This window comes from Nocardia sp. NPDC003693 (assembly GCF_053981095.1).
The window spans coordinates 1-187,630 of sequence record NZ_JBSFNO010000015.1; the positions used below are offsets into that span (position 1 = coordinate 1).

Genomic DNA, 187,630 nt, shown 5'->3' on the forward strand with positions numbered 1-187,630 from the left:
CCAGCGACAGGTACAGCGTCTGCAGCAGCGCCTGCCCGGGCCGCGGCGGCTCGGGTTCGACGTAGAGGATGCCGCCGTCTCCCACGGGCAGGGTCAGCAGATTGCCGAACCTGATCTTGTTGGTGTTGCCCGTGGTGAGCAGGTTCCTGGCCTGTGACACTTCGCCGTCGGTCGTCATCGAGGTCTGCGTCTGACCCGGGCCCGGCGTCTGCGAGTCGTTGGGCAATCGCAGGATCGTGAGCTTGCCGTAGTTCTCCGGATCCGAGTTGGCCTGAATGTAGGCCGACAGGAACTGCCGCTTGTAGCCCACCATGGCACCGGTCAGCGTGAACTGCGGCTTACCGGTCTTGGTGTTGCCCAGCAGCACGTAGTACGGCGGCTGATGCGCGCCCGCACCCGCGCCCTCCGCGGTCGGGTCGTTGGGGACCGACCAGAAGGCGTTGTTGGTGAAGAACTCTCGCGGATCGTTCACGTGGTACTTCGAGAGCATCTCGCGCTGGACCTTGAACAGGTCCTCCGGGTAGCGGAAGTGCGACCGCAGCTCGTCGGAGATCGCGCTCTCGGGCTGAACGGCGTTGGGGAACACGCCCATCCAGGCCTTGAGCACCGGATCGTTCTTGTCCGTCTCGTACAGCGTGACGGTGCCGTCGTACGCGTCGACCGTGGCCTTCACCGAGTTCCGGATGTAGGACACCTCCTTGCGCGGCAGCAGCCGGCCGGTGGTCTGGTCGATGCTGTCCTCCACCACGCCGTCGAGCGAGGTGCGCTGGGAGTACGGGAAGTTGTCGAGCGTGGTGTAGGCGTCCACGATCCACTGGATGCGACCCTCGACCACCGCCGGGTAGATGTCGCCGTCCGTGGTGAGCCACGGCGCGACCTGCTCGACCCGCTCCTTCGGGCTGCGATTGAAGATGATCTTCGAATCGGGTCCGATGGCGCCGGAGAACAGGATGTTCCGCTCGGCGTACTTGGCCGCGAACGCGAACCGGTTGAACCAGTTGCCGATCGCCACGCCACCCTTGCCGGTGTAGGTGTTCTGCTCGGTGGGCGTGTCGTACTCGCGCGGCGCCTGACCGTTCGCGCCGACGATGGCGTAGTCGGCATCGGACTTGGCGATCAGCTCGCCGTAGTAGATGCGCGGCTCGTCGACCGGGATGGCCTGCTTCTCCTTCGGAATGAAGGTGTCGCTGACGGTGTCCAGATCGCCGACCTTGAACACCGGGTAGCCGTAGCCACCGCCGGACTCGCTCGCCCCGGCGGCCTGCTGAGCCTGCTTGTCCTCCTTGGGCGGAGCGGCGTTGACCTGGTTGGCCGGGGCCGCCACGAAGCCGTTGCCGTGCGTGAAGACGGTGTGCTTGTTGATCCAGTCCGTCTGGTTGCCGGACAGGTTCTGCGGCACCAGTTCACGCGCGGTGACGATGAAGTCGCGCACCTCGCCGTTGATCGTGTACCGGTCGATGTCCAGCGGATCCGGGAAACCGTAGAAGTTCTGCAGCTGCTGGTTGCGCTGCACGAACGTCTGGGTCATGAGATTCGGATCGAGCAGGCGGATGTTCTTGATGGTCTCGGTGTCCGCGACCGCGACCTTCCCGCCGGGGGTGGTCGACTGTCCCACACCGCCGTACGGCACGTACTCGACCTTGTCGTCGGTGAGCCCGTACGCCTGCCTGGTGGCCTCGATGTTGCGCTCGATGTACGTGCTCTCCTTGGTGGCCGCGTTCGGGCGCACCGAGAACTGCTCCACCAGCAGCGGCCACACCGCGCCGACCAGCACCGAGGACAGCACCAGCAGCGCCGCCGCCATGGCCGGAACTCGCAGATCGCGCAGCACGATTCCGGCGAAGAACGCCAGCGCGCAGATGACCGCGATCGAGAGCAGGATCAGCTTGGCGGGCAGCACGGCGTTGATGTCGGTGTACGAACCACCGGTGAAGGTGGGCTCCTTGCGCTGACTCGACAGCAGCGCGTACCGATCGAACCAGTACGCAACCGCCTTGAGCAGCACGAACATCCCGGCCAGGACCGCCAGCTGCACCCGGGCCGCGGTGCTCAGCGTGCCCTCGCGCCCGGCCAGGCGCAGCCCGCCGAAGACGTAGTGCGTCACCAGGTTCGCGAAGAACGCGATCACCACGGCGACGAACAGCCAGTTCAGGACCATGCGATAGAACGGCAGATCGAAGGCGTAGAAGCCGACGTCCAGATTGAACTGCGGATCCCGCACCCCGAACGAACCACCGTGCAGGAACAACTGCACCGTGGCCCAGTTCCCCTGCGCCACCAGCCCGGACAGCAGGCCGATCAGCAGCGGGATGCCGATGCCGAACAGCCGGAGCCTGCTCATGACGGTCGTGCGATAGCGGGCGATGGGATCGCCCGGTCCGGCCACCGGCACGAAGACCGGGCGGGAACGATATGCCAGCAGCAGGGCGAGCCAGATGATCGCGGCCACGATCACCGTCACCGCCAGGAACAGCAGGACCCGGGTGAGCAGGACCCGGTGGTATACGCCCCGGAAACCCACCTCCCCGAACCAGAGCCAGTTCGTATAGGCGTCGGTGAGTCGAGGCCCGACCAGTAGTAGTGCCGCCAGCGCCAGAGCCGTCACCAACAGCACACGGCTGCGGCGTGACAGCGAAGGTAAGCCTGTCGGGGGGCGCATGCCCACGATGCCACTCTCCCAGGGTCCGGCGAGCCCGCGCCGGAAATACCGACCGGGGCAGCGCAGTCCGATGATGCGAGTCGGTCCCAGGGGACCTTTCGCGCCCCACTCTACGTAAATCGCCCGCCGCAGGGCCCGACACCTCACAGGACTGTCCGCGCGAAGCCGGAAAGATCGACTCTCGACGCCCGGACGGCGGCGAAACCCCGGTGTCGGGACGGGGTCGCGCGCTTGGGAGGATTGCCGGGTGAACCCTGAGCAGTGGGCCGCGTCCGCCCTGTACCGGTGTATTCGTGAGATCGCCGAATACGCCGACGGTGAAGGGTGGGATCGGCCGCCGCAGATGTTCGCGCTGGTGCCCACCGCCGATCTGGTGGCGGCCGAGCCGGCGCTGCTCGATCAGCTCGATGCCGAGGGCGCGCTGACCCCGATCGCGCAGGATCCGTTCCCGGAGGACATCTCCGGTGATCACCCGCGGGCGCTCGACGAGTTCCTGGGCACCACGAGCTGGCCGATGGCGGTCGAGGGCTGTGTGCTGGTGCAGCAGATCGTGGTGCTGCCCCCGGCCGCCGAGCAGACCCTCGACGAGGCGATCGCCCCGCTGCTCGCGGACCCCGACGCCGCCGACGACGCGGGCCGGCGCGCCGCGGTCGCGCATCCCGAGCGCCGCGACGCCCGGCTGTACGCCGGTGTCCTGCGCGACGGCACCTCGCTGTCACTGCTGCAGGTGCGGCCCGCCGAGGACGAGGAAGACCCGTTCGGGGATCTGGATCTGCGCACCGCGCCGAACCTCGCGCCCAATCTCATCGAGGCGCTCAAGCAGACGCTCGAGAACGAACCCGAGGAGTAGGACCACCGGGCGAACAGCCGCGCCCGCCGTCCGGGGACAGCGGGCGCGTCGCGTTGCGGGCCGGATCAGCTGTGGCGTGCCGGATCAGCTGCAGCCGGCCGTTTCCCGGCCCGCGTTGATGTCGTCCAGGGATTGCACTGCGCCGGACAGGTTTTCGATCTTCACCAGGCGCAGGCCGTCGGGCGTGCGCTGTGCGGCCTCGTTGCAGTTGGCGGCGGGGACGAGGAAGGTTTCCGCCCCGGCCTCGCGCGCGGCCATCATCTTGTACTGGATGCCGCCGATCGGGCCGACCTTGCCCTCGGGGTCGATCGTGCCGGTGCCCGCGACGAACTTGCCGCCGGACAGCTCGCCCGGGGTGAGCTTGTCGATCAGCGCCAGGGTGAACATCAGGCCCGCCGACGGACCGCCTATCTCGGCCAGGTTGAAGTCGACCTGAATCGGCCCGGACGAGAATTCACCGGGCGTGATGCCCAGGTAGCCCTTGCTCGCGTCGTCGGGGCGCGCGCCCAGGGTGATCTCCGCGCTCTGCTGCACGCCGTCGCGGCGGAACACCACCGGAATCGCGGTGCCGGGCTTGGCCGCGGACACCGCCGCCACCACGTCCTTGGCGGTGGCGATGGGCTTGCCGTCCACGCTCACCAGTTCGTCGCCCTTGTGCAGCACGTCCTTGGCCGGGCCGTCCTCGGTCACCGCGCGCAGGCGCACCACGGTCGGCATCTTCAAGTAATGCAGCGCCGCCAATTCGGCATTGTCTTCCGAATCCTTGAACTCCTGCTGATTGGATTCGTCGATCTTCTCGCGCGTCACTCCGGGCGGATACACCTCCGCGCGCGGAACCAGACCGTGTTCACCGTCGAGCCAGAGGCCGAAAGCCTCGAAAATATTCAGCTGATCGCGAACTGAGACGGTCGTCATGTTCAGATTGCCGGTGGTCGGATCGACCGGCACATCCCGCACCTCGACCACCTGTTTTCCGTTCACCTCACCCAAAGTGTTGAACGTCGGCCCAGGTCCGAGCGCCACGAACGGAACGGTGACGACGCTGCCTGCGATTCCCAGCACCAGAATGGGTATCAAGGCGGCGAGCAGGGTGAATATCCGACGGTTCACGCGGCCAAGGGTACTTGTCATGCACCCGATTGCCGCGCTCCGCTCGGCGGTTCGCGCCATCCGGGGCTCCAGTACCGTAGTGACTATGAGTGATTCTTCGTTCGGATTCTCGAACCGTGACGACGATCCGGAGCGCAAGCCGGGCGACGGGTCCGGTGGTTCCGGTGCGAACAATCCGTTCGGCTTCGGACCGGGTGGCTTCGACCCCTCGCAATTCGGGGGCGCGTTCGACCCCTCCAAGCCCGGCGGCGGGTTCGACCCCTCGCAGCTCGGCCAGATGCTCAGTCAGCTGGGTCAGATGTTCACCAGCATGAGCCAGCCCGGCGCGAACTCCGGGCCCGTCAACTACGACCTCGCCAAGCGCCTGGCCCGCCAGCAGCTCGGGGCCACCGTCGCCCCGATCTCCGCGGGCGCGCAGAGCGCGGTCACCGATGCCACGCACCTGGCCGAGCTCTGGCTCGACGCGGCCACCACGCTCCCGGCCGGCGCCACCCGGTCGGTGGCCTGGACCCCCAACGACTGGATCGAGGAGACGCTGCCGACCTGGAAGCGGCTGTGTGATCCGGTGGCCGAACAGGTTTCGGGCATGTGGACCGCGACGCTGCCCGCCGAGGCCCGCGAGTTCGCCGGCCCGATGATGGGCATGCTCTCGCAGATGGGCGGACTGGCCTTCGGCTCGCAGCTCGGCTCGGCCCTGGGTCAGCTCGCCAAGGAGGTGCTGACCTCCACCGATATCGGTCTGCCGCTCGGCCCGGACGGCACCTCCGCGCTGCTGCCCACCGCCATCGCCGAATTCAGCGCCGGGCTCGAGCAGCCCGAGAGCGAGATCCTGGTCTTCCTGGCCGCGCGCGAAGCCGCGCATCAGCGCCTGTTCGCCCACGTGCCGTGGCTGCGCCAGCAGGTGCTGGGCGCGGTGGAGGATTACGCGCGCGGCATCAAGATGGACTTCTCGGCCATCGAGCAGGCCGCGGCCGGGCTCGATCCGATGACCCTGGCGCAGGATCCGTCGAAGCTGGAGGAACTGCTCGCGCAGGGCACCTTCGAGCCGCAGACGACCCCGGAACAGAAGGCCGCGCTCGAACGGCTGGAAACCCTGCTCGCCCTCATCGAGGGCTGGGTCGAGACCGTGGTGACCGACGCGGTCGGTGACCGGCTGCCCGGTGCGGGCGCGCTCGCGGAGACCCTGCGCCGGCGCCGCGCCACCGGCGGGCCCGCCGAGCAGACCTTCGCGACCCTGGTCGGCCTGGAACTGCGCCCGCGCAAGGTGCGCGAGGCGGCCGCGCTGTGGCGGCGGCTGACCACCGACGCGGGCGTGGACAAGCGCGACGGGGTGTGGGCGCATCCGGACCTGCTGCCCGATTCCAGCGATCTGGATTCCCCGGCAGGGTTCATCGACACCATCCTGGGCGGCGGCACAACGGCTTTCGACGATCCGCTGGCTCAGCTGGCGGCGACCGAGGCGCGGGAGAAGGCCGAGCGCGAGGGGCGCGGTGACAAGCCGGAGGCCGGGACGGCGGATGGCGGCAAGGCCGACGGTGGCAAGATCGACGGCGATGAGCCGGAAGGTAATTCGCCGGGCGCTGCCTGACGGCGGACGGGCGGGTCGGTAGCGCGGGCGCGCCGCCGATCCGTCGACGACGCGGAACACCGGTCGCTCGCGAGCAGCACGGCCTGTGGATAACGCGGCAAGCTCGATCGTGAAGTTGTGGACAACCCGGGAAAGCGCTGGTGATCAAGCGTTTCCCCGGGTTTTCGCGTTTCGCGGGGCGCGCAGACTCGGAGCCATGACCGCACTCGCTCGGACCTCGGGGCCCGCATTGGATCCGCGCATCACCGTGCTGCGGCGTACCGACGGGGCGGTGCAGTTGGGCTGGGATCCCGAGCACGCGCTCGTGCTGCGCGCCCCGGGCCCGCCCCGCCAGCTCTGGGAGCTGCTAAGACTGCTGGACGGCATGCACACTCGCGCGCAGATCCGTTCCGAGGCGGCGGCTTTCGGCCTGGCCGAGGAACTCACCGACGCGCTGCTGGACGAGCTGAGCGCGGCCGGGCTGCTGCACGACGCGCCGCAACCCGCGCGGCTGCGGTCGATACGCGTGCACGGTCGCGGGCCGCTCTCGGACGCGCTATTGGCAGGGGTGCAGCGAATAGGGTTGCGGCCCAGCAGATCCCACGATGCGCTCGGTGGTGGTCTACGCGACGCGCACCAGGTCGGCCAGCGTGGCGGCCCGCCCGAGCCGCCCGGCCTCGTGGTGCTGGCCGACGCGCTCGTGCCCGATCCCGCGCTGACCCAGCAGCTCGTGCGCCGCCGCATTCCGCATCTGCAGGTGCGCATCCGCGACGGGCGCGGGGTCATCGGGCCGCTGGTGCTGCCGGGTACCTCCAGTTGTCTGCGCTGCGCCGACCTGCACCGCTGTGATCGCGAGCCGCAGTGGCCGCACCTGTGCGCCCAGCTGCTGGGCCGGGCCGGGTACGCCGCGCCGGCGGTGATCGCGGCCACCGCGGCGCTGGCCCTGGCGGAGATCGCGGCGATCGTGCACGGCGCGGCCGATCGCCCACCGGTGACCCTGGACACGACGCTGGAGCTGGACCCGGAGATCTATCGCATCGCGCGGCGGCGGTGGCCCGCGCATCCGCGGTGCGGTTGCCGCGCGTTCCAGCCTCGCTCCCAGCCGAAATCGCAGTCCCCGACCCCGAACCGGCCGCGTGCGGCCATAGCCGGAAGGCTCGGATGTGATGGATCCCACTTACCGCTCCGACCCGCGAGAACGGTCAATTCCCATGGCGAGCCGTCTGGGACATCGGCATGATGGTGTCGTGTCAGAGATTGTGAGCAAGCGCTCCTCCCGCAATGCCAAGTTGGCCAAGATTCCGCTGGGCATCGCGGGCCGGGCCGCCGTGGGATTCGGCCGCAAACTCGCCGGGGGCGACAAATCCGAGATCAACGCCGAGCTGAATCAGAAGGCCGCCGAACAATTGTTCGCGGTACTGGGTGAGCTCAAGGGCGGCGCCATGAAATTCGGGCAGGCCCTGTCGGTCTTCGAGGCCGCGGTGCCCGAGGAGTTCGGCGAGCACTACCGCGAGGCCCTGACCAAATTGCAGGCCGCCGCACCCCCTATGCCGACCGCCGCCGTGCATCGTCAGCTCGACCAGCAGCTGGGCACCGGCTGGCGGCAGCGCTTCAAGCACTTCGACGACGCGCCCACCGCCTCGGCCAGCATCGGCCAGGTGCACAAGGCCGTATGGTCCGACGGCCGCACCGTCGCGGTGAAGGTGCAGTACCCGGGCGCGGACGAAGCGCTGCGCTCGGATCTGAAGACCCTCAATCGCATGGCCGGCATGCTGGGCGCGCTCATTCCGGGCGCGGACGTGAAGCCGGTGCTGGCCGAGATCAGCGAGCGCACCGAGGAAGAACTCGACTACCGCATCGAGGGCGGGCATCAGCGGCAGTTCGCCAAGGCCTTCGACGGCCATCCGCGCTTCCTGGTGCCCAAGGTCGTCGCCAGTGCGCCCAAGGTCATCGTCACCGAGTGGCTGGAGAACGCCACCCCGGTCTCCAAGATCATCGCCCGGGGTATGGAGGATCCGGCCGGCACGCTGGAACTGCGCAATCGCGTCGCGGCCCAGATGGGCGAGTTCCATTTCTCGTCCCCGGCCATCGCCGGTCTGCTGCACGCGGATCCGCACCCGGGCAACTTCATGGTGCTCGAAGACGGCCGGCTCGCGGTCATCGACTACGGCGCCTGCGCCCCGCTGCCCAACGGCTTTCCGCCCGAGCTGGGCCAGATGGTGGCGCTCGCGGTGGAGGAGCGCTTCGACGAACTGGTCACCCTGATGACGACCAACGGCTGGGTGATCCCCGGAAAAACGGTGACGCATCAGGAGATTCAGGACTACCTGCGCCCGTTCACCGATCCGATCAAGACCGAGACCTTCCACTTCACCCGTAAGTGGATGCAGCGCGTGGCCGGCAAGGCCACCGACATCTCCAACCAGGAGATGCTCAAAACCGCTCGCGCCCTGCAGCTCCCGGCCGAACACGTGATGATCTTCCGCGTCCTGGGCGGCTCGATCGGGATCTGCGCCCAGCTCGACGCCGAACTCCCCTTCATGAAGCTGATGCAGGACTGGGTCCCCGGCTACAAGGAATACCGCACCGCGAGCTGAAAACCCTTCAGACGCAAAACGACCCGCTTACGAAAGCGTAAGCGGGTCGTATGCGTTCAACTCCCCCGGCGCTTGGGCCGATCATGCCACCGCGACCTTGCGCGGACGGCCGCGAGGCCGCTTGCGGGCGATGACGACACCCTGATCGAAGATCTCGCCGCCCCAGACACCCCAGGGCTCAGCGCGATCGATCGCGGCGGTCAGGCAGCCCTGACGGATGGGGCACTCGGCGCAGAGCGTCTTGGCCTCTTCCAGCTGGGCAGGGGACTCGGCGAACCAGAGATCGGGGTTGAGACCGTCCCGGCAGGGCAGAGTGGTGGTGACGCCCCGACGGATTCGGGGAGTGGAAGCCACGGTGTTGCGGCATGTCACGCGGTCACGGGTAACCGTGTTGGACACGTCGTGCTCCTTCAGCTCGTGCAGTGGTCGTCTTGTGGAAGACATTTGCGGTGGTCGTTCCGCGAAACCGGTGCCGGTGGCTGAGGCCGATATAAATATGGCCACGGTTTCGCGGTGTGCGATCCGTGGCCAGGGGTGTGGGGGTTGTCCCCTACCTGAGTCGACTTCGGTGTCGACTCCTGATCACGTTCGCTCGGTGGGTGTTACGGAGGCGGGCGGCCCGCAGACTGGCCGGGTTGGCGCCGGCTTCATCCGCGAAGACACCGGTGGCCGCATACGCGACTGCCGAATGCCAGCCCGCCTCGGGCTTGTCCTGATCAACGATCGTCTGCATCGCTTGGGCTTTGGTTGCAAAACCCTTGAGACCAAGATCGCCGCCGCCGGACACACGAATCCCCTGCTCCATGCCGAGGACTCCCCGGGAGGCGGACGCAACGCAGACAGCAGACGTCGCCACCAGATCGCCGGTAATCCGGACGGACAAGGTGTTCACGTAGTTGTTCATTGCTCTGCCTCCCTCCTGCACTCGAATGCCGATCAGTTACCCATGCACACCCGGGAGCCCTCCCGGTTGCATGGGAACTACCCTAGGTACATATACGCGAGCACACAACCTATTTTTGACCTGCGGTTTTATGGTCTTGCGGACAGCAAATCAGAAGCGAAGAGCCGCAACGCGGTTGGAGCGGGCGGCACGGCCCCGCGTGACGGAGATCAACACCGGCGGGCGCGGGCGAATTCGGGCTCGGACGGCGCCGGGACCGGGCCCGACGCGCATCGGGGGTATCGCGGGTTCAGTCCCGCATTCGCTCGCGCACGATCGCGAGCACGTCGGCGCCGTAGGTTTGCAGCTTCTTCGCGCCGATACCGGGGATGGCGACCAGCCCCCGATCGTCGGTCGGGCGCTGTTCGGCGATGGCGGTCAGGGTGGTGTCGCTGAACACCACGAAATGCGGCAGGGACAGGGCGTCGGCCTTGTCCTTTCGCCATTCGTGCAGGGCCGCGAGGAGTTCGGTGTCCACGTCGGCCGGGCAGCGCGTGCAGCGACCCAGCATGGTGGCCTGGGTGTTGAGCAGCGGTCTGCCGCAGACGCGACAGGTCGGGTGCACGCGTTTGGGGCCGCGGCGATCGGCGGCGGGCTGGGCGATGCGCGAGGCCGGGGAATCGTCGGGGACCAGGCCGATGAGGAAGCGGGAGCGGCGGCGCACCTTGCGCCCGCCCTCCGAACGCGCCAGCGCCCAGGACAATTGCAGGTGTTCGCGCGCGCGGGTGACGCCGACGTAGAGCAGCCGGCGTTCCTCCTCGAGACCCGCCTCGTCCGACACCGCGGCGTCGTGGCCGAGCACGTGCTGGATGGGCATGGTGCCGTCGGCCAGGCCGACCAGGAACACCGCGTCCCACTCGAGGCCCTTGGCCGCGTGCAGCGAGGCCAGGGTGACACCCTGCACGGTCGGTGGGTGCCTGGCCTCGGCCCGGGCGGCGAGCTCGCGCAGCAGACCGGTCAGCTCGAGGTCGGGATCGTGGGCCGTCAATTCCTCGGTGAGCGCGACCAGGGCCACCAGCGCGGACCAGCGTTCGCGGGCCTGCGCGCCGACGGGCTCCTCGGTGGTCAGGCCGATCCGGGCCAGGACCGCCCGGACCAGGGTCACCAGTTCGGGGCCGCGGGCGTCGGGCAGGTCGTCGCGGGCCCCGGCCTGGCGCAGGGCCTGCACGGCCTGGCGGACGTCGGGCCGGGCGAAGAACCCTTCGCCGCCGCGCACCTGGTACGCGATGCCCGCTTCGGTCAGGGCCTGCTCGTACGCCTCGGACTGGGCGTTGATGCGGAACAGCACCGCGATCTCGGCGGCGGGCACGCCCCGGCCGAGCAGGTCGGTGATGGCCTTGGCGACGGCGGCCGCCTCGGCGGGCTCGTCGTCGAATTCGGCGAAGGATGGTTCGGGACCGTCGGGGCGCTGGCCGATGAGTTGCAGGCGGGTGCCCGCGATCCGGCCGCGCGCCGCGCCGATCACGCGGTTGGCGAGCGAGACCACCTGCGGGGTGGAGCGGTAGTCGCGTTCGAGGCGGACGACGGTCGCCTCGGGGAAGCGACGCGAGAAGTCCAGCAGGTAGGACGGACTCGCGCCGGTGAAGGAGTAGATGGTCTGGTTGGCGTCGCCGACCACCGTCAGGTCGTCGCGGTCGCCCAGCCAGGCGTCGAGGACGCGCTGCTGCAGCGGGGTGACGTCCTGGTATTCGTCGACCACGAAACTGCGGTAGCGGCCGCGGAATTCCTCGGCCACCGCGGCGTAGTCCTCGAGCGCGGCGGCGGTGTGCAGCAGCAGATCGTCGAAGTCCAGCAGCAGGCCCTCGGAGGTGGTCTTGAGCGATTCGTACGCCGCGTAGACCGCCGCCACCTTGGCCGCCTCGTAGGGCGCGTCGCGTTGCAGGCGGGCGACCGCGCCCGCGTAGTCCTCGGGGGCGATGAGTGAGCCCTTGGCCCATTCGATCTCACCGGTCAGGTCGCGCAGGGTGTCGGTGTCGGTGGCCAGTCCCGAACGGCCTGCGGCCTGGGCCACCAGCGGGAACTTGCGGTCGATGAGCCGCCACGGCACGTCCCCGACGACCTGCGGCCAGAAGTATTTGAGCTGGCGCAGCGCCGCCGCGTGGAAGGTGCGGGCCTGGACCTGCCCGGCTTCGCCGCCGAGGCCGAGTGCGCGCAGCCGCCCGCGCAGCTCGCCGGCCGCGCGCGCGGTGAAGGTCACCGCGAGCACCTGGTCGGCGCGCACGTGCCCGGCCGAGACCAGGTGCGCGATGCGATGGGTGATGGTGCGCGTCTTGCCCGTTCCCGCGCCGGCCAGCACGCAGACCGGGCCGCGCGGTGCGCGTACGGCTGCCGCCTGCTCGGCGTCGAGGTCGTCGAGCCGGAGTTTGGCCTGCTGTGCGGAGGCGGCAGTCACGCGCACCATCATGACAGTGCCCGCCGACAGCGTGCCCGCGGTGCCCGCGACACCGTGCCCGCCTTGCCCCGGCGCGCCGGGATTCGCCGGGCCGAGGCGCCTTCCCCCGGCCGGTCACACACCGGGCCCGCCGGGATTCGCCGGGCCGAGGGGCTTTCCCCTGACCGTTCGCACACCGCACCGGAGGCCGTGCCTCACCCATCGCCGCGGTGGCGGGGATTAGCGTTCGGGGATGGCCGATGAGTCCGAGAGCGGGGGCGTGGCGGGGCGGCGGACCAACTGGTTGGAGTTGTTCTTCGACCTGGTGGCCGTGGCGGGGCTGGTGCAGCTCACGCATCTGCTGCGACATGGGCCCTCGTTCGGGTACTTCGCGCTGTATCTGGTGCTCTACCTGGCATTTTGGACGGCCTGGGCATGTATCACGCTGTACAGCGACATCGCGAACGACCGGACGCACCCGGCGCTGATGCTGGCGGCCATGCTCGGGCTCGGGGTGATGGCGGCGGCGGTCGCGGGGGTGCCCGAGCGGCACGCGACGACCTTCGCGGCGGTGTACGTGGTGTTGCGCGTCGCGACCGCGCAGGCCTGGGGGCGGGGGCTGGTGGTGGTGGACTGGCCGACGGCGCAGCTGTCCTTCGGTGTGCTGCCGTGGATCGTCTCGCTGTGGGTGGACGCGCCCTGGAAGTACTACCTGTGGGCGGCGGGACTGGCGATCGACCTGTGGCTCATGTTCGCGATCAGCGGTGAGCGGCTGCTGGCCGAGATGCAGGATCGGCTGGACCGGCGCCTGCGGAACTCGCGGCGGTTCGAGGGCGTCAGCGTCCCGAAACTCCGTGCGGTGCACGCGAATCCCGAGCATCTCGGGGAGCGCCTCGGCCTGTACGTGATCATCGTGCTCGGCGAGGGCGTCATCACGGTGATCGACGCGGTCGGCCAGGAACTGTGGACCGCCGAGATCCTGGCGCTCGGGCTGGGCGCGTTCCTCATCCTGTCCGGGCTGTGGGCGCTGACGCTGATGTTCGGCCCGGTCCCCCGGCTCATGAGCGGGGTGGACGACGGCCGGGGGCCGCTGCCGTGGCAGCACATCATGGCCACGCACTGCTGGGTCACCGGTGCGCTGGCCACCATCGCGGCGGGCCTGGGCCTGACGATCTCGCACGCGAACGAGCACCTGACCGCGGGCACCGGCTGGGTGCTCGGCGGCGGCGTGGCGGCCTACTTCGGGCTCGTGGGGATGAGCGGGCTGCGCAGCGGGGCGCGCTGGCAGAGCCTGTTCGCGCATCCGCTGCCGTGTATCGCGGCCGCGGTGGCGCTGGGGTGGCTAGCCCCGCACATCGGGCCGGTGGTGCTGGTCTACGGCTTGGTGCTGATCATCGTGTGGGCGCTGCTGTGGCAGGCGTACACCGACGGGAGGCTGCGCCGTGACGGCCGCGGCCCCGATCGGCCGCGCCGGGGTCCGCGCGGGGCCGCGGCCTAGCCGCGCGCGCCGGGCCTGCGATCCGCATTCGGCCGGGCCGCGCGGCCCGGGGGAACACGATCGGCCGGGACCACGTTGCACATCGCGTGACTGCAACCGACCTGACCATGTACTCGACGACCTGGTGTGGCTACTGCCGCCGGCTCAAGAAGCAGCTCGACGAGTCGGGCATCACCTACACGGTGATCGACATCGAAGAGAACCCGGAGGCCGCCGAGTTCGTCGGCAGCGTCAACAACGGCAACCACGTGGTGCCCACCATCAAGTACCGCGACGGGTCCACCGCCACCAATCCCACCCTGGTTCAGGTGAAGCAGGCGCTCGCCTCGATCTCCTGACCCGGGGAACACCGAAGCCGCACACCCACCTTCGCGAGTGTGCGGCTTTCGTCGTGCCCGAATCAGTCCTGGGCCGCCCAGGATTCGATGATGGTGCGGGCGATGGAGATCGAGCCGGGCAGCAGCAGGCGGGATTCGGTCTTCGCCGCGCCCCAGGCGCCGGCGGCCAGGGCCGCGCGGACCTCGGCGCGGGTGAACCAGTGCGCCTCGGCGATCTCGCCGTCGTGGAAGGTCAGTTCCTGTTCGGGGTCGGCCACCGCGGAGAAGCCGAGCATGAGCGAGCGCGGGAAGGGCCAGGGCTGGCTGCCCAGATAGCGGATGTCGGTGACGTCGACGCCGACCTCTTCGCGCAGTTCGCGTTCGACGCAGCGTTCGAGCGACTCGCCGGTCTCGACGAATCCCGCGAGCAGCGAGAACAGGCCCTCGGGCCAGGTGTGCTGGCGGCCGAGCAGGACGCGGTCGCCGCCGTCGTGGATGAGGCAGATGACGGCCGGGTCGATGCGCGGGAATTCCTCGTGACCGGATTCGCTGGTGCGGGACCAGCCGCCGTTGGTGACGGCGGTCGGGGTGCCGTCGGCGGCGCTGAAGCGCGCCTTGTCGTGCCAGTTCAGCAGGGCGATGGCGGTGGAGAGCAGGCCGGTGCCGAAATCGTCGAGATCCAGGGTGGCGCCGACGGCCCGCAGGTCCGAGAGGGTGCCCTCGATGTCGTTGTCGCGCACCGCCCACAGGTGGATGTCGCCGTCGACGCCGAGGAAGACCGCGTCGGCGGCGGGTTCGGCGGAGAGCGTGATCGCGGCCTCGAGCACGACGCTCTGTCCGTCGACGATCACCTGCCCCCGCCGGTTCATCCGCAATAACTTCGCCTGCGCCCAGCCCTCTTTCAGGGCCTGCTCGTCGCCGCGCAAGTGCTCCGCGCGATCCAAGGTCGTACGGGACAGAACCGGAACAGCATTCAGCTGAAAACCTGACACAGTGCCCATTTTGCCTCCGCTTCGCTCCGGCTGTTCGCGGCCCCCGAAGTCTCGTTCTTCCCTCCCTCCGCTCCTCCGCTTCGCTCCCCCGCTCCACTCAGTCCAGAACGAGACGGGCCGCGAACCACAAGGTTGAGGTCAGTGGGAGGAATCGACGGTCGTCAGGACTGCACTCGGCGGAGGTAGAGGAGTTTGTCGGCGGACTCGAGGGCGTCGACCTCCGGATCGCCGACGCGGATCAGCACGCCGTTGCGGACGACGCCGAGCACGATGTCACGCAGATGCCGTGGGGAGCCGCCGATCTCCTCGGGTTCGGCCTCGCGTTCGGAGATGGCGAAACCGGCCTCGGGGGTGAGCAGATCCTCGATCATCTCCACCACGCTGGGGGTGGTGGTGGCGATGCCGAGCAGGCGGCCTGCGGTCTCGGAGGACACGACCACCGAGTCGGCGCCGGACTGGCGCAGCAGGTGGGTGTTCTCGGCCTCGCGGACCGCGGCGGAGATGCGGGCCTTGGGGTTGATCTCGCGGGCGGTGAGGGTGACGAGCACGGCGGTGTCGTCGCGGTTGGCGGCGACCACGATGGACGAGGCGTGCGCGACGCCGGCCAGGCGCAGCACGTCGGATTTGGTGGCCGACCCGTGCACGGTCACCAGTCCGGCGTTGGCCGCGGCCTCGAGGACCGTCGGGTCGGTGTCGACCACCACGATGTCGCCGGGCTGGGTGCCGTCGGCGAGCATGGCGTCGACCGCGGTGCGGCCCTTGGTGCCGTAGCCGACGACGACGGTGTGGTTACGCACGGTGTGCCTCCATCGCTGAATCTTGAACGCCTGCCGGGACCGTTCGGTCAGCACCGAGAGGGTGGTGCCGACCAGGACGATGAGGAAGAGGATCCGCAGCGGGGTGATGACGAGAATATTGACCAGCCGCGCGGTGGGGGTGGCCGGTGTGATGTCGCCGTAGCCGGTGGTGGAGAGCGACACCGTCGCGTAGTAGGCGCAGTCGAGCAGCGACATCTCTTCGCGCGCGTTGTCGTTGTAGCCGTCGCGCCCGATGTAGACGACCATGGTCGCCGCGGTCAGCAGCAGCACCGCCATGAGCAGTCGTTTGGTCAGCGACCGCCACGGGCTGGATTCGGTGGCGGGGATGCGCAGGATGCCCACCAGCGCGAAGTCGGGGCGATCGGTGAGCCGGCCCAGACCACGTGAGTTCTCACCGAACACGCGAATCACCGGCCATTTCGGGGGATGTCTTCCTGCGGCACAGGACCGGAGCGTACCCGGCGCGCATCGACTCCGTGGTGTCGAGCGGCGCGCGTCGCGACTACCGGATCGGCGCGGGCGGGCGAGACGACCGCCCGCTTGGCGCTGGTGTCGAAAGCCGGGGGCGGGCGCGGTCGCGACCGGGTGAGGCCGAAACCACGGCGCGGGACACGCGCGGCGGCGATCGGGTAGCCCGAAACCGCTTGCGGCACTAGGACCGAGTGGGATCGGGGGGCAGCGACTCCGGGTCGGGCGGGGGCTCGAAGTCGAAGGGGAACGGGTCCTGGTCGACGGGCGGCGGCGGGGTGTCGTCCCATTCGCGCGGCTCGTCGTCGTCGGGAAGTTTGGGTTCGGGCGGTAGGTCGGCCCGGGCGCGGCGGTCGGCGGCCGCGGCGCGCACGGCGGCGAGTTCCGCGCGTTCGGCGGCCAGCGCGGCCGCTGCGTCGAGCCGTTCGGGTGCGGCGTCGGTGATCAGGGCCGCGAGTTCGGCGGGGCCGGGCAGCTCGTCGGGGGCGATGGTGCGGCCGGTGCGGACGTAGTGGAAGGCGGCGCTGGTGCGGGCGAGCATGTCGGCTTCCGAGGCGCCGGTGCGGGCGGCTTCCAGGCGCGCCCAGGCCAGCCGGTAGACCGCGAGCTGAATGGCCACCGCCCGTTCCTCGGCCGCGGTGGGCTCGCCGCCGGTCTTCCAGTCCACGACCACCCAGGTGCCGTCGGGATTGCGGAAGACCGCGTCCATGCGGCCGCGAATCACTGTGCCCGCCAACGAGGTCTCGAACGAGATCTCCACTTCGACGGCGTTGCGGTCGGCCCAGGCCGAGGCCAGGAACGCCTCCTGCAGGCGCAGCAGTCCGGCGTCGGTGTCGCCGGTGTCGGCCGCGCCGGGGAGTTCGTCGAAGGCGAGCAGGCGGCCCGCGCCGAACCAGCGCTGCAGCCAGGCGTGGAAGGCGGTGCCGCGCCGGGTGTACGGGCTGGGCGGATACGGCAGCGGACGGCGCAGGCGGGCGGCGAGCGCGGCGGGGTCACCGCGCAGATCGACCAGGGCGGTGGCGGCGAGCTGGCCGGGCAGTTCCACTTCGCGGATCGATTGTTCGGCGGCGTGATGTTCGGCGATGAGGGCGTCGACGTCGGCGCCCCAGCCTTCGGGGTCGGTGTCGTCGGATTCGGAATCTGCTGCCGCGCCGTCGGATTCGAGGTCGTCGTCGGCGTCGGTCGCGCCGAAGTCGAAGGCGATCTGCTCGGGGCGCGCCCGCTGGTGCAGGGCGGTGAGGGCCGACTTCACCATGGCCGCACCGTGTTCCACCGATTCCCGGCGCGGGCCGAGCGGGTCGCGGGGCCAGGAGGCGCTCTGCGGGTTGTCGGTGAACGGGTTCGCGGTGTCGGGCAGCGGCGGGTCGTCCCAGCGGTCGATCAGCACGGGACCTGTGGGAGCGCCCTCGGCGTCGTCGGCGCCGCGTACGAGTTCGAGCAGGAAGTCCGAGGGGCCCTTGGGTTTCGAGCCGGTTTCGCCCCAGTGGTGCGCCGAGACGAACAGCGCGCGTTCGGTGCGGGTGAGCGCGACGTAGAACAGACGGCGGTCCTCGTCCAGCCGGCGGCGGGCCAGGGCCTTCTTGTGTGCGTCGAGGGCGCGTTCGAGGTCCGAGCGGTCGTAGATGTCGGTGAGTTCGAGGACGGGGACGCCGTCGCCCGCGTCCCGGGACTGCCGGTCGCCGCGCAGCGCGGTGGGGAGTTCGGCCAGCGCGCCCATCCAGGTGGTGGTGCCGGTGCCCGAGGGGAAGGTGCCCTCCACGATGTGCGGGACGGCGACCACCTCCCATTCCAGGCCCTTGGCGGCGTGCACGGTGAGCACCTGGACGCGATCGTGCGCGACCTCGACTTCGCCCGGCTCCAAACCGTTCTCGACCTCTTCGGCGGCGGCGAGGAAGTCCAGGAGGCCGGTGAGCGAGGAGCGGAAGTCGGCGGAGTAGCCCGCGACCACGTCGGCGAAGGCGTCCAGGTGTTCGCGGCCCGCGGCGGCGACGGCCTTGCGGGCCTGGGTTTCCACGCCGACGCCGATGGTGCGCTCCACATCGGCGACGAGCTCGGACAGCGGCTGCCCGGTGCGTTCGCGCAGCGCCCCCAACTCCGCGCCGAGCGCGGTGATCCGCGCGAACCCCTGCGGCGAATACTGTTGCTCGTCACCGGGATCGGCGATCGCGTCGCCGAGTCCGGCGCGTTCGGCGGGTTCGGGCGCGACTTCGCGCAGGGCCTCGTCCAGGGTCGCGGTGTCGGTGATCTCGGCGGACGGGCCGCCCGGCCGCCGGATGGACAGCTCGCGCGCACGCCGCGAGAGCGCGGCGATGTCGGCGACGCCGATCCGCCAGCGGGCGCCGGTGAGAATGCGCACCGCGGCGCTGCCCGCGGCGGGATCGGCGATGAGCCGCAGCGTCGCGACGATATCGGCGACCTCGGGGGTGTGCAGCAGCCCGCCGAGCCCGACGATCTCGACCGGTAATCCCTGCGCCCGCAGCGCTTCCGCCAGCGGCGCGGCATCGGCGTTGCGCCGCACCAGCACCGCCGAGGTGGGCGGCGGATCCCCGGCGTCGGCCGCCGCGACCCACTCCCCCTTGATCCGCGCGGCGAGCCATTCCCGTTCCTGCGCAACGGTTTCGGTCAGCGCGGCCGCGACCAGCCCGGCCGCCGCGCCGGGTCGCGGCCGCAGCGCGTCCACGGTGACGCCGCCGCCCTCGACGGCCTTGCGCCGCAGCGGATCCGCCACCAGGTTCGCCAGATCCAGCGCCTCGGGCGGGTTACGCCAGCTGGTCAGCAGCGGCAGGATCGGCGCGGGCACCCCCGGCTCGACCGGGAAGTCGGTCGCGAAGCGCGGCAGGTTCGCCGCCGACGCCCCGCGCCAGCCGTAGATGGACTGCATGGGGTCGCCCACCGCCGTAACCGCCAGCGGCTGAGCGTGATCCGAACCGGGATCGACGGGCTCCACAGACTCGTCGTCGCGGTCGGCGCGCCGCCGTCCCGGCCGACTGCCCGGCCGCACGTTGGCGATCGGGGCGGTGTCCGACGATCGGGTGTTCGATTGTTGCGCAACGCCATCGGAGTCGGACGTTGCGTGCGGTGCGCCGAACAGCGAGGAGAGCAGGATCCGCTGGGAGTGGCCGGTGTCCTGGTACTCGTCGAGCAGGACGAGGCGGAAGCGGGTGCGTTCGGCGGCGGACACCTCGGGGTGCAGGGCGGCCAGGCGGGCGGCGAGGGACATCTGCGCGCCGAAGTCGAGGGCGCCGCGCCGGCGGAGTTCGTCGGCGAGGCGGGCCACCAGGGGCAGCAGGGCGATGCGTTCGTGCTGGGTGTCCAGCAGGGCGAGCAGGGACTTGCTGGGGCCGCCGCGCTGGCGGGGGCCGGGCGGCAGGGTGTGGACGAGGTGTTCGAGTTCCTTGTGGGCGGTGGCCAATTGGTGCGGTTCCACCAGGTGTTCGGCGAGCTGGCCGGAGAGCGCGAGCACGGCTTCGGTGACCGACACGGGGCTGCGGTCGGTGTCGAGATCGCCGTCCCAGGTGGAGACCACGCGGTAGGCCAGCTGCCAGAGCTGGGTCTGGGTGAGCAGGGTGGCGGTGGGTTCCACCGGCAGCAGCAGACCGTATTCGGTGAGCAGACGGCCCGCGTAGGAGTGGTAGGTGCTGATCTCGGGTTCGGACCCGCCGAGCAGGGCGCGCAGGCTCCCGCCGGGGTCGATGTCGCGCAGCACGGGCGCACCCGCCAGGCGGGCCAGGCGGGTGCGAATGCGAGTGGTCAACTGCTGTGCGGCTTTTCGGGTGAAGGTCAGGCCCAGCACCTGTTCGGGTTCGACCAGCCCGTTGGCGACCATCCACACCACGCGGGCGGCCATGGTCTCGGTCTTGCCGGCCCCCGCGCCCGCCACCACCAGCGTCGGGCCGGGTGCGGCGGCGATGACCGCGGCCTGTTCGTCGGTGGGTGGGGGCAGGCCCAGGGCGTCCGCTAGTTGACGAGGAGTGATGCTCACTCGTCGGTCACCTGCCGCCCGGTGTCCTGAACCGGGCAGCTGCCCGCCACCTTGCAGTGGCGGCAGCCGTCGTTGCGCATGGCCAGATAGCTGGGGCCCTTGGAGGAGGCGGCCGCGTCGTGGATGACGCCGCGCCAGGCGTCCACGCCGTCGGCGTCGAGGGCGGGCTGTTCGCGTTCGGTGGCCGAGCCGTCGCGGGCGCTGGGTTTGGCGACGTACACCAGTCGCGCGCCGCCGGGTTCACCGTCGCCGAGCGCGCCGCCCGCGGCGGCCACCTGGTACGTGGCCAGCTGGGCGTGCTCCTCGGCGGCCTGTTTGGAGATCGGGGTCTTGCCGGTCTTGACGTCGACGATGACGAAGCGGCCCTGCGTGTCTCGTTCCAGCCGGTCCATGCGGCCGCTGACCCGGACCGGGAGTTCGCCGGGGCCGCGGGCGGGCAGGGTGATGTCGATCGGGACCTCGACGCCGAGGGTGGTGAGTTCGTCACGGGTGTTGCGCAGCCAGGCCAGGAAGGTGTCGACCATGGTCTCGGTGCGCCGGTATTCCGCGCGCGAGTGCCAGTTCTCGCCGTCGCGGGCGGCGGCGGGGTCGACCTTCTTCCAGGCCTTGGCGAGCGCGATCTTGACCTGGGCCTCGGTGACCTGCCCGGCCAGCGCCTGCACCAGGGTGTGCACGAGATTGCCCTTGAGCGCGTGCTGGTTGTCGCCGTCGCCGCCACCGTGCCGCTCGAGCGCCCAGCGCAGCGGGCAGGTCTTGAGCTGTTCCACGGTGGAGGGCGAGAGCGCGATGGACCCGTCCACCAGATCCCAGAGCGGATTGTCGGTGGACACCTCGGCGGTGCCGTACCAGTCGTCGGGGTGCGCGCCGCGCACCCCGGCCTGCGCCAGCCGGGCGAGCTGGTGAGCGGCGCGATCGCGGCGATCCCGGGTGGTCTCGGGATCGCAGGCCGCGCCGCGCAATTCGGCGATGAGGGTGTGCATGGCCAGGGCGCGCCCCGGATCGATGGCGGGCGGGATCCGGCCGGGCTGCCCGGTGTCGGCGTCGGCGTCGAGTTCGGCCAGGAAGCGCGAGGGCACCAGATCCTGATCGCCGGTGACCGATTCGACGGCGGTCACCAGGAGCGAGCGCCGGGCCCGCCCGCACGCGACGAGCAGCAGACGCCGTTCCTCGGCGAGCATCGGGGCGGCGCGGCTCACCTTCTCGCCGGTATCGCCCACGCCGGCAAGCAGATCCACCATGTCCTCGACGCCGAGCAGGGTGCCGCGCGGTCGCAGGTTGGGCCAGATGCCCTCCTGCACCGCGGCGACCGCGACGGTGTCCCATTCCCGGCCCGCGGCCGCGTGCGCGCTGCAGATGGTCACCGCTTCGCCGGGATCGGTGTGCGGGGCGTTGTCCTGCGGAATCTCCTGCTGCTCCAGGTATTCCACGAAACCCTCGATGGTCGCGCGCGGCAGCCGGTCCACGTACGCGGCGGCCGCCTCGAAGAGCCCGACGACGGCGTCCAGGTCGCGGTCGGCCTGCATCCCGACCGCTCCCCCGCGCTCGGACTGCCCCACCCAGCGGCGTTCGAGCGTCGAGCCGCTCCACAGCCCCCACAGCGTCCCCTCGAGCCCGCCGCCGTCCCGCCGCGCCCTACGGGCCCGCCCGAGCGCTTTGAGCACCCGGTTGAGGGGTGCGGCCTCGACCGGGGTGAGCCGGGCCGCGATGGCCTGGCTTCCCTTCCCCACCAATAGATCTCGCAGGATCTCCGCGGACGAACGATCCAGGTCCGCGTAGCGATCCGCGATCTCGTCCGAGTCGGCCGCGGGGCTGACCCGCGCGCCGGGTGCGGCAGCCGGGCCGCCCTGCTCCGCCGCCGCACCCGCCGCATCGGCCGCATCAGCCCCGGCCACGAATTTCCCGGCGGCACGGGTCGTTCCGGGGTTCACCGCGGCCGGATCGACCGCTGCTTCTACCGAATCATGGTCCGGGACAGCGCTATCGCTCCGAGCGGGCGACTCCTCATCCACCGCCCCGGGCACGCGCTCGGGGTACCCGAGTTCCAGCACCGTGCGGCGGATGCCGCGGCGAAGGCGGCGCAGGCTGATCTGATCCGCGCCGCCCAGGGGTCCGGCGAGCAGGTCCAGGGCGTCGTCCGCGGTGAAGGCGATCGGGTGCGGATTCCGCGGCCCGGTCGGGTCGCCGGCGGCGATGGCGCGCAGCGCGAGCAGGGCCCAGGCCGCGCCGTGGCGGCGGGCCAGGGGCACTTCGGCGGGCGGCTGACGGACCGGGACCCCCGCGGCCAGCAGCGCGCGCCGCAGCGGGGCCAGCGAGAGCGGTACCGAACGCACGACGACGGCCATGCGCGACCACGGCACCGCGTGGGTGAGGTGCGCGCGGCGCAGGTGGTCGGCGATGAGCGCGGCCTCCTTGGCGGGCGTGGTGAGCACCTGCACCTTGACCTCACCCGAAGGCGTTGCCGCCCGGTCGATGTCGGGCTCGGCGGCCGAGGGCGCGAACTCCGGGAACTCGAGGTCGAGCATGCCGTCCGCACCGTCGACCCGGGTCCGGACGTCCTCGATGAATCGGGCGCCGGCTCCGGCGCCGCCCGGGTGATCGGGGACGGCGCGGTGGGCGGCGGCCCCGGGCAGGCGCGCGGCGATCCGGGCCGTCACGTCCTGGATCTCGGTGGCCGAACGGTGGTTGCGGCGCAGGATGATTCGGCGTTCGGCGGGTGCGCCGGGATCGAGGGCGAAGCGCGGGTCCGCGCCCCGGAAGGTGAACACCGCCTGGTCCGGGTCGGCGGCGACGACGGTGCCGGCCGCGCCCGAGCCGATGGCGCGAACCAGCTGGGCGGCAAGGGGATCCAGGTGCTGGGCGTCGTCGACGAGCAGGCAGTGCAGGCGGGCGCGTTCGGCGTTCAGCAACTCCGGATCCGCGGCGAGGGCGTCCAGCGCCGCGCCGACGAGTTCGGCGGCGTCCAGCGCGGGTGCGCTGGCCTCGGGCACGTCCATACCCACCGCCCAGCGCAGCATCATGATCTGCTCGAATCGTTCGAAGAACCGGCCCGCGGCGACCCATTCCGCGTGCCGGTGGGTCCGGCCGAGTTCGATCAGATCCTCGGGTCCGAGGCCGCGTTCGGTGGCGCGGAGCATGAGGTCGCGCAACTGTTCAGCGAATCCGGCGGCGGGCAGCGCGGGATGCAGCCGTTCCGGCCACTGCTCGGCGCCGTCGGCGAGTTCACCGCGCAGCATCTCGCGAATGACCATGTCCTGCTCGGAACCGGTGAGCAGGCGCGGCGGCGGATTGTTGTGCTGGGCGGCGACCGTGCGCAGCAGCGCGAAGGCGTAGGAGTGCACGGTGCGCACCAGGGGGCCGCGGGTGGCACCGGGCACCCCGCCCAGCGCCGGATCCGCGCCGGCCACCCGCACGGTGATGGCGTTGCGCACCGCGGTGGCCGCGCGCTTGGAGTAGGTGAGCACCAGCACCGACTCGGGATTCGTCCCGCTCAGAATGCGTTCGGCGGCGATGTCGACCAGCAGCGAGGTCTTGCCCGTGCCGGGTCCGCCCAGGACCTGCCAGGGCCGCCAGCCGGGGTCGATTCCGGCGGTCTCGAACAGCGGGCGGATAGCGGCGTCCCACTCCCGGGGATGGGAGACTGCCTCGGCCCGGCGCACCAATTGCACCGAGCTATCCGATCGCATCACGCAGGCTATTTCAACAGACCGCCCCGACAGGTTGCGTTTGCCATGAGTTGGCCGCGCCGACGGCTGTGGTTCGACGGGCAGAATGGTCGGCGTGCTCGATCTTCATACGCATCGTTTCGGCCCCGCGACGGGTCCTCTCGTGCTCGCCCTGCACGGTTTGACCGGCCACGGACGGCGCTGGGAGGCGCTCGCGCGCGAACAGCTGCCCGAGGTGCGGTTCCTCGCGCCCGACCTGCGCGGGCACGGGCGCTCGCCCGGTACGCCGCCGTGGGATTTCGAGACGATCGTCGCGGATCTGGCGCGGCTGCTGGCGGCCGAGTCCGTGGGACCGGTGGTCGTGCTCGGGCATTCGTTCGGCGCGGCGGTGGGCGTGCACCTGGCACATCGGCATCCCGAGCTGGTGCGCGCGCTGGTGCTGCTGGACCCGGCGATCGCCCTGGATCCGGATTTCCTGCTGCGGATCGCGGAGTCCGTGCTGGAGAACCCCGACTACGCCGATGCCGAGCAGGCCCGCTTCGACAAGCTGGAGACCGCGTGGGGCGAACTGGACCCGCGGGTGCTCGACGCGGAACTGGCCGAGCATCTGGTGCCCACCGGCGCGGGCCGGGTGGGCTGGCGGTTGACCATGCCCGCGATCATCTCGTACTGGGGCCAGCTGGCCCGGGACTTCGTGCTGCCGCCCGCGCACGTGCCGACCACGGTGGTGCGGGCGACGAAGGTGCACCCGCCCTTCGTGACCCCGGAGTTCGGCGCCGCGCTGCGCGAGCACCTGGGCGAGCGGCTCACGATGCTCGAGTTCGACTGCGACCACATGGTGGCGCAGGCCCGCCCCGAGCAGACCGCGGCGCTGGTCCGGGCGGCCCTGGCAACCCCGCCCGCCTAGAGTCGGGACATGCCCACCTCCGACGCCGACATCGAACGGGTTCGTGCCCTCGTCGCGGCCGTTCCGGCCGGCCGGGTCGCCACCTACGGCGATATCGCGGCCGCGGCCGGACTGTCCACCCCGCGCACGGTCGGCTGGATCATGCGCACCGATTCCGCCGATCTGCCGTGGCATCGCATTCTGCGCGCAAATGGCACGCCCGCACCGCATTTGGCGCATCGGCAGTTGCGCGAGCTCGCGGCCGAGGGCTGCCCGATGCTCGATGACCGCGTCGACTTGCGCCGGGCGCGTCACGTCTTCGAACCGCCTGTGACCGGGGCGAATCCACTCGACTGAGGCGCGGCGCGGGGCCGCTGCCCGGCCGCGGATACGCGGAACCCGCCACACGGAGTTCCCGGCGGCGGCTACCGTTGAAGCATGTCCACCCGGCTGGCGTGCGTGGTGTTCGATGCGATGGAGCCCCGAAGCGTGGCCCGCTTCTGGGCCGAACTGCTCAGTTGGGAGGTCACGGTGGAGCGGCCGGATTCGGTCGATGTCGCCGCGCCCGACCCGGACGGCCTGGACGTGGCCCTGACGTTCCTACCGGCCCAGCAGGCCAAGTCGGCGAAGAATCGCATCCATCTGGATCTGGCCAGCCGATCGCTCGATCATCAACGCGTACAGGTGGATAGGGCGCTCTCGCTCGGCGCCCGCCGGCTCGACATCGGCCAGGGCGCGGTGCCGTGGGTGGTGCTCGCCGATCCCGAAGGCAACGAGTTCTGTGTCCTCGAGCCGCGCGAGCACTACGTGGACACCGGTTCGGTGGCGGCGATCGTCGTCGATACCGAGAATCCGCTGCGGCTCGCCGAGTTCTGGTCGGCGGCGGCCGGGTGGCCGGTCACCCACGACAGTGATCGCTACGCCGGAATCCGTTCGGCTACCGGCCAGGGCCCGTGGCTGGAGTTCCTGCGCACGCCCGAGGCGCAGGGTGAACGCAGCCGTCTTCATCTGGATCTCATCGCTTTCCCCTCCGATGACCCCGTCGAAGAGGCTGCCCGCCTGCGGGCCGCGGGTGCGCTCCCGATCAGTCCGAGCACCCGGCTCGTCCCGCCCGCCGCGGCGCCGGTCACCATCCTGGCCGATCCGGAGACCAACGAATTCTGCTTGCTCCCAGCCGCTTCGGAATGATCACCGCGCCGGTGCGGCGATGCGCCGGCGCATATCCCGCTCGCGCGCGAATATCGGTCAGGCGGCGCTGTAGCGACGGCGTTCGCGCGGAGAGAGCCCGCCCCAGATACCGAAACGCTGATCGTGGGCGAGCGCGTAATCCAGGCATTCGCGCCGCACCTCGCAGGCCGAGCACACCCGTTTGGCTTCCCGGGTGGATCCGCCTTTGTCCGGAAAGAAGGCCTCCGGATCGGTTTGTGTGCACAGCGCCTGCTGATGCCAGGACGCGGGCTCCAATTCCTGCGGGCGCGAGATCGATTCGAACATTGCGTCGAAATTGGTAAAGTGCATTTTCACGACGTCCACCCTCTTCGATAGTTTTTCCGCCAGGTGCCGAAGCGAAATCAGATGCGGCCCATCATGGAGCAATCCCCACCGCCGACCGCCGTCAAACGTGCCTGTTCGCCGCTGAGGAAGATGCGCCGCGCGTGCACCGCCGCCGGGGCCGATGACCAGGGCGCGAGCGCCGTGGTGAACATGAGCTCGCACCAGGACAGCGCGGGCACGTCCCCGCCGGACAGGGTGTTGAGCATCGAGAGCTCGCTGTCGCACTCGTTCCAGGCGGCGAACAGCCAGCCGGCGTCGAGGCGTCCGAGAAACTCGTCGGCGTCCTCCGGCGGGCCCAGCGGCGTATCGACCGCGAGGTGTACGACCGCGGTGATCGCGTGGCGCATTCGGGCGTCCAATCCGGTGCCGTCGTGCAGGAGCAAACCCTCGAGCGAATCGCGCAGTCCGGCCCCCTTATCGACGCGGAAGTCGTTATGGCGAGCAGCGGTGGTGACGTCGAACATTGTGATTTCCTCCCTTGGAATTGGCGCTTGTCCCAAAAGCGCCACGGCCTGATTTAAATGGCCGCACAGCGATGTTGTCCAGTTTTGGCGGCATCTGGGGCAAACCCCTAGCAGTACTGACACTGGCCAGTGTTGGTACCGGTCGGGAAGAGTACTGAAGGGTGCCTGGCACCGAGCGGGCAAACATTAGGCCAGGAACACTTCCTGCCTTTACGGTCTGACCATGCCTTATGTGCGATCAGGTTCAGCCACAGTTCATTTCGTTGCCAGCAACATCCCGGGTCCGGCGCTTCTGCTCACCCACGGTTTTCTCATGGACGAAACGATGTTCGAACCCATGCGCGAACCTCTGGCAGCGGCCGGAATCAATCTCGTGACCGTTGACGCCCGATGCCATGGGCGTACCCAGACACCCGAGGGCGAACCCTTCACCTATTGGGATATGGCCGCCGACGTCCTCGCCGTTCTCGATGAACTGGAAATCCGCAGAGCGGTAATCGGCGGAATGAGTCAGGGCGGATTCATCGCGATGCGCGCGGCGCTGCTGGCGCCGGAGCGGGTGCGCGGGCTCGCGCTGATGTCGACCGAGGGCGATGCCTGCACGCCGGCCGAGCTCGCCTTCTACCGCACCTTCTTCGAACGCTGGTGCGGCACAGAGCCGATGGCCCCGCTGGTCGCGGAGTTGGCGCCGCAGCTGATCGGCGGCTCCGATCCGCGCCAGTGGCGGGCCTGGACCAGCCGCTGGTACGCCGCGGATCGGCGGGCGATCGCGCCGGCCGCGGACTGCCTGATGCAGCGCCGTTCGGTGCTGCACCGGCTCGACGAGATCGGCGCACCCGCCCTGGTCGTGCGTGGCAGCCACGACGGCACCAGCACCGCGCAGAAGTCGGAACTGCTCGCCGCCGGCCTGACCGGCGCCGACGGCGTGGTCACCATTCCGGGCGCGGGCCACGGCGCGGTATGGACCCATCCGGAAGTGGTGGCGCCGTTGCTGATTCGGCTGGTCCAGCGGGCACAGGCCGAGCAGCCGCCCAGGAGACCGCGGGCCAATCCGTGGTTCACCGCTCGCGGCGCGGACGGCATGAATATCGCGCAGTAGGCGCACCGGACCACCCGGCCACGGCGCGCGCCACGTCAATCCTCTTGCGACAGACTCCGCACGTGGCCGGGATCGAGTATTTCGCCGGTGTCCGAGCACCAGGTCGGAATGCCGAGGAAGATTTGGATCTGGGTCGGATAGGCCGCGGAGAAGACGCTGAACAACTGCACCGCGATGGCCCGGCAACGCCCGGTCGGAGCGTCGTTCAGATGCATGATCGCCCGGGGCCTGCCGTAGGCGGCGATACCCTCGTCCCACATCTCGCGGAACAGGCCGAAGCGGCCGAGTTCGGCCAGGAAATCCACCGACCACGCGGTGTCGCCGGAGCTGGCGATGAGGCCGCGCAGCCAGTGCACGGTGAGCCTGACCTCGTCCTCCCACTCCAGCATCACTTCGCGGGCGCGCTCGTTTCCCAGCAGCCAGCGCAGGATATTGACATCCTGTTCCAGTCCGGGGAACGCACGGGAGTAACTGGCGTTGCAGGCCAGCACATTCCATCGCGTATCGACGTACGCGGCGAGATTGGGTTCGTGCAGATCGAGTGCGCGGCGCATGTCGTCGGTGATTTCCGCGCGCAGTTGTTGCACCGTGGGGAATTCGCTCACGCCCAGACCGGCGAGATCGAGCAGATGCCGGCGTTCGACCGCGGAGAGCTGCTCTATTCGGTCCAGATAGCGGACGAGCGCGTCGACGACCTCGCGGGTGGGATGGCCGCGATCGCCCTTCTCCAAATGGCTGATGTAGCTGGCACTGACCCCGGCGTTGAACGCGAGTCTTTCGCGCGATACCCCCCGTGCGTCGCGCAGCTTTCGCAGCAGCAGACCGAAGGTCGGGGGTTTCAGCTCTTCGAAGTCTCTAGGCGGTTTCACGCTCAACACCACGCCGTTCCCTCTCCACAAACATTCAGCAAACCAACCTTCATCGATCCGGTAACCACCCGGTTCCGGACAGCGGGACCCGCTGTAACGCCTGTCGTGAACTGTGACGAATCGCCAGGAACGCCGTCAGCTCTGGCCTCGGATACTGCCATATGCGATTGTGCAGAAGTTCAAAACATGATCATTTCTACTATGTGTCGCAGCACTTCGCATAACGATGAAGAGATGAGCAATTGCTTAGCAAGCGAAGGAATCGGGCGCGGCGCAGGCCGGGATCGCGGTCCGGAATCGACCGGCAACTACCATCTTCAACCATGATCATCCCCACCCCCGGCGGCTCCTCGTGACGACCGTCGACGCCATCGTGCTCGCCGGCGGGCGGGCCAGCCGGATGGGCGGTGTCGACAAGCCGGCGATCGTGGTCGGCGGCCGATCCATGCTGGATGCGGCCCTGCGGGCGGTCACGGCGTGCACCCGCGTCGTGGTGGTGGGACCGCATCGTCCCGAACTCGCGCCGGAGATTCTGCAGACCCAGGAGGTGCCCGCCGGAGCCGGTCCGGTGGCCGCCGTCGCGGCCGGGATCGGCGCCCTGGCCGGGTGCGAATTCCCGGCCGGATCGATCGTCGTGCTCGCCGCGGACATGCCATTTCTCACAGCGGCCGCGGTCGACGAACTCCTGCTGCACGCAAGGGAATCCGGTAGCGACGCGGTCTTCGCGGCCGACGCCGCGGGACGCCCGCAATACCTGGTCGGCGTATGGCGGCGCGCCGCGCTGCTGGCGGCGCTGCGCGAGCTCGAATCGCCGGTCAACCGGCCGATGAAGGCGCTGGTGCCGGTCGACACCGTCACGGTCCAGCTGTCCGGCATCGAGGATTGCGACACCCCCGACGACGTCCAGCAGGCCCGGGCGGCGGCGGGCCGCGCCGCGACCCCGCTGACTCTGGACGAGGCGCGGGACACCCTGCGCCGGAACATCTCCCGGCTGCCGGTGCGCGACACCGCGATTCGCACGGCCAAGGGCGCGGCGCTGGCCGCGCCGATGCCCGCCGCCGGCGCGCTGCCCCGATTCGACGTCTCCGCCATGGACGGCTACGCGGTCAGCGGCGCGGGCCCCTGGCAGGTGCGCCGCGATATCGGCTTCGCGGGCGGGCAGCGCCCGGTGGGCCTGCTGGACGGCGAAGCGGTGCGCATCGCCACGGGCGCGCACGTTCCGGACGGAACCGGTTCGGTCGTGCGCGACGAATTCGTCACCCTGGGCCCGGACGGGCTGCTGCATCGCCTGCCGGACACCCCGATTCGCGACGACGTGCGCTATCGCGGCGAGGAATGGCAGCCCGGCGACGAGGTCGCGCCCGCGGGCGCGCCGGTCACCACCGCGCTGATCTCGGTGGCCGCCAGCGCCGAAGTGCACACGGTCGCCGTGCGCGGGCCGGTACGGGCGCGAATCGTCATGACCGGGGACGAGATTCGCAGCGAGGGCCCGCTGCACGCCGGGCAGACCCGCGACTCCATCGGGCCGGTGCTGCCCGATCTGCTCGCCGCCTCCGGCATCACCGTCGTGGACCGAGTCCATCTGCGCGACACCGCCAATGCCTTCGACGAGGTCTTCGACGCGGCGGTCGATTGCGACCTGCTGGTCATCGTGGGCGCGACCGGCGGCGGCGCGGCCGACCAGCTGCGGGCCGCGCTGGACCGGGCCCGGGCGCGCGTGCTGGTGAACCGGCTGCGGCTGCGCCCCGGCGGATCCACCGTGGTGGCCCAACTCGACACCGGCCCGGCCGTTCTCGGCCTGCCGGGCAACCCCTACGCCGCGGTGTCCACGCTGCTGGGGCTGATCTCGGCGCTGCGGGACGGGCTGACCGGCGCGACGCCCGCGCCCGCGTTCTCCGCGCCGCTGGCGAACGCCGCCGAAATAGCCGGGCCCGCACCGCGTATCGTGCCCGTCCGGCTCGGACCCGCCGGTGAGCTGATCGGCGACGTGCGCCTGCGCACCGCGCACCTGGCCAATCTGCTCGGCCGGGACGCGCTCGCGGTGGTGCCCGCCGACGCCGTGGACGGGCAACCGGTGGAGTTCATTCCGCTGCCCCGCTGACGGATTCGGCCGCGTTCGACACGGGGCCACCGTCCCGCTGATTCGGGTGACGGTGGCCGGTTCGGGACTCAGCCGGGCAGTCCGAGTACGGCGAGCAACTGGCCCGGGTAGGCGCCGCTGTCCAGGCGGCCGGTCTGGGCGTACAGCCGGCGGCGCACGCCGGTGACCGGGTTGCGCAGGTGCAGCGACCAGACGTGCGGGGCGAAGGCCACCCCGCCCTCGGCCCAGACCTGGCGGAACTTCGGATACGCGCCGAGGTCGCGGATGAGGTCGCTGAATCCGGCGACATTGCCCGAGCGGCCGATCAATCCGCGCAGCCAGCGCACCACCAGCCGGGCGTCGGACTCCCAGTTCACCATGACCCGGGTGGCCAGTTCGTTGTTGAAAAACCAGTGCAGCATGTTGCCGTCGTCGATCAGCCCCGGAAACGCCTCGGCCCACCCCTCGTTCCAGGCGATGACGTTGGCGCGCGTGTCCATGAACGCCGCCGGACCCGGCCGATGCCCGGTGAGGATGCGGCGCAGGTCCGGGGTGAGGGCGGCGCGCAACTGCTCGACGGTCGGGAACTCGCCGGCGGGCAGCCCGGCCAGATCGGTGAGCTGGCGCCGGTCCGAGTCCGACAGCGGCTCGAGGCGATCCAGATATCTGGTGAGCGCCTGGACGACCTCGCGGGTCGGATTTCCGCGATCGCCCTTCTCCAAATGCGTTATGTAGCTGGCGCTCACGCCGGCGTTGAAGGCCAATCGCTCCCGTGACACTCCCCGGTCATCACGCAATTTGCGGAGCAGATTCCCGAGCGTGGGGGCTTCCAGGGCGTCGTAATCACGTCCGCATGTCATATTGGCGACCACCGATCCTCCTTCATCAGCCGCCGGCAATCACCGCACCTCCCCGTTGAAGCGGGTCCCGCCGGAATTCACCCTGAAAGGGGATGTTTCCACAGTTCCGGACCGAATCGCGCACACGCGAGTTGCCCAATCTGTATCACCGAGCGCCCACGCCGGTATCGGTGTGCGAACGCGTCCGCCCGATCATCGTGCCGCGCTGGAATTTCCGCCCATCGGACGCGTATTCCGGTGTCGCGGGCGACCATTGCGTGCTGCCGCGCGAACACGCCGGGCCCCTCGTCCCCCACTATTGGGGGCTCGACGCGGTTATCCGTGAATGGCCTAATGAAACCATTTGGTCTGTATTGGAAAAGGGCCGGACGGCCCTTCCCAACAGCGTGAATACGGGAAAGAACGGCGTAGCGCTCAGGCTCCGATCGCGAATGGCGCGGCGACACCGGGCGCGTCCTGCGGACCGGACGAACGCGGGCGCGGCGTCGCCGCCGGCACCGCCGCCAGGAGTTCGCGGGTGTACTCCGCGCCGGGCCGGCGAAACACCTGCTCGACCGGTCCGGTCTCGACGATGCCGCCCCGGCGCAGCACCACGACGCGGTCCGCGATCTGATTGACCACGGCCAGGTCGTGGCTGATGAACAGGCAGGCGAAGCCGTATTCGGCCCGCAGATCGGCGAACAGGTCCAGCACCTGCGCCTGCACCGACACATCGAGGGCGCTGGTCGGCTCGTCGGCGATGAGCAGGCGTGGCGCCAGGGCCAGGGCCCGCGCCAGGGCGACGCGCTGGCGCTGCCCGCCCGAGAGCTCGCCCGGGCGGCGGGTGGCGTAATCGCGCGGCAGGCGTACCGAATCCAGCAGATCACCCACTCGCGCGCGCAGCAGCGCGCCGGAGGCGGCGCGGTGCACGAGCAGGGGTTCGCCGATGGAATCCTGGAGTGTGCGGCGCGGATCCAGCGACGCGGTCACGTCCTGGTGCACCAGCGCGACGTTCTTGCGCAGCCCGCGCAGCTCGCGGGCGGAGCGGCCGGTCAGCGAAACACCCTGCAGCACCACCTCACCCGACGTCGCGGGCACCAGTCCCAGCGCGGTGCGGCCGAGAGTGCTCTTGCCGGAACCGGATTCGCCGACCAGCCCGATCACCTCGCGGGGCGCCACCGTGAGCGAGACCCCGTCCAGCGCCCGGAAACGCTTGCGGCCGCGGCGATAGACGACGGTGAGATCGGCGACGCGCAGCACGGGTTCGGCCCGCCCGGCCGATGCGCGGGCGTCCGCGGGCGCGGCGACGGTGTCCGCCGTCGGCGCGGGCGATCGCGCCGGCCCGATCGCGATCGGCGATACGGCACCGGTCGCCGCGACCGGATCGACCGCCGGTTCGCCCGGTTCGCCCACCGCCGCCCGCTCCGGCAGCGCGGGCACCGCCGCGAGCAGGGTACGGGTGTACTCCTCGCGCGGATTCGCGAAAAGCTCGTGCACGTCCCGGGTTTCGACGACCTGCCCGGCGCGCATGACGACCACGCGATCGGCGATGGCCGCGACCACGCCCAGATTGTGCGTGATGAACAGGATCGCGGTACCGGTGCGGCGCTGCAGGGCCCGCAGCAGATCCAGGATCTCGGCCTGCACGGTCACGTCCAGGGCGGTGGTGGGTTCGTCGGCGATGAGCAGATCCGGTTCCCCGGACAGCGCCAGCGCGATGACCACGCGCTGCTTCTGCCCGCCGGAGAGCTGGTGCGGATACCAGTCCACGCGCTTGTCCGGCTCGGGAATGTCGACCAGGGCGAGCAGCTCGATCGCGCGGGTCCTGGCTTCCGCCTTGCTGATCGATCGCCCGCCGGCCGCGCCCGCGGCGTGCGCGCGCAGCGCCTGGGCGATCTGGGTGCCGATCTTCTGCACCGGGTTCAGCGCGGTCTGCGGTTCCTGGAACACCATCGCGGCCCGGGTGCCGCGCAGCGCGCGCAGTTCCGTGTCGGGCGTGCCGATGATCTCGGTGTCGCCCAGCCGGATCGAGCCGGTCGCGCGGGCGCCCTCGGGCAGCAGCCCGAGCACCGCCCGCGCGGTCAGGGACTTGCCGGAGCCGGATTCGCCGACCAGCGCGACGGTTTCGCCGCGGTCCACGTGCACGCGTACCCGATCCACGACCACGCGGTCGCCGAACCGCACGGCGAGATCGCGGATGTCGAGCAGCGTGTTCGCGGCGGGGAGTTGTTCGTTGTCGCTCATCCGATCCTCCGGGCGCGGCCCAATGCCTGGGCGATCAACAGGAATCCGAGGGTCAGGCCGGAGACCACGACGAGCGGGCCGACCGCGAACGCCGGATTGGCGTCGAGATTGTCGATGGACGCGGAGATGAGCGAGCCCAGCGAGGGCTCGGGCGGGCGGACGCCGATGCCGATGAAGCTCATGGCCCCCTCGATGAAGACCGCGATCGACAGCGACAGCGCCAGCTGCACCGAGACGGGCTCGATCACGTTGGGCAGCACGTGTTTGCGCAGCGTCCACCAGGTGCTCGCGCCGATCACCTCGGACGCCTCGACATAGGGCTGCTCGCGCACGGCCAGTATGGCGGTGCGGATCTGCCTGCCGAAGATGGGGATCTCGGCGGCCACGATGACGATGATCACCGCGTGCGCGCCGGGTCCGGTGACCGCGGCCAGCGCGATGGCGAAGATGAGCGCCGGGAAGGCCAGGATCAGGTCGAAGACGCGCTGGGTGATGACATCCGCGACCGTGTTCACGCTGGCCAGCAGGCCCGCGAGCGCCCCGATGACCGCGCCGATCGGCACCGCGACCAGGGCGATGATCAGATCGATGCGAATGCCGTACAGCACCCGGGTGAAGATGTCGCGGTTGAGGTTGTCGGTGCCGAACCAGTGTTCGGAGCTGGGCCCGACCAGGTTCGCGCCCGGAATCTGTTCCAGCGGGCCGTAGTTCGTGAGCAGCCCGGCCGCGAGACCGGCGAGGGCGATGACGCCGACCAGCAGCACCCCGGCCAGGCCCTGCCTCCTGCGCAGGGCCCGCAGCAGCGGGCGCGCCGCATCCGGCCGGCGATCGACGACACCGGTCGCGGGATCGAGGTCGCCCGAATCGAGGTCCGGCGCGGCGATTTTCGTGAGAGACGGTCCGGTCACGATCGGCCTCCGATGCGGATGCGGGGGTCGAGGTAGGCGTGCACGATGTCGGTGGTGAGCTGAATGGCCACGAAGACCGCCACCGAGAACAGCAGCAGCGCCTGCACCACCGGGTAGTCGCGGCGGTTGATGCCCTGTTCGATGAGCTGGCCGATGCCGGGCCAGGCGAAGGCGGCCTCCACCAGCACCGCGCCGCCCAGCAGCTGCCCGGTCTGGATGCCGAGCACGGTCAGCATGGTGGGCAGGGCGTTGCGCAGCGCGCCGCGGGTGACGATCTCGCGATGCGAGATGCCCAGGGCCCGTGCGGTCAGCACGTAGGGCTTGCGCAGTTCGGTGCGCAGCGACTCGGTGAGGAAGCGGGTCAGGGCCGCGGTCACCGGCAGCGCCAGGCAGATGCCGGGCAGCAGCAGGTACTGCACGGCGATGTCGGGGTGGGCGATGAACCCGTCCGGGGGTACGCCGCCGGCGGGCAGGATCGGGATGGCGACCGCGAACACCAGCACCAGCAGCACGCCGGTGACGAAGACCGGCACCGCCACCGCGACCGTGTTGGCCGCGGCCACGAGGGCGTTGAGCCACTTGCGATCCCACAGCACCGAGGCGACGCTGACGGCCAGCGAGATGGTGACCGCCAGCAGCAGGGCGAACGCGGTGAGCACCAGGGTGTTGGTGAGCCCGCGCCCGACCAGATCGGCGATCTGCCCGCCAATGATGTAGGAGCGGCCGAGATCACCGGTGAGCACATCGCTCACCCAGGTCAGGTATTGCGCCGGAATGGATTTGTCGAGCCCGAGCTGGCGGCGGATGGCCTCGATGGACTCCGGATCGGCGTCGGGCCCGGCCAGCGTGGTGGCCGGATCACCGGGGACCAGCCGCAACAGCAGGAAGATCAGCACCGACGCGCCGAAGAGCACCGCCACCGCCGACGGCACGCGGCGCAGCAGATACCCGGTCATGCGAGGAAGGTCTCGCGCAGATCGAGCTCGCGGCGCTTGGTCCAGTTGACCGCGTGCAGTTTCCGGGTGCTGGTGCCCTGCGGGTGGTGGACGCCGATCTCGATGAGGAACAGCGCCTCCAGCAGCTGATCGCTCAGTGCCTGGTACGCCTTGGTGGCCTCGGGGCCGGTGCCCTGCGGCAGCTTCCAGGCCGCGTCGGCCGCAGCGGTGTAGGCCGGGGACTCGAAACGCGAGGCGTTCTTGCGGGCGTTGAAGGGGTAGGCGCTGACGGTGAGCGTCGAGGGTACGAACTGCGCCCAGGAGTGATCGGTGATCCACAGGCCCGGGAACTGCGCGCCGATGAGCTGTTTGACGAAGGTGGCGTTGTCGATCGGCAGCAGCTCGACCTCGACGCCGACCTCGGCGAGGTTGGCCTGCACGATCTGCGCGGCGGCCTCGTACGCGGAGATGCCCGCGACGAAGGTCAGCGGCAGCTTCGGCGGCTTGGGCAGGCCGGACAGAATCTGCTTCGCCTTGGCCACATCTCGCGAATAGCGCGTGTTGCGGCCGGCGTCGAAGGCCGGGGATCCGGTGGGCCACGGCACGTTCAGCGGGTAGCCCGCGCCGCGGTAGACCTCGGCGATGATGCGCTCGCGATCGAGCGCGTAGGCGATCACCTGGCGCAGCTTCACATCGGCGAGGGCGGGGTCGGAGACGTTCGCGCCCACGTACAGCTGCAGTTCGGCGCCCTCGTAGGCGATGACCTTGAACTCGTCGTTCTTCGCCAGGGTCTCGTTGTCGCGGTAGCTGATGGCGTCCGCGAAGTGGATCTGCCCGGACTTGAGCGCGTTGAGCTGCGCCTGGTTGTCGGCGATGACGGTGAACTCGACCCGGTCGAGGTACGGCCGCTCCGGGACGCGATAGTCGGGGTTGCGCTCGAACACCAACTGCTGATTGGGAATTCGGGAGACGAAGCGGAACGGGCCGGTGCCGACGAGCTTCTCGCCGGTGGCGACCTGGTCGATGCTCTCGCTGTCCAGGATCGGGACGGTGTCGAGCAGGTCGAAGATGTTGCCCAGCGGATGGGCGAAGTTCAGCGTGATCCGGTACGGGTCGATGATGTCGAAGCCGGTGATGGCGGCGGCGGTGCTCTTGAGCTGCGCGGTCCACTTGGGATCGGCGTAGGTGCGCAGCGCGAACTCCACGTCCTTGGCAGTGAAGCCGCGGCCGCTGTGGAACTTCACGTCCTTGCGCAGGTCCAGGGTGATGGACTTACCGTCCGGGGCCAGCGCCCACTTCTCCGCCAGCAGCGGCTGCGGCTCCAGCTTGTCGTGCGGGTAGCGCACCAGCGATTCGTAGACCAGGCCGACCACGGCCGGGGTGGTGCCGGTGTTGGTGAGCAGGTTCGAGGGGATCAGGTCGAACTGCACGCCGTACTTCAGCGTGCCGCCGCGCACGGGCTCCGCGTTGTCGTCGCCGCCACCTTTGCTCTGATTCACGGCCGAGGTGCAGGCCGCCAGCGCGCCGCCGCCGAAGATGGCGAGCGCGGCGATGCCGGAGTTGCGCAGGAAATGACGGCGATCCAGTCCACGGGGGGACGTATTCATCTGAAGATCCTCGAGATATGAGCCGCTGGACAGGCGGCGGGGTGCGCTGAACACACCTGGGGGACTTGAGAAAACGGAGAATTACGCGCGGGGCCGGCGCGTCAGGCACAGTACGGACAGCCCTGTGCCCGCGGGGACCGGAGCGATCCGGTGCGGGGCGCGCGGGGGTGGCCGATGTGCATGGCGGCGACGCTAACAGCGGGTCCGCACACGATCACCGGTTGCGCGCAGCACGAATGAAACCCTGGCGAGCGGCGGTGCCCGGAACTTTGCTGGGCGGATGCCTGTTCCCCCGCATGCCCGTGGCTATGAGAACTTCGCCGGCGAGATCGGCCGCACCACCGCCGAGTCGACGCCCGAATGGGTCTACCCGCCCGCCGCCCCCGCCGGCGCGCCCAACATCATCGTGGTCCTGGTCGACGATATGGGCTTCAGCGATATCGGGCCCTTCGGCTCGGAGATCGAGACCCCCACCCTGGACCGCCTGGCCGCCACGGGCCTGCGGCTCACCAACTTTCACACCACCCCGCTGTGCTCGCCGTCCCGGGCGGCGCTGCTGACCGGAGTGAATTCCCATCGCGCGGGCTTCGGTTTCGTCGCCAACGCCGATCCGGGATATCCGGGACTGCGCCTGGAACTCGCCGACGACGTGCTCACGCTGCCGGAGATCCTGCGCGCCAACGGATATGCCACCTACGCGGTCGGAAAATGGCATCTGGTGCGCGATGCCACGCTGCATCCGGGCTCGCATCGCGATTCCTGGCCGACCCAGCGCGGATTCGACCGGTACTACGGGTCTCTGGAGGGCCTGAACTCCTTCTACCATCCGAACCAGCTGATCTCGGACAGCTCGGCGGTCGAGGTCGAGGAGTTCCCCGAGGACTACTATCTGACCGACGATTACACCGATCGCGCCATCGGCTATCTCAAGGATCTGCGCGCGCACGACGCCGACAAGCCGTTCTTCCTCTACTTCGCGCACACCGCCATGCACGGGCCGTTGCAGTCCAAACCCGCGGATCAGGCCAAGTACCGGGGCAGATACAAGGAGGGCTGGGATCGCCTGCGGCAGAGCCGATTCGCCGAGCAGCTCGCCCAGGGACTGTTCCCGCCCGGGACCCAGCAGAAGCCGCGCAACACCGAGCCGGGATACGAAGCGCAGGAGTGGGATTCGCTGACCCCGGAGCAGCAGTCGCGTTTCGAGCGGTACATGGAGGTGTACGCGGGCATGGTCGACAGCATCGACCAGAGCCTGGGGCGCATCGTGGACACCCTCGAGCAGTTCGGCGAGCTGGACAACACGATCATCGTCTTCACCTCCGACAACGGCGGCACCGCCGAGGGCGGCCCGGAGGGCACCCGCACCTACTTCGCGCAGTTCGCCCAGGTGGACGAGCCCGACTGGGAACGCGACGTGCCGCACGACGACGAACTCATCGGCACGGCCCGGCTGGGCGTGCACTATCCGCGCGGCTGGGGGCAGGCGTCCAACACCCCGTTCCGCTTCTACAAGGGGCAGACGTTCGCGGGCGGCGTGCGGGTGCCGTTCGTCCTGTCCTGGCCCAAGGGTCTGCCGCGCACCACCGATGACGCGGGCGTGCGCCAGGAGTACACCTACGTCACCGATCTGGCTCCCACCCTGCTGGAGCTGGCCGGGCTCGAGCGGCCCACCGTCCGGAACGGCTTGCCCGCCAAGGATTTCGACGGCGTGTCCGCGGTCGATGTGCTGCGTGATCCGGGCGCGGTGTCCCGGCACACCGAACAGTATTCGGAGATGACCGGGCATCGCGGTTTCTACCGGGACGGCTGGAAGCTGCTGGCGCTGCTGGAGCCCGCGCGCGGCATCGATGATCCGCGCTGGCAGCTCTTCGACGTCCGCACCGATCCCACCGAACTGCACGATCTGTCCGAGCGATTCCCGGAGAAGGTGGCCGAACTGGCTGCCGCCTGGGACGAGGCCGCCTGGAACAACACGGTGTTCCCGCTGCTCACGCGCCAGGATCTGGCCCTGCGCCGGCCCGAGGAGGCGCGGCTCACCGACCGCGTGCGCATCCTGCCCGGCACCGCCACGCTCGAGCGGTACCGCTCCCAGCGCCTGATCGCGTACCGGGACTTCACCATCGCCGCCGAACTCGCCGGGTTCGAGCCGGGAGACGCGGGTGTGCTCGTGTCGCACGGTGATCCGCTCGGCGGCTATGTGCTCTACGTGGAGCACGATCGCCTGCACTTCACCTACAACGCCTACGGCCGCGAGCACACCGTGGACGCCGGTCCCATCCCGGCGGGCAGCCGGAATCTGAGCGTGTCCGCGACGGTGCGGCCGCATCTGCGCTGGGACTTCTCCCTCGGCATCGACGGCGTGCAGGCCGCCGTGCTGACGGACCAGGTGCAACTGGTGGGCATGGCGCCGTGGACGGGCATCACCGTCGGGCTCGACGCCCGCGGCCCGGTCTCCTGGGACCTGCGCGAACGCCGTGGCGTCTTCCGCTACTCGGGCGCGCTGCGCTCGGTCACCTACCTGCCGGGCTCGATCGGCGTCCCGGAGGAGACACAGCGGGCGCTGGACTCCGAGGCGGAGCTGATCGCGGAATAGAGATCCCGTGCGAAAGCCCGCCCGGCGTCAGCAGGCCGGGCGGGCTTTCGATGGTCGGTGGCCGGGCGCTCGCAACCGGTCGCGTTCCGGACGTCCGGTTCCGCGCCGTGCGAAAAGCCGTTCGCCGAACGGGAGTGGGCTGTGCTCCCGTTCGGCCGCCGGTCAGTCCGCGAGCTGGGCCTGGAACATCCAGCGATGCTCCTCGATCTTGGCCGTGATGGAGATGAACAGATCCTGGGTGACCGGGTCCGCGGTCTCGGTGGCGGCGATATGGCCGCGCAGGCGCTGGGTCAGCTTGTCCAGTACCTCGACGATGCCCGATACCGCTTCATGGGTGCGCAGGTAGCCGGTGGGCAGCTGCGGCAGGCCCTTGGCCTCGGCGACGGTCGCCGCGCGGCCGTCCGGGGAGATACCCAGTGCCGCAGCACGTTCGGCGACGGCGTCGGAGAACTCGCGGGCGCTGTCGACCACCTCGTCCAGGTGCAGGTGCACGGTCTTGAAGTCGCGGCCCACCACGTTCCAGTGCGCCTGCTTGGCCAGCAGCGACAGATCGACGAGATCGGTCAGCGCCGACTGCAGGGCCAGGCCGACCGCCTTCTGCTCGGCCTTACCCAGCGGGCTGGTGATCGGGGTCCGGGACAGTGTGGTGGTCATATCGCACTCCTTCTGAACGATGGTCGTTTTCTGGAATGACTCCAATCTAGCGCGAGGCGCGGCGGGATGCCACCGATTCGTCCCACGACTTCGGTCACCTTCTGAAGAATGTGTGATCCAGACCGCGCCGCTGTGTCGGGGACCACTGCTAGCGTGCGGAGCGGAGTACCCGGCGGGACGGAGGCCGGGCGCACAACTGCAGAGGATGTACCGGTGGAACTGGGGAAAGACCCGCGCGAGGGCGAGCATACGAACGCGGGCGCGACAGCCGATCACGCGCCGGGCAGGCGCTCACCGCACGGCACGGCCGAACTGCCCGCGGTGTGGGGACAATCGGCCCCGGCGGCCGCGGCACCGCCGCCCGCGAGCGAGCAGACCCCGAATTACCCACCGACGACACCGTTTCCGGCGCTGGGCAACGCCCCGGCCGCGAGCTCCGCACCGCCGCCGAGCGCCTATCCACCACCGCCCGCCGGCGGCTACGACCCCATGCCACCGTTCCCGGCGGGCGGGGACGCGGGCTACGGCTATCCCCCGAATCCCCACGGCTACAACCCCTATGGGCCGTACACGCCGATTACGGTCATGCCCTCGGCGGTGAAGGCGGCGCGGGTGATCGCCTTCCTCTTCGGGGGATTGGGCATCGCGGTGATCGTCGCGGCGACGATGGTGGGCAACGCCTACCTCGCGGGTGCGGCGGTCGGCGGCTTCTTCGCCCCCATCGTGCTGGCCAGCCTGGCGTTCGCCTACGGTTCGGGCGGCAACGGACTGCGGGTGACCTCGATCGTCTTCGCGGTCATCACCGCGTTCATGGGACTCGGCGGGGCGGCGAGCCAGTCACCGCCCGGACCACTGGGCTTCATCGCGGGGGTGGCACTGGTGATCCTGCTGTCCGGGCGCAACGCCTCGGCCTGGTTCAAGCGGCCCCGGGACACCACGCCCGTGGCCTGAACCGCGCACACCGGCGGCGCGGGCGGGGACGGAGCACGTCCCCGCCCGCGCGCCGCGACCGCGTGTCCCGTTCGGATGGAATGGGGATTTACGGGCGCTCCGCGATGCGGACGCGGTTCGAATGTCCGATTCGGGATGTCACACTCCGCATTTCGTACCGCGCGCCCGGTGCCGCCGAATTCGGTGGCGATTATTCAGCAAACGCGAATACCGACGGGTAATCCACGCCACTCCGAAGCGGCGACACGGTAGCCGGGTTGGCGGAAAATCGCGTACAGGTCCCCTTCCGAAACGTGTTAACAAATGTAAACCGCCGGAGAACCAGCCGTTTCCAAAGCATCACCGTGACACCTCCGGAACCCCTGGAACGGGCTGTATTTCAGCGGTTCACCCTCGGTAACCGCAGGTCACGCGCGATCACCGGGGGTATTGCCGCTATCGCGCAGTGACCGTGAGGTTGCGGCGATCTCACAACTCACCGGCGGCCGTCGCGCACTGTGAGAACCTGGTTTTGATGCCCGCAATGTCGTCCCTACAGTCGAGCCAGCAGCCCGGTTTTTCTCACTCGATGGGGGCGTCATGGCTAACTCGCATACCGGAACTTCCTCCGCGGATGCACTTCTTCGACTGGGAAAGTACTTCAATCGCGGCGAGGTTTCCGGCGATCTGCGCACCCTGCATCGGGTGGGCGGGCGCGAGGCCGACGAGTTCTATCGTGATCGCTGGTCCCACGACAAGGTGGTGCGCTCCACGCACGGTGTGAACTGCACCGGTTCGTGCTCCTGGAAGATCTACGTCAAGGACGGCGTGATCACCTGGGAATCCCAGCAGACCGACTACCCCTCGGTGGGTTCGGACAAGCCCGAGTACGAGCCCCGCGGCTGCCCGCGCGGCGCGTCGTTCTCCTGGTACACCTACTCCCCCGCGCGCATCCGCTACCCGTACGTGCGCGGCGTGCTGCTGGAGCTGTACCGCGAGGCCAAGACCCGGCTCAAGGATCCGGTGCTGGCGTGGGAGTCCATCGTCGAGGATCCCGCGAAGGCCGAGTCCTACAAGTCCGCTCGCGGTCGCGGCGGCTTCGTGCGCGCCGAATGGTGGGAGGCCGCCGAGATGGCCGCCGCCGCCCACGTGCACACCATCAAGAAGTACGGCCCGGACCGCGTCGCCGGCTTCTCCCCGATTCCGGCCATGTCCATGGTCAGCCACGCCGTCGGCGCGCGCTTCATCTCGCTGATCGGCGGCTCGATGCTGTCGTTCTACGACTGGTACGCCGACCTGCCGGTGGCCTCGCCGCAGGTCTTCGGCGACCAGACCGACGTGCCCGAGTCCGCAGACTGGTTCGACGCCGGCTACCTCATCATGTGGGGCTCCAACGTCCCGGTGACCCGAACCCCGGACGCGCACTACATGACCGAGGCCCGCTACCGGGGCCAGAAGGTCGTCGTGGTGTCGCCCGACTACGCCGACAACACCAAGTTCGCCGACGAGTGGATGCCCGCGCGCCCCGGCACCGACGCCGCGCTGGCCATGGCCATGGGCCACGTCGTGCTCAACGAGTTCTTCGTCGCCAAGCGCACCGAGCGCTTCGACGACTACATCAAGCGCTACACCGACCTGCCGTACCTCATCACGCTCGAGGACAAGGACGGCGTCGCGGTACCGGGCAAGTTCCTCACCGCCGCCGACCTCGGCGAGACCGGCGAGGGTGCGGAATTCAAGCCGGTATTGCTCGACGGCGAGGCAAATCCCCAGGTGCCCAACGGATCCCTCGGCGATCGCTTCACCGAAGCGGGCAAGGGTAAGTGGAACCTGGACCTCGGGGACGTCGATCCCCTGTTGACTCTGCACGGTCGCACCGACGACGCTGCGGCCGTGCAGTTCCCCCGCTTCGACGAGCCCACCGCGGGCGTCCTCACGCGCGGTGTGCCGACCACCGTCGTGGCGGGTAAGCGGGTGACGACGGTGTTCGACCTGTTGCTGGCCCAGTACGGGGTAGCGCGATCGGGGCTGCCCGGCAGCTGGCCTACCGGGTACGACGATCCCAGCGAGCCGTACACACCGGCCTGGCAGGAACAGATCACCGGCGTCCCCGCCGTCCAGGCGGCGCGCATCGCCCGCGAATTCGCCGACAACGCCGATAAATCCGGCGGGCGCTCGATGATCCTCATGGGCGCGGGCACCAACCACTGGTTCCACTCGGATCAGATCTACCGCGCCTTCTTCACCCTGACGCTGCTCACCGGCTGCCAGGGCGTGAACGGCGGCGGCTGGGCGCACTACGTGGGCCAGGAGAAGTGCCGTCCGGTAACCGGCTGGGCCACACTGGCTTTCGGCCTGGACTGGCAGCGGCCGCCACGCCAGATGCAGGGCACCGTGTTCTGGTACCTGACCAACGACCAGTGGCGCTACGACCCCTTCACCTCCGAGGCGTTCGCCTCGCCGCTGGCCAAGGGCGAGTTCGCCGGGCGCACCGCCGCCGACAACATCGCGCTCGCAACGCGGTTGGGCTGGATGCCGTCCTACCCGACGCTGAACCGCAATCCCCTGGATCTGGCCGACGAGGCCGAGGCCGCGGGCACGAGCGCGGCCGACTACGTGGTCGAGGGCCTGAAGTCCGGTGAGCTGCGGTTCGCCTGCGAGGATCCCGACGCCCCGGAGAACTTCCCGCGCGTGCTCACCGTGTGGCGCGCGAACCTGCTCGGCTCCTCGGGCAAGGGCAACGAGTACTTCCACAAGCATCTGCTGGGCGCGGACTCCAACCTGCAGACCGGCGAGGCCACCGGCGTGCGGCCGCAGGAGCTGGTCTGGCGCGAGGAGGGCGCGACCGGCAAGCTGGATCTGCTGCTGTCACTGGACTTCCGCATGACCAGCACCACCATGTACTCCGACATCGTGCTGCCCGCCGCCACCTGGTACGAGAAGCACGATCTGTCCTCCACCGACATGCACCCCTTCGTGCACGCCTTCACCCCGGCCATCTCCCCGCCGTGGGAGACCCGCACCGACTTCGACGCCTTCCACCGCATCGCGCGCGGCTTCTCCTGGCTGGCCGAGAAGCACCTCGGCGTCCGCAAGGACATCGTGGCGGTGCCGCTGCAGCACGACACCGCCGACGCGCTGGCCCAGGCCGGCGGGCGCGTACTGGACTGGAAGAAGGGCGAATGCGAGCCCGTTCCGGGTAAGACCATGCCCAAACTCGTGGTGGTGGAACGGAATTACCCCGCCGTCGCCGAGAAGATGGCCGCGCTGGGACCGTTGGTCGAGACGCTGGGGCTCACCACCAAGGGCGTGGTCACCCATCCGGCCGAGGAGGTCGAGTACCTCAGGGGTCAGAACGGAACCGTCGTTTCCGGTGTGGCACAGGGCCGTCCGTCGCTGGCCAAGGACACCCACGCCGCCGAGACGATCCTCGCGCTGTCCGGCACCACCAACGGCCGCCTCGCCGTGGAGGGCTTCGAGGATCTCGAGGAGCGTACCGGCACCAAGATGGCGGATCTGGCGGCCGAGCACGAGGGCAAGCGCATCACCTTCGCGGACACCCAGGCCCGGCCGGTGCCCGTCATCACCTCGCCCGAATGGTCGGGCAGCGAGACCGGCGGCCGTCGCTACTCGCCCTTCACGATCAACACCGAGCGGCTCAAGCCCTGGCACACCCTCACCGGGCGCCAGCACTTCTACCTCGATCACGACTGGATGATCGAACTCGGCGAACAGCTGCCGATCTACCGGCCGCCGCTGGACATGACGGCGCTGTTCAGCGAGCCCGGCATCGGCTCGGTCAACGAGCACGGCGGGGTGACGGTGCGCTACCTGACCCCGCACTCCAAGTGGTCGATCCACTCGGCGTACCAGGACAACCTGCACATGCTCACGCTCTCGCGCGGCGGTCAGGCCATCTGGATGTCGAACGTCGACGCCGCGAAGATCGGTGTGTCGGACAACGATTGGATCGAGGCCGTCAACCGCAACGGCGTGGTGGTGGCCCGGGCGATCGTGTCGCACCGCATGCCCGAGGGCACGGTGTTCATGTACCACGCCCAGGACCGCACGGTGAACGTGCCGCGCATCGAAGGGCCACCGACCACGACGAACGGCAAGGGCGGCAACGGTTCCAACGGCAACGGCTCCAACGGCAACGGCGCCGACCAGCCCGACGACTTCAAGGGTCGCGGCAAACGCGGCGGCATTCACAATGCGCTCACCCGCATCATGATCAAGCCGTCGCATCTCATCGGTGGTTACGCCCAGCAGTCCTTCGCGCTGAACTACCACGGCCCCACCGGAAATCAACGCGACGAAGTGACGACGATTCGTAAGCGCTCGCAGGAAGTGGAGTACTGACATGCGCGTCATGGCACAGCTCGCGATGGTCATGAACCTCGACAAGTGCATCGGCTGCCACACCTGCTCGGTCACCTGCAAGCAGGCGTGGACCAACCGCGGCGGCACCGAGTACGTCTGGTTCAACAACGTGGAAACCCGTCCGGGACAGGGCTATCCGCGCCGGTACGAGGACCAGGAGAAGTGGAAGGGCGGGTGGACCCTCAACAAGAAGGGCAAACTCACCCTCAAGTCCGGCTCGCGGATGAAGCGACTGCTCAACATCTTCGCCAATCCGGATCTGCCCACGGTGTCGGACTACTACGACCCGTGGAGCTACGACTACGAGAACCTGCTCTCGGCGCCCGCCATGGACACCAGCCCGGTGGCCCGGCCGAAATCGCTCATCACCGGCGAGGACGCCAAGGTCACCTGGGGCGCGAACTGGGACGACTCGCTGGGCTCGGGCCCCGAGCAGGTCGCCAAGGATCCACTGCTCGGCAAGCTGGAGGACAAGGTCAAACTCGAATTCGAGGAGACCTTCATGTTCTACCTGCCGCGCATCTGCGAGCACTGCCTCAACCCCTCGTGCGCGGCGGCCTGCCCCTCGGGCGCCATCTACAAGCGCTCCGAGGACGGCATCGTGCTCGTCGACCAGGACAAGTGCCGCGGCTGGCGGCAGTGCGTGAGCAGTTGCCCGTACAAGAAGATCTACTTCAACCACAAGACGGGCAAGGCGGAGAAGTGCACCTTCTGCTACCCGCGCGTGGAGGTCGGCATCCCGACCGTGTGCTCGGAAACCTGTGTCGGGCGACTGCGGTACATCGGCGTCATGCTGTACGACGCCGATGCCGTACAGGCCGCGTGCGAGGTCAAGGACGACAAGGATCTGTACCCCGCGCAGCTGGGCGTCTTCCTCAATCCGCATGATCCGCGCGTGATCGCCGAGGCCGAACGGGCCGGCATCTCGCCGGAATGGATTCAGGCTGCCCAGGATTCGCCGTGCTACAAGCTCATCGTCGACTACCAGATCGCGCTGCCGCTGCATCCGGAGTACCGCACCATGCCGATGGTCTGGTACGTGCCGCCGCTGTCGCCGGTGGTGGACGTGCTGTCCGAGACCGGGCACGACGGCGAGAACGTCGACAATCTCTTCGGCGCCATCGACGCGCTGCGGATTCCGCTGGAATACCTGGCCGAACTCTTCACCGCCGGTGAACTCGGCCCGGTGCGCTCCTCGCTGCAGCGGCTCGCGGGCATGCGCGCGTTCATGCGCTCGATCAACCTCGGCCAGGAACCCGATCTCACCATTCCGGATTCGGTGGGGCTCGAGCCGGAGGAGATCGAGGCCATGTACCGGCTGCTGGCCATCGCCAAGTACGAGCACCGGTACGTGATTCCGCAGGGCGCGACCTCGCGGGCGCACGAACTGGATTCGCTGGCCACCGGCTGCAGCCTCGACACCGACGGCGGGCCCGGCATGACGGCCTTCGACGTGATGGCGGAGAAGTTCCACCTCACCGATACCAACGGGGCCGCGCCGGAGGAGAAGTCCACGCGGATCAACCTGCTCAACTGGGACGGTAAGAACGCCTCGGGACTGCTGCCGGGACGCAACGGCTCGAACGGCAACGGGTCGAACGGCAACGGGCACAACGGGTCCGGAGCCAACGGCAACGGTCACAGCGCCAACGGCAACGGCGGCGCCGCGAACGAGCCCGGAGCCACCCTCCCGGCGGGAGCGAACCGATGAAGCTGTTCACCCTGCGCCGCCGGCCCGCACCAGCCGTCCCCGCCGTCGAGCACGACGCCCGGCTGGCCTGGCGGCTCGGCGCACTCCCGCTGGACTACCCCAACGCCCGGGCCGATCGTCGCCTCCCGGACGGCCTCGGGGCGGCCGCCGCCGAATCCACCGGAGTCACGCCATGAACCTGCTGAAACTGCGCAGGCGGCCCGAACCCACCGTCGAACTCTCGGACCGCGACCGGCGACTGGTCTGGCGGCTCGGCGCGCTGCTGCTGGACTATCCGAGCGTCACCGCGCTGGAGATGGCCGGCGAATTGGCCGCGGCGGTTGCCGAACTGCCGAATTCGGTTCGCGTGCACCTGGACCCGATCATCGAGCACCTGCGCGCGGGCACGCCCATCGCGCTGGCGCGGGAGTACGTCGAGACCTTCGACATGCGCCGCCGGGCCAGCCTGCACCTGAGCTACTACGCGTACGGCGACACCCGCAAGCGCGGTATGGCGCTGCTGCGGTTCAAGCACGCCTACCGGCACGCGGGGATGGAACTCGGCGACGAGGAACTGCCCGACTTCCTGCCGGTACTGCTGGAATTCGCGGCCACCGTCGACCCGGTGGGCGGCGAACGCCTGCTCGGCGAACACGTCCCCGTGCTGGAACTCCTGCGACTCTCGCTGTCCGACAGCGGATCACCGTACGCCGGCGTTCTGGCCGCCGTCACCGCGACGCTGCCGCCGGTCACCACCGCCGACCGCAGGCGCATCGCCGAACTCGCCGCGCAGGGACCGCCCGAGGAAGAAGTCGGCCTGGAGCCGTTCGCCATGGACCCCCTGTCCTTCACCGGAGCGGAAGGCCGCCGATGACCAGCACCCTGTGGATGACACTGCCCTACGTCGCCTTCACCTCGTTCGTGCTGGGCCACCTGTGGCGGTATCGCAACGACCAATTCGGCTGGACCACACGGTCTTCGCAGATCTACGAATCCCGGCTGCTGCGCCTGGGCAGTCCGCTGTTCCACTTCGGCATGCTCGGCGTCTTCGGCGGACACGTGCTGGGCGTACTGATCCCGGCGTCCTGGACCGCCGCCATCGGCATCTCCGATCACCTGTACCACGTGGTCGCGGTGTCGGCGGGCACGGTCGCGGGCGTCGCGGTCATCCTCGGCATCGCCATTCTGCTGTACCGGCGCTTCACCGTGCCGGCCGTGCGGCAGGCGACCACGACCAACGACAAGTTCATGTACGCCCTGCTGGCGGGTGCGCTCATCACGGGTCTGCTCAACACCGTGGGCAGCAACCTGCTGTGGGGCACGTACAACTACCGCGAGACCGTATCGCCCTGGTTCCGTAGTCTTTTCACCGCGCATCCGCAGCCGGAGCTCATGGTGGGCACGCCGTGGACCTTCCAGGCGCACGGGCTCATCGTGATCACCCTCATCGGGGTCTGGCCGTACACCCGGCTCGTGCACATGTTCAGCGCGCCGATCGGCTACCTGGTGCGACCGTACGTGGTGTACCGCAGCCGGGAGACCAACGCGGTCGACAAGCGGCGCTTCGCCCGGGCCTGGGACTCCCCGGTGATCCCGCCCGAGCGCTGAGGATCGGCGCGCTACCAGCGTGCGGCGCGGGCCAGGCGGTGTGCCTCCTCGTTGAGGGGGTGACCGTCGTGGCCCGCTATCCATTTGGCGCTGAAGGGAATCGCGCGGCCGATCGCGCGGTGCACGTAGTCCTGGACCGCGGCGGACACGGTGAACGGGAGCGTGTTGGCCGTCCGGTTGCGCAACGCCGCGTTCACGGCCTCCACCGCCTGATCGCAGTCGGACAGTATGCGCAGGCGGCGATCCGAGAGTTCGGGCGCGAGAGCGGCTTCGCAGATGGCGATGAGCTCGGACTCGACCGAGGACTTGCCGTCCACGCACTTGCCGCCGCCGCTGCGGCCGTCGGCGGTCACCCAGGCGTAGCCGCCCACCGGGCCGAATCCGGAGGCGTCGGTGGCCACCGCGAGCACGCCGGGGGCAGCGGGCGATACCCGCGGCAGCGCGCCGGAGGAGACCTCGCTGATCGACTGCCGGGCGGGATGTTCGCGCACCGCCAGGCGCAGGCGATCGGCGAGCGCGCTGCCGTCGACGGTGAAGGTGAAGCCCTCGCGTTCCCAGGTACTCCGGTGTTCCCACACCACCGTGCGCACCCGATCCCACAGCTCGGCGTGCTCCTCGGCGATGCGGTCGGCGGCCGCGGCGCAGCACCATTCGCGGACCGAATCGGTGGCGGCGTTCACGCGGCCGGCGACCTCGTCCTTCATGGCGATGCAGCGGCGCACCGCCGCCCGGCGCTGCACCCGCAGGTCGGCGAGTTCCTCGTAGAGTTCGGCGACCCAGGTGAGCGCGAGTTCGAAGGAGGCGCCGCGCGCCTCACGCGCCACGGCCAGGGCGGCCTCGAGGTCGGAGCGCAATTCCTCCTCGATGCCTTTGAACGCGCGTTCCCAGCGCTCCACCACCGCCGGGTCGTCCGAGCCCGCGACGTGCGCGCCGGAGATGACGCGGCGGATTCGCTCGACGAAGGCGTTCTGGTCGAGCGAAAGCAGCTGTTTCCCAGCGGGACTCGTCGTATCGACGAGCCAGCCGTAGCGCACCGCCCACGCCCACCAGTCGTGCGAGGGCAGGCGCGTGCGTTCGGGGGCCAATCCGCATTCCAGGGACGCTTCCCCGAAGGCCGCCTCGTATTCGCGCGGCAGCAGCAGCCCCACCAGCCACCCGCACACCTGCTCGAACCCCTTGGGACCCTCGCGGCGCAGCGGATGCTCCTCCGCGCGCACCTGTGCCATGGCCGTCAGCCGCAAACTCTCGGTGCGGTGCCACATATCGGCCAGTTCCGCGCGCTCGGCCCGGCCCGCTTCACGCAGTTTGGCCAGGCTCAAATCCCGCATGAGCAGTGTCTCGAGATAGTGCAGCGCGTCGATGCGCCGTTCCCGCATCCCCGGATCGTGCAGCGCCGCCAGCAACTCCCCCGAGGCGGTCCCCTCCACCTCCTCCCAGCACGCATCCAACATGACATCGAAATCTCTTCGTAGAGAACCGATCCGCCCTGAGTCATCCCCGCCGTGTCCCACCTCCTTGACGTTAGCGTCCGAGCACGACACTTTTCGGCGCTTACACGAAAAAGCGCGAGACGCGACGGGGGTTCACACACCGCACCGCCGTGTCTCGCGCGCCGGGATTCGCCCGGTTCTCAGGTCATGCTCTCCCGCAGCCTTTTTCGGGCGATGCGCTCGGCGAGCAGCGGCAGGAAGGCTTCCACCTTCGCTTCCCGGGCGATGTACTCGTACGCCGACTGGACCGTGGCGTCCACGGTGTCGGCGGCCACCAGCTCGGTGAATTCGGTGTTCAGGCGGGTGGTGACCCGCTGCAGGGCGACCTGAACATCGGGGCTGAGCCCCGAGGACGGGTTCGAGGCATGTGCGACAGGCGTTTCAGTCATCGCGAACTCCGGCCGATTCGATCGGTAGAGATGTGCGATGGGGCCCGCACACCCACCAGTAGAGATTGCCTCCCCCACCTTGCGCCAACACGAACGCTCGGTGAACGGCTGGTGGGCCGGCGCCCCGCCTACCCGCAGTTCCCGGCGCGCAGAGCGGCGGTGAACGCGTCCCAGGCTCGCGGACCGAAGGTCAACGCCGGACCGCCACGGCGCTCTCGGTTCTCGCGAACGGGCGAGAGTTTCGGCGGGTGCCGGTGGGCAACCTTCATCGACTGCGGGGGCGGCATCGAGCGTGAGGCGGTGCGTCGCGGGGACGGCATCCGCCCCCGCGACGACTTCGATCAGCTCCCGGCGAGCTTCGCCAGGTTCGGGAAATTGCTGATCTCCCAGCCGCCGTCCACCACCAGCTCGGTACCGGTGATATACGAGGCGTCATCGGAGGCCAGGAACAGGCAGGGGGCGGTGATCTGTTCGGGGGTCGCGGCCGCGCCCAGGGGAATCCGGTCCAGGAACATCTGTTTCGCGGGCTCGTAGGCCATCACCGCCGCCACCAGCGGGGTGTCCACCAGGCCGGGCAGGACCGAGTTCACCCGGATGCGGTGGGGCGCCAACTCCAGGGCGGCGTTCTTGGAGAACATCACCACACCCGCCTTGCCGGTGGCGTAGGGGCTGCCGCCGGGCATCGGGATGCGGCCGTCCAGGGACGAGATGTTCACGATCGCACCGCCGTTGCCGCTGTCGCGCATCAGGCGGGCCTCGTGCTTGGTGCACAGGAACACGCTCTTCTGGACCAGGTCGACGGTGAAATCCCAATCGGCCTCGGCCATATCGGTGATCGCGCCGATCCGGGAGCCGCCCGCGACGTTGAATGCCGCGTCCAGGCGGCCGAAGCGTTCGGCCGCGACGCCTATCGCCCCGGCCACCTGCGCCTCGGCGGTCACGTCGGCGGTCACCGGAACGAACGCGTCGCCGAGTTCGGCCGCCTTCTTCGCCAATCCGGGCTCGTCGATGTCCAGGCCGATCACCGACGCGCCCTCGGCGACCAGGGCGGTGGCCAGGGACGAACCGATGCCGGAGGCGGCGCCGGTCACGACGGCAACCTTGCCGCCGAATCTCGCAGTACTCATTGGACTCTCTTCCTCGGGTCCGGGCATGCGCCGAACGCACACCCGGGCCGGAAACTGCTGCTGGTCAGTGGATTTCGCCGCCTGCGCGGGTACCGGATCAGCGTCGGCCCGCGCGCAGGAACCGGCCGGTGCGCCGCTCGCCCAGGTGCGGCGACTTCTCACCGCGGCCGAACACGTACTCGCCGTTGACGAGCACCGCGGTGACGGTGGCGTCGTTGCGGTTCACCATGCGGGAGAGGTTGTCGTACTCGGGCACCATGCTCTCGGCATACGCCTCGAGCGATTCGTCGAGCTTGGCGGGATCCACGATCACCACGTCGGCGCGGTCGCCCGCGCGCAGATGTCCGGCGTCCAGGTCGTACCAGTCCGCGAGCTCACCGGTGAGACGGTGCACGGCGTGCTCGACGGTCATGAACGGCTTACCCGCCTGCTGGGCCCGGTGCACGCGCCCGAGCAGGCGCAACCCGAAGTTGTAGAAGGCCATGTTGCGCAGATGCGCGCCGGCGTCCGAGAAGCCCAGTTGCACACCGGGATCCGCGGCCAGTCGATCCAGGACCTCGGGACGGTGATTGGAGATGGTGGTGTGCCAGCGCACCTTGGAACCGTGCTCCACCACCAGATCCAGGAAGGCGTCCACCGGGTGCAGACCACCCCGGTCCAGGCCGACCTGCCCGAAGGTCTTCCCGATGACGCTCGTGTCGGGGCATTCGGTGATCTCGGCGTCGAAGAAGTCGCGGTGCCACACGCGCGGACCGTACTTCTTGTCGTAGTCCCTACGGAACCAGCGCCGGTACTCCGGATCGGCCAGCAGGTCGCGCCGCTGTTCGAGCTGGTTGGACAGGTGCAGGGCCGCCGCACCGGAACCGAACTCCTCGAAGACGGGCAGGTCGATGCCGTCGGAGTAGACCTCGAACGGAACCGGCAGATGCTGCCAGCGGAAGTTGCCGCCGAGCCGGTTCACGATCTTGGCCAGCAGCGGGAAGATGTGCACCACCCCCGGAATCGCCTTGATATCGGCGGCCGAGAGCAGACTGACCTTCAGATTCGGCCGCCCGATACCCAGCGAACTGGCCACCATGGCGATCAGACTCTGCGGGCGCGGCACGTCGGGACCACCCTGGAGCGCCCGATTGCGCTCGCGCAGAATGCGATTGAGCCGCCGTCGCTCCTTCGCCGTGGCGTAGGTCGACGGCAGGGTGCGCGAACGGCACACCTCACCGTCCAGCTTGTCGAACAGCAACTGCTGCGACGACATCCCCACGAATCCCGCGTCGAGCGCCTCGGACAGCTTGTGCTCCATGGCTTTCAGTTCGGCCTCGGTGGGCCGCACGTCGGGCCGGGTGGCGCGATCCAGCCCCATCTGCGCGGCGCGAATATCCGAATGCCCGATGAACGCCGCGAGATTCGCGCCCAGCGGCAGCGACTCGAGCGCCGCCACGTAGCCGTGCGCGCTCCGCCAGGTCTTGAGCCCGTCCATCGCCGCCACCACGTGCTTGCGCGGGATGGCCTCCACCCGGCCGAACAGATCCCCGGCGTCGGGACCGTCGACATGCACGGTGGACAGCGAGCACGAACCGAGCAGGATCGTGGTGACGCCGTGCCGCACCGACTCCGACAGCGACGGGTCCAGCAGCACTTCCACGTCGTAGTGGGTGTGGATGTCCAGCATGCCGGGCATCACCCACTGCCCGGCCGCGTCGATGACGCGGCCGCAGCCGGCGTCGTCCAGGCCGCTGCCGATATCGGCGACCCGGCCGTCACGGATGCCGATATCTCGCACGGCCGACGGCGCGCCGGTGCCGTCGAACCAGCGCCCGCCCTTGATGAGGATGTCGTACACGGTCTTTCACTCCCCCACCGACAGCTCGCGGCGCAGCACCTTGCCGGTCGCGTTGCGCGGCAGCGCATCCGCGGTGACCAGCCAGCGCGCGGGCACCTTGAAATAGGCCAGGCGCTGGGCCACGTGGTCCCGGAGTTCGTCCACGGTGACCGCGTCCGGATCGGCCACCACCACGACGGCGGCCACCTCCTGCCCGAGATCCTCGTGCGGGATGCCGATCACGGCGGATTCCTGTACCAGCGGATGCTCGTCCAGGGCGTTCTCGATCTCGGTGGGATAGACGTTCTCGCCGCCGCGCAGGATGAGATCCGAACGCCGCCCGGCCATTTGCAGCCTGCCCTCGGACAGGAAGCCGAAGTCGCCCGTGCGCAGCCAGCGGTTCTCGTCGATGCTCGCGCCGGTGGCGACATCGTCGTTCCAGTAGCCGAGCATGACGTACGCGCTGCGGATGCAGATCTCGCCCTCGACACCGTCCGGCACCACCTTGCCCTCGGGATCGCGAATCTCCACCGCCACACCGATGATGGGCCGGCCGACCGTCTCCGGCCGCGCCGCCAGCTCGGGCGGCGTGGCCACCGTCGCTGCGGTGCCGCTCTCGGTGCACCCGTAGCTGGTGGTCAGGGCCACCTGCGCCACGGGCAGGCGCTCGCGCAGGCGGGCCTGCAGGGCGGGCGAGGACGGCGCGGCGTTGAGCGAGAACGCCGCGAGCGAGGTGAGGTCGTACCGCTCCAGGTCCGCGTCCAGCAGGCGGCTGGCCATGGTGGGCACCGCGCCCCAGTTGGTGATGCGCTCGGACTCGATGAGCCCGAGCACCCGATCCGCCTCGAAGGCCCCGGTCTGGAAGATGACGGCGTCGCCCGTGCGCAGGCGCGGGATTACCAGGTTGTGCAGGCTCGCGATGTGGAACAGCGGCGAGGTCGTCAGGAAGCGGCGGCTGGTGGGCGAACCGTCCCAGGGCAGGCCGCGGAAACCGGCCGCCAGGGCGTCGGTGAAGCGGTGATAGTCGCTGACCGCCACCATGTTCCGGTGCGAGTGCACCACACCCTTGGGACGTCCGGTGGTGCCGCTGGTGTACAGGATGCAGGCCGGATCGTCCTCGCCCACGGTGGTTTCCGGCAGCTCGCCGGCGAATTCGGCGACCAGCGCCGGCAGGTCGGTCTCCATGGTGAGCACCGGGACGCTCGCACCGCTCTCGGCGAGCAGCGCGGCCCGCTTGGCGTCGGCGATCACCACCTTCGGTTCGGTGTGCGCGAGGCCGTAGGTGATCTCCTGCGGCGCCCACCAGGCGTTGTAGCCGACCGGGATCGCGCCCAGGCGCTGTGCGGCCCAGAAGGTCAGCACCCATTCGGGGGTGTTGGCCGCCAGAATGCCGATCCGGTCGCCCTTACCGACGCCGTAGCGCTCGGCCAGGGCGGCGGCCAGCGCGCCCGCCGCCGCGTGATGCTCGGCGAAGGTCACCCGGGTGTCCCCGGAGACCAGGTAGTCACGGTCGCTCAGCGCCCGTGAATCGTCGAGCACTTCGAGCAGGGAGCGGCGGCGATTCCGGAACACCGGGATGGTCGCGCCGAGCACCGGCTCGGCGGTCATCTCGAACGGCCCGCCCGGTCCGGTGAGCTTCGCGGCGATCTGGGCCGCGAGTGCTTGGAGGTCAACGGCTTGCGTCATGGATCAATCCTCGGGTGGTAAGGGCGGAACTCAGCGGAAGGTGGCGTTCAGGTAGGCGTCGGCGCGGTCGGAGCCGATCAGGCCGGTGGCCATGCGATTCATGGCGTAGGCGAAGGTGATCCGGCGATCGAGGTCGTTGACGACCATCGCCCCGCCCAGACCGCCCCACCAGCACACGCGGCCCTCGGGCACCGTCGGCGCGGTCTGCGCCTGCGGCAGGCCGTACCCGATGCCGAACCGCAGCGGCAGCATGATCGCCAGGTCGATCCCGTCGGACTGCTGCTCGAAGATCAGGTCGATCGTCTTGGGCGACAGGAACTTACGCCCGCTCAGCTCGCCGCCGTTGCTGATGATCGACTGCACCCGGGCGATCGAGCGCGCGTTGCCGTGGCCGTTGACCGCGGTCTCCGCGGCCCGCCAGGCCGGCGTCCCGCATTCGGCGAAGTCGAGCAGCGGCTGGAACAGCGTCTTGAACATGACGCTGTCCTGCGGCAGCAGCGACTGATCGAACTCCGGCAGATCCGGCGGGATCAGGGTGGCGATGCGGTCGAAATGCTCGGGGCCGGTACCGATGTGGAAGTCCGCGCCCAGCGGTCCCGCCAGTTCCTCGGCGAAGAACCTGCCGAAGCTGCGCCCGGTGATGCGCTGGATCAGCGCGCCGATCAGGTGCCCGTAGTTCATGGCGTGGTAGCCCGAGGCCGTGCCCGGCTCCCACCACGGTTCCTGCGCGGCCAGCCGGTCGGCGGCGGCGTCGTGGTCGTAGATGTCGGCGAGCTCGATCGGCGCCTCCCAGCCGGACACCCCCGAGGTGTGCGCGAGCAGGTGCCGTACTTCGATGTCGCCCTTGCCCTTGGCCGCGAACTCCGGCCAGTAGTGCGCCACCTTCTGGAACACGTCCAGCTCACCGCGATCCACCAGCACCAGCGCGCACAGCGCCGCCATGGTCTTGGTGATGGAGAAGGTGTTCACCAGCGTGTCCGCGCCCCAGCGCACGGTCCGCTCCGGATCCGCCCAGCCGCCCCACAGATCCACGACCGGTTCGCCGTCGGCCACCACGCACACCGAGGCGCCCAGCTCCGCGCCGGACTCCACTTGCTCGGCGAAAGCATCACGCAGAGAAGTGAATTCGTCGCTGCAGTAACCCGAGATGTTGGTCATTTCCGTACCCTCTCAGACCTGCGCCGCGGCCCGCGCCGGAACCGGCAGGGCGAATCCCGTCGCGGCGGCACGCTTGGCGCCGCGCGCCATCTCGCGCTCCAATTCCCGGACGTAGGGCTCGAATTCGGTCTGGATGGTGTGGCGCGGCGAATCGTAGTAGCGCCCGCTGCGGGCCTGCTCGTTCATGCGGATGGCCTCGTGCATCTCCACGTCCGAGGGCAGGTGGTAGTTGCCGGTGAGGTAGGCAGCGATGAGCTTTGACTGCTGCTCGGCGAAGTTCACCAGCGTCGGCATCGGCTGCGCCAGACCGAGATAGAACAGATTGTCGACCCCGGGCTTGATCATGTGCCGGTACAGCGGGATCCGGTTCCTGGAATCGGGCACCAGGTCCGGGTCGGCGAAGAACGGGAAGGAGATGTGATAGCCGGTGGCACAGACGATCACGTCCACCTCCTCCACGCTGCCGTCGGCGAAGTGCACGCGGTCGCCGTCCAGGCGGGTGATGGCGGGCTTGAAGTCGATGTCACCGCAGCCGGCCCGGTGCAGGAATTCCTCGCTGGCGGACGGATGCGCCTCGAACGGCAGGTGATCGGGCTTGGGCAGGCCGTAATCCTCCATGTTGCCGCGGTTCTTGACCACGAACCGCTGCTTGAGCTTGAGGCCCAGCTTGGGCGGCATCCACGACGGCATCGACGACTTGTCGCCCACCTTGCCGTTCACGTACTTGGGCAGCACCCACACCCCGCGCCGGGCGGACAGGAAGAACTTCGACGCGATGAACCGCTGCGACAGTTCGCTGGCGATGTCGAGCCCCGAGTTGCCCATGCCGACCACGACGATGCGCTTGCCGCGCATGTCGACCGGGTCGAACGGGTCGTTGTAGGCGTGCGAGTGCATCAGGACGCCGTCGAACTCGCCCGGGTACTCCGGCAGCCGGGGATCCCAGTGGTGGCCGTTGCAGACCAGCAGCACGTCGTAGGTCTCGGTGCGGCCGGTGTCGGTGGTGATCACCCACAGGCCCGCGCTGTCGCGCTCGGCGCCGATCACCTTGGTGTTGAAGATGATTCGGTCCCGAATGCCGAAATGGTCGACGTAGTCCCGGAAGTATTGGTGCAGCTGGGAATGGTGCGGGAAGTCCGGCCATTCGTCGGGCGCCGGGTAGTCCTCGAAGGCCAGCCGGAACTTCGAGGTGTCGATGTGCAGGCTCTGGTAGCAGGCCGACATGCCGTTCGGATTCTTGAAGTACCAGTTGCCGCCGACCTCGTCGGAGGCCTCGTAGCAATCGAACGGGATGCCGTACTCGGCGAGACGCTTGGCGGCGGTGATGCCGGACGGGCCCGCGCCGATCACGCAGACCCTGGGCAACTCTCGGGAAATCAATGAACTCTCCTGCTTCGGCTTTTCCGGAATTGGGTCACAATCCCCTGCCGGACGTGATGTGACACACACGCTAGCAGTCGCTAGACATAGTGTCTAGTGAATCAACAAACGTCTACTATCAGGGGCGTGACCCGGACAGACGTAGACTCGAGCAGCGGAAAGAGCCATCGCACCGACGGCTTTCGCTCCCCCGACCAAGGCGGCCAAGCACCCATGCAGACCGAACCGGCGACCGGCGAGACGACCACCACCCGGCGGACCTCGCTGCGCGACGAGCAGAAGCGGCTCACCCGCACCCGGCTCATCGAAGCCGCGAAGGGGTTGTTCACGACCCAGGGGTACGCGCCGATCCGGGTGGACGACATCGCCGCGGCGGTCGGCTGCAGCCGGGCCACCTTCTATCTGCACTTCACCGGGAAATCCGATGTGCTGCGCGCGATCGCCGAACAGGGCGCGCTGCCGAGCGTGCAGTACTTCTACGAGGACCTCGACCACGTGCTGGAATCGGGATCGCGCACCGAGTTCGCGGCCTGGATGCGGCGCTCCATCGACTGGTTCCAGGAGTACAAGGACCTGCTGCCCGCCTGGGACGAGGCCACGGCCCTGGAGCCGGAGTTCCGGGAGGTGGCGCGCGAGGGCATTCTCGCGGTGCCCAACGTCATGACCGCGTATCTGTCACGCTGGCCGCAGGATCGCCAGGACGAGGCGCGGCTGCGGATCGAACTGCTGGTGGCCCAGCTCGAACGGTTCTTCACGCGCTGGGCCATGCAGGGCACCATCGACGTCTCCGCGGACGAGGCGGCGACCGTGCTCACCGACATCTGGTACCCGGCACTGCAGACCCCGGATCTTCCGCCGGGTCCGGCAAATTCGCAGCGAGACTAGTTCGACAAGAATGTGATTCGGGCTTGTTTCAATTCCCAGAATGCGCGCAGGGCCACGATGAGGCCGGCCGAATTCACCCGATAGGTGAACACGCCGTCCACCTCCACGGCCCGGCCGTCGCGCTCGCTGCGAATGACGCCCACGAAAGCGACCTCGTCGCCGCAGGCATAGGAATCTCGCATGCGGAAGTCGATGACACTGCGCGCGATGGCCATGTCCCAGAAGGCCGCGATGGCCGCGGGCCCGGCATGGCCCGCGCCCACCGGATCGTAGGGCGAGACGCCGATCGGATCCTCGACCCGCGCGTCGGGCGCAAACAGGGCCAGCCACGCGGCCTTGTCGCGGGCGCGCACCGCGGCCTGGGAAGCGAGTCCGGCACGGCGGGCAGGGTGTTCGACCGACATACGGCCATCCTGGCCGGACCGGGGCGGATGCGGGCCCACCCGGCCCGCTCAGCGGGACCGTGCGGGTCCGCGACACGACTCGGGCCGGTCACCGCGGAGGGTGACCGGCCCGAATACGCGAGCGCCGAACGCGACCGAGATCAGTTCGTGTGCGCGGCCGAACCGGAGTAGCCGAAGCCGGCCATCGGGCTGTTCGCGGTCGCCGGATCATTGGCCAGGGTCTGACCGCTGCAATCCGCGTCGGTGAGACCGGTGATCTTGCAGGCGGCCAGCGGATCGAAGGGATCCACGGCGGGAGCGGCCGCGGCGGGAGCGAAGGACCCCGCGGCACAACCGACGATCAAACCTGCTGTCACAACGAGCTTTTTCACCAGGGAGCCTCCGAGCGTTATCGAATTTACCTTTCGCACAGTGCCACGGCACCGCGGAAAGCACCAAACACTCGGAGCTTCCGGTGATTCGATCAGGCCGCGCGAACGGTGGTCAACTGCTCCGCACCGGCCAGGTAGCGATCTATCAGCAAACGGACGATGGCGGGATGGACACCGATGGGTTCGGCGACCCCGTCCGCGCCGGCCTGATGCAGCCGCTCGTGGAACAGTCCGTGCGCGAGCAGGTACGAGGCGATGAAGACCCGCCGCGCGCCCGCGGCGCGCAACTCGGCCACCACCTCGGGCACCCGGGGCTCGCCGGTGGCGATGTACGCCAGCCGGACCGGCGCCCCGATCTGCTCGGCGAGCAGCCCCGCCGCGCGCCGGACATCCTGGCGCGCACGGGCATCGGAGGATCCGGCGGCGGCCAGGACCACCGCGTCGCCGGGCCGCCAGCCCGCCGCGCGCAGGCGCATGCGCATGACCGCGGCCAGCGCCGGGTCCGGGCCCATCGCCGGGGTGACCGCGACCGCGTCGTGCTCGCTCGCCGCCACCTCGCGCGGAACATCCTGGTAGACGTGGTAACCCGAGGCCAGGAAGGCCGGAACCACCACGGCGGGAACCGATCCCAGATCACCGAGCACCTCGGCCGGCGAGGGCCCGAGCACGTCGACGAAGGCCGTGCGCACCAGCGACTCGCGCGCCGGCGCCGATGCCGCCCCGAATGCGGCACCGGACGCCTGCGCGCCGAGTTCGAGCGCGACCGCCTCGGCGAGCGCGGCGATCATCTGCACACCCCGGGTGCTCCTGGTGCCGTGGGCGACCAGCACCAGGGCCGGGGCGGTCACCACGCCCCCGCAACCGGCGCGGGCCGCGTGGCCCGCACCGGAACGCCGGAACCGCTCACCGGCGGGGCCGGGTGCACCGGGCGCGCGGCGCCGGTCACCGGGGGCTCGGCCGGGCGCGCGGGAACACCACGGGCGGGCAGATCCTGCCGGGCGAAACTTGAGGTGCGCGGCGGAAACGGCTGGCGCGCCGCGGAAGTCGCGGGCGGAGCCGGAGCCACCGGGCGCGTGTTGTCGATGCATTCGGCCGGATCGAGCGCGAGCCGGTAGCCGCGCTTGACCACGGTCTGAATGGCCTTGGGCGTACCGAGACCGGCACGCAGCCGGGCGATGGCGGTCTCCACCGCGTGGGTGTCGTCCCCGCCGCCGGGCAGCGCCGCCAGCAGATCCTCACGCGAGACCACGCGGCCGGGCTGACGGGCCAGCGAGCGCATGAGGGCCATGGGCGCGGGCGCGAGCTGGCGAACCTGCCCGTCCACCACCACGCACGCGCCGCGCACGCTCAGAATGTGTCCCGCGGCCTGGATACGGTTGGCGCGCCGGGGCAGTTCCTCGGCCACGTGCCGGGCGAGCGCGCCCAGCCGGGCCCGCCCCGGCATGGAGGTCGAGACGCCCAGCTCCTCCAGCGGAGCCGCGGTGATCGGGCCGACGCAGGCCGCCAGCACCCGCCCGCGCAGCGCGTGCAGCACCGGCTCGAGCAGCCCGGTTTCCTTGGCGCGCATCAGCAGTGAGGCCACCGCGGGCGCGCTGGTAAAGGTCACGCAGTCGATGCCCGCGGTGACGATGGCCTCGATGAGGCGGTCCATGGGGGTGCGATCCTGCGGCGGTGTCCAGCGGTAGACCGGCACCGGCACGACATCGGCTCCGGCACAGCGCAATACCTCACAGAAGTCCGGAACCGGCTCCCATTCGGTGGTCGCGCCGTGCAGCTGCACCGCGATCCGCACGCCCTCGACGCCCTGGGCCAGCAGGTGGTCGAGCACCTCGGCGGAGGACTCTGAGGCGGGTGACCACTCCTCGCGCAGTTCGGCGGCGCGGATCGCGCCCTTGGCCTTGGGGCCGCGGGCCAGCATGCGGGTCGAGGCGAGGGTCGTGCGCAGCTCTTCGGCCAGGCCCCAGCCCTCGGCGGCCTCCATCCAGCCGCGAAAGCCGATGCCGGTGGTGGCGACGGTGATCTGCGGCGGATCGGCCACCAGCTGCCGCGTGACGCGTTCGAGTTCGGTGTCGTCGGCCAGGGGAATGATGCGAATCGCCGGCGCGGTCACGATGGTGGCGCCGCGGCGAGCGAGCAGGGTGCCGAGCTCATCGGCCCGGCGCGCCGCGGTGATCCCGATCGTGAAACCGGCCAGCGGGGTACCCGCGTCGAGCTCGGTCATGCCGTACCACCGATGCCGCCGTCCGGGGCCCCGGGAAACTCCAGCGCCGAATTCGACAGTGCGACAACACCGTCCACCACGCGGACGCCGTACACCGGCAGTGCCACGCCGTCATCGTCCAGGCAGCGCCCGTCGATCAGCGAGAAGGACTGCTTGAGCAGCGGGGACGCCACGACGGGCACCCCGCCCCGATCACCGACGATGCCGCGCGACATCACCGCAGCCCGCCCGAACGGATCGATATTGCCCACGGCGTACAGGGTTCCGTCCGCCAGCAGGAACAGAGCGGCCTGCTGGCCGCCCTTCAGCAACACCGCCACGCCGCGGCCGGGAATGAGGTAATCCAATCGGCAAGCCGGGGTCCAGCCGGTAACGCTGGTCGCGGTGCCTGGTGTGTCGATCACGGTCATCGGTAACTCTCCTCCGAACGTCCTGACCTATTGGTACCGACGTCCTGTTTCCATGCGGTTAAGCGGTCATTTCCCCGACGTGGCGACCGGAACTGCTTCGTCACAGCCCCGGTCGCGGCGCTGGTCAGGGAGCCGGCGTAACCGGTACGGCGGGCAGGCCCAGCAGCACCGGGACCTTGCGTTCGCCGCTGTCGTCGAAGCCGATGGTCGGGTCGGACTCCTCCGGGGCGTTGACGAAGGACACGAAGCGCGAGAGCTTGCCCTCGTCCTCGAGCACGGCCGCCCACTCGTCCCGGTAGCCCGCCACGTGGCGTTCCATGGCCTCTTCCAGATCCGCGGCGATACCCAGGCTGTCGTCGCAGACCACGGCCTTGAGGTAGTCCATGCCGCCCTCGAGGGCCTCCTGCCAGGGCGCGGTGCGCTGCAGGCGGTCGGCGGTGCGGATGTAGAACATCAGGTAGCGGTCGATGTAGCTGATCAGGGTCTCGTCGTCGAGGTCACCGGCCAGCAGCACCGCGTGCTTGGGGGTCAGGCCGCCGTTGCCGCCCACGTACAGGTTCCAGCCGTGCTCGGTGGCGATGACGCCGACGTCCTTGCCGCGGGCCTCGGCGCATTCGCGCGCGCAGCCCGAGACGGCCAGCTTGATCTTGTGCGGGGAACGCAAACCGCGGTAACGCTTTTCGAGCAGCACCGCCATGCCGACCGAATCCTGCTGACCGTAGCGGCACCAGGTGGAACCGACGCAGGACTTCACCGTGCGCAGCGACTTGCCGTACGCGTGACCCGATTCCATGCCCACGTCGACCAGACGCTGCCAGATCTGCGGCAGCTGCTCCACGCGGGCGCCGAACAGGTCGATGCGCTGACCGCCGGTGACCTTGACGTACAGGTCGAAGTCCTTGGCGATCTGGCCGATGGTGATCAGCTGATCGGCGGTCACCTCACCGCCGGGCATGCGCGGCACCACCGAGTAGGTGCCGTTCTTCTGCAGGTTGGCCAGGAAGTGATCGTTGGTGTCCTGCAGCGCCGCCTGCTCGCCGTCGAGGATGTGCTCGCTCGAGGTCGAGGCCAGGATGGAGGCCACGGTCGGCTTGCAGATGTCGCAGCCGGATCCGGTGCCGTGCTTGGCGATCAGACCCGAGAAGGTGCGGATGCCGGTGGACTGCACGATGTGGAACAGCTCGGCCCGCGACTGCGAGAAGTGCTCGCACAGCGCCTTGGACTGCTCCACGCCCGACTGCTCGAGGAGCTTCTTGAGCATGGGAACGCAACCGCCGCAGGAGGTTCCGGCGTTGGTGCAGCTCTTGAGCGCCGGCACGTCGCACGCGCCCTCGGCGATGGCGCCGCAGATCGAGCCCTTGGAGACGTTGTTGCAGGAGCAGATCTGCGCGTCGTCCGGCAGCGCGTCCGCGCCCAGTTCCGCACCGGCGGGCGAGATCAGCGCCGCGGGCTCGGCCGGCAGCGGGCGGCCGACCAGCGGGCGCAGCGCCGAGTACTGGGTCGCGTCGCCGACCAGGATGCCGCCGAGCAGGGTCTTGGCGTCATCGGAGACGACGAGCTTGGCGTAGGTGCCCTTGGCGGCGTCGTGCAGCACCACCGAGAGCGCGCCCTCGGTCTTGGCGTGCGCGTCACCGAAGCTGGCCACGTCCACGCCGAGCAGCTTGAGCTTGGTGGACAGATCCGCGCCCGGGAACTCGCCCGCGCCGCCGAGCAGGCGGTCCGCGACCACCTCGGCGGTGCTGTAGCCCGGGGCGACCAGGCCGTAGCAGACGCCCTCGATGGCCGCGACCTCGCCGATGGCGTAGATGTTCGGGTCCGAAGTGCGCAGCCCCAGGTCGGTGATGATGCCGCCGCGCGGGCCGACCTCGATATCGGCGGTGCGGGCGATCTCGTCGCGGGGACGGATGCCCGCGGCGAAGACCACCATGGCGGCGCTGAGCGTCGACTCGTCCGAGAAGGTGACCTCGAGCCGCTCGGACAGCGGTGCGTCCGGGCGGGATTCGATGGCCGAGGTGCCGACGCCGGTGTGCACGACCAGGCCCAGCTCGGTGACCAGCTGCTCCAGGATCGCGCCGCCGCCCTCGTCCACCTGGGCGGGCATCAGCCAGTTGTTGTACTCGACCACGTGCGGGGTCATGCCGAGCAGGCGCAGCGCGTTGGCCGCCTCCAGGCCCAGCAGACCGCCGCCGACGACCACGCCGACCGCGCCCGGGCCGGCCGCCTCGGCGGTGGCGCGGATGCCGTCCAGGTCCTCGAGGGTGCGGTAGACGAAGCACTGCTCGGCCTCGTGGCCCGGCACCGGCGGCACCCAGGCGTACGAACCGGTGGCCAGCACCAGCGCGTCGTAGCCGATGATGTCCCCGGCCGAGGTGGTGACCTTGCGGGCGGCCTTGTCGATGGTGTCGGCCTTGCAGCCCAGACGCACCTCGACCAGGTCGTCACCCGGGTAGTCGTTGCCGGCCAGCGCCAGCGCCGAGCTCTCCCACACCCCGACGTAGGAGGACAGGCCCACCCGGTCGTAGGCGGCGAGCGGCTCTTCGCTCAGCACGATGACCTGCCAGGCGTTCGCCTCGTCGCGGGAGCGCAGCGCCTCCACGAACCGGTGTCCCACCATTCCGTGGCCGACGACAACCGCGGTCTTACGTTCGACTGTGTTCGTCATGACAGTCCTTTCGAGATGGGGAACGGGTCAGGCCCGGGCCGTGGAAGTGGATGCGGAGGAGGCGGATTCGGCCTCGAGGACCAGGGCTTCGGCTTCGACCACGACGTCGGGCTCGGAAGCGAGGGCGCGCGGGGCGGGCCGGCGGACGAAGACCGTCCAGCAGACCGCGGCGCACACCACGTAGAAGGCCATGAACACCCAGAAGGCGGTGGTGGCCGAGGCGGTGGCGGAATAGGAGGAGCGCAGCACCAGGTTGATGCCGACGCCGCCGAGCGCGCCGATGGCGCCGACGAAGCCGATGAGCGCGCCCGAGCAGTTCTGCGCCCACGCGGCGCGGGTGGCCGAATCACCCTGCAGGCCGCGGGATTTCGCTTCGAACACGGACGGGATGATCTTGGTGACCGCACCGTTGGCCAGGCCCGAGATGACGAACAGCGCCACGAAACCGGCGATCATCGCGCCCAGCACCGGGCCGGTCGGGGTGCCGTTGCTGTCCCCGATCGCGCTGGAGCTCGCCACCACCAGGGTCGCGGCGGTCATGCAGCCGAACATGTACAGCGCGACCTTGCTGCCGCCGATGCGGTCGGCCCACTTGCCGCCGTACGGGCGGGCCAGCGAACCCAGCAGCGGGCCGATGAAGGCGATCGACGCGGCGTGCAGCACGGCCTCGGACGCGGTGGCGCCGCCGGCCCGGAAGTTGATCTGCAGCACCTGGCCGAAGGCGAAGCTGTAGCCGATGAAGGAACCGAAGGTGCCGATGTACAGGAAGGCGATGGCCCAGGACTGCGGCACCTTGAGCGCGGTGATCATGAAGGACAGATCGGCCTTCTGATTCTTGACGTTGTCCATGTACAGCGCCGCGCCGACAGCCGCGACCACGATCAGCACCAGGTAGACCGCGCACACCACCGAGGCGTTGCCGTAGGCGTTGCCCAGGGTCGCGATGACCGCCAGGCCGATCAACTGGATGACCGGGACGCCGATGTTGCCGCCGCCCGCGTTCATGCCCAGCGCCCAGCCCTTGAGCCGCTGCGGGAAGAAGACGTTGATGTTCGACATCGACGACGAGAAGTTGCCGCCACCCAGGCCGGCGAAGGCCGCGATGATCAGGAACGTCGTGTACGAGGTGTCCGGCCGGTTGATGAAGTACAGCGCCAGCAGGACCGGCACCAGCAGCGCCAGCGCGCTGAAGATGGTCCAGTTGCGGCCGCCGAAGCGCGCGGTGGCGACGGTGTACGGAATGCGCATCAGGCCGCCGACCAGGGTCGGCACCGCACCGAGGAAGAACTTGCCCGCGGTGTCGATGCCGAAGGTCTCGGCGGGCATGAACAGCACCATGACCGACCAGATGGTCCACACGGAGAAACCGACGTGCTCGGCGAAGACCGACCAGATCAGATTGCGGCGCGCGATGTCCTTACCACCGGCTTCCCAGGCGTCGATGTCCTCGGCGTCCCAGTGCTCGATGTCGCGATTACGCGTCAGCGTCTTCAAAGCGGCCCTCCTGAAATCTGGATGACTTCAAGGTAGGAAACCGGTATTGCCGCAATGCTGCGCGAAATGACCGTTAAATCAACGGTTGCTCACGATTGCCCGGATATCGGCGTGAGAAGAATGGGTTTGTTTCCACCGTGTGACACAAGGGTTTCCGGGTGTCACCAAGAGCCCACATATGTCACCGCGAACCGTGAGGTGAGAGCGCCGCCACACAGCATGCGCCCAACCTCACGGTTCGGCAACTCGAAACGTGAAATCAGTGCCAGGTGTCCTCGAGCAGGCTCGGCTTGCACGCCACCCAGGCGCCGCCCAGCAACACCAGCACCGCCACCGCCAGGAAGGCGAACGGGGCCAGCCAACCGTGAGTCATCGAATGCAGGACGCCGAAAACCAGCGGTCCCAGGCATGCCACGGTGTAGCCGACGCCCTGGGTGAAGCCCGAGAGCGCGGCCGAACCGGCCGAGGTGCGGGTGCGCAGATTGATCAGCGTCAGCGCCATCGGGAAGGTCGAGGGACCCAGGCCCAGCAGCACCACCCAGACCAGCGGCGCCGCCATGGGCGCGATCAGCAGACCCGCGAAACCGGCGAAAAAGCTGATGGCGCAGCCGATCACGACCGGGAACGGATTGCGCATCCGGCCGACCACGATCGGCGCGGTGAGCGCGGCGACCAGGCCGATCAGCGCGAAGATGCCGACCATGCTGCCGCCGAAGGAGGCGCTGGCCCCGGCGTCGGAGAAGATAGTCGGCATCCAGGTGAACATGGAATAGGTGATGAGCGAGGTCATGCCGAACATGAGCGCCATGCCCCACGCGAGCGGCGAGCGCCACACCTTGCCGGTGCTCTCGAAGGGCTCCGGCGGCAGTTCGGTGCTGTCCGCGCGCGCGTGATCGCGGCGGATGCGCAGGACGCCCAGCCACGGCAGCACCGCGGCGAAGGCCAGAATCGACCACAGCCCCAACGAGATTCGCCAGCCGTGCGCCTGCGCCACGGGCACCGCGATCAGCGCGGGCACGACAGTGCCCAGCTGGACCATGACGATGTAGAGGGAGCTGAGCAGCGCCAGCCGGTCGGAGAAGTAGCGCTTCACCAGCGGCGGGATCACCACGTTGCCGATGCCCATACCGGTCAGCGCGAGCGCGGAGAAGGCCAGCAGCTCCCAGGTCGCGGGCACGATCGCGCGGATCAGACTGCCCAGGCCGGTCATGACCATGGCGAGCAGGACCGTGCGCTCGAGCCCGAAGCGGCGGGTCAGCAGCGGGGTCAGCAGGCCCGCGAGCGCGAACATCGCGGTCGGGAGCATGCCGAAGACGCCGACGACGGCGGTCGAGTACCCCATGGAGTCGCCGATCTGCGCGGCCAGCGGGGTGAAGGCGGTGACCGCGACGCGCAGGGTGAGCGCGGACACGATGATCGCGGCCAGTACCAGCAGCCTGCCCTCGAGCAGCGAACGCTTGCGCGCGGCGGGCGCCGGGCCCCTGCCCGACGGGTCGACGAGCGCCCGCTGCGGATCGGCAGCGGCGGGAGCCCGGTCGCGGGACGTCGAGGTATTCAGCGTCGCAGTCACCACGAAATCATAGGATGACCCGATGATGTGATGCAAAGAATGTGAGGCACGGTACGCTGTCCCACGTGCAACCAGTCCGGCGCACGAGCCTCATCGCCCAGGTGACAGAGCAGCTTCGTGCCGAAATCCGTTCCGGCCGTTGGCCCGTCGGCTCGCGTATCCCCACCGAGCCCGAGCTCACCGAGCTCACCGGGACCGGCCGCAACACCGTGCGCGAGGCCGTCCAGGCGCTCGTGCACGCCGGCATGGTCGAGCGCCGCCAGGGCTCGGGCACCTACGTGATCTCCACCTCCACCCTCGGCGGGGCGCTCACCGAGTACTTCGCCGATGCCCAGCAGCGCGACATCCTCGAACTGCGCCAGGCCCTGGACACCACCGCCGCGGCCCTGGCCGCGCGCCGCCGCGACGCCGGCGACATCGCCAATCTGCAACAGCTGCTGGAAGAACGCCGGATCGCCTGGGACGACGATCTCGAGACCGCCATCGAGGCGGACGTGCAACTGCACCGCGCGATCGTGGTCGCCAGCCACAACGCGGTGTACCTCGAGTTCTACGACTCGCTGCTGCCGGTGATCGAGGCCGGGATCCGCTCCCGCTCGGAGAAGGCGGGCGAGGCGTACCACGCCGAGCACATCGAACTGGTGGAAGCCGTCATCGCGGGCGATCCGGAACGCGCGGCCCGCGCCGCGGACTGCTTCCTGGGCTCCCTCATCGCCGAATATCCGGACGCCCGCTGAATCGCACGGGTAACCGAAAGGTCACCATCGTGATTCTCCGGACGTGAGCCGGAATTGCCCTCGACGTCACCGAAAGCGACGCCGTCGTAATCGACGGTTCGTACGGTTGATCCGACCGCAGGGACCACTCCCGGAATCACATTCCACTCCGGGAGATCACGATGAGGGCGGTCGTCGGTGCGAGAGGAACGCAGCTCATGACAACCGTAGAGGCTCCGGAAAAGACCTTCGTGCATCAGCAGCGCGGACGGTGGATCGACCACTGGGAACCCGACAATAAGGATTTTTGGGAAAACGGGGGAAAACAGACCGCTCGCAAAAATCTGATCTTCTCGGTTTTCGCGGAAAATCTCGGATTCAGCATTTGGGTCATCTGGGGCAGCATTGTCACCGCCATGGGCGCGGCCGGCTTCGCCTTCCTGGAAGGGCTCGGCAAGGGCAACCCCACCGCGGTGGCCAACGCCCTGCTGCTGACCTCCACACCCACCCTGGTCGGCGCGGCCCTGCGCATTCCGTACACCTTCGCCATCCCGAAATTCGGCGGCCGGGCCTTCTCCGCCTTCAGCGCGGCCATGCTGCTGGTGCCCGCGCTGGGCATCATCTACTTCATCAATCAGCCGAGCACGCCCATGTGGGTGTTCATGGTGCTCGCGGCCATCGCCGGCGTCGGCGGCGGTAACTTCTCCTCGTCGATGGCGAACATCAACTTCTTCTTCCCCGAAGGGAAAAAGGGTGCGGCCCTGGGCATCAACGCCGCGGGCGGCAATCTCGGCGTGGCCCAGACCCAGCTGATCGTGCCGCTGATCATCACCCTCGGCACCCACATCATGGCCAAGGACGCCGCGGGCTACCGGTTCGGCATCACCCTCGCGGTCCTGGTCTGGATCCCGTTCATCCTGTTCGCCATCTTCGGCGCGCTGCGCTACATGGACTCCCTCACCGGCGCCAAGGCCGACGGCAAGTCCTACCGGGCGGCGCTGACCAACCGGCACACCTGGGTCATGTCGGTGCTCTACATCGGCACCTTCGGCTCCTTCATCGGCTTCTCCTTCGCCTTCCCCACCCTGCTCAAGGCCAACTTCCCGGATCTGGCCAAGATCAGCTGGATGAGCACCATCGGCAACCTCGCCTTCCTGGGCGCACTGGTCGGCTCGATGAGCCGCCCGTTCGGCGGCTGGATCTCCGACAAGGTCGGCGGCGCGAAGATGACCCTGTACGTCTTCCTCGGCATGTCCGCGGCCACGCTGCTCATCATGGCGGCGCTGGCGGCCAAGAGCTTCCCGCTGTACCTGATCGCCTTCCTGCTGCTGTTCGTGCTCACCGGCATCGGCAACGGCTCCACCTACCGCATGATCCCGTCCATCTTCAGCGCCGAGGCCAAGCGCTACGCCTCCGAGCACGGCCAGGACGCCACCGAGGCCCTCATCTCGGCCAAGCGGCAGGCCGGCGCGGCCATCGGCGTCATCGGCGCGGTGGGCGCCTCGGGCGGCTGGATCGTGCAGCAGGCCCTGCGCCTGTCGAACATCAACTTCGGCAGCATGAACCCGGCCTTCAGCCTCTACGCCGTCGTCTTCCTCGCCATGGCCGCGGGCACCTGGTGGTTCTACCTGCGCTCCAGCTTCGCGGTGGATCGCGTGCCCTCGCTCGCGTACGCCAACGTGTAGGCCCCCGACCCCGGCCGCAGGGAACTCCCGCCCGCTGCGCGCCCGGATCCGATGTCCTCCGGCGACCCCGGAGGACATCGACAACGACTGTCGCGCCGAGCTTCTCACTCGGCGCGACAGTTCTTTCGTTGGGACCCTTAGAGAATCAAGCGGATCATGTCCGCGGTGCGGGCCAGGCCCGGGAACGCCTCCGGGGTGGAACGCGGGTGCAGGGCGTGCACCGCGAGCCGGAACATGACCGCGCGCACCAGCATCTGCGGCCACTCGGGGAGTCCGGCCCAGCGCTCGAGCAAGCCGTCGTCCGCCCCGCCCCAGGACAGCGCGTCCACCACGATCACCGCCGCCGCCCACGGCGCGGGCCGCCAGTACGGGGTGATGTCGGTGAGCCCGGGCGCGAAACCACTGGAGAACAACACGGTGCCGAACAGATCGCCGTGCACCAGCTGCGGCGGCGTGGACACCGGCTTGCGCAGGGTCGACAGCTGGGTGATGACGTGCAGGCTGCGGTCACCGTCCGGTGACGTGGCCGGCAGCAGCCCGCCGAGTTTGAGGGTCCGCAACGGAACCGTTTCCCAGGCGGCGCGATCGGCCGCCGCGAACACATCGACATCCACCCACGGCGCCACCGGGGCCACGGCCAGAAAGCGCGGCCGTTCCAGGCGTTCGGTGACCTGATGTAATCGGAGCGAGAGCGAGACCACCTCGTCGTGACGGGGTTCGGGCACACCCTCGAGATAGGTGTCCGCGCGCCAGCCGGACACCACGTAGCGCCCGTCCGTCGCCCGCACCGGGCGCGCCAGGCGCAACCCGTCCACCCGCAACGTCTCGCGCACCTTGGCCGACCACGCGGCCCGCGCGTGATCGGTCACCGGGCTCAGCACCACATCCCCGCAGCGCCAGCCGCCGTCCCAGTTCCCCAGCGGAACCGGGCCGACTTCGCGCAACCCGAAGGTGGCGCGCACGTGCTCCGGAGGTTCCACAGCAGTCATGGTCACGGGCGTAACTTACCGCTCCGGCGGCGTTGCGCGTCTTAAGCGACGGGCGCAGGTATCACAGAGTGTCGCCGCAGACGCGCCGTCAGAACCGGACATCGGAGGGTTGGGGACAACCGATTCGGTCACCCGCGACCACGATTCGCGGGTGACCGGAACGGATCAGTAGACCGGCAGGCTGGGGTCGATCTGGTTGGCCCAGGCGATGATTCCGCCCTGCAGATGCGTGGCGTCGGCGAAACCCGCCTGCTTGAGCGCCGCGAGGGCCTCGGCCGAGCGGATACCGGTCTTGCAGTGCAGCACGATCGGGCGATTCTGCGGCAACTCGGCCAGCGCCTCACCGGTCAGGATGCGGTCCTTGGGAATCAGGGTCGCGCCGTCGATGCGCACGATGTCCCATTCCACCGGCTCGCGAACGTCGATGAGGGCCACGTCCTTGCCCGCGTCCAGCATGTCCTTGAGTTCGCGCGCGGTGACGGTCGAGCCGATGGCCGCGGCCTGCCCCTCCTCGGACACCACGCCGCAGAACGCGTCGTAGTCGATGAGCTCGGTGATGGGCTGCCGCTGCGGGTCGCGGCGCAGCTTGATGGTCCGGTAGGTCATGTCCAGTGCGTCGTACACCATGAGCCGGCCCAGCAGCGGATCACCGATACCGGTGAGCAGCTTGATCGCCTCGGTCACCATGATCGAGCCGATGGAGGCGCACAGCACGCCCAGCACGCCGCCCTCGGCGCAGGAGGGGACCATGCCCGGCGGCGGGGCCTCGGGGTACAGATCGCGGTAGTTGATGCCGCGACCGTCGGGGGCGTCCTCCCAGAAGACCGAGACCTGACCCTCGAAACGGTAGATCGAACCCCAGACGTACGGCTTGTGCGCCAGCACCGCGGCGTCGTTGACCAGATAGCGGGTCGCGAAATTGTCGGTGCCGTCCACGATCAGGTCGTAGCGCGAGAACAGCTCGATGGCGTTCTCCGGCTCGAGCCGAATCTTGTGCAACTCCACGGTGATTCCGGAATTGATCTCGAGAATGGAATCGCGCGCGCTGTCGGCCTTGGACCGGCCGATATCGGATTCGCCGTGAATGATCTGGCGCTGCAGATTGGACGCGTCCACCTCGTCGAATTCGACGATGCCGAGCGTGCCGACACCCGCGGCCGCCAGGTACAGCAGGGCCGGTGAACCCAGCCCGCCCGCGCCGATGACCAGCACCCGGGCGTTCTTCAGGCGTTTCTGACCGTCCACCCCGAGATCGGGAATGATCAGGTGGCGGCTGTAGCGGGCGACCTCGTCCCGGGTCAGCTCCGCGGCCGGCTCCACCAGGGGCGGCAGGGAGGGATGCGATGCTGTCACGTCTGCGGACTCCTCAATCGAATGCGCCGGGTACTCGCGGCTCAGAGGTGCAACACCACGGGCCCGAGCGTTCTTCCCTCCGGAATACCCGGACCGTGTGATTCACACAGCCTAGGCAGCCTCAGCCGCGCGGGTACGGCCAGGGGTTGAACCGGCACTTCTTACCGTCCATCGGGACCACACCGTCCGGATCCAGCACCGCGATGTCGTTGTTCCGGGTGCCGAAGGTCTGCTGCATCATGACCGGCGCCAGCCCGCCGTCCACCTCGCACGGCTGATGCTCGTGGTAGCCGATCGCATGCCCGACCTCGTGATTGATCTGGTACTGCCGGTACGAGCCGATATCGCCGTCGTAGGACAGCGCACCGCGCACCCAGCGCGCCTCGGACAGCAGCACGCGGCCCAAATCGGCGTTGTAGCAAGAGGAATCGATGGGAATGTCGAATCCGCAGGCGGTGCGGGTGGTTTGCCGCGAGGTCAGCGAGATGCGGAAATCGGGGTCACCGCCGTCGACGCGGCGGAAGCCGAAACGCGAATCCTGGGTCCAGCTCTTGGGATTGGCCAGCGTGGCGTCCACCATCTTGCCGACCGAGTCGTCACCGCCGAAACCCGAAGTGTCGATACCGTTCTCGATCTCCACGGTGTAGGTGAACACGTGCTCGGAGCCGGTGCCGATCTGGGCCGTCGTGCCCGGGACCATGTGCCAGATCCCGGCTCCGGTCTCGGTGAAGGGGCCGCCGCCCGGCACCGAGCCGGTGGGCAGGTCACCGGCGAACTTGCCGTCCGCCTTGGGCGGTGCGCCGTAGATGCCGGTCTTGTCGGCGTGCTCGCTCAGCCGCCCGAAACCCGGTACGCCGGCGACACTTTCACCACCGCCGCGCCACGCGTCGACGCCGACCAGCACCGTCACCACCAGCAGCACCGGTAGCGCGTACGCCCGCCAGCCGTAGGTGGAGACGAAGCGGCCGAACAGGCTCTGCTTCTTGGTTTCGCGCTCGGGGCGCTCACGGGTCGCCTCGGGCAGCGCGGTGGGATCCCAGCTCGCGCGCAGCGGCTGATACGGCTGGGGCGGGCGGTCGCCGGCGGGGCCGGGAACGGCCGAGCCGTCGGCGTGCAGGCCCGCGGGCGGGACGGCGTCACCGGAGCTGTAGAGACCGAGCGGGTCGTAGACGGGGCCGACGGGTCTGCCCTTGCGCTTGGCGAGATTCTTCGGGCCCGCTCCGGCGGCGTCTCTCGGGCTCGCTCCGCCGGTGGCTCTCGGGCCCGCTCCGCCGATGGCGCGCGGCGCACCGATCTGCACGGGACGGCGTGAATCGCGCCCGCCGGAGTTACTGCCCCCTTGGTCGGTCACCATAAAAGACTCTCACAGCTCGGGCTCGCGCACGCGGGGGCCGTACAACCCGCCCGCGACGGCGCGCGGAAGGGATGCGCCGGGCAGCGGCGAGCCGCGGACTTTGCTGCGAGATATCTCACGAGTGCGGAGATCGAACTCACAAATTCGGGCATCGGGTCCACACTTGTGACCGGCCTCGCATAATCGAGGCGGTAGCGGACCCTCCGGAACACGGAGCGCGCCAACATCCAGCACACCAATATTCGGAACCTGGATCGGCATCGGGGCCCCGAGCGAGTATCGTTCGGGAGATACCCGGTGACCCATCCTTTCCGCCGGGAATCGACTGGGAGATCGGAAAATGACAGACCTCGTGGACCGGATGACCGCACGCATGTCATCCGAGGCCATGGCGCCCAGCAAGCGCGGCACCCGCCTGCCCCGAGAGGCACGGCGCGCTCAGCTACTTGCCGCGGCCGGCGAGGTCTTCGTGATGCGGGGCTACCACGCCTCGGGCATGGACGAAATCTCGCAATGCGCCGGCGTCAGCAAGCCCGTGCTCTACCAACACTTTTCGAGCAAGCTCGAATTGTATTTGGCAGTGCTGCAGAACTACGTCGACGCCCTGGTGTCGAGCGTGCGCCAGGCGCTGCGCTCCACCACCGACAACAAGCAGCGCGTCCGCGCGGCCGTCCAGGCGTACTTCGACTTCGTCGACCACGAGACCCAGGGTTTCCGGCTCGTCTTCGAATCCGACCTGACCAACGAGCCGCAGGTCCAGCGCCGGGTCGAGCAGGCCACCGAGGCGTGCGTCGACGCGGTCTTCGACCTGGTCGCCCACGACTCCGGCCTGGACCCGTACCGCGCCCGCGTGCTGGCCGTCGGCCTGGTCGGCGCCAGCCAGTTCAGCGCGCGCTACTGGCTCGAGGCCGATCGCCCGATCCCCAAGGACGAAGCGGTCGACACCACCGTCTCACTCTGCTGGGGCGGTCTGTCGCACGTGCCGCTGCACCCCATCGATTCGTAGATCGACCCAAAGAAATTGCCCCGCCGCGGAATCCGCGACGGGGCAATTTCTCGTTTCGGTGAACTACACCGCGGCGAAGCCCACGCGTCCCGCGGACGGGGCGCCGATCTCGACGTAGGCGACCTTGGCGGCCTGGATCAGGTACTTGCGGCCCTTCTCGTCGGAGAGCGACACGACGCCGGCCTCACCCTGCAGCGCACCGGTGACCAGCGCCTCCACCTCGGCGGGGGTCTGCGCGCTGTTGATGATCAGCTCACGCGGGCTATCCGAAATACCGATCTTGACCTCCACGGCCAACCTCCGAACCTAGAGTCCTGTGCTGTCTTCGCCAAGGCTAGTGCAGGGCCCGGCACGGGCGGCAGTGAGCGCCCTCCGCTCTGAGCGAACTCCGATGCCCCGGCGCGAACCCGGCGCCTCAGCCGAGGCCGAGGACGCGCATGCGCTCGGCGTGCGAGTCCTGCATGTGCTCGAAGAGGGTGGCGATGCCGTTCAGGTCGCCGGTCGCGGTGAGCACCAGCTCGGTGAGCTCGTCGCGCTGGGCCATGACGTACTGGGCCTGGGTGATGGCCTCGCCCAGCAGGCGACGGCCCCACAGGGTGAGCCGGTCGCGCTCGGAGCGGTTCTGCGCCACCGCACGTCGCACTTCCTCGATCACGAATTCCGAGTGGGAGGTCTCGGCGAGCACGTCACGCACGACGTCGGCGACCTCGGGAGCCAGGGCGCCGGCGATCTCGGTGTAGAAGTCGGCGGCGATGCCGTCGCCGACGTAGAACTTGACCATCGACTCCAGCCAGGTGGAGGGGTCGGTGGAGGCGTGATAGGCGTCCAGGGCGCGCACGAACGGGGCCATGGCGTCGAAGACGTCCTGGTTCCGTTCGGCCAGCGCGTTCTCGAGGGTGGAGAAATGCTCCATCTCGTTGGCGGCCATCTTGGCGACGGCGACCTTGCCGCGCAGCGAGGGTGACAGTTTGGCCTCTTCGGCCAGGCGGTAGAAAGCGGAGATCTCACCGTAGGCGAGAACCGCGAAAAGGTCGGCGACCCCGGGGTGGGTGGCGGCGATCAGGCCGTCGGCGGAATCCGACGGCGCGCCCAGCGCAGTTGACGAGTTTGCTCCCATGACCCCACCCTAGCCCGCTTCGATGAACCGCCCGGCCTACTCCTGGTCGCTCAGGAACTTGTCCAGGTAGGTCCAGGTGGTGTCGCGCGCGGTGAGAATGCCGAGGTGGGAACCCGGAGCGGTCTCGTAGCGCACGTCCGGCGAACCGGTGAGCGTGACGGTGCCGTGTCGCACGGCCGCGGCGGCGGTGATGACATCGTTCGGGCCGCCGACCAACAGCACCGGGACGTTCACCGCGGCCAGTTCGATGCGGCGCTCGCCGAAACGCACCACGCCCTTGCCGATGTCGTTGTTGAGCATGAACCGGCCCCAGAGCTGGTTGTAGAAACGGCCGGGATAGCCGGGCAGCGAATTCTGGAAACGGTCGATGGTCGCCATCCGCTCGAGGGTCGCGGTGTCGGCGAGATTGCTCGCAATGAAGAAGGGGCGCTTGAGTTCTCGGTCCCAGGCGGTGGCGCGGTAGGCGATGCGGGTCAGCTGCGCGGAGACGCCGCCGGTGGCGCGGATCGCGGCGGTGGCGGTGCGGCCGCCGTCCAGGCGGGCCAGGGAACGCAGCTCGCGCACGCCGATCATGTGGTCGTAGCTCAGCGGCGCGCCGACGGCGGTGACCGAGCGAATGGGCAGGGTCGTGTCGGCGGCGGCGGTCAGCAGCGCGAGCACGCCGCCCAGGGACCAGCCCACCAGATCCACGGCCTTACCGCCGCGATCGGCGGAGACCTGGCGGATCGACTCCGGCAGGATGTCGTCGATCCAGTCCTCGAAGCCCATGCGGCGGTCCTCGAAGGTGATGTCGCCGTAGTCGACCAGGTACGGCGCCCGGCCGCTGTCGCGCAGGAACGCGGCCATGCTCTGCTCGGGGCTCAGATCGAAACAGAAGGCGGGCGCGGCCAGCGGGGGCACCAGCAGCACGGCCGGATCCTGTGCTCCCGCACCGTTGTAGCGGCGCAGCTCGCGGTGCGGCGCGACGGACAGCACCGTCGACGGGGTAGGTTCGGGCGAACCGATGCCGGTGCCGAACGTCAGGGCCCACGCGTTGCGCGCGGCGGTGCTCACGGTGTCTGCCAAGCTCACCCGCACAACTTCGCACATAGTGCTACACGTTGTAACAGGTATGTGAGGAATCCAACTTGTCCAGCGGGGTTGGCATCCGGCGTATCAGCGCCGATCCCGGTGCGCCGCAAGCGGTGCCGCGACCGCGGGAGCCGACGCCGCGGCCGGGGAATACGCGGCCGTCATCGCCGCCGATGCAAATCGCACCGGCAATTGTGGTGGCGGGAAAAAGAGCCAAGACCGTATCACGCTACAATCTCCGCAGACAACGGAAAGATCGCTCGAACGAGTTTGCCGGGTACCCCGTGAACCGGCACTCGAGCAGGCAGTTGTTGTCCACGGAAAATGTGCGCGCACTCCGATCCGCAACATTGTCCGCCGCGCCAGGTCGATGCCGGACCGAACACCGGTTAGGCATCCCGCAGCGGCGAGACAGACGAACGGATCAAGTGGTCGTCGCGGACCGACCGGTCCGCCCCACACCTCGTGCGCGCGAGACGCGATAAAACGAGGAAGGCACGAACCCTGAGCAAGATCACCGTAGAGCAGGAACCCGGAGTGGCCGACACGCTGCTGACCGCGGAGCTCGACGAAACCCATACCGCTCCCACCTTCGCCGAACTGGGCGTCAATCCCGACATCGTGCGCTCGCTCGCCGATATCGGCATCGAACGCACCTTCGCGATCCAGGAGCTGACCCTGCCGCTCGCGCTCGCCGGTGAGGATCTCATCGGCCAGGCCCGCACCGGCATGGGCAAGACCTTCGGCTTCGGCGTTCCGCTGCTGGACCGGGTCGCCTCGCACACCTCGGGCACCATTCCGCTCGACGGCACCCCGCGCGCGCTGATCATCGTGCCGACGCGCGAGCTGTGCGTGCAGGTCACCGAGGATCTGGAGAACGCCAGCAAGTACGTCAAGGGCCAGGACGGCACGCCGCTGCGGGTGCACGCCATCTACGGCGGCCGGCCCTACGACACCCAGATCGCCGCGCTGCGCGCCGGCGTGGACGTCGTAGTCGGCACCCCCGGGCGACTGCTGGATCTGGCCGAGCAGAACCATCTCATCCTGGGCAAGGTCCAGGTGCTGGTGCTCGACGAGGCCGACGAAATGCTCGACCTGGGCTTCCTGCCCGACATCGAGCGCGTGCTGAACATGGTCCCGGACCAGCGGCAGACGATGCTGTTCTCGGCGACCATGCCGGGCCCGATCATCACCCTGGCCCGCACATTCCTGAACCGGCCCACGCACATTCGGGCCGAGGAGCCGCACGACTCCACCATCACCGACCGCATCACGCAGTTCGCGTACCGGGCGCACGCGCTGGACAAGAGCGAGCTCATCGCCCGCATCCTGCAGGCCGAGAGCCGTGGCGCGACCATGATTTTCGCGCGCACCAAGCGCACCGCGCAGAAGGTCGCCGACGATCTGGGCGAGCGCGGGTTCTCCGTGGGCGCCGTGCACGGCGACCTCAACCAGGTGCAGCGTGAGAAGGCGCTCAAGAAGTTCCGCGAGGGCAAGATCGACGTGCTCGTCGCCACCGATGTCGCCGCGCGCGGTATCGACATCGACGACGTCACGCACGTGGTGAACTACCAGTGCCCCGAGGACGAGAAGACCTACGTGCACCGCATCGGCCGTACCGGCCGCGCGGGGCGGACCGGTGTCGCGGTCACGCTCATCGACTGGGATGAGTTGCGGCGCTGGGCTTCCATCGACGCCGCGCTGAAGCTCGGCATCCCCGAGCCGGTCGAGACGTACTCGCGCTCGGCGCACCTGTACGAGGAGCTCGGCATCCCCGCCGGGTCGACCGGCATCGTCCGCAAGAGCGCGCCCGCCCGGGAGCGCGACGACGACGCGGTCGTGGTGGAACGCGAAAGCCGTTCCCCGCGTAGCCGTAATCGCAAGCGCACGCGCGGCGGACAGGCCAGCACGGCGACCGAGGTCGCCGCCACCGACATCAAGGTCGCTCCGGAATCGGCTGCGCCGGAAGGTAACTCGGCGGTGTCCGAGGAAGGTTCGGACAAGCCGGGCCGTCGCCGCCGTCGCCGCCGGGGTCGCGGTGGATCCGATAGCGGTTCCGCCGCAACGACTTCGGTGACCGAGAACGCTTCCGAAGGGTGGGTCGGCGAGGCCGCCGCACTGGATTCGGCCGAGAGCGAGACCGCCGCGCAGGGCGAGACCGGGCGCGACGAGTCCGGACGCACCGAACCGGTCCGTGAGGGCCGCAACCGGCGCCGGAACCGCAACCGGCGCAACCGGGGCGGCAACGGCGGGGCCGAGGGTTCGGCAGCGTCGGCCGGGGACGTGACGGTCGAGACCGTCGACGCCGCGAGCGGCGATGCGGTTGCCCCGGCGGCACACGCCTCCGAGACCACCGACGCCACGAGCAGCGGCGCGGTCGTCGCCCCGGCGGCGCGCGTCTCCGAAGCCACCTCGGACACCGACGGTGAGTCCCCCCGCCGTACCCGCAACCGCCGCGGTCGCGGCGGCGCGAACGGTTCCGATGTCGCCATCGGCTCCGGTGACAACGGTTCCGCCGCACACGGTTTCGACGCTGTCGCCACCAACGGCAACGGCGCCACGAACGGCAGTGCCACCGCGAACGGCAACGGCACGGCCGTCAACGGCTTCACCACCGCGATTCCGGCCGTCGAGTTCTCGGCGGCGCCCGCCGCGTCGGCCCCCGCGGCCGAAAGCACCACGGGCGCAACCGGTCTCGGCGTGTCCGAGGCGGCGGGCGATGACACCGTCGCGACGTCCGGGAAGGGCACCGCCCGCACCCGCACCCGCGGCCGCCGCTCGGGCGACTCCACGAAGCCGGCGACCACGGACGCCGTGAGCGCCGCCGCCGAGTCGACCGCTGCCGCCGGCAACGTCGCGGACACCTCGTCCACGACCGCCACGGCAACCGCCGCGATCGTGAATGATGGTGCCGCACAGGCCATCACCTCGCCCACGGCCACCGCCCCGGCCACCGAGGCTCCCGCCAAGGCCACCGGCCGCCGGCGCGCCAGCCGCCCGGCCCAGGCTCCGGGCGAGGTAGTGGTGGAGACGGCAGTCGCGGCATCGGTCGAACCGGTGCCCGCCCCGGCCGCTCCCGTCCGGGCCACCGGCCGCAGACGAGCCACCAAGGCCGCGGGCAGCGCGACCGAAGGCTCGATCGTCGTGGTCGAGACCGCCACCGCACCGGCTAGCACCGCTCGGGCGGCCACAACCGTGGAAGCGGCTCCGGCCGCGAAGACGGAGTCGGCTCCGGGCGCCGAGGTGTCGGCACCGGCGTCCACCGAGGCTCCGGCCACCACGCGCCGCAAGGCGGTCAAGGCAGCCGCGGCTCCGGCCGCTGCGGCCGAAACCGCTTCCGCCACCGTGGAAGTCACCGAGGCCAAGGCTCCGGCCCGCAAGCGCGCGGCGAAGGCTGCCGCGACCACGTCCGAGGTAGCCCCGGCGGAAACCACCCCGGCTCCGGCCAAGGCCACTCGGGCGACGAAGGCCACCGCCGCGGCCGCCCCCGCCAAGGCGACCCGTGCGCGCAAGGCGGCTCCCGCCGCCGAGGCGTCCACGGCGGCGGAGACCGTCGCGGCTCCGGTCGAGACCACATCGGCCGCAAAGACCGCCACCGCTGCCCGAGGCAGGACCGCCAAGGCTGCCCTGGTGGTCTCGGAAACGCCGTCGGTGGAACCCACCGCGGCCAAGGCCACGCGGGCAACGAAAGCCGCAGCCGCGCCCGCGAAAGCGGCCGTCGCCACCAAGGCTGCTCCGGCGGTAGCGGAGGCTGCCCCGGCGAAGGCCACGCGCACCAAGCGCGCCGCCGCACCCACCGAGGCCACACCCACGACGGCCACGGCCGCCGAGGTGGCGGCACCGGTGAAGGCGACCCGCACCCGCAAGACGGCAACCACCGCTGTCGAGCCCGCGGCAACCGAAACCCCCGTGCCCGCCAAGGCGACTCGGGCCACCAAGTCCGCGCGCACGACCGAAGCGGCCACCACCGCCGAGGTGACGGCACCGGTGAAGGCGACTCGCGCTCGCAAGGCGGCTGTCGCCGCCGAGCCCGCGGTGGCCGCGCCCGCCAAGGCAGCACGGTCCACTAAGGCCGCCGCTCCCGCCAAGGCGACCCGCGCAACCAAGGCCACGGCCCCGGCGGTCGAGGCCCCGGCCAAGACCACCCGTGCCAAGAAGTCCGCCGAGGTCGCGGAACCGGCCGCTCCCGCCAAGCGCACCCGCGCCGCGAAGAGCACCGAGCCAATAGCCGAAACCCCGGTCAAGGCAACGCGGGCGAAGAAGGCCCCGGCCGCCGAGGCGCCCGAGCCGGTCAAGGCGACCAGGGCGAAGAAGACCGCCGAGGTCGTCGAGCCCCCCGCCAAGGCGACTCGTGCGACCAAGTCCAAGGTCGCCGAAACCCCGGCCAAGGCAACGCGCGCCAAGAAGGCCCCGGCCGCCGAGGCAGCCGAGCCCGTCAAGGCGAAGGCCAAGAAGGCAGCCGCCGAGCCGGCCAAGGCCACCCGGGGCAAGAAGGCCGCCGAGGCGCCCGAACCGCCGAAGGCGAAGAAGACCGCCAAGAAGGCCGAGGCCCCCGCCCCGGCCAAGGCGAAGAAAGCAACGAAGGCAGCCGCCGAGCCCCTCCCCGCGACCCCCGCCAAGGGCCGCACCCGCAAGGCCGCCGCCGAAGTAGCCTGACCGCACAACCCCTGAACCGTTCGGCCGGGCTGTCCCCACAGCCCGGCCGAACGCGTATCTAAGCCACCCCGAACAACTTCCGATGCGGTCCGGGGCTGTCGCACGTGCCGAACCGATCGAGAGGCCACCCGCACCAAGCAGGCGGCCAAGCCCCCAGAGCCCACCAAGCCGACCCAGGAAAGAAGACCGCCGAACGCAAGGTGGCGGAAGTCGCTAGGCGGTACTCACCCATACGTCAGGCCGCACGCAATCTCCAACGGCGCCTGGACGTCCTAGCCGTGCGATGTGTTCCGCTTGGAGTCGGTAAACACCCGGCCGTCATAGCAACGCTCGGTCCCCGGCGAGTTCGAGACACCAGCCGGGCGGCGGCCCCTGACGGATCGGCATCGGAGGCCCCGCAGGAGGCGGGGAACTACAACACAGGTTCTATCACCCGCATGCATCCCGAGACAGTCTGAAAGACAAGCGAACTCGCACGTCGCAGTCGATCGCCGAATCTTCTCCGCCACAGTGGCTTCCACACCCGGCGCGCGGCGTCCGGATCAGACCGGGGCGGCGGCTCGTTCGGCTTCGGGGGACGGTGCCGGAAGGGGGGTGGGGGTGGGGGTGGGGGTGGGGGTCTCGGTCCAGCCGGGTGGGCCGAAGACGTAGGTCAGGCGGGCCCGCCAGGTACGGGCGGTGCGGACGTCGTGGACCAGGTCCAGGAGCTCGGTGTAGTTCACCTTCAGGGGGTTGTCGGTGTTGATGTCTTTCGTCAGGCCGTAGCGGATCGGCTCGGTCTCGGCGGCGAAGGTGCCGAACAGGCGATCCCAGACTATGAAGACGCCGCCGTAGTTCTTGTCCAGGTAGGGCTGGTTGGAGCCGTGGTGGACGCGATGGTGGGCGGGGGTGTTGAACACGAACTCCAGGGGGCGGGGCAGGGTCCGGACCCGTTGGGTGTGGATCGGGAACTGGTAGAGCAGGCCGATGCTCTGCAGGGCGAAGATCATCCACACCGGCAGGCCGATCAGGGCCGCCGGCACCCAGGCCAGGCCGCGCAGCTGCTGGGCGACCGGATGCGCCCACGGCAGCCGGATGGCGGTCGAGAAATTGAAGAACCGGCTCGAGTGATGAACGCTGTGCGAGGTCCACAGCAGCCGGATCCGATGATCGGCGCGATGGGCCCAGTAGTAGCAGAAATCGGTGACCACCAGCCCGAGCAACCAGACCCACCAGGTCCCCGCCGCCAGGCTCCACGGCGTGAGCGCGGCGGCCACCACCACCGCCGAGAACGGAAGCAGCTGCGCCAGAACGGGTTTGGACACGCGACTGAGCGCGAAGGTCACGATGTTGGACGCGGTGTCGCGCCCGGAGATGCCGTTGGCGGGCCGATCGGGATCACGGCGATCGGCGATCCATTCGATCAGCATGAGCACCGCGAACGCGGGCAGCGCGTAGATGAAGGTGTCTTTGTCCATGCTGGCTCCGATCGAGAACTCCCGCCGGCGGCGGCACACTCGACGCTACCGATCACGCCGCCCCGAATCGTCGCGCCCGCGGGGGATCGCGCATCCCCCGCGCGGGGGACCGGCCCGGCCGGGAGTAGCGTCCGCACGAGGTGACCGGCGAGACGGACGAGGGTGATACCGACGTGGATGTGACCAGGTCACTGACCCGGCAGTCGCTGGTGGTGGCACTGGTGGCGGCGGTGGTCGACACCGCGCAACTCGCGTTGAGCGGGGCGTTCGGCGCCGCCCCCGCAATCGCCTGGCCGCTGGCCGCCACGGTGGTCGCCGCGGACCTGGCACTGGCCGCCGCGCCCGCCGCCCGCGCCGTGGTCACGGTGGCCGCCGCACAGGCCGCCATCCAGGTCGCGACGGCGGTCTTCGCCGATCACTACGCCATCCCCGCCCGCGTGCCCGACGTGGGCTTCCTGGTCGCGGGCTATCGCGCCGGAGCCTGGCTCAGCGGGTTCACCTCGATCGGCACGGTGGCCCTGCTCGCCGTCGGCGGAGCCGTTGCCAACCTGCTGGCGGGCGGAATCCTCGCGCGCGACTGGCGCCTGTTCCCGCTGGCGGCGGCGGGCGGCGTGGTGCCGTGGCTCGTCGGCCGCTACACCACCGCGCGCGGCGCGTACATCGCCGAACTCGAACAGCGCGAACGACTCCGGCAGGCAGACCAGCTGGCCGCCCTCGATCGCGCCCTGGTGGACGAGCGCGCCGCCATCGCCCGCGACCTGCACGACGTGATCACCCATCACGTGAGCGCCATCGGCATGCACGCCGGAGCCGCGCGAATAGCCCTGTCCCACACCGACGAAACCGCCGCAGCCGGATCGCTGTCCGCGGTGGAGACCAGCTCGCGCGCGGCGATGGTCGATCTGCGGCGGCAACTGGACCTGCTGCACGGCCGCGACGACGGGCAGCGCCGCCCCGGCCTGGTCGATATCGGCGAACTGCTGGAGCGCGTCCGGGCGACGGGTTCGATCGTGCGACTGGACATCACCGGCGAGCCGCCGGTGCTGCCGCAGTCACTGGACGTCATGCTCTATCGCGTGGTCCAGGAGATGCTCACCAACGCGCTGCGGCACGGCCGGGATCCGGTGGATCTGGAGATCCGCTACCACCCCACCCGCGTCGAGCTGCGCGAAGCCAATCCCGTCGCCGCCACTACCGACACGGCCCCGCGAGAGTACCCCCGGCGCGGTCTGGACGGCATCCGCCGCCGGGTCGAATTGTTCGGCGGCACAGTCCGTTCCGGCGTGGACGACACCGGCGCGAACTGGGAGATCCTGGTCTCGGTCCCGATCGGCGCGGCATGAGCATCCGCGTCCTGATCGCCGACGATCACACCATGTTCCGCTCCGGCCTGCGCGCGGTGGTCGACGCCCACCCCGACCTCGAGTGCGTGGCCGAGGTCGGCGACGGCCGCGCCGCCATCGCGGCCGCCGCCCGCCTGCGCCCGGACGTGGCCATCCTCGACGTGCGGATGCCCAAACTCGACGGGCTCGCCGCCACCGAGGCCATCGTGGCCGCCGGCGGCACCCGGGTGCTCGTGCTCACGACCTACGACAGCGAGGACGGCCTGCACCGCGCCCTGACCGCAGGGGCCAGCGGCTTCCTGCTGAAAAGCCTTGCGCCCGAAGAGCTGGTCGCGGCGATCCGCGTCGCGATGCGCGGCGACGCCGTCATCGATCCGTCCATGACCCGGCGGCTGGCCGCCCGCCTGGTCCAGGGCCTGGCGCCGCCCGCGCTGCCGCCCGAACTGGCGAATCTCACCGCCCGCGAACGCGAGGTGCTGTTCCTGCTGGCGGACGCGCGCAGCAACGCCGAGATCGCGGCGGACCTGGGCGTCGGCGAGGAGACCGTCAAGACCCACGTCTCGCGCATCCTGGCCAAACTGGGAGTCCGGGACCGCATCCACGCGGTCGTGTACGCGCACCGCCACGGTCTCGTCCACCCCGCCGCTCCCCCGGACTGAGCCCGTCCGCCCGGTCCACCCGAACCCACGCCGGGGCACGACCCGGCACGCGATCGATGCCGCCCCGCGGATCGGATAGTCTCGCTGTCGTGCTCGCACCCGAGCGGCGAACGCGCGCCGATATCCTGACCGCCGTGGCGATCGCGGCCGTGGTGGCGCTCGCGGCGGGTGTCGTGTGGTGGAACAGCGACGCCCGCGCCACCGAATCGGTGGTGGCCGACCAGACCCTGTCCCCGCCGCCCACCCCGGAGAAACTCCCCGGCGCCATGCGCGAGGCGTGGCAGGCAGCGGACGGCGCGGCCGAGCGGGCCATCGCCGTCGGCGGGGTCGCGGTGACAGCGGCGGGCGACACCGTGCTCGGGCGCAATCCCGCTACGGGCGAACAAGTCTGGAAGTACCAGCGCGATATCCCGTTGTGCGCGGTGGAATCCCAGTTCGGGACCGTGATCGCCACCTACCGCGACGATCGCGGATGTTCGGAGACCACGCTGCTCAACGCCGAGACCGGCGCGCGACTGAGCGCGCGCTCCAGCTACATGGACGACGAGGTGCAACTGTCCGTCGACGGCACCTACACCCTCGCGCTGGGCGCGAACCGGCTGGAGATGTGGCGCTCGGACCTGGTGCGCACCCTGGAATACGGCTACGTCGACGCGCCCGTGAACCCGCGCACCCAGCCCCGCCAGGGCTGCGCGCTGCTGTCCGCGGCCTCGGGGTCGAGCCGCCTCGCGGTCCTGGAACGCTGCCCCCGGGAGACCTCGGACCGGCTCACCGTCCTCAATCCCGCGCCCAAGGACAGCACCACCCCCGAGGAACACAGCTCGCACATTCTCACCGAGCCCGGCGCCGCGGTCGGCGGCGCGCGCGTGATCGCGGTGTCCGACAGCCGGGTCGCGGTGTACCTGCCCGGAACCGAGTCCACCGCACCGCAATTGGCGATCTACGACGTATCGGGCAATCTCGTTGCCACCCATCAGCTTTCGGCTCCGCTCGGCGCGGACGCCTTCGTCTCGCGGGTGGGCGCCAACTACTTCCTGTTCACCGGGGAGAACCTCGTCGCCCTCAACGGCTCGACGCTGGAACCGCTCTGGGGCATCACCCAGGTCCTGGGCACCCCCACCCTGCTCTCGGGCAAGCTGCTGGTCCCGGTCCGCGACGGCCTCGCCGCCCTCGATCCCGTCACCGGCGCGCAGACGCAGCGAATCTCGGTGCAGCGCAGCGATTACCACGACGAGCCGATTTCGCTGATGGCGATCGGCCCGACCGTGCTGGAACGCCGCGGCGACACCCTCGTCGCCCTGGCCGCGAGCTGATCCCGCCAGGGCGCGCACGCCCGGCCCCGGCGGTGTGGCGAACACCCGCCTCCCGGCTAAGCGAGCGGGCGGGCGCCATCCGGCATGATCGAGTTCATGTCAGCGCACGATTATCGATTGGTACTGCTGCGTCACGGCGAAACGGAGTGGTCGGCCGCGCGCCGCCACACCGGTCGCACCGATATCCCGCTGACGCCCACGGGCGAGGAACAGGCGCTGGCGGCGGGCAAGCTCCTCGAGGACCTGCGCCTGCGCGATCCCCTGGTGCTGAGCAGCCCGCGCCAACGCGCCACGCGCACAGCCGAATTGGCCGGCCTCACCGACGTGCGCATCGACGACGACCTGGCCGAGTGGGATTACGGCGCCTACGAGGGCCTGACCACGGTGGAGATCCAGCGCACCGCGCCGGACTGGACCGTGTGGACCGCCGCCGTGCCCGAGGGCGAGACCGCCGAACAGGTCGGCCGGCGCGCGGACCGCGTCCTGGACTCGGTGCTGCCGGAACTGACCCGGCGCGACGTCGTGCTGGTCGGGCACGGCCACTTCTCCCGCGTGCTGATCGCCCGCTGGGCTGAGTTCGGGGTGATCGAAGGCCGCAGATTCTTCCTGTCCACCGCCGCGATCACCGTGCTCGGGCACGACTACCACGCGCGAACCATCCTCGCGCACAACCTGACTCCCTACCGCTGAAAGGGGCCGCCGTGATCCGCCGTGCCACACCCGCCGATATTCCGGCTCTGGTGGGACTCGTCTACGACCTGGCCGAGTACGAGAAGGCGCGCCCGGAGTGCACGCTCACCGAGGAGCAGCTCGAGACCGCGCTGTTCGGCCCCGCCCCCGCCGTGTTCGCCCACGTCGCCGAGGGCCCGGGCGAGACCGGGGTGGTCGGGTGCGCGATCTGGTTCCTGAACTTCTCCACCTGGGACGGCGTGCACGGGATCTACCTGGAGGATCTCTACGTCAAACCGGAGACCCGGGGCCTGGGCCTGGGCCGCGACCTGCTGGCCGCGCTCGCGCGCGAGGCGGTGGATCGGGGCTACAGCCGGGTGGCGTGGTCGGTGCTGGAGTGGAACAAACCGTCCATCGACTTCTACGAGTCGATCGGCGCGGATCTGCAGAGCGAGTGGCAGGGGTACCGGCTCGCGGGCCCGGCCCTGGCGCGCCTGGCCGAACACGCGGCGCACTGACCCGGTCGCGGTCCGGTTCCGGGATTCGACGCACACGATCGGATCAAGGTCAAGCGGGGGAACCGGGCCGCATCGGCGGCCTCGAGATTGCCGGGAGATCGCTACAGCGGGCCGAAACCGGCGTACCTGCCGCAACTACATGGACAGCCGACCAAAATCGCTCTCCGGCTTATTCAGCGGGGTTTACGACCCCGCCGACGATGGTTACCGACCGGCAACCGTCGAATCGCCCCGGCGCCTAGTCCTCGATGTCGTAACCGGCGGCCATCCACCGGCTCGAGGCCGGCGCCATCAGGAGCCCCAGGCCCACGATCGCGGAGATGCCCAGCGGGATGCCGTACCCCGGCTGATGCGAGGTCAGCATGTACCAGGCGGGCGGCAGCAGCAGTAGCTGCGCGATGACGGCGATCGACCGCCCCCAGCGCTTTCCGCGCAGCAGGCCGAGGCCCGCGGCCAGGACCGCGCCCGCCAGCACGAACAGCCACGCGGCGGTCGCGTACCCGTTCACGACGTGCTGATCCGCGCCGGTCGCCGCGCGCAGGACCAGCACCAGCGCCACGATCACCCCCAGCCCGCCCTGCACCGACGCCAGCGCACCGGCCGCCCGCACCGTCCCGGGGACGACCGAAACGTCCGCGTCCACACTGTTCTCCTCAGCCACGCCCCAAGACTACGACCGTGCGTAGTGCTGCGCTCGGTCGCCTCCGCCACGACCGGCCCGCTCACCACCGGTGCGACCCCGCGCCGCACTCGCCCACCGGAGTCCCATCCGGAACCGGGCGGGCCCCGAACAACGAGTGGCGCCCGCGAATGCCGGGTTGCGGGTCGGGCCGAGCGGGGCAACGGGCAAGATGGACGCCGTGCGGACGCTGCTGATCGTGAATCCCAATGCCACCTCGACCACCCCGGCAACTCGCGATCTGCTCGCACACGCGTTGGAATCTCGCACCCAGCTCACCGTCGCGCACACCGAACACCGTGGTCACGCCGCCGAACTCGCGCGCTGGGCGGCCGACAACCGCATGGACCTGATCGTCGTGCACGGCGGCGACGGCACGGTGAACGAGACCATCAACGGCTTCCTCCCGCTGCCCGGCAGCACCCCGCGCGAGTGGTTGCCGCGCCTGGGCGTGATCCCCGGCGGTTCGGCCAACGTGTTCGCGCGCTCGCTCGGGATCGAGCCCGATCCGGTGACCGCCACCAACCAGCTCATCGATCTGCTCGCGCTGGACACCGACCGCCGCATCGGCCTCGGCGTCGCCGACGATCGCTGGTTCACCTTCAGCGCCGGCGTCGGCCTGGACGCGGACGTGTGCGAGGCCATCGATGCCAAGCGCGCCAACGGCAAAGCCGCCACCCCGGCCCGCTACCTGCGCACCACCGTCAACCAGTTCTTCCGCGCCCAGCGCCGCGAACCCCGAGTGCGCCTGGTGATTCCAGGTCACGAACCGGTCACGAAGGTGCACTACGCGTTCGTGACCAACACCAGTCCCTGGACCTACCTCGACAGCACGCCCGTGGTGACGAACCCGGGCACCTCCTTCGAGTCGGGTCTCGGAGTGTTTGCCATGCGAACCATGGGAGTCTTGCCTACACTGTTGATCGCCAGAGAGTTGCTGGCGAGCAATGGAAATCCCAAGGGACACAATTTGTTCCGGGCGGACGACGTGCCGAGCGTGCGCGTCGAGGTCGACGAACCCATCGGGTTGCAAATCGATGGCGACTTCATTGGTCGGCGCAACATGGTGAATTTCACAGCCGTCCCGGATATCCTCGATGTGGTCGCGCCGAAGCCGTAGTCGGCTGGACTCACCTGAGAAACCTTGCGGTTGTGCTGCGAAAACCCGCTAGACCGAGTACAAATGATCCGGCAGGCCCGTCTTGTAGGGGCCTTACAGCGTGAGCTTCCCCACGGTGCACCAAGTATCTATTGACATCTACGGTGTTCGTGAAAGCATTCACAAGCAACCGTGCGGAAACATTCGAGTCGCACAAGTGAACGGACCACAAACCCCGAGGGGCAGAGCCATGTGCATGCCCTAGCAAAGGAGCAGAGGAATGGACTGGCGCCACAAGGCCATCTGTCGCGACGAGGATCCCGAACTGTTTTTCCCGGTGGGTAACAGTGGTCCTGCGCTCGCGCAGATTGCCGATGCCAAGCTGGTCTGCGCTCGCTGCCCTGTCACCGCCGATTGCCTGTCCTGGGCCCTGAAGTCCGGGCAGGACGCCGGTGTATGGGGTGGGATGAGCGAGGACGAGCGTCGCGCTCTCAAGCGTCGCAACGCGCGCACCCGCACCCGCAGCGTCGTCTAGCCGGTACTCGACCGGCACGACGACAACCTGGCGTTTTGGCCCAGCCCAACGGCCAAGACGCAATTCGGCCCGGCACCACCACAGGTGCCGGGCTTCAGTGTGTAAGGACCGGGTTCACATCCCCGATAACGATCGGGCCGCAAACACGAGCGCCCGCGATTGTTGTACACAAGAACAATTCCCGCTCATTGGAATCGCCCTTATCCAAGAATGGCGGGAGGGTCCCGCCTCGAATGTGGCGAGACCCTCACAGGTTTATCTCAGGAATGGTGCGCCTGTTCGGTTTTGTCGGCGTCCGTTTCGCGTTGTTCAGCGCGCCGAACGCCGCCCGAGCGGCACCCGCAGGACAGCGTCGGTGCCGATGTCCGCGCCGGGGTGCAGGCCGATCGAACCGCCGAGTTCGGCCGTGACCAGAGTGCGGACGATTTGCAGGCCCAGCCGGTCCGAAGCCTCCAGGCTGAACCCGTCCGGCAGCCCCCGGCCGTCGTCGCTGATGATGACGTCCAGCCAGCGCGCCGAACGCTCGGAACGGATGGTGACGGTACCGTTCTCGCCCGAATCGAAGGCGTGCTCGATCGCGTTCTGCACCAGCTCGGTGAGCACCATGACCAGCGGCGTCGCCCGTTCCGCGGAGAACACGCCCAGCGAGCCGGCGCGCCGGACCTTGATCCGCGCGGTGTGCACGGTCGCCACGTCGGCCATTATCGGCAGCAGGCGGTCCACCACCTCGTCGAGATCGACTTCCTCGTCAACCGACATCGACAACATTTCGTGTACCGAGGCGATGGAGGTCACCCGGCGCACCGACTCGGTCAGCGCGAGGCGCGCCTCCTCGTTCTCGGTGCGGCGGGCCTGCAGGCGCAGCAGCGCGGCCACGGTCTGCAGGTTGTTCTTCACCCGATGGTGGATCTCACGAATCGTCGCGTCCTTGGACAGCAGCGCGCGGTCGCGGCGCTTGACCTCGGTGACATCGCGGACCAGCACGGCCGCGCCGGCGAGTTCGCCGTGCGGGCGCAGCACCAGCGTGCGCAGCAGGACCGTGGCCCCGCGCGCCTCGACTTCCATTCTGCGCCCGGCCTTTCCGGCGAGCGCGGCCTGGATGTCGCCGACCACCTCCTGCGCGTCGAAGGGGTCGGTGATGAGCGAGCGGGTGGTCAGCGCCAGGTCCTGGCCGACCAGATCGTTCTGCAAACCCATGCGGTGGTAGGCCGAAAGTGCGTTGGGGCTGGCGTAATCCACGATGCCGTCGGTGTCGAGCCGGATGAAACCGTCGCCCGCGCGCGGGCTCGAGTGCGAACCGGTGCGATCCTCGAGCGCGGGGAAGGTGCCGTCGGCGACCATCTGGCACAGGTCGTCGGCGCAGGACATGTACGCGATCTCCAAGCTGGAGCGCATCTTTCGGCGTTGCACGTCGGTGTCGCGGCCGAGAATCGCTATCACGTCGTCGCCGACGCGAACCGGGATGGCCTCGCGGATCGCGGCCACCGGGTGCGGGTGGTAGACCCCGGCGACCTCCCCGTCGGAGTCGACGCGATCGATCTCACCGGTGAGCAGCGCCTGGAAAATCTGTGCGAAGGCCTCTTTACTGGCCAGCGATCCGACCAGGTCCTCCGGGTGCACGGTGGGCGCGGTGGTCGGGCGGCACTGGGCGACGCACACCACGTCCGCGCCGTCGGTGATCGGACCGGTCCCGACCCACAGGTGCAGGTCCGCGAAGGACAGGTCGGCCAGCAGCTGCCAGTCCCCCACCACCCGCTGCAGATGATCGACGGCCGCACCCGGTAGATCGGTGTGCTCGGCCAGTAGATCGCTCAGTGTCGACATTCCACCCACGCTCCTCTGCTCCCACAACAGAGCAATCCTCGCATGACGACGCCGGGAACCGTGCCCCAGCGGAGGCGAGCGACGAGGCCCGAACCGGCCGGAGCGGGGGCAGAAAATCTAGCTGATGACCGCGATCAGGTCGTCCTTCTGGATCACGTCGCCGGGCTTCACGTTGATCGAGGTCACCGTCCCGTCGGACTCGGCCACCACCGGAATCTCCATCTTCATCGACTCCAGGATGACCAGGGTGTCACCTTCGCTCACCTGATCGCCCACCGCGGCGACGATCTGGTAGACGGTCGACACCATCTCCGCGAGCACTTCCTCGGCCATGACACCTCTTCGTTTCCGTGGACCTGTATCCGCTGAAGGTACACCCAACCACACATGAAAGAATGAGCTAAACAGAAGGGAGAATACCTATGGGTAAGCGTGGACGTAAGAAGCGCGGCCGGAAGAAGAACGCAGCCAACCACGGCAAGCGTCCCAACGCCTGAGCTGGGCTTATAGCTCCAAATGCACTGAGCGGCACGACTTCCGAGGAAGTGTGCCGCTCATGCTTTTCCCGGGGGTCGTCAGGCGCCGGGTTCGATCTTGGTCTCGACCTGCGTGAAGGTCGTGCGGATCTCCATCGTCAGGCGCGCGCGCAGGGACTCGGGGGCGCGTTCGCCGCCGCACTTGCGGTTCAGCAGCGACTTGAGCTTCTCTTCCAGCCCGTACGCCTCGATGCACGGCGAGCAGCGGTTGATGTGTTCCTGCAGACGGGCTTTCGCCGTCTCGTCACACTCGTTGTCCAGCAGCAGCCAGACATCGGCGAGGACCGACGTGCAGTCCATGTCCATGTCGTCGCTCACTGGTTTACCTCCTGACGCGTGCCATTGCCCGAACGATTGAAGCCGCGCTCGCGGGCCACGTCGGCGAGCAGCCCCTTGAGCTGCTTGCGGCCGCGGTGCAGGCGGGACATGACGGTTCCGATCGGGGTTCCCATGATGTCGGCGATTTCCTTGTAGGGGAAGCCCTCCACGTCGGCGTAGTACACCGCCATCCGGAATTCCTCGGGCAGCTCCTGCAGAGCGCGCTTGATGTCGTCGTCGGGCAGCGCCTCCAGGGCCTCCATCTCGGCCGAGCGCAACCCCTGGGAGGTGTGTTCGGCGGTGGCGGCGAGCTGCCAGTCGGTGATCTCGTCGGTCGGATACTGCGCGGGCTGGCGCTGCTTCTTCCGGTACGAGTTGATGTAGGTGTTGGTCAGGATGCGGTACAGCCAGGCGCGCAGGTTGGTGCCCTCGCGGAAGGAGCGGAAGCCCTGGTACGCCTTCGCGAAGGTCTCCTGCACCAGATCCTCGGCATCGGCCGGGTTGCGCGTCATGCGCAGCGCGGCGCCGTACAGCTGATCCAGCATCGGCAGCGCGTCGCGTTCGAAACGCCGCCCCAGTTCCTCGGCGCTCTCGCTGCTGCGCGCGCCCGTCTCATCGGCCTCGCCGGCGGCCGCGTCGTCGTTCTCGACCGCTAGGTCCCCGCCCCCGTCGACGGTCTCGGCTGATTCCGAGTCGTCATCGGGCAGGCGATCGACCACCATGTCGTCGTCGCTCACGCTATTCCCTTCGATCGCCGTAGCAGTTGAATCTACCGCGAGCGGGATACGGGCCGGGAACCCGGCGGGGGGCGCGACGTCGGTGAGGATGTCGAACAGTTCGATCCGCACCGGGTCTTCGACCAAGACGGTCACCGACTCCTCCTAAGTGAACGATGGCGGCGCGGACCGGGGCTGACCGATGCGTGCGCCGTGCGGATGATCTCTCCGCGATACGCGTATGGCGTGCAACAGGGTCGGCGGCCGGCATGTTCCCGGGGTAATGAAATCCGCTATCGGGCCGAGGTGGGGGCTGTCTAGGGTGAGCGCATGGCAGCTGCTTCGACCCCCGCGATCAAGGTGCTGGTGCAGGCCCGCGCCGAGCATCGGGTGCACGCGTACACCCACGATCCGCGCAGCGACTCCTACGGCGCCGAGGCCGTCGACGCGCTCGCCGAGCAGCTCGGGCTGGTACCCGGGCAGATCTTCAAGACCCTGGTGATCGACCTCGGGGCCGGCGGGCTGGCGGTGGCGGTGCTGCCGGTGCCGACCTCGCTCTCGCTCAAGGCCGCGGCGGCGGCGCTCGGCGGTGGCAAGGCGGTCATGGCCGACAAGACGCGCGCCGAACGCACGACCGGCTATGTGCTGGGCGGTATTTCACCGCTCGGGCAGAAGAAGCGGCTGCCGACGGTGATCGACGAATCGGCGCTGGGCTTCGACCGGGTGCTGTGCAGCGCGGGCAAGCGCGGGCTGGAGATCGAGGTCGCGCCCGCCGATCTGGTGACGCTCACGGGCGCGGTGACCGCGGACATCGCGGTGCGCTGAAATTCGGAGCGACCCCCCGAGCTGCGGTGATGCCGCGGCGAGCGGGTGAGTCCGGCCACGTGCCGGGGAATATCCGGAAAGAAACTTGCCTTTAGACAACTATCTGCACATACTTGCATCTTGCAACTAGTTGACCCATGCAAGAAGTTTCCGGATACAAGGAGGTGGCATGGCCGCCGACCCCGCGACCACCGGCTGCGTCGTCACCGACGACCTGGCCGACACCGTCGCGCACCAGATCATTCGCCTCGGCCGGCTGCGTGATCGCACCAACGCGCAGATCGCCGCCGCCACCAACGGCGAGGTCGAACCGGCCGCGTTCGCCATCCTGTTCCAGCTGATCCACCACGGGCCCATGCGTTCGGGCGCGCTGGCCGAAGCCCTGTTCTCCGACGCCTCCACCATCAGCAGGCAGGCGGCCAACCTGGTCAAGCGCGGCTTCCTGGAGCGGCGCGCGGACAACACGGACGGGCGCGTGAGCGTCCTGGCCGTCACCGAGACCGGGCGCGCGGTCGCCGCGGAGATCCGCACCCGGCGCAACGAATCACTGCAGCTCATCATGAGCGACTGGACCCCGGGCGAACGCGCGAGCTTCGCCACCCTGCTGAGCCGTTTCGTCGACGACTACGAACTCAGCCGCTCCGCCATCCTGGCCGCCCTCTACCCGAAGGCCGACCCCACACTTCACCCGAAAACCGATTCCGCAGAGAGCAATTCGTGACGACAACAACGCAGAACGAAGCATCACCGGCCGGGTTCACGCACAAGCAGATCATGGTCGTGCTCAGCGGCCTGCTGCTGGGCATGCTGCTGGGCGCGCTCGACCAGACGATCGTGTCGACCTCCATCCGCACCATTGCCGATGACCTGCAGGGTTATTCGATGCAGGCGTGGGTCACCACGGCGTACCTGATCACCGCGACCCTCTCCACCCCGCTGTACGGCAAGCTCTCGGACATGTACGGCCGCAAGCCGTTCTACCTGGCGGCCATCATCATCTTCGTGCTCGGGTCGCTGCTGTGCACGTTCTCCCAGTCCATGTACGAACTGGCCGCCTTCCGCGCGTTCCAGGGACTGGGCGCGGGCGGTCTGATGTCGCTGGCGCTGACGATCCTCGGCGATATGGTCGGCCCGCGCGAGCGCGCCCGCTACCAGGGTTACTTCCTGGCGGTCTTCGGCACCTCCAGCGTGGCCGGACCGGTGCTGGGCGGCGTGCTGGCCGGGCAGAGCGAGATCCTCGGCATCTCCGGCTGGCGCTGGGTGTTCCTGGTGAACGTGCCGCTCGGCATCATCGCGCTGGCGGTGGTCGCCAAGGTGCTCAACCTGCCGAAGGTGCCCCGGCCCAAGGTCGCGGTCGACTGGTTCGGCGTGCTGACCATGGCCATCGGCCTGGTGCCGCTGCTGGTCGTGGCCGAGCAGGGTCGCGAATGGGGTTGGAGCAGTACGAGTTCGATCATCTGCTACGCGCTGGGCGTGTTCGGCCTGCTCGGGTTCATCGCGGTCGAGGCCAAACTCGGTGACGCCGCGCTGATTCCGCTGCGCATGTTCAAGAACTCGACCTTCGCCATCGGCGTCGGCATCTCGATCGTGGTGGGCGCGGCCATGTTCGGCGGCATGACCATGATCCCGCAGTACCTGCAGGTGGTGCGCGGATCCAGCCCGACGCTGGCGGGTATGCAGATGCTGCCGTTGGTCATCGGCATGATGGTGGCCTCGATCGTGGCCGGTCAGACCATCTCCCGGACCGGGCGCTACCGGGTGTTCCCGCCGCTGGGCGCGGGCTTGCTGGTGCTGGGCCTGTTCCTGCTGCACTTCGTCACCGCCGACACCGCCCTGGGCGTGACCATGGCGTTCATGCTGATCGTCGGCCTGGGCCTGGGCAACCTCATGCAGCCGCTGACCCTGGCCATCCAGAACGCGCTGCCGCCCAAGGACATGGGCGTGTCCACGGCCGCGGCGACGTTCTTCCGGCAGATCGGCGGCACCCTGGGCGTCGCGGTGTTCCTGTCGATCATGTTCGCCCAGGTCGGGCCCAACATCAGCACCGAACTGCGGTCCGCGGCAACCGATCCGGCCTTCCAGTCCGCGGTCGTGCAGGGTACGCACAGCGACAACGCGGCCGAGGCCGCGCTGGCCACCGGGCTCGCGACACAGAACCCGGAGGCCGCGGCCAAGGTGCTCGACGACAGCTCGGTGATTCAGCAGCTGAGCCCGACGCTGGCGCATCCGTTCAAGGTCGGCTTCGCCAACGCCATGGACACGGTGTTCCTGGCCGCGGCCGGGGTCGCGTTGCTCGCGCTGATCCTGGTGCTGTTCTGGAAGGAGGTGCCGCTGCGCACCGCGGGCGGCATCCAGGCGGCACAGCAGGAGAAGGAGAAGGTGGACGAGGCCGCGGCCTCGATCATCCCGTGACGACGGGCGGGGCCGGCCCCGCCGCCTGACACGCACGCGTCCGGTCGCGATTCCACGAGTCGCGGCCGGATGTGTGCGTTACTTGTCTGTACATGCGTTATCCGTCTCGCAAGGTTCGTTCGACCCCGAGGATGTGATGCGGTTATGTCTCCCCAACGGCGTTTTCGCCTAGGTGTTGTCGCTGTGTCCGGTGTCCTGCTCATGACCGCGGGCTCGGGCGCGCTGACCGTCGCCACCGCGACGGCCGCGCCCGCGGGCGTGGTCCAGGTGCAGAATCCGAGCTTCCCCAACCCGGGGATGCCCGGGCCGCAACAGCAGCAGCCCAAGGACAAGAACACCGAGAAGGCCGAGAGCCTGGGCGGCGGTGTGGCGAACAAGGTCATCGACACGGTCGCCGGGCTGGTGAAGTGCGGGCTGAACTTCGCACTGCCGACGGTGAAGTGCACCATCTGATTCATCGGCGCGAACACCGGTGACCGTGCGGGCCGGGCTCAGATCAGGCTGATCTGCTGCCCGGCCCGTTCGTCGATCTCGTCCAGTAGCTCGGGGCCGTTGTTCTTCACGCTGTTCACCAGCATCGGCACCGGGCGGATGAGAATGTTCGAGACCGCCGCGGCGGCAGGGGTGTCCAGGAGTTCCTCGGGGGCGGGGTGATCGGGATCGAGCCAGGCGTCCCAGTGCTCGCGCGGCATCGGCAGCGGCATGCGGTCGTGGACCTTGGTCAGCTCCCCCACCGCGTCGGTGGTCAGGATCGTGCAGGACAGCAGGGTCTGCGCGGCGTCGCCCTGATCGCGATCGCGCCACACCGACCAGAGCCCGGCCATGTAGAGGCGGCCGCCGTCGGCCTCGGACATGAAGAACGGCTGTTTGACGGCCTTGCCGGTGCCGCCGGGTTCGGTGACCCACTCGTACCAGCCGTCCATGGGCACCAGGCAGCGGCGTTTCTTGACCGCGTCGCGGAAGGACGCGGTGGTGGCGGCCTTGTCGGCGCGGGCGTTGAACAGCGGTTTGCCCTTGACCGGCACGCCCGGTTCGGCGGTCTTGGTCCAGGGCGGGATCAGGCCCCAGCGCATGGCGCGCACGCGCAGGGTGGCCGGGTCCTCGGGATGGTCGCGATCGTGCCGCTGCACCACCGTGAGCACCTGATTCGTGGGGGCCACGTTGTAGTTCGGATCGAAGCCGGTATCCCCGGTCTCGTCCAGCGCGTCGAGTTCGACGGCGAGCGTGGCGGGATTCGTGGTTGTCGCATACCTTCCACACATAGGCTTCATCGTGCCACCGAACTCCGACACAATCATCTGATGGCAATTGACTTCAGTTCGGAGGTATGAGACGTTCGTCGCATCACACTCTCGTAAAGGGACGTCGCCACACATGTCTGCTACCGACACCGCCGCCTCGATCGATCGAGACGCCACGCTCACCTCCGTCAATCCCGCCACCGGCGACGTGCTCGCCACCTATCCGGTCGCTGACGAGGACGCCGTGCGCGCGGCCGTCGCCAAGGCCCGCACCGCCGCCCTCACCTGGGGCGCGCTCAACTACAGCGAGCGCAAGAAGCACCTGCTGCGCTGGAGCTCGCAGCTGGTCGCCAAGTCCGATGAACTCAGCGAGCTGATCCACGCCGAGAACGGCAAGCCGCTCGACGACGCCTTCCTCGAGCTGATGCTCGCCCTCGAGCACATCAAGTGGGCGGCCTCCAACGCCGAGAAGGTGCTCAAGCCCAAGAAGATCGCGCCCGGCGCGCTGATGGCCAACTTCTCCGCGACCCTGGAGCAGCGCCCGCTCGGCGTCGTCGGCATCATCGGGCCCTGGAACTACCCGGTCTACACCCCCAACGGCTCCATCGCCTACGCCCTCGCGGCGGGCAACACCGTGGTGTTCAAGCCGAGCGAATACTCCACGGGCATCGGCAATTTCGTCGCCAAGTGCTTCGCCGAGGCGAACCCGGAGCTGCCGGACGGGGTGTTCGTCACCATCAACGGCTACGGCGCCACCGGCGCGGCGCTGGTGCGCTCGGGCGTGAACAAGGTCGCCTTCACCGGGTCCGCCGCGACCGGTAAGAAGATCATGGCCGCGGCCTCGGACACCCTGACCCCGGTCCTGCTCGAATGCGGCGGCAAGGACGCGGTCATCGTGGCCGCCGACGCCGACATCAAGGCCGCCGCCGACGCCGTGGCCTGGGGCGCGACCGCCAACAGCGGCCAGACCTGCGCGGGCGTCGAGCGCGTGTACGTCGACAAGTCGATCGCCGACGAGTTCGTCGCCGAGGTCAAGCGCATCCTCACCGACATCAAGCCGGGTTCGGACGCGGGCGCCTCGTACGGCCCGATGACCATGCCCAGCCAGATCGACATCGTGCGCCGGCACATCGAGGACGCGCTCAAGAACGGCGGCACGGCCGTGCTCGGCGGCGTCGAGTCGATCAAGGGCCCGTACATCGAGCCGGTCATCATCGTGGACGCCGACGAGTCCTCGGCCGCGGTGTGCGAGGAGACCTTCGGGCCGACCGTCACCATCCGCACAGTCAACGGCGTGGACGAGGCCGTGAAGCTGGCCAACGACAGCACCTTCAGCCTCGGTTCCTCGGTGTACTCCAAGAAGAACGGCCTGGACATCGCCCGCCGGTTGAAGGCGGGCGCCACCTCGGTCAACTCGGTGCTGGCCTTCGCCGCCATCTCCGGCCTGCCCTTCGGCGGCAGCGGGGATTCCGGCATCGGGCGCATCCACGGCGCGCCGGGCCTGCTGGAGTTCACCAGCCCGCACTCGATCGCGGTGCAGCGCTTCGCGATTCCGGGCATGGCGCTGCTGTCGTACTCCCGGACCGACTCGACCATGAAGCTGCTGCGCAAGATCGTGCCGCTGCTGCACGGGCGCAACAAGTAGGAAGTCCGGTTCCGGCATCGGAACTCACGCCCGGTCCGTCGAGTGCGACGGACCGGGCGTTTCGGTTTCCCGGGCGAGTGCTCGTCGGGACCAACCACCGCCGGACTCGAGCGCTGGGGGCGGTGCGGGGACCGGGCACGCGAACCCGCCGGCTCCGATCGGCGCCGGAGACCGTTTCCGATTGGCAGCATCCGCCGAAGTAGCGCCCCAGACGGGCGTATTGACCGGAATGGGGGCGTGCGGCCTCGGAACCCCACCATCGTTTGGGAGGATGGGGGCGTGACTTTCTGGCCCGCGCCCCACGTCCACACGTCCGTCAACGCGACAGTGACCCTGCCCGGGTCCAAATCGATCACCAACCGGGCGCTCATCCTGGCCGCCCTGGCCGATGGGCCGTCCACCATCAGCGGCGCGCTGCGCAGCCGGGACACCAACCTCATGATCGACGCGTTGCGGGCGATGGGCACGACCATCGAGGGCGAGGGCGACACGGTCACGGTCACCCCGCCGAAGGAGTTCACCAGCGCGGTCGTGGACTGCGGGCTCGCCGGGACCGTCATGCGGTTCCTGCCGCCGGTCGCGGCGCTGGCCACCGGGGACGTCGCCTTCGACGGCGACGCGCAGGCGCGGGTGCGGCCGCTGGGCACCATCCTGCAGGCGCTGCGCGGACTCGGGCTCGACATCGACGGGGACGCACTGCCTTTCGTCGTGCACGGCACGGGATCGCTGCGCGGCGGGCCGATCACGATCGACGCCTCGGGCTCCTCGCAGTTCGTGTCCGGGCTGCTGCTGTCGGCGGCGCGCTTCGAACAGGGTGTGACCGTGCATCATTCGGGCGGATCGCTGCCGTCCATGCCGCACATCGAGATGACCGTGCAGATGCTGCGCGAGGCCGACGTGCGGGTGGACGCGCCCGAGGATCCGCGCCGGACCCAGAGCTGGACGGTGCACCCGGGGCCGATCCGGGCCGTGGACTGGGACGTCGAACCCGACCTGTCCAATGCCACGCCGTTCCTGGCGGCGGCCGCCGTCACCGGCGGTGAGGTGAGCATTCCGCACTGGCCGCGCTACACCACCCAGCCCGGCGACGTGATCCGCGAGATCCTGGTGCGCATGGGCGCGGAGGCGCGGATCTTCGACGGTGTGCTCACCGTGCGCGGGCCCGAGCGGCTCGCGGGCATCGACATCGACCTGCACGACGTGGGCGAGCTGACCCCGACCGTCGCGGCGCTGGCGGCGCTGGCCGACTCGCCGTCCCGGCTGCGCGGCATCGCGCACCTGCGCGGGCACGAAACCGACCGGCTCGCAGCGCTTTCCACCGAGATCAACCGGCTCGGCGGCAAGGTCACCGAGACCGACGACGGGCTCGTCATCGATCCCACTCCGCTCAACGCCGGGCAGTGGCACTCCTACGCCGACCACCGCATGGCCACCGCGGGCGCGATCCTCGGACTCGTGGTGCCCGGGGTGGAGATCGAGGACATCGGCACCACCGCCAAGACGCTGCCCGATTTCGTCGCCCTCTGGGAAGGCATGCTCGGCGGGACCGGGGCAGTCCGCTGAGGCGCCGGGAGTACGACGAGTCCGATGTCCGGATCCGTCCGGGCAAGAGCTCACGTCCCCGGACCAAGACCCGTCCCCAGCATCTGGACGCGGAGCCGGCCATGGTCGTCTCCGTGGACCGGGGGCGCTGGGGGTGCGTCCTCGACGACGATCCCGATCGCCGCATCGTGGCCATGCGCGCCCGTGAACTGGGGCGCACGCCCATCGTGGTCGGGGATCAGGTGGATCTGGTCGGGGATCTGTCCGGTAAGCCGGACACCCTGGCCCGCATCATCCGGGTCTCCGACCGGCGAACGGTGTTGCGGCGCACCGCCGATGACACCGACCCGTTCGAGCGGATCGTGGTCGCCAACGCCGAACAGCTCTTCATCGTGGTGGCGCTGGCCGACCCGCCGCCGCGCACCGGGTTCGTCGAACGCGCCATGGTCGCGGCGTATGTCGGTGGGCTGCAACCGATTCTGTGCCTGACCAAACGCGATCTGGCCGCCGAGTCCGAGTTCGCGGCCGCCTTCGAGGATTTGGACCTGACGATCGTCTACGGCGGTATCGAGGAACCCCTCGAGCCGGTGCTGGATCTGCTGGACGACCGCCTGACCGCGCTGATCGGGCACTCCGGGGTCGGCAAGTCGACGCTGGTGAATCGCCTTGTCCCCGAAGCGGATCGGGCGGTGGGCATGGTCTCCGGCGTAGGCAAGGGCCGCCACACGTCGACCCAGTCCGTGGCCCTGCCTCTGGAGTCCGGCGGCTGGGTGATCGACACCCCCGGCATCCGCTCCTTCGGCCTGGCCCACATCACCCCCGACGACGTGATCGGCGCCTTCTCCGACCTGGCCGACGCGATCGAGGACTGCCCCCGCGGCTGCACCCACCTGGGCCCGCCCGCCGACCCCGAGTGCGCCCTCGACACTCTCCCCGGCAAAGAGGCGCGCGTGGCCGCGATCCGCCTCCTCCTCACCGCCCTGAACACCAACGACCCCTGGTTCAAGGGGCAGGGGACGAGCGTGAGCTGAGATTGCGGGGCCGGAAGCGCCGACCTCCGCACCCGCAATAATGAAGCGACTGAATCCGATCGTGGAGGACACCGGCTGTTTCGGCGTGGAATGAGGACCCGATGACTGCGGACCCGATGCCAGAAGTGGGCAGCCCACTACCCGCGTGGGCGATCCCACCGCTCGGCGGATATGTAGCCGACGATCTGGACCGCCTGCCTGATCTGCCTCCGCATACCGAGCTGATCGACGGGAGTCTCGTCTTCGGGAGCCCGCAGATGAAGTTCCACGCGCTCGTCATCGATCTTCTCGTCACCTCGCTGAGAGCGCTGGCTCCGACCACCGTGCGGGTGCGGCGCGAAATGACCGTCACGCTCGGCACCCGGCAGCGGCCCGAGCCCGACCTCCTGATCGTTCACGTGAGTGGGGAGCAGGGTCCGGAGCAGACTTCGTATCGGCCCGCAGACGTCGTGCTCGCGGTCGAGGTCGTCTCACCGGACTCGATCGTTCGCGACCGCGAGCGCAAACCACAGCTGTACGGGCAGGCCGGCATCCCACACTTCTGGCGAGTCGAGAATGTCCACGACCGAGCCGTCGTCTACGTCTACGAGCTCGATCCAGCCACGAAGGCCTACGCTCCCACCGGAATCCACCACGACCGGTTGCGGCTCTCCGTACCCTTCGACATCGATATCGATCTGACCGAATACACCCGGCTCTGACCATCTGCTTCGAGATCGTCCGCGTGTCCGGTTCGCCCGTGGTTGATCTGGTGGTCGAGCGAGCGGGCCCGCAGGGGTGGGCCGAATCCAACCGATCCCCCTCCACCACCACTCTCCGGCAAACGGGCCGTCGCGGACGTTGTTCGACCGACTCTCGAGCCTTGACCACCGACGTTTCCTGGAACAAGGCGCGGTCGGGCACGACCATCTACCGGGCGGGCAAATCTCGTACGGCGTAAGGGGTGCGCGAAATCGTGCGAATGGTTAGCCTGCCGAGGTGGAACACCATGAGCGGAGTGAGTTCTCGCCGCTACTCGACCCGGAACTGGGGGCAGGGGCGCCGGTCACGCCGGAGGTTCGGGTCGGGCGGAACGACGACAGTCAGGTATTGCCGGAATGTGTCCGGTGCGGGAACCCGGCGGGGTTGTACCTGCGGGCGGTGTGGCTGTCGATGCGGGCGGTCCTGCAGGGGGAGACCGACGTGGACAGTCATATCAACGTGAACTCGTGTGGGGCGTGCGCCGGGAGCGTGGCGGGGATGATCCTGGTCAACTGGGACCCCCGGCACTGGGGTGAGTCGCTGAAGATCGACGACTGAGCGGTTGGGGCGGATCGCGACTGCGGCGCGACAGGCAGGCTCGAACGACACGGAGCCGGGTGCGGCATCGCGACATCGTCAGCTCGACGGCGCGGGGGCTGGGCGGTATCGCGATCGGGCCTCGAACACCGGATCGGCGGTGGGCGCGGGGCGGATCAGTGCGGGGGAATCAGGCGTAGGCCGTTGTCGAAGTCGATGCGGGCCAGCTCGCCTCGGGCCGTCAAGCCGAGTTTGGCGAAGACTCGGGACAGGTGGTGGCCCACCGTCCGGGGGGACAGCAGCAGATCCACGCCTATCTCGCGGTTCGTCATGCCCTGGGCGGCCATGCGGGCCACGCGGAACTCCTGGGCGGTCAGGACGGGGGCGGAGCCGCGATCGGGGGCGGGGGTGCGGCGGCCGGTCAGGTCCAATTCCTGGCGGGCGCGGTCGGCCCAGGGGGTGGCGGACATGCGCTCGAAGGACTCCAGGGCGGTGCGGAGCTGTTCGGCGGCGTCGGCGCGGCGGCGGACACGGCGCAGCCAGGCGCCGTAGAGCAGGTGGGTGCGGGCCTGATTCAGATCGTGGCGGGTGCGGCGCACGGCGAGGGCGCGGCGGAAATAGTGGTCTGCGCGCTCCTCGTCGGTGCTGATCAGGGCGCGGCAGGCGTAGGCGGAGGCCACCGCCCAGTCCGCGCGCGAGCGGACCGCCCAGGAGCGGACGGTGGCGTAGTGCTCGGCCGCCTCGGCGGGGCGGCCGACGCGGGTCGCGGCCTCGACCAGGTCCATGGCGGCCAGGCGCGCATAGGTGGGGTGGCGGGCGTCGTGGCCGGGCTGGGCCAGCGCGCGCAGGCGCAGGTAGGCGGTCTCGGGGTCGCCGACGCTCAGGGCGTGGAAGCCGAGATGCCAATGCGCGGAGGCGATCAGCGCGTGCGCGCGGCGGGGGCGCGCCAAAGCCAGGGCGCGGTCCAGGCTTTCCAGCGCGAGGTCCGAATCCCCGCGCATCGCCGCGATTTTCGCGTGCAGATTCCAGCACTGGGCCAGGACATTGCCGGTGCCGGTGGCGCGGGCCAGCTCGAACGCCTCGGTGAGCGATTCCTGCGCGGCCGCCACCCGGCCGTTGGCGAACTGCACGATGGCCAGCTGCGGCAGCAGATGCACCGCCGCCGCGCGCTCACCGCTCTCCCGCAGCTGTGCGACGCGGCGGGTGAACGGCTCGACGGCGCGATCGGCCTTGCCCCACAACAGCACCAGCGGCGCGGGCGGGAGCTGGCGTACCGCGGCCGGGGTGATCTCGGCGCGCAGGCGCCCGCCGAACTCGAGATCCCGGGTCCGCACCGGAGCGGGATCGGCCAGCGCCGCGGCCCAATTCGCGCGATCGGCCAATTCCCGCAGCCCGGTGGAGGTTTCGCCGTCCAGCAGGGCGGCGTCGCGCAGCAGCAGGGCGCCAGCGCGTTCGGGTTCGCCCGCCACGAACTCGAGCAGTCCGGCGAGCCCGCCGCTGGCCGCGGCCGCGCGGTCGGCGCCGATCCATTCGGTGGCGCGGTCGAGCAGTCGCCGCGCGGACTCGATATCGCCTCCGGCCCAACTGAATCGAGCGGCGGCGGCCAGCCTTGTGCTCGCGTGCACCGGGTCCGGGGTGATCGCGGCGGCCCGGCGCAGCATGGCCGCGGCGGTGAGCACGCCGCCGCGCACCTGTTCGGCGCCGTGCGTGAGCGCGAGGGCGAGCTGCTCGTCCGGCCGCCGAAGCGCCGCCGCCCGATGGCAGACGCGCTGATCCAGCTCCCCCGGCGCGGTCAGGGCTCCCGCCAGGGCCAGATGCGCCGCCCGCCGCCGCTCCGGCGTGGCCGCGTCGTACACGGCCATCCCCAGCAGCGGCTTCCCCAACCGCACCCGCCCGTCCCCCACCGCCAGCACCCCCGCCGATTCCGCCGCCTCCCAGGCGCTCTCGTCGATCCCGAGCTCCCGCGCGGCGTCGAGCAGCACCCGCAACACCCCGCGCTCCTCTACGACCGCCAACAGCAGCAGCTCACGCACTCCCGCGTCGAGCCCCGCGATCCGGTCCCGATAGGCCGCCCGCAACCGCTCCCCCACCGGCACGGGCCCGAACGCGGACCCCCCGAATTCCTCGGCCCCGACCGGCAATTCCCGCAACGCCAGCGGGTTCCCGCCCGCGACCGCCAGCACCCGCTCGACCCGCAACGCGGGCAACGCCCCGTGCCGCTCCTCGATCAGCTCCCGAGCCGCTCGGTCGTCGAGCCCCCCGAGTACCAGCGCGGGCAGCCGATACCACCCCGCCGCAACCGGTCCCGGGTCACGCGCCTCGCCCCAGCCGGAGCGCCGACGGCCAGGCGAATCTGTGGACACACCACCGGCTGCCCCGGGAAGTCGCGATCCGGCAGGCACGTCATCGCGATCCCGCGCTGTGGGAACCATGGGAGCTGCAGAACGATCTCTCTCGATCGCCAAGTCACCCGTGTGCCCGGTTGCTGAAGCGGCGGGACGGGTTCCCAGACGCCCGGGTGCCGAATCCGTCCGGAGCGCATCCGCTTCCGGCGGCAGGCAGCACAGGAGCAGGAGGGGGAGGTTGGTCGCGCGACGGACGGCGAAGTGGAGGGCCGTCGTGGTTTCGGGGTCCAGGAGATGGGCGTCGTCCACCGCGAGTAGGAGGGGGCGGTCGTCGGTCAGGGTCGTGAAGAGGGTGAGCAGGGCCGCGCCGAGGAGGAAGCCGGGGGCCGGATTCGACTGTGCGGGAGCGGATTGCCCGATCGGGGCGCTGACCTCGGGTGCGTCGCCGAGTTCCCGATCGGCGGCCGGGGGCGCGACACGGGCGCCCGGAACCGCTTCGGGACCAGCGCCTTCCGGCGCACAGCGAACGCCCAGGGCCACTTCCAGGGCGGCGGCCTGCGGCTCGGGCAGGGCGGAGACGGGGGCGGCCACCGGGAGGAGGAGTTGGTGGAGGGCGGCGTGGGGCAGGGACGACTCGGCGGGATCGCCGGCGCACTCCAGGACGCGGAAGCCGGTGGCGCGGCGGACGGCCGCGCGCAGCAGGGCGGACTTTCCCGTGCCGGGCTCACCGTGAATCGCCAGGGCGGCGCCGTGACCGGCGCGCGCGTCGGCGAGTAATTGGTCCAGCCGCACCAGCTCCGGGCCCCGCCCGCGTATCCCCGCCTCGTCGCGCACAATGCAATTTACCCCAGCTAATAAGCTGCAATCAAACCTCCAGGCCAACCGCCCTTGACGCTGTACCGCACATCACACGCCGATAACGAGCAGCCCTCGGGCACCCGACCGATACGGCGACCGATGCCTGTCGCCCACACCCCGCCTAGGCTCGTAACCAGCAGTAAAAGCAGCCGAGTCGGGGCGGCTTTTACCAGGAGGGGCCCGCTACCGAGCACAGGACCAGGGGAATCCGCGTCACCGCCGAACGCCACGGGCTTCGGCACCCACATCCGCGAGACAGCGCCCGACCAACGCAACACGCCGCAATGACGTGGGGCAAATTCGGCGTGCCCGAATTAATTAACGCCATTCACAGCAAACCGCGAGGTATTCATCACGGGTTGCCGAATTTCACGAATGCGTGCTAAATATTCAACGGCGACGGATTGCGTTCGCGGATTCGTGCGATGGTGCGGGTACACGGGCCGCGAATGCGGCCGATCGCCCCGCCGCCGGAGTGCACCGCACCCCCGGCGGGCGGCAACAGCACGCGCGGATACCTCCAGGGGTTGGCCGGTATCCGCGCCCACGACTCCAGCTGGCGCTGGAAACACGAAGACGCCCCGGGTGTTTCACCCGGGGCGTCTTCCCTGTTCACGGGGTACCGCTCCGTAGCCGCAGCAAAGTGCCGCACCCGCCGAACGAAAAGCGCCCGGCCCCATCGGACCGGGCGCTCGTCGATTCGAATCAGCGGCGGCGCTTGGACTTCGGCGCCTTGTCCAGCTTGCCCGCACCGCGGGCGGCCTCGCGGCGCTCACGGCGAGTGGAGGAATCGGCGGGACCGCCGTACTCCTGATCCTCGCTGTGCGCCACGGCCCGCCCGTCCTCGGCCGGACCGGAGTAGCTGAGCCCGCGCGGCGCGGACTCGTCGATCCCCTTGGCGCGCAAGGCGGCCGGGGCGCCGTTGGCGACCTGCGCCTGCTCCTGGGTGGGCAGCGGGCGGTTGCCGACCGGCGACTGCAGGCCCGCGCCGACCGAGACCCCGGCGGGCTGCGGCGCCTGCACCTCGACCTGGAGGTTGAACAGGAAGCCGACCGACTCCTCCTTCAGGCCCTCGAGCATCGCCGAGAACATGTCGAAGCCCTCGCGCTGGTACTCCACGAGCGGGTCGCGCTGGGCCATCGCGCGCAGGCCGATGCCCTCCTTGAGGTAGTCCATCTCGTACAGGTGCTCACGCCACTTGCGGTCCAGCACCGAGAGCAGGATCTGCCGTTCGAGGTTGCGCATGCTGCCCGCGCCGGCCAGCGAGTCGATCTCCGCGCCGCGGTTCTCGTACGCGGTGTGCGCGTCGTCGAGCACGGCGTCGAGCAGCTCGTCGCGGTCCAGCTCGCCCAGCTCGCCGTCTTCGCCGATCCCGGCCAGTTCCTTGTAGTCCAGGCTGATCGGGTACAGCGTCTTGAGCGCGGTCCAGAGCTTGGCCAGGTCCCAGTCCTCGACGTAGCCCTCGGCGGTGGCGCCGTTGACGTAGGCGGTGATCACGTCGGTGATCATCTCCTGCACCTGGCCCTCCATATCCTCGCCTTCGAGGATGCGGGCGCGCTCGGCGTAGATCACCTTGCGCTGCTGGTTCATGACCTCGTCGTACTTGAGGACGTTCTTGCGGATCTCGAAGTTCTGCTGCTCGACCTGGGTCTGCGCCGACTTGATCGCGCGCGAGACCATCTTGGCCTCGATCGGGACGTCGTCGGGCAGGTTCAGCCTGGTCATGATCGACTCGAGCGCCGCGCCGTTGAAGCGCCGCATGAGCTCGTCACCCAGCGACAGGTAGAAGCGGGACTCGCCCGGGTCGCCCTGACGGCCCGAGCGGCCGCGCAGCTGGTTGTCGATACGCCGCGACTCGTGCCGCTCGGTGCCCAGCACGTACAGACCGCCGGCCTCGCGCACCTCCTCGGCGTCGGCCTCGGTCTGCTCCTTGACCCTCTCGAGCGCGGGCAGCCAGGCCGCCTCGTACTCGGCCGGGGTCTCGACCGGATCCAGGCCCTGCTTGCGCAGCAGCAGGTCGGCGATGATGTCGGCGTTGCCGCCGAGCACGATGTCGGTACCGCGGCCGGCCATGTTGGTGGCGACGGTGACCGCGCCGGGCCGACCGGCCTCGGCGACGATCTGCGCTTCCTGCTCGTGGAACTTCGCGTTCAGGACCGAGTGCGGGATGCCGCGCTTGGTGAGCTGCTTGGACAGGTACTCCGAGCGCTCGACCGAGGTGGTGCCGATCAGCACCGGCTGGCCCTTCTCGTGCCGCTCGGCGATGTCGTCGGCGACCGCGGAGTACTTGGCCTCCTCGGTCTTGTAGATCAGGTCGGCCTGATCCTTACGGATCATCGCCCGGTTGGTGGGGATGGGCACCACGCCGAGGGTGTAGGTCTGGTGCAGCTCGGCCGCTTCGGTCTCGGCGGTACCGGTCATACCGGACAGCTTGTCGTAGAGGCGGAAGTAGTTCTGCAGCGTGATCGTGGCCAGCGTCTGGTTCTCGGGCTGGATCTCCACGCCCTCCTTGGCCTCGATGGCCTGGTGCATGCCCTCGTTGTAGCGGCGGCCCACCAGGATTCGGCCGGTGAACTCGTCGACGATGATGACCTCGCCGTCGCGGACGATGTAGTCCTTGTCCTTCTGGAACAGCTCCTTGGCCTTGATGGCGTTGTTCAGGTAGCTGACCAGCGGCGAGTTGGCCGCCTCGTACAGGTTGTCGATGCCGAGCTGATCCTCGACGAACTCGACGCCCGCCTCGTGCACGCCGATGGTGCGCTTCTTGATGTCGACCTCGTAGTGCAGGTCCTTCTTCAGCAGCGGGGAGATCCGCGCGAATTCGGCGTACCACTTGGAGGAGGCGTCGGCCGGACCCGAGATGATCAACGGCGTACGCGCCTCGTCGATCAGGATGGAGTCGACCTCGTCGACGATGGCGAAGTTGTGCCCGCGCTGCACCAGATCGTCCAGCGAGTGGGTCATGTTGTCGCGCAGGTAGTCGAAGCCGAACTCGTTGTTCGTGCCGTAGGTGATGTCCGCGGCGTAGGCCACCCGGCGCTCGGCCGGGGTCATGCCACCGAGGATGACACCCACCTCGAGCCCGAGGAAGCGGTGCACACGGCCCATCCACTCGGCGTCGCGCTTGGCGAGGTAGTCGTTGACGGTGACCACGTGCACGCCCTCGCCGCCGATGGCGTTGAGGTAGGCGGGCAGCACACAGGTCAGGGTCTTGCCCTCACCGGTCTTCATCTCGGACACGTTGCCGATGTGCAGGGCGCCGCCGCCCATGATCTGCACCTTGTAGTGCTTCTGGTTCAGCACGCGCCAGGAGGCTTCGCGCGCGGTGGCGAACGCCTCGAGCAGCAGGTCGTCGAGGGATTCACCGTCGGCGTAGCGCTCGCGGAACTCGGCGGTCTTGGCTTGCAGCTCGCCGTCGGACAGCGCCGTGAACTCCTCGTCCAAGGCGATGACCTCATCGGCCAGGTTCGCAAGCCGCTTGACCGTGCGACCTTCACCAATCCGTAGCAACCTCGAAAGCGTCAGCGCAGGCACGGGTCTTGTCAGTCCTCTGGTCGGTGGGCAGGCGGCCCCGCCTGGGCGGGAAACAGGTGCGCAGAGCGCAGCCACGACCCCATGGTAATGCGCAGTGCGTTCGGCGCGCGTTCCGCTTCGCTCCCAGCGGACGGCACGGCTCGGCGTACCTGCGGTGATAGCGCGCGCCCGCCCCGGCCCGGCCCGGCGGGGGCCGGCGATTCGCCAGCGAATCGTCTTGGCGCGGAGTCAATTTCGGGACCCTGTCGTACCATGTAGCCAGGTTCGGGGTGCGCCAGGCTTGCGCCCGCACACCCGGGCCGGGGGCGTCGATGACGACGAAACGGTGGGCAGTGTCGCTCGGACCGTATCCCCGGATGAACGGATCGCGATAGCTTGCCGGTGTACCGGCGCGCGCCGCCGATGCCGTGCCCGGGGGACACCGGCGGGCACAGGCAGGGAAATAGGGAGTAGCGGGCAGCGTGATCACCAGACTGACGCCCCAGGACGCGTCGTTCTACCGGCTCGAATCGAGCAGCAACCCGATGCACATCGGATCCCTGGCAATCCTGCGCAACCCCGCGCCGGGCGCCGATGCCGGGCCCGCGCCGCTGGATTATCAGCGCCTGGTGGCGCTGGTCGAGTCGCGACTGCCGCTGGTGCCGCTGTATCGCCGCAAGGTGCGCGAGATCCCGTTCGCGCTGGGCCGGCCGGTGTGGGTGGACGACGCGCACTTCGACATCAGCTATCACATCCGCCGCTCGGCCCTGCCCGCCCCGGGCACCGACGAGCAACTGCTGGACCTGGTCGCGCGCCTGGCCTCGCATCCGCTGGACCAGTCCCGGCCACTGTGGGAGATGTACCTGGTCGAGGGCCTGTCCGAGGGTCGCTCGGCGGTGTTCACGAAAACCCATTCGGCGCTGGTCGACGGTGATTCCGCGCTCGAGATCGGGCACGTGATCCTGGACACCTCCGCCGATCCGCGCGAGGTCGCCGACGACGCCTGGCGCGCGGATCGCGAACCCGCCGACCTGGAACTGCTCGTCGGCGCGGTGCTGCACCTGGCCACCCAGCCGCGCGAGGCCCTCGAGGTGATGCGCCACCACGGCGCGGAGGCGTTCGCGGTGGTCGACGCGACCGGCAAGGCCGTGCAGAAGATGGTGTCGATGCTGCGCGCGGCCGCGCTCGGCGCGCCGGACAGCCCGCTGAACACGCGGACCTCGCGCAATCGCCGGGTCGAGGTGGTGCGCACCGATCTCGAGGACTACCGCAAGATCCGTAAACGCTTCGACTGCTCGACCAACGACGTGATCCTGGCCGTGGTCACCGGCGCGCTGCGCAACTGGCTGCTCTCGCGCGGGCAGGTGCTGACCGAGGCCGACACGCTGCGCGCGGTGGTCCCGATGTCGGTCTACGCCGACGGCGCCGAGCTCAAACCCGCAGGTGAGATCACGTCGATCATGGTGGATCTGCCGGTGGGCGAGCCGAATCCGATCATCCGGCTCTCGCACATCATGCACGCCACCGAACCGCACACGCGGCACGACCGCGGGGTGCGGGCGCGGACCCTGGTGCATATGGCCGGATTCGCTCCGGCGAGCCTGCATGCCATGAGTGTGCGGTCGGCGAGTACCTTCGCAGAACACACGTTCAATTTGGTGATCACCAATGCGCCGGGTCCGCAGCAGCCGATGTACATCGGGGGCGCGCGGATGCTGGAGATGTACCCGGTATCGCCGCTGCTGCGCTTTCAGGCTCTGAGTATCGGGCTCACGTCCTACGACGGACGCGTCTGCTACGGGCTCACCGCCGATCGCGACGCCATGGCGGATATCGCGGTGCTGACCGCTTCGGTGCACGAGTCGATGGAGGAGATGCTCGGTGCCTGCGTCCAGTGAGTCGTCCCGCGTCTCGAAGAAACTTCGCGTGTACGTGCCGGCCACCGTGCCGATGCTGCGAGAGCTGGTCGCCGACCGCGAGATTCGCGCCCTCAACGACACCGCCTTCGCGGTGACCCCGGCCCTGCGCGAGGCGTACGCGTCCGGCGACGACGAGGAGCTGGCCGAGGTCGCGATGTCCGAGGCCGCGCGCGCCTCGCTGCGTCTGCTCGCCGATCAGCAGGCCGGGATCGAGGAGTTCGACGGTCCGGACGCCGACGGCACGGGCGACGACACCGCAGCACCCGTGCGCGGCCCGATCTTCCGGCGCGCGGTCATCGCCGCCGACGTGGACGAGGCCACGCTGCGCCCGGATCTGGACGACGCGGTGGTCCGGCTGGTGGCCGCGATTCCCTACGACCGCATCGCCTCGGTGCACGTCGATCTGGCCGAGGCCGAGCCGGAGATCGCCAAGGCCGTCGATGTGATCGACGCCGCCGACATGGGCGACACCGACGCCGAATTCGTGCTGGGCGATGCCGAGGATCATCAATTGGCTTGGTACGCGGCCCAGGAACTGCCGTTCCTGCTGGATCTGCTGTAGCGGTCGCGGCCCTCGTATCCGGAGTTCTTCACCTCTTCCCCCAGCGCCGACGGCACCGTAACCTACGATGCCGTAACCTTGCTGTGACAGCGTGCGGCGAAGCTCCGAGCCTGGCCCTATAGGGTCCTCGGGAACCGCACGCGCCGCGCCGGGGTGGGCAGCGACGATGCTGACTCGCAGAGCCGGCGGCTCCGATTTCGGGCCGCATCTGAACGAACCGCGCTACGAGCGCTCGACCGACGGGAATTTGTCCGGATCATGGCTTCGAAGACTTCGGGTTTCTCCATGCGGGGACTCCGGGAATGGCTGGAGGCGCCGGTCGCCGACGGCGCCACCGCGGGACGGACCAAGCTGAACGCGCTGCGCGGCGCGGCGGCCCGGGTCACCACTCCCCTGCTGCCCGACGACTACCTGCATCTGGTGAATCCGCTGTGGTCCGCGCGCGAGCTGCGCGGTCGCATCGTGGAAGTGCGCAAGGAGACCGCCGACTCGGTCACACTGGTGATCAAGCCGGGCTGGGGTTTCGATTTCAAGTTCGAGCCGGGCCAGTACATCGGCATCGGCGTGCTGGTGGGCGGGCGCTGGCACTGGCGGTCGTATTCGCTGACCTGCCCGCCGGATTGGACAGATCCCGAGCACAAGTCCAAGCGGCTCATCTCCATCGCGGTGAAGGCGATGCCGGAGGGGTTCCTGTCCAGCCACCTGGTCAACGGGGTCGCGGTGGGCAGCATCGTGCGCCTGGCCGCGCCGCAGGGCGGTTTCGTGCTGCCCGAGCCGCCGCCGGCCAAGACGCTGTTCCTGACCGCCGGGTCGGGCATCACCCCCGTGATGGCCATGCTGCGCACGATGGATCGGCGCGGCGTGGTGCCGGACGTGGTGCACGTGCATTCGGCGCGCACGCCCGAGGACGTCATGTTCGGCGCGGATCTGCGGGGTCTGCACGACCGGCACCCGAGTTTCCACTCGTACCAGCACTTCACCGGTGAGCACGGCAAGTTCTCGCTCGCCGAACTCGACGAGAAGGTGCCGGACTGGCGCGAGCGCGACACCTGGGCGTGCGGCCCGGCCGGCATGCTCGACGAGATCGAGAAGCATTGGGACGCAGCGGGTATCGCGGATCGACTGCATGTCGAGCGGTTCGAGATCGCGCGGTCGGCGACCGGCGAGGGCGGCACCGTCACCTTCGGCCGGACCGGGCGCGCGGTGGAGGTGGACGGTGCGACCACCCTGCTGCAGGCCGGTGAGGGCGCGGGCGTGCAGATGCCGTTCGGCTGCCGGATGGGCATCTGCCAGACCTGCGTGGTCACCGTGACCGACGGTCATGTGCGCGATCTGCGCAATGGCAACGAACATCGCGCGGGCGACAAGGTGCAGACCTGCATCTCGGCCGCCGCGGGCGACTGCACTCTGGACGTCTGACCAGTATGCTGGGCGCGATCCGTGACACACCGAGGGGCGGCACCGCATCACACGCGGTAACCGCTTGCGGCACCCGAGCCGGGGACCGGATACCCTCGATGGCAGTCGACACGGTTCGCGCCCGGCTCGGGGCGAACCCGCGCCGTACAGCGGCGTAATTCGAAATACGGAAGGACCCGCCGGTGGCCATCACCGACATCAAGGCGTTCTCCCATCTCACGGCGGCCGATATCGAGACCCTGGGTCAGGAACTCGACACCATCCGCCGGAATGTGGAGCTTTCGCTCGGCGAGCGCGATGCCAAATACATCAGGCGCACCATCGCCGCCCAGCGCGTGCTGGAAGCGGCGGGTCGCGCCACCCTCTTCGCATCCAAGAATCGCTGGGCCTGGCTCGGCGGCACCGCCCTGCTCTCGGTAGCCAAGATCATCGAGAACATGGAGCTCGGGCACAACATCAGCCACGGGCAATGGGATTGGATGAACGACCCGGAAATCCACTCCACCTCGTGGGAGTGGGACATGACGGGCACCTCCGCGCAGTGGAAACGCGCGCACAACTACTCGCACCACACCTATACCAACATCGTCGGCATGGACGACGACGTGGGCTTCGGCATTCTGCGCATGACCCGCGACGAAGAGTGGAAGCCCATCAATCTCTTTCAGCCGGTGGGCAATCTGGTGCTCGCCGCGCTGTTCGAATGGGGCATCGCGCTGCACGATCTGGCCGCGACCAAGGAACAGATGGGCCTGGCCGGCAAGAAGTTCACCGAGCCGGACATGGACTTCATGCGCAAGGCGGCCAAACAGGTCGTCAAGGATTTCGTCATCTACCCCGCGCTCACCGGACCGGCGTGGAAGTCGACGCTCAAGGCGAACGCCACCGCGAACCTCGTCCGCAATCTGTGGGCCTACGCGGTGATCTTCTGCGGCCATTTCCCGGACGGCGCGGAGAAGTTCACCGAGGAGCAGTTCGAGGGCGAGACCCAGGGCGAGTGGTACCTGCGACAGATGCTGGGCAGCGCCAATTTCGAGGCCGGCCCGGCCATGGCGTTCATGAGCGGCAATCTCAGCTTCCAGATCGAACATCACCTGTTCCCGGACATTCCGAGTAATCGGTATGCCGAGGTGTCGGTGAAGGTCAAGGACCTGTGCGACAAATACGACCTGCCGTACACCACCGGATCGCTGGGTAAGCAATACCTGTTGGCGTTCCGCACGATTCACAAGCTGGCGCTGCCGGACAAGTGGCTCAAGCGGACCTCCGACGACGCGCCGGAAACCTCGTCCGAACGCAAGTTCATCGGGGTGACGCTGCCGCATATGCCTTCCATGCCGCACATGCCGTCGATGCCCGCCATGCCCTCGATGCCGTCCATTCCGAACGAGGCCAGCGAATGGCTGGCCGAGCATCATTTCACCGGTATCGACCCGGTGACGGGTCAGCGACGCGGATTGCGTTCGGCCATGCAGGAAGCCAAGGTGGCGCTGAAGGAAAAGGCGCAGCACGAGAAGCAGGTGCTGCGCGAGGCGAAGGCGTCGCTGCAGGAAAAGGCCCGGGCCGAGAAGGCGCTGCTGCGCGAGAAGGCCGGTCGTAAACACATCCTCCCGAAGTTCCTGCGCCGCAACGCATAGCAGAGCGAAGTGTCGAATACAATGCGGTATTCGACACGTTCGGGATTCAAGAGCTCGTAACCTACGGGCCCGTAACCTACGGTATCGTAGGCCGCATGGCGATCTCGGATGTCAAGGAATACGCACACCTCACCCCGGAAGATGTCGAAGCTATCGGCGCAGAGCTCGACGCCATCCGCCGCGAAATCGAATCCTCCCGGGGTGAGCGCGATGCCCGCTACATCCGCAATGTGATCCGTTTGCAGCGCGCGCTCGAAATCAGCGGGCGCGGTGTGCTTTTCTTCAGTCTCTTCCCGCCCGCCTGGTTCACCGGCGCGGCACTGCTCGGCGCGGCCAAGATCATCGAGAATATGGAGATCGGCCACAATGTCATGCACGGGCAATGGGATTGGATGAACGACCCGGAAATCCACTCCACCTCGTGGGAATGGGACAACGCCGGCCCGTCCGAGCACTGGAAGATCACCCATAACTTCCTGCACCACAAGTACACCAACGTCCTGGGCATGGACGACGACATCGGCTACGGCCTGCTGCGCGTCACCCGCGACCAGCGCTGGTCCCCGTTCTACCTCGGACAGCCGCTGTACAACCTGCTGCTGCAGAGCTTCTTCGAATACGGCGTCGCCATCCAGCATCTGGAGCTCGGCAAGGTCGCGAAGAAGAAGTGGGCCAAGGACTCCCCCGAGTGGAAGCAGTTCGAGGCCGACCGCGCGCTGGTGCTCAAGAAGATCGGCAAGCAGGCCGGTAAGGACTACCTGCTGTTCCCGTTGCTCACCGGTCCCGCGTTCTTCGGCACGCTCACCGCGAACCTGGCGGCCAACGTGATTCGCAACGTGTGGACCAACGCCGTCATCTTCTGCGGCCACTTCCCCGACGGCGCCGAGAAGTTCACCAAGCACGACGTGCTCACCGAGACCCAGGGCGAGTGGTACCTGCGCCAGATGCTGGGCAGCGCCAACATCGACGGCGGCAAGCTGATGCACTTCATGTCCGGCAACCTGAGCCACCAGATCGAGCACCACCTGTTCCCGGACCTGCCGTCGAATCGCCTGGCCTCCATCGCGGTTCGCGTGCGGGCGATGTGCGACAAGTACGACCTGCCCTACACCAGCGGTTCGCTGCCGGTGCAGTACTTCAAGTCGTGGCGCACCATCATGAAGCTGTCGCTGCCGAACAAGTACCTGTCCCGCACCACCGATGACGCGCCGGAAACCAAGTCGGAGAAGGCTTTCGGCGGCGTGGCCACCATCGACCCGGCCACCGGCCGCCGCTCGGGCCTGCGCACCGCGCTGGCCGCGGGCAAGCGCCGCATCTCCCGCAAGGAGCCCGCGCTCGTCGGCTGAGAGCCGAACCGCGTACGACCACCGTGCCCCGCCGAGTACTCGGCGGGGCACGGCCGTTCCGGCCACAAAGGCAGGCCGAAGCAACCGCCGGCATCGCGCCTGGTTCACTGGGGGCCGTGTGTTCCGAAGGCCCGATTGCCCCCGTCGAATGTCCCAGCGTCTACGACGCCATTCGCCTGCGCCGCGATGTGCGCGCGGAGTTCACCGGCGACGTCGTGGACGACGACACCCTGCTGCGCATCCTCGATGCCGCCCATCGCGCGCCCAGCGTCGGCAATTCCATGCCCTGGGATTTCATCGTCATCCGCGATCCGGCGATGCTGCGCAAGTTCGCCGACCACGTCGCGGACAAGCGCCGCGAGTTCCACGCGGGCCTGCCCGCCGACCGCGCGGACACCTTCGACCCCATCAAGATCGAGGGCATCACCGAGTCCGGCACCGGGATAGTGGTCACCCACAACCAGTCCCGCGGCGGCGCCCACGTGCTGGGCCGCGCGAGCGTGCCGGAGACCGGCATCTACTCCACGATCCTGGCGATCCAGAACCTCTGGCTCGCAGCGACCGCCGAGAACATCGGCGTCGGCTGGGTCAGCTTCTACGACACCCCGGTCCTGGCCGACCTGCTGCACCTGCCCGACCACGTGAAACCGGTCGCCTGGCTCTGCGTCGGACCCGTCGAGCGGTTCCAGGAAGTCCCCGACCTCGAACGGTTCGGCTGGCGCACCCGCCGCCCCCTGGAGTCCGCGATCCACTGGGAGCGTTTCACCGACCGCGACGCCTGACCGCAGGTCGCCCGGCTCGGGTCACCCCACCGGACCGGACGTGGTCGATCCGGAATGCCGTGCCGGCCACGACCGCACCGCCGTCGACAACAGCCCTCGACAGGAGAAAGTGGCCGCGGCCCTGGAGCCGCGGCGACTTCCCGCATTCACCGCGGGGTGAGTGTCAGACGCGTTCCAGGACCGCCGACGCGCCGATGCCGCCGGCCGCGCAGATGCCGAGCAGGGCCGTCGACTTGCCGGTGCGGTGGAGTTCGTTGGCCATCGTCGTCACCATGCGGGCGCCGGTCGCGCCGAAGGGGTGGCCGAGGGAGACCGAGCCGCCGTGCACGTTGAGCTTGGCGGGGTCGATCTCGCCGACGGCGGTATCGCGGTCGAGGCGGGTCTTGGCCCACTCGTCACTGGCCAGGGCCGTCACCACGGACAGGGTCTGGGCGGCGAACGCCTCGTGGATGTCGACCAGGTCGACGTCGGCGAGGGACAGGCCGGCCTTGTCCAGGGCGCGCGGCATCGAGATCGCGGGGCCGATCAGGACCTGGTCGCGCGGATCGACGCTGACGTAGCTCCAGGAGCGGAAGGCCGCGAGCGGGGTGAGGCCGAGGGCGCGGGCCTTCTCCTCGCTCATGAGCAGCACCGCGGACGCGCCGTCGGTGAGCGGGCTGGCGTTGCCCGCGGTGACGGTGCCGCCCTTGGCGAAAACCGGTGCGAGGGAAGCGAGTTTCTCGATGCTGGTGCCGGGGCGCACCAGGCCGTCGCGATCGACGACCTTGCCCTCGGGGGTGGTCACCGACAGCACCTCGTCGGCGAACCGGCCGGAGTCGATGGCCGCGGCGGCGCGGTGGTGCGAGCGGGCGGCGAACTCGTCCTGCGCGGCGCGCGAGACGCCGTGGATGCGCGCCATCTTCTCGGCGCTCTCACCCATGACCTCGCCGGTGGTGCGCTCTTCGATCTTGGGGCGGCGCGGCATCAGGTCGTAGAAGGGCGCGAGCTGCGCGGCGGCGGCGAGGTAGTCCTTGGCCTTGGGCTTGCCCAGCGCGAGCGGCGCGGCCGCGTGCACCATCTTCTGCGGCAGCTTCACCTCCGCATTGCTGGTGGAGTCGCTGCCACCGGCGATCATGATGTCGTATTCGCCGCGCTCGATGGCGGCCGCGGCCGAGGTCACGGCCTGCAGGCCGGAGGCGCACGCGCGCGTGACGGTGTAACCCTCGCAGCCGGGGTCGAGCTGGAGATCCAGCGCGATCTCGCGCGCGATGTTGGGCGCACCGCTGGGCAGGATCACCCCGCCCCACACGATGGCCTGCACGGCGGCCCTGTCCAGCCCGCTGCGCTCGAGCAACCCGGCGACGGCGATGTCGGCCAGGTCGATGGAGTCCATCCGGGTGTAGTCACCGAATGCCCGCACGAACGGGGTGCGTACGCCGGAGACGATGACGGCACGACGAGCGCCCTTGGTAGCCATGCTTTTTCCCTTCGAGAATGCCTGGCCCTCAAACTTACCGCGAGGTAAGAAAGAAAGCGATACACCTCGTAACAGAAAAATGCGCAGGCTACGGGGTCTCCCCACGACCTGCGAGAAGCCGCGGGGAGGCGAGGGAATCCGGGGCCCGGACGGGCCCCGGGATAGGAAATGACGAGGGCTACCGGTTACGCGAGACGGATGATGCCGTAATCGAACGCGTGGCGACGGTAGACGACCGACGGTCGGTCGGTCTCCTTGTCCTGGAACAGGAAGAAATCGTGACCGACGAGCTCCATCTGGTAGAGGGCGTCGTCGACCGTCATGGGGATCGCGGGATGGGTCTTGGTGCGCACGACGTGACCGGGACCGGCGTTCTCGCCGTCCAGATCCTCGGGCGCGTGATCGTGCGCGTCGGACGACCCGTTCGACGACACGAAGAGCGAATCGTCGATGAGACCGGCGGTCGCCTGAGACACCGAGATGGGTGTCTTGTCCCCATGATGAACGCGACGACGGTCCTTGAGCCGGCGTAAGCGGCCCTCCAGCCTCTCGACCGCCAGTTCCAGGGCGGCGTAGAAGCTGTCCGCGCAGGCTTCGGCCCGGACGACCGGGCCCTTGCCGCGAGCGGTTATCTCGATTCGCTGGCAATTCTTGCGTTGACGACGGTTGGGCTCGTGCGTGAGTTCCACGTCGAAGAGGTAGATGCTGGGGTCGAAGCGCTCCAAGCGAGAAAGCTTGTCCGCCACATGAACTCGGAAATGATCGGGTACTCCGCCCTCACCGAGTGTTCGTCCCTTGACAACGATCTCCGCCTGCTGGGCGGAGGTGGTTTTGTCTTCGGGTTCGAGAGCGTCTTCCAGCAGCACCGAAGTGACCGCGGACTTCGCTGAAGGTCGTGAAGAAGTCGTCACGCGTACCTCCCGGATCTGGCCGCACAAGCCGCTCGTGCGGCGGGATTGAACGTGTGCCGATCGAAATTCGCTCGGCACATATGGTCCGAGGCGCCACCTCCAAACTCTCCGTTCGGGTGTCTGATCGCCACGCTAGTTCGCCAGCGACCTGTCCGCCAGTGTTCACGCAAATTTCGGAGAATCAAGCGTGGCAGGTTACCAGCGCGGCACGAACCGTCACTCCGGCCGCAGTGAGCGCACGGACCGATTCCGTCACTGTGGCACCGGTGGTCAACACGTCATCAATCAGCACTACCTCGGCATTTGCCGGAAACCGGGCCTCGTTCGGGCGGCCGGGAGCCACTATGATTCGCCCGCGCAGATTGTGCTGGCGGTCGCCGCGGCCCAATCCGACCGAATCGCGCACACCGGCGCGAAGTCGAAGCATTCGTGCCGGTCGGCAATCGGATAGCCAACTCGCCGCGACGAACGCGGCACCGGTCACCGGATCACCACCGCGCTCGCGGGCCGCGGCGGCCCGGGTGGGCGCGGGGACCAAAATAAGCGGTCGCGCGCGATCCCGCAAAGTATCCAGCCCCCTGGCCATCGCGAGCCCCAGCGGGGCCGCCAGGTCGGCCCGGCGCCGTTCCTTGGCGGCCAGCACCGCGCGCCGGGCCGCGCCGCGATAGGGAGCCAGCGCCCAGCACGGCACGCCGGGATCGGCGCGCGGGCGCAACCGGATCGGCGGTCCGGACAGCGCCGCGGCGCAGTCGGCACACCAGTCGGTGCCCGGGATCCCGCAGCCGCCGCAGGCGCGCGGCAGGATCAGATCGATCGCGCTCGCGAAGAACGCCCCCATCGATCCAGTGTGCGCCTAGCCCGGCAGCACCGGGACCGCATTGCCGCCCAGACCCGGAACTTCGCGCCAGTAGTACTCGCCGCCTTCGGGATTGCGGGTCAGTTCCAGCACCGCGCGCGAATCCGCGACGTACTCGTTGTTCGGGGTCGCGCACACCACGCGCACCGGCGGGGTCAGGTTCTGGGTGGTCTGCGGCTGGTACCCGGAGCCGTCCACCAGCACGGCCGCCACGGGGTCCACGTTGCCCTCTCGCGAGACGATGACGCGTTCGTCGGACTGCCAGTCGATCGACACCGCCGCGGTGCTCAGACCGACCGCCAGCGGCAGCGGCGAGGAGAGCCGGAACTTGCCGCCGGGCTGGGGCACCACGACCGCGACGTACACCTTGCCGTTGGCGATGATGGCCGCGCGCGCCCCCGAGGGCGAGATCCGCAATTCGGTGATGGGCCCGCGCGGGGGCTGCGCGCTGGAGTTCGCCGCCGCCGCGGTCAGATCGCTGATGTCCACGTCCTGCACCGACACGTTGCCGGTGGACCGCTCGTGCACGGCCCGGATGACCCGCTCGCCGTCGACCACCGTCCACGCCGAGCTGCCGTCCGCGGGCCAGCTCGGACGGGTGAACGTGCCGCCGGTGGCGACCGGGAACCCCTGCCCGTCGTAGGTGCCGAAAATGAGGGTGCGGCCCGGTTCCGGTTCCGGGCGGCCGGATTTGGCGACCGCGGCGACGAGCCCGCCGTCCAGGGACAGCGCCACGGTCTCCAGGGTGCGGGTCGTGCCGAAGAAGCCGGGGGCGGGCGTGATGCCGTTCTCGGTCACCGCGACCAGGGAGCCGTCGCGCACCGCGTGCAGCCCGGCGCGGTTGTGCGCCACCGATTCCGGGCCGAGACCGTCGACGTCGGCGCGGGTCCAGCCGGTGGCGGCGTAGCGCTCGTCGAGCGGCTTGCCGTCGGCGAGCAGCATGTACGGGCCGAGCACCTCGGCCCCGGCCAGGGTCAGCACCACCTGGGTGGCCAGCAGCTCGCGGGCCTTGGGATCCAGTGCGCCCGCGCCGGCGAAGTCGATCTGCACCCCGCCGCCGACGCCGACCCCGTCGGCGTCGCCGCTGGCGCTGGTGATGGGACCGCGCAGGGTCACCGGCCCGGACAGCGGATTGCGCACCGCGGGCGCGAGCGCCTCCTGCGGGCCCTCCGCGAGCAGCCCGAGCAGCTTCTGCGGCAGCTGATCCTTGCGGGTGGAGATCCAGCGCAGGTCCGGGACCATCGCCACGCCGGCCAGGTTCGGGAAGAACAGCGAGTACCGCTTGTAGGACTTGGCGAACGCGGTCTGTTCCACGATCACGCCGGAGGGCAGATCGTCCACCCGCCACTCACCGTCGACCTTGACCAGTTCGACCTTGTTCTCCAGGGTGCCGTCGCTGGTCCGGTAGGAGCCGTCCGGCGCGAGTTCGCCGATCTTGCGGGCCCGGATGACGTAGGTGGCGGTGTCGGCGGTCCGCGATTCCCGCAGCGTGTCGGGCCGGTCGATGATGGTCGTGCCGGCGGCGTCGTCCCAGCGCACATTGGCCGCGGGCGAGAGGAATTGGCGCGCGGCCTGATGCCGGTTGGTGGGGTCGGCGGTGGCCTGCAGGAAGTCGCGCAGCAGCTGATCGGGTTCGCGCCCGGAGATGGGCGGCTGGAGTTCGGCGCTGGTGGGCTGGCGCTCGAGGGTGCCCAGCGCCTGCGGCGCCGAGGAGTCGGGGAGATTCGCGCAGGCGGCCCCGCTCAGCACGCAGGTGAGCACCAGCAGCGTCCGGAACAGGCGCGAACTCCGGCGCGGCGCGCGCCGCCCGCCGGTGGCCGCGCGCGAGGCGGCCACCGCGCCGGGCCGCCGAGCGGGAAGGGGGCCGAGTAGCGAGGTGGCTGAGAAGGTACCCACATCGTGTGAACTCAGTGGGTCACGTTTCCTCATTGCCGTCCGTCTCCTGAGTCGGCGAGCACCGTGTCATCGGGATTGTCGTCCGGGGAACCGGAATCCGCGCGGGGATCGGCGTGGGCGCCCGCGGTGCCGTTGCTCCCGGGCCCGTCACCGGCCCGGGGTGTGCCGTCGGTCCCGGGAGCGGCGTCCTCGCCGTTCGCGGCGGTGTCGTCTTCCGGGACAGCGCTTTCCGGGGCTGCCGGAGCCGCTTCCTCGGGATCCGAGTCGTCCGGAACCGCGTCGTCCGGAGCCGAATCGTCCGGGACCACGCTCGCCGGTGCGGGATCGGCCGCGTCGAGGACGATCCCGGACGGCACGAACAGTGGGATCGGCGTGACACGGCCGGAACCGGTCTCGTCGTCCGAACCCGATGCGCCGGACTCGGATTCGGCGCCGGCCGGCTCCCCGGTCGCAGCGGCCCCGAAACCCGTTGCGGCCGGACCGGCTTCGGGCCCGGCGTCGGAATCCGCCGTGCCGATGTCCAGGGCGAGTTGTTCGGCGGTGATGCCGCCGCGCAGTTTGGGCGGCTCCAGGGGCAGCGGGCTCGAACCGAGCTTCTTGGTGCGCACCAGCGGCAGTGTGAGCCGGAAGCTCGCGCCGACGCCGATCTCGCCCCACGCCTCGAGCTTGCCCTCGTGCAGGTTCGCGTCCTCGACGCTGATGGACAGGCCCAGACCCGTTCCGCCCGAACGCCGCATCCGCGAGGGGTCCGAGCGCCAGAAGCGGTTGAAGACCAGCTTTTCCTCGCCGGGCCGCAGGCCCACGCCCTGATCGCGCACCACGATGGCGACCGCGTTGGCGTCGGTGTCCCCGCGCATGCGCATCAGGACCGGCTTGCCCTCGCTGTGGTCGATGGCGTTGGCGAGCAGATTGCGCAGCACGCGTTCCACGCGGCGCGGATCCACTTCGGCGACAAGGGGTTCCTCGGGCATGTCGACGACGATCTCGACGCCGGACTCCTTCGCCAGGTGCCGCACGGTGGACACCGCGGCCCGCGCGCACATGCGCACGTCCAGCGATTCCACCTGGAGTTCGGCCACACCCGCGTCGTGCCGGGAGATTTCGAGCAGATCGTTGAGCAGGCCCTCGAAGCGATCGAGTTCGTTCACCAGCAGTTCGGCCGACCGCGCGAGCGCGGGATCGAGGTCGTCGCTGGAGCCGTGGATGAGATCGGCGGCCATGCGGACGGTCGTCAACGGCGTGCGCAGCTCGTGGCTGACATCGGAGGTGAAGCGGCGCTGCAGATTTCCGAACTCTTCGAGCTGGGTGATCTGGTTGGACAGACTCTCGGCCATCTCGTTGAACGACATGGCGAGCCTGGCCATGTCGTCCTCGCCGCGCACCAGCATGCGTTCCTTGAGGCGGCCGTCGGCGAAGCGCGAGGCGATGCGCGCCGCGGATCGAATGGGCAGCACCACCTGTCGCGTCACCAGGGCGGTGATGGCGGCCAGCAGGACCAGCAGCACGATGCCGCCGATGAGCATGGTGCCGCGCATGAGATCGAGGCTGCGCTGCTCGTTGGTGAGCGGGAAGATCAGGTAGATCTCCAGCGACGGCACGTCGGTGGCGGGGCTGCCGATGATGAGGGCGCGCCCGCGGAAACCGTCCGGATCCGAGACCGGCGCGAACTGGTAGCTGATCTGCCGTTCCTGCACGAAATGCCGCAGTTCCGGCGGGATTTCCTGAATCGGCCCGGCCGACAGCTCGGATTGACTGTCCCCGACCATGGCCAGCGCGGAGTTGTAACTGCCCGCCTCACCGCCGGATTGGGCGCCGCCGCCACCGGCCAGGGCGCGGCGGGCATCCTCGAGACGGGCCAGCTGGGTGCTGGAGTCGTGCACGCCGGTGAGCGTGGACTGCACCGTGTTCCGCGCGCGGGCCATCTCCTCGACGGCCGCGTTGATCTTCGCGTCCAAGAGCCTGTCGGTGATCTGGGAGGTGAGCACGACTCCGAGAATCGTGATCACGATCAGCGACAGGGTCAAGGTCGACACGACGACTCGCAACTGCAGCGAGCGCCGCCACACGTGGCCCAGTTGTTCTCCGCGAGTACGGAACCAGGCCACCACTACTGCCAGCCACCGCTGTACGCGGTTTCTGGAGCCAGCGATCACGGCGGTCCGGCCTTGTAGCCCACGCCACGGACGGTGAGCACGATCTCCGGGTTCTCGGGATCCTTCTCGACCTTGGCGCGCAACCGCTGGACGTGCACGTTGACCAGGCGGGTGTCGGCGGCGTGCCGGTAACCCCAGACCTGTTCGAGCAGGACTTCACGGGTGAACACCTGACGCGGCTTGCGCGCCAGTGCCACGAGGAGATCGAATTCCAAGGGAGTCAGCGAGATCTGCTGACCGCCGCGGGTCACCTTGTGCGCCGGCACGTCGCTGACGATGTCCGCGATGGACAGAAGTTCTTGTGGCTCCTCCTCGGTACGGCGCAGGCGCGCACGCACGCGAGCGACGAGTTCCTTCGGCTTGAACGGCTTGACGATGTAATCGTCAGCGCCCGACTCCAACCCCAGGACGACGTCGACCGTGTCGGTCTTCGCCGTCAGCATCACGATGGGCACTCCCGAATCGGCACGCAGCACACGGCAGACGTCGATGCCGTTCATGCCGGGCAGCATGAGATCCAGCAACACGAGATCCGGGCGCAGCTCCCGGACCGCGGTAAGCGCCTGTGTGCCGTCACCGACGACGTGAGGGTCGAATCCCTCACCCCGCAAGACGATCGTGAGCATCTCAGCGAGAGCCATATCGTCGTCGACGACCAGAATCTTGGGCTTCATAAGACTATGTTGTCACCTTCCCGGCTCCGATCAGGCCGCCACGCCAACACTCGTGACCTGTCGGCGCACATCCAACCCTATCCAGCAACGTTTTCCGCGATCCGCGCCGCCAGTGTTGCCGGATCGTCACCGGTCCGATGCGTCCACCATGGCCCGCGCCAGTTCATTTCGGCCAGTTCACGGTAGACGGCTCCGGTGCGCCGCTGGAGTCCGCCGTCTTTCTCGTACGCGTCGAGCGCGCGCGTCGCGTCGGCCTCCCCGCGCGATCGAGCACGCTCCTCGGCAACACTAACCGGGACATCCAGCAGAATCTGGAGTTTCGGGACGGGGAGTCCGAAGCGCTCGAACTCCAATTCCGCGACCCAGGTAATGATTTCGCCCGTTGCGTCCTGTTCCAGCCGGGCGGCGGAATAGGCCGCGTTCGAGGCCACGTAGCGGTCGAGTAGCACGATGTCGTTGTCCGCCAGCAGCTTCGAGAGTTCGTCGCGGGCGTCGTAGCGATCGAGCGCGAACAGCAGCGCCATGGCGTTCACCGAGGCGGCCACGTCGCCGTGCCCGCCGCGCAGCGCCTCGGCCGCCAGATCGGCGTGGATCGAGACCCCATAGCGGGGGAACGCGAGCGTGGCGACCCGCAGCCCGCGCCCGGTCAGCTCGCCCACGACAGCAGAGGTGAGCGTGCGTTTACCCGCACCGTCGAGCCCTTCCACCGGAACCAGCACACCCATGATCGCGAGCGTACCGAATGAATGCCCGGGCAAACCGGGGCGGGCGTCCCCGCGCGAGCCTCCGAGCACCGGGGGCGTCGGACTGCCCCGGCGCGGACCGCGGGCCGCGATACCGAATGTGCCCGGCCGACCCGGACGATCGGGTCTCGACCACGATCCTCCGGACTCGAGAACTGGCGGTAGATGCCCTGCCGACCGTCGACGATCGACACAACCGGGCACCGGCTAGCCGCCCGGCATATCCGCGAAGCGCCAGGGCCCGCGCACGCGGCCCGACCGCACCGGCAGCAGGCCCGCCGAGGCCGGGACCGCAGAATTGGGGGCAAGTGTTCAAAACGTAGTTGCTTCATAACCGGGCGCACGACCGGCGGGTGTGGGTACAGTGCGACGCACACTCCCCCTGCAAGGAGAGCAACGCACTAAAACCGGCCGGTCGCCTTACGGGTGACCGGCCGCGTGCTGCGAGCAGCCGGGGGCAGCCTCACCCGACACGCGGCGGATCGCGTCGGCCGGGGGCATGGCCCGCGCACGCGAGTTCGGTGCCCGATAGGCACGTCCCGCCAAACATGTCGAATTTTCGACGGGTTTTGAAATGTTGACGCTTCAGTTCTTGTAGGGTCCCACGCACTGTCCCCCGCAAGGAGCGCCCCATGAAATCTCGTCTTGCACACCAGATCCCGCGCGCGGCCGTCGGCGCGTTCGCCATCGCCGCGGTCATCTCCACCGCCGGCGTGGCCACCGCCGCGCCCGTCGCCGCCCCGGCCGCACCCGTGGCCGGGCCCAGCACCGGCTCGCTCGACTCCCTCTCGGGCACCGGTCAGTCGGGTTCACTGGGCACCGGCTCGAGCGCGAGCCAGCTGATCCAGGCGGCGCTGTGCACCCTGCAGGGCAAGCAGTGGATTCCGCTGCTGGACATCTGCATCTAGGCGGCTTCCCCCTCGAGTCGACGCGACCCCGGCCCGCCCGGGGTGCGAAACGGCCGGTCACCCATGGGTGACCGGCCGTTCTCGACTCGGCGGCAGGCCCGCTGTTCGAACCCCGGGCGCGCCGCGCACGGTGCGCGCCGCCGGAATCGGCGGCGCGCGGCCGGGCTCAGTAGCGGTAGTGCTCGGGCTTGTACGGGCCCTCGACATCCACGCCGATGTATTCGGCCTGGTCCTTGGTGAGCTTGGTCAGGGTGCCACCGAGGGCCTCGACGTGGATCTTGGCGACCTTCTCGTCCAGGTGCTTGGGCAGGCGGTAGACCTCGTTGTCGTACTCCTCCGGCTTGGTCCACAGCTCGAGCTGCGCGATGACCTGGTTGGAGAACGAGTTCGACATGACGAACGAGGGGTGGCCGGTGGCGTTGCCCAGGTTCAGCAGGCGGCCCTCGGACAGCACGATGATCGAGCGGCCCGTCTCCTTGAACGTCCACAGGTCGACCTGCGGCTTGATGTTCAGGCGATCGGCGCCCGAGGACTCCAGGGCGGCCATGTCGATCTCGTTGTCGAAGTGGCCGATGTTGCCCAGGATGGCCTGTTCCTTCATCGCCTTCATGTGATCGAGGGTGATGATGTCCTTGTTGCCGGTCGAGGTGACCACGATGTCGGCGTCGGCGATGGCCTGCTCGACGGTGACGACGTCGAAGCCGTCCATGAGCGCCTGCAGCGCGTTGATCGGGTCGATCTCGGTGACCTGCACGCGCGCGCCCTGGCCCTTGAGGGACTCGGCGCAGCCCTTGCCGACGTCGCCGTAGCCGCAGATCAGCACCTTCTTGCCGCCGATGAGCACATCGGTGCCGCGGTTGATGCCGTCGACCAGGGAGTGGCGGGTGCCGTACTTGTTGTCGAACTTGGACTTGGTGACCGAGTCGTTGACGTTGATCGCCGGGAACGACAGCTCACCCGCGGCGGCGAACTGGTACAGCCGCAGCACGCCGGTGGTGGTCTCCTCGGTGACGCCCTTGACCGAGTCGGCGATCTTGCTCCACTTGGTGCCGTCGGCTTCCAGGCTCGCGCGCAGCAGGTTCAGGAAGACCTTGTACTCCGCGGAGTGGGTCTCGTCCTCGGGCGGGACCACGCCGGACTTCTCGAACTGCGCGCCGCGCAGCACCAGCATGGTGGCGTCGCCGCCGTCGTCCAGGATCATGTTCGCCGGCTCGCCCGGCCAGGTGAGCATCTGCTCGGCGGCCCACCAGTACTCCTCCAGGGTCTCGCCCTTCCAGGCGAAGACCGGGGTGCCCTTGGGCTCGTCCTCGGTGCCGTGCGGGCCGACGACGACGGCCGCGGCCGCGTGGTCCTGGGTGGAGAAGATGTTGCAGGAGGCCCAGCGGACCTCCGCGCCGAGATCCACGAGGGTCTCGATGAGCACGGCGGTCTGCACGGTCATGTGCAGCGAGCCGGAGATGCGGGCGCCGCGCAGCGGCTGCACCTCGGCGTACTCACGACGCAGTGCCATCAGGCCCGGCATCTCGTGCTCGGCGAGGCGAATCTCCTTGCGGCCGAACTCGGCCTGCGACAGATCCGCCACCTTGAAATCGATCCCGTTGCGGACGTCGGCGGTCATCATGCTGGTCACTGCGGTCGTCATCTGCCTCTCCTGGTCGGCTGCTTCCCCCGCAAGGCTAGTCGGTGTGGGTGCGCTTGCCCCCACCCACGGCAAAGCTCGCACCCCGTAAGGGTGCGAGCTTTGCTTTCGCGACGTCAGCCGAACCCCGATGCCCTCCCCTGGTTCATCGGGACCGCGGGCCGCTGTGTCAGGCGACCGCCATGCCGTGCTCGGACAGAATCCGCTCGCGCTTGCGCGGTTGGATGTTCGCCCGGGCGATGTCGCCCTCGTAGTGCGTGAGTAGTCGCGCGTCCATGACGTGCCGCCACAGCGGCGGCACCAGCGCCAGCAGGATCATGGTCGCGTAGCCCGCCGGGAGTTGCGGCGCCTGCTCCGAACTGCGCAGGGTCTGATACCTGCGGCCCGGATTGGCGTGGTGGTCGCTGTGCCGCTGCAGGTGGAACAGGAAGATGTTGGTGACCAGCCTGTCGCTGTTCCAGCTGTCGCTGGGCGAGCAGCGCGCCCAGTTGCCGTTCGGTCGCCGGCGGCGCAGCAAACCGTAGTGCTCGACGTAGTTGACCGTCTCCAGCAGCGCGACCCCGATCACGGCCTGAATCACCAGGTAGGGCAGGATTTTCCAGCCGAAACCCAGGAGCAGCGCGCCGAAGAGCACCACGGACATGGACCACGCCTGCAGGATGTGGTTGCGGTAGTTCCACCAGCCGTGGCCGCGACGCCGCAGCCTGGCCTTTTCGATGCCGATCGCCGAGCGGAACCCGCCGATCACGCTGCGCGGCAGGAACCCCCACAGCGTCTCGCCCATGCGCGCGCTGGCCGGATCCTCGGGGGTGGCGACGCGGGCGTGATGGCCCTTGTTGTGCTCCACGAAGAAATGCCCGTAGGCCGACTGCGCCAGCGCGAGTTTGGAGAGCCAGCGCTCGAGCCGCTCCACGCGGTGCCCGAGTTCGTGCGCGGCGTTGATGCCGATGCCGCTGACGAAGCCGAGGGTGGCCGCCAGGCCCAGTTTGTCCACGACGGACAGTTCGTCCCCGGCCCACATGATCGCCGCGATGATCAGGCCCGCGAGCTGGATGGGCAGGAACAGATAGGTGCACCACCGGTAGAACCGGTCGTTGCTGAGTAGTTCGTAATCCTCATCTCGCGGATTGCTGCCGTCCTCCCCGACGACCCAATCCAGTACCGGTATGACTATGAGAACGATGACCGGGCCGATCCACCAGAACACCTCTGCCTTCGTCCAATACACCAGCTGTGACGGCAGCAGCGCACTCATCGGGGCGATGAGCCCCAGTACCCACAGGTGACGTTTGGGATCCGGCGAACCCGACCGTTTGCCGACCAATTGCACGTTTGCCCCGCTAATTAGATACCTCAGAAGTTCGCAGGTAGATATATACGTACTTTACGTCCGTTACACCACCGGCTGGGTCCCGAAGGTGGCAACCGTTACACGCTGGGCAGTCATTGATCGAGCAACTGACCGTGTAATGCCAGTCACCGCACATCACAGGCAAACCGGTAGTGAATCCGAACTCAGTGCAACCACGTGTAGCGAACTTGTGGCCGCCCGGTGCGACCGTAGTCGGTCCGGCGTTCCACCACGCCGTCTTCGGCGAGACGCTCCAGGTATCGCCACGCGGTAACCCGCGAAACGCCGACGACTCGCCCGCACTCCCCCGCCGACACTCCATCGGGCGACGCGCGGACCGCACGGGATACTTCCTCCATCGTCTGTGGCGCAATGCCTTTCGGCGAGGTAGCGCGCGCGTCGGTGGTGCGCAGCGCACCGAATGCCCGGTCTATTTCCTGCTGCGACACCGCCGCTGCCCCCGCGGGCAGCGCCGCCCGGTACTCGAGATAGCGCTCGAGCTTCTCGCGGAACGCCGAAAAGGTAAAGGGCTTCAGGAGATACAGCACGACGCCGTGCGCCACCGCCGCGCGCACCATGGCCAGATCGCGGGCGGAGGTGACCGCGATGACGTCCGGGCGCGGGCGCAGACCCGCCAGCGCCGCCGCGACGGCGAGACCGCTCATATCCGGTAAACCGATATCCATCAGTACGAGGTCGATGGATTCGTCACGCTTCTGTGACCTCGTGGCGGCGGTGATCGCCTCGCGGCCCGAGTGCGCGATCGCCGCGACCTCGAAGCCGGGGATCCGCTCGACGTACGACCGGTGCGCCGCGGCGATGGCCCGGTCGTCCTCCACGATCATGACCCGGATCATCGCGAGAACCGCACGATCACACCGGATTCCGGCTCGCGCTGGGCGCGCAGCTCACCGCCGTGCCGGGCCACCAGCCGGCGCACCAGCGCCAATCCCAGTCCGTGGTGGTCGGTTTTGGTGGAGTAGCCGCGTTCGGTGGCTCGGGTGAACACCTCCTCGGACATGCCCGGGCCGCTGTCGGCAACGCGGACAAGGAGTTCGGTCGGTTTCCCGGGCTCCTCCGGCTCGTCGCGCCGCACCGTCACCTCGACCCAGGCGTCCTCGTCGCGCCCGACCGCGTCGAGGGCGTTGTCGACGAGATTGCCCAGCAGCGTGACCATTTCGTGCGCGGTGAGCGGATCGGTGCTGTCCAGCAGGGTATCCCCGGTCACCGTCAGCTCCACGCCGTTCTCCGCGGCCTGCTCCACCTTGCCCAGCAGCAGCGCCACCACCGCCGGTTCGGCCACCGCGCCGGTGAGACGGTCGATGAGCGCCTGGGAGAGTTCGAGTTCGGCGGTGGCGAAGGCGACGGCCTCGCGGGTGCGGCCGAGTTCGACCATTGTCACCACCGCGTGCAGCCGGTTGGCGGCCTCGTGCGCCTGCGCGCGCAGGGCTTCGGCGAAGCCGCGCACCGAGTCCAATTCGCCGAGCACGTCACCCAATTCGGTGTGATCGCGCAGGGTGAGCACGGTGCCCATGCGGTGTCCGTCGTGCTCGACCAGGTCCTGGTTCACCACCAGGACGCGATCCGGGGTCACGTGCATCTCGTCGCGCACGACCTCGGCGCCCAAGCGCTGCAGCGAGATCGGCAGATCACCGCGCAGCACCGGGCCCTGCGCGGGCAGGTCGAGCAGCTTGCGCGCCTGATCGTTGACCACGTCGGCGCGTTCGCCGGCCTTGTCGAACACCAGCAGGCCCTCGTGCACCGAGTGCAGCACGGCGTCGTGATGCTCGTACATCCCGCGCAGTTCGGCCAGGGCCAGGCCGTGGGTCTGGCGGAAGAGCCTGCGCCGCAGCAGCAGTGCGCCGAGCGTGGCCAGCACCAGGCCGGTGGCGGCCACCGCCAGGATGGTCGGCAGCTGGCCGCGCACCTGATCGCCGATGTGCTCGCGGGTCACGCCCGCGGACACCAGCGCCACCACCGCGCCGTCGGCGTCGCGCACCGGGGTGACCGCGCGGATCGAGGGTCCCAGTGTGCCGGTGTAGATCTCGGTGAAGGTCTCCCCCGCCAGCGCGCGGTCGATGGTGCCGCTGAACGGTTTTCCGATGCGGCTCGGGTCGGTGTGCGTGTAGCGGGTGCGGTCGGGGGCCATGACCACGACGAAGTCCACGCCGGTGCGCTCGCGAATGCGTTCGGTCACCGGTTGCAGCGCCGAAACCGGATCGGCCCCGCGGACCGCGGTCAGGGTGGAGGGCGCCTGGGCCAGGGTCACCGCGATGTCGGTGACGCGGTCGCGGGTGGCGTCGTCGTGCGCGGTACGGGTCTGCAGGACCGCGAGCGCGGTGCCGATACCGATCACCGCCGCCAGCACCACCAGCTGCACCGCGAACACCTGGCCGGCCAGGGTGCGCCGGGACTCCGTTCTTCTCACCTGTGCCTCCGTGCCGCGTGAACAAAACTTACGAAACAGTGATCGGCGTCACCGCCCGGGTAATCATTCTTCACGAGACGGTGTGAACGGGATCACGCCTTCGACTTCGGATCGGTATCGAAGCGACCCAGAACGAGGAATCCACAGCGATGACGACAACCGCCACAGCAGAGCCGAATCCGCCGGGCCGGACGGGAGACGACCAACCCGCGGGCGCCGCGCCCAAGCGGGACCGCACCCACTGGCTGTATCTGGCGGTCATCGTCGCGGTGGTGGCCGGTATGCTGGCGGGCTGGCTCGCGCCCGGCTTCGGCCGGTCGGTGGGCGAACTGGGCACCCTGTTCGTGAACCTGATCAAGATGATGATCTCGCCGGTCATCTTCTGCACCATCGTGCTCGGCATCGGCTCGGTGCGGGCGGCGGCGCGGATCGGCCGGGTCGGCGGGCTGGCGATCGCCTACTTCCTGCTGATGTCCACCGCGGCGCTGGCCATCGGACTGGTGGTGGGCAATCTGCTGCATCCGGGCAACGGGCTGGATGTGGCGGGGCACGCCGGGGAGACCGCGAAGTACGTTCAGGATGCGCACAGTGCGGGCGGCACCTGGGATTTCGTGAAGGACATCGTGCCGACGACGCTGGTGTCCGGGCTGACCTCGGGCAAGGTGTTGCAGACGCTGTTCATCGCGCTGCTGGTCGGTTTCGCGATTCAGGCCATGGGAGCGGCGGGTGAACCGCTGCTGCGCGGGGTGGCGCTGATCCAGAAGCTGGTGTTCCGGGTGCTCACCATGATTCTGTGGCTGGCGCCGATCGGCGCGTTCGGCGCGATCGCGAACGTGGTGGCGCGCACCGGGTTGGACGCGGTCAAGCAGTTGGCGTTGCTCATGGTGGCGTTCTATCTGACCTGCGTGGTGTTCGTGTTCGGGGTGCTGGGTGCGCTGCTGCGGGCGGCGGCCGGGGTGTCGATCTTCAAGCTGGTGCGGTATCTGGCGCGCGAGTATCTGCTGATCGTGGCGACCTCGTCCTCGGAGTCGGCGCTGCCGCGCCTGATCGCCAAGATGGAGCACCTCGGGGTGGAGCGCCCGACCGTGGGTGTGGTTGTGCCGACCGGGTATTCGTTCAATCTCGACGGCACCGCGATCTACCTGACGATGGCCACGCTGTTCGTCGCCGACGCGATGGGTCAGCCGCTGTCCTGGTCCGAGCAGCTGAGCCTGCTGGTGTTCATGATCGTCGCGTCGAAGGGTGCGGCGGGCGTGACCGGTGCGGGCCTGGCCACCCTGGCCGGCGGGATCCAGAGTCATCGCCCCGACCTGCTCGACGGCGTCGGCCTGATAGTCGGGATCGACAGGTTCATGTCCGAGGCCCGCGCGGTCACGAACTTCTCCGGCAACGCGGTCGCGACGGTGCTGATCGGCACCTGGACCAAAACGATCGATCCCCTCCGGGTGCAGGCCGTGCTGGACCGCCGGCTCCCGTTCGACGAGACGACGATGGTCGACGACCACCCGGCCACCCCGGAACCGGCGACCCCCGAAAAGAGCCTGATTCCCGCCTGAGCTGCCCACTATCTCGGTAGGAATCGGAAAGGCCGTCGGCGCGCAGCCTGCACTGCGCGCCGACGGTCGATTTGTCGTCTCATCCGGGATGCGCTGTGAGGCGCCGGATTCCGGGCTTGCGCCGGTACCAGGTGCCGTTCGAGGTCAGGACGTCCGCGAACTCGACGACTACGCCGAGCTGTCCCACCAGGTCGGCGATCGTGGGCACCAGCACGATCTCGGCGCGCACCAGGGCGAATCTCGCGAGGATCTCGGCGGCCGGCGCGTCGTCCCCGGCGTCGAGCAACAGCAGATCCGAATCACGCGCGGAATGTGCTCCGGAAGCCCAGCGCAGTCCGAATCTCGCTATGAGCGAGCGCAATTGGTCCTCGGCCTCGTCCACGTCGTCGGTCACCCCCTGATGAACGACACCGAGCGCGCCCGGCCCCGACGGTGCTGCGGGCGCCGAACTCCGCTCCGCCCCAGCACCTCCCGGCAGCAACCGCAACGACGGCCGCGTCATGCGGCCGCACCGCCCGCCCACTCCCCGGGCTCCGCGCGGCCCGTCAGCACGCTTCCGGTAGTGATCACCATCGCAACCTCCCGAGTCCCAGCGAGCGGATGAGGTGCGCCCGGCCCGGCCCCGAGGGGGCACACCCCGGGGCCGGAGGGAAGCGGGAGCGACGGTCGCGGTCGCTCCCGGGTCGGTTGCCTCCCGAACCGGGCGCAGCACCAGCACACGCCCGAACGCGTTGCACGGGCGGCATTTTTGGAGAATCCAGGCCAATCGATCCAACAGCCCTGGATAGAATCCGGGAAAGCCAAGCAGCAGATCCAGGATCCGTTGGGCTCGGCACCGGAAACTGCGGTATGCGATCCAGGATGCGAGCGTTTCGCATCCAAAGGAGGGTCAGATGCCCAAGATCGGCTCCAGCATCCCTCGCCGGCAGCTCGCTCGATGGCTGCGCGAGCTGCGAAATCAAAGCGGTATGACCATCGCCGAACTAGCCAAACTCATCGAGCGAGGCGACGGTACGGTCCAGCGGCTCGAGACCGGCCACCCGGACGTGAAGATCCGGCTGTGGGACATCGAAGCCATATGCCAGGCACTGGGAGCAGATGCCACGACGACCGAGGGGTTGAAAGGTCTCGCACAGCAAGCGAATACGAAGTACTGGTGGCACGAGTACGGCGATCTGATCCCCGAGGACTTCGATGTGTACATCGGGCTCGAAGCCACCGCGACCACGCTCACCTCCTATACGGAGATAGTTCCGGGGCTGTTGCAGACACCCGACTACGCCAGATCACTGTTCGAGATAGTCCATGCCGAAGCGTCCGCGAGCGACATCGACAGGCGTGTCGAGCTGCGCATGTATCGGCAGCGGCGAGTCACGCGCACGGCCAAACCCGTTGGCCTGGATGTGGTTCTCGGCGAGTCGGTCCTTCGTCGCATGGTCGGTGGCCCGAAGATCATGTCTGCTCAGCTGCGACACCTCGCCGACATGAGCACCCGCGACAACGTTCGGGTCCGCGTGTTGCCCGATCGGGAGGGCATCGCTCTCGGCGATCTCACCGGCAACTACACCGTGTGCGAGTTCGACCGCGCCACAAGGGGTGTTCTCGAGGAACCGACAACCGTCTACGTTGAGAGTTACACGGGTGCGCTCTATTTCGACGATTCCCGCACCGTGGAGCGATATCTGCACGCGAATGCGCGGTATCGGAAAGTTGCGTTGGACGAGCAGGCGTCGAGAGATCTGCTTCGCAGGACGGCAAGGGAGTACACGACGTGAACATCGATTGGCCCCGGGCACACTGGCGTAAGAGCACCCACAGCGGAGGCAGCGGCGGCGACTGCGTAGAGGTCGCGTTCGCCGGCGGTTCGGTCGGCGTCCGCGATTCGAAGAACCCCGGGCCCGTGCTGGTGTTCGCGCCTGGCGAGTGGGACGCGTTCACCGCAGGAGTGGTGCAGGGGGCATTCAACGTGAGTTCAGGACAGGGATAGCGGAATGCACAACCTGTCGGGCACGGACCAGGAAGTCAGGGACGCCCAATTCCGCAAGAGCCGCCGCAGCGGTAACGGGCCGGACTGCGTGGAGGTGGCGTTTCTGACCGACGGCAATGTCGCTGTGCGGCACTCCAAGGCACCGGACGGCCACGTCATCGTCTATACGCCCGGCGAGTGGGACACGTTCACGGCAGGTGTGAGCGACGGGGAGTTCGACCGGCCGTCCGCCTGACGGCCGTGGGCGCGCCCGGTTCGGCGCACGCCCACGGCTCGCGGTCAGTTCGCGGTCACCGGCTCCAGGGCCAGGGTGGCGGCGATCGCGTTGGCCAGCTCGGTGCCCTTCACCACGAAGTGGCGGGTGAAGTAGTCGCGGTGTTCGGCGTGCTCGTGGAAGTGGTGCGGGGTCAGCACCGCGGAGAACACCGGGACGTCGGTGTCGAGCTGCACCCGCATGAGGGCGTCGACGACGGTGCCCGCGACGAAGTCATGGCGGTAGATGCCGCCGTCGACCACCAGCGCGAGGCCGGCGATCGCCGCGTAGCGGCCGCTGGTGGCCAAACGCTTTGCCTGCAGCGGGATTTCGAAGGCGCCGGGCACCTCGATGACGTCGATCTCGTAACCCCGGTCCGCGAGCCCGATGCGGGCGGCCTCCACGGCCTGCCCGACGATCTCGCTGTGCCACTGCGCGGCGACCAGAGCGATGCGGCTAGAGATGGGTGACATGTCCTGCTCCTGTTCGTGTTGTCACCCAGGGCAAGACGACACGAACGCCCCGCCGCCGCAGCGGTGGAACACCCGTGTCGCGTTCTCTTCCATCCGGACTATGACCGTCGGCTCCGGGTTCACACCGGAATCTGCTGACCCGCCCTGCCCTGGGGCAACGCGGCGCTCGCGGGCCCGTGCGCCCGGGTCGGTCCGGACACCATCACCGCCGGTAGGGACTTCCACCCCGCCCTGAGAACGTGTACCCGCCGAACTCTATGCGCTCACATACTCCCGATCAACACGGACTCCACTCTGTGGAAACGACCCCCGCCCAGCAGGCCGGAACGGCCGGGCGAACCCGGCACGCCCGGCCGCCGATCAGCGGAGCAGGACGTCCGCGTACGGGGGTAGGGCGTTCACCGGCCAGAAGCGGAGGTCGGTCGACTCCGCGCTGCGGACGGGGACCGCGCCGGGCGGGGCGGTGATCTTGAACAGGAGGTCCAGGTGGCGGGTCGGGACGCCGAGGGAGCAGGTGATGGGGTGGGCCTGGGCGGCGTAGAGGCCGGGGTGGAGGTGGAGGCCGGGGATCCCGGACTCCTCGGTGGCCTCGCGGTAGGCCGCGTCGGACACCGAATCGTCGGATTCCTCGCAGTGGCCGCCCAACTGGATCCAGCGGCCCACGCGGGGGTGCAGGGTCAGCAGGACCTCGGACTCGTCGTGGGACAGGACTATCGCCGACGCGGTGATGTGGCCGGCGGCGTGCTCGCGCAGGCAGCCGCGGGGGGCAGAGCCCAGGAACGCGAGCATCGCCTCGCGCAGGGACGAGTCCGGTCCCGTTGCGGGGGACCACTTTTCGAGCAGCTCGGTGGCCGAGCGGTGCAGGGATTCAGCGCTCACGGTTTCACCGGTCCCATGTCGCGCGCCGCGAGGTCGGCACTCGCCCCACACAAAGACTCCGGACGGGTGCGATGGAGCTGATGCCCGCGATCGCGGGTGGCCCCCGAGCCGCACACGCCCGGTGCCCGGCGCCCCGCGCTCACAGCTCCACCAGCCCGGTGCCGGGGTCGCGAGCGGCGCGGGGCGCGAGCTCCTCGAGGGGATAGCCGATAGCGATGGCCCCCAACGGATTCCAATCCGCTTCCAGGCCCAGCACCTCGCGAGTCAACTCGGGAGCGAAGATCGTCGAGCCGATCCAGCAGCTGCCCACGCCCTTGGTCGCCAGCGCGACCAGCAGACCCTGTACCGCCGCGCCGACCGCGACGTTGAACATGGTCGCCTCGTGCCCGCGCCGGCGCTCGTCGGGATAGTCGTGCGCGCCGTCCGGCACGCAGAACGGGATGATCACCTCGGGGGCGTCGAACAGGATGCGCCCGCGCGCGACCCGGCGTTCGACCCGGTCGGGATCGAGCCCGTCGGCGCGCAGATCCGCGCGCCACTTCTCGGCCATGGCCTCGAGCAGCCGCTCGCGCAGCGCCCGATCGCGCAGCCAGACGAACCGCACCGGGCGGGTGTGGTGCGGCGCGGGCGCGGTCAGCGCCTCCCCGACCGCGGCCCGGATGATCGTGGGTTCGACCGGCGCGTCGGCGAATTGCCGCACCGACCGCCGCACCAGCAGCGCCTGCGAGCGCCCGAGCTCGATGGCCTCCTGGGTCCCGAGCCAGAACAGATCCTCGACCCCGCGCCGCGGCAGATCCGCGGCGGTGGAGCCGTCGTCGGTGTAGTCGAGCCCGCGCACCACCGCGATCGGCACCCCGCCGAGTTTGCCCTTGACCAGGTCCGCGGCCGCGGCCAGTTCGTCGGCGATGGCGACCAACGTGACGTGCAGTTCGTTGCCCTGCCCGTCGATCGCGCCGTCGTAGTCGTGCAGCACCCGCACCCCGGAGGAGCCGATGGCGGCGTCGATCTGGCCGTTGCGCCACGCCCGCCCCATGGTGTCGGTGACGACCACGGCCACGCGCACGCCGAGCCGGTCGGCGAGCGCGGTGCGCAGAGCCTTGGCGCTGCCGTCGGGATCGACCGGCAGCAACACCAGTTCACCGGATTCCACATTGGACCCGTCGATGCCGGAGGCCGCCTGCACGATGCCGAGCTTGTTCTCGGTGATCAGGGTGCGGTTCTTCTGCGCCAGTACGCGAACCGCCTCCTGCCGCACCAGTTCCCGGCGCGCGGCGTCGCGCTCCTCGGGATCGGTGGGCGCGGCCACGATCCGGCCCTCGACCTTGGAGACGATCTTGCTGGTGACCACCAGCACGTCCCCGTCCCGCAGCCAAGGCGCCTGTGCCGCAACGTGTTCGGCGATATCGTCACCGGGCCGGAACTCGGGCAGACCGGTGATGGGCAGTATGCGGAGTTCGCCTCCGGCCGCGTGATCGTGCACGCCGCTCATGGTTTCACGCCCGCGAGGTCCAGGACCTGTTCGACCATCCGCGCCGTGGTGGCGGGATCGGTCATGAGCAGCGGCACCGCGCGGACCTCGACGCCGGGAATCTCGGCGGTATCGCCGGTGTGCACGAGCCAGCCGTCCAGGATTCCGGTAGCCGACCGTGCGCCGAAGTGGTTGCCCACGGCCTCGGCGCTGGTCTCTACCCCGATTACCGACAAACATTCATCGGCCATGCCACGCAAGGGCTTTCCGCCGACCACGGGCGACAGGCCGATCACCTTGGCGGTGGTGGTGCGCAGTGCGCCGCGAATGCCCGGAACCGCGAGGATGGCTCCGACGCTCACGACGGGGTTCGAGGGGGCCAGAATGACCACATCCGCGGACTCTATGATTTCTGTCACACCTGGCGCCGGTTTTGCTTGTTCCGCCCCAATAGTCACAAATCCATGGGTCTCAACGTTCGCCCGGTACCGCACCCACCACTCTTGGAAATGGATCGCGCGACGTTCGCCAGGGTTCTCCGGGTCACCGATAACGACGTGTGTTTCACACCGATCGTCCGTTGCCGGCAACAGCTTCACACCCGGCTGCCAGCGATTGCAGAGGGCTTCGGTCACCGCCGAGAGCGGGTATCCCTGACGCAGCATTTCGGTCCGGATGAGATGGGTGGCGATATCGCGGTCGCCGAGCCCGAACCAATCGGGCTGCGCGTTGTATTTCGCCAGCTCCTCCTTGGCGTTCCAGGTCTCGTTCGCATGCCCCCAGCCGCGTTCGGGATCGATGCCCCCACCCAGCGTGTACATGCAGGTGTCCAGGTCAGGACAAATTCGGAGCCCGTGCATCCAGACGTCGTCGCCGACGTTCACAATGGCGGTCACATCGGCGCCGGGGACCAGCTCGCGCACGCCCTGCAGGAACCTCGCGCCGCCGACTCCACCGACCAGTACCGCAATCCGCAGACCGGTTCCGGGCGCGGTATCCGCTTGTTCTCGAGTCACATCCGCACAGCCTAAGCGGTACACGCGCGGACACACCCGGCAGGATATTTGCTGTGAATTTGCTACTTGATCTGCGGGAACCCCGGAAAATGGGGCCGCAGATGGTAACGGAATAGCTTCGGCGGCTTGACCACCGCCGCGCCCGGCGTGTCTAATCACAGGCATGTCATTCCGGGTCCCGCGAGAGCTCAAGGCGCGGACCACTTTTCGAACAACTGTTCGCATCGGAATGGCCAGCAGCTCGGGGATGGCCGCGGGACTACGTCGCGGTGTTGGGCCGTCGGTGGGATCGGGTCCGACGGATTAATCATTCTGCGCTAACACACAGTGAGGAGGCGGAGCGATGGCCGATGAGCTGGCCCCGTCAGGAATTCCGGGCGGTGTATCGCGAACCGATTCCCAAGCTGGCGCAGCTTCTGACTTCTGCGCCGACGTTTGGAACGGACACGAGGGGGGTGAACTGATGACGCCGCGCCCAGGCGGCGGTCAATGGGCTCGGGCGCAATACCAGCCCGAACCGCCCCGCCTGAGCCTGATCGTCACGGGCACCGATGAGGGGTTCGACAGCTTTTCCCGCGGGGGTCGCATGACCGAGGCGGAGCAGTGGCAGGAACGGGCGCTGTGCGCCCAGACCGATCCGGAGGCGTTCTTCCCCGAGAAGGGCGGCTCCACCCGCGAGGCCAAGCGCATCTGCCTGGGCTGCGAGGTTCGAGACGAATGCCTGGAATACGCGCTCGCGAACGATGAGCGCTTCGGCATCTGGGGCGGGCTCTCCGAACGCGAACGCCGTCGCCTCAAACGCGGCATCATCTAGAGACGACGGGCCCCTCGCGCGAAATCTGTTGTAGCGAGGGGCTTTTCACAAACCCGACTACTCCGGCTCCGGGTCGATCACATCCGGATCGACCCCGAGATAGGTCGCGATCTGCTGAACGAGCACCTCGCGCAGCAGATCCACCAGATCGTCCGGATCCCCGGCGCGCAGTTCCAGTGGCTTGCGGAAGATCACGATGCGGGCGCGTGTCGCCTGACCGTAGCGGTCGACCCCTGCCGGGATGAGGCGCGACAGGGGCACCGGCCCGTCGGCCACCACCTCGTCCGGCCAGGTGACCGAATCCGGGTTCAGCGGACGGATTTTCGGCACGTCGTCCACCGCGATGTCGAGATTGGTGAGCTGGTCGTGCCAGCGACTTTCCAAGGGCGCGAACGCTTCCAGCACCAACCGGTCGAACTGCTGACCGCGGGTGCGGCGAGCGGGCACGGTGGGCGGCAGCATCGGTCCACGCACACCCCGCCCGCGGCGGATGACAGACCGCGCCGTGGGGGCGGGTCGCTTACGTGAACGGGTCATACTCCGAATCTAACCGCATCGGAACCTCCCGATGGAGCCGACTCGACTTACCCGTCCGACCCGCCGTAATACGCCGTCGAAGCACGATTGTGGCGTGTCCCATTGCGCGTGTCTGACCGCACGGAGGCCCCCGGAGGGTTACCCTGCTTGGCGTGATTCCCATGCGTCGTTGCTGCCGACCCGGCTGCAAGAACCCGGCCGTCGCGACGCTGACCTATGTGTACTCGGACTCCATGGCGGTGGTCGGGCCACTCGTCACCGTCGCCGAGCCGCACTCGTGGGATCTGTGTGAAACGCACGCATCCCGCATCACCGCTCCCAAGGGCTGGGAACTGGTCAAGCACGAGGGCGGTTTCTCCTCGGGTACGCCCGACGACGACGACCTCACCGCGCTGGCCGAGGCCGTCCGCGAGGCCGGATTGCGCCGTCGCGCACCCGAACCCGATCCCCGCGGCTATTCCGACTATCCGGGCAGCGCGGGCCCCGCGGCCCAGCGCACCGGCCGCCCCGCGCGCACCGGGCGACGCGGTCATCTCCGGGTGCTGCCGGATCCGCCGAACTGACGCCGTGTCCGTATACAGCTCCCCGGCCGGGCGCAAAAGTCTCGGGCAGGCGGGATAGTGTGGTCGGCATGACAGTCGCCCGCTCCGCCGAGTCCGTGCACGCAGTCATCAAGGCGTATGACGTCCGCGGTGTCGTCGGCGAACAGATCGACGCGGCCTTCGTCGCCGATGTCGGCGGCTCGTTCGCCCGCCTCATGCGCGCCGAGGGCGCCGCCCAGGTGGTCATCGGCCACGATATGCGCGACTCCTCACCGGAATTGGCCGCCGCCTTCGCCGACGGCGTGCTCGCGCAGGGCCTGAACGTGGTGCACATCGGCCTGGCCTCCACCGACCAGCTGTACTTCGCCTCGGGCCACCTCGAGTGCCCGGGCGCCATGTTCACCGCCTCGCACAACCCGGCCAAGTACAACGGCATCAAGCTGTGCCGCGCCAAGGCGCTGCCGGTCGGTCAGGACACCGGCCTGGCGACCATCAGCGACGAGGTCATCGCGGGCGTGCCCGCCTTCGACGGCCCGCGCGGCACCGCCACCGAACAGGACCTGCTCGCCGACTACGCGGCCTTCCTGCACAAGCTCGTCGACCTGAGCGCCAGCCGCCCGCTGCGCATCGCGGTGGACGCCGGCAACGGCATGGGCGGCTACACGGTGCCCGCCGTGCTCGGCACCGTCGGCCAGTACGAGATCGAACCGCTGTTCTTCGAACTGGACGGCAACTTCCCCAATCACGAAGCCAATCCCCTGGATCCGAAGAACCTGGTGGATCTGCAGGCCTATGTGCGCGAGACCAAGGCCGACATCGGCCTGGCCTTCGACGGCGACGCCGACCGCTGCTTCGTGGTGGACGAGAAGGGCGACCCGGTGTCCCCCTCCGCGGTCACCGCGCTGGTGGCCGAGCGCGAGCTGGCCAAGGAGCCGGGCGCGACCATCATCCACAACCTCATCACCTCCAAGGCCGTGCCGGAGCTGGTGAGCCAGCTGGGCGGCAACCCGGTGCGGACCCGCGTCGGCCACTCGTTCATCAAGCAGCAGATGGCTTCGACCGGAGCGATCTTCGGCGGCGAGCATTCCGCGCACTACTACTTCCGGGACTTCTGGGGCGCCGACTCCGGCATGCTCGCGGCCCTGCACGTGCTCGCCGTCCTCGGCGAGAAGGACCGCCCGATGTCCGAACTCGCGTCCGCGTATGCAACATATGCGTCCTCCGGGGAGATCAACTCCACGGTGCCCGACGCACAGGAACGGACCCTGGCCGTGCTCGAAGCGTTCGGCGCCCGCGCGAAGTCGGTGGATCGCCTCGACGGGGTGACCGTGCAACTGGCCGACGGCGCGTGGTTCAACCTTCGGGCCTCGAATACCGAACCGCTGCTGCGACTCAACGTCGAAGCCCGATCGCAGGAGGATGTAGACGGACTCGTAACCGAGATCCTGAGCATCGTCCGCGCCTGACTGGAATAGTGGAATCACAGAGCTTGGATTCGCCAGCGCCTGGTGACCTGTGAGGGGAGGTGGCAACGCCCGATGATCGCTGGGACACCGGTACTCGATCTCGATGACGTCGCCTCGCTGGAGGCAGCCGACGTCGCGGGCACACTGCGCTCGGCGGCGTCCGGCGGAGCCCAGGTACGGGCGACCGCGGCCGCACTGGCGGAGAACGCCCTGACGCGCCTGACCGAGCTGCGCCCGCGCAGCGTGGTCCTGGTGTCCGGCAGCGGCCGGGCCGCGAGAGCGGCCGCCCTGCTGGTCGCCGCCCTCGGCGACAGAACCAGCATGCCCGTGGTGACCGCGACCGCGATTCCGCCGTGGGTGGGACCGCTGGACGTGGTGCTGGTCGCGGGCGACGACGCGGGCGATCCCCGCCTGGCCGAAGCCGTGGATTTCGCGGTGCGCCGGGGCGCGGAGGTCGTGGTCGCGGCGCCGGACGAGGGTCCGCTGCGCGCCGCCGCGGCCGGGCGGGCGACCATGCTGCCGCCGCGCATCCCGGTGCTCGACCACAATCGCGTGCTGCGCTTCCTGGCCATCGGCATGGCCGTGCTGGCCGCGGTCGATCCGCATCGCACCGGCCCGCTGGTGCCGGATCTGAACGCGCTCGCCGATCTGCTCGACGCCGAGGCGCTGCGCGACGGCCCGCAGCAGGAGGCCTTCCGCAATCCGGCCAAGACCCTGGCCACCCGCATGCAGCAGCGCAAGCGCCTGGTCTTCTCGGGCGATTCGCCCGCCACCACCGTGCTCGCCGCGCATTCGTCGGACGTGCTGCTGGCCGCGGCCGGACAGGTCGTCGCGGCCGCCGGGCTGGCGGAAGTCATTGCCGCGCACGGACGTCTGATCCAGGCCGCGGGTGTGGCCGATCCGGATTTCGATCCGCTCTTCCACGACGCGGAACTCGACGGGCCGCCGCCGGTCGAGCAGGTCCGCATCTTCGTACTCAGCGCCGAATCCGATCAGGTGACGGTGCGCAGACGGCTGGCGGTGTTCGGCTCCGACGCCGGACTCGTCGACGTCGATCTGGTGAATCTGGACGCGGAGGCCGCGGGTACCGCGCCGGCCGCGGAGGCGGCGGGGCAGGCCGTGCCCCCCGGTCGGGGCGGCGAGCTGGAACAGCTAGCGGTGCTGACGCTTCGAATCGAGATGGCGGCCGCGTATCTACGACTACTCGGTTCCCGCCCGGTCGCAGATCCGGGACGCTACGACGGGGGACACTACTAGTGCACGAACTCGTTGGTGCGCTGCGTTCTTACGCATGGGGTTCGCGCACCGCGCTCGCTCAGCTGTGCGGACGACCGGTTCCATCCGCGCATCCGGAGGCCGAACTCTGGTTCGGCGCGCATCCGGCCGATCCCGCGCAGGTGCGAATCAATGGACACAGCACCTCGCTGCTCGACGTGGTCAGCGCGAATCCGCAGCGCGAATTGGGCGCAGTCGCCGGTGAATTCGGCGGACGGCTGCCGTTCCTGCTGAAGATCCTGGCCGCGGAGGAAGCGCTCTCGCTGCAGGCGCACCCCAGCCTCGAACAGGCCCAGGTCGGATTCCAGCGCGAGAACCGCGCGGGCATGCCGCTGGACTCGCCGCTGCGCAACTACCGCGACGAGAACCACAAGCCGGAGCTGGTCGTCGCCCTGGATCGCTTCGAGGCGCTGGCCGGATTCCGCACCCCGACCCGGACCGTGCGACTGCTGCACGCGCTCGAGGTGCCCGAGCTCGAGCCCTACGCCGAACTGCTCGCCGCCCAGCCCGATTCGGCCGGCCTGCGCACACTGTTCACCACCTGGATCGCGCTGCCGCAGGCCAGCCTGAGCACGCTGCTGCCCAAGGTGCTGGACGGCTGCGTGCGCTATCTGTCCGGGCGCGACGAGGGCTCGCAGGACAAGCGCCGCGAATTCACCGCCGAGATCCGGACCGCGCTGGAGCTGGCCGAGGCCTATCCCGGCGACGCCGGCGTGCTGGCGGCGCTGCTGCTCAACCGCATCACCCTGGAACCCGGCGAGGGCCTGTTCCTGGCCGCGGGCAACCTGCACGCGTATCTGCGCGGGGTCGGCGTGGAGATCATGGCCAACTCCGACAACGTGTTGCGCGGCGGGCTCACCCCCAAGCACGTGGACGTGCCGGAGTTGTTGCGGGTGCTGGACTTCGAACCGCTCGAGCTGCCCAAGGTGCAGCCGGAGGTGCTGGGCAACGGGGTCTTCCGCTACCGCACGCCCGCGTCCGAGTTCGTGCTCAGCCGGTTCGAGCTGGCGCCGGGCGACGAGCCGGTGCGGGTGCCGCACGCGGGCCCGGGCATCGCGCTGTGCACGCACGGCGCGGTCGGGCTGCTGCTCGGCAAGGATCAGCTGCGTGTCGAATGCGGGCGCGCGGCCTGGATCTCGGCCGCCGACGGCGAGATTCGGGCACGGGCGCTGGACGGGGCCGCGCAGCTGTTCTACGCGGCGGTCAGCGAGAACTGAGCGGCCGAGCGCCCACCGACGCCGACGCGGGCGCACACCGACGCCGGTTCGGGCACCTCACCCACGTGAAACAGGCGCGAAGCCGTGTGCCGTCTCGAGGCGGAGCGGACAGCGGCTGCGGCCCGGCCCACGAACGCTCAGCCGCGTGCCGACAGCCGTTACGCGGTGTGAATCCGGCATCGGAGTCCGCCGCGCCCGGCGACGCTACCGACACCGCGCCCGCGCCGTCGGTAGCGTCGGTCCCATGTCCGGTGACGAGAGTCGTAAGGCGGTCCTGGCGGCGTTCTCGGCGGACGCCGGAATCACGGTGGCGAAATTCGCGGGGGCGGTGATCACCGGGTCGTCGTCGATGTACGCCGAGGCCGTGCACTCGCTCGCCGACACCGCCAATCAGGGCCTGCTGCTGATCGGGCGCAAACGCGCGCAGCAGCCGCCGGATCAATTGCATCCCTTCGGGTACGGCCGCAACCGCTACTTCTACTCGTTCGTGGTGGCGCTGGTCATCTTCGCGCTGGGCTCGCTGTTCGCCATCGACGAGGGCATCACCAAGATCCGGCATCCCGAGCATCTCTCGGACGCCGGGATCGCCATCGGCATCCTGGTCATCGCCATGGCGCTGGAGTCCTACAGCCTGTTCACCGCCCGCAACGCCTCGGCGCCGCTCAAGGGCCGCAAGAGCTGGTGGCGGTTCATCCGCACCACCCGCAATCCGGAACTTCCGGTGGTGCTGCTGGAGGATTTCGGCGCGCTCATCGGCCTGCTGCTGGCCTTCCTCGGCGTCGGCCTGACCGAGCTGACCGGCAATCCGATCTGGGACGGCGTCGGCACCCTGGGCATCGGCATCCTGCTCGGCTTCATCGCGATAGTTCTCATCGTGGAGATGAAGAGCCTGCTCATCGGCGAGGGCGCCACCCCCGACGAGGAACGCCGGATTCGCGCGAACCTGGTGGACGGCACGCGGATCGACCGCGTCATCCACCTCAAGACCCAGTACCTGGCCCCGGACGATCTGCTGGTCGCCGCCAAGGTCGGCATGGCCCCGAACCTGGACCTGACCGGCGTGGCCCGGGCGATCGACGACGCCGAAGCCCGTGTCCGCGAAGCGGTCCCGGTGGCACGGACCATCTACCTCGAGCCGGACCTGTACCGCCCCGAGCCGAACTGACGGACTCAGGCTCCGGCCAGCAGTTTCAGCGGGTCCGTGCGGATGCCGAGCTCCCGGCGCAGGGCGTGGCGGGCCGCGAAATAGCCGTTCATGCCGTGGACGCCGGGGCCGGGCGGGGTCGCGGCGGAGCAGAGGTAGACCCCGGGCAGCGGGGTGCGGTACGGATTCCAGCGGGGCACGGGGCGAAAGAGGGTCTGGCGCAGGGTGACCGCGCCCGCGGAGATGTCGCCGCCGACGTAGTTGGCGTTGTGGGCGGGCATCCGGGCTGCGGTGCGCACGTGGGTGGCGAGGATGAGATCGCGGAAGCCGGGCGCGAAACGCTCCACCTGGGCGATGATCTCGGCGCTGACGTCGCGCCGCGACCCGTGCGGGACGTGCGCGTAGGTGTAGAAGGTGTGCTGCCCGGCGGGCGCGCGGGTGTCGTCGACCACGCCGGGCTGGATCGCGAGCACATACGGCCGGTCCGCGTGTTGTCCCGCGGCGACGGCCTTCTCGGCGGCCTCGGCCTCGGCGCGCGAGCCGACCAGGTGCAGGGTGCCCGCCCGATCGCAGCCGAGCCCCTGCCACGGCACCGGACCGGACAGCGCGAAATCGACCTTGCACGCGGCGCCGCCGTAGCGGAAGTTCGCCAGCGCGCGGGTGTAGCGCCCGGGCAGCCGATCCCCCGCGACGCGCTGCAATTCGGCCGGGGCGAGATCCAGCAGAACCGCTGACACGGAATCGAATTCGTCGATGTCGTCGACCCGGTGCCCGGTGTATATCTCGCCGCCGTGCGCGCGCAGATCGGCGGCCAGCGCGTCCACGATGGCCTGGCTGCCCCCGCGCGGCACCGGCCAGCCGCCCACGTGCGCCAGGGTCCCGAGCAGCAATCCCACACCCGCGCCGGGGATTCCGCGCGGCGGCCGGATGGCGTGCGCGGCGACACCGGTCAGCAGCGCCGGCGCGACGTCCTCGCGGAAGCGCAGATTCCACAGCGGCGACGCCTGTTCCAGCAGCCGGCGCGCGACCCCGATCTCGGTGCGCAGCAGGCCGCCCGGGCGGATCGGCGGCGGCCGCAGATCCGACATGATCAGCCCGACCACGTCCTCCCACTGCCGCACCAGCGGGCCGAACAACCGCCGCCAGGCCGCGCCGTCGCGGCCCAGCCCGTCCACGGTATTGCTCAGGTCGCGCCAGGCCAGCCCGGCCCGGCCGCCGTCCAGCGGATGCGCGTAGGACACCTGCGGCGCAAGCAGTTCCACCCCGTGCGCGGGCAGGTCGAAGGCGCGCAGGAACGGCGAGGCCACCGCCATGGGATGCGCGCCCGCGCACAGATCGTGCCGGAATCCCGGCAGCGTGATCTCGGCGGTGCGGCAGCCGCCGCCGATCGTGTCGGCGGCCTCGTACACCTCGACAGCGAGTCCCGCCCGGGCCAGGATCACCGCCGCCGCGAGCCCGTTGGGCCCGGACCCCACCACCACCGCGTCAGCCATGCTCTCAGCCTAGGCGCGTTCGCACGGGCGGCACCGGACCGTGGTGAATCCCATGCGCGGGCGCGGGCGATCCCAGCTGCACCCTCTCGATCAGGAACGCCCCGGCCACTTCGAGCACCACGACCCCGGTTCGGCACGTCCGAGCCCGGACCACTCAGCCGCCGATCCATTGGGCAACAAGGATATCCAGTCGCTGAGCACGAAAGTCCGGCCGCAGCCGACCACCTCGATCCAGCGTGGCCAGCCCGTGCAGCGCGCTCCAGGCAACCTCGGTGAAGGTCTCGGCGTCGTGCGGCGGCGCGAACGGCGCGAAGGTGAGCAGCAGTTCGACGAAGCACTCCTTGAGGATGTCCGGGGCGTCCGGGCCGAACTTCAGTTCGGTGCGCAGCAGGAACATGGCGTCGTACAGTGCCGAGCTCTCGCGGGCGAAGGCCAGGTAGCCCTCGGCCACCAGCACCAGCGCCTGCTCGGGAGTGTCCGCGCCCGTGCGCAGTTCGCGCGCCGCGACGGCGAGTTCGGCGAACCCCTGTTCGGCCACCGCGGTGACGATGGCGTCCTTGCCCGCGAAGTGGCTGTACAGCACGGGCTGGCTGTACTCGATGGCCTCGGCCAGTTTGCGCACGGTGACCGCGTCCCAGCCCTGGGTTTCGGCCAGTTCGCGGGCGGTGTCGACGATGCGCTTCTCCCGTTCGGCCCGTTCGCGTTCACGACGGCTCTGAGATGCGTTCATGAGCAGAATTCTAGCATCGCTAGACAATCTATCCACGCGAATGCTAGCGTTGCTACATCAGCAAGCGACGCTAGAACCGGAGATCGACATGACCCTGCACCGCATCAACACCGCCCTCACCGTCGCCGGCGTGGCGTTCATCCTCTACATCGGTCTCAACTACCTGCTCACCCCCGAAACCTTCGCCGCCGGCTTCGGCCTGCCGGAATGGCCGACGGGCGACGCGGTCGCGTTCATGAACCTGAAGGGCGTGCGCGACACCGCCTTCGGCGTGGCGATCCTGGCCCTGCTGGCCTTCCGGCAGCGCTTCGCACTCGGCATCACGATGCTGGCCACCACCCTCGTCCCGCTCGGCGACATGATCACCGTGCTGAGCTACGACGGCTCGACCTCCGCCGCGTTCGGCATCCACGGCTTCACGGCCGCCCTGGTGGCCCTCACCGGCGCCCTGCTGATCCGCGAACACCGCGCGACCGCGACCGCCCGCATCCCCGCCGCGGCCGCCGCGTGATGCCGATCACACGGCGATGAATTCGGCCCGGCCCGCCCGTCATGATCAGCAACACCCTCAGACAAGGAGCGACACCATGGCGACCACCAAGCCCCACGGCCCGGCCTCGTACTTCCCCTCCATCGAGACCAAGTACGGCCGCACCGTCGACGAGTGGTTCGCCCTCATGTCCGCCTCCGGCCTGACCGGTCAGAAGGACCTGGTCAACTGGCTCAAGACCGACCACGAGATGGGCCACGGGCACGCCACCGCCCTCGCCCAGTTCCACCTGAACCCGGGCAAGTGGGAACGCTGAGACACTCCCCTTACGACGAAAAGGCCGCTCCCCCAAGGGGAGCGGCCTTTCGCGTGTACTCCGATGGTGCGTTGACCCGCGCGGGCGAACACCGTTGTCACCGCGCGGCGAACCGGCCCGCACGCGAGAGTGCTACTCGCCCGGCCCGACTGCCCGGGCGGGAATCCCTAGACGTCGGTCGAGAAGCGGATGCCGCCGTCGGGGATCTCGACGCCGGGCCAGACGCGCGCGCCGCGTAGTAGTTCACAGCGGGCGCCGACGACCGCGCCGTCGCCGATGACCGCGTCGCGGACCAGGGCGCGGGGGCCGATCTTGGCGCCGAAGCCGATGATCGAGCGTTCCACGGTCGCACCGGCTTCCACGCACGCGCCGTCGAACAGAACCGCGCCGTCCAGGCGGGCGCCCGCGCCCACCTCCGCGCCGCGGCCGACGACCGTGCCGCCGATCAGCAGCGCGCCCGGCGCGACGCCGGCGCCGGCGTGCACGAGCGACTCGCCGCGCTGGCCGGGCAGGGCCGGGGACGGCGCGATGCCGCGGACCAGATCCGCGGAACCGCGCACGAAGTCCTCGGGGGTGCCCATGTCACGCCAGTACGAGGTGTCCACGTGGCCCTGGATGTGCGCACCCTCGGCGAGCAGGGACGGGAAGGTCTCGCGCTCGACCGAGACCGGGCGCCCGGCCGGAATCTTCTCGATGTACTCGCGGCGGAACACGTAGCAGCCCGCGTTGATCTGGTCGGTCGGCGGATCCTGGGTCTTCTCCAGGAACGCGGTGACGCGGCCGTTCTCGTCGGTGGGCACGCAGCCGAAGGCCCGCGGATCGCTCACCCGCACCAGGTGCAGGGTGACGTCGGCGTTGGACTCGTGATGGGTGTCCAGGATGCCGCCGAGATCGGTTCCGCCGAGCACGTCGCCGTTGAACACCATGACGGTGTCCGCGCGCAGCTTGGGCAGCACGTTGCGGATGCCGCCGCCGGTGCCCAGGGCCTCGGCCTCGAAGACGTACTCGAGTTCGAGCCCGAGCGCCGAGCCGTCACCGAAGTGGTCCTCGAACACCTCCGCCTTGTAGGAGGTACCGAGTACGACGTGGGTGATCCCGGCATCGGCGATGCGGGCCAGCAGATGCTGCAGGAACGGCAGACCGGCCGTCGGCAGCATCGGCTTGGGAGCGGACAGGGTCAGCGGACGCAGGCGGGTGCCCTGGCCGCCGACCAGAATCACCGCATCCGTGGATCCGGCACCATTGCCGCTGTTCACCATGTTCTCCCCTGTGGTCAGGTGTCTATCGAAATTCGCGGGCGCGTGCTCCGGGACCCGCCGGAGCATGCGACCTGCTCAGTGGGCCGAGCCGGCCGCGGCCTCGGCCGCATCGCGTTCACGCAGAGCGGATCGAACCGCAAGCTTGCAGCGGATGGCAAGTCCGGCCTTCAACGCGACCCGCAACGGCGCCTGCCACCAGTGCGGATGCCTGTCCGCCTGGAAGCGGTAGGCGCTGGCGTGGTGCGCGGGCAGCATGGTCTCGGGGTGCTTACCGGCGGCGTGACCCTTGGCGTGGGTGACCTCGGCGGTCGGCACGAAGACATTGTGCCAGCCCGCCTTGCCCATGCGGTCACCGAAGTCGACATCCTCCATGTACATGAAGTAGCGGGAGTCGAAACCGTCGATGGAGTCGAAGGCGGCGCGGCGGACCAGCAGGCACGAGCCCGAGAGCCAGCCGACGGTGCGCTCGGAGATCTGCTCGTTCTCCTGGCGGTAGCGGCGGGTCCAGGGGTTGGTGGGCCAGACGGTGCCGAGGATGGCGTGGCCCGCGCCGTCGAGCAGTCCGGGGACCGAGCGCGCGGAGGGGTACAGGCTGCCGTCCGGCTCGAGCACCTTGGGCCCGAGCGCACCCGCGCGCGGCCAGCGGCGGGCCGCGGCCAGCAGTTCGTCGATGGAGTCGGTGCCCCAGCGAATGTCCGGGTTCACGATGGCGATGAATTCGATGTCCGGGTCGATCTCGGCGACCGCGCGATTGATGGCGCCGCCGTAGCCGAGGTTGCCGCCGGTGCGCAGCAGCCGCACGTGGCTGTTGGCTTCGGCGATCAGCTCCGGCACCCCGTCCACCGAGCCGTTGTCGGCGAGGATCACCTGGGGCTTCTCGCCGGTGGCGGTGGCTAGCGTGCTGATGAAGTGCTGCAGGTGCTCACCGGGCGAGTAGGTCACCGTGACGACGGCCAGTACTGGCGGTCCGACAGAATCCGAGGGGCTCACGGACGCCCAGCCTAGTCGGAGATGGCGGCCAGTGCGTCGCCCAGTGCCAGTCGCCATTCCCGCAGGGGCGCGAGCCCGGCCGATGCCCAGGCTGTGCCCGAAAGGACCGAATATGCCGGGCGCGGAGCGGGTCTCGGGAAATCGGCGGTGCCGCAGGGGCGCACGCGTTCGGGGTCGGCGCCCAGACCCGCGAAGACGGCCCGCGCGAGCTCGAACCAGCTGGCCTGTCCGGCATTGCCCGCGTGCAGGATTCGCGGGATGACGGATTCGCCGGGATCGGCCGTCAGCCGGCCCGCCAGCTCCAGCAGGCCCGCCGCCAGATCCGGTGCGTAGGTGGGTGATCCGATCTGGTCCGCGACCACGTTCACGGTGTCGCGTTCGCGCTCGAGCCGCCGCATGGTCGCGACGAAATCGCCGTCCGTGCCGGTGTAGACCCACGCGGTGCGCACGACGCGGGCGCGCGGATCCAGCTCGAGCACCGCCTGTTCGCCGGCGAGTTTGGAGCGGCCGTAGACGGTGGCGGGTCCGGTCGGGTCGCCGGGCTCGTAGGGACGATTCGCGGTGCCGGGGAAGACGTAGTCGGTGGAGATGTGCACCAGCCGCGCGCCGATGTCCGCGCACGCGGCGGCGAGGACCGCGGGCCCGGTGGCGTTGCCCGCGAAGGCGGCGTCCACATCGGTCTCGGCCAGATCCACCGCGGTGTAGGCGGCGCAGTTGACGACGATGTCGCCCGGATTCAGTACCGCGCGTACGGCATCGGCGTCGGTGATGTCGAGTTCGGCGCGGCCGTAGCCGCGGGCGCCGGGCGCGTGCCGGAGCAGGGCGCGGCCCAGCTGTCCCCGCGCACCGGTCACCACGAGCCGCTCGGTGATGGGTGTCACGGCGGGGGAAGTCACGGCGGTCAGTGTGACACGGGCGGCGGCAGGTTTCGCGCACACCCGTAGCTACCTGCGCGGATGTCCGGCTCTCGCGCGCGCGGGCGCGAGTGGGCAACACGACTCACGGAGCGCGAGCTACACGGACATGTCCGGCGGCGCGTCTAGCCTGCATTCGGGGGCACTCCACAGACATCACCCCGGCAGCGAGCGCGGTCGGCCGAGTACTGGAAGAGGGAGCAAGGGGTTGTCGCAGACCAGGAGAGCATCCGCACCGCTACCCTCTCGCCCGGCCGGGCCCCGGGTGCACGGCGGCCGGGATCGGACGCATCCCCTGCGGCTTCTGTCGGCGGCGGCCGCGATCGTCGTGCTGGTCGTGACGGGACTGGGCTGGCGCAGTGTGGATCAGCTCGTTTCCAGCATCGAGCGGATCGGCGACCTGGGCCTGGGCGGGGGCAAGGACGGCGCGGTCGACATTCTCATGGTCGGCATCGACTCGCGCACGGACGCGCACGGCAATCCGCTGTCCGATGACGAGCGGGCGATGTTGCACGCGGGCGACGAGATCGGGCTCAACACCGACACCATCGTGCTGATCCGCGTGCCCAACGACGGCCGATCGGCCACGGCCATCTCGATTCCGCGCGATTCGTACGTGGACATTCCGGGGCTGGGCATGGGAAAGATCAACTCCGCGTACGGCGTGACCAAGCTGACCGAGCAGCAGAAGCGACTGGACAAGGGCGAATCGGCGTCCGAGGCCGACAGCGAGTCCACCCTGGCCGGGCGGCAGGCCCTCATCAAATCCGTTGCCACGCTGACCGGTATCACCGTCGATCACTACGCCGAAGTCGGCCTGCTGGGCTTCGTCCTGCTCACCGACGCGGTGGGCGGGGTCGACGTCTGCCTGAACAACGCGGTGTACGAGCCGCTTTCGGGCGCGGACTTCACCGCCGGGGAGCAGAAGCTCACGGGCCCCGAGGCGTTGAGCTTCGTGCGCCAGCGGCACGAGCTGCCGCGCGGGGATCTGGACCGCATCGTGCGCCAGCAGGTGTACATGGCACAGCTCGTGCACCAGGTGGTCAGCGCCAAGACCCTGACCAATCCGGGCCGGCTGAGCGATCTGAGCAAGGCGGTCGGGCGCACCGTGGTGCTGGACGATAATTGGGATGTGCTGGCGTTCCTGACGCAACTGCAGGATCTGTCGGGCGGGCAGGTGAAGTTCGAGACCATCCCGGTCAAGGATCTCAACGGCTGGACCGACAACGGTGAATCGGTCGTGCGCGTGGATCCGACCGCCGTGCAGAAGTACGTGGCGCGCACCATCGGCGGCGGTTCCGCGGACGACTTCCAGGACACCGGCGGCGTCGATCCCGCCACCGTGGTCGCCGACGTGTACAACGCCAGCGGGACCGGCGGTCTGGCCGCGGTTGCCGCACAGGCGCTGGCGGGCAAGGGTTTCCGCACCGGCACGGTGGACAACTGGATCGGCGGGCCGGTGCAGAGCAGCCGGGTGCTGGCGAACAGCGGCGGTGATCCCCGGGCCCGCGCGGTCGCGCAGGCGCTGGGCGGATTGCCGGTCTACGCCGAGGCCGGATTGGCGGAGGGCTCGGTCCGCGTGGTGCTCGCGGGTGACTACTCTGGTCCGGGTTCGACGACCGGCACCGGGATCGATTTCACGATCGGTACCACCCCCATGACGCCGGTTCCGCCAGCTCCACCCATCGATGCCGGTAAGAACGGACCGAAATGCGTCAACTGAACGAGACCCTCACCGACGCGGTACTCGACCCCATCCTGGCCCGCGATCCCGCGGGTCCGCGCATCACCCACTACGACGACGCGACCGGCGCGCGCATCGAACTCTCGGCGCTCACACTCGCCAACTGGGCGGCCAAGACCGCCAACATGATTCGCGACGAATTCGGCCTGTCCCCGGGGTCCCGGGTGGCGGTCCTGCTGCCCGCGCACTGGCAGACCGCGGCGGTGCTGCTGGGATGCTGGTGGGCCGGCGCGGAGGTCGTGCTGACCGCCGATCCGGACGCCGAGCTGGCGCTGGTGACCGCCGATCGCATCGACGAGGCCGGGGACATCCCGGAGATCGCGGCGTTGTCGCTGGATCCCATGGGCATGCCGGTCCGGGATCTGCCCGTCGGGATCACCGACTACGCGACGTCGGTCCGCGTGCACGGCGATCAGTTCCGGCCCGGGGACAGCGGCTGCGCGCTGGACGGGCTCTCGGTCTCGGAGGTGCTGGAGCAGGCCCGCAGGTCCGCGCAGCGGCAGGGATTCACCGCCGAGGATCGCGTCCTGTCGAGTACGCCGTGGGAAACCCCGGCCGAATTGATCGATGGCTTCGTGGCGGTCCTGGCCGCGGGAGCGTCGTTGGTGCAGGTCAGCCATCCGGATCCGGCCGCCCTGGAACGCCGCGTGACGTCGGAGAAGGTCACCGCCCGGCGGGCCTGAGTCCTACCCCGGTAGGAGCCCGAATTCCCTCTCCGGGATCTTTTTCACCCCAACCGCTTTCCGTACGGTGAGAGATACCCGAGGAGAGGGGATCAACGATGATGAGCCCGCGATACCGAATGCGGTGGCTGTTCGAGCAGGGCGCCGCGCGCTACATGTTGCGCCTGCAGGCGCGGCGGGGTGATCCCTTCGGCAGACTCTTCGGCAGTCGCGCGGCCATCGCCGATCCCTATCCCTTCATCGAGGATTTGCGCGCCCGCGGGCGACTCGTGCGCAGCCCGTCCGCGCACGCCACCGCGGACTACGAAGTGATCCGGGGTGTGTTGCGGGACAATCGATTCGGCATCTTCGGCCTCGGCAACCTCGACGTACCCCGCAGCCTGCGGGACACCATCCGCTCGGCCGAGCTGCCGCCCAATCCGGTCGAGCCGCCCTCGATGCTGGTGATCGACCCGCCGGACCACACCCGATTGCGCAAGTCCGTCGCCGCCGCCTTCACCCCGCGCGCCACGAGCCGGCTGCGCGAGCGGGTGGAGACGGTGACGCGGGAGCTGCTCGACGCGCTGCCCGAGAACGGTTCCGCCGATCTGATCGGCGATTACGCCCAGCAGATCCCGATCGCGATCATCGCCGAGATGCTGGGGTTCCCGCACGAATCGCGCGACGAGTTCCTCGAGTGGGGCGACGCGGCCAGCCCGCTGCTCGACTTCGGCATCTCGTGGAAGACCTGGCGCACCGCGGCCGAAGCCATGATGGACATGGACGCGTACCTCGACCGGCACATCGCCCGGCTCCGCCGGGAACCGGGCGAGGACATTCTGAGCAGCCTGGTGAGCGCCGGCGATCTCGACGACCGCGAACTGAAGGCGACGGCCAGCCTGCTCATGGGCGCGGGCTTCGAGACCACCGTCAATCTCATCGGCAACGGCATCGTGCAGCTGCTGGCCCATCCGGACCAGTTGGCGCTGCTGCGCGCGGATCCCGCGCTGTGGTCGCCCGCGGTCGAGGAGATCCTGCGCTACGACGCACCGGTGCAGACCACCGCGCGGCTCGCGCTGGCGGACGTGGAGATCGGCGGCGTGAAGTTCCACCGGGGCAATGTGGTCGTGATGTCGCTGGCGGGAGCGAACCGGGATCCGAAGGTCTTCGAGAATCCCGCGACCTTCGACATCACGCGCTCGAACGCCCGGGACCACCTGACGTTCTCCAGTGGAACCCATACGTGCCTGGGCGCGAGCCTGGCTCGGATGGAAGGGGTGTACGCGCTGCGGGCGCTGTTCGACCGGTTCCCCGAGCTGGCGCTGGCGGGTGAGCCCGAGCGGCGCCCGCTGTTCACCCTGCACGGATACTCGCGGATGCCCGCCCGGCTGGGGCGGCGGGCCGCCGCCGTGGTGTAGCCGTTCCTGTCAGAAGAACCCGACCACCTGATCTCCCCAGACCGAGTTCCGGTCGTAGTCGGGGTCGTCGACGATGCGATCGGTCGCGTCGATGATCAGCGTGCGGCGGTCCGCGACGTTGTAGGGCGGCCAGTGTTTGGAGCCGTCCAGGGCGGCGGGGACGCTGTGCCGGGCGAAGGCCGTCCAGCGGCGCATGGTGCGGCCGGAAACCTCCTGCGCCGCTTTGCGTCCGCCGAGCCAGAAGGTCGGGTCGCGGTCGAAGGACCCGAAATTGCCGAAGACGTACGGCAATTCGGTGGCGTGCCCGGCACCGACGCGAGCCGCCTTGAGCATGGGCGTCGCGTGATCGAAGCGGTACATCCAGGTCGGGGAATGCTGGGAGTGCGCGTTGGCGACCCAGTGCGCGGGCATCCGGAAGGCGGCGTCGCCGGACATGGTCAGGGCGCTGCGCGCGGTGCTGAGATCGCCGTAGGCGGAGGCGATTTCGGCGATCCGCTCGGGCGACATGCCGGGGTGCTCGGCGGCCACCCCGCGCAGCATCGCGTTCACCGCGTCGGGGGTGACGGGCATGATCGGCGAGCGGAACAGGCGGAACATGGACGCCTCGTCCTTGTTCGTGCCGATGATCAGCGGCACGCGATGCGAGCGGCCCTGCTGGAAACGGTCGCTCGGATACGCGGGCAGCACCTCGCCGTCCACCACGGGCGCGGCGGCCAGGCGGCCGGGCTCGCGGGTCGGCACCTCGTCGAGCAGGATTCCGGCGCCGGCGATGATCCGCTCGATGGGCATGTCCAGCAGTTCGGCGCCCTCCCCCGGTTTCAGGTCCAGGATCTCCAGGAAGCGCCGGGCCACGCCCGCCGCCCGCTCCTGCCCGAAAACCGTTGTGGCGGGCGGTGACTGCGCGATGGCGCGGTGGAACAGACCCGCCGACAGCGGGGAGGTGAGCAGGGCGGTCACGCAGCCCGCGCCGGAGGATTCACCGAAGACGGTGACGCTGCCCGGGTCACCGCCGAAGGACTCGATGTTGTCGCGCACCCATTCCAGGGCGGCGATCTGATCGCGCAGGCCGAGGTTCGAGGTGAACTCGGGACCGAGGGAGGACAGGTCCAGGAAGCCGAGCGATCCCAGCCGGTAGTTCACCCCGACCACGATCACGTCACCGGTCTCGACCAGTCTGCGGCCGTCGTAGATGGCCTGGGCCGCCGTGCCGAGGCAGTACGCGCCGCCGTGCAGCCACACCATGACCGGCCGCGGGTCCTCGCTGGGCGCGGCGGGGGCCCAGATGTTGAGCCAGCAGCAGTCCTCGCCCATGCGCAGGCCCGAGTCCACGGGGACGAAGCCCGCGCTCTGGGGGGCCACCTCGCCGAAGTCGAAGCAGTCGCGCACACCGTCCCAGGGTTCGGGGGGCTGCGGCGGGCGATACCGATTCGGGCCGCCGGTCGAGGCGGCGTACGGAATGCCCCGCCAGACCGCGATGCCGTCCTGCCGTCGGCCCCGTACCCGGCCGTATTCGGTGACGGCCACCGGTTCGGCCTGCTCGTCCGGCAGCGTCTCGAAGAACGTAGTGTTCATCGCCCACCTCCTCGTACTCCGTAAATCGAGGGTACCGGGGAGATCGACAGCGGTCCGGCCACCGGTGACCGCGCGCCGCCGCCGGACCCCGGGGTCATCGGTGGCCTACGCTGGGCCGGTGCCGAGTTATGCGTACCGCTGCCGCAGCTGCGGGGACAGTTTCGAAGTGACCCGTCCGATGGCCGAGGCGTCCGATCCGGCCGACTGCCCGCTGGGGCATTCGGACACCGTCAAGCTGCTGACCACGTTCGGGACGGTGAGTCGCGGGGGCGGCGGCGCGCTGCCGATCGCACCGGCCGCGCCCGCGGGTGGCGGCGGCTGCTGCGGGGGCGGCGGGTGCTGCTGACCCGCTGAGGCTGCCCGGCCCGGGATTATTTGGCGGAGTCGCCGGTGGCCGGCTTGTCCGAGTGGCCGAGGGAGCGGCCGGGGGCGACCCGGTCCCGGACGCGCTGCTTGAGCACGGTGATGTCCGGAAAACCGCCGTCCGCCTTGCGTTCCCAGATCTGTTCGCCGTCCACGGTGATGCGGAAGATCCCGCCGTCGCCGGGTACCAGGGCGACCTCGGACAGGTCGGTCGTGAAGGTGGTGAGCAGTTCCTGGGCCATCCAGCTCGCACGCAGCAGCCATCGGCACTGGGTGCAGTATTCGATCGCTACGCGGGACATGGGCGAAACCCTACCGGGCGGTGCGCGGGGGTAAGGTCCCGGCGGAATCGCGCGGTACGCGGCGCGTGACTCGTTTCGGGTGCTTTCCGAGCGTGAATTCATCACGGGTGCAAGGTATTTCAGCTGTCACGCCCGCAGAATTTCCACGGCCGCGACCGGCGAAATATCGGCAAATACGGACCCGTGCACTTGTCGGTGCCCTGCGATAGACATGCGGTGAACGAACGAAGGGGGCACGATGACCACCGCCTGGACCGCCGAGCAGATCGCGGCGCTGGCGCCCGACCCGGCGTCGCTCACCGCCGCGCGCAAGCTGCGCGGCAAGTGGAGCGGCAGCGGAGAGCACGGGGGCACGGTGTGGGGCCTGTGCGCGGGCAGCGGCAGCCGCCCGTATCAGACCGTGGTCGACACCTCGGGTCCCGCGTACAAATGCTCGTGCCCGAGCCGGAAGTTTCCGTGCAAACACGCACTGTCCCTTTTGCTTTCCTGGTCGGAAGGCAATGTTCCGGCTACCGGCGCGCCCGCCGATTTCGCGGCCGAATGGCTCGCGGGGCGCGCGGCGCGGGAAGCGAAGAAATCCACGGCCGCGGTGACCGCCGCCGCGACGCCGCCGGGGGGCGCGGGGCGGGCGGGCGCGGCCGATCAGCGGCGGGCGCGGGTCGCGGCCGGCCTGGCCGATCTCGATACCTGGCTCACCGATCAGGTGCGGACCGGCCTGGCCCAGGCCGACCGCTCCCACCTCGCGTTCGACGCCGTCGCCGCGCGCATGGTCGACGCGCAGGCCCCCGGCGTCGCGGTCACGCTGCGCCATCTGCCGCGCGCCGCGACCGGCGCGGACTGGCCCCGGGTGCTGCTGCGCGAATACGCGCGCCTGCACCTGCTGACCGCCGCGCACACCCGCCTGGACGACCTCGATCCGGCACTGCGCGCGAGCGTGCGCACCCACGTGGGCTATCCGGTCCCCGCCGATTCCGTGCACGCCGAACCCGCCGTCCGCGATCGCTGGCTCGTACTCGGACAGCGCGTGACCTCCGACGAAGCGCTCTACACGCGCCGAATCTGGTTGCGGGGCCGGGAGTCCGGCCGCTGGGCGCTGCTCGTGGACCACCATCACGGCAGCCCCAGCTTCCCGCCGGACACCCCGCTGCCCGGCTACGAGGTGGACGCGGACCTGCACTTCTACCCGGGCGCCGCACCCCTGCGCGCGCTGTGGGGCACACGGCATTCCACCCCCGAACCCTTCACCACGATTCCACGGCCACCCGCCGCGCGAACCGGTTCCGTGACGGCGGATCCGGCGCCCGGCGGACCGGGGACGCACGAGGCCGCGCCGGGGAGCATCGCCGCGGCGCTGCTCGACCACGCGGTGGCCGTAGGCGCCGACCCGTTCCTGCGGTCGTGGCCGGTGCTGCTGGCGGGCGTGGTGCCGGTGCGGGAGGACAACGGCTGGTACGTGGTCGAACCCGACGGCGCGGCGGTGCCGATCGCGCCCGGCGACGAGGAGCCGTGGAAGCTGCTGGGGTTGTCCGGCGGGCATCCGGTGACCCTGGTCGGGGAATGGTCGGCGGCCGGGGTGATTCCGGTGTCCGCGCTGCACACCGGGGTGGTCACCGATGTGGCTGTCCCGGAGCGCAATTCGGTGGGCATCACCACGGCGAGCGATGATCCGAGCCTGGCCGAACTCGTCTCCACCGCGCTGGTGGGGACGGCGCGGCGCCAGGGCGACGGCGGCGCGCTGCCGGGGCCGGTCGCGGCGCTGAGCGCGCGGCTGACCGGTGAGCCCGCCGCCGCCCTGCTCGACACCATCGCGCTGCAGGACTGTTTCGCGCGGGGCGCGGTCACCGCGGGTGCGGTGAAACAGCCGGACACCGCGCAGGACGACGATCGGCCGCTGCTGCCCCGGGGCGCGGGCGCGCATCTGGCGGAGCTGCTCGGGGAGAACTCGCCGTTCCTGGACGAGTGGTTCGCCGCGGCGGCCGTCCACGACTTCCGGGCGCCCGACGAGCTGTGCAGCCTGCTGCTGGATCGGGCGAAATCGCTGTCGGCGCACCGGGAATCGCTGCTGCGCCTGGCGGGCGCGCGCGGGCGGTGGCTGGCCGCGCAGCACCCGGGCTGGCGGTCGCTGGTACGGGTCCCGGTCGAGGACGAGTCGGTGTGGTCGCACGGTCGGCCCGCCGAGCGGCGACTGTGGCTGGCGCAGTTGCGGTCTCGCGACCGGCACGCCGCGCTGGCGGCGCTGGCCGGATCCTGGGGCACCGAATCCGGGCCGGGCCGGGCGGAATTGCTGCTGGTGCTCGCCGACGGGCTCGGGCTCGGCGACGAGGCGATGCTGGAGACCGCGCTCGATGATCGGCGAGCCGAGGTGCGGCGCACGGCGGCGGATCTGCTGGGCCGGCTACCGGATTCCACCTTCGCGACGCGCATGGCCGAACGGGCGAGCGCGTGGCTGAGTTTCGGGCCGCGACTGCTCCGGCCGGTGCTCACCACCACCGGCCCGGGCGTGCTCGACGACGCCGCGCGCCGGGACGGTGTCGGGGATTCCTACGGCTACACCGCCTATCGCGCGGACGGCGCACCGGATCTGGCCGCCGAATGGCTGCACCGGGTCGTGGCCGGCACCCCGCTGGCGCACTGGGAACGGGTGCTGGGCCCGCCGGAACAGGCGGTGCGGGTGGCCATGTCCCAGGGCATGCGCGGTCCGATGTTCGCGGGCTGGTCCGATGCCACGCTCGCGCAGCGGGATTCGGCGTGGGCCAAGGCGCTGTTCACGGCGTTCGCCGCGCAGGAGGCGGGTGAGTCCGACAGCGAGAAGCTGCGCGAGCTGTTCGCGCTGCAACCGCTGGACGATCAGATCCGGCACCTGCGCCGCCTGGACAGCAGCTGGCTGGCCGAGATCGAATCGCTGCTGCGCGCGGTGCCGCATCCGTGGCCCGCCCCGATGGCCGAGCACGTGCTGCGGCTGCTGCTCGAGCGCGCGCAGTTGTCCGCCGACCGGCCGGGCGCGCCCTCGCTGGTGCCCGGTTCCTATCGCACGCTGTTCCGCGCCTCCTCCGCGCATTTCCCGGTGACAGCCGCCGAGATGGTGGCCGGTATCGCGCGGCGGTGCGGAGATCCCTACTGGGAGCAGGCTTTCGACCAGCTCGCCCATGACCTGATTCACCGTAAGACGATGCTCGAGGAGCTGCAGTGACCACTTCCGACGTTCGAACCACCGACGAGTCCGCGACCCTGCTGCGCCCGCACGCCGAACAGGCGTTCGCCGACGAACTGGCCGCGCTCGCCGCCGCCGACGATCGCCCGCGCCCGCCGTCGTGGCGGCTCTCGCCGTGGGCGGTGGTCACCTATCTGCTGGGCGGCGCGCTGGCGGACGGCACCGTGATCTCGCCCAAGTACGTGGGCCCGCGCCGGCTGATGGAGGTCGCGGTCTCCACCCTGGCCACCGATCGCGCGCTGCTGCTGATCGGTGTACCCGGCACCGCCAAGACCTGGGTGTCCGAGCACCTCGCGGCGGCCGTCTCGGGCCGGTCCACCCTGCTGGTGCAGGGCACCTCCGGCACCGCGGAGGAGGCGATTCGCTACGGCTGGAACTACGCCCGGCTGCTCGCGGAGGGTCCGAGCGAGGCGGCGCTGGTGCCCTCGCCCATCATGACCGCGATGCGGGCCGGTTCGATAGCGCGGCTCGAGGAGCTCACCCGTATCCCGTCCGACGTGCAGGACGCGCTCATCACGGTGCTGTCGGAGAAGACGCTGCCGGTGCCCGAACTCGGCGCCGAGGTGCAGGCGGCCAAGGGCTTCAACCTCATCGCCACGGCCAACGATCGCGATCGCGGCGTGAACGAGCTGTCCTCCGCGCTGCGCAGGCGCTTCAACACCGTCGTGCTGCCGCTGCCCGCCGGGGAGGACGAGGAGGTCGCGATCGTCACCCGCCGGGTCGAACAGCTCGGCACCGCACTGGAATTGCCCGCCGTGCCCGCGGCCGCCGAGGAGGTGCGCCGGGTGGTGCGCATCTTCCGGGAGCTGCGCTCGGGCATGACGGCCGACGGCCGCACCAAGCTCAAGTCGCCGTCCAGCACGCTGTCGACCGCCGAGGCGATCTCGGTGATCACCAACGGGCTGGCGCTGGCCGCGCACTTCGGGGACGGCGTGCTGCGCGCGGGCGACGTGGCCGGGGCGGTGCTGGGCGCGGTCATCAAGGATCCGGTCGCGGACGGGGTGGTGTGGACCGAGTACCTGGAAGCCGTTGTGCGCCAGCGCCCGGACTGGGCCGACTTCTACCGCGCCGCCCGCGAGGTGAGCTGATGCGCGCCGACGCCGCCGGGCCGGCGGCCGCGGTTCCGGAGTCCGGGCCCGCGGTGACGACGGTCGGGCCCGCGGATTCCACCGCGCCCGTATCCCCTGCGAGGCAGACGAAGTCGAGCGATTCCGGCGTCACGGTGCGCCCGGAGCCCGAGACCCGGGTGTTCGGGATCCGCCACCACGGGCCGGGTTCGGCGCGGTCACTGCGCCTGGCACTGAACCGGTTCCGGCCGGACGTGATCCTGATCGAGGGCCCGGCCGACGCCGATCCGCTGCTGGGTTTCGTCGCCGCCGACGGCATGGAGCCCCCGGTCGCGCTGCTCGGCTACCGCCCGGACGAACCGGCCAAGGCCGCGATGTGGCCGTTCGCCGAGTTCTCCCCGGAGTGGCAGGCCATGACCTACGCCGCCGAACACGGTGTGCGCGTGGGCTTCTGCGATCTGCCCGCCGCGACCGTGCTGGCCATGGATCAGGATCCGGTCCCCACCGGCGACCCGCTCGCGCTGCTCGCCGAGGCCGGCGGCTACGACGACGCCGAGCGCTGGTGGGACGCGATCGTCGAATCGGCCACGGACGCCGACATTTTCCCGGCGGTCAACGACGCGATGGCGGCGCTGCGCGAACACGCGGAGCAACTCGGGCCGGACGGCGAGCCCGCGATCCCGGGCACCGCCGACGGAACCCCGTCACCGGCCCCGGGGTCGTCCGAAACCGCTACTGCCCCAGGCGTTACCGACTCCGAGGGCGCGACAGCCACGGAAGCCACGCCGCGCTCGGACGACAGCCCTGCTGCCGCGAGGCGGCTGCCCGGAGTCGACGAGGCGGCCACCGATGGCGGCGACAACGGCTCCGGCGCAGCGCTGTTCGCCGAGCCGCAGCCCGGCGAGCACGGGCAGCCTGCCGATTTCGATCCGAGTGACCCGGCCGCCGTCGCGCCGGGGCGCATCGTGCTCGACGCGCACACCCTCGTGCGCGAGGCGTACATGCGGCAGGTCATGCGCAAGGCGCTCAAGGACGGAGCGGTGCGGCTGGCCGTGGTGTGCGGGGCGTGGCACGCGCCCGCGCTCGAGGGCAAGCTCGGGCCGGCGGCGGCGGACGCGCGACTGCTCAAGGGGCTGCCGCGCGGGAAGGCGACGCTGACCTGGGTGCCGTGGACGCACTCGCGACTCTCCAGTACCTCGGGGTACGGGGCGGGGATCACCTCGCCGGGGTGGTACCACCATCTCTTCACCGTCACCGAGCAGCCGATCGCGCGGTGGCTGACGCGGGTGGCGGGAATGCTGCGCACCCACGATCTGCCGGTGTCGAGCGCGCACATCATCGAAGCGGTGCGCCTCGCCGAGACCCTGGCCACGCTGCGCGAGCGGCCGCTGGCCGGATTGTCCGAGGTCACCGAGGCCACCCGGGCCGTGCTGTGCGACGGCGACGAGGTGATGCTGCGGCTGGTGAGCACCGAACTGGTGGTCGGGGAGGCGCTGGGCGCGGTACCCGAGGGGACGCCGACGGTGCCGCTGGAAGCCGATCTGCGGGCGCGGATCAAGACGCTGCGGATGAAGCAGCAGGCCCTCGAACGGACCGTGGACCTGGATCTGCGGACCGAGCAGGGGCTGGCGAAATCCCGGCTCCTGCACCAGCTCCGGCTGCTGGGGATCGAGTGGGGGCGGCTGACCGACAGCCAGGTGCGGGCCACCGGCACCTTCCGCGAGACCTGGGTCCTGCAGTGGCGGCCCGAACTCGCCATCTCGATCGTGGAGGCCGCGCGCTGGGGCACCACGCTGCGCACCGCCGCCGCGGCCAAGATCCTCGACACGGTCGCCGCGCCGGACGCGACGGTCGGGCAGGTGGCGAACGCGCTGGAAGCGGCGCTGCTCGCCGACCTGGGCGGGGCCACCGACGGGCTCATCGCGCGCCTGGAAAGCGTTGCGGCACTGGATCACGACGTTACCCATCTGCTGGCCGCGCTGCCCGGACTGCTGCGGACGCTGCGCTACGGCGACGTGCGCGGCACCGACGGCGCCGCCCTCACCCGGGTCGCGGACGGCCTGCTGGTGCGGGTGTGCGCGGGGCTGCCCAGCGCGGTCACCGGGTTGGACGCCGACTCCGCCGCCGCGCTGCGCGCGCTGATGGACGGTGTGCACCAGGCACTGTCGGCGCGCGACGACGAGTGGGCCACCCGGTCCTGGCTCACCGCCCTGCGCGGGGTGGCCGACCGCGCCGATATCCACGGCGGTCTCATCGGGCGTGCGGTGCGGCTGCTCTGCGACGCCGAGGTGATCGACGCGGCCGAATCGGCGCGCCGGCTCGCGGCCGCGCTGTCGGTGGGCCACGCGGCCGCCGACAAGGCCGCCTGGATCGACGGCTTCCTGGGCGGGCGCGGGCTGCTGCTGGTGCACGACCGAAACCTGCTCTCGCTCATCGACACCTGGCTGTGCACGCTGGACGAGGAGCAGTTCGTGGCCACCTTGCCGCTGCTGCGCCGCACGTTCGGCGGCTTCGATTCCGGTGAGCGCCAGGCCATCGCGCAGGCGGTGCGCCACACGGGCGCCGCTACGACGCCGGCGGGCGTCACCGACTACGACACCGTCCGCGGTGAACTCGCGCTGAGCGCGGCCGCCGCGATCCTCGGGCTCACCGGGTGACACGGGACGAACTGCGGCGCCGCTCCCCCTCGGCCGGGTGGCGGTCGCACAGCGGGAGCCGGCCGGCACAGGCGCGGCGCACCGGCCGACAACCGCTACTCGCGAACAGAACCGGAGTGATGTGATGACCGACGTGGACGAAGCGCAGGCCCGGCGGTGGCGGCTGGTGCTCGGGGCGCCCGCCGAGGGCGGCGGCACGGGCGGGCTCGGCGCGGCCGAGGACCAGGCCATGGACCGGGCGCTGGGTGCGCTGTACGACGGGGGCGGGCAGGGCGGGAGCGGGCGGCGCTCGGGCGGGCTGGGCGGGTCCGCGCCGCAGGTCGCCCGGTGGCTCGGCGACATCCGGCGGTATTTCCCGTCGACGGTCGTCGAGGTCATGCAGCGCGATGCCGTGGACCGGCTGAACCTGACCGAACTGCTGCTGGAGCCGGAACTGCTCGAGGCGGTGGAACCGGATGTGCACCTGGTCGGCACGCTGCTGAGCCTGAACCGGGTGATGCCCGAGACCACCAAGGCCACCGCGCGGACCGTGGTGGAGAAGGTGGTCCGCGAGATCGAGCGGCGGCTGGCCGCGCAGACCATCGCGGCCGTCGGCGGCGCGCTCAATCGCGCGGCCCGGGTCTCGCGGCCCAAACTCCGCGACATCGACTGGGATCGCACCATCCGCAAGAACCTGGCCAACTATCTGCCCGAGCACCGCACCGTGGTACCCGAACGCCTGGTCGGCTACGGCCGCAAGGCGCAGGCGGTGAAACGCGACGTGGTGCTGGCCATCGACCAGTCCGGGTCGATGGCGTCGAGCGTGGTGTACGCCTCGGTGTTCGGCGCGGTGCTGGCGTCGATGCGCTCGCTGAAGACGTCGCTGGTGGTGTTCGACACCGCGGTCGTCGATCTCACCGACAAGCTGTCCGATCCGGTCGACGTCCTGTTCGGCACCCAGCTCGGCGGCGGCACCGACATCAATCGCGCGATCGCCTACTCCCAGTCCCTCATCACCCGCCCCGCCGACAGCCTGTTCGTACTGATCTCCGATCTCTACGAGGGCGGCGTCCGCGCGGAGATGCTGCGCCGCATCCGCGCCATGACCGAGTCCGGCGTGCAGATGGTGGTCCTGCTGGCCCTCTCGGACGAGGGCGCCCCCGCCTACGACCACGACAACGCCGCGGCCCTGTCCGCCCTCGGCGTCCCCGCCTTCGCCTGCACCCCCGACCGCTTCCCGGACCTCCTCGCCGTGGCCCTGGACCGCGGCGACGTCCAGTCCTGGGCGAACCAGAACGCCGGAAAGGCCTGACAGCGGCCGCAAACCCGCCCGGAGCGAAGCGGAGGGCAAAATAAGCACGGTAGGCTCCTGGGCGGATCTATCTCGTGGAAACGGGGGCTCGGCATTGCGCTCTGGTGATGTGTTCGCCGGTTACGTCATCGAACGCGAGCTCGGTCGCGGCGGTATGGGAGCGGTATATCTGGCCCAGCATCCGCGGCTGCCGCGGAAGACGGCGTTGAAACTGCTCAATCAGGAGATGTTCACCGACACCGAGATTCGTGCCCGGTTCGTCCGGGAAGCGGACCTGGTGGCGCAGTTGGACCATCCGAATATCGTCACGGTCTACGACCGCGGCACCGAGGGCGAACAGCTGTGGATATCCATGCAGTTCGTCGACGGGGTGAACGCGGCCGCGGTCAAGGCCGGGAACCTGCCGCCCATGCGGGCCGTGCAGATCATCACCGAGACGGCCAAGGCGCTGGACTACGCGCACGGGCGCGGCGTCCTGCATCGCGATGTGAAGCCCGCCAACATCCTGCTGGCCCGGGCCTCGGCCAAGTCGGGTTCCGGCGGGGAGCGGGTGTACCTCACCGACTTCGGTATCGCCCGGCTGCGCGACGACACCGGTCATCTCACCCAGACCGGCACCGTGACCGCGACCCTGGCCTACGCCTCGCCCGAACAGCTCACCGGCGCGACCCTGGACGGCCGTTCGGACCAGTACGCGCTGGCCTGCACGCTGTTCCAATTGCTCACCGGCGCGGTGCCGTTCGAGGGCACCAGCCCGGCGGCGGTGATCCGCGGGCACCTGCAGCAACCGCCGCCCCCGGCCAGCCCGCTGCGCCCCGAGCTACCCCGCGCCATCGACGGCGTCCTGGCCCGCGCGCTGGCCAAGCGCCCGCAGGACCGCTTCCGCTCCTGCACCGAATTCGCCGCGGCCATCGAACGCGTGCTCACCGCTCCGCGCACGCCCCCGCGCCCGCCGACGCCGGTGCGGCCGCAGCCGATCGTCAATCCGGCGCCGCCGCGGCAGCCGACCCCGGCGCATCCGCAGCCCGTCATCAAGCCGGCCACCCCCGCCACCCCGCGGCCGCAGCCGCCCGGCCCGCAGCCCGGCCCCGGTCCGCGGCCCGCGTTCGGAAATCAGCCGCCCCCGTCGACCCCGGCGTACCCCAAGCAGTCCGGCTCCGGTTCGGCCTACCCGGTCCCCAATTCCGGTGCGGCGTACCCGAATCAGCAGTCGGGACCGGCCTTCCCACAGCAGTCGGGCGGCTCGTCCCCGGCGTACCCGAACCAGTCCGCGCCCCCGGGCCCGGCGTACCCGAGCCAGTCCGGATCTGCGCCCGCGTTCCCCCAGCAGCAGGCGCCGATCGCGACGCCGTCGTATCAGAACCCGGCGAACAAGGGTTTCGTACACCAGGCCCCGGTGCCGGCCTACGGCCAATCCGGCCAGCCGCGCAATCCGTCGCAGCAGATGTACCGGCAACCACCGCAGCAGAGTTCGAGCCCGATCGGCTGGATCATCGGCGGCATCGTAGTGGTGCTGATCATCGTGATCGTGGCGATCGCGATCATCGCGAACAGCGGCAAGTCGAGTTCGCTCGGCCCGGTCGCCCCGGAGTCGAGCCTCGCGCTCGCCGCGGGCGATCTCGTGCCCGGCCCGTACGCCGGAGAGCTGTTCCGGCCCTAGGCGTCGGGGATCGGGCGGTCCCGGCTCCGAGTCGCCCGCCAGCACGAACGGCTCCGGCCGGTCACCGTGGTGACCGGCCGGAGCGCCTGTACCGCAATCCCTTCCGCGCGACCTAGACGTCGGCGATGGCGGCCAGCGGCGGCGTCCGCGCCGCCCGCACCGCCGGCCACAGTGCCGCGAGCACGCCGACGAACCCGGATCCGACGAGCATCAGCACCAGCTGCCCCCACGGCACCGCGATCTGCGCGAGGCCGAGATCCCGCAGCGTGCGCAGGAATCCGACGCCGAGCCCGAGGCCGAGCACGACGCCGACCACCGCGCCGAAGATGGCGATGAGCATGGACTCCAGGTAGATGGTGCGCCGTACCTGCGGGCGTTGCATGCCCACCGCGCGCAGCATGCCGATCTCCCGGCGGCGTTCCACCACCGACAGTGCGAGGGTGTTCACGATGCCGAGGATGGCGATCACCACCGCCAGCGCCAGCAGGCCGTACAGGATGGCGAGCATGGTGTTGATCTGCTTGCCCTGCGCGCCCTTGAAGTCCTCGCGGTCCTGAACCTGCACCACTACATAGGGTTCCATGGCCTTCTCCAGGTCGGTGCGCATGGTGGCGAGGTTCGCGCCGGGTTCCGCGGTCATCAGGACGATGAAGTTGTTGCGGAAGTTCACCGGCATGACCTGGTTGTACAGCGACGTCGAGGCCACCAGCGGCCCGAGCAGCTGGGTGTCCTTGTACACGCCGCTGACGGTGACCGGGTACTTCTTGAAGTCCAGGCTGGTCAGCTCGACCTTCTCGCCGACCTTCCAGCCGTGCTCGCCCGCAACGGTTTCCGACACCAGGATGTCGTTGTCGCCCAGCGTCCGGGTGCCCGAGAGCAGGTCGTAGCTGAGCACGTTGTCCAGCGGTCCCTCGGCGACGGTGCCGAACACCTGCTCGTCGCCGACCTTGACTGCCATCACGTGGAAGGCCACGACGTCCTTGATCCCCGGCACGGATTTCACCGCGTCGCCGGCGGGCAGCGGCACGCCGATGATGCCACCGGGCGGGCCGGCCAGGATGTAGTCCGCCTTCACACCCTTGTCCACGAGGTCGGTGATGCTCGCCTTGGCCGAGGCCCCGAGCATGCCGATGGCCGAGACCAGCATGAGTCCGAGGGTGAGCGCGAACGCCGTCGCGGCCGTGCGCCGGGGGTTGCGGCGGGCGTTGTTCCGCGCCATCTGCCCGACCGGGCCGAAGGGCCGCACCAGCACGCCGAGCGCACCGACCACCGGGCGCGAGAGCGCGGGCGAGGCCAGCAGCACGGCGAAGATCAGGGCGAGCGCGCCGACGCCGACGGTCGCCGCGGCGTTGCCGCCGGTGCGCTGGGCGCCGATCACCACCAGGGCCACACCGGCGACGGCGAGTACCGCGCCGACGATGGACCGCATGCGCAACGAGCCGTCGTGCGAACTGAATTCCGCGCGCATGGCTTCCACCGGCGGAATCGTGGCGGCGCGGCGGGCGGGCGCGTAGGCGCTGACCACGGTCACCAGCACGCCGACCAGCAGGCCCACCACGATGGTGCGCGGCTGCACCGACATCGAGCCGGTCGGCAGACCGAGATCGAAGGCGTTGAGCATGGCCGAGAGCCCGAAGGCGAGCCCGACGCCGGCCGCGAGACCCAGTGCGCTGCCGATGATTCCGATGATCAGCGCCTCGCCGACCACCGAGCGGCCCACCTGCCCGCGGCTGGCGCCGACGGCGCGCAGCAGCGCGAGTTCGCGCAGGCGCTGTGCCACCAGCATCGAGAAGGTGTTGTAGATGATGAAGGTGCCGACGATGAGCGCGATGGAGCCGAAGGCCAGCAGGAAGTAGTTGATGAACTTGAGCGCGTCCCCGACCTCCTTCTTCATGTCCTCGCGGACCTGATCGCCGTTCTGCACCTTGTAGTTCGGCATGGTCTTGGCGATCTCGTCGCGCAGATCGTTCGCCGCCACACCGGGTTTCGCGGCGATGTCCACGAAGGCGACGTGCTGACCGTCGGTGAAGAGCTCGCGCGCCTGGGCGTCGTCGAAGAGCAGATTGATGAAACCGCCGGTGTTGGAGGGCAGGTCGTAGATGCCGCTCACGGTGACGTCGATGTTGCCCTTCGAGGGAATCAGCACCGTGGTCCGATCACCCACGTTCAGGCCGGCGCGATCGGCGCCGCCCTCGTTGATGGCGATCTCACCGGCCTTGCTCGGCGGCACGCCGCGTAGGAACTTGTCCGGCTCGGCGATCGCCTTGTCCGGCGGCAGATACGAGTTGCCGAAGGTGGGCGCGCCGCCGGTCTGCACCGCCTTGCCGTCCTGCAGCAGGACGACCGGGCCGTTCACGCTGGGCGCGACCGAGCGCACGCCGGACATGGCGGCGATCTTGTCGACGTCCTCGTTCGGAATGCCCAGGGACTGGCGCTCCTTCGGCGCGACGCGCACGTCGACGCCCTTGGCCTGATTGGCGAAGATGTCGTCGAAGCTGCCCTGCAGGGTATCGGTGAAGACGAACGAACCCGCGATGAAGGCGGTTCCGAGAACCACCGACAGCAGGGTCAGCACCAGTCGCACCTTGTGCGCGGCGAGATTGCGCAAGGCGACCTTGCGCATGGGACTTCCGGACATCAGACGGTCTCCAGCGACTTCATCTTGTCGAGCACGGAATCGGCGGTGGGCGAGCGCAATTCGTCGACGATATGACCGTCGGCGAGGAAGACCACGCGATCGGCGTAGGAGGCCGCGCGCGGATCGTGCGTCACGATTACCACGGTCTGACGGAATTCGTCGACCGCGGCGCGCAGGATGGAGAGCACTTCCCCGGACGAGCGGGAGTCGAGGTTACCGGTCGGCTCGTCGCCGAAGATGATGTCCGGCTGCCCCGCGAGCGCGCGGGCGCACGCCACGCGCTGCTGCTGGCCGCCGGAGAGTTCGCTGGGCCGGTGGTTGAGGCGATCGGTCAGACCGAGCCGCTCAACCACGCTGGTGAGCCACTTCTCGTCGGCCTTGCGGCCGGCGATGTCCAGCGGCAGGGTGATGTTCTCCAGCGCCGTCAGGGTGGGAACCAGGTTGAACGCCTGGAAGACGAAGCCGATGCGGTCGCGGCGCAACTGGGTCATCTGCTTGTCCGAGAGCTGGGTGAGGTCGGTGTCGCCGATGTGGACCGATCCGCCGGTGGCGGCGTCCAATCCGGCCAGGCAGTGCATGAGGGTCGATTTGCCGGAACCCGAGGGCCCCATGATCGCGGTGAACTCCCCTTTCGCGAAGTCGGCGGTCACCCCGTCCAGCGCACGCACCTGGGTGTCGCCTGATCCGTAGAACTTTGTCAGTTCGGTCGCCCGGGCGGCGACCTCGGTCGCGCCCTTGTCGAGGGTGACGGAGTCCGAGACGTTCGAAGTCATGGTGTCCAGTGTGTCGGCCTTCGCTGAGCCGCGCCATCCGGGATACCCCCTAGACCCGCAACCTCATGGACTCCTCACAAATCGGGCGTGAACTCAGGGTATGGGGGCAATACTGCCCTCGGGAGACGGCGCGTCGGAGGTCGTTTCGTACGTCGGTTCCCATACGGTTGTGGGCTCGGCAGGCGCTTCGTACTCGGTGGTCGGCACAACCGTGGTCGGCGTGGTCGTGGTGCCGAAGGGCAGATAGCGGTTCGCGACGGCCACACAACCACCCGCCAGGAGCAGCACCGCCACCGTGAGCACCACGACCCACAGCAGACAGCCGCGCAGGCGGGACTTGCGGCGCTTCCGGACCGGTTGCCTGCCCCAGCCGGGACCGGGACGGGCACCGGGCAGTCGCGGGGCCGGAGCGGGAGTTCGATTGCCCGGCAACGACGTTCCGGCGGCGGAGGCGCCGAACTTGCGGGTCGCGGGACGCGCCGCCGGGGCGGGCGCGGGCGGCCGGGCGACGCCGGCGGTGAAGTTCGTGGGCGGAGCGGCTGCGCCGGGACGGGCCGGCACGGGCTGCGACGGCACGCTGATCACCCCGCGCGGCGGCGGGGTCGCCTGTGCGGGTGCGTATCCGGGAGCGGGCGTCCCCTGGAAGCCGGCCGGCCGGGCCAGACCGCCGGACCCGTTGCCCGCGTGGCCACCGGGTCCGTTCCCGGCGTAGCCGCCGGCCCCGTTACCCGCGGCGCCGCGGCCGGGAACGCCGTTGCTCGCGTGCGCGCCGCCCCGGGCACCGCCGGGCGCCGCCCCCGCGTACCCGTTGCCCGGGTGCCCGCCCGTCAGGGCGCGCTGCGCGGCGGTGGCGAACTCGACGCACGAATCGAACCGTTCCGCAGGACTTTTCGCCATGGCGCGGGCCAGGACCGCGTCCAGCGCGGGCGGCAGACCGGGCCGCAGCGCGCTCACCCGGGGCGGCGGCGTGTTCAGGTGCCCCTGCATGATCGCCACCGGATGCTCGGCGCTGAAGGGCACGTCGCCGGTCAGCAGCCGGAACAGCGTGCAGGCCAGCGAGTACTGGTCGCAGCGGTGATCGAGGTCGCCGCCGATCAGCTGTTCGGGGGCCGCGTAGGCCAGGGTCGCGGTGAACGAGCCGGTCTGGGTGAGCCGGGCCGCGGAATCGTCGCGCAGGCGCGCGATGCCGAAGTCCGCCAGGAACACCCGGTCCTCGCCGTCATCGTGCTCCAGCAGGATGTTGGCGGGCTTCACGTCGCGGTGCAGCACACCCTTGCGATGCGCGTAGTCCAGCGCCTGGGCGGTGGCCGCGATGATCCGGACGGCCTGGGCCGGAGCCAGTTTCGCCGAATCCAGGGTGGAGGCGTCGGGGCCGTCGATGTAGCGCATGGAGATCCACAGCTGATCGCCGTCGCTGCCGCGGTCGTAGATCGGCACGATGTGCGGATGCTCGAGCCGGGCCACCAGGTCGGCCTCCCGCTCGAAGCGGGCGCGAGTCTCGGTATCGCCGAACAGGTCCCGGTTCAGCAGCTTGAGCGCCGTCCGGCGCGGCAGCCGCGGATGCTGGGCCAGGTACACCGCGCCCATTCCGCCCCGGCCGAGTTCGCGCTCGATCAGGTAACCGGCGAACCTCTCCCCGCTGCGCAGCACGCCGACCCTTTCGCTCGATTACGAACGGGACCCTAACGCGCGCGCGGCGGGCCCGACAACCTCCCCGCTCCCGGCCGTGGCTCAGGCAACAGACCGGGACGGGTGTGCCGAATTCGCGCCCGGAGCCGCGTCGGCACGGCGGCGATCCGGCTCCGGACCGGCCGAATACCGGCCGATCCGTGCACCCGGATCAGTTCAGCGGCGCCGAGCGCCACCAGGTGAGCACCTCGTCGATGGTGCCGACCACGCCGTCGGTGTACATCAGGAACACCGCGCGCTCGTTGTCGCCGGTGAAGGCGGTGACCATACGCGGGCGATCCTGATCGGTGAACTGGTAGTTCGTGTAGGTCTTGCCGCCGTTGGCGTCGGAGGACTTGGTGTCCGGGGACAGCGCGTTCACCACGGCCTGCGCCTTGGCCGGGGAGCTGTAGACGTAGAACCGGTAGAACGGATCCTTGTTCTCGCCGCCGCCGAAGCAGCGCCACTGCACCGAGTAGTCGCCGAAATCGGGCTCGCCCTCGGACTTGTCCGGCGGGCTGGACGGATCGGCCACCCAGCAGTCCGCGCCGTTGTAGCCGATGTCGCCGCTCTCGGACGCGGGCACCATGCGCGGGAACTTCGCGGCGATCGCCGAGGCGTCACCGGGCGAGCCCGCCGAGGTGGTGGTCGGTTTCGCCGAGGGCGTGGTCTTGCCCGTGGGGTTCGACTTCGCGGTGGTGGACACCCCCGAAGCCGTTGTCAGACCGCGGTTCTCCTCGTCGCTGCCGCCGCCGAGCGCCACGCCGACCACGACCGCGCCGATGACCAGCACGAGCGCGCCGACGATGGCGCCGATGATCACCCCGGCGTTGGACTTCTTCGGCGGCGGCCCACCCGGGCGCTGACCGCCGATCGGGCCGCCCATGGTCGGCGGGCCCGGCGGAACTCCCCCGCCGGTGCCGGCGAAGTTGTAGGCCGGGGCGGTGTACTGGTTCGTCGGCTGCGGGGCGCCGGTGTAGGTGTTGGCCACCGGCTGCGGCTGCGGCGTGTGGCCCATGGTCTGGAAGTGGTTCGGCCCCGAGGTGGTCGGGCTCGGACCGCCGGTCATGGGATTGACCATCGGGCCGGCGCCGCCGGTGTGCGGCTGCACCGGCATCGGCGGCGCGGTGCGGTTGCCCACCAGCGGCATGGCCGGCGCGCTCGGCGCGGACAGCGCCCGGCGCGCGGCCGCGGCGAAATCGCTGCAGGTCGCGAACCGCTCCTCCGCGCGCTTGGCCATGGCCTTGTTCAGCACCATGTCCAGCGCCGGCGGCAGGCCCGGGCGGGCGCTGCTCAGCGGCGGCGGCGGATTCTGCAGGTGCCCCTGGATGACGGCGGCCGGATTGGTGGCCGAGAACGGGCCGGACCCGGTGAGCAGCCAGAACAGGGTGCAGGCCAGCGAGTACTGGTCGGAGCGGCCGTCCAGCGCCGAACCGGTGAGCTGTTCGGGCGAGGCGTAGGCCAGGGTCGCGGTGAAAGTGCCGGTCTGGGTGAGGTTCTGGCCGTGATCGTCGCGCAGGCGGGCGATGCCGAAGTCGGTGAGGTAGACGCGTTCGCCCTTGCCGCCGGTGGACCGCGCGAGCAGGATGTTGGCCGGCTTCACGTCGCGGTGCAGCACCTCGTTGCGGTGCGCGTAGTCCAGCGCGTCGCCCATCTCGGCGATGATCTGCACGGCGCGTTCGGGCGGCAGGGTCAGCGCGTTCACGCTCGCGGCGTCGACGCCGTCGATGTACTGCATGGAGATCCACAGCTGGCCGTCTTCCAGCCCGCGGTCGTACACGGTGACGATGTTGTGGTGGTCCAGCTGCGCGACCAGGTCCGCCTCCCGCTCGAAGCGGGCGCGAACCTCCTTGTCGAAGACCATCTCCCGGTTCAGCAACTTGAGCGCGGTCATGCGCGGCAGGCGCGGGTGCTTGGCCAGGTAGACCGAACCCATTCCCCCGCGACCCAACTGCCGCTCGATCACATAACCGGCGAAAACGTCGCCGTTGGACAGCATGACCAGCTCTCACTTCCCACGTCGTGCGCCGGGACCCACCAGCGCGCGGCGTACCGCAAACGATCGGCATGATCGCACTCGGGCCGATCCGGAAAACACCGAAACCATAGCAGGACGGCGATGAATCACCCCGTCGATCCGGGCTCGGCAACACAGTCCTTACCGAACTATCTCCGCCCGCAGCGAAAGCGCAACAACCGTGACCGCCGTCTCGTCGCGGAGGCTGTCGGACGCTAGCGATAGCCTGTATCGCATGCGCATAGGAGCACACGTTCGGACCGAGGGCGACCCCATCGCGTTCGGGGACAAGCTGGGCGCCGACGTCATCCAGATGTTCGTGGTGGATCCGCAGAGCTGGGACAAACCCCAGCCGCATCCCCTGGCCGCGGAGATCAAGGCCAGCCCGATCGAGGTGGTGGTGCACTCCAGCTACCAGATCAACGTGGCCAGCCTGAACAACCGCCTGCGCATGCCCTCCCGCAACGCGGTGGCGGCCCAGGCGAAGGCCGCGGCCGAGCTCGGCGCCTTCGGCCTGGTCGTGCACGGCGGGCACGTGCGCAAGGACGAGGAGATGCTCGAGGGGATCCTGAACTGGCGCAAACTCTTCGAACGCCAGCAGGACAAGGGCGGCTTCGCCGTGCCCATCCTGATCGAGAACACCGCGGGCGGAAATCACGCCATGGCACGGCATTTCGACGACATCGCCCGGCTGTGGGACGCCGTCGGCGACTTCGGCGCCGGTTTCTGCCTGGACACCTGCCACGCCTGGGCCGGCGGCGAGGAACTGCTGGGCGTGGTGGACAGGATCAAGGCCATCACCGGCCGGATCGACCTGGTGCACCTGAACTCCTCGCGCGACGCGTTCGACTCCGGCGCGGACAGGCACGCGAACCTGTCCGAGGGCACCATCGACCCGCAGCTGCTGGTGGAGGTGTGCCGGGCGGTGGACGCGCCGATCGTGCTGGAGACCCCGGCCGAGGGCGTCGCCGAGGATCTGGCCTACCTGCGGGAGCAGGTGGGCTGAGCCGGGCGGGGGCCGGTTCCAGCCCGCTCTTTCGATCCGGCTGCGCCTAATCCTGTTTCCCGCGGGGCCTCGATGGTGTGCTCGTACGCAGCATCCGATCGAGCGAAAGGCCCTGTATGTCCGTCGATTACGCCACCGCCACCGCCACCGTGGTGAAGCTCGGCAGCAAGATAGGCGCTCGCATCGACGGCGTGCGCCTGGGCGCCGATCTGCCGCCCGAGACCGTCGAGCTCATCCAGTCGGCGCTGGCCGAGCACAAGGTCATCTTCTTCCGCGGCCAGGAGCACCTGACCGAGGACGGCCAGTACGAGTTCGCCGAACTGCTCGGCTCCCCCACCACGCCGCACCCGACCGTCACCTCCAAGGGCGTCAAGTCCCTGCCCATCGACTCCGAGTACGGCCGGGCCAACAGCTGGCACACCGATGTCAGCTTCGTGGACCGGATCCCGAAGGCGTCCATCCTGCGCGCGGTGCACCTGCCCTCCTACGGCGGCTCCACCACCTGGGCCTCCACCGTCGCCGCCTACGAGGCGCTGCCCGCACCGCTCAAGGTGCTGGTGGAGAACCTGCGCGCCCGGCACACCAATGTCTACGACTACGCCGCCGACCGCAGCGACACCGCCGCGGCCAACGAGCACGGTAAGGCGTACCGCGCGGAGTTCGAGTCGAACTACTACGAGACCGAGCACCCCGTCGTGCGCGTGCACCCGGTCACCGGCGAGCGCGCCCTGCTGCTGGGGCACTTCGTGAAGAACTTCGTCGGCCTGTCCGCCGCCGAGTCCCAGGCGCTGTTCCAGCTGCTGCAGAACCGGGTCATCAAGCTGGAGAACACCACCCGCTGGAACTGGCAGCTCGGTGACGTCGCCATCTGGGACAACCGCGCGACCCAGCACTACGCCATCGACGACTACGACGGCGAGCCCCGCCGCCTGACCCGCATCACCCTCGCGGGCGACGTCCCGGTCGACGTGCACGGCGAACCCAGCACCATCATCAGCGGCAACGCCGAGCACTACTCCATCATCGAACAGGTCGCCCCGCGCGCGGCCTGAGCGAGCCGGCCCCGAGTGTGATGTTCTTGCGCACAGCACAATCGGGGCGGGAGAAAGGCCGGGGCGACGGCCCCAACCAGCCGTCGCCCCGGCCTTTCGTCTGTCCGGAACCGCTCGCGCGCACGCCCCCTCGGGCGTCGAATCGGGCGGCGGCGGACCGGCGGTCGCGCCGCGGCGGGCGACTATAGAGTTGCCCGCATGGAGATTCGGCCGCTCGACGGCGTGCGGGTTCTGGAGCTGGGCAACTACGTCGCCGCGCCGACGGCGGGTCGGATACTCGGCGACTTCGGGGCCGAGGTCATCAAGGTGGAGCGGCCCAAAACCGGTGATGAGCTGCGCAATTGGCGGCTCTACGGCGGTGACACCTCCATGCTGTACCGCACGGTGAACCGGAACAAGAAATCCATCACCCTGGACCTGCGCACCGAGGCCGGGCGGGCGATCGTGCTCGGGCTCATCGAGAAGTGCGACGTCCTGCTCGAGAACTTCCGCCCCGGCATGCTGGAGAAGTGGGGCCTGGGGCCCGAGGTGCTCGACGCCGCCAACCCGAATCTGGTCATCACCCGCATCTCGGCGTACGGGCAGACCGGGCCGCTGGCCCAGCGCCCGGGCTTCGCCGCGGTCGCCGAGGCGGTCGGCGGCCTGCGCGAACTCGTCGGCGATCCGGACCGGCCACCGGTGCGGGTGGGCGTGTCCATCGGCGACTCCATCGCCGGCATCTACGCCGCCTTCGGCACGGTGATGGCACTGTTCCAGCGCGAGCGCGTGACCGAGGCGGTGCCGCTGACCCAGCGCGTCATCGACGTGGCGCTGAACGAATCCATCCTGTCGGTGATGGAGTCGCTGGTACCGGACTACCTCGCGTACGGCATCAACCGGGAGCGGGTCGGCGGGCGCATGGAGGGCATCGCGCCCAGCAACGCCTACCCGTGCAGCGACGGCAACAGCATCATCATCGGCGGGAACGGCGACGCCATTTTCCAGCGCTACATGCAGGTCATCGAGCGGCCCGATCTGGCGGCCGATCCGGAATTGCAGGACAACGCGGGCCGCTGGCGCAATCGCGATCGGCTCGACGCCTCGATCGCGGAATGGACGCGCACCCGCACCCCGGCGCAGGCGCTCGAAGTCCTCGAGGCCGCCGCCATTCCGTGCGGACCCATCTATACCGCCGCCGATATCGTGGCCGACGAACAATACCGGGCGCGCAATATGATTCAGGATTTCGCGGTGGACGTGGGTGAGCCCGAACCCAAGTGGGTGGGCTTCACCGGCATCGTGCCGGTCATCGGCGAGCAGTCGTTGCCCATTCGCAACGTCGGACCCGACCTGGGTGCGCACACCCGCGAGGTGCTCGCGGGACTATTGGGCATGTCCGACAGCGAGATCGACGCCCTGGAGGAACAGTGATGGAAGCGATCCTGCGCGATGTGACCCTGCGCGACGGGCTGCAGCTCACCGGCAAGGTGCTGCCGACCGAACGCAAGGCCGAGATCGTGCGCCGGCTACTGGCGCTGGGCGTCCCGGAATTGGAGATCGGGTCCATGGCGCGCCCGGATCTGGTGCCGCCCATGGCCAATACGCTCGAACTGGTCGCCGCGCTCACGCCCGAGGAATTGAGCCGCTGCTGGGTGTGGGTGGCCACGCCGCGGCACGTGGAGAAGGCCGCGGCCGCGGGCGTGCGCAATTTCCAGTACTGCTTCTCGGTCTCGGACGCGCACAACAAAGCCAATATCGGGCGCACCACCGAGGACAGTCTGGCCGCCATGCCGGACGCGGTCGCGATCGCCCGCGAGGCGGGCGGGCGCATTCAGCTGTGCCTGGCAACGGCTTTCACCTGCCCGTTCGACGGCCCGGTCGATCCGCGGCGGGTGCTGGCCATCGCCGGGGATCAGCGCGCGGCCGGATCGGCGGACATCGTGATCGCGGACACCCTGGGCCAGGCGCATCCGGCGCAGGTCTCGGCGCTGATCGCGGCGGTGGCCGCGCCGGGCCGCTGGGGTACGGCCAACCGCCGCATCGTGTTCCACGGCCATGACACCTGGGGCATGGGCGTGGCGAATTCGCTGGCGGCCATCGCCGCCGGGGCGGCCGTGGTGGACGGGTCGCTCGGCGGCCTCGGCGGCTGCCCGTTCGCACCGGGCGCCTCCGGCAACACCGCCAGCGAGGATCTGCTCTTCGCGACGCGTCCGGAATGGTTCACGCCCGAGTCGCTCGCGGAGCTCGTGCCGATATCCGAACAGTTGCTGGCCGAACTCGGCGAGCCGAATCGTTCCCGCACGGCGGAGGGCAGTCGCTCGAAAGCGGCGGCATTCGAATGGGTTGTTCGCGGTTAGCGCCAATGGCGGCAATGACTCGGACGGCAACGAATGGAAACGAGAATTGGTAGCTAATAATTAGCTGAATTCATTCACGTATTCGATGCGCGGCCGATCGCGGATTCATTTCGCGAGTTTGGCTCGACGGGCGGGAAGGGACTCGATCGGCTCCGGGTCCGTGTGCCGCCCGGGGAGAGTCAGTTGCCGTCAGTGGGCGCGTTGTCCGCGCGTAGTTTGAGCAGGACCAATCCTGCGGTGCAGGCCAGTATCAGGCCCGCGACGGTGATTTCCACATGTAGGCCCGCTATCCCGAGGATCGCGCCGACCACTCCGCCCAGGAAGAAGAGCCAGGCGGCGGCGCGGGCCAGGATCGCCGACGGTCTCGACGGTCTGTCGACCGCCGGTTCCCCGGGCCGCGCGTTGGCGCGCAGCGGGGATGTCGAGAATGCACCCATCATCCACTCCTAGATGACGCCCACCGGTTCGGCGAATCTTCGGCGCGTCTCTCGGCTAATTTCGGGCGTCTCACGTGTAACTTTGGACACACATTACGGCTCGGCAACGAAATGTCCAGGCGACACGTGCGTGCAACACGCGGACTTTATTAATCCGATATCTGAATCATTGCTGTTTGAGATATTGTCGTAGCCTTCCGGAACAGTGCCGTAGTCGAACAAATCGGACCAAGCACCCGCCTGGCCCCGAGTCATCACCTCCGTTATGGTGAGCCCACTCGAGACAATCAGGAGTGCCACGAATGGACGGCAGCAACGCCCGCGCGGACGAGCGCGGCGACACCACACCGCGGAGGCCGCTCCCCCGGCCCGCGGTCGGTGCCGCCGCCGCGGTCGGCGCGGTATCGCTGGGTCTGGTGGTTCTCGGCGCCTGCGGCCTCGGCCGGCAGGACGTCTACGTGCCGCCCCCGGCGTTGAACGCGGATCTGCAAGCCGCACCGGCGAATTCGACGTCGAGCAGCACCACCCCCGGGATCCTCATCCCGCCCTCGCCGACCTGGCGGGTCGCCTCGGATCAGCCGCCGCGGCGCACGCTGCCGCCCTCGGTCACCATCGACCCCGACGACCCGGACTACCCGGGCAACCGGACGACCACGACCACCCGCACCACGCGGCCGACCACCCCGCGCACCACCACCTCGCGGCCGCCGCGCACGACCACCGAACGCCCGGTCACGACCGAGCGCCCGGTGACCACCGAACGGCCGGTGACCACCACCGAGGACACCACCGTCGCGCCCACCACGACCACCGAACGGCCCACCGCCACCGACGATTCGGAGGAGTGAGGGCCGCCGCCGGGGGCGGCCGGACTACCAGTCGCCGTCGGTGACGGGTTTGCCCTTCGCATCTCCCAGGTGATGCACCTGGCCGGGGGCGGGATCCTGCCACGGTTCGTGGTCCGCGCCCAGCCAGTCGCCCACCGGCACGACGTTGGACAGGTCCGGGGCGGGCGGCAGATCGGAGCCGTCCGCGTCGTAGTAGTCGAACCACGGCAGGCCCGCCTCGGTGTACGCCTGCCGGTTGACCGGTGAGGGCGGCGGCGCTTCTCCGGTGATGCGCTGCCAGTCCGGCGGGGTCACCAGGTGCACGAAGACGCGGCCGGAAGGCGTTGCCGCCCAGGCCGCGAGCCGCCGATCGTCGGCGTAGATCTCCTGGTGCATGGTGCCGCCGACGCCCAGGCCCATGGCCTTCGCGGACTTGCCCGCAGCCGCGCGGGGCAGCGGCGCTCCGGGCGCCGCGGGCGGGGGCAGCGGGGCCGAACCGGCGGACGGGTGCGGTGCCGCGCCGTACACCGGGGCCTGGGCGGACGGCGCGGGCGGCGGGCCATCGGGCACGGGCATGCCGCCCCAGGGCGGCGGCTCCTTCGCGCCGTAGCCGCCGTCGAACGGGCTTCCGAGCGTCACCGGCCCGTCGCCGCGGCTCACCTCCCGTGCCCGCTGGGCCTTGCGCCACTGCGCCAACTCGATCTCGTTCAAGCCGAAGTGCTGCAACTGGATTCCGCCCCACACCTCCTCCCCCGTGACCTGACCCTCCACCGTCGCGCCCAAACCCAGTGGGACGGCGACGAATTGGCGGATGGTGCCGGCGCCGGAGTTGATGCCGTCCAGCCAGGGCTGGCGGGGTAGCACCACGTAATTCTGCGGATCGCGGCCGAGCCGGTCGCTCCAGGGCTTACCCGAGACCGCGCACACCTTGCCCACCCCGACCTGCAGCGCCGCCGGTTCGCGCGCGGAGAACGAGAGCCACATGGCCTCGCGCAGGTACATGGGCAGCATGACGCCGCCGCGCTTCGCCCACTCGTCGAGCACCGTGTCCGCGTAATCCGCGACCCGTCGCACCGGGAAATCCCCGATACCCGGCGGCAACGCGTGCGTTCCCGTCTCCGGCAGCCGCAGCGTGCGAATGAATCGCACCCGTACGTCCCCCGCCAGCACCAGCGTATTTCCGTCCAGCCGAACAGTTTCCTCTCCCATGACCGCACCCTACGCGCGGTCTCGCACCCGCCCCCACCCGATTTCACCGAACGCGGAAACGACTCGCGCCCCACCCCAGGTCGGGCGGCGCGCGCGGGTCGTCATACACGGAACCCCGTGCCCCGCAACGGCCGAACGCCCCGGAAAACGCGGGTGCCCCGCTCCGATCCGGAGCGGGGCACGTGGGCGTGATCCGTCAGAACTCGACGAGGGTGTAATCGCCGACGTGGCCGGCCAGGTGGTTGAGGTGGTCCAGGTCGGTGCCCAGGGTGCGGGCGATCGCGGTCAGGCGGGCCACGTAGTGGCTCACCGGATACTCGGTGGTGATGCCGATGCCACCGTGCATCTGGATCGCCTCCTGGCCGATGTGCCGGGCCGAACGCCCCACCTGCAGGCGGGCGCGGGCGGCGACGGTCGGATCGGTCACCTCGTCCACCAGGGCTGCCGTGGCGTACAGGCTCATACTGCGCGCCAACTCCAGGGAGACGTACATTTCGGCGGCGCGCTGGCTCAGGGTCTGGAACTTCGACAGCGTGACGCCGAACTGCTTGCGGGTCTTGAGATATTCGGTCGTCAGGCGCAGCGACTCCTCCATCGCGCCCAGCGACTCCGCGCACAGCGCGGCCTGCGCCTGGGCGGTCACCGCGGCCAGCGCGGCCGCGGTGTCGGCGTTGTCGCCGAGCAGCTCGCCCGGGGCCGAGGTGAACTCGAGCTGCGCGCCCCGGCGCTCGTCGAAGGTGCGGAAGGGCTTGCGCACCACGCCGGTCGCGTCGGCCGCGACCAGGAACAGCCCGAGCCCGCCGCCGGGCAGTTCGGCGCTGACCACGAACTCGTCGGCGCAATCCCCGTGCGGCACCGGGTTCTTCACCCCGGTCAGCACGTACCCGTCACCCTGCGGCACCGCGATCGTGGCGAGTTCCGCGGCAGGCCAGCGGGTTCCGGGCTCGTCGTGGGCGAACGCGAGCAGCTTCTCCCCCGCGATCACCTCGGGCAGCACGCGCTGCCGCTGTGCCTCGGTGCCCGCGGCGGCGATCAGGCCGCCCGGGACCAGGACCGCGTCCAGGATCGGCTCGGGCGCCAGGCGGCGGCCGACCTCCTCCAGCACGACCATGGTCTCCACCGGCCCGGCGCCGACGCCGCCGTCCTCCTCGCCGAAAGCCAGTCCCAGCACGCCGAGTTCGGCGAGCTGGTTCCAGACCTGGCGATTCCAGCCGAGTTCGGCGTCGGTGACCTTCAGGCGGGTCTCGGGGTCGTAGGCGCGGGCGAGCAGATCGCGGACCGTGTCGCGCAGCATGACCTGTTCATCGGTGAGTTCGAAATCCATGGCGGCAGCTCACAATCCGAGGATGGTGGAGGCGATGATGGTGCGCTGCACCTCGCTGGAACCTCCGTAGATGGTTGTCTTGCGGTAGTTCAGGTAGCCGGGGCCGGTGCGCTGCGCCCACGCGGGAGAGGCGATGTCATCGGCCTGTACCGGCAGCGCGTCCGGTCCCGCGATGTCCAGCAGCAGCTCGGTGGCGGCCTGCTGCAGTTCCGAACCCCGCAGCTTGAGCACCGAGGACGCCGGATTCGGCTTGCCGTCGGTGGTGTTGGACACCACCCGCATCAGCGTCAGCTCCAGCGCCAGCAGTTCGTTCTCCAGCGCCGCGATCCGAGCCGCGAACACCGGATCCTCGAGCAGCGTGCCGCGCCCCGACCTGGTCTGGGCCGCATACTCTTTCGCCACCGCCAGCTTGACCTTCGTGCGGCCGACGCCGGTGATGCCGGTGCGCTCGTTGCCGAGCAGGAACTTGGCGTAGGTCCAGCCCATGTTCTCCTCGCCGACCAGCTGATCGGCGGGCACCCGGACGTTCTCGAAGAAGACCTCGTTGACCTCGTGGCCGCCGTCGATCAGCTTGATCGGGCGAATGGTCACGCCCGGCGACTTCACGTCGAACAGCAGCATGGAGATGCCGGCCTGCTTCTTCGCCGCCGGATCGGTGCGGACCAGGCAGAAGATCCAATCCGCGTACTGCGCCAGCGTGGTCCAGATCTTCTGGCCGTTGACGATGTAGTCGTCGCCGTCGCGGACCGCGGTGGTGCGCAGCGAGGCCAGGTCCGAACCGGCGTCCGGCTCGGAGAAGCCCTGGCACCACCAGATGTCCAGGTTCGCGGTCGGCGGCAGGAAGCGCTGTTTGAGCTCCTCGGAGCCGAACTGCGCGATGACGGGGCCGATCATCTGGGCGTTGAAGGTGAGCGGCTCGATGACCGAGGCCAGCTGCATCTCGTCTTCCCAGATGTGGCGCTGCATGGGCGTCCAGTCGCGGCCGCCCCAGGCCACCGGCCACTTGGGGACCGCGTAGCCGTGCTCGTTGAGGATTCGATGCGTGGTGACGATGTCGTCCTTGGAGAGCTCGCGACCGTACTTCACGCGTTCGCGAATCTCCGCCGGGACCTTGGTCCGGTAGAACTCGCGCAGTTCGTCCCGGAATTTCACCTCATCTGGTGACAGGGCAAGTTTCATCGCTTCTCCCAGCGTCGCTGTCGTATCAAGGTCAAACCTACCCCCCGGTAATACTCGGCGTGTCGGCTGGATCACACCCGGCTACCGCCTGGGCGGACGCGATCGCGGGGCAGCTGGTACGTTGCCGTGGAGATCCGGTGCGCCGGTGCCGCTTCCGAAGCGCAGAGCCGCCGATCGCCCCACCGGTATCCCGAGTTCGCAGGAGAAGTACGAGTGAACGGCAGAACTCTTCCCGGGCGCGCCGCCTCGGTCACCGCCCTCGCCGCCGCGGCGATCCTGTGCGCGGGCGGCACGGCCGCCGCCGACGCGGAGAAGTCCCCGGTCGAGCAGGCCATCGAGCAGCTCACGACCGCCGCGGGCGACAACGCCGAGGCGCAGGCCGCGGTCACCACGGTGAGCAAGGGCGCCCAGCTGGTCGCGGCCGCCAAGCTCGGCGACATCGGCTTCCGGCCCTTCGGGTACACCGCCCCCACCATCGGCTGCGGGCACAACCTGCCCTTCACCATGACCGCCGCCTCGGCCACCCCCGGCATGGTCGACGGCCCCGAACTGGGCCTGGCCGGTCCGCCCGGCACCCTGCGCTTCCAGGCCACCCCCGCGCACTCGGGCATGCCGCTGTCCTCGGGCCTCAGTGTCGCCTGGCTCAACGTCGGCAACGGCCGCAGCGGCATCAGCCCGCTCGCCGACCTGACCGAGTACAACCTCCCGGCCCTGGCGACCACGGTCGACTCCGGCCCCGGCACCGTCGTGGCCTCGCTCTGGGGCACGATCGACTACCCGGCCGCCCGCTGCGTGGTGCTGCCGACCGTCGGCCTGTTCACCGTGGCCGAACTCCCGAAGGCCGACGGCGAGCCCGCCACCACGGGTTCGGGCGGCTCCAGCGACAGCGGCTCGAGTGGCTCCGGCGACGCGCCGGCCCCGGCGGACGCGGCCCCCGCGGCTCCGGCCGCCCCGCCCGCGAGCTAGCCGCCCGGCCCGCTGGGCTCGAACGAGCCTGCGGCACAGCCACTGTCGTGCCCGGACCGCACAGGTCCGCGAATCTCCTGGGGCAGATTCGCCAGACCGAAGGGCGCGGTCACCTCGGCCGCGGGGGCGGGCGCGACATCGCTGCCGGAGTTCTTCGACGCCGACGGCGTTGTCACCGAACAGTTCTTCGCCACCTCCGCGGACGG

At 69.6% G+C, this 187,630-nt stretch carries 154 protein-coding genes, 2 pseudogenes and 1 riboswitch; of the genes and pseudogenes, 74 read left to right on the plus strand and 82 right to left on the minus strand.

Features of this window, described 5'->3' with window-relative positions; all coding sequences use genetic code 11:
• Positions 1-2,665: UPF0182 family protein (locus ACWDOP_RS18170; RefSeq protein WP_456346026.1), on the minus strand; the 2,665-nt coding region annotated here is incomplete at its 3' end.
• 241 nt (positions 2,666-2,906) lie between these two features.
• Here ACWDOP_RS18170 and ACWDOP_RS18175 point away from each other — a divergent pair.
• Positions 2,907-3,509 (plus strand): PPA1309 family protein, encoded by a 603-nt coding sequence (locus ACWDOP_RS18175; protein ID WP_456346027.1) that lies wholly within the window; start codon positions 2,907-2,909, stop codon positions 3,507-3,509.
• 84 nt (positions 3,510-3,593) lie between these two features.
• Here ACWDOP_RS18175 and ACWDOP_RS18180 read toward each other — a convergent pair whose 3' ends face one another.
• Complete coding sequence (locus ACWDOP_RS18180; protein ID WP_454203516.1) at positions 3,594-4,619, minus strand: YlbL family protein; 1,026 nt, start codon at positions 4,617-4,619, stop codon at positions 3,594-3,596.
• Positions 4,620-4,704: 85 nt separating this feature from the next.
• Between ACWDOP_RS18180 and ACWDOP_RS18185 the strand changes: the two genes are divergently transcribed.
• The 3 genes from ACWDOP_RS18185 to ACWDOP_RS18195 all read left to right on the plus strand — a co-directional run bounded on the left by ACWDOP_RS18185 (position 4,705) and on the right by ACWDOP_RS18195 (position 8,783).
• Positions 4,705-6,207, plus strand: a complete 1,503-nt coding sequence (locus ACWDOP_RS18185) for a zinc-dependent metalloprotease (protein ID WP_456346028.1) — start codon at positions 4,705-4,707, stop codon at positions 6,205-6,207.
• A 196-nt stretch (positions 6,208-6,403) separates the two neighbouring features.
• Positions 6,404-7,426 carry a hypothetical protein gene (locus ACWDOP_RS18190; protein ID WP_456346029.1) on the plus strand — a complete coding sequence of 341 codons (1,023 nt, stop codon included), beginning with the start codon at positions 6,404-6,406 and terminating at the stop codon, positions 7,424-7,426.
• The gene (locus ACWDOP_RS18195) at positions 7,398-8,783 is read left to right on the plus strand and encodes an ABC1 kinase family protein (protein ID WP_456346030.1); all 1,386 of its coding nucleotides are present in this window, start codon (positions 7,398-7,400) and stop codon (positions 8,781-8,783) included. Before ACWDOP_RS18190 ends, ACWDOP_RS18195 begins: the two co-directional genes overlap by 29 nt.
• 81 nt (positions 8,784-8,864) lie before the next feature.
• On the opposite strand, the gene ACWDOP_RS18200 is transcribed toward ACWDOP_RS18195, so the two are convergent.
• From ACWDOP_RS18200 to ACWDOP_RS18210, 3 genes are all read right to left on the minus strand, one after another.
• Positions 8,865-9,227: a WhiB family transcriptional regulator gene (locus ACWDOP_RS18200; RefSeq protein WP_379001999.1), complete on the minus strand. Its 363-nt coding sequence runs from the start codon at positions 9,225-9,227 to the stop codon at positions 8,865-8,867.
• 106 nt (positions 9,228-9,333) lie between these two features.
• The gene (locus tag ACWDOP_RS18205) at positions 9,334-9,687 is read right to left on the minus strand and encodes a hypothetical protein (RefSeq protein WP_456346031.1); all 354 of its coding nucleotides are present in this window, start codon (positions 9,685-9,687) and stop codon (positions 9,334-9,336) included.
• Positions 9,688-9,976: 289 nt separating this feature from the next.
• Positions 9,977-12,130 (minus strand): ATP-dependent DNA helicase UvrD2, encoded by a 2,154-nt coding sequence (locus ACWDOP_RS18210; RefSeq protein ID WP_456346032.1) that lies wholly within the window; start codon positions 12,128-12,130, stop codon positions 9,977-9,979.
• 220 nt (positions 12,131-12,350) lie between these two features.
• Between ACWDOP_RS18210 and ACWDOP_RS18215 the strand changes: the two genes are divergently transcribed.
• The gene (locus tag ACWDOP_RS18215) at positions 12,351-13,595 is read left to right on the plus strand and encodes a low temperature requirement protein A (RefSeq protein WP_456346033.1); all 1,245 of its coding nucleotides are present in this window, start codon (positions 12,351-12,353) and stop codon (positions 13,593-13,595) included.
• Between the two features lie 86 nt (positions 13,596-13,681).
• Entirely contained in the window at positions 13,682-13,933 is a 252-nt protein-coding gene (locus ACWDOP_RS18220) for a mycoredoxin (protein ID WP_454203523.1), read from the plus strand.
• 62 nt (positions 13,934-13,995) lie between these two features.
• Here ACWDOP_RS18220 and nudC read toward each other — a convergent pair whose 3' ends face one another.
• The 4 genes from nudC to ACWDOP_RS18240 all read right to left on the minus strand — a co-directional run bounded on the left by nudC (position 13,996) and on the right by ACWDOP_RS18240 (position 23,855).
• Entirely contained in the window at positions 13,996-14,904 is a 909-nt protein-coding gene (nudC, locus tag ACWDOP_RS18225; RefSeq protein WP_456346034.1) for an NAD(+) diphosphatase, read from the minus strand.
• Between the two features lie 161 nt (positions 14,905-15,065).
• Positions 15,066-16,124: a potassium channel family protein gene (locus ACWDOP_RS18230; protein WP_456346035.1), complete on the minus strand. Its 1,059-nt coding sequence runs from the start codon at positions 16,122-16,124 to the stop codon at positions 15,066-15,068.
• A gap of 250 nt (positions 16,125-16,374) precedes the next feature.
• The gene (locus tag ACWDOP_RS18235; RefSeq protein WP_456346036.1) at positions 16,375-20,172 is read right to left on the minus strand and encodes an ATP-dependent helicase; all 3,798 of its coding nucleotides are present in this window, start codon (positions 20,170-20,172) and stop codon (positions 16,375-16,377) included.
• Positions 20,169-23,855, minus strand: a complete 3,687-nt coding sequence (locus tag ACWDOP_RS18240; RefSeq protein ID WP_456346037.1) for an ATP-dependent helicase — start codon at positions 23,853-23,855, stop codon at positions 20,169-20,171. The genes ACWDOP_RS18235 and ACWDOP_RS18240 overlap by 4 nt, the downstream gene beginning before the upstream one ends.
• An 85-nt stretch (positions 23,856-23,940) precedes the next feature.
• Between ACWDOP_RS18240 and ACWDOP_RS18245 the strand changes: the two genes are divergently transcribed.
• The 3 genes from ACWDOP_RS18245 (at position 23,941) to ACWDOP_RS18255 (ending at position 25,908) form a co-directional block, all read left to right on the plus strand.
• On the plus strand, positions 23,941-24,741 hold the full coding sequence (locus tag ACWDOP_RS18245) for an alpha/beta fold hydrolase (RefSeq protein ID WP_456346038.1): 801 nt from the start codon (positions 23,941-23,943) through the stop codon (positions 24,739-24,741).
• A 9-nt stretch (positions 24,742-24,750) separates the two neighbouring features.
• Positions 24,751-25,077, plus strand: coding sequence for an MGMT family protein (locus ACWDOP_RS18250; RefSeq protein WP_456346039.1), 327 nt, complete (start codon positions 24,751-24,753; stop codon positions 25,075-25,077).
• An 81-nt stretch (positions 25,078-25,158) separates the two neighbouring features.
• Positions 25,159-25,908: a VOC family protein gene (locus ACWDOP_RS18255; RefSeq protein WP_454203530.1), complete on the plus strand. Its 750-nt coding sequence runs from the start codon at positions 25,159-25,161 to the stop codon at positions 25,906-25,908.
• Between the two features lie 57 nt (positions 25,909-25,965).
• Here the strand turns inward: ACWDOP_RS18255 and ACWDOP_RS18260 are convergent, their stop codons facing one another.
• The gene (locus tag ACWDOP_RS18260) at positions 25,966-26,214 is read right to left on the minus strand and encodes a WhiB family transcriptional regulator (protein WP_454203531.1); all 249 of its coding nucleotides are present in this window, start codon (positions 26,212-26,214) and stop codon (positions 25,966-25,968) included.
• 77 nt (positions 26,215-26,291) lie between these two features.
• Entirely contained in the window at positions 26,292-26,738 is a 447-nt protein-coding gene (locus ACWDOP_RS18265; RefSeq protein WP_456346040.1) for a hypothetical protein, read from the minus strand.
• A 223-nt stretch (positions 26,739-26,961) separates the two neighbouring features.
• On the opposite strand from ACWDOP_RS18265, the gene ACWDOP_RS18270 reads away from it, so the two are divergent.
• Positions 26,962-27,837, plus strand: coding sequence for an alpha/beta fold hydrolase (locus tag ACWDOP_RS18270; RefSeq protein ID WP_456346041.1), 876 nt, complete (start codon positions 26,962-26,964; stop codon positions 27,835-27,837).
• A gap of 35 nt (positions 27,838-27,872) precedes the next feature.
• Here the strand turns inward: ACWDOP_RS18270 and ACWDOP_RS18275 are convergent, their stop codons facing one another.
• Positions 27,873-28,706: a helix-turn-helix transcriptional regulator gene (locus ACWDOP_RS18275; RefSeq protein ID WP_456346042.1), complete on the minus strand. Its 834-nt coding sequence runs from the start codon at positions 28,704-28,706 to the stop codon at positions 27,873-27,875.
• A 352-nt stretch (positions 28,707-29,058) separates the two neighbouring features.
• On the opposite strand from ACWDOP_RS18275, the gene ACWDOP_RS18280 reads away from it, so the two are divergent.
• Positions 29,059-30,807 carry an NTP transferase domain-containing protein gene (locus ACWDOP_RS18280; RefSeq protein ID WP_456346043.1) on the plus strand — a complete coding sequence of 583 codons (1,749 nt, stop codon included), beginning with the start codon at positions 29,059-29,061 and terminating at the stop codon, positions 30,805-30,807.
• 68 nt (positions 30,808-30,875) lie between these two features.
• On the opposite strand, the gene ACWDOP_RS18285 is transcribed toward ACWDOP_RS18280, so the two are convergent.
• The 5 genes from ACWDOP_RS18285 to ACWDOP_RS18305 all read right to left on the minus strand — a co-directional run bounded on the left by ACWDOP_RS18285 (position 30,876) and on the right by ACWDOP_RS18305 (position 37,319).
• Entirely contained in the window at positions 30,876-31,646 is a 771-nt protein-coding gene (locus ACWDOP_RS18285; protein ID WP_456346044.1) for a helix-turn-helix domain-containing protein, read from the minus strand.
• A gap of 414 nt (positions 31,647-32,060) precedes the next feature.
• A complete protein-coding gene (locus ACWDOP_RS18290; protein ID WP_456346045.1) occupies positions 32,061-33,869 on the minus strand; it encodes a dipeptide ABC transporter ATP-binding protein in 1,809 nt (602 codons plus the stop codon).
• The gene (locus tag ACWDOP_RS18295) at positions 33,866-34,780 is read right to left on the minus strand and encodes an ABC transporter permease (protein ID WP_456346128.1); all 915 of its coding nucleotides are present in this window, start codon (positions 34,778-34,780) and stop codon (positions 33,866-33,868) included. The genes ACWDOP_RS18290 and ACWDOP_RS18295 overlap by 4 nt, the downstream gene beginning before the upstream one ends.
• On the minus strand, positions 34,774-35,733 hold the full coding sequence (locus ACWDOP_RS18300) for an ABC transporter permease (protein WP_454203539.1): 960 nt from the start codon (positions 35,731-35,733) through the stop codon (positions 34,774-34,776). Before ACWDOP_RS18300 ends, ACWDOP_RS18295 begins: the two co-directional genes overlap by 7 nt.
• Entirely contained in the window at positions 35,730-37,319 is a 1,590-nt protein-coding gene (locus tag ACWDOP_RS18305) for an ABC transporter substrate-binding protein (protein WP_456346046.1), read from the minus strand. The genes ACWDOP_RS18300 and ACWDOP_RS18305 overlap by 4 nt, the downstream gene beginning before the upstream one ends.
• A 280-nt stretch (positions 37,320-37,599) precedes the next feature.
• Between ACWDOP_RS18305 and ACWDOP_RS18310 the strand changes: the two genes are divergently transcribed.
• The gene (locus tag ACWDOP_RS18310) at positions 37,600-39,912 is read left to right on the plus strand and encodes an arylsulfatase (protein WP_456346047.1); all 2,313 of its coding nucleotides are present in this window, start codon (positions 37,600-37,602) and stop codon (positions 39,910-39,912) included.
• Positions 39,913-40,074: 162 nt separating this feature from the next.
• Here ACWDOP_RS18310 and ACWDOP_RS18315 read toward each other — a convergent pair whose 3' ends face one another.
• Positions 40,075-40,566 carry a Dps family protein gene (locus ACWDOP_RS18315; RefSeq protein ID WP_354987595.1) on the minus strand — a complete coding sequence of 164 codons (492 nt, stop codon included), beginning with the start codon at positions 40,564-40,566 and terminating at the stop codon, positions 40,075-40,077.
• A 213-nt stretch (positions 40,567-40,779) separates the two neighbouring features.
• Here ACWDOP_RS18315 and ACWDOP_RS18320 point away from each other — a divergent pair, with 213 nt between their 5' ends.
• The 6 genes from ACWDOP_RS18320 to narI all read left to right on the plus strand — a co-directional run bounded on the left by ACWDOP_RS18320 (position 40,780) and on the right by narI (position 49,177).
• Positions 40,780-41,517, plus strand: coding sequence for a hypothetical protein (locus ACWDOP_RS18320; RefSeq protein WP_456346048.1), 738 nt, complete (start codon positions 40,780-40,782; stop codon positions 41,515-41,517).
• Between the two features lie 579 nt (positions 41,518-42,096).
• Positions 42,097-45,858: a nitrate reductase subunit alpha gene (locus ACWDOP_RS18325; RefSeq protein WP_456346049.1), complete on the plus strand. Its 3,762-nt coding sequence runs from the start codon at positions 42,097-42,099 to the stop codon at positions 45,856-45,858.
• 10 nt (positions 45,859-45,868) lie between these two features.
• The gene (gene narH / locus ACWDOP_RS18330; protein WP_456346129.1) at positions 45,869-47,590 is read left to right on the plus strand and encodes a nitrate reductase subunit beta; all 1,722 of its coding nucleotides are present in this window, start codon (positions 45,869-45,871) and stop codon (positions 47,588-47,590) included.
• The gene (locus tag ACWDOP_RS18335) at positions 47,587-47,766 is read left to right on the plus strand and encodes a hypothetical protein (protein ID WP_456346050.1); all 180 of its coding nucleotides are present in this window, start codon (positions 47,587-47,589) and stop codon (positions 47,764-47,766) included. Before narH ends, ACWDOP_RS18335 begins: the two co-directional genes overlap by 4 nt.
• A complete protein-coding gene (gene narJ / locus ACWDOP_RS18340) occupies positions 47,763-48,443 on the plus strand; it encodes a nitrate reductase molybdenum cofactor assembly chaperone (protein ID WP_456346051.1) in 681 nt (226 codons plus the stop codon). Before ACWDOP_RS18335 ends, narJ begins: the two co-directional genes overlap by 4 nt.
• Complete coding sequence (gene narI, locus ACWDOP_RS18345) at positions 48,440-49,177, plus strand: respiratory nitrate reductase subunit gamma (protein ID WP_456346052.1); 738 nt, start codon at positions 48,440-48,442, stop codon at positions 49,175-49,177. The genes narJ and narI overlap by 4 nt, the downstream gene beginning before the upstream one ends.
• A gap of 11 nt (positions 49,178-49,188) precedes the next feature.
• Here the strand turns inward: narI and ACWDOP_RS18350 are convergent, their stop codons facing one another.
• The 8 genes from ACWDOP_RS18350 to ACWDOP_RS18385 form a co-directional block, all read right to left on the minus strand.
• Positions 49,189-50,628 carry an RNase H family protein gene (locus ACWDOP_RS18350; protein WP_456346053.1) on the minus strand — a complete coding sequence of 480 codons (1,440 nt, stop codon included), beginning with the start codon at positions 50,626-50,628 and terminating at the stop codon, positions 49,189-49,191.
• A 179-nt stretch (positions 50,629-50,807) separates the two neighbouring features.
• Positions 50,808-51,056 (minus strand): three-helix bundle dimerization domain-containing protein, encoded by a 249-nt coding sequence (locus ACWDOP_RS18355; protein WP_454203549.1) that lies wholly within the window; start codon positions 51,054-51,056, stop codon positions 50,808-50,810.
• A 128-nt stretch (positions 51,057-51,184) separates the two neighbouring features.
• Positions 51,185-51,376 carry a DUF397 domain-containing protein gene (locus ACWDOP_RS18360; RefSeq protein ID WP_456346054.1) on the minus strand — a complete coding sequence of 64 codons (192 nt, stop codon included), beginning with the start codon at positions 51,374-51,376 and terminating at the stop codon, positions 51,185-51,187.
• Between the two features lie 21 nt (positions 51,377-51,397).
• The gene (locus ACWDOP_RS18365; protein ID WP_456346055.1) at positions 51,398-52,183 is read right to left on the minus strand and encodes an SDR family NAD(P)-dependent oxidoreductase; all 786 of its coding nucleotides are present in this window, start codon (positions 52,181-52,183) and stop codon (positions 51,398-51,400) included.
• 97 nt (positions 52,184-52,280) lie between these two features.
• On the minus strand, positions 52,281-54,023 hold the full coding sequence (locus ACWDOP_RS18370) for an N-acyl-D-amino-acid deacylase family protein (RefSeq protein ID WP_456346056.1): 1,743 nt from the start codon (positions 54,021-54,023) through the stop codon (positions 52,281-52,283).
• 6 nt (positions 54,024-54,029) lie between these two features.
• Positions 54,030-55,688: a class I adenylate-forming enzyme family protein gene (locus ACWDOP_RS18375; protein WP_456346057.1), complete on the minus strand. Its 1,659-nt coding sequence runs from the start codon at positions 55,686-55,688 to the stop codon at positions 54,030-54,032.
• Positions 55,689-55,718: 30 nt separating this feature from the next.
• A complete protein-coding gene (locus tag ACWDOP_RS18380) occupies positions 55,719-56,846 on the minus strand; it encodes a serine hydrolase domain-containing protein (protein WP_456346058.1) in 1,128 nt (375 codons plus the stop codon).
• Between the two features lie 12 nt (positions 56,847-56,858).
• Positions 56,859-58,226 (minus strand): flavin-containing monooxygenase, encoded by a 1,368-nt coding sequence (locus ACWDOP_RS18385; protein ID WP_456346059.1) that lies wholly within the window; start codon positions 58,224-58,226, stop codon positions 56,859-56,861.
• A 213-nt stretch (positions 58,227-58,439) separates the two neighbouring features.
• Here ACWDOP_RS18385 and ACWDOP_RS18390 point away from each other — a divergent pair, with 213 nt between their 5' ends.
• The gene (locus ACWDOP_RS18390; RefSeq protein ID WP_456346060.1) at positions 58,440-59,111 is read left to right on the plus strand and encodes a TetR/AcrR family transcriptional regulator; all 672 of its coding nucleotides are present in this window, start codon (positions 58,440-58,442) and stop codon (positions 59,109-59,111) included.
• On the opposite strand, the gene ACWDOP_RS18395 is transcribed toward ACWDOP_RS18390, so the two are convergent.
• The 8 genes from ACWDOP_RS18395 to ACWDOP_RS18430 all read right to left on the minus strand — a co-directional run bounded on the left by ACWDOP_RS18395 (position 59,108) and on the right by ACWDOP_RS18430 (position 68,108).
• Positions 59,108-59,515, minus strand: a complete 408-nt coding sequence (locus ACWDOP_RS18395) for a nuclear transport factor 2 family protein (RefSeq protein ID WP_456346061.1) — start codon at positions 59,513-59,515, stop codon at positions 59,108-59,110. The genes ACWDOP_RS18390 and ACWDOP_RS18395 overlap by 4 nt on opposite strands.
• A gap of 140 nt (positions 59,516-59,655) precedes the next feature.
• Positions 59,656-59,871 (minus strand): hypothetical protein, encoded by a 216-nt coding sequence (locus ACWDOP_RS18400; protein ID WP_456346062.1) that lies wholly within the window; start codon positions 59,869-59,871, stop codon positions 59,656-59,658.
• A 107-nt stretch (positions 59,872-59,978) separates the two neighbouring features.
• A complete protein-coding gene (locus ACWDOP_RS18405; protein WP_456346063.1) occupies positions 59,979-60,734 on the minus strand; it encodes a sirohydrochlorin chelatase in 756 nt (251 codons plus the stop codon).
• Positions 60,731-62,107: a uroporphyrinogen-III synthase gene (locus ACWDOP_RS18410; protein WP_456346064.1), complete on the minus strand. Its 1,377-nt coding sequence runs from the start codon at positions 62,105-62,107 to the stop codon at positions 60,731-60,733. Before ACWDOP_RS18410 ends, ACWDOP_RS18405 begins: the two co-directional genes overlap by 4 nt.
• Positions 62,104-62,517 carry a nitrite reductase small subunit NirD gene (gene nirD / locus ACWDOP_RS18415; protein WP_456346065.1) on the minus strand — a complete coding sequence of 138 codons (414 nt, stop codon included), beginning with the start codon at positions 62,515-62,517 and terminating at the stop codon, positions 62,104-62,106. Before nirD ends, ACWDOP_RS18410 begins: the two co-directional genes overlap by 4 nt.
• A gap of 124 nt (positions 62,518-62,641) precedes the next feature.
• Entirely contained in the window at positions 62,642-65,179 is a 2,538-nt protein-coding gene (gene nirB / locus ACWDOP_RS18420; protein ID WP_456346066.1) for a nitrite reductase large subunit NirB, read from the minus strand.
• A gap of 27 nt (positions 65,180-65,206) precedes the next feature.
• Positions 65,207-66,673 (minus strand): nitrate/nitrite transporter, encoded by a 1,467-nt coding sequence (locus tag ACWDOP_RS18425; RefSeq protein ID WP_456346067.1) that lies wholly within the window; start codon positions 66,671-66,673, stop codon positions 65,207-65,209.
• A gap of 259 nt (positions 66,674-66,932) precedes the next feature.
• Positions 66,933-68,108 carry a CynX/NimT family MFS transporter gene (locus ACWDOP_RS18430; RefSeq protein ID WP_456346130.1) on the minus strand — a complete coding sequence of 392 codons (1,176 nt, stop codon included), beginning with the start codon at positions 68,106-68,108 and terminating at the stop codon, positions 66,933-66,935.
• A 200-nt stretch (positions 68,109-68,308) separates the two neighbouring features.
• On the opposite strand from ACWDOP_RS18430, the gene ACWDOP_RS18435 reads away from it, so the two are divergent.
• Positions 68,309-68,980, plus strand: coding sequence for a FadR/GntR family transcriptional regulator (locus tag ACWDOP_RS18435; protein ID WP_454203567.1), 672 nt, complete (start codon positions 68,309-68,311; stop codon positions 68,978-68,980).
• 197 nt (positions 68,981-69,177) lie between these two features.
• Positions 69,178-70,644: an MFS transporter gene (locus ACWDOP_RS18440; RefSeq protein ID WP_456346068.1), complete on the plus strand. Its 1,467-nt coding sequence runs from the start codon at positions 69,178-69,180 to the stop codon at positions 70,642-70,644.
• Positions 70,645-70,781: 137 nt separating this feature from the next.
• Here the strand turns inward: ACWDOP_RS18440 and ACWDOP_RS18445 are convergent, their stop codons facing one another.
• The 3 genes from ACWDOP_RS18445 to ACWDOP_RS18455 all read right to left on the minus strand — a co-directional run bounded on the left by ACWDOP_RS18445 (position 70,782) and on the right by ACWDOP_RS18455 (position 74,340).
• On the minus strand, positions 70,782-71,633 hold the full coding sequence (locus ACWDOP_RS18445) for a TIGR02569 family protein (protein WP_456346131.1): 852 nt from the start codon (positions 71,631-71,633) through the stop codon (positions 70,782-70,784).
• A gap of 165 nt (positions 71,634-71,798) precedes the next feature.
• Positions 71,799-72,986, minus strand: coding sequence for an adenylyltransferase/sulfurtransferase MoeZ (gene moeZ, locus ACWDOP_RS18450; RefSeq protein WP_456346069.1), 1,188 nt, complete (start codon positions 72,984-72,986; stop codon positions 71,799-71,801).
• 121 nt (positions 72,987-73,107) lie between these two features.
• Positions 73,108-74,340, minus strand: coding sequence for a DUF3152 domain-containing protein (locus ACWDOP_RS18455; RefSeq protein WP_456346070.1), 1,233 nt, complete (start codon positions 74,338-74,340; stop codon positions 73,108-73,110).
• Positions 74,341-74,680: 340 nt separating this feature from the next.
• Between ACWDOP_RS18455 and ACWDOP_RS18460 the strand changes: the two genes are divergently transcribed.
• The gene (locus tag ACWDOP_RS18460; protein WP_454203571.1) at positions 74,681-75,346 is read left to right on the plus strand and encodes a TetR/AcrR family transcriptional regulator; all 666 of its coding nucleotides are present in this window, start codon (positions 74,681-74,683) and stop codon (positions 75,344-75,346) included.
• A gap of 63 nt (positions 75,347-75,409) precedes the next feature.
• On the opposite strand, the gene ACWDOP_RS18465 is transcribed toward ACWDOP_RS18460, so the two are convergent.
• The 3 genes from ACWDOP_RS18465 to ACWDOP_RS18475 form a co-directional block, all read right to left on the minus strand.
• The gene (locus ACWDOP_RS18465; RefSeq protein WP_454203572.1) at positions 75,410-75,637 is read right to left on the minus strand and encodes a DUF3107 domain-containing protein; all 228 of its coding nucleotides are present in this window, start codon (positions 75,635-75,637) and stop codon (positions 75,410-75,412) included.
• A gap of 124 nt (positions 75,638-75,761) precedes the next feature.
• Positions 75,762-76,463, minus strand: a complete 702-nt coding sequence (locus ACWDOP_RS18470; protein WP_456346071.1) for a ferritin-like fold-containing protein — start codon at positions 76,461-76,463, stop codon at positions 75,762-75,764.
• 36 nt (positions 76,464-76,499) lie between these two features.
• Complete coding sequence (locus tag ACWDOP_RS18475) at positions 76,500-77,534, minus strand: alpha/beta fold hydrolase (RefSeq protein WP_454203574.1); 1,035 nt, start codon at positions 77,532-77,534, stop codon at positions 76,500-76,502.
• A 504-nt stretch (positions 77,535-78,038) separates the two neighbouring features.
• On the opposite strand from ACWDOP_RS18475, the pseudogene ACWDOP_RS18480 reads away from it, so the two are divergent.
• Positions 78,039-79,610 (plus strand): annotated as a pseudogene (locus ACWDOP_RS18480) (DEAD/DEAH box helicase); the annotation flags it as partial.
• A gap of 3,122 nt (positions 79,611-82,732) precedes the next feature.
• Here ACWDOP_RS18480 and ACWDOP_RS18485 read toward each other — a convergent pair.
• Complete coding sequence (locus ACWDOP_RS18485; protein ID WP_456346072.1) at positions 82,733-83,647, minus strand: sterol desaturase family protein; 915 nt, start codon at positions 83,645-83,647, stop codon at positions 82,733-82,735.
• Positions 83,648-83,787: 140 nt separating this feature from the next.
• Between ACWDOP_RS18485 and ACWDOP_RS18490 the strand changes: the two genes are divergently transcribed.
• The 5 genes from ACWDOP_RS18490 to ACWDOP_RS18510 all read left to right on the plus strand — a co-directional run bounded on the left by ACWDOP_RS18490 (position 83,788) and on the right by ACWDOP_RS18510 (position 88,149).
• A complete protein-coding gene (locus ACWDOP_RS18490; protein WP_456346073.1) occupies positions 83,788-84,990 on the plus strand; it encodes a sensor histidine kinase in 1,203 nt (400 codons plus the stop codon).
• Positions 84,987-85,649 carry a response regulator gene (locus ACWDOP_RS18495; RefSeq protein ID WP_456346074.1) on the plus strand — a complete coding sequence of 221 codons (663 nt, stop codon included), beginning with the start codon at positions 84,987-84,989 and terminating at the stop codon, positions 85,647-85,649. Before ACWDOP_RS18490 ends, ACWDOP_RS18495 begins: the two co-directional genes overlap by 4 nt.
• Positions 85,650-85,738: 89 nt before the next feature.
• On the plus strand, positions 85,739-86,962 hold the full coding sequence (locus tag ACWDOP_RS18500) for an Rv3212 family protein (RefSeq protein WP_456346075.1): 1,224 nt from the start codon (positions 85,739-85,741) through the stop codon (positions 86,960-86,962).
• Positions 86,963-87,058: 96 nt separating this feature from the next.
• Positions 87,059-87,652, plus strand: a complete 594-nt coding sequence (locus ACWDOP_RS18505) for an acid phosphatase (protein ID WP_456346076.1) — start codon at positions 87,059-87,061, stop codon at positions 87,650-87,652.
• Between the two features lie 11 nt (positions 87,653-87,663).
• A complete protein-coding gene (locus tag ACWDOP_RS18510) occupies positions 87,664-88,149 on the plus strand; it encodes an N-acetyltransferase family protein (RefSeq protein WP_456346077.1) in 486 nt (161 codons plus the stop codon).
• A gap of 238 nt (positions 88,150-88,387) precedes the next feature.
• Here ACWDOP_RS18510 and ACWDOP_RS18515 read toward each other — a convergent pair whose 3' ends face one another.
• Positions 88,388-88,810, minus strand: coding sequence for a hypothetical protein (locus ACWDOP_RS18515; protein WP_456346078.1), 423 nt, complete (start codon positions 88,808-88,810; stop codon positions 88,388-88,390).
• A gap of 199 nt (positions 88,811-89,009) precedes the next feature.
• Between ACWDOP_RS18515 and ACWDOP_RS18520 the strand changes: the two genes are divergently transcribed.
• Positions 89,010-89,948 (plus strand): diacylglycerol/lipid kinase family protein, encoded by a 939-nt coding sequence (locus tag ACWDOP_RS18520; protein ID WP_454203583.1) that lies wholly within the window; start codon positions 89,010-89,012, stop codon positions 89,946-89,948.
• Positions 89,949-90,207: 259 nt separating this feature from the next.
• Positions 90,208-90,462 (plus strand): WhiB family transcriptional regulator, encoded by a 255-nt coding sequence (locus ACWDOP_RS18525; RefSeq protein WP_033087439.1) that lies wholly within the window; start codon positions 90,208-90,210, stop codon positions 90,460-90,462.
• Between the two features lie 309 nt (positions 90,463-90,771).
• Here ACWDOP_RS18525 and ACWDOP_RS18530 read toward each other — a convergent pair whose 3' ends face one another.
• Together ACWDOP_RS18530 and ACWDOP_RS18535 are read right to left on the minus strand one after the other, a co-directional pair.
• On the minus strand, positions 90,772-92,286 hold the full coding sequence (locus ACWDOP_RS18530) for a sensor histidine kinase (RefSeq protein ID WP_454203584.1): 1,515 nt from the start codon (positions 92,284-92,286) through the stop codon (positions 90,772-90,774).
• Positions 92,287-92,403: 117 nt separating this feature from the next.
• Positions 92,404-92,619, minus strand: a complete 216-nt coding sequence (locus ACWDOP_RS18535) for a biotin/lipoyl-binding carrier protein (RefSeq protein ID WP_454203585.1) — start codon at positions 92,617-92,619, stop codon at positions 92,404-92,406.
• An 89-nt stretch (positions 92,620-92,708) separates the two neighbouring features.
• Between ACWDOP_RS18535 and ACWDOP_RS18540 the strand changes: the two genes are divergently transcribed.
• A complete protein-coding gene (locus tag ACWDOP_RS18540; RefSeq protein WP_153805149.1) occupies positions 92,709-92,783 on the plus strand; it encodes a 50S ribosomal protein bL37 in 75 nt (24 codons plus the stop codon).
• Between the two features lie 78 nt (positions 92,784-92,861).
• Here the strand turns inward: ACWDOP_RS18540 and rsrA are convergent, their stop codons facing one another.
• Entirely contained in the window at positions 92,862-93,128 is a 267-nt protein-coding gene (gene rsrA, locus ACWDOP_RS18545) for a mycothiol system anti-sigma-R factor (RefSeq protein WP_354987376.1), read from the minus strand.
• A gap of 8 nt (positions 93,129-93,136) precedes the next feature.
• Positions 93,137-94,012 (minus strand): sigma-70 family RNA polymerase sigma factor, encoded by an 876-nt coding sequence (locus tag ACWDOP_RS18550; protein WP_454203586.1) that lies wholly within the window; start codon positions 94,010-94,012, stop codon positions 93,137-93,139.
• Between the two features lie 174 nt (positions 94,013-94,186).
• Between ACWDOP_RS18550 and ybaK the strand changes: the two genes are divergently transcribed.
• From ybaK to ACWDOP_RS18570, 4 genes are all read left to right on the plus strand, one after another.
• The gene (ybaK, locus tag ACWDOP_RS18555; protein WP_454203587.1) at positions 94,187-94,681 is read left to right on the plus strand and encodes a Cys-tRNA(Pro) deacylase; all 495 of its coding nucleotides are present in this window, start codon (positions 94,187-94,189) and stop codon (positions 94,679-94,681) included.
• Between the two features lie 169 nt (positions 94,682-94,850).
• Positions 94,851-95,402, plus strand: a complete 552-nt coding sequence (locus ACWDOP_RS18560; RefSeq protein ID WP_456346079.1) for a MarR family winged helix-turn-helix transcriptional regulator — start codon at positions 94,851-94,853, stop codon at positions 95,400-95,402.
• Positions 95,399-97,093, plus strand: a complete 1,695-nt coding sequence (locus ACWDOP_RS18565) for an MDR family MFS transporter (protein ID WP_456346080.1) — start codon at positions 95,399-95,401, stop codon at positions 97,091-97,093. The genes ACWDOP_RS18560 and ACWDOP_RS18565 overlap by 4 nt, the downstream gene beginning before the upstream one ends.
• A 183-nt stretch (positions 97,094-97,276) precedes the next feature.
• Positions 97,277-97,546: a hypothetical protein gene (locus ACWDOP_RS18570; RefSeq protein WP_454203590.1), complete on the plus strand. Its 270-nt coding sequence runs from the start codon at positions 97,277-97,279 to the stop codon at positions 97,544-97,546.
• A 38-nt stretch (positions 97,547-97,584) separates the two neighbouring features.
• Here the strand turns inward: ACWDOP_RS18570 and ACWDOP_RS18575 are convergent, their stop codons facing one another.
• Positions 97,585-98,355 (minus strand): SOS response-associated peptidase, encoded by a 771-nt coding sequence (locus ACWDOP_RS18575; protein ID WP_456346081.1) that lies wholly within the window; start codon positions 98,353-98,355, stop codon positions 97,585-97,587.
• Positions 98,356-98,467: 112 nt separating this feature from the next.
• Here ACWDOP_RS18575 and ACWDOP_RS18580 point away from each other — a divergent pair, with 112 nt between their 5' ends.
• The 5 genes from ACWDOP_RS18580 to ACWDOP_RS18600 all read left to right on the plus strand — a co-directional run bounded on the left by ACWDOP_RS18580 (position 98,468) and on the right by ACWDOP_RS18600 (position 103,851).
• Positions 98,468-99,979 carry an aldehyde dehydrogenase family protein gene (locus ACWDOP_RS18580; RefSeq protein ID WP_456346082.1) on the plus strand — a complete coding sequence of 504 codons (1,512 nt, stop codon included), beginning with the start codon at positions 98,468-98,470 and terminating at the stop codon, positions 99,977-99,979.
• A gap of 279 nt (positions 99,980-100,258) precedes the next feature.
• Positions 100,259-101,542, plus strand: coding sequence for a 3-phosphoshikimate 1-carboxyvinyltransferase (aroA, locus tag ACWDOP_RS18585; RefSeq protein ID WP_454203593.1), 1,284 nt, complete (start codon positions 100,259-100,261; stop codon positions 101,540-101,542).
• Positions 101,503-102,552: a ribosome small subunit-dependent GTPase A gene (gene rsgA / locus ACWDOP_RS18590; RefSeq protein ID WP_456346132.1), complete on the plus strand. Its 1,050-nt coding sequence runs from the start codon at positions 101,503-101,505 to the stop codon at positions 102,550-102,552. The genes aroA and rsgA overlap by 40 nt, the downstream gene beginning before the upstream one ends.
• A 101-nt stretch (positions 102,553-102,653) precedes the next feature.
• Entirely contained in the window at positions 102,654-103,253 is a 600-nt protein-coding gene (locus ACWDOP_RS18595) for a Uma2 family endonuclease (protein ID WP_456346083.1), read from the plus strand.
• A 277-nt stretch (positions 103,254-103,530) separates the two neighbouring features.
• Entirely contained in the window at positions 103,531-103,851 is a 321-nt protein-coding gene (locus tag ACWDOP_RS18600) for a hypothetical protein (RefSeq protein ID WP_456346084.1), read from the plus strand.
• Between the two features lie 155 nt (positions 103,852-104,006).
• Here ACWDOP_RS18600 and ACWDOP_RS18605 read toward each other — a convergent pair whose 3' ends face one another.
• Together ACWDOP_RS18605 and secA are read right to left on the minus strand one after the other, a co-directional pair.
• On the minus strand, positions 104,007-107,009 hold the full coding sequence (locus ACWDOP_RS18605; RefSeq protein WP_456346085.1) for an AAA family ATPase: 3,003 nt from the start codon (positions 107,007-107,009) through the stop codon (positions 104,007-104,009).
• A gap of 729 nt (positions 107,010-107,738) precedes the next feature.
• On the minus strand, positions 107,739-110,567 hold the full coding sequence (gene secA, locus ACWDOP_RS18610) for a preprotein translocase subunit SecA (protein ID WP_456346086.1): 2,829 nt from the start codon (positions 110,565-110,567) through the stop codon (positions 107,739-107,741).
• Positions 110,568-111,028: 461 nt separating this feature from the next.
• Between secA and ACWDOP_RS18615 the strand changes: the two genes are divergently transcribed.
• From ACWDOP_RS18615 to bluB, 6 genes are all read left to right on the plus strand, one after another.
• On the plus strand, positions 111,029-112,444 hold the full coding sequence (locus ACWDOP_RS18615) for a WS/DGAT/MGAT family O-acyltransferase (protein ID WP_456346087.1): 1,416 nt from the start codon (positions 111,029-111,031) through the stop codon (positions 112,442-112,444).
• Between the two features lie 52 nt (positions 112,445-112,496).
• On the plus strand, positions 112,497-113,027 hold the full coding sequence (locus tag ACWDOP_RS18620; RefSeq protein WP_454203667.1) for a DUF6912 family protein: 531 nt from the start codon (positions 112,497-112,499) through the stop codon (positions 113,025-113,027).
• 258 nt (positions 113,028-113,285) lie between these two features.
• Positions 113,286-114,446: a ferredoxin reductase gene (locus tag ACWDOP_RS18625; RefSeq protein WP_456346088.1), complete on the plus strand. Its 1,161-nt coding sequence runs from the start codon at positions 113,286-113,288 to the stop codon at positions 114,444-114,446.
• Between the two features lie 182 nt (positions 114,447-114,628).
• Positions 114,629-116,083 (plus strand): fatty acid desaturase family protein, encoded by a 1,455-nt coding sequence (locus tag ACWDOP_RS18630; RefSeq protein ID WP_456346089.1) that lies wholly within the window; start codon positions 114,629-114,631, stop codon positions 116,081-116,083.
• A 95-nt stretch (positions 116,084-116,178) separates the two neighbouring features.
• Entirely contained in the window at positions 116,179-117,429 is a 1,251-nt protein-coding gene (locus ACWDOP_RS18635; protein ID WP_456346090.1) for a fatty acid desaturase family protein, read from the plus strand.
• Positions 117,430-117,545: 116 nt separating this feature from the next.
• Positions 117,546-118,211, plus strand: a complete 666-nt coding sequence (bluB, locus tag ACWDOP_RS18640) for a 5,6-dimethylbenzimidazole synthase (protein WP_456346091.1) — start codon at positions 117,546-117,548, stop codon at positions 118,209-118,211.
• 163 nt (positions 118,212-118,374) lie between these two features.
• Here the strand turns inward: bluB and ACWDOP_RS18645 are convergent, their stop codons facing one another.
• The 7 genes and pseudogenes from ACWDOP_RS18645 to ACWDOP_RS18675 form a co-directional block, all read right to left on the minus strand.
• A complete protein-coding gene (locus ACWDOP_RS18645; RefSeq protein ID WP_456346092.1) occupies positions 118,375-119,667 on the minus strand; it encodes an acetyl-CoA C-acyltransferase in 1,293 nt (430 codons plus the stop codon).
• A 185-nt stretch (positions 119,668-119,852) separates the two neighbouring features.
• Positions 119,853-120,530, minus strand: coding sequence for a ribosome hibernation-promoting factor, HPF/YfiA family (hpf, locus tag ACWDOP_RS18650; protein WP_456346133.1), 678 nt, complete (start codon positions 120,528-120,530; stop codon positions 119,853-119,855).
• 229 nt (positions 120,531-120,759) lie between these two features.
• Entirely contained in the window at positions 120,760-121,416 is a 657-nt protein-coding gene (locus ACWDOP_RS18655) for a ComF family protein (RefSeq protein ID WP_456346093.1), read from the minus strand.
• A 15-nt stretch (positions 121,417-121,431) separates the two neighbouring features.
• Positions 121,432-123,195, minus strand: a complete 1,764-nt coding sequence (gene lpqB / locus ACWDOP_RS18660; protein WP_456346134.1) for an MtrAB system accessory lipoprotein LpqB — start codon at positions 123,193-123,195, stop codon at positions 121,432-121,434.
• Between the two features lie 698 nt (positions 123,196-123,893).
• Positions 123,894-125,483: pseudogene (mtrB, locus tag ACWDOP_RS18665) on the minus strand (MtrAB system histidine kinase MtrB); the annotation flags it as partial.
• The gene (gene mtrA, locus ACWDOP_RS18670) at positions 125,480-126,157 is read right to left on the minus strand and encodes an MtrAB system response regulator MtrA (RefSeq protein WP_456346094.1); all 678 of its coding nucleotides are present in this window, start codon (positions 126,155-126,157) and stop codon (positions 125,480-125,482) included. The pseudogene mtrB and the gene mtrA, both read right to left, overlap by 4 nt.
• Positions 126,158-126,234: 77 nt before the next feature.
• A complete protein-coding gene (locus ACWDOP_RS18675; RefSeq protein WP_454203605.1) occupies positions 126,235-126,882 on the minus strand; it encodes a dTMP kinase in 648 nt (215 codons plus the stop codon).
• Between the two features lie 650 nt (positions 126,883-127,532).
• Between ACWDOP_RS18675 and ACWDOP_RS18680 the strand changes: the two genes are divergently transcribed.
• Entirely contained in the window at positions 127,533-127,808 is a 276-nt protein-coding gene (locus ACWDOP_RS18680) for a hypothetical protein (protein WP_354987347.1), read from the plus strand.
• Positions 127,809-127,974: 166 nt separating this feature from the next.
• Here ACWDOP_RS18680 and ahcY read toward each other — a convergent pair whose 3' ends face one another.
• From ahcY to ACWDOP_RS18700, 4 genes are all read right to left on the minus strand, one after another.
• Complete coding sequence (ahcY, locus tag ACWDOP_RS18685; RefSeq protein WP_454203608.1) at positions 127,975-129,450, minus strand: adenosylhomocysteinase; 1,476 nt, start codon at positions 129,448-129,450, stop codon at positions 127,975-127,977.
• A 166-nt stretch (positions 129,451-129,616) separates the two neighbouring features.
• Positions 129,617-130,702, minus strand: a complete 1,086-nt coding sequence (locus tag ACWDOP_RS18690) for an alkane 1-monooxygenase (RefSeq protein ID WP_456346095.1) — start codon at positions 130,700-130,702, stop codon at positions 129,617-129,619.
• A gap of 260 nt (positions 130,703-130,962) precedes the next feature.
• On the minus strand, positions 130,963-131,655 hold the full coding sequence (locus ACWDOP_RS18695) for a response regulator (RefSeq protein WP_454203609.1): 693 nt from the start codon (positions 131,653-131,655) through the stop codon (positions 130,963-130,965).
• Positions 131,652-133,226 (minus strand): sensor histidine kinase, encoded by a 1,575-nt coding sequence (locus ACWDOP_RS18700; RefSeq protein WP_456346096.1) that lies wholly within the window; start codon positions 133,224-133,226, stop codon positions 131,652-131,654. Before ACWDOP_RS18700 ends, ACWDOP_RS18695 begins: the two co-directional genes overlap by 4 nt.
• Before the next feature lie 149 nt (positions 133,227-133,375).
• On the opposite strand from ACWDOP_RS18700, the gene ACWDOP_RS18705 reads away from it, so the two are divergent.
• Positions 133,376-134,782, plus strand: a complete 1,407-nt coding sequence (locus ACWDOP_RS18705) for a cation:dicarboxylate symporter family transporter (protein ID WP_456346097.1) — start codon at positions 133,376-133,378, stop codon at positions 134,780-134,782.
• Between the two features lie 79 nt (positions 134,783-134,861).
• On the opposite strand, the gene ACWDOP_RS18710 is transcribed toward ACWDOP_RS18705, so the two are convergent.
• Positions 134,862-135,176, minus strand: coding sequence for a hypothetical protein (locus tag ACWDOP_RS18710; RefSeq protein WP_456346098.1), 315 nt, complete (start codon positions 135,174-135,176; stop codon positions 134,862-134,864).
• Between the two features lie 499 nt (positions 135,177-135,675).
• Between ACWDOP_RS18710 and ACWDOP_RS18715 the strand changes: the two genes are divergently transcribed.
• Genes ACWDOP_RS18715 through ACWDOP_RS18725 form a run of 3 tightly spaced genes read left to right on the plus strand, consistent with a single transcriptional unit; the run spans position 135,676 to position 137,004 of the window.
• The gene (locus tag ACWDOP_RS18715; RefSeq protein WP_456346099.1) at positions 135,676-136,557 is read left to right on the plus strand and encodes a helix-turn-helix domain-containing protein; all 882 of its coding nucleotides are present in this window, start codon (positions 135,676-135,678) and stop codon (positions 136,555-136,557) included.
• Positions 136,554-136,769, plus strand: coding sequence for a DUF397 domain-containing protein (locus ACWDOP_RS18720; RefSeq protein WP_456346100.1), 216 nt, complete (start codon positions 136,554-136,556; stop codon positions 136,767-136,769). Before ACWDOP_RS18715 ends, ACWDOP_RS18720 begins: the two co-directional genes overlap by 4 nt.
• Positions 136,770-136,773: 4 nt before the next feature.
• The gene (locus ACWDOP_RS18725) at positions 136,774-137,004 is read left to right on the plus strand and encodes a DUF397 domain-containing protein (RefSeq protein WP_456346101.1); all 231 of its coding nucleotides are present in this window, start codon (positions 136,774-136,776) and stop codon (positions 137,002-137,004) included.
• A 44-nt stretch (positions 137,005-137,048) separates the two neighbouring features.
• Here ACWDOP_RS18725 and ACWDOP_RS18730 read toward each other — a convergent pair whose 3' ends face one another.
• From ACWDOP_RS18730 to cofD, 4 genes are all read right to left on the minus strand, one after another.
• Positions 137,049-137,495 (minus strand): 6,7-dimethyl-8-ribityllumazine synthase, encoded by a 447-nt coding sequence (locus ACWDOP_RS18730; RefSeq protein WP_454203616.1) that lies wholly within the window; start codon positions 137,493-137,495, stop codon positions 137,049-137,051.
• A 77-nt stretch (positions 137,496-137,572) separates the two neighbouring features.
• Positions 137,573-137,738: riboswitch (FMN riboswitch) on the minus strand.
• A gap of 117 nt (positions 137,739-137,855) precedes the next feature.
• The gene (locus tag ACWDOP_RS18735) at positions 137,856-138,374 is read right to left on the minus strand and encodes an NUDIX hydrolase (protein WP_456346102.1); all 519 of its coding nucleotides are present in this window, start codon (positions 138,372-138,374) and stop codon (positions 137,856-137,858) included.
• A gap of 139 nt (positions 138,375-138,513) precedes the next feature.
• On the minus strand, positions 138,514-139,863 hold the full coding sequence (locus tag ACWDOP_RS18740; protein WP_456346103.1) for a coenzyme F420-0:L-glutamate ligase: 1,350 nt from the start codon (positions 139,861-139,863) through the stop codon (positions 138,514-138,516).
• On the minus strand, positions 139,860-140,819 hold the full coding sequence (gene cofD / locus ACWDOP_RS18745; protein WP_456346135.1) for a 2-phospho-L-lactate transferase: 960 nt from the start codon (positions 140,817-140,819) through the stop codon (positions 139,860-139,862). The genes ACWDOP_RS18740 and cofD overlap by 4 nt, the downstream gene beginning before the upstream one ends.
• A 625-nt stretch (positions 140,820-141,444) precedes the next feature.
• Between cofD and ACWDOP_RS18750 the strand changes: the two genes are divergently transcribed.
• Positions 141,445-141,672 (plus strand): WhiB family transcriptional regulator, encoded by a 228-nt coding sequence (locus tag ACWDOP_RS18750; RefSeq protein WP_033089244.1) that lies wholly within the window; start codon positions 141,445-141,447, stop codon positions 141,670-141,672.
• Between the two features lie 57 nt (positions 141,673-141,729).
• Here ACWDOP_RS18750 and ACWDOP_RS18755 read toward each other — a convergent pair whose 3' ends face one another.
• Positions 141,730-142,209, minus strand: coding sequence for a metallopeptidase family protein (locus tag ACWDOP_RS18755; protein WP_354987333.1), 480 nt, complete (start codon positions 142,207-142,209; stop codon positions 141,730-141,732).
• Positions 142,210-142,370: 161 nt separating this feature from the next.
• On the opposite strand from ACWDOP_RS18755, the gene ACWDOP_RS18760 reads away from it, so the two are divergent.
• From ACWDOP_RS18760 to ACWDOP_RS18780, 5 genes are all read left to right on the plus strand, one after another.
• On the plus strand, positions 142,371-142,772 hold the full coding sequence (locus ACWDOP_RS18760) for a DUF3499 domain-containing protein (RefSeq protein ID WP_454203672.1): 402 nt from the start codon (positions 142,371-142,373) through the stop codon (positions 142,770-142,772).
• Between the two features lie 68 nt (positions 142,773-142,840).
• Positions 142,841-144,217, plus strand: a complete 1,377-nt coding sequence (locus tag ACWDOP_RS18765) for a phosphomannomutase/phosphoglucomutase (RefSeq protein ID WP_454203622.1) — start codon at positions 142,841-142,843, stop codon at positions 144,215-144,217.
• Between the two features lie 72 nt (positions 144,218-144,289).
• The gene (locus ACWDOP_RS18770; protein WP_456346104.1) at positions 144,290-145,474 is read left to right on the plus strand and encodes a tobH protein; all 1,185 of its coding nucleotides are present in this window, start codon (positions 144,290-144,292) and stop codon (positions 145,472-145,474) included.
• The gene (gene manA / locus ACWDOP_RS18775; protein ID WP_454203624.1) at positions 145,474-146,709 is read left to right on the plus strand and encodes a mannose-6-phosphate isomerase, class I; all 1,236 of its coding nucleotides are present in this window, start codon (positions 145,474-145,476) and stop codon (positions 146,707-146,709) included. The genes ACWDOP_RS18770 and manA overlap by 1 nt, the downstream gene beginning before the upstream one ends.
• 244 nt (positions 146,710-146,953) lie before the next feature.
• On the plus strand, positions 146,954-147,874 hold the full coding sequence (locus ACWDOP_RS18780) for a cation diffusion facilitator family transporter (RefSeq protein WP_456346105.1): 921 nt from the start codon (positions 146,954-146,956) through the stop codon (positions 147,872-147,874).
• 5 nt (positions 147,875-147,879) lie between these two features.
• Here ACWDOP_RS18780 and ACWDOP_RS18785 read toward each other — a convergent pair whose 3' ends face one another.
• The gene (locus ACWDOP_RS18785) at positions 147,880-149,346 is read right to left on the minus strand and encodes a phytoene desaturase family protein (protein WP_456346106.1); all 1,467 of its coding nucleotides are present in this window, start codon (positions 149,344-149,346) and stop codon (positions 147,880-147,882) included.
• A 154-nt stretch (positions 149,347-149,500) separates the two neighbouring features.
• Complete coding sequence (locus tag ACWDOP_RS18790) at positions 149,501-150,076, minus strand: TetR/AcrR family transcriptional regulator (protein ID WP_456346107.1); 576 nt, start codon at positions 150,074-150,076, stop codon at positions 149,501-149,503.
• A gap of 88 nt (positions 150,077-150,164) precedes the next feature.
• Between ACWDOP_RS18790 and ACWDOP_RS18795 the strand changes: the two genes are divergently transcribed.
• A complete protein-coding gene (locus ACWDOP_RS18795) occupies positions 150,165-150,587 on the plus strand; it encodes a DUF4267 domain-containing protein (RefSeq protein ID WP_456346108.1) in 423 nt (140 codons plus the stop codon).
• 76 nt (positions 150,588-150,663) lie between these two features.
• The gene (locus ACWDOP_RS18800) at positions 150,664-150,882 is read left to right on the plus strand and encodes a DUF4287 domain-containing protein (protein WP_456346109.1); all 219 of its coding nucleotides are present in this window, start codon (positions 150,664-150,666) and stop codon (positions 150,880-150,882) included.
• 167 nt (positions 150,883-151,049) lie between these two features.
• Here ACWDOP_RS18800 and manB read toward each other — a convergent pair whose 3' ends face one another.
• The 3 genes from manB to rfbD all read right to left on the minus strand — a co-directional run bounded on the left by manB (position 151,050) and on the right by rfbD (position 154,036).
• On the minus strand, positions 151,050-152,138 hold the full coding sequence (manB, locus tag ACWDOP_RS18805; RefSeq protein ID WP_456346110.1) for a mannose-1-phosphate guanylyltransferase: 1,089 nt from the start codon (positions 152,136-152,138) through the stop codon (positions 151,050-151,052).
• Between the two features lie 78 nt (positions 152,139-152,216).
• Positions 152,217-153,131, minus strand: a complete 915-nt coding sequence (locus ACWDOP_RS18810; RefSeq protein ID WP_454203630.1) for a glycosyltransferase family 2 protein — start codon at positions 153,129-153,131, stop codon at positions 152,217-152,219.
• Positions 153,132-153,142: 11 nt separating this feature from the next.
• On the minus strand, positions 153,143-154,036 hold the full coding sequence (gene rfbD, locus ACWDOP_RS18815) for a dTDP-4-dehydrorhamnose reductase (protein ID WP_456346136.1): 894 nt from the start codon (positions 154,034-154,036) through the stop codon (positions 153,143-153,145).
• A gap of 274 nt (positions 154,037-154,310) precedes the next feature.
• Between rfbD and ACWDOP_RS18820 the strand changes: the two genes are divergently transcribed.
• The 3 genes from ACWDOP_RS18820 (at position 154,311) to ACWDOP_RS18830 (ending at position 157,869) form a co-directional block, all read left to right on the plus strand.
• Entirely contained in the window at positions 154,311-155,768 is a 1,458-nt protein-coding gene (locus tag ACWDOP_RS18820; RefSeq protein ID WP_454203675.1) for an LCP family protein, read from the plus strand.
• Complete coding sequence (locus ACWDOP_RS18825; protein ID WP_454203631.1) at positions 155,756-156,472, plus strand: TIGR03089 family protein; 717 nt, start codon at positions 155,756-155,758, stop codon at positions 156,470-156,472. Before ACWDOP_RS18820 ends, ACWDOP_RS18825 begins: the two co-directional genes overlap by 13 nt.
• Positions 156,473-156,570: 98 nt before the next feature.
• On the plus strand, positions 156,571-157,869 hold the full coding sequence (locus tag ACWDOP_RS18830; protein ID WP_456346111.1) for a cytochrome P450: 1,299 nt from the start codon (positions 156,571-156,573) through the stop codon (positions 157,867-157,869).
• Positions 157,870-157,878: 9 nt separating this feature from the next.
• On the opposite strand, the gene ACWDOP_RS18835 is transcribed toward ACWDOP_RS18830, so the two are convergent.
• Entirely contained in the window at positions 157,879-159,441 is a 1,563-nt protein-coding gene (locus ACWDOP_RS18835; protein ID WP_456346112.1) for a carboxylesterase/lipase family protein, read from the minus strand.
• On the opposite strand from ACWDOP_RS18835, the gene ACWDOP_RS18840 reads away from it, so the two are divergent.
• Positions 159,344-159,787 (plus strand): FmdB family zinc ribbon protein, encoded by a 444-nt coding sequence (locus ACWDOP_RS18840; RefSeq protein ID WP_454203634.1) that lies wholly within the window; start codon positions 159,344-159,346, stop codon positions 159,785-159,787. The genes ACWDOP_RS18835 and ACWDOP_RS18840 overlap by 98 nt on opposite strands.
• 25 nt (positions 159,788-159,812) lie before the next feature.
• On the opposite strand, the gene ACWDOP_RS18845 is transcribed toward ACWDOP_RS18840, so the two are convergent.
• Positions 159,813-160,106 carry a SelT/SelW/SelH family protein gene (locus tag ACWDOP_RS18845; RefSeq protein WP_456346113.1) on the minus strand — a complete coding sequence of 98 codons (294 nt, stop codon included), beginning with the start codon at positions 160,104-160,106 and terminating at the stop codon, positions 159,813-159,815.
• Between the two features lie 238 nt (positions 160,107-160,344).
• Between ACWDOP_RS18845 and ACWDOP_RS18850 the strand changes: the two genes are divergently transcribed.
• From ACWDOP_RS18850 to ACWDOP_RS18870, 5 genes are all read left to right on the plus strand, one after another.
• Complete coding sequence (locus tag ACWDOP_RS18850; RefSeq protein ID WP_456346114.1) at positions 160,345-163,296, plus strand: DUF5691 domain-containing protein; 2,952 nt, start codon at positions 160,345-160,347, stop codon at positions 163,294-163,296.
• Positions 163,293-164,405 carry an ATP-binding protein gene (locus ACWDOP_RS18855; RefSeq protein WP_454203637.1) on the plus strand — a complete coding sequence of 371 codons (1,113 nt, stop codon included), beginning with the start codon at positions 163,293-163,295 and terminating at the stop codon, positions 164,403-164,405. The genes ACWDOP_RS18850 and ACWDOP_RS18855 overlap by 4 nt, the downstream gene beginning before the upstream one ends.
• Positions 164,405-167,041 (plus strand): DUF5682 family protein, encoded by a 2,637-nt coding sequence (locus tag ACWDOP_RS18860; protein WP_456346115.1) that lies wholly within the window; start codon positions 164,405-164,407, stop codon positions 167,039-167,041. The genes ACWDOP_RS18855 and ACWDOP_RS18860 overlap by 1 nt, the downstream gene beginning before the upstream one ends.
• Before the next feature lie 124 nt (positions 167,042-167,165).
• The gene (locus tag ACWDOP_RS18865; protein ID WP_456346116.1) at positions 167,166-168,332 is read left to right on the plus strand and encodes a VWA domain-containing protein; all 1,167 of its coding nucleotides are present in this window, start codon (positions 167,166-167,168) and stop codon (positions 168,330-168,332) included.
• Between the two features lie 94 nt (positions 168,333-168,426).
• Positions 168,427-169,992, plus strand: coding sequence for a protein kinase domain-containing protein (locus ACWDOP_RS18870; RefSeq protein ID WP_456346117.1), 1,566 nt, complete (start codon positions 168,427-168,429; stop codon positions 169,990-169,992).
• Positions 169,993-170,104: 112 nt separating this feature from the next.
• On the opposite strand, the gene ACWDOP_RS18875 is transcribed toward ACWDOP_RS18870, so the two are convergent.
• The 4 genes from ACWDOP_RS18875 to ACWDOP_RS18890 all read right to left on the minus strand — a co-directional run bounded on the left by ACWDOP_RS18875 (position 170,105) and on the right by ACWDOP_RS18890 (position 177,070).
• On the minus strand, positions 170,105-172,630 hold the full coding sequence (locus tag ACWDOP_RS18875) for an ABC transporter permease (RefSeq protein ID WP_456346118.1): 2,526 nt from the start codon (positions 172,628-172,630) through the stop codon (positions 170,105-170,107).
• Positions 172,630-173,403 carry an ABC transporter ATP-binding protein gene (locus ACWDOP_RS18880; protein WP_454203643.1) on the minus strand — a complete coding sequence of 258 codons (774 nt, stop codon included), beginning with the start codon at positions 173,401-173,403 and terminating at the stop codon, positions 172,630-172,632. The genes ACWDOP_RS18875 and ACWDOP_RS18880 overlap by 1 nt, the downstream gene beginning before the upstream one ends.
• A 93-nt stretch (positions 173,404-173,496) precedes the next feature.
• Positions 173,497-175,053, minus strand: coding sequence for a serine/threonine-protein kinase (locus ACWDOP_RS18885; RefSeq protein WP_456346119.1), 1,557 nt, complete (start codon positions 175,051-175,053; stop codon positions 173,497-173,499).
• Positions 175,054-175,243: 190 nt separating this feature from the next.
• Positions 175,244-177,070: a serine/threonine-protein kinase gene (locus ACWDOP_RS18890; RefSeq protein WP_456346120.1), complete on the minus strand. Its 1,827-nt coding sequence runs from the start codon at positions 177,068-177,070 to the stop codon at positions 175,244-175,246.
• 253 nt (positions 177,071-177,323) lie between these two features.
• On the opposite strand from ACWDOP_RS18890, the gene ACWDOP_RS18895 reads away from it, so the two are divergent.
• The 4 genes from ACWDOP_RS18895 (at position 177,324) to ACWDOP_RS18910 (ending at position 181,482) form a co-directional block, all read left to right on the plus strand.
• Positions 177,324-178,094, plus strand: coding sequence for a deoxyribonuclease IV (locus ACWDOP_RS18895; RefSeq protein WP_456346121.1), 771 nt, complete (start codon positions 177,324-177,326; stop codon positions 178,092-178,094).
• 116 nt (positions 178,095-178,210) lie between these two features.
• Positions 178,211-179,146, plus strand: coding sequence for a TauD/TfdA dioxygenase family protein (locus tag ACWDOP_RS18900; protein ID WP_454203647.1), 936 nt, complete (start codon positions 178,211-178,213; stop codon positions 179,144-179,146).
• A 198-nt stretch (positions 179,147-179,344) separates the two neighbouring features.
• On the plus strand, positions 179,345-180,556 hold the full coding sequence (locus tag ACWDOP_RS18905; protein WP_456346122.1) for a CaiB/BaiF CoA transferase family protein: 1,212 nt from the start codon (positions 179,345-179,347) through the stop codon (positions 180,554-180,556).
• Positions 180,556-181,482: a hydroxymethylglutaryl-CoA lyase gene (locus ACWDOP_RS18910; RefSeq protein ID WP_454203649.1), complete on the plus strand. Its 927-nt coding sequence runs from the start codon at positions 180,556-180,558 to the stop codon at positions 181,480-181,482. The genes ACWDOP_RS18905 and ACWDOP_RS18910 overlap by 1 nt, the downstream gene beginning before the upstream one ends.
• A 179-nt stretch (positions 181,483-181,661) precedes the next feature.
• Here the strand turns inward: ACWDOP_RS18910 and ACWDOP_RS18915 are convergent, their stop codons facing one another.
• Positions 181,662-181,919 (minus strand): hypothetical protein, encoded by a 258-nt coding sequence (locus tag ACWDOP_RS18915; RefSeq protein ID WP_354991197.1) that lies wholly within the window; start codon positions 181,917-181,919, stop codon positions 181,662-181,664.
• 302 nt (positions 181,920-182,221) lie between these two features.
• On the opposite strand from ACWDOP_RS18915, the gene ACWDOP_RS18920 reads away from it, so the two are divergent.
• On the plus strand, positions 182,222-182,767 hold the full coding sequence (locus tag ACWDOP_RS18920) for a hypothetical protein (RefSeq protein ID WP_456346123.1): 546 nt from the start codon (positions 182,222-182,224) through the stop codon (positions 182,765-182,767).
• A gap of 24 nt (positions 182,768-182,791) precedes the next feature.
• On the opposite strand, the gene ACWDOP_RS18925 is transcribed toward ACWDOP_RS18920, so the two are convergent.
• From ACWDOP_RS18925 to ACWDOP_RS18935, 3 genes are all read right to left on the minus strand, one after another.
• On the minus strand, positions 182,792-183,955 hold the full coding sequence (locus ACWDOP_RS18925) for a hypothetical protein (RefSeq protein WP_456346124.1): 1,164 nt from the start codon (positions 183,953-183,955) through the stop codon (positions 182,792-182,794).
• Between the two features lie 196 nt (positions 183,956-184,151).
• Positions 184,152-185,279 carry an acyl-CoA dehydrogenase family protein gene (locus ACWDOP_RS18930; protein WP_456346125.1) on the minus strand — a complete coding sequence of 376 codons (1,128 nt, stop codon included), beginning with the start codon at positions 185,277-185,279 and terminating at the stop codon, positions 184,152-184,154.
• A gap of 9 nt (positions 185,280-185,288) precedes the next feature.
• Positions 185,289-186,458 carry an acyl-CoA dehydrogenase family protein gene (locus tag ACWDOP_RS18935; RefSeq protein WP_454203653.1) on the minus strand — a complete coding sequence of 390 codons (1,170 nt, stop codon included), beginning with the start codon at positions 186,456-186,458 and terminating at the stop codon, positions 185,289-185,291.
• A gap of 213 nt (positions 186,459-186,671) precedes the next feature.
• On the opposite strand from ACWDOP_RS18935, the gene ACWDOP_RS18940 reads away from it, so the two are divergent.
• On the plus strand, positions 186,672-187,424 hold the full coding sequence (locus ACWDOP_RS18940; RefSeq protein ID WP_456346126.1) for a hypothetical protein: 753 nt from the start codon (positions 186,672-186,674) through the stop codon (positions 187,422-187,424).
• Here ACWDOP_RS18940 and ACWDOP_RS18945 read toward each other — a convergent pair.
• On the minus strand, positions 187,421-187,630 hold a 210-nt coding region (locus ACWDOP_RS18945), incomplete at its 5' end, for a hypothetical protein (RefSeq protein ID WP_456346127.1). The genes ACWDOP_RS18940 and ACWDOP_RS18945 overlap by 4 nt on opposite strands.

Coding starts and splice junctions, on each gene's coding strand:
- ACWDOP_RS18620 (WP_454203667.1), top strand. CDS start 112,497: ATGCTGCGAGAGCTGGTCGCCGACCGCGAGATTCGCGCCCTCAACGAC.
- ACWDOP_RS18310 (WP_456346047.1), top strand. CDS start 37,600: ATGCCTGTTCCCCCGCATGCCCGTGGCTATGAGAACTTCGCCGGCGAG.
- narI (WP_456346052.1), top strand. CDS start 48,440: ATGACCAGCACCCTGTGGATGACACTGCCCTACGTCGCCTTCACCTCG.
- ACWDOP_RS18365 (WP_456346055.1), bottom strand. CDS start 52,183: ATGAGTACTGCGAGATTCGGCGGCAAGGTTGCCGTCGTGACCGGCGCC.
- ACWDOP_RS18460 (WP_454203571.1), top strand. CDS start 74,681: ATGACAGACCTCGTGGACCGGATGACCGCACGCATGTCATCCGAGGCC.
- ACWDOP_RS18240 (WP_456346037.1), bottom strand. CDS start 23,855: ATGCGATCGGATAGCTCGGTGCAATTGGTGCGCCGGGCCGAGGCAGTC.
- ACWDOP_RS18690 (WP_456346095.1), bottom strand. CDS start 130,702: ATGAGTGCGCTGCTGCCGTCACAGCTGGTGTATTGGACGAAGGCAGAG.
- ACWDOP_RS18905 (WP_456346122.1), top strand. CDS start 179,345: ATGGAGATTCGGCCGCTCGACGGCGTGCGGGTTCTGGAGCTGGGCAAC.
- ACWDOP_RS18305 (WP_456346046.1), bottom strand. CDS start 37,319: ATGAATACGTCCCCCCGTGGACTGGATCGCCGTCATTTCCTGCGCAAC.
- ACWDOP_RS18695 (WP_454203609.1), bottom strand. CDS start 131,655: ATGATCCGGGTCATGATCGTGGAGGACGACCGGGCCATCGCCGCGGCG.
- narH (WP_456346129.1), top strand. CDS start 45,869: ATGGCACAGCTCGCGATGGTCATGAACCTCGACAAGTGCATCGGCTGC.
- ACWDOP_RS18300 (WP_454203539.1), bottom strand. CDS start 35,733: ATGACCGGGTATCTGCTGCGCCGCGTGCCGTCGGCGGTGGCGGTGCTC.
- ACWDOP_RS18350 (WP_456346053.1), bottom strand. CDS start 50,628: ATGTTGGATGCGTGCTGGGAGGAGGTGGAGGGGACCGCCTCGGGGGAG.
- ahcY (WP_454203608.1), bottom strand. CDS start 129,450: ATGACGACCGCAGTGACCAGCATGATGACCGCCGACGTCCGCAACGGG.
- ACWDOP_RS18505 (WP_456346076.1), top strand. CDS start 87,059: ATGTCAGCGCACGATTATCGATTGGTACTGCTGCGTCACGGCGAAACG.
- ACWDOP_RS18455 (WP_456346070.1), bottom strand. CDS start 74,340: ATGGTGACCGACCAAGGGGGCAGTAACTCCGGCGGGCGCGATTCACGC.
- ACWDOP_RS18525 (WP_033087439.1), top strand. CDS start 90,208: ATGGACTGGCGCCACAAGGCCATCTGTCGCGACGAGGATCCCGAACTG.
- ACWDOP_RS18580 (WP_456346082.1), top strand. CDS start 98,468: ATGTCTGCTACCGACACCGCCGCCTCGATCGATCGAGACGCCACGCTC.
- ACWDOP_RS18920 (WP_456346123.1), top strand. CDS start 182,222: ATGGACGGCAGCAACGCCCGCGCGGACGAGCGCGGCGACACCACACCG.
- ACWDOP_RS18760 (WP_454203672.1), top strand. CDS start 142,371: ATGCGTCGTTGCTGCCGACCCGGCTGCAAGAACCCGGCCGTCGCGACG.
- ACWDOP_RS18470 (WP_456346071.1), bottom strand. CDS start 76,463: ATGGGAGCAAACTCGTCAACTGCGCTGGGCGCGCCGTCGGATTCCGCC.
- ACWDOP_RS18900 (WP_454203647.1), top strand. CDS start 178,211: ATGTCCGTCGATTACGCCACCGCCACCGCCACCGTGGTGAAGCTCGGC.
- ACWDOP_RS18485 (WP_456346072.1), bottom strand. CDS start 83,647: ATGGACAAAGACACCTTCATCTACGCGCTGCCCGCGTTCGCGGTGCTC.
- ACWDOP_RS18850 (WP_456346114.1), top strand. CDS start 160,345: ATGACCACCGCCTGGACCGCCGAGCAGATCGCGGCGCTGGCGCCCGAC.
- ACWDOP_RS18785 (WP_456346106.1), bottom strand. CDS start 149,346: ATGGCTGACGCGGTGGTGGTGGGGTCCGGGCCCAACGGGCTCGCGGCG.
- ACWDOP_RS18675 (WP_454203605.1), bottom strand. CDS start 126,882: ATGGGTGTGCTGGTTCCGGTGGAAGGGCTCGACGGTGCGGGTAAACGC.
- ACWDOP_RS18375 (WP_456346057.1), bottom strand. CDS start 55,688: ATGACGCAAGCCGTTGACCTCCAAGCACTCGCGGCCCAGATCGCCGCG.
- nirD (WP_456346065.1), bottom strand. CDS start 62,517: ATGACCGTGATCGACACACCAGGCACCGCGACCAGCGTTACCGGCTGG.
- ACWDOP_RS18780 (WP_456346105.1), top strand. CDS start 146,954: ATGTCCGGTGACGAGAGTCGTAAGGCGGTCCTGGCGGCGTTCTCGGCG.
- ACWDOP_RS18530 (WP_454203584.1), bottom strand. CDS start 92,286: ATGTCGACACTGAGCGATCTACTGGCCGAGCACACCGATCTACCGGGT.
- ACWDOP_RS18560 (WP_456346079.1), top strand. CDS start 94,851: ATGGCCGCCGACCCCGCGACCACCGGCTGCGTCGTCACCGACGACCTG.
- ACWDOP_RS18800 (WP_456346109.1), top strand. CDS start 150,664: ATGGCGACCACCAAGCCCCACGGCCCGGCCTCGTACTTCCCCTCCATC.
- ACWDOP_RS18770 (WP_456346104.1), top strand. CDS start 144,290: ATGATCGCTGGGACACCGGTACTCGATCTCGATGACGTCGCCTCGCTG.
- ACWDOP_RS18740 (WP_456346103.1), bottom strand. CDS start 139,863: ATGAGCGGCGTGCACGATCACGCGGCCGGAGGCGAACTCCGCATACTG.
- ACWDOP_RS18730 (WP_454203616.1), bottom strand. CDS start 137,495: ATGTCACCCATCTCTAGCCGCATCGCTCTGGTCGCCGCGCAGTGGCAC.
- ACWDOP_RS18795 (WP_456346108.1), top strand. CDS start 150,165: ATGACCCTGCACCGCATCAACACCGCCCTCACCGTCGCCGGCGTGGCG.
- ACWDOP_RS18215 (WP_456346033.1), top strand. CDS start 12,351: ATGGCCGATGAGTCCGAGAGCGGGGGCGTGGCGGGGCGGCGGACCAAC.
- ACWDOP_RS18875 (WP_456346118.1), bottom strand. CDS start 172,630: ATGTCCGGAAGTCCCATGCGCAAGGTCGCCTTGCGCAATCTCGCCGCG.
- ACWDOP_RS18915 (WP_354991197.1), bottom strand. CDS start 181,919: ATGGGTGCATTCTCGACATCCCCGCTGCGCGCCAACGCGCGGCCCGGG.
- ACWDOP_RS18625 (WP_456346088.1), top strand. CDS start 113,286: ATGGCTTCGAAGACTTCGGGTTTCTCCATGCGGGGACTCCGGGAATGG.
- ACWDOP_RS18325 (WP_456346049.1), top strand. CDS start 42,097: ATGGCTAACTCGCATACCGGAACTTCCTCCGCGGATGCACTTCTTCGA.
- ACWDOP_RS18865 (WP_456346116.1), top strand. CDS start 167,166: ATGACCGACGTGGACGAAGCGCAGGCCCGGCGGTGGCGGCTGGTGCTC.
- ACWDOP_RS18395 (WP_456346061.1), bottom strand. CDS start 59,515: ATGTCGGTCGAACACCCTGCCCGCCGTGCCGGACTCGCTTCCCAGGCC.
- narJ (WP_456346051.1), top strand. CDS start 47,763: ATGAACCTGCTGAAACTGCGCAGGCGGCCCGAACCCACCGTCGAACTC.
- ACWDOP_RS18410 (WP_456346064.1), bottom strand. CDS start 62,107: ATGACCGAGCTCGACGCGGGTACCCCGCTGGCCGGTTTCACGATCGGG.
- ACWDOP_RS18360 (WP_456346054.1), bottom strand. CDS start 51,376: ATGCCGTCCCCGCGACGCACCGCCTCACGCTCGATGCCGCCCCCGCAG.
- ACWDOP_RS18245 (WP_456346038.1), top strand. CDS start 23,941: ATGGTCGGCGTGCTCGATCTTCATACGCATCGTTTCGGCCCCGCGACG.
- ACWDOP_RS18535 (WP_454203585.1), bottom strand. CDS start 92,619: ATGGCCGAGGAAGTGCTCGCGGAGATGGTGTCGACCGTCTACCAGATC.
- ACWDOP_RS18335 (WP_456346050.1), top strand. CDS start 47,587: ATGAAGCTGTTCACCCTGCGCCGCCGGCCCGCACCAGCCGTCCCCGCC.
- ACWDOP_RS18840 (WP_454203634.1), top strand. CDS start 159,344: ATGCCGTCCTGCCGTCGGCCCCGTACCCGGCCGTATTCGGTGACGGCC.
- ACWDOP_RS18645 (WP_456346092.1), bottom strand. CDS start 119,667: ATGGCTACCAAGGGCGCTCGTCGTGCCGTCATCGTCTCCGGCGTACGC.
- ACWDOP_RS18755 (WP_354987333.1), bottom strand. CDS start 142,209: ATGACCCGTTCACGTAAGCGACCCGCCCCCACGGCGCGGTCTGTCATC.
- ACWDOP_RS18715 (WP_456346099.1), top strand. CDS start 135,676: ATGCCCAAGATCGGCTCCAGCATCCCTCGCCGGCAGCTCGCTCGATGG.
- ACWDOP_RS18860 (WP_456346115.1), top strand. CDS start 164,405: ATGCGCGCCGACGCCGCCGGGCCGGCGGCCGCGGTTCCGGAGTCCGGG.
- ACWDOP_RS18635 (WP_456346090.1), top strand. CDS start 116,179: ATGGCGATCTCGGATGTCAAGGAATACGCACACCTCACCCCGGAAGAT.
- ACWDOP_RS18835 (WP_456346112.1), bottom strand. CDS start 159,441: ATGAACACTACGTTCTTCGAGACGCTGCCGGACGAGCAGGCCGAACCG.
- ACWDOP_RS18765 (WP_454203622.1), top strand. CDS start 142,841: ATGACAGTCGCCCGCTCCGCCGAGTCCGTGCACGCAGTCATCAAGGCG.
- ACWDOP_RS18265 (WP_456346040.1), bottom strand. CDS start 26,738: ATGTTCGACGTCACCACCGCTGCTCGCCATAACGACTTCCGCGTCGAT.
- ACWDOP_RS18935 (WP_454203653.1), bottom strand. CDS start 186,458: ATGAAACTTGCCCTGTCACCAGATGAGGTGAAATTCCGGGACGAACTG.
- ACWDOP_RS18285 (WP_456346044.1), bottom strand. CDS start 31,646: ATGACATGCGGACGTGATTACGACGCCCTGGAAGCCCCCACGCTCGGG.
- ACWDOP_RS18495 (WP_456346074.1), top strand. CDS start 84,987: ATGAGCATCCGCGTCCTGATCGCCGACGATCACACCATGTTCCGCTCC.
- ACWDOP_RS18380 (WP_456346058.1), bottom strand. CDS start 56,846: ATGACCAACATCTCGGGTTACTGCAGCGACGAATTCACTTCTCTGCGT.
- ACWDOP_RS18725 (WP_456346101.1), top strand. CDS start 136,774: ATGCACAACCTGTCGGGCACGGACCAGGAAGTCAGGGACGCCCAATTC.
- ACWDOP_RS18595 (WP_456346083.1), top strand. CDS start 102,654: ATGACTGCGGACCCGATGCCAGAAGTGGGCAGCCCACTACCCGCGTGG.
- ACWDOP_RS18210 (WP_456346032.1), bottom strand. CDS start 12,130: ATGATGGTGCGCGTGACTGCCGCCTCCGCACAGCAGGCCAAACTCCGG.
- ACWDOP_RS18440 (WP_456346068.1), top strand. CDS start 69,178: ATGACAACCGTAGAGGCTCCGGAAAAGACCTTCGTGCATCAGCAGCGC.
- ACWDOP_RS18910 (WP_454203649.1), top strand. CDS start 180,556: ATGGAAGCGATCCTGCGCGATGTGACCCTGCGCGACGGGCTGCAGCTC.
- ACWDOP_RS18315 (WP_354987595.1), bottom strand. CDS start 40,566: ATGACCACCACACTGTCCCGGACCCCGATCACCAGCCCGCTGGGTAAG.
- ACWDOP_RS18205 (WP_456346031.1), bottom strand. CDS start 9,687: ATGAACAACTACGTGAACACCTTGTCCGTCCGGATTACCGGCGATCTG.
- ACWDOP_RS18925 (WP_456346124.1), bottom strand. CDS start 183,955: ATGGGAGAGGAAACTGTTCGGCTGGACGGAAATACGCTGGTGCTGGCG.
- ACWDOP_RS18355 (WP_454203549.1), bottom strand. CDS start 51,056: ATGACTGAAACGCCTGTCGCACATGCCTCGAACCCGTCCTCGGGGCTC.
- ACWDOP_RS18790 (WP_456346107.1), bottom strand. CDS start 150,076: ATGAACGCATCTCAGAGCCGTCGTGAACGCGAACGGGCCGAACGGGAG.
- ACWDOP_RS18750 (WP_033089244.1), top strand. CDS start 141,445: ATGACCGAGGCGGAGCAGTGGCAGGAACGGGCGCTGTGCGCCCAGACC.
- ACWDOP_RS18830 (WP_456346111.1), top strand. CDS start 156,571: ATGATGAGCCCGCGATACCGAATGCGGTGGCTGTTCGAGCAGGGCGCC.
- rsrA (WP_354987376.1), bottom strand. CDS start 93,128: ATGGACATGGACTGCACGTCGGTCCTCGCCGATGTCTGGCTGCTGCTG.
- ACWDOP_RS18680 (WP_354987347.1), top strand. CDS start 127,533: ATGAAATCTCGTCTTGCACACCAGATCCCGCGCGCGGCCGTCGGCGCG.
- ybaK (WP_454203587.1), top strand. CDS start 94,187: ATGGCAGCTGCTTCGACCCCCGCGATCAAGGTGCTGGTGCAGGCCCGC.
- ACWDOP_RS18255 (WP_454203530.1), top strand. CDS start 25,159: ATGTCCACCCGGCTGGCGTGCGTGGTGTTCGATGCGATGGAGCCCCGA.
- ACWDOP_RS18890 (WP_456346120.1), bottom strand. CDS start 177,070: ATGCTGTCCAACGGCGACGTTTTCGCCGGTTATGTGATCGAGCGGCAG.
- ACWDOP_RS18250 (WP_456346039.1), top strand. CDS start 24,751: ATGCCCACCTCCGACGCCGACATCGAACGGGTTCGTGCCCTCGTCGCG.
- ACWDOP_RS18930 (WP_456346125.1), bottom strand. CDS start 185,279: ATGGATTTCGAACTCACCGATGAACAGGTCATGCTGCGCGACACGGTC.
- ACWDOP_RS18895 (WP_456346121.1), top strand. CDS start 177,324: ATGCGCATAGGAGCACACGTTCGGACCGAGGGCGACCCCATCGCGTTC.
- ACWDOP_RS18290 (WP_456346045.1), bottom strand. CDS start 33,869: ATGAGCGACAACGAACAACTCCCCGCCGCGAACACGCTGCTCGACATC.
- ACWDOP_RS18195 (WP_456346030.1), top strand. CDS start 7,398: ATGGCGAGCCGTCTGGGACATCGGCATGATGGTGTCGTGTCAGAGATT.
- ACWDOP_RS18825 (WP_454203631.1), top strand. CDS start 155,756: ATGCGTCAACTGAACGAGACCCTCACCGACGCGGTACTCGACCCCATC.
- ACWDOP_RS18705 (WP_456346097.1), top strand. CDS start 133,376: ATGACGACAACCGCCACAGCAGAGCCGAATCCGCCGGGCCGGACGGGA.
- ACWDOP_RS18880 (WP_454203643.1), bottom strand. CDS start 173,403: ATGACTTCGAACGTCTCGGACTCCGTCACCCTCGACAAGGGCGCGACC.
- ACWDOP_RS18260 (WP_454203531.1), bottom strand. CDS start 26,214: ATGTTCGAATCGATCTCGCGCCCGCAGGAATTGGAGCCCGCGTCCTGG.
- ACWDOP_RS18845 (WP_456346113.1), bottom strand. CDS start 160,106: ATGTCCCGCGTAGCGATCGAATACTGCACCCAGTGCCGATGGCTGCTG.
- ACWDOP_RS18185 (WP_456346028.1), top strand. CDS start 4,705: ATGAGTGATTCTTCGTTCGGATTCTCGAACCGTGACGACGATCCGGAG.
- ACWDOP_RS18445 (WP_456346131.1), bottom strand. CDS start 71,633: ATGACTGCTGTGGAACCTCCGGAGCACGTGCGCGCCACCTTCGGGTTG.
- nirB (WP_456346066.1), bottom strand. CDS start 65,179: ATGACGAACACAGTCGAACGTAAGACCGCGGTTGTCGTCGGCCACGGA.
- mtrA (WP_456346094.1), bottom strand. CDS start 126,157: ATGAAGCCCAAGATTCTGGTCGTCGACGACGATATGGCTCTCGCTGAG.
- ACWDOP_RS18390 (WP_456346060.1), top strand. CDS start 58,440: ATGCAGACCGAACCGGCGACCGGCGAGACGACCACCACCCGGCGGACC.
- ACWDOP_RS18655 (WP_456346093.1), bottom strand. CDS start 121,416: ATGGGGGCGTTCTTCGCGAGCGCGATCGATCTGATCCTGCCGCGCGCC.
- ACWDOP_RS18270 (WP_456346041.1), top strand. CDS start 26,962: ATGCCTTATGTGCGATCAGGTTCAGCCACAGTTCATTTCGTTGCCAGC.
- ACWDOP_RS18575 (WP_456346081.1), bottom strand. CDS start 98,355: ATGTGTGGAAGGTATGCGACAACCACGAATCCCGCCACGCTCGCCGTC.
- ACWDOP_RS18190 (WP_456346029.1), top strand. CDS start 6,404: ATGACCGCACTCGCTCGGACCTCGGGGCCCGCATTGGATCCGCGCATC.
- ACWDOP_RS18200 (WP_379001999.1), bottom strand. CDS start 9,227: ATGTCTTCCACAAGACGACCACTGCACGAGCTGAAGGAGCACGACGTG.